Genomic DNA, 213,358 nt, shown 5'->3' on the forward strand with positions numbered 1-213,358 from the left:
GACAGAGCATCGTCGCCCTCGGGCTTGAATGAAGCGGGTGGCTCGGGAATGCCTTCTGCAAGCGCCTGCACCCGCCCCACCCGTACCGCTGGGTCCCCCACCGACTCCTCCGCCGGCAGCCCCCGTCGCTCCCGCCGCCAACGTCGGCCCCGGCGCAGCCGCGAGCACCGCCGGCCCCGGTGCGAGCACCGTCGGCGCCCCTGCGCCCGTTCCGGTTTCGGCCGTACGCGCCCAACGCGAAGCCATCGCCGCCGCCACCAGGCGGCCCGCCGGCAACGATCCCACCCAGTTTGCCCAACGCGTCGCCGCAGCACTCAATGTCGACAACACTGACATGGGCTTCTTCTGGGTCACCGGCCTCGCGAAGGACGGCTCCATCGTCGTCGCCAACAACTACGGTCTCGGGTATATCCCCGATAGTGTCAAGCTGCCCGACCGCGTCAAGATGGCCACCGCCGACGAAGCCATCCCTGCGCACATCCGCGGCTCCTGGGCGACGTATCCCATTCTCGCGCTTCATGGTTGGGCTCAACACCACAACACCGAGCTGCGCGCCGTCATCGCCACCGAGGACCAGTTCAAGGGCTTCGACCCCGGCGCCCCCAGAATCATCCTGCGTCCCGACGACATCCCCGACAGCGGCCGCATGGCAGGCCGCCACCGTCTTCAGGTGATATCCCCCGACGCGGCAAGCAAATTGGCCGCTATCACACCGACCGGGCTTGCCGAGGTCCTGCCACCTGCGCCCACCGACGCCACACCCCCCGAGGATCGCCGCGCTCTGCTGTGGTTCGAAGTCTTCCGTCCACTGCTCAGCAATGCACCCGACCGCGGTCGCGTCCAACTGCTGTGCTTCGTCGACTACGCCGACCACGCCCAGGAACTTGCGCTACATCGTGCACACACTGCGACGCAAGCCGCCGACCAACGCGCCGCGATCGCCGACTGGATCTACTGGCAGCACCTGAGCGTCCTCGTGCAGGACGCCATCTCCACCGGCGCCACCGTCTGACCCACGTTTGGTAACCGCCCGAATGGGCACGCCTCCCTCAGACCATCGAGGAGGCGCCCATGCGAGCAGTCACGTGGCAGGGTCGTCGGAAGGTATCCGTCGACAATGTGCCCGATCCGGCGATCAAGGAACCCACCGACGCGATCATCCGGGTCACCAGCACCAACATCTGCGGTTCAGACCTCCACCTCTACGAGGTGCTCGGCGCGTTCATGAACCCCGGCGACATCCTCGGCCACGAAGCAATGGGCGTCGTCGAAGAGGTCGGGCGCGAGGTCGACGGCCTGCAACCGGGCGACCGCGTCGTCATCCCGTTCAACATCTCCTGTGGCCACTGCTTCATGTGCGATCACGGTCTTCAGAGCCAATGCGAGACCACCCAGAACCGCGACCAGGGCACCGGCGCCGCGCTGTTCGGCTACTCCAAGCTGTACGGCGAGGTAGCGGGCGGCCAGGCCGAATACTTGCGCGTCCCCCAAGCCCAGTACACCCACATCAAGGTCCCCGACGACGGACCCGACGACCGTTACGTCTACCTCTCCGACGTCCTGCCCACCGCATGGCAGGCCGTCGAATACGCGGCGGTGCCCGACGGCGGCACCCTGGTCGTCCTCGGCCTGGGACCGATCGGCTCGATGGCGTGTCGGATCGCGGCACATCGCAAAGGCTGCAAAGTCATCGGTGTCGATCTCGTCGACGAGCGCCTCTCCCGCGCACGCGCCTACTGCGACGAGCTCATCGACCTCCGTACCGATGACGCCGACGAGGTGGTCAAGAGCCACACCGACGGTCGCGGCGCCGACTCGGTCATCGACGCCGTCGGCATGGAGGCACACGGCTCACCCGTCGCGGAAACACTGCAGACCGCCAGCGGCTTCCTCCCCTCCCCGGTCGGCCGCGTCGTGATGAAGAACGCAGGCGTCGACCGGCTCGCCGCCCTGAACTCCGCGATCACGCTCGTCCGTCGCGGCGGCACCATCTCCCTGTCCGGCGTCTATGGCGGTGCCGCCGACCCGATCAACATGATGACGTTGTTCGACAAGCAGATTCAGCTGCGAATGGGTCAGGCCAACGTCAAGAAATGGGTGCCCGACATCCTGCCGTTGCTGACCCCCGAAGATCCGCTGGGCGTCGAACAATTCGCCACCCACCGACTGCCGCTCGACGACGCACCGGGCGCGTACGAGACCTTCCAGAAGAAGGAAGACGGCATGGTCAAGGTCATCCTCAAGCCCTGATGCCGATGGATCAGTCGGAAGCTCCGCTGCTCGACGCGCTCGCCGATTACCGACGGCAGAACCGCTACGGCTTCACCCCGCCGGGTCACCGGCAGGGTCGCGGCACGGACCAGCGCGTGCTCGACGTGATCGGTCCACAGGCCTTCGCCGACGACCTCCTCGCCAACGGCGGTCTCGACGATCGCCGCAGCAGCAACGGATACCTCACGCGCGCCGAGGATCTAATGGCCGAAGCCGTAGGCGCCAAGGTCGCCTGGTTCTCCACCTGCGGCAGCTCATTGTCGGTGAAGGCGGCGATGATGGCCGTCGCGGGCGGGGGCTCCGGTGGGATTGCCGGCCCGGCCGGCGGGGGCCTGCTCGTCCCACGCGACAGCCACAAGTCCATCGTCGCCGGACTCATCTTCTCCGGCGTTCAACCGCGCTGGGTCGCCCCGCGGTGGGACGCCGAGCGGCACTTCAGCCATCCGCCGTCCCCCGACGACTTCCGTCGTGCCTGGGACCAACACCCCGACGCCGCAGGCGCGCTCGTCGTCTGCCCGAGCCCCTACGGCACCTGTACCGACCTGCGCGCGATCGCCGACGTCTGCCACGAACGCAACAAGCCGCTGATCGTCGACGAGGCCTGGGGCGCGCACCTTCCGTTCCACGAAGATCTGCCGACGTGGGCGATGGATGCCGGCGCCGATGTCTGCGTCGTCAGCGTGCACAAGATGGGGGCTGGATTCGAGCAGGGCTCCGTCTTCCACCTGCAGGGCGACCTCATCGACCAGGACCGGCTCTCGGCGTGCGCCGATCTGTTGATGACCACCAGCCCGAACGTGCTGATGTATGCCGCCATGGACGGCTGGCGCCGACAGATGGTCGAACACGGTCACGAGTTGCTCGGCGACGCGCTCGAACTCGCACGCTGGCTCCGCCATGAAATCGATCTGATCCCCGACGTCGCCGTGATGGAAGACGATCTGCTGGGGGCCGAGGCGTCTCATGACCTCGACCGGATGCAGATTCTGATCGACCTCTCGGGCACCGGCACCACGGGTTACCAGACACACGACTGGCTGCGCGCCCACAAGCACATCGACGTCGGGATGAGCGATCACCGGCGCATCCTGGTCACCTTGTCCTTCGCCGACGACAAGGCCACCGCCGAACGACTGCTCGACGCGCTGACCGCGTGGCGCCGGGCAGCCGAGGATTTCGACCCGCCGACTCCCATGCGCCTTCCATCCCCGGAGGAGATCCAGCTCGAATCTGTGCAGCTGCCCCGCGACGCCTTCTTCGGGCGGGTCGAAGACGTGCCCGTCGACAACGCGACCGGACGGATCTGCGCCGAGCAGATCACTCCCTACCCGCCCGGGATCCCCGCCGTCGTCCCCGGTGAGCGGCTCAACGACGCGGTCCTCAACTATCTACGGACCGGTCTGCAGGCAGGGATGAACATTCCCGATGCAGCCGATACAACGCTCGAGACAATTCGTGTTGTCGCTACCTGATACCCCTGGTTTCGGTATCACAAGTTCTGGCAACATTACCGACCAGTAAGGAGTTTCCTCCGAGATTCGGCAGGTGGGGCATATGACGAGTACGTGGAGACCTTCAGACATTTCGGTGCTGGCCCAGAGTGAGGGCGGCGGTGCCGCACTCAACGAGATCATCGGTCTGACGGCCGTCGCCGCGGTCGTCGCGGTGTTGATGCTGTGGGTCGGTTGGATGCACCGAACCCACAAGATCGACTGGCTGGCCCGCCTGGGCGACTGGTCCGGGCGGCGCTTCAAGCGACCGTCATGGGTCGCCATGCCGATCGCGATCTTCGTCGCGTCGATCATCTGCGCGCTGTTCGGGTTCATTTGGGACGTCAGCCTGCACATCGGCAACGGGCGCGACGACGGCGCGTTGGCCAACCCCGCGCACTACTTCATCCTCATCGGCCTGTTCGGCATTTTCGTCGCCGGCTGCACCGCGGTCGTGCTCCCGCGCGGCGAGGAGGAAAAGCCCGGCCCCGCTGCGGTGCGCATCACCGACCACTGGTACGCCCCGGTCGGCGGCCTGGTGATGGCCGGCTGCGGGCTCTACGCTCTGATGGGTTTCCCCCTCGACGACGTCTGGCACCGGATCTTCGGACAGGACGTCACACTGTGGGGGCCGACCCACCTGATGATGATCGGCGGCGCGGGCTTCTCCACGCTCGCGGCTGCCTACCTCGAACTCGAAGGCAAGCGGGTGCGGGGGCCGGATTCACCGCCCGACGGCATCGGTCTGAAGTTCATCCAGTACCTGGCGTTCGCCGGTGTCCTCATCGGCATGTCCGTCTACCAGATTGAATTCGACTTCGGCGTCCCGCAGTTCCGGCAGGTCTTCCAGCCGATGCTGATCGCCGCCGCCGCGGCACTCGCGCTGGTCGCCGCGCGTATCTACCTCGGTCGCGGCGCCGCGCTCATCTCCGCGGTGATCGCCATCGGCCTGCGCGGAATCGTCGCGTTCCTGGTCGCCCCGGTGCTCGACGCGCCGGTCAACTGGTTCCCGCTCTACCTCGGTGCGGCCGTCGTGGTCGAACTGGTTGCCCTGACGCCGCTGTACAAGCGTCCGGTGCTATTCGGAGCGGTTGCCGGCCTCGCCGTTGGCACCGTCGGCCTGTGGCTGGAGTCGCTGTGGATCAACAGCGTCTATCACTTGCCGTGGCACACCAGCATCTGGCCCGAGGCGCTGGCGATGGCGGTGCCCGTCGCGATCCTGACCGGCGCCTGCGGAGCGATGATCGGGATGGTGCTCACGGAACAGCGGCTCCCGCGCCGGGCCTTGAGCATCGGCCTCGTTGCGTTGACCGTGATCGCCATCGGTGGTGCGGCCGCCAATGGCCTGCGGTACGAGGTCCCCGAAAATGCCAACGCGACAATCGTTTTGACCGATGTGCCCAGCGACGACGGGGCACGGTACGCCACCGCCGACGTGCAGATCACACCCGCCAACCTGCTGAGCGAGGATCCGAACTGGGTGTCGGTGCTCGCGTGGCAGGGAAGGCTGGAGAACCAGCGCGGAATGTTCGTCGACAACCTCGAGCTGGTCGGGCCCGGCCACTACCGCTCCACCAAGCCGATGCCGGTCTCCGGCGAGTGGAAGACACTTCTGCGCGTCCACGACGGCCGCATGCTGACGGCGGTGCCGGTATACCTAGCGGGCGACCCCGGTATCGGTGCGCAGGAAGTCCCCGCCGAGGCGTCGATGACCCGCCCGTTCGTCTCCGAAGTCACGATCCTGCAGCGCGAACGCAGCCCGGACATTCCGGCGTCGCTGTGGCTGATCGGTTGCCTCGTGGTGCTCGTGTGCTCGCTGGCCATGGTCACGGGCGTGACTTGGGGCGGCGGCCGCATCAATCGGAGCGAGCCCACCGGCAGTGAAGCCAAGCTCGAGCCGAGCGCGCAATCATGACGGCCGGCACAGCCGACGCCGACGTCCTGATCCTCGCAGACCACTCGGTGTGGATCGCGGTGCCCGCCTTCGCCCCGGCGATCGTCGTCGCCGGGGTGGTGGTCTACATCGCGATGAAGAACCGACGCAAACGAGAAGCCCGAACCGACGGGGAGAGCAACACGTGAAACCGATCCACACTGCGATCTGCGTCATGGCCGCGGTGACGCTGCTCGTCGCAGGCTGCGGCGGCTCACGCAACGACACCGAAAGCAACGGTCCCGCCGAGTCGACGGCGGGCGCGGCCAACATGCCGGATCAGCAGCGGCCGACCGATCGCGTCAGCATCGACATCTCCATCGAGGGCGGCAAGGTCGACCCGACCAACGCCCGGGTGCAAGCCAAGGTCGGCGAGCCGATCGTGCTGCGGGTCAACAGCGACGCCGCCGATGAACTTCACGTCCACTCGGTGCCCGAGCACACCTTCAAGGTGGATCCCAAGCCCGGCCAGCAGTTCCAGTTCACGGTCGACGTGCCCGGCAACGTGGAGATCGAGCTGCACGAGTTGAATCGCGTCGTCGCCACGGTGCAAGTCCAGTAGCGATGCGGGAACCGACGGTTTCCGTACTGGCACACGGCCTCGGTGGCTCGACCGACCTGCCGATCCCCTACACCTATGCACTGGTCGGCGCCGCGTGGGCGTTGACGTTCACCTTCGCGGTGGTGGCGCTGGCGTGGAAGAAGCCCAAGTTCGATCCGGCCAATTCGGTTCGCCCGCTTCCCCGTTGGGTGACGACGTTCGTCGACGCGTCCGCCACCCGATGGGCCGTCGCTCTCGCCGGGTTGGTGTTCGCGGTGTGGGTCGGTGTCGCCGCGGTCCTCGGCCCGCAGAACAACCAGAACCCGTTACCCGGCGTCTTTTACGTCCTGCTCTGGGTAGGCCTGGTGGCGGTGTCGCTGATCATCGGACCGGTGTGGCGCGCGATATCGCCTGTGCGGACGGTGCTTCGGCTGTTGCGCGGGCGGTCGCTCGGGCTGGCCTACCCCCCGTGGCTGGGCTACTGGCCCGCCGTGTTCGGGCTGTTCGCGTTCGTCTGGCTGGAACTCGCCAGCCCCGACCCCGGTTCGCTCAACGCCATTCGCATCTGGTTGCTCGTCTATCTTGTGGTCACCCTGGCCGGGGCCCTGGTGTGCGGTGAGCGGTGGTGCACGCGGGCCGACCCCTTCGAGATGTACAGCGTGGTGGCCTCCCGGCTGTCCCCGTTTCGCCGCGATCCTGCGACCGGCCGGGTCGCCATCGGCAACCCGTTCGACCATCTACCGTCGTTGCCGGTGCGTCCTGGCGTCGTCGCGGTCATGGCCGTCCTGCTGGGATCGACTGCGTTCGACAGCTTCTCGGCGATGCCGGTATGGCGGAACTTCGTCGACGACCACTCCTCCTCGACGCTCACCGCGACTCTGATCAAGACCGTCGGCTTGCTGACGTTCGCGGCGGTGGTCGCGGCGACGTTCTCGCTCGCCTCGATCGCCACTGGCGGCGTGGACCGCGACCAGCGCCGCCGGTTGCCCGGCGAGATGGCACACTCGCTGATCCCGATCGTCATCGGCTACGTGTTCGCCCATTACCTGACGTATCTGGTCGAGCGCGGACAGCAGACGATCATCCTGCTCGCCGATCCACTGGCTCGCGGCTGGAACCTGTTCTGGCTGCACGACGCCGAGGTCAGCTACTTCCTCTCGCAGCATCCGGCGGTGCTGGCCACGCTCAAGGTCGGCTTCGTCGTGGCCGGACACGTCGCAGCCGTCCTCGCGGCGCATGACCGCGCCCTGCGCCTGCTTCCGTCGGGCCATCAGCTGACCGGGCAGCTGGCGATGATGCTGGTGATGGTCGGCTACACATTCACCGGGCTGTACCTGCTGTTCGGCGGGTAGCGTCGAAGAGCATGAAGGCGCTGATCATCGTCGACGTACAGAACGACTTCTGCGAGGGCGGATCGCTGGCCGTCACCGGCGGCACCGACGTCGCCCGCAACATCAGCGCGCTCCTCGCGAGCCAGACCGACTATGCACACGTGGTGGCCACCAAGGACTTTCACATCGACCCCGGCGACCACTTCTCCGAGAACCCCGACTTCGAGAGCTCCTGGCCGAAGCACTGCGTGGTCGGCACCACGGGCGCCGACTTTCACCCGCAGTTCTCCCCCGACGCGGTCGAGGCGGTCTTCACCAAGGGCGAGTACGCGGCGGCCTACAGCGGTTTCGAGGGGACCGACGAGAACGGCATGTCGTTGGCGGACTGGCTGCGTCAGCGCGGCGTCGACGAGGTCGACGTGGTCGGCATCGCGACCGACTACTGCGTGCGCGCGACGGCGGCCGACGCCGCCGCCAACGGCTTCACGACCCGCGTCCTGTTGGACCTGACCGCGGGGGTCGCCGCAGATTCCACGGCCATGGCCGTCGAAGACCTGCGCGCGGCCGGCGTCGCGATCGCTTAGCCGCGCGACGATCAAGCGGCGAGGCACGAGCCGCGTTAAGAAGCGCGGCCATCGCTTAGCCGCGCGACGATCAAGCGGCGAGGCACGAGCCGCGTTGAGAAGCGCGGCCATCGAGCTAGTCTCCCGCCGTCGGGTCCACCGGCTTGCCCGTCCACATCGGCGCTCTGCGCTGCATGAACGCGCGCACGCCTTCCTTGGCGTCCTCGTGCCCCATCAATCGCAGGTGGATCTCGGTCTCGCGATCGCCGACCGCGGACCGGTCCAGGTCGAACGAATCCCACAGCAGGCGCTTGCTGGCGGCCACCGACATCGGCGCGGCGTTCACCGCGATGTCGCGGGCGAGTTCGCACGCGGCCGGCAGCACCTCGTCGGCGGGCAGCACACGGCTACCGAGTCCGAGTTCCACCGCCCGCGCGCCATCGAATGTGACTCCGCTGAGCAGGATTTCGGCCGCGTTGGCGATGCCGACCAGCCGCGGCAGGACCCAATGCGAGTACGCGTCGCCGACGACCCCGCGCCGCACCTGCACGACGCCGTAACGGCCCTCGGCGGCGAAGAACCGGATGTCGCACTGCAGCGCCATCGTCAGGCCCAGCCCGATCGCGTGCCCGTTGACCGCCGCGATGACCGGCTTGGGCAGCGCCCACGCGGGCACATCGATGCCCGCCGCGCTGAACCCGACCCCCGGCGCGGCGAAGGTGTCCTCACCGGGCGCCAGGTCGGCGCCGGCGCAGAACGCCGGCGGAGTGCCGGTAAGCACGATCACCCGGATGCGGTCGTCGTGGCCGAGGATGCGGTACGCATCGGCGAGTTCGGTGCGCATACCGTCGCCGACGGCGTTGCGCTGCCGCGGCCGATTCAGGGTGATGGTCGCCACGCCGTCGTCGACGTCGGTCAGCAGCGTCCGGTAACCGGGCAGGTCGGGGCGGACGGCCACGCGTTTCTCCTGGTTCGTGTGATTTTGATGCGGAGTTGGTTGTGATGCTGCCGCATCGGGCACACCCGTATCGTTCCGTTGTGAGTTGTGTCGTCGTCTGGAGTGAGAATTGACTCAAGCCCCCGCCCCCCAAGCCGCGTCCCATGAGGTGTGGCCGGGTAAGGCCTACCCGCTCGGCGCGACCTATGACGGGACGGGCACCAACTTCGCGGTGTTCAGTGAGGCGGCCGAAAAGGTCGAGCTGTGTCTGTTCGACGCCGACGGCACCGAGACCCGGATAACGCTCCCCGAGAACGACGCGTTCGTCTGGCACGGCTTCATCCCGAACATCGAGCCCGGTCAGCGGTACGGCTACCGGGTGCACGGCACCTACGACCCGCCGACGGGTCAGCGCTGCAACCCGAACAAGCTGCTGCTCGACCCGTACTCGAAGGCCATCGATGGCAACTTCGACTGGAACCAGTCGCTGTTCAGCTACAACTTCGGTGACCCCGACAGCCGCAACGACGACGACTCCGCGGCGAGCATGCCGAAGTCGGTGGTCATCAACCCGTACTTCGACTGGGGCAACGATCGGCCGCCGGACTACGAGTATGCCGATTCGGTCATCTACGAGGCGCACGTCAAAGGCCTCACGCAGACGCATCCCGACATCCCCGAGAACATTCGCGGCACGTATTCGGCCGTGGCGCACCCGGTGATCATCGAGCATCTGCAGTCGCTCGGCGTGACAGCGATCGAGCTGCTGCCGGTGCACCACTTCGCCAACGACTCGACGCTGATCGACAAAGGCCTGTCGAACTACTGGGGCTACAACACGATCGGCTTCCTCGCGCCGGACTCCAAGTACAGCTCCAGCCCGAACCCCGGTGGTCAGGTGCAGGAGTTCAAGGCGATGGTCCGCGCGCTGCACGAGGCCGGCATCGAGGTGATCCTCGACGTGGTCTATAACCACACCGCCGAGGGCAACCATTTGGGTCCGACGCTGTCCATGCGCGGCATCGACAATGGCGCGTACTACCGGCTGGTCGAGGACGACAAGCGGTACTACATGGACTACACCGGCACCGGTAACAGCCTCAACGTCGGCCATCCGCATTCGCTTCAGCTGATCATGGACTCGCTGCGGTACTGGGTCACCGAGATGCACGTCGACGGGTTTCGCTTCGACCTGGCCTCGACGTTGGCCCGCGAGTTCTACGATGTCGATCGGCTGTCGACGTTTTTTGAACTCGTGCAACAGGATCCGACCGTCAGCCAGGTCAAGTTGATCGCCGAGCCGTGGGACGTCGGGCCCGGCGGCTATCAGGTCGGCAACTTCCCGCCGCAGTGGACGGAGTGGAACGGCAAGTACCGCGACACGGTCCGCGACTACTGGCGTGGCGAGCCGGCGACGCTCGACGAACTCGCTTACCGCTTAACGGGTTCGGCCGACCTCTACGAGCAGACCGGCCGGCGACCCGTCGCGTCCATCAACTTCGTCATCGCCCACGACGGGTTCACGCTTCGCGATCTGGTGTCCTACAACGAGAAGCACAACGAGGCCAACGGCGAGGACAACAATGACGGCGAAAGCCACAACCGGTCCTGGAACTGCGGCGTCGAGGGGCCGACAGACGACCCCGAGGTGAACGCGCTGCGCGCACGCCAACAGCGTAATTTCCTTACCACACTGCTGCTTTCGCAGGGTGTGCCGATGATTGCCCACGGCGACGAGCTCGGACGCACCCAGCAAGGCAACAACAACGTCTACTGCCAGGACAACGAACTGTCGTGGATCGACTGGGACAACCCGGACACCGATCTGATGGAATTCACCCGCAAGGTGTCGGCGCTGCGCGCGGCGCACCCGGTGTTCCGTCGGCGCCGATTCTTCTCCGGACGTCCGGTGCGCCAGCGCGGCGGTGACGGACTTCCCGACATCGCCTGGTTCGCGCCCGACGGCTCCGAGATGAGCGACGAGGACTGGGAAGCGGGTTACGCCAAGTCAATCGCGGTGTACCTCAACGGCAACGGCATCCCCGACCGCGATGTGCGCGGCCAGCGCATCGTCGACGACTCGTTCGTGTTGTGCTTCAACGCCCACTACGAGGCGATCGATTTCGTGTTGCCGGAGAAGAAGTTCGGCGACTCCTGGGTCGCGGTGATCGACTCGGCCGCGGACGGCGATGATGAGCCGACGACGGTCGATGCCGGGCAGAAGGTGTCCGTCGCTGCGCGCTCGGTCATCGTGTTGCAGGCGGCCCCGGAGGAGTAGCCGCCGTAGCGCGAACGTGAGGTTGTGCGCGAGAATCGGCTGATCTTCGCGCACAAGCTAAGTTCGGGGGTTGCTACTCGACGACCGGAAAGAACGAGTCGCCGTCCTCGGGAGTGCCGTCGACCTGGCCCTCGCTGCGGCCATGCTGTTCGGGGTCGAGACGATCCACCTGATCGTCGGCGCGCACCTCGGTGTCGCCGCTGGGCTCGCTCATCGGCTCGTTCAGTTCGGGTTGTTCGGGTTCTTCGGCGGCGAGCTTCTCGTCGAGGCTCTCGTCGACCTCGCCGTCGGCGTTGATCTTGTCGGCTTCACGCCACTGCTCTGGCGGGTCGACGGTCTCGTCGCCATCGTCATTACGCACGTCGTCGGAGTCGAACGCCTCGGTCGGGCGCAGCGTGTCGCCGACGCCGCCGCCGTCGTTGGGTGAATAACCTGGGTCCGGATTTGCGCTCACAGTTATCCGGTTGCCCACCTGCCGGGTCGCTAAACGCCGCGCTGCACCCCGCGGCGCGATTCGCGCCGCCCGACGAATGCCGCCCATCCTTTCCGCGCAACGCCACCCGGTGCGAAACTGCCTGTGCGACACCGCTCTTGGGGGTGAAGGTGCCTGACGAGAGCAGGCCTGTGTGCTATGGTTTGCCTCACAGCAACCGTGGCCGTCGCGACTGACAGCCAGAGCGTCACACGCCCGGCGGGGCGAGTAGGAGCCGATGAGCGGCGGCGCCTACCGGCGGCCACGGTTGCCGTCTGCCCATTGCGTTGCCGCCGACCGAACGGTGAACCCGCACGTCAGAAATTTGCGTGAGTGTCAGTACAGGGCGGGAAGTCGCCGTATGCTGCCCTCCATGACGGCGCCTCCCAGCACCGGCCGCCGTGTGACCGCCCAAGACTGGATCCAGGCCGGTTTCGACGTGCTCGCCGACGGCGGCCCCGGCGCGCTGCGGATCGGTCGCCTGTGTGACCGTCTCGACGTCACCAAGGGCAGCTTCTATTGGCACTTCACCGACATGCCCGCCTACCGCGACGCGCTGGCGCGGGCTTGGGGCAATCTGCACGACGAGCGCCGGCGGCGTTTCGAGGACATGCGCGACGCGGACCCCCGCGCTCGGCTGGCGGTGATGATCCAGACGCTGATGTGCCCGGACCACTGGGCGCTGGAGCGGGCCATGCGGGTGTGGTCGTTGACCGACGCGACGGTGCTCGCCAGCGTCCAGCAGAGCGACGCTCGCGTCCTGGGCGCGGTGCGGGAGGCGTTCGTCGACTACGGATTCGAGCCGGGTGAGGCCGATCTGCGTTCGGCCCTTTTGTTCGCCACCGGCTTGGGTCTGTTGCACGAGGTCGGTTCGGCGCCTCGAGAACCCGCGTCGATGAGCGAGCGGGTGCTCGACCTCATGCTTCGCGGATAGGCCGCGATGGTTTGAGCCCGGTCTTGGCGTCCAGGTACTGCAGCAGGTGGTGGGCGGCGAGTTCGATGTCCTTGTGCCGCCATTCGGCTGCCCGGTACACGCAGGCGATGAGCCCCGAGCGGTGCAGCCGCCGAAAGTCGCCGTAGACAAACGCGTACCGCGCCTTCGTCTCGTCGCGGGCGCCGTCGGTCAGACCGAGGTGCCAGCCCGCGTAGTCGTCCCACGAGTGCGTCTCGAGATAGGCGTTCTGCGCCTCGGCTCGCGGCTGCACCTCACCCCAGTCACTGTCGAGCACGTATTGGCGCGCATCGATGAGCTCGCGGGCCCTGGCCATCGCGGCGTCGTTGAGCGAGTACTTGGCCACGGTCCGGTTCAGCCGACGAGGCGCGCTATCGACTTCAAGGGAATCGGCAGCCAGCTCGGCCGGAACCGTGCCTCGTACGCCGCTTCGTACACCGCCTTGTCCAATTCGTAGGCCGCGAGCAGCTGCCGGGAGTCGCGCGGGTCGGTGCCGGACACCTCGGCGTAGCCCTCGCAGAACGAAGCGGCGTTGCGGTCCACCCACTCGCGGGCGCGCGCGCCGAGCTGGCGGTCGTGGTCCTCGTCGAAGGATTGTTCCATCAGCCGTTGGTACGCGGCGTATTCGAAGGACCGCAATATCCCGGCCACGTCGCGAAGCGTGGAATCCGGCCGGCGACGCTCCTGGAGCGGTTGGCCGGGCTCGCCCTCGAAGTCGATCAGCAGCCAGCCCTCGGGGGTGCGCAGCACCTGACCGAGATGCAGATCGCCGTGGATGCGCTGGACCGTCACGGTGTCTTCCGACAGCTTGCGGTAGCGCTCCTCGATCAGGGGGGCGTACTGCTCCAGGTCGGGCACCGAATTGGTCGCCGACACCAGTCGCTCGAGCGCGGTGTCGGTGGGGAACAAGGTGGTCTCGGTGCCGAGTTCTTCGGCCAGCGTCGCGTGCACGGACGCGACCGCCTCACCGAGCCGGTACGACTCGCCCGCGAAGTCACCGCCGACCTCGTCGGCGTACAGGTCGCCCTCGGCGAACAGATCGCGGGTGCTCGCGGTCGCCATGTCCCAGCCCTCGGCCGACGTCGCGGCGAACTCGGTGACCATGCCCAGCGCGCACGGCTCGCCATCCTCGCTGCCGCCCCAGTTCGTCTCGAACGACCCGAGGAGCCGCGCGACATGCGGGTTGTCGGCACGGGCCAGCACGCGGTTCAACTCGATGTCGGGGTTCGTGCCCGGCGTGATCCGGCGGAACAGCTTGAGGATCGCCTTCTCCTCGAACACCACGCTGGTGTTGCTCTGCTCGGCTCCTGATACCCGCGGCGCGGCATCGAGCGGCAACTGGACGTCGGGTTCCTTGACGAAGCGCACCGCGTCGGCCCCGGCGCCGACCGTCGCCGACGAGTCGATCAGCGACAGCAGATACTGGGCGGCGACCGGATCGTAGAGCGCGTCGTAGGCGGTGCGGTCACCGTCGGCGCCGATCGTTGCGACCTCCGCATACTCCTCTATCGGACCGGTGTTCCACCGGACCAACACCTGATAGCGCTCACTCGAGCCGTCGGTGTAGGACACGTCGAGCAACACAAGGTCCAGATCATCGCGCAGACCGGTGCAGGCCGCCTGCTGTACCGAGGCCAGCTCACGGCTGCGGCCGGCGTACCACCGCTGCTGAGGTAGCCACTCGTCGAACGGAAGGTTCATGACTGCTCTCCAGGCTCCGGGCTGGGCGGCTTCAGCGAGAACCAGTAGAAGCCATGGCCGGGCAGGGTCAGTAGATAGGGCAGCTGGCCGATACGGGGGAATTCCACGTATCCGGTCATCTCGATCGGCGTGTATCCGTTGTAGGCCTGCAGGTTCATCTCGATCGGCTGAGGGAAACGCGACAGGTTGTTGACACAAAGCACGGTGTCCTTCCCGCCATCCCGCCCACCGTCCTTCGTCCCGTTCTCCCTCTCGACCTCGCGAACGTAGGTCAGCACCGACGGGTTGGAGCCGCCGAGCTCGTGGAAGCTGCCGATGGCGAACGCCTCGTGGCGGCTGCGGACCGTGAGCATCGTGCGGGTCCAGTTCAGCAGCGAGGTCGAGATGTCGCGCTGCGCCTCGACGTTGACCGCTTGGTAGCCGTAGATCGCATCCTGGTTCGGCGGCAGATACACGCGTCCGGGCGTCGCGGTCGAGAAACCGGCGTTGCGGTCGGGCGTCCACTGCATCGGGGTTCGCACGGCGTCGCGGTCGCCGAGCCAGATGATGTCGCCCATCCCGATTTCGTCGCCGTAGTACAGCACCGGCGAACCGGGCAGCGACAACAGCAGCGCGGTGAACAACTCCATTTGGTTGCGGTCGTTGTCCAAAAGCGGCGCCAGCCGTCGGCGGATTCCGACGTTCGCCTTCATCCGCGGATCCTTGGCGTACTCGGAGTACATGTAGTCACGCTCTTCGTCGGTGACCATCTCCAGCGTGAGCTCGTCGTGGTTTCGCAGGAAGATGCCCCACTGCGCCATCTCTGGGATGTCGGGCGTCTGCGCCAGGATCTCCGAGATCGGGAACCGCGACTCGCGACGGACCGCCATGAAGATGCGGGGCATCAGCGGAAAGTGGAACGCCATGTGGCATTCATCGCCACCGGTGTCCGGGTCGCCGAAGTACTCGACCACGTCGGCGGGCCACTGGTTGGCCTCGGCCAGCAGCACCCGTCCCGGGTATTCGTCGTCGATCACCTTGCGGCAGTGCTTGAGGAAGGCGTGCGTCTCGGGCAGGTTCTCGCAGTTGGTGCCCTCGCGCTCGAACAGGTACGGCACCGCATCCAACCGGAAGCCGTCGATGCCGAGGTCGAGCCAGAACCGCAGGACGTCGAGCATCGCCTCCTGAACGGCGGGGTTGTCGTAGTTCAGGTCGGGCTGGTGGCTGAAGAAGCGGTGCCAGTAGAACTGTCGTCGCACCGGGTCGAAGGTCCAGTTCGACTCCTCGGTGTCGACGAAGATGATCCGGGCGTCGGAGTACTTGTCGCTGGTGTCGCTCCACACGTAGAAGTCGCCGTACGGCCCGTCGGGATCGCGGCGCGACTCCTGAAACCACGCGTGTTGATCGGACGTGTGGTTCATGACGAGGTCGGTGATGACGCGGATACCGCGACGGTGCGCGGCGTCCAGGAGTTCGACGAAATCGTCGACTGTGCCGAACTCGGGCAGCACCTTGTAGAAGTCGCGGATGTCGTAGCCGCCGTCGCGAAGCGGCGAATCGTAGAACGGCGGCAGCCAAAGGCAGTCCACGCCAAGCCACTTCACGTAGTCCAATTGCTCGGTCAGGCCGCGCAGATCGCCGATGCCGTCGGAGTTGGAGTCGTAGAACGCGCGCACCAACACTTCGTAGAAGACGGCGCGTTTGAACCACGTTCGGTCCTCGGGCAACACCCGGGCGTGGCCGAAGTCTCCGGCGTTGGGGTGCTCGACGACGCCGTCCTCGACGTGACTGCCCTCCGCCGGATCGTGGTCGGCGGATACGTCGGATGCTGAGACACCGCTGTGCTGTTCCATACGGTTTTCAACCTACCCACGTGACGGAGAAACGAATCGGCGGAAATCTCTGGGTATCGTTCGGGCGTGGCCACTCGTGATCACGGCGACCCGGGCGACTCGCCGTCGATTCCTCCGCCGCTGACGGAGGTCGTCAACTCCGTCCGCCCGTCGGCGGCCGAGGAAGCGCGGACCATCGCTGCGTCCACTAATACCGCAACTTTGGCGACGCTGACGGCCGACGGCGACCCGTGGGCCTCGTTCGTGACGTACGGCCTGCTCGGCGGTGACCCGGTGCTGTGCGTGTCGAATCTCGCCGAACACGGCCGCAACCTGTTGACCGACCCGCGGGCGAGCCTCGCCATCGTCGCGCCGACGTCGGAGTCGGATCCGCTGGCCAGCGGGCGGGTCACGCTGGCCGGGGTGGTGGGGCGTCCCTCCGGCGACGAACTCGCCGCAGCGCGCGAGGCACACCTGTCGGCCGTCGCGGCCGCGAAGTACTACATCGACTACAGCGACTTCACGCTGTGGGTGCTGCGGGTGCGACGGGTGCGCTGGGTCGGCGGCTACGGGCGGATGGATTCGACGACGGGTGAAGCGTATTCGGCGGCCAGCCCCGATCCCGTACAACCGCTGGCGGCCGGGGCGATCGCGCACCTGAACGCCGACCACTCCGACGCGCTCGTCGCGATGGCCAAGGTGCTGGGTGGCTACCCGGACACCACCACGGCGACCTGCACCGGCGCCGACCGGTACGGCCTCGACCTGCGGCTGACCACCGAGCGCGGGCTGGCCTACACCCGGATCGGGTATCGCGAGCCGCTCGACTCCATCGACGAATTGCGTTCGGCCGCCGTCGAGCTGACGCGCCTGGCACGTCGCGGCTGAAATACGATCACCCCATGACTGCTGCGGCTCCCTCCGGGCGACCGGCCACCTGGCAAGCGGCGTTCGACCTGATCGCCACCCGCGGACACGAGCGCCGCGACCAGCCGTTCCGCCTGGCCAGCGGCCAGCTCAGCCACGACTACATCGACGGCAAGTACGCCATCGACACCGGTGAGAGGTTGACGGTCGTCAGCCGCGCGGTCGCGGAGCTGGCGGAGAGCCGGGGCATCGAGTTCGACGCCGTCGGCGGACTCACGATGGGCGCCGATCCGCTGGCGCACGGCGTCGCGATGGTGACCGGCAAGGCCTGGTTCTCCGTCCGCAAGGAGCAGAAGAAGCGCGGCCGCGAGCAGTGGATCGAGGGCACGCGCATCGAACCGGGCATGCGGGTGCTGCTGGTCGATGACGTGATCAGCACCGGCGGCTCGACCGAGATCGCGTTCGACCGGGTGACAGAGGCGGGCGCCGTCGTCACCGGCGTGATTCCGATGGTGGACCGCGGCGACATCGCGGCCAAGCGTTTCGCCGCTCGCAACGTGCCGTTCGCCGCGCTAGTCACCTATCGCGACCTCGGCATCGAACCGGTCAAGGACGTCTAGTTGTGATGCCGCGCAGTCAAGTCGGCACGATGAGCACTCCGTCGGAGTCCACGGCGACGGTTACGCGGTCGCCCGGTGCAAAGTCGCGCGCCGCCGAGCTGGCCATCTGAGCGCTGATCACCGTGCCGTCGGCCATCGCGGTGTACACGCGAGAGATCGCGCCGAGGAAGGCCACCGAGCTGACGGTCGACGTGCCGGCAGGATCGACCGTCACCGTCACCGACTCCGGGCGCACCATCGCCATACCGCTGCCGGACGCGACCGATCCCGCCAGCGTCGGCACCGATGCGCCGAGCAGTTCGGCCCGCCCGTACGAAACCGTCGCGGGCACTTTGTTGTTCAGCCCGACGAACTCGGCGACGAAGGGTGTCGCCGGGTTGGCGTAGAGCTCGGCGGGCGCAGCGACCTGTTCGAGTCTGCCCTGGCTCATCACGCCGACGCGGTCGGCGACGGCGAGCGCCTCCTCCTGGTCGTGGGTGACGAACAACGTCGTCGTGCCGACGTCCAACTGCACGCGGCGGATCTCGTCGCGGAGCTGCGACCGGACCTTGGCGTCCAAGGCCGACAGCGGTTCGTCGAGCAGCAGCACCCGAGGCTGAATCGCCAGTGCGCGGGCAAGCGCAACGCGTTGCTGCTGGCCGCCGGACAGCTCGCTGGCGAACTTGTCCTTGTGTTCGGACAACCCGACCAGATCCAGCATGTCGGCGGCCCGGGACAGCCGGTCCCGTTTGCCAGTCCCCCGCATCTTCAGCCCGAACGCGACGTTGTCGAGCACCGTGAGGTGAGGAAACAGGCTGTAGGCCTGAAACACCATGCCCATATCGCGTTTGTTCGCGGGCACGCCGCTGACGTCCCGGCCGCCGACGGACACGGTTCCGGACGTGGCCTTGTCGAGCCCGGCGAGGATGCGCAGCGCCGTGGTCTTACCGCAGCCCGACGGGCCCAGCAGCGCAACGAGTTCGCCGGGTTCGATCCGCAAAGTCAGCCCGTCGAGTGCCTTCACCGTTCCGTAGACCCGCGTCAGATCGTTGAGTTCGACGGCTACTCCGGCGGTCATGCGGTCACTTCCTGAACTCGGCGGCGTCCCCGGGTGAGCAGCGAAAGTGCCATCAGCAGAACGAAACCCAGCAGCAGCACAGCCAACGACGCAGCCACCGAGGTGGGTCCGTCGGCCTTGCCGATCGTCACGATCTGCACCTGTAGCGTCTGGTAGCCGCTCAGCGAGGCGATCGTGTACTCCCCGAGCACGACGGCGATCGAGATGAACGAGGCCGACAGGATGCCGGGCCAGATGTTGGGCACCACGGCCCGAAGGATGGTCGTCGTCCATCCGGCGCCCAGCGATCGTGCGGCCTCGGTGAGCGTCTGCAGGTCGATCGACGACAGCGCCGCGTCCAGCGCGCGGTAGGCGAACGGGAACACCAACACGATGTAGACGAACGTCAACGTCAGCGCCGATTCACCGAGGAAGTACGTCACCCAGAGGTACACGTTGCGCAGTCCGACGACGATGACCAGCGCCGGAATGGTCAACGGCAGCAGGCACAAGAACTCGACGACGCCTTTGGCCCACGACGCCCGCAGGCGCACCCAGATCATCGTGGGCAACAAAATGGCCAGCATCGCGAGCACAGTGAACATCGCGAGCAACAGCGAGACCACGATGGCCTGATACAGCACGTCGTCGGCCACCAGGTTCGTCCACGCCCGCAGCGTCCGCCCACCCGCGACCAGGTTGCGCGTCGAGAAATCCGCCATCGCGTAGAGCGGGAAAAGGAAGAACACGCCGAACAGCAACCACAGCGCAGCCCGAATCACTCTGGTGCTGAACGTCATCGGAGCCACCTCGCGGTGCGCCGCACCAACCTGTTGTAAGCCACCATGACCACCGCGACCACCACGATCATCTCCAGCGCCAGTGCATACGCGAACCCGGTCTGCCCCAGCACCACCTCGCTGGTGAGCGCCGCCCTGATCAACAGCGGCACGATCGGGCTGCCCTGGCTGACCAACGCGGCGGCTGTCGCATACGCAGCGAATGCGTTGGCGAACAACAACAACGCCGATCCCAGGAAAGCAGGCGTCAACAACGGCACGACGACCTCACCGAAATACTGCAGCCGGGAGGCGCCCAAACTCAACGCCGCCTCACGCCACTGCTCGCGCAGGCCCTCGAGCGCCGGCACGAACACGATCACCATCAGCGGGATCTGGAAGTACGTGTAGACGAGGATCAGGCCGGGCAACCCGTACAGCCATCCGGATGCGGCCAGGTTCCAGTCGAAGAGCTGCTGGACCCATACCGTCAGCACGCCGTTCAGCCCGATCGTCGCCAGGAACGCGAAAGCCAGTGCCACACCGCCGAACTGCGCGAGCACACTGCACAGCGCCAGCACGGCGCGCCGCACCATCGAAGTCGGCGCGCTGGACACGATCAGCCAGGACAACACCGCCCCCAACGTCGCGCCGATCAGCGCGGTGCTGGCCGACAGCACGACGCTCTTACCCAACGCCGACAGTGCCGCGCCGGAGAACAATGCGTGGATGCGATCCAGCGAGAACACACCGTCGGCGAAGAACGCGTTGACGATCACCGTCACGGTCGGAATCAGCAGGAACACCACCACCACTGCCAGGAACGGCAGCAGCGGCACGGTGTCTTGTGCGGTGTCCCGCAGCCTCTTCAGACTCGCTCCTCCCGTGTGCGGTCAGCCGATCGCGGCGGCCCAGTGCTCGGACAGGTACTTGGTGGCCGCCTCGGTCTGCTGCGGTGACGGCACCGTCACCGGGCCGTCGATGACGGGCAACGACGCCGCCGCGGTCTTGTCCAGTGTGCCGTCGACGGCCATGTTGTCGGCGCGGACGGGGCGAACGCCACCGAGCGCGAACAGGTTCTGCCCCTCGTCGCTGTAGAGGAATTCCTGCCACAACCGCGCGGCGGCGGGATGCGGCGCGTCCTTGTTGATCGCCTGATAGTAGAAACCGGCGACGGCGTAGTTCGGCGGCACCAGAACCTGCCACGATGGCAGCTTCTTGGTCTCGGCCGCGTTGGTGTAGTTCCAGTCGATGACGACCGGGGTCTGACCGGAGCCAATGGTGGCCGGCGTCGGGTCGACGGGAAGGAAGTTGCCCGCGTCGGCCAACTTTCGGAAGAACTCGACGCCCGGCGCGATGTCGTCGGCCGAACCGCCTTGGGAGAGCGCGACCATCAGCACGCCCGAGAACGCGGCCCCCGCCTGGGTCGGGTCGCCGTTCAGTGCGACCTTGCCCCGGTACTCCGGCTTGAGCAGGTCCTCGATGCGCGTCACCGCCGGCACTTTGGCGGAGTCGTAGCCGATCGACATGTAACCGCCGTAGTCGTTGACCCAGGTTCCGTCCGCATCCTTGAACGCGGCTGGGATGTCATCGAAATTGACCACCTTGTAAGGCGCGAACATCGCGGTGTTGGCCAGCGCGACCGACTGGCCGAGATCGAATACGTCGGGCGCGGTGCTCCTGCCCTTCTGCTGATTGGCCGCGTTGATCTCGTCCTGGCTCGACGCGTCGGGCTGTACCGAGTTGACCTTGATGCCGTATTTGTCGGAGAACGCCTTGATGATCGCGCCGTAGTTCGCCCAATCCGGCGGCAGCGCAATCACATTGAGCGTGCCTTCCTTCTTGGCCACCTCCACCAACCCGTCGATGCCGCCGAAATCCTCGGCCGAAGTGGCTTCGGACGCCTTGACACCCGACCGCGTCTGCTCGCCGTCACCGTTCTTTTCGGGTGGTGCGCACGCAACCGAACCGGCCAGCAGCAGAACGGATGCGGCGAACGCGGCCGCCAGCGAGGTGATCTTCATTGCGAACCTTCCGATGGTCGGGAGACAGCAGCGGTCACCGCAGTGCAATGACTCCATGCGAGGCGCTCGAAACCCTATCGCGGTGAATGCGATGCCGTGCAACTTCCATCGGAGTTTGCCGGGCCCCCCGTCTGGTGCGGCGTTAGCATTCTCGTGTGGCGCAACGCGAAGCCTCGGGGGACTTCGACTATCTGATCGACGACACGGTCGATGTCGCGGATGCCGCCGATTCGGGGGCGCAGACGCAGGCCGACTCCTTCGACCCCGAGAAAGCGCCGGGCCGAGATATGAGGTTCGACGCGTTCGACGAGGACACCTGGTATTTCGAGCCGGCTCCGCCGCCCTGGTACCAGACCAGACTCAATCTCTGCATCCTGATCGCCGCCGCGATCGCGGCCGTCGCACTCGTCGTCTCCGTCGTGCTGCTCGTGGTCCGACAGCCCGAACCGGCCGTCGACCGCAACGACAAGCCGGTGCGCCCCTCCGTCCAAACGACGGCCCCGGCGCGCACACCGTCACCGCGCAACGAGCCACCGTCACCGCGCAACGAGCCACCGCCTCCACCGCCGCCGCGCGAGGAGGCGCCGCCGCCTCCGGCTGCCCCGCCGCCGGCAACCTATCGACCGCGCACGCCGGCGCCGAGAACCGGCCGCGAACCGGAGATCGGCGTGACACGCACGCCCGTCACGCGGTCGCCGATGAGCGTCGCGCCTCAGCGGCCGGGTCAGCGGTGATGATGCCCAACGTCTTGGCGGTTGTCGTGACGGACCACAAAGCCGTAGGGGGCGAAGAACGGGTACTGCAGCCGGGCGGCATCCGCTGAGGCCTGTCCCGGTTGGGTGGTGATCTCCACGTTCCCCGGGGTCTGGCAGGCCACGGCGCCGCCGGTGTACGAACAGCCCGTCGGCGCGGCATCGGCCAGCGGCGCGAATCCGATCGCCGCTGCAGCGGCCGCGATCGCCAGGGGTGCGATCAACCGTGTTTTCATGGTCGTCCTCTTTCGCTCGTGCGGGGCGGGCCCCCCTAGGACGACGTCTCGCGAATACTGAACAATGAATTCAACTCGGGCGCCCTGCGGTCGATTCCCCGCTCGTACCTGTGAATGATGCGCACCACCGCGGCGAGACGATGACCGTCCCGGCCGAGCCGGAATAGGCTACGAGAATGGCCGCATTCGAGCCCGAGGCCATCTTCTCCGCGGCGCCCGTCGCGATGCTCGCCACCGTGGGATCCGACGGTGCGCCGCACGTCGTGCCGGTCGTGTTCGCGGTGCACGCCGGCGTGGCCTACACCGCCGTCGACGCCAAGCGGAAATCGACGCGCAGGCTGCGGCGATTGACCAACATCGAGGGCAACCCGCAGGTGAGCATGCTCGTCGACCATTACGAGGACGACTGGGCGCGATTGTGGTGGGTGCGCGCCGACGGCCGAGCCCAAATTCATTACAGCGGCGAAGAATTGGCGACCGGCTACATGTTGCTACGCGGTAAGTACCCGCAGTACCAGCGGATCGCCCTCGACGGTCCGGTGGTCGCCGTGACCATTACGAACTGGTCCTCGTGGCAGGCCTGAGCCCGAATTCGGCGAATCCCTTGTGTTCGCTGTCGGTTAGGGGAATTGTGGTCTAACACACACTTTGGCGGCTTCGGCAGCCGTCGTGGAAGGGAACGTCATGGCTGACAAGACGACAAATTCCCAGGGCGCCGGAGCCGCCCCGACCGCGGACAGTCCGGCCGCCATCCGCAATGTGGTGCTGGTGGGCCCATCGGGTGGCGGCAAAACCACACTCGTCGAGGCACTTCTGGTGGCCTCCGGCGTCCTCACCAGACCGGGCTCCGTACAGGACGGCACCACGGTCTGCGACAGCGACGACGCCGAGATCTCCCAACAGCGTTCGGTGGGCCTGGCGCTCGCGTCGCTGCGCAACGACGGCGTCAAGGTCAACCTCATCGACACTCCCGGGTACGCCGACTTCGTCGGGGAACTACGGGCGGGTCTGCGGGCCGCGGACTGCGCGCTGTTCGTGATCGCCGCCAACGAGGGCGTCGACGAACCCACCAAGGCGCTGTGGCACGAGTGCGACCAGGTCGGCATGCCGCGCGCGGTGGTCATCACCAAGCTCGACCACGCCCGCGCGAACTACGCGAACGCGTTGGCCGCCGCGCAGCAGGCATTCGGGGACAAGGTACTTCCGCTGTATCTGCCCGCCGGACGCGCGAAGCCGGGCGGGAATCAAGCCGGGTCGCCGTGTACCGGCCTGGTCGGGTTGCTCTCGCAGACGCATTACGAATACGCCGACGGCAAGCGCACCGGCACCCACGAACCCGACGGCTCGTACGCCGACGCGATCTCCGAACATCGCGGGGCCCTGATCGAGGGCATCATCGAGGAGTCCGAGGACGAGACGCTAATGGAGCGTTACCTCGGCGGTGAGGAGATCGACCAGTCGGTGCTCATCGACGATCTGGAGAAGGCCGTCGCCAGGGCGACGTTCTTCCCCGCGCTCCCGGTGTGCAGCGGCACGGGCGTCGGCACGCTCGAATTGCTCGAGATCATCACCGCGGGCTTTCCGCCGCCACCCGAACATCGGCTGCCAGAGGTCTTCACGCCGCAGGGCAAACCGCGTCCCGAGCTGCCCTGCGACCCGCACGGTCCACTGCTTGCCGAGGTCGTCAAGACGACGTCCGACCCGTATGTCGGTCGGGTCAGCCTGGTCCGGGTTTTCTCGGGAACCATCACACCCGACTCGACGGTCCATGTGTCCGGCCACTTTTCGTCGTTCTTCGCCGGAAGTGGCGCGCTGACGGGTTCGCTGGCCGCGCATGAGGACCACGATGAGGACGAGCGCATCGGCTCGCTGTCGTTCCCGCTCGGCAAACAGCAGCGCCCCGCACCGTCGGTGATCGCCGGCGACATCTGCGCGATCGGACGGCTCAGCCGCGCCGAGACCGGAGACACGCTTTCCGACAAGTCCGATCCGCTGGTGCTGCGGCCGTGGAGCATGCCGGAACCGCTGCTGCCCATCGCGGTACAGCCCAGGGCGAAGACCGACGAGGACAAGCTGTCGGGCGGGCTGCAACGGTTGGCCGCCGAAGACCCGACGTTGCGCATCGAGCAGAACCCCGAGACGCACCAGATCGTGCTGTGGACGATGGGTGAGGCGCACGCCAGCGTCGTGCTCGACACGCTCGCGCGGCGCTACGGCGTCGCCGTCGACACCGTCGAGCTGCGGGTGCCGTTGCGAGAAACGTTCGGCAGCAAGGCAAAAGGTCACGGCAGGCATGTCAAGCAGTCCGGCGGACACGGCCAGTACGCGGTCTGCGACATCGAGGTTGAACCGCTGCCCGAGGGCTCGGGCTTCGAGTTCGTCGACAAAGTGGTCGGCGGCGCGGTGCCCCGACAGTTCATTCCCAGTGTCGAGAAGGGCGTACGCGCGCAGATGGAGAAGGGCGTCGGGCCCGGTTATCCGGTCGTCGACATCCGGGTCACGCTGTTCGACGGCAAGGCCCACAGCGTCGACTCCTCCGACTTCGCCTTCCAGATGGCGGGCTCGCTGGCGTTGCGGGAGGCCGCCGCGGCGACGAAGGTGAACCTCCTCGAACCGGTGGACGAGGTGTCGGTGCTGATTCCCGACGACTTCGTCGGGGCGATCATGGGTGATCTGGCCGGGCGGCGGGGCCGCGTGCTGGGCACCGACAAGATCGGCGAGGACCGCACCCTGGTCAAGGCCGAGATCCCCCAGGTCGAACTGACCCGCTACGCCATCGATCTGCGGTCGCTGGCGCATGGCGCGGGCACGTTCACCCGAACCTTCGCCCGCTACGAACCGATGCCCGAACACGCTGCGGCGAAAGTCACATCCTCGGTCTGACCCGCCGAATCAGCGGAATCTGCAGGCGCTGCCAGAGGATTCTCAGGCGCCGTCCCTAGCGTCGCCGCAATGAAAGACCGAACGCATCTGCTGGCTCACGTGGTCGTGACCGGCATACTGGCGGTCACGATGCTGATCGCCACCTGGTTGTGTTTGTTCAACGGCTCCATCTGAACTCGTCACCGCGGTGCATCCCCGCGCCAGCTGAAACTGTTGACGTATTTCCCCATGTCCAGGGCGATTTGGAGGTTCGCACCGGACGGTTTACCGAATCCGAAGTCGGGACCGAACTGGTGGTAGGGCCCCACCGCCGCCGCGACCAACGCCAGGTCGTCCTTCACAGCGACCATAACCAGCACCCGCATCCGCATGTAGCTGCTGTTGGCGCCCTGCGGCCAGCAGTCGGCGACCTCGCCGTACCCCGACTGGTAGCCGACCATCGCGTTGGGAATCTCGTACGCGGTCCGGGTGTCTGGAAAAGTCTTCTTCACCAACGACTTTGCGATCTCACGCGCAGGCCTGCCGACAGCCGGTTCGCTGAACAACTGCAGCGTCCCACCGTCGCCTGCGAGGAGTTCGGCGGTCACGCCGTTGGGCTTGGTGCTCACCCGGTAGGACGACTCCGGTGCGGGATAGGACACCGAGAACGCCCCGTCCGGCGCGGTGAACCGCGGGTTGATCGACACCGGGGTGCCGGTCGGCGGCCGACCGCAGTCGGGCGGGCAGACGTAGCGCACCGGTGGCTTGGCGAGCAACGCCGAAACCCCGACCAGGGCTGCGGCGAGCACGGCGATCGCGGCGAACCACGTCAGCACCAGTCGCCTGCGCGAGGTTCGCCGCGGCGTGGGCGCCGCGTATGTTCCGGCCGGAACCGCGTATCCGGGAAAGAAATTCGTTGTCGGTGCGCTCATTCGGGGTCACTGCGCACCGGTCGCGACGCGCGCCGTGCCCTGCGCGACGATCGCGACGAGGCCCGCGTCGCCACCCCGCACGCCGGACAGAACGCCATGTCCGGTACGACGTGCCCACAGTGCGGGCACAGCAGCGGTTCCTCCGCGCGGATCTCGTCGTGCGCCTCGTGCAGCAGCGCCAGGTGCAGACCGACGCGCAACAGCAGCAGCGCCGCCACCGCCAGCGCGAGATATAACACCAGCATCAGCAGTTGCGGGAAGTGCGCGACATCGATCAAGCCCAACGCCAGGTACACCACCAGCACCGCGACCGCGAAGCCAACCAGCACCGCGCGCACCAGGACCGGGCGTTGGTCACGCTTGCTCGGTGGACGCGTGAACCACAGTGCCGCACCGATCAATCCGCCCGTGGCCGCAGCGGTCAACGGCACCGCCAGGCCGCGGATACCCGCCTCGACCCACAGGCTTTCCATCGGCCGCTTGCTGACCACTCCGGTGCCGAACTGCGGGGCCAGCCGCGTCAACGTCGCCGCGGCCGTGAAGCTCAGTGCACCCAGCGTCCCGATCATGAAGCCGTCCAGGGCTTCTCGCGAGGACGGTCGAATCGCACGGACCAGCACGGCGGGCAGCAGCATCAGGATGACCCCGCCGAGCGGAACCACGATGCCCATGCGCAGCATTCGCGCGCCCACGATCGCCGAACCCAGCCCGACGTTGTAGGACCGGGCGAACGTCACACCCGTCAACAACACCCACCCCACGGCGAGCCCGACCGCCAGGGCGACGGTGAGAACCAGTGTGCCAACCGGGAAGTCGCGAAACGCATCGGACTCGCGCAGGTACATCACGAACAGCAGCGGCAACCCCAGCGCGGCGACGGTCACCAGTGCGGCGGGTAGCCGCAGAAGCGTGAACGCGACCAGCGCCGCGACCAGAACGAGCAGACCGATCCGGAACGCCGAGCGTGAGCGCTGCGGCAGGTGCGGGAACAGCGAACTCGCGACCGACAGCTGTAGCAGATGTTCGTCGGGCGCGGCGCTGAAATCGCGCGGCCGCAACCAGTCCGGGCCCTCTCGCGGCCGCGGTGTCAGATGACAGCCGCATAGCCCGCAGTACTCCCCCGCGGGCACGTCGACCTTGCAGATCCGGCATTCGGCGGTCGGGACGCTGTCGTCGCCCGAGCTCATGCGGCCGCCTCCTGCAGGATGAGGATATTGCGGACGAGGTTGTCGACATCGGGTGTGCCGAGTCCCGTCACGAGGTCGTAGCCGGGCGTGGCGTCGGCGACGACGTTGCCGCCGAGCGTCACATCGCGGAAGGCGGGCAGCGGGGCGCCTTGCGCGATCCGGTACAGCAGCGGGTTCAGGTCGCCGAGCGGGCGTCCACCGTTGGCGAGCAGATACTGGTTCATCACCGCGGCCAGGCCCGCCCAGATCGGTGCGGCCTGCGAGGTGCCGCCGCCGACCAACGGCGTCTGCGCAAAGACGATGCGCACACCGGTGAACGGGTCGGCAACCGCCGCCACGTCAGGGGTCAGCCGCCGGCCGGCGTCGCGGTCGGGCAGCGCACCGCGCTGCCAGTCCGGACGGTCGAACACCGCCGAAACGCCGCCGCCGGTGCCGACCGTCAGCGGAACGTCGAACCACGCCTGCTCGGACAGCCACCGGCCCTCGCCGTCCGTAGACAGGGTGGTGCCGCCGACGCCGGTCATCTCCGGGAGTGAGGCGATCGAATCCAGTCCGATGTCGTTCTCACCCGGCGGCGAGGACCAGTCGTCGCCGCCCCTGCATTCGAGGCCCGCGAGGTCGCCGCTGGCGTTGAACGCCGACGTGCCGTGCGACTGCGCGGTGGCGAGTGCCGATCGCACGGGGGCGAGGTCGGCCGCGGTGATGAGCCGGTCGCATCCCCAGCCGATCGAGAAGCTCCACACCGCGCCGGGAAAGCGCCGGTCGGTGTCCTCGAGCAGCCGGCCGATCCGCTCGAAGGCACCGTCGGCGGTGATCGTCGGCATGGCGCTGACCACGACCTTGCGCGCATCGGGGGCGACGGCGTGCGCCACCTCGAGGTCCATCGTCGTTTCTCCGCGCGGCTCGTCGAGTTCACCGACCACCTCGGGGGTGAAGCGGGGCAGGTCGTAGGTATCTGCGAAGGTGTCGAGATCGGCCTGTGCGAAGCCGTCGAACGCGAAGAACACGATCGTGGTGCCCTTGCCGGTGTAGCCGTCGGCGGCCAGCGGCGCGGCGTTGTAGGTGGTGAGCAAGGCCTGCGGGGTCAGCCCTTTGTCCGGTACGTCGAGGGGCAGCGGCGGAGTGTGCGACGTGTGGTGCGGGATGTAGCCGAGGATCCGGCCGACCTGAGAAACCTCGTCGCGCAGCACATCCGGGACGACCGGCTGCTGCGGAGACGCGTAGAAGACCTGGCCGCGGCGCCCGCGATAGTCGCGCACCTCGACGCCGAACGCCGCGGCGACGGATGCCGCGGCCCCTTCCACCACGGCCCATCGGTGTCCCGGTCGCCAGCGGACGGAGAGGCCGCGGTCGCCCGCCCAGGCGAACACGGCGCTCGGACGACTATCGTCGCGCAGCGCCATCGTCAGCTGGACCCCGTCGTCCCGGGAAGGCCCGAGGTCGGCCGAACTCGCCAACAGGTAGGAGTACGGACCGGCGATGACCTCGCCGCCGTGTCGCGCGGATGCGGGGCGCAGATCGGAGACGAGAACGAATACGCCCGCCACGATCAGCACCAGCACGCCGAGATGCCGCGCTCCCACGGACGCCAGCGTATTTCCCAGCCCGGGCCGGTGAGGTCGTTAGTGGTCGCCCGGGACCGCCGTCGGCGCGGGCGGGGCGATCACCGACGGCGAGAACGGATTGGGTCCGGGAGAGATTCGCGGCGCCTTGTCGGTCGGCTCGACGGGCGGGGGCGGCGGCGCCGGCTCGGTGGTCGTGGTGGTCGTAGTGGTCGTCGTGGTGGTCTCCTCCGGCGCCTTCTCCTCGCTGGAGCAGGAGGCGCTGAACATGACCATCGCGATCGTGGCGGCACCACCCGCGACGGCGGCGACGCGACGACCGAACCGAGCTGAGCTCATGACGTGAGTCCTAACTGTCCCGACCTGTGCCGGGATATTTCAAGATCACCCCCGACGTCGGAACTCTATCCGAAGTTCGGGACCGTCGCTCAGTTCGATTCTGCAGCCAGAAGCCTTCGGCGGCGCTAGGAGCCGGACTTCAGCGCGCCCAGCGCCTCGGCCAGCGTCGGGTAGAGCGAGAACACCTGGTCGAGCCCGGTCAGCTGGATCGGCCTGCTGGTCGCGGGCCCGTCGGCAACGACGGCGAAGCGGGCGGACTTGCTCACGGTCTCGTGCGTCGCGACCAGCGCCTGCAGTCCCGCGGACGCGAGGAAGTCCACCGCCAGCAGATCGACGACCAGCGCAGAGGGCTCCTGAGTCAGCGCCTGGGTGATCGCTGCCTGAAACGCCGGCACAGTGGCGAGGTCGACGTCACCGCCGACCGTCAACACAGCGATTCCGTCGTCGTGGGAGATCGACGTGGTTATCGGGTCATTACGTGACAACGGTGGGTCCTCCGGTCGGCGCCGCCACCACGACGGCAATGGGGCGAGCTTAACCCCTCGCCTCCTGCGGTAGATCAGTGCTTCGGCGGATCATGGTGCTCCGGGCAGGCTAATGTCGAGGAAGACTTGTGCGCTCGGCGATTGCACTGTGAGCGCGACGCTGGGAGGGCCGACTGCCTCGAACATGACCGACCCCGTGGACTTCTACCAACGCTACGAACGAGAACGAGCGCGCGCCGACGATCTCGCCGATCGCGACGTTTTCCGCAGCGCGTTGGTCAATTCGCTGCAAGAAGGCTTCTTCGTCACCGACGCCACCGGCAGTGTGGTCGAGATCAACGACGCTTTCGAAGAGATCACCGGATACGGGCAAGGCGGCCTGCCGTATCCGATGCCCCACCCTTGGGCTGTCGACGCAGTGGCCGCGGACGAGCGCAGGGCCGCACTGATCCGCGACGGCAGCCTGATCGCCGAGACCAGGATCCGGCACCGCGACGGCCGGTTGCGGTGGGTCGCGATCAGCGTCAACGCGGTGCCGGATCACCAATCGCGGCGCGGTCTCTACGTGGGCACCATCCGGGACGTCACGGCGCCGCGCGCCGCCGCGGAACGCGACCGGGCGATGGCGCGGTTGGCGACGGCCGTGAGCGTCGCCAAGAACGTCGACGAGGTGTTGGCCATAACGCTCGCGCAATGCCGCATACCGCTGGACGCACAGCGGCTGATCGCGGTCACGTGGCCGAAGGCCGACGGCGAGGAGCCCACGGTGCGGGTCGCCGGCGAACCCGGGGTCAGCTCGTGGAGGGACCTCGACGAGGACTGGCGCCGCACGTTCGAGGACGCCCGCACGTGGATCCCGCTGACCGTGACTCCGGTCGGCGCGGCGCCCAGCGCGGGCACTACGCGAGGGTTCGTCGCGGTCCTCTCCGGTGCGCGCGACGTGGTGCTCTGCCTCGAGCACCGCATTCCGCGAGTCGTCAGCGCCGAGGACCGACGGCTGGTTTCGGCGCTCGTCGGCCACCTCAGTTCGGCCATGCAGCATGTCCGGCAGTTCGAGAGCGCCAGGGAGACGTCGCTGACGCTGCAGCGGTCGCTGCTGGCGCCGATGGACCTGCCGCCCGGGTTCGCCGTCCGCTACGAGCCGGCCGTGCATCCGTTGGAGATCGGCGGCGACTTCTACGACGTGCTTCCCGTCGGCGACGGCCGGATCGCGATCGTGGTCGGGGACTGCGTCGGCCGTGGGCTGTCGGCCGCCGCCGTGATGGGGCAATTGCGTGCGTCGACGCGCGCCCTGCTGCTGACCGGGGCGCAACCGTCGGCGGTGCTCGAGCATCTCGACTCGGTCGCGGAGTTCATTCCGGACGCGTACTGCACCACCGTGTTCGTCGCGATCGTCGACACCGTGGCCGCGACCGTGGAGTACAGCAGCGCCGGGCACGTGCCGCCGGTGCTGGTGTCCGACGCCGCCCCGCCACAACTGCTCGACAAGGCTTGTTCGGTCCCGCTCGCGGTCCGGCACCCTGCGCCCCGCCCGCAGACGGCGCACCCGTTGTTCCCGGGTTCCACGCTGATGCTCTACACCGACGGCTTGGTCGAACGCCGCGACCGGCCGATCGACAATCAGATTGCCCGGATGTCCGCCGTGCTGGCCGACACCGCGAACCTGCCGATCGAGGACGTCGCCGACGCGGTGCTCGGCAGGCTCGCCCCCGACAGCGGATACGACGACGACGTGGCGATCGTGATCTACCGGACCCCGAGGGCGTCCCTCGTCATCGACGACACCGCCACCGCGCCGAAGCTGACCGAGATCCGCCACAGGCTCGCGGCCTGGCTCGCAGCCAACGGCGCCTCCGAATCGACGGTGTCGGATCTCATCCTCGTCGTCAACGAGGCCTGCTCGAACTGCGTCGAGCACGCCTACCGCGGGTGTGAACCCGGGCGCATGCGCGTCGAGGCGGAGATCCACGACGCCGCACTTCACGTGCGCGTCAGCGACTTCGGGTCGTGGAAGGCGCCGCCTTCCGATCCCGGGACCCGTGGCCGCGGCCTGCTGTTGATGCGCGCCGTCAGCGATCAGGTGGATCTCGACGGCACCTCGGCCGGCACTACCGTAGATATGACGTTTCAGTTACCGGAGATTCGCGTTTGAACCAGCTCTGCCTGCCTCGACAGCGTCATCGTGGTATTACAAATATTGATAAAGAACGTCTGTCAGGAAGAGGCAGCGATGCGGACTGTGTGGCATGCACGGGGGCGGTGGGGCCCCTAAGACTTCGGGAGGTTCTGTGAACGGATTCGCTCACATTGCCGCCCACTGCTGCACGTTATTGACGGTGGGGGCCGGAAAGTCGTGATCCGCAACCAGTTCCGGTTCGAGCCCGGGAGCAACGGAGTGTCTCCGGTCGTCACCGCCGTCGGTGAGATCGATTTGGCGAACGTCGACGAGTTCAGCGCGGCGTTGGCGCGCGCGGCGGCGGACAACTCTTCGATCACCGTCGACCTCACCGGAGTGACGTACTGCGACAGCGCCGCCCTTCGTGAGCTGTTCTCCGTCGCGGCGAACGCCAAGCTCGACCTCGTGGTACCCGCGGACGGCCCCATCACCACGCTGCTCGGCATCTCCGGCCTCGACAAGGTCGCGACGGTCACCGTCGTCGACTGAGCGGATTGTCGTGCCAGCACCCAGCTTTCAGCCTCGCCAACACCCGGAGCTGATCACGCTGTTGCACAGGATTCTCGAACGGTGGCAGGCCGATACCCCGAATGTTCTGGGTGTGGCGGCCACCGTGCACGACAAGCGGTTCAACGAGGATCCGTCCACGCTCGCCGCTCTCGGCATCGAACACGAGATGGTCGCCGCACAACTGTCCGGCATGGGCGGCCCGGTCGCCGACGCACTGACCCACCAGGTGCCGGTGTTGAGCCTCGACCTGTGGACCGACGAACGCTGGCCCGACCTCACCTTCGACGCTGCGTCGGAGTTCGCGAGCGGGATCGCCACCGACTTGAAGGCCGTCCACGGGGCGGCGGCGGTGCCGGGGTTCTGGCGCGACGACGCCGCGATCGTGTTGTCCTGCACGCTGTCCGAGCCCGCATCCGCCGTCACGGTGACCACGCTGATCGCCTACGAACAACTCGTCTCGGCCGCTTTGGTCACGACCGCGGCGCAGAACGAGGCCGCGTTCGAGGATCTGCTGGCCGCACTGCAGTCGCGCGGCGCCATCGAACAGGCCAAGGGCGCGTTGATGGGGTTGGTCGGGTGCGACGCCGAACAGGCGTGGAGCATGTTGCGCCGGGCGAGCCAGGAGTTCAACGTCAAGCTTCGCGAGTTGGCGGTGGCGCTGCTGGAGCACATCAGCGGTTCTCCGGCCCAGCAGCCGGGGATCGCCGAACCGATCGCCCCACATCAGGCGGCACGCGACGCCGCGAGACTGCTGTGGACGGCTATGGCTCGGGATCGGCGGGGATCCGAGAACGCGTAGCGGGTTCCGGCGCGGGTTCAGGCCCCGCGCTTGAGCGCCGCCGCGGCCTCGGCCTCGAGTCGCTCTTCGAGCGCACCCTCGTCGCGGCCCAGTGCGACCGTGGCGGCCGCCATCGCGACGACGGCGGCCGTGATCGCGACGGCCTTCACGCCGCCGACGGTCAGGTGCTCGCCGAGGACCACCGCGCCCAAGATGACCGCAACCACGGGTTCGAGCACCAGCATGGTCGGCACCGATGTCTGCAGGGATCCGGCGTGGAATGCGGACTGCTGCAGGAACACCGCTAGGACGCCGAGGATGAGGAGCAGGTAGAGCGCCGGGGTGGTCAGCACCGTGCCGACGCCGCCGTTCGCGAGCAGGAATACAACGATCTTCGTCAGCAGCGCGACGACGCCGAACAGCAAGCCCACCGCGACGGCGAGCAGTACGGCGCGTTTCCATCCGCCACCGCGGACGGCCAGGACCACGCAGGCCGTCACCGCGATCGTGCAGACGACGGCGACGAGCGCCGACAGCGGAACCGACGCCTCGTAGTCGCCCGGTTGGGTCTTGGCCAGCACCACGAACACCGCGAGCGCGGCGGTGAGCAGCAGCGCCCACATCCACTCGGCGCGGGTGACCCGGCGGTTGGCGAGGCGGGCGCTCAACGGAAGGGCGAACAGGAGAGCGGAGACGAGGATGGGCTGAACCAGCAGCAACGATCCCTTGACCAGCGCGAGGGCCTGGAAGCCGTAGCCCGCGAGTGCTGCGGCGGTACCGGCCCACCACAGCGGCCTGCGCAGCAGCGTCATCACCATCACGGTGCTGACGCCGTGCTCCTCGGGGACGTCCATGGTCGCGCGCTGACGAACCACGATGCCGATCGCCAAGAAGCCCGCGGCGAGCAGGGCCAAGACGACGACCAGCCCTTGATCTAGCACGACTGGCCTACCAAAGCGTTTCGCTCCTCTCCGGCCATGGCGCGCACATCGGACAAGCACAACATATGGAACGTGAGCCTGCGCGACGGGCTCGGCGGTGGCCGTTGCGAGGTTTGGTGCCCGGCCTATTGGGGCATCAAACCGATCATGAATCTGCGACGTGTGATTGTGCTGGTCGGTGCGGTGGTCCTTCTCGTCGGGGTCATCGCTCTGCTGGTTCCGGTGTCTATCGCCGGACCGGACGGGCAGAAGATCTCGTGCGGCAATGCCATTGCCGCCGACGACTCCGCGGCCAGCCAGGCCAATGCCAACGATCCGAATCAGTTGAAGAACCTGCCGATCATCGACGAGCTGACCGAGGATCCGCCGGACTACGTCGCGCAGTGCCATTCGGCGGTGGGCGACCGCCGCACGTGGGCGATTCCCGTCGCGATCGTGGGTCTCGTCGTGCTCGTCGGCGGCTTCCTGGTCGGCGGGCGTACCGCGCGGGCCGGCTGACGCTGCTTTGCTCGCCGGCCGACGCGGAGACGGGCTCCGGGGCACCGGCCGGCGTGCGTTAGCTGGCCTCGCGCCCTCCGGCGACCACCCGCAGCGTCGGCGCCTCGTGCTCGGGAGCAATCCGGTCGTTGACCGTCGCGACGACGGTGTCGACGCGGTTGACCGCTCGGTCGCACAGACCGCGGACCTTGTCGCTGGCGGTGTCGACCTCATCGGCGGCGCTCAGTAGATAGGCCCGAACGTTGACGCGCAGTCGCTCGCCGGCGGAGCGCACGCGTCGGCGCAGACGATCGTCGATCTCGACCGTGATGTAGGGCATCACACGAAGCTTCATGGACCCACCCTAGCTGCGGGCGCCGAGTCCCAGAGGGGTCCGCGCTACTGCTTCTTGGCGCTGGATGCCGCGTTGTTCGACGGCGCGCCGTTGGATGCCTCGTTGTTCGACGACGCGGCCTGCTTGGCTTCCTCGACCGCCGCGCGGCCCTCCGGACTGGCGGCGGAATTACCGGGGCTCTTCGCCGTCGCGACCTTGGCGTTGCAATTCAGGTCGAGCAGCATCGCGTTCGTGACCGGCGTGAATGAGTCACCCTTGACCCACGGCGCCGTCTGGGAGTGAGTCACGATGCACTCGTCCTGCGGCAGCGTGTCTCCCGATCTGGTTGACACGACGGCTGTTTTACCCGCGTCGCTGATTTGGCCCGCGGCATCGCCGTAGGTCTCCCCTGAGTAGTCATCGGCACGAGCCCCGCCTGCGCCAAGCACCACGATGCCCAATACGGCGGCCAGGACCGCGACCGTGTGGAGGCGGAACCTCGTCATGCACAGGCAATGTAGGACACCGAACTGCCACGGTCCTGGGAGAACGGTTTGAGTCTGCTCGCAAATTCTGCGATCACTGCATCACCGGCGCCACCCGGTGGTCGCTGGTCTGTGTGAGTGGTCGACCCGCGGACTCTCGTAGGGTGACGACCGTCGCGAGCGAGACGACGGCGGCGACGATCAGGTACCACGCGGGCGCCAGATTGTTGCCGGTTTCGGCGGTCAGCCAGGTGACGACGTACGGGGTGGTGCCGCCGAACCCGGCGACGCAGATGTTGTAGCCGATCGAGAAGCCGCTGTAGCGCACCGTGGTCGCGAACAGTTCGACGCCCGCGGAGACGGCGGTGGAGACGTAGATCGATTCGATGACCGCCAAGCCGCAGTGGGCGGCGATCGCACCGACCAGCGAGCCGGAATTCAGCAGGAGGAACATCGGATAACCGAACACCGCGAACGCCACGGACCCGGCGATCAGCATCGGACGCCGGCCGATGCGGTCCGACAGCGCCGCCAGCGGAAGGATCAGTATCAACGCGACCAGGCTGGCCAACGTGATCGACAGGAACGCATCGGTCTTGGAGAACTCGAGCGTCTTGATGAAATAGGTCGGCAGGAACGTGAACACGACGTAGTAGCCGACATTGAAGACGATGAACAGCCCGATCACTTGCAGGATCGGCCGCCACGACGTCGTGAACGCCTCGCGCAGCGGCGAGTCGGCGACTCGGTCGGTCTTGCTGAGTTCGGCGAAGTGCGGTGTGTCGTCGAGGCGCAGCCGGATGTAGAGGCCGAGGAGTCCCAGCGGTCCGGCGATCAGGAACGGAATGCGCCAGCCGTAGCTCTCCATCGCCGCGGTGGGCAACAGCGCCTGCAGCAGTGTCACGGTGATCGAGCCCAGCAGGAAGCCCAGGACACCGGACCACACCATGAACGTGATGGTCAGCCCACGACGCCGTTCGGACGCGAACTCGGCGAGATAGACGGCGCCACCGCCGTATTCGCCGCCGGCCGAGAACCCCTGCAGACACCGCAACAGCAGGAGCAGCAGTGGCGCCGCGACTCCGATCGACGCGTAGGTCGGCAGCACACCGATCAGCACCGTCGCACCCGACATCAACAGGATCACCAACGCCAAGACCCGTTGCCTGCCGAGCTTGTCGCCCAGCGGACCGAAGACGAATCCGCCGAGCGGTCGCATGAAGAAGGCGGCCGCGAATATCGCGAACGTGTTCAACAGCGCCGCCGTCTCGTTGCCGGCGGGGAAGAAGTTGGCTGCGATGAACGTCGCCAGGAAGCCGTAGATCGCGAAGTCGAACCACTCGACGGCATTACCGATCGACGCGCCGGTGATCGCCTTCCGCACATCGCTTGGCATCCGACCTCCCGAAAGTAAGCGCTGCGCTGAGCATTTCGCTTACCAGTCGGTAAGCGCCCTACGACGATAACGGGCGCGTCGGCGAAGCCACCACGGGTCGCGGCTCTTCGGCCGGCGTCATGGGCCCTCATCCTCACTGCGCGGCGGATCGACGTTGCCGCGCAGCAGTTCTTCAGGGTGGTGCAGGCGGTTGACCTCGGGCGGATGGTTGTCGTTGCTCCAGGCGAGGCGGCCGGCTTCGGTGACGGCGGTGCGCCAGCGGCCCTCGCTCACCGCTTTGTGGTCGGACCCGCAGCAGAAGAACAGCTTGTCGGCGTCGGTGGCTCCACCGTCGGCCCACCCCGGGCTGTGATGCACCTCGGAGTGGTAACCGGGTTCGGTGCAGCCGGGCCGGGTGCATCCGCCGTCGCGGGCGTAGCAGACGATGCGCTGATCGGCGGTGGCGATCCGTTTCTGTCGGCCCAAGTAGATCGGTCGTTCGGTGTGGTCGTCGAAGACCGCCAAGTAGTGGATCGCATCGGAGGCCATTCGAATCACGTCGCGCATCGGCAGCACGGTGTTTCCGCCGGTGCGGGCCGGGCCGGGCATCGAGATGTACGGGTCGACGACCGCATGCGCCGCCTGGTTCAGCTCTCCCAGCGACGTGCGGACGACGACGGTGACCGGAACCCCGCGATGGTTCCCCAGTTCGCCCGATGCGATTCCGGCTTTGAGCCCCAGCTTGACGCCGTCGTGGCACCGTTGCGCCATCGACCGGTCGTCGGGTGCGCCTTCGATACTGCCGTCGGGCAGGTGTCGTCCCGGCCGGACTGCGGCGCTTGCCGTTTCGACGTAGCACCGCGCTTCGGGATCGATCCAACCCGTGAGCCGGGACATGCCGTCGCGTCCCTGCGGGCCGAGCACCAAACCACGCCGGCGGGCCCGGTCGGATTCGTCGTAATGCCCGTCGGGATTGAAGATCTCATCGATACGACGCCCGACGACGCGCACTGCATCGGCATCGCTCTTGACCGCCTCGCGCACCAGGCTCGCTTCGACTTCCGTGCGGTCGGCCGCCGAGGTGTTGGACGGCAGCCGATCCATGCAGTCGGTGATCACTTTGAGGTGGTCCTCGCCGACGGCGCCCGCCTCGACGGCCTCGGCGACCGCGGGCAGTTCCGGCGGGATCGGCGTACCGGTCAACGCCGCGCTCGGACGGATCCGCGCCGCGACCTTGAATCGTCGCCGGATCTCCTTCGGCGCGATCCGCAGGCGGGCCCAGAGTTTGTCGATCACATCCGGATCCGCGCGGGACTCGTCGGGCGGATGTACGAGCTCGGCGAAGACCCGGTACATCAGGCCCCGGTTCGCCCGTTGCTGATTCTCCAACCGTTCCGCCATCGTCACCCGGAACGCACTGCCCACATCGACGAGGGACAACTCTCGCAGCTCGATTTGGGCGGCATCAATCTGGTCCAGCAGTACGTGAGCCCGCTCCCGTGCCACCGCCCCGTTGATGAATCCCGCCATGCCTCAACGCTATCCATGGGCCCGACACGACAGACCTCAACGCACGGCCACGGCCGAATCTGTGGATGAACCCGAAGTTGGGGATAACTCAGCCGACGCCGCTGATAATGTCGGTGCGTCGTGGTAGGCGGCTGCCCCCACCGTGTCAGCGAGACCGGCCCGAACGCGACCCGCCCGCCCAGTACGGTCGCGTCACCAACACCACCGCCGCCAGCACCGCGAGCGGCGCCGCCAACGGCACCCACGGCAACTCCGGGGCAAGAGCCACCGCCGCCAACGCGACTGCCGTGAACAGCAACGCCCCAACGACAGTCGGCACCGTGACGTCGCTCGTGTACCGCAGCACCAGGTACGCCGCGCCCGCCAGACCGCACAACGCCGCGTATGCCGGGCTCGCCGACGCCATCACGATCACGACCGCCGTCGCCAGCACCGCCACCGTGGCGGCAACCCGAAACACGTTGCCCAACAACACCATGATCACCGCGAAGCCGCAGACGCCCAGCGCCGCATCGTCGGCCGGCAGCGCCGCGGCCGCCACCATGACGAACCCGAACGCCGTCGATACCGCCCGGTTCACCGTCGCCTCCGCACGGGCCTGCGGTGATCGGGGACCAGCTGCATCGCCTGGTCGAGCGTGTCCTCCTCACGCCACGCCACGATGTCGACGCCGACCGTGCCCATGTCGCGATACATGAACGACCGCTGCAACGACCACATCCGCGCCACCAACGCCTCGCACCCCTCCTCGAACGGCGCCCCCTGCAGGACGTCGACCGCGACCACGGTGTGGCCCCGCTTGCGCAGGTCGATCAACGCCAGCGCGAACTCGGTGTCGAGCATGGTCGAGAACGCGACGACGATCGCCCCCGGCGGGACAGCGGCCCGCGGTGCCAGAGTCCCCGACGTGGTGTCATAACCCCCACTGACGCCGAGCATCGCATCGAGCACCCGATAGAACTGCCTGCGCCCGATGTCGGCGCTCAACCATCGCGGATTGCGGTCCCCGAGCGCGACGATGCCCGCCCGGTCACCGCTGCGCAGCGCACTCTGCACCACCTGCACCGCGCCGCGCGCCGTGCGCTCGGTAGCCTCGGTCGCCGGACCCGCCGGCTGCGCGTAGTTGTCGATCAGCACGACCACGTCGACGGCCCGGTCGGTCAACCGCTCGGTCACGTGCAGGCTGCCACGACGCGCGCTCACCGCCCAATTCACCGCTCGCAGATGGTCTCCCGGCACATACCTGCGCACGTCGGCGTACTCCACACCCGGGCCCGTGTGCCGGGTCAAGTGCGTCCCCAGACGATCGAGCAGCTCGGTGCGCGGGATCGCGGTCGACTGCGGCGGGGCCATCGGGAACACGTACACGTCGGCGGCATCGACCACCCCGACGCCCTCGATCAGACCGCCCCGCGCCGTCACCGTCAGGTGTGCTTGCAGCGGATAGCGACCCCAGCGCCGCGCGCTCGCCACCACGGTCTGCCCGCCCTCACTCTCCCGCTCCGCAACGTCCAGCGTCATCCCCGCGACAGAACCGCTCAACAGACGAACCGTTTCACCCTCGGCTTCCGCCCACATCCGGATCCGTGCGGACTCATCCTCGAAGCAGCGGTGGATGCCGGGATCGGCGTACACCCGCACCGTCGGGACTGCCCGCTGCCATCCGACAGAACACAGCACCCCAATCAACGGCGCGGCGAAGGCGATCAGCTGCCAGCGCGCCCCCAGCACCGCGACAGCCAAGGCGATGACGGCACAGGTCAACAGCGAACGGGACAGAGGCGATGCGCGCCAGCGTGACTCGGCGTCGGTGCAGCGGGTTTCGATCACGGGTTGGTCCGTGGCACCGGCAGTCGGCGCAGCAGCTCGTCGACGACGTCGCTGCCGCGTACCCGTCGCACCCACATCTCCGGGCGCAATGTGATCCGATGCGCGATGGCCGGAATCGCAAGTGTTTTCACGTCTTCGGGCACGACGTAGTCGCGGCCCCGCAACAGCGCGCGGGCGCGGGCGAGCTGCACGAGGTCCAGTTCGGCTCGCGGGCTGGCGCCCACCGCGATCTGCGGGTGTTGGCGCGTCGCGGCGGCCAGCGACACCACGTACCGCAGGACATCGTCGTGCACGGTCACCTGTTCCACCGATTCGCGCATCGCGACCAGATCGTGGGCATCGACCACCTGCGCGACCGTCGGCTCGGCCGAACCGCGCTCGATACGGCGCCGCAACATCGACGCCTCCTCCTGCTCGGAGAGATACCGCAGCTCAAGCCGGATCGTGAACCGGTCAAGCTGGGCCTCCGGCAGCGGATAGGTGCCCTCGTACTCGATCGGGTTGTCGGTCGCCAGCACGATGAACGGAGCGGGCAGCGCATGCGTCGCGCCGTCGATGCTCACTTGGCTCTCCGCCATCGCCTCGAGCAGTGCCGCTTGGGTTTTCGGCGGTGTGCGATTGATCTCGTCGGCGAGAAGCAGATTAGTGAAGATCGGGCCGCGGCGGAATTCGAAGTTCCCCGACTGCATGTCGTAGACCGTCGACCCGAGCAGGTCGGCAGGCAGCAGGTCCGGCGTGAACTGCACACGGGTGAACTGCAGCCCGAGCGCCGCGGCGAAAGAGCGCGCGATCAACGTCTTTCCGAGACCGGGCAGATCCTCGATCAGCACATGCCCGCCGGCCAGCACCGTCGTCAGGATCAACGCGAGCGCCCCACGCTTGCCGACCACCACCCGCCCGATCTCGTCGAGCACCGCCTCGCAGTTCGCGGTGGTCGCCGCCGCAGGCAGTCCTGTCGTCATACCCGCTCCAACCGTTGCAGGATCTCGTCGAGCGTCGCCCGGCCGGGCCCCGGCGACTCCGACCCGCGCGCGGCGACGTTCTCGGGGTTGACCCACCCCCAGAGTTCCCGGCCGAACAGCATCTCGCCGGTCGCGTGATATGCGGCGCGATTACGGGTCCGTCGTTGTCCGGTCGCCAGTTCGAACTGCCGGGCGAGCATCGGCCGCAGGTGACGGTCCCAGTCGGTGCGGGTCGCCTCGGCGCGGCTGATCAGGGTCTCGGTGCGCGAGCGCCAGCGGCGCAGCGACTCGGCGGCGTCGTCGGAAAGTGTTTGCTCATCGTCGGTTTCGGCTTCGTGACCGAGCTGCCATCGCAGGCCGAGCAACGCCAGTGCGAGCGCGACGCCGGAGACGACGAGGATCAGATCCCGGTCGCGGCTGGCGACGGCGAGCAGTTCCGCTCCTGCCACGAACAGAAACGCCGCCGTCACAAGCCTTTTCATGTCGCCGCCTCGGCTATGCGCTGCGGTAGCTCGGTCAACACGCGGTTGAGCACCTGCACCGCGGCGTCGCGGTGCTTCTCGCTCATCACATGCGGCGAGAACCGCGCCTCCTCGAACAGCTCGACCAGTTCGGTGGCGCTGTCGGCCCGCAACGCCCCGCTGGCGACCGCACGCGCGAGCACCTCCGTCGGGGTGTCGCAGGCCTGCGGCACCGCCCCGGGCACCCGCGTCAGTTCGCGTTCCATCGCGGCGTAGCAGGCGATGATCGCCTCTCGCGGTTCGCGGCTCAAATCGCCGATCTCGGCGAGCCCCACCTCCGCCGCGCGCGCGAGCGAGGTGGTGGTCGTCGGCACCACCGCCGGCGAGTCCGCCGCCTCGAAGGCAACAGCTGGACCCGGACGGGGTCCCTGTCGCCGTGACGCGACCGCCGTCCCCACGACGATCAGCGCCATCATTAGAAGCATCGGCGGGATCAGGTAGTTCACCACGTTGCTTTCGGAGGCGTCGTCCTCGACGGGCGGACGGGGCTCCACCGGGCCACCGCCAGCATCGTCGGGGACCGTCGGCGGCGCCTGTTCGGTCGGCACCGGCAGAGAAACCCGGGACAGCAGCGCGACCAGGAGCACCAACGCGATCAGCGCAGCCAGTGCGACGAGCGCGAACCGCCATGACGGCCGCTCCCCCAATCGATCACTTCGCGGCAGGCTGCCCATGGGAGCGGGGCGCGGCCGCTTGTCCCGCATCCGCACGATGATCGCGAAGCCGATGATTCCCACCGCGGCGCACAACAGCGTGACGACCGCGGCCAGCGCCAGGGGATTGCTCGAACGTGGCTCCACCTCGTCGGCGGCGCGCTCCACGCCGGGGACGTAGCCGCGCAGCGCCCAGGCGGCAAGCACCATGAGCGTGATCACCGCGATCACGCGTCGCGTCGACGTGCCGGTAGCGCCCATGGCCCTGTGGCCATCCTGACACGGCTCGGCCGCCGGCCCGATACGTTCGACGACTATGACCATCACACTGCATGAGTCCCGCGTCGCCGAGGCGCTCGACCGGATGTACGCCGAGGCTCGCTATCAGATGGAGGCGCTCCGGCGCGCCGACTTCGCCCGACTGAACGACGCGACCCCGCAGGAGCGCGCCGATGCCCTCAGCGACTTCTATCTCCCGGTGACGCCGGAGGCGGGCCGGCTGCTCTACGCGCTGGTGCGGGCGAGCAAGCCCACCACCGTCGTCGAGTTCGGCATGTCGCTCGGCATCTCCGCCATCCACCTCGCCTCCGCGGTGCGCGACAACGGCAGAGGCGCCGTCGTCACCACCGAGCTGAGTGCGGCCAAGGTCGCCGCCGCGACGAAGACGTTCGTCGACATCGGACTCGACGATGTGATCACCGTACTCGCCGGCGACGCGCTGCACACTCTGCAGACACTCTCCGGCGCAGTTGATTTCGTCCTTCTTGACGGTTGGAAGGAGTTGTATCTGCCGGTGCTCGAGCTCCTGGAGCCGCGCATGAGCCCCGGTGCGCTGGTCGTCGCCGACAACACGTCGATGGATGAACTCGCGCCCTACCTCGACTATGTCCGCGACCCGGCGAACGGCTATGTCAGCGTTCCGTTCCCGACGCGGGAGAGCGACAGCATGGAGATCAGCTGTCGCGCAGTCACTTAACGCGCCGCAACCGCGCCTTGGCCTCTTTCACCGCGGCCGTGGCATCGCGGCTGGCCTGCTTGCCCTTGTCGTAAGCGTCCTCGGCGGCGGCCAGGCCGCGCTCGGCTTCCTGCAACCGGCGCTGGGCGTCCTGATGCCGCAACCGCGCGGCGGCCAGGTCGGATTGCAGTTCGGACAGCGCGTCGTCGGCCTCGGCCCTGGTGCGCTCGGCGACGGCCAGTTCGGCGCGGGCCTTCTGGAGTTCGCGGCGCGCCGCCGCGTCCTTCGTGTCACCCCCTTCGTCGACCGGCTCCTCGGCAGCGGGCTTCGGCTCCGGCTTGCTCCTGGCGGTGGGGCTGAAAACGATTGCGGTGTCGCCGAACTCACCGAATCCAGACCACTCCTCTGCCTTGGTCAAGCGACCGAGCCGGTCGGCGACGTCGGGATCGGCGACGGCGGCTTGCAGGGTGCCGGTCACATCGTCGCGCAGCGCTCCGGTCGGGTTCTCGAGCTCCGCCTCCTCGAACGCCGTACGCGTCAGATCGTTGACCAGCCGGCGCTGTTCGGTGGAGAGCTCGCGGATCCGGTCACCGTCCATCGCGGCGTGCGCGTCGCGCAACCGTTCGCCGAGGTTCTTCAGCCGTTTCTTCACGTCCTCGTCGCCGAGCGCGAGCCGGTTCACCACCCACGCGGCGGTGGTCGGTTTGCGTGCGGCCGAGACCTGCTTGGCCGCCTCGGCATCGCCGCGCTTCTTAAGGGCTCCGGCCAGCTTGGTGCGCAGCGCGGTGAAGTCCTCGAGCTTGGCGGCATACAGTTCGTCGAGCGCATCGTCGGCCATCGGCTCATCCTCCCAAAACGCAGCGGACCATCCGTCGCGATGAGCCGCGAACATGCCCCCGCTCGGCGATGATCATCGGGTGCACACAGCGTCCGGCACCACCTCGCTGCGTCCGGCCGTGGTGATCGCCGCGCTGGGCATCGTGTTTGGCGATATCGGAACCAGCCCGATCTACACCATCCAGACTGTGTTCAACCCGCACGATCCGCATCCCGTCCCCGTCGCGCACAGTCACGTCTACGGCGTCGTCTCGCTGATCTTCTGGTCGGTGATGATCATCGTCACGCTCACCTACGTCACGTTGGTGATGCGTGCCGACAACCGCGGCGAGGGCGGGATCATGGCGCTGATCACGCTGCTGCGCCGGTGGACCGGCCGGCACGGTCGACGGGTGACGGCCACGCTGGCCGCATTAGGGCTGTTCGGCGCCGCACTGTTCTTCGGCGACAGCATGATCACACCCGCGATCTCGGTGCTGTCGGCCGTCGAGGGCCTCAAGGTCATCGACCCGGGCCTCGGCGACTTCGTCGTCCCGATCACCGCGGTCATCATCGCCGCGCTGTTCTCGGTGCAGCGCCGCGGCACCGCGACGATCGGGCGCTTCTTCGGTCCGGTGATGATTCTGTGGTTCACCACCATCGGCGTATGCGGTGTGCGGGGCATTGCCGGGCATCCGCAGATCCTCAAGGCGTTGTCGCCCACTTACGCCCTGACGTTCATCACCGACCACTTCCACATCGGGTTCTTCGCGCTGGCCGCGATCGTGCTCGCGGTGACAGGAGCCGAGGCGCTGTACGCCGATATGGGTCATTTCGGCAGGCGTGCAATCACTTTCGGGTGGCTCGGCCTGGTACTGCCCGCATGCACGCTGAGTTACTTCGGCCAGGGCGCGCTGGTGCTCGGCGACGAGTCCACGGTCGCTGCGCCGTTCTTCCTGCTGGCACCGGAGTGGGGCCGGATCCCGTTGGTGCTGTTGGCCACCGCGGCGACCGTGATCGCCTCGCAGGCGGTGATCACCGGCGCGTTCTCGGTGACCGCACAGGCCGCCCGGCTCGGATATCTGCCGCGGCTGCGCATCGACCACACGTCGGCCTCGACCATCGGGCAGATCTACGTGCCGTGGATCAACGGCGCCCTGCTGCTGGGAGTGTTGATTCTCGTCTTCGCCTTTCGGAGTTCGGCCTCGCTGGCCTACGCGTTCGGAATGGCGGTGACGGGCACCATCACGATCACCACGACGCTGTTCTTCTACTACGCGCACACCCGGTGGCGGTGGCCGTTGTGGGCGGTGCTGCCCGGCGCGGGAGCGCTGCTGGTGGTCGACCTGATGTTCTTCGGCGCCAACCTGACCAAGCTGGTGCACGGGGCGTGGTTGCCGTTGACCATCGCAGTCGCGGCGTTCACGGTGATGACCACCTGGCAGCGCGGCCGCAGGCTCGTCACCGCCGCGCGTGAACGCGCCGAGGGGCCGTTGCGCGGCTTCGTCGACGGCCTGGCGCGGCGTGATCCGCCGCTGATCCGCATACCGGGCACGGCCGTGTTCCTGAACCGGAGCCGGCACACCGCGCCGCTGGCGATGCGAGCCAACGTCGACCACAACCACGTCCTCGCCGAGCACGTGCTGATCGTCTCCGTCGAGACCGAGACGGTGCCGCGCGTACCCGACGACGAGCGGATGGCGCACGACGACCTCGGCTACACCCAGGACGGGATCGTCCACGTGGTCGCCCGGTTCGGTTACATGGAACGACCGAACGTGCCGCGCGCTCTGGCCCTGCTGGATCCGGCAGACACCGAGGGCCCGATCGATCTCGAGGGCGCGTCCTACTTCCTGTCCAAGCTCGAGCTGTGTCCCGGCGACGCCCCGACCATGGCGCCATGGCGCAAACGGCTGTTCATCGCGACGTCGCACATCACCGCCGACGCAGCGGCACACTTCGGCCTACCCCTGGACCGCACCGTGATCGTCGGCTCGCGCATCCAGCTCTGACAAGGTCAGGCCAAGCCGAGCGACGCCAGGAGGTCGGCCGTGCGCCACCAGACGAGCACCGCGAAGAGCACGAGCGCTGCGGCGCTGGCCCCGGCCTGCACCAGGTCGCGCGAGCCGCGCGGCGCGTACACGTAGGCCGTGGCGATCGCCGCGCCGGTGACCAGTCCCCCGATATGGCCCTGCCAGCTGATGTTCTGCGAGCTCACCAGCGGAATGATGAACGTAAACGCCAGGTTGATCACGATGATCGCGACCACCCACCGCACGTCCATGCGCAACCGCTTGCCGACGACGAAGATCGCGCCGAACAAGCCGAACACCGCACCGGAGGCTCCCGCGGTCTGCGCGACCGGCGACGACAGCAGATAGACCAGTACGGATCCGCCCAGCGCGCTAAGCACGTACAGGCCGGAGAACCGCAGCCGGCCCAGCGCCGCCTCCAGCGGCGGCCCGACCACATAGAGCGCCCACATGTTGAACAGGATGTGCGCCGGCCCGTAGTGCAGGAACGCCGACGTCAGCAGGCGGTAGAACTCGCCGTCGGCGACGGCGTAGGACTGCAGCACGAGCTCGCGCTGCAGCCCGGGCACCGCCATCTGCAGCGCGAACATCACCACGTTCGCGGCGATCAGCACGTAGGTGACCATCGGCTTGTCCGACGGCATCCCACCGAACTGGGTACGCACCGGGCGGACCTGTTGAGCGCCGGCATTCACGCATTCCACGCACTGGTGTCCGACCGCCGCGTCGCGCATGCACTCCGCGCAGATGTAGCGGTTGCAGCGTGCGCAGCGAACGTAGGTGACCCGGTCGGGGTGCCGGTAGCACGTCGGCGTCACCGGTGGAGTCGAACCGGGAAGGGGTCCGGTCACAGCGTTCCGAACAATTCGATCCAGTTGCCGTCCGGATCGGCGACGAACATCCAGCCCATCCCCGGCACCGGCGCGAACTCGGTCAGCGGTTCGACGACGTCGTATTCCGACGCGGCGAACGCTTCGGCGACGCCGCGCAGGTTCTTCACGCCGACGGTGAAGTAGCGGATGCCCGCCTGCGCCCTGCCACCTCCGGCCGCCGCGGGTGTCGGCGGCGGCGTCTCGTAGGTGACGAGTTTGACCACGCTGCCGCCCAGCGAGTACCGCCGCTGCGAACCGCCGGAGAACTCGATCTCGCCCTGAGGTTCGAGTTCGAGAAATCCTTCGTAAAAGGCGACCATCTCGTCGCGATTCGTGGTGACGAGCCCGACTTCGACGCCGGGGCTCAGCAGGTCTAACTTCACAGCAACCACCTTAGATTCATGGTCGGAGCTCGTTGCGGCGGATAACAATTCGGTCACCATGCACATCACGATCAATTAAAGATCGCCAGCTGATTCTGAGAGATCTCGAAGTTTCTGGTTGCCCGCTTATCGAATTCGACCGAAATTGCGGTGCAGATCACGCCTCTGTCGTGTAACGCCTGCGTGAGGTTCGTTTCCTCGTTTCGCGGGAGCGTTTGCACGTGTTTGCCATGGGTACCTTGGTTTTCGGGGACGGGGGAATCAGCGACAAACGCAATGAAGGAAACAAAGAATATGAAATTCCGTGGTATCGCCGCGAGCCGGCAGATCGCCGGCGCCTGTGCGGCCAGCCTGCTCGGCGGCCTGGCCGCAGCTACCATCGCCGCGCCGTCGGCGATGGCCGCACCGGACTGCAGCGCAAGCGCGGTGTCCGGCACCGTCAGCTCCGTGACGGGTGCGGCCCGTACGTACCTGGACAGCCATCCGGGTGCCAATCAGGCCGTGACCACCGCGTTCGGTCAGCCGCGCAACGAGGCCTCGGCCACCCTGCGCGGGTACTTCAACGCAAACCCGCAGGAGTACTACGACCTGCGCGGCATCCTGTCGCCGATCGGCGACGTGCAGCGCACCTGCAATGTCAAGGCGCTCTCGCCGGAGCTGGCATCGGCCTACGACGAGTTCATGGCCGGCTAATCCGGTCGACCCGATGACCAGGCCCGTCGCCGCAGCTCCGCGCTGCGGCGACGGGTTTTTTCCATGCCAGGCCCGCCTTCCGTTTAGACTGGCTCGCATGACTTTGCCGCGACTCGCCGCCGCTGCCGCGACGGCACTCCTCGCCCTCGGCGGGCTGGGTGTCGCGCACGCCCAACCGGACGAACCGCACCACACCGATACGACGGCGCCGGGTCCGCCCGCCGCGCCGGGGCCGCCGCCCGCCGCACCCCTGACCGCGATCGACAAGGACGGCACCTACCAGGTCGGCACCGAGATCCTGCCGGGGACCTACGCGTCGGCGGGTCCCATCGACGGCAGCGCCTGCTACTGGAAGCGCGTCAACAACGATCAGGTTCCCGACAACGCGCTCACCAAGAAGCCGCAGGTGGTTCGCATCGAGGCCACCGACACCGCGTTCACCACCAGGGATTGCCAGCCGTGGCAGCAGACCAACGCCGCGCCGCCGCCTGAGAGCTCGCCCACCGATCTGCTCGGCCAACTCGGCTCGTTCATCGGCAAGGGAATCCTCAGCGGCGGCCCCCGCTAGCCTGGCGGAGTGGTCGACCTCCACCCCGACATCGCCGCACTGCGCCCACTGCTGGGCGTCTGGTCCGGACGTGGCTCCGGCGAGTATCCGACGATCGAACCATTCGGTTACAGCGAGCAGATCGCGTTCGACCACGTGGGCAAGCCATTTCTGACGTACCGGCAGAAGACCACCGCCGACGACGGCCGCCCGCTGCACGGTGAGACGGGTTACCTGCGGGTGCCGTCGCCGGGGCGCGCCGAATGGGTGCTCGCCCATCCGAACGGGATCACCGAGATCGAGGAGGGCACCCTTGTGGTCGACGGCGCGGTCATCGAGCTCGAACTAACCGCGACCTCGATCGGCCTCACTGCTACCGCGAAAAACGTTGCCGCGTTGGGTCGTTCGGTCCGGGTCGACGGCGACGAGTTGGTCTACTCGTTGCGGATGGCGGCGATGGGCCAACCGCTGCAACACCATCTTGGTGCGACCCTGCACAGGACGGCCGAATGACGGCGTCGGACGGCAGGATCGAGGTACCCGCCGACCTCGACGCCGTGACCGCGGTCGGCGATGAGGACCACTCCGAGGTCGACCCTGTGGCGATCGAGCGCATCTGGCAGGCCGCGCGCCACTGGTACCGCGCCGGTATGCACCCGGCGATCCAGGTCTGCCTGCGCCGCAATGGCAAGGTCGTGCTCAACCGGGCGATCGGGCACGGTTGGGGTAACGGTCCCTCGGATCCGCCGGACGCGGAGAAAGTTCCGGTCACCACCGAGACCCCGTTCTGCGCGTACTCGGCTGCCAAGGCGATCACGTCGACGGTGGTGCACATGCTCGTCGAGCGGGGCTGCTTCTCGCTGGACGACCGCGTATGCGAGTACCTGCCGAGCTACACCAGCCACGGTAAGCACCGCACCACGATCCGGCACGTGATGACCCACAGCGCGGGCATCCCGATCCACACCGGCCCACGGCCGGACCTGCGCCGTATGGATGACAGCGAGTACACCCGCGAAAAGCTCGGTGAGCTCAAACCGCTCTACCGGCCGGGGCTCGTGCACATCTACCACGGGCTGACGTGGGGGCCGCTGATCCGCGAGATCGTCGGCGCCGCGGCCGGACGCAACATCCGCGACATCCTGGCCTCCGAGATCCTCGAACCGCTGGGTTTCCGGTGGACGAATTACGGCGTTGCCGCGCAGGATGTTCCGTTGGTTGCGCCCAGCCATGCGACCGGCAAGGAGCTGCCGCAGCCGGCCGCGACGGTGTTCCGGCTGGCGGTCGGCGGGTCGCTGTACAAGATCATCCCGTTCTCCAACAGTCCTCAGTACCTCACCAGCGTGCTGCCGTCGTCGAACACCGTCTCGACCGCGTTCGAACTGTCGCGGTTCGCCGAATTGCTCAGGCGCGGTGGTGAACTCGACGGTATACGGATCATGACACCGGAGACGCTGAGAGCCGCCACCGCGGAGTGCCGGCGACTGCGACCCGACGTCGCGGTCGGCCTGGCGCCGCTTCGCTGGGGCACCGGTTTCATGCTCGGCTCGAAACGGTTCGGCCCGTTCGGCCGCAGCGCCCCGGCCGCGTTCGGGCACACGGGTCTGACCAACATCGCGGTGTGGGCCGATCCGCAGCGCCGGCTCGCCGCGGGCGTGATCAGCAGCGGCAAGCCGGGCCCGCACCGCGAGTCCAACCGCTACCCGGCGTTGTTGGACGCGATCGCCGCGGAGCTGCCGCGAGACTGAGCTTGTGCGCGACAAGGCTGCGGAATCTCGCGCATATCTTCAGTTTCGCGGAGTCGACTCCGGGCGCACACCGCGGTAGAAGCCGCGCCAGACGATCCACGGCATCAGCACGCGATCGATGGACCACCCCGGGAACCGGAACGCCTGACCCTTCGGGGTGAACACCTCGAGCCCGTCGGCCTGCGGTCCGAGCACCGAACCCCAGCGCCGGGTCGCCGGCCGGAAGGCCCGCAGCGGCTTGCCGGCGAAGTGGGCGCGGATGTTGTGGGCGAGCAGACCGTCGGCGCGGTTGCGGGCCGAACTCCGCAGCGGGTCGGTCGCCGCGACGTCGCCGATGGCGAACACACCTGGTGCCCCTGGCACACGAAGCTCGGCGGTGACCCGCACGAAACCGTTCTCGTCGAGCAACTCGGCGGGAAGCCACCCGGTATTGGGTGTGACGCGGCCGATGGCCCACAGCACGGCGTCGGCGGTCGCCGCCGGTTGTCCGGTGCTCCACTGCACCGGCGCGTCGGTGATCGCATCGCATGCGAAGCCGTCCGGCAGCACCGCGCGGTGACCGGCGTGCAGTCCGACGCCCAGGTCGGTCAGTTGCGTGCCGATCCGCTGCCACACCCCCGGGTGATGGCCTGCGAGGGCGCGGTCCCCCGGAAAGTACAGGTCGACGCGTTTTTCGGGCCATGTCTTCGCCAGGTTGGCGGCGCTGCTGACGGCCGCCGCGCCCCCGCCGACGACGATCACCGAACGGGCGGACGCCAGCCGCTGGTGTGCGGCATCGAGGTCGTGCGTGATCTCCTCGGCGGTCTGCAGATGCGGACGACGCCAGAAGCCGTTCGTGACGCCGGTCGAGATCACCAGCGCGTCATAGGGCTCGACGACATCACCGTCGGCGGTGCGAATCATCACCTTGCGGGCCGTCGGGTCCAAGCCGGTCAGGACGCCGTGCACGGTGCGAACGCGGTCGAGTCCGTTGAAGCGGTGGAACGGAATCCAGTTGTAGCGGGCCCAATCCTGCGGCCTGCTGATGCGCATGCCGAGTTCCTGGCCGCTCAATAGCCCCGGTTTGGCGGAGATTCCGACGACGTCGGCGTGCCGCGCGAGCTTGACCGCGGTCAGCACACCGCTGTCACCGAGCCCCGCGATGACCACCCGCGGGCGACTCCTGCCGTGTCGCATGCGGCCACCCTAGCCACCGGGCAGGCTGCCGACCTCCAAACCCGCCAGCTCGGACTCGCCGTCGAACACCACCCGGCCGAAATCCTTGATCACGCACCGCAACCGGCCGCCGAGGTGCTCGAAGTCGGTGTCGACGTTGCGCCGCTCGGCGGGGAGCGGAACCGGGAGCATGTGCGGATCGAGATGTGTTCCGTCACCGTACAGTTCGACCTCGTACCGAAGTGAGGTCGCGCGCATGCTCCACGTCCCGTCGCCGACGTCGGAGCGCACCCAGGCGGTCGGCGGGGTCATGCGGAGCACCTTGTTCTGAAGCCGGACCACGATGCCGCCGACATCCTGTTTGAGCGGCCCAAGCGCCAGCAGTCCACCGGAGAACGCGACCGAGACGTCGGCGCCACCGAAATCGTGCGCCTGACCCCACCACCACCGCTGTGGGAACCCCGCGCCCCAGTTGCGTTCGGTGTAGAGCTTGGCGCCGTCGAACTCCCACCGGTCATCATCGAATTCCACGGTGCCGGCGGCGGATCCGCCGAGCCGGTACGGATGCCAGTACTGGTTGAGGAATGGTACGACCGATGCGAGCCCGCCACCGGCCAGCGCCTTGGGCCACCGGACCGGATCGTCGAACTTCATGTCGACGCGCACGCCGGGAAGGTCCACGAGCAACCGGTCGTATGTCGCATGGAACCGGCCGTCGTCGGCGTCGAGCCGGAACGGGTCCGCGCCCGCGCTCGCGCCGTCCAGCGCCGCGCTGTACACACGGTCGCCCGGATGCAGCGCGACCGCCGTCGTCGCCCAGTCGCCGTCGGGATGCTTGTTGACGCTGAACAACGCCACCACTACGCGACCCGTCGCCGCATCGGTCAGCCGCCAGAACCAACCCTCCATCTCGGTGCCGTGCGAGGTCAGGGGATCGCTGAACGGCAGATCGGCCCCGGTGCGGCGATACAGGCTGGCGAACGGGCCCGCGATGAGCCTCGTCGCGTCCCTGGTGGTGTCGAGAGCGGTCATGACCGCTGCTTTGACGGTTCGGCCGGTCGGCAAACCCTCACCGGGGCGGATCGAGCCGCACCCGATACATGGACGGCCAGAACTTGCCGGTCAGCAGGTATTCGTCGCCGCCGAGGTGGGCGATGCCGTTGAGCACCTTCTCCGGGTCCTCCTCCTGCCCGGGCCACAGGCCCGCGGCGTCGACCACGGTGTTGACCCGGCCCGTCGCCGGATCGATGCGCACGATCTCGTCCGAGTGCCAGACGTTGGCCCACACCTGACCGTCGACGCATTCGAGCTCGTTCAGATCGCGCAACGGTTGGTCGTCGCGGGTGACGTTGACCGAACCGGTCTCGGCGAATGTCGACGGGTCGTGGAACCTCAGCCGATCGGTGCCGTCGCTGCGGACCAGCCGGTCACCGTCGAGGCACAGGCCCCAGCCCTCCCCGTCGACCGGCGCCTCCCGCACGGGCGTCAGGGTGGTCTTGTCCCACTGCACCGCCACCCCGTCGCGCCAAGTCAGCTCCCAGATGCGGTCACCGAGGACGGTGATGCCCTCGCCGTAGTAGTCGTTCGGCGCGGGCGTCGCCCGCCGCACCGCACCGGTAGCCGGGTCGATCTCGCGCACCTGCGACCTGCCCTTGATGCCCGTACCCTCGTACAGGCTGGGGCCGCTCAGCTCCAGCCCCTGCGTCCACGCGTTGACGTCGTGCGGAAGCTCCGCCAGCACAACGGGTTTGATCACGGGAGCAGGGCCCGACGACCCGGGAGTGTCGCTCTGGGCGGCCGGCGACGGGCCACCGCAGGACACGGTCGCCACCGTCAGCGCGACGACGGCCACGCGGCGGACAACACAGGCATACATAGGGCATATGCCTACCCGATGGACGGGCGTCGCGTGCGGATGGGGCGAAACTGCGTGCTAGGCGGTCAGGCCGACGCGCAGGGTGGCCGGGCCGGCCGAGGGCTTTGTGCGGATTTCGTCATGTGCGTGTCAGCCGGACAGCGCGGCGTCGATCGCGCGGTAGATACGCTGCTCGCTGACCGGTCGCGGAGTGCCCAACTGCTGCGCCCACAGGCTGACCCGCAGTTCCTCGATCTGGCGGCCGATGTCGCGGATGTCGTCGCCGCGGGCACGCGCGGGACTCAACGCCCGCAGCAGTTCGTCGTAGGCGTCTTCGACGGCGTGCACCCTGTCCATCCGCTCGCGGTCGGCGGCTGGCGCGTGCGGCAGCCGTTCCAGCCGCCTGCCGATCGCCAGCAGATAGCGGCTCAGATCGCTCAGATGCGTCGCCCCCGTCGCAGCGACGAAGCCGCGCGGCAGCAACCGGTCGAGCTGTGCGCGGATGTCGGCGACGGCGTCGGCCTGCGCAGCCAACGGCGCCGACGGCAGCGCCACCTCGACGTCGTTGGCCGCCGAGAGCACCTTCTCGACACGAGCGACTATCCCCGCGGTGGTGGACACCAGGTCGACGGCGACGCGATCACGCAACGCCGTGAACTCGTCGCGGGTCCACGCCGGCGCGGGTGCTAGCATGTCGGTCGCGGCGTCGGCGCAGTCCTCGAGCAGCGCATGTAGCGAGCCGTCCGGGTTCGCTCCTAGCACCAGCTTCGTGCGCGGCGACAGTTGACGCTCAACGGTTTTCACCGGTGATGCCACAGCGAGGCGCAACAACCTGCGGGTGCCTGCCCCCATCGACGCCAGTTGTTCGGCCGCCGTGGGGAACACGTGCAGGTCGACGGTGTCGCCCGCATCGACCAGCGCCGGGTAGCCGCGCACGGTGTGGCCACCGACGGTGTTCTCCACGGCCCGCGGCAGCGCATCGAGGTCGTCGGGCCACGCGCGCAACCCGGTGCGGTCGAGGCCACCGGCCACCGCGTCGGCGACCGCGCGCCGGACCGGGGCGGCCAGTTCGTGCTGCAGCGCGTCGAGATCCTTGCCACGTGCGAGTTCCGTGCCGTCGGCGCCTTCGACTGCGAAGGTGACGCGTAGGTGCGACGGCAGCTTGCCGAGGTCGAACGCGTCGATCGGCACCAACACGCCCGTGCGGCGGTGCAGTTCGCGCTGCACGGCCTCGAGCAGCGGTTCCGCGCCAGGCGTGATCGCCGCGAGCACGGCACGCGCGGTGTCCGGCGCGGGAACGAAGTTACGCCGCAACGCTTTCGGCAGCGACCGAATCAGTGCGGTGATCAGTTCTTCGCGCAGAGCCGGGACCTGCCAGGCGAATTCGTCGCCGCCGAGCCGGGCCAGCACCTCGACCGGCACGTGCACCGTCACACCGTCGTCCTCGGCGCCCGGTTCGAAGCGGTAGCTCAACGGCAGCGCCAGGTCGCCGGCGCGCCACGCGTCCGGTTGTCCCGCGGCCGCGTCCTCGGTTCGCAGTAGATCGTCGCGGGTGAACGTCAGCAGGTCGGGTGTGATGTGACGCTGTTTCTTCCACCACGCGTCGAAGTGCCGCGCGGACACCACATCCGCGGGAACTCGGGCGTCGTAGAACGCGAAGATCTCGTCGTCACCGACGAGCAGGTCGCGGCGACGCGCCTTCTCCTCCAGTTCCTCGAGTTCCTCATGCAAGCGCGCGTTGTCGAGGAAGAAGTGGTGACGGGTCTGCCAGTCACCCTCGACCAGCGCATGCCGGATGAAGAGCTCGCGCGCGAGGTCGGGTTCGATCTGCGAGTAACCGACGCGGCGGCGAGGAACCAGTGGCAACCCGTAGAGGGTCACCCGCTCGTAGGCCATCACCGCACCGCGTCGGGCATCCCAGTGCGGTTCACTGTAGGTCCGCTGCACGAGGTCGCCCGCGATGCGCTCGACTGTTTCGGGCTGGATGCGAGCCCCGATCCGGCCGAACAGCCTGCTGGTCTCGACGAGGTCGGCGACGACGATCCAGCGCGGCGGCCGCTTGGTCAGCACCGAACCCGGCGCCAGCACGAACTTGGCGTTGCGCACACCCTGGTATTCGCGGCCGTCGCCGTCGCGCAACCCGATATGCGACAGCAGGCCCGCCAGAAGCGCGGCGTGCACGCTGCCAGGGTCGGCGGGCTCGGGATCGCGGGACTCGGTGACCCCCAGATCCCTTGCAATGCTGCGCAGTTGCCCGACCAGGTCCTGCCATTCGCGGATCCGCAGGTAGTGCAGGAACTCGTCGCGGCACATCCGTCGAAACGCACTGCCGGACAGTTCCTTACGCTGCTCACTCAGATAGCGCCAGAGGTTGAGGTAGGACACGAAATCCGAATGCTCGTCGGCGAACCGGGCGTGCTTCTGCCGTGCGGCCTCCTCGCGGTCGGCCGGCCGCTCCCGCGGATCGGGAATCGACAGCGCGGCGGCCAGCACCAGGATCTCGCGCACACAACCCTCGGCATCGGCCTGCAGGATCATGCGGCCCAGCCGGGGATCGACGGGAAGCTGCGCGAGCCTGCGGCCGACATCGGTGATCACGCCTTCGGTATCGAATGCGCCGAGTTCCTGCAGCAGCTGCACACCATCGCGGATGCTGCGTTGGTCCGGCGGGTCGAGAAACGGAAAGCTCTCGATATCACCGAGATTCAGCGCCGCCATCTGCAGGATGACCGCCGCCAGGTTGGTCCGCAGGATCTCGGGGTCGGTGTAGCGCGGCCGCGCCGCGAAGTCCTCCTCGGAGTACAGGCGGATGCACACCCCCGGCGCCGTGCGACCCGAACGGCCCGCCCGCTGTGCGGCCGACGCCTGGGAGATCGGCTCGATCGGCAACCGCTGCACCTTGGTCCGGCGGCTGTAGCGGGAGATGCGTGCGGTTCCCGGGTCAACGACGTACCGGATGCCGGGCACCGTCAGCGACGTCTCGGCGACGTTGGTGGCCAGGACGATGCGGCGTGCGGTGTGGCCGGGTTGGAACACCCGCTGTTGCTCGGCCGTCGGCAGCCGCGCGTACAGCGGAAGCACGTCGGTGTTGTTGTCGACAAGGCCACCCAATACTTCACGGAGGTCACGGATCTCCCGCTCGCCCGACAGGAACACCAGCACGTCGCCCGGCGGCTCGCTCTCCAGCTCGTGAATGGCGTCGACGATCGCCTCGGTCTGGTCGCGCATCTGCGTGCGCACCACCTCGTGGTCGGGATCGTCGGGATCGTCGCCCTCGTCGACCGGGACCGCGACCTCCAGAGGGCGATAACGTATTTCGACCGGATACGTGCGGCCGGACACCTCGACGATCGGTGCGTTGTCGAAGTGCGCCGCGAAGCGCTCGGGTTCGATCGTGGCGGAGGTGACGATGACCTTGAGGTCGGGGCGTCTCGGCAGCAGTTCACGGAGGTAGCCGAGAAGGAAATCGATGTTGAGGCTGCGTTCGTGGGCCTCGTCGAGGATCAGGGTGTCGTAGCGCAACAGCCGGCGGTCGCGCTGGATCTCCGCGAGCAGGATGCCGTCGGTCATCAACTTCACCAGCGTGCGGTCGCCGGCCTGGTCGGTGAAGCGCACCGTGTACCCGATCGCGTCGCCGAGCGGGCTGCCCACCTCGTCGGCGATGCGCTGGGCGACGGTGCGGGCGGCGAGGCGCCGCGGCTGGGTGTGCCCGATGGTGCCCCGCACGCCGCGACCGAGGTCGAGGCAGATCTTCGGCAGCTGCGTCGTCTTCCCGGAACCGGTCTCGCCCGCGACGATCACCACCTGGTGCTCGTTGATCGTCTTGGCGATCTCGTCGCGGCGCTCACTGACCGGCAGGTCGGGGTAGGTGATGGTGGGCACCGCGGCCGCGCGGGTCGCCACGAGTCCCTCGGCCGCGGCGATCTGTTCGGCGAGTTTGGCGATCTTCTCCGGATCGGCGCCACGCAGCTGGCGAAGCCGCCTGCCGAACCGGGCGGCGTCGCGGATCGTCAACCCGTCGAGGCGCTTGCGTAGTTGCGCGACAGAGGGCTCGGACACTGTGGCCAGGATAGGCGTGCGCTCCACAGGTCGGCGGCCGACGGGGTCCTACGTGGACCGCACCGCGCCACCGGAGGTCGCGTAAGCCTCACGGGCGGAGTCGATCTCGTCGCAGAGGCGCTCGGCGTCGGTGTACAACCCGCCGAAGATGGCCCACTGGGTCGGCCGGTCGAGCTCCCGGTTCTGCACGTGCTCGGTCAACTCGTTGAACGCCGCCCGGCAGCGACGGGCCTGTTCGGTCAGCGGCCGGCCGCTGAAGTCCTCGACAGTGTGCATCTCCCCCGCGGCGGCCACGGCGTCGCGTACGGCCGCCAGCAACGTGCCGTAGCGGCGGAGGAATTCGTCGTGTTGCGCACCCGACTCGTCGCGCGCGACGGCGCGGGCGACCCCCGTGGCCACCCAGCGCAGCTCTTCACCGATCCGCTCGAGCGCGTTGACCGTCACCCTGTGTCCCGCCACCCCGGTGTCCGTGTGGACCAGTAGGCGGCGCAGGTTGAGCTTCGTCGTGCGCACGGCGTGGGCGAGGGTGTGACGCGCCTGCGCGGCCTTGTTCGGCAGGGTGTCGGCGCGCCACCGCCAGTCGCGGGCCTCGTCGTCGCTCACCTCGCCGCCCGAGAGCCCGTCGGCCATATCCGAGAGCAGGTCGATCATCGACCCGCTGACCGATTCGACGGCGTAGCGCACGCTGCGGTACCGCAACGGCGGCGCGACGACCAAGGCCACCACGAGTGCCACCGAGGCGCCCAACAGCACCATCCCCGCGATCGAGGGCAGCGGGCTACCGGCCGACGCGCCACCGGACGGCAGCGCGAACGCTCCGTAGGCGAAGATCGCCGCGACCGCGACGTTGATTCCCTGGCTGCCCAGCCGGTGCCACCGCCCGATCACGAGCGCGACGACGAGGATCGCCGGGAACAGCCATACCGCCACACCCCACATCCAAACGACCGCGCCCGCCAGGGCGATGCCGGCGAGCATGGCCGCCGTGTAGCGGACGGCCTTCGCGACCGAGTCCGCGATCGTGATCTCGACCAACATCAGTGCGGAGAACGCCGCGAAGGTGGCGTGGGAGGAACCGAACACCTCGGTGGCCAAAAGCCACGCAACCGTGGACGCGATGACGCCCTTCAACAACGCGAGCGCGGTTTCGCGATCGAGCCTCACCTGGGTCAAGGCGCGACGCAGACGCGGTATGAGACTGCCGACCACGTCGTGAGGCCTTCCCGCGCACCGCGGGGGTAAACCGTCAGGCCTTGTCGGGGGCCCAGTAGTCGAGCATCTCGGCGAACGTCTCGAACGCCGGAACCGAAACGCCGTAGGTCGCCTCCAGGTGGATGCTGAGCGGGAAGCCGAGGTCGCCGACGCCGTCGATGACGCGCTTGTACAGGTCGACCATCAGCTTGCGCTTCTCCGCCGGTTCGGTGGCGGCGAGCTTGCTGACGAACTCCTGCTCCGCCGCGACGGCCGCGTTGCCCGGATCCTGGATCAGCCAGTTGATCAGGCCGACCTTGCTCTCCATCTTCGGCACGAACCCGAATGACAGCAGGATCTCCGGGCGGTGGTCGGTCTCGGCGGCGAAGTCGCGCAGGAAGCCGACGATTGCGTCCGAGTACAGCAGCTGGGTCATGCCGTAGGTGGCGCCCTGATCGCACTTGAACCGGAACCGGCCCTGTTCGCCGTCGCGGGTCGGGATGAGGATCGCCCCGCGGTTGGGCACCAGATCGGAGTAGATCGACAGCGCATCGGTGGGTGCGACGCCGGTGCCTTCGCCGTCGTTCATCGTGCGCGGAACCCCGACGAACGCGATGCCGTCGAATCCTGCGCTGGACAGGTCGGTGAGCCGACGGCGCAGCGTCGGTTCGTCCATGAACGCGGTGACCTGCGTGCACAGGCCGTTCATCCCGGACAGTTCGGGGGTGATGACCGCCCAGAAGTCGAGCACGTCCATCTTCGGCTTCATCTCGATGGGACGGTCATCGTCCTCTTCGATCATGCCGGGAATCATCACGTGCCGGATGCGGCCGTCGAGACCCGTCTCGGCGGAGCATCGCAGCACCTTCTGCGCATCCTCCAACGCCTGCTCGTGTCCGCGTTCGACGTTCGGCGGCACGAGTTCGAGCGCGATGGTGTTCAGCGTCACCGGGCTGCTCCTCATCCGACGGTTGGTTCCCGCGCGCGGCAGGTCCTCGCTGACCCGATTTTTTCCAATCCCGCGCTCCCTCGGGAAGCCTCACCATACAGACAGTGCGTTCCGGCGCCGCCTCTCGAGGGCTCGCAGCCGATTCCCAGCTCTCGATCACCTACCTGCCGACTGCGGTTGGTACCAACGGAGCCATGACACCCGGACGACAATGCCTGGACACCGCCGAAGGTGTTCTCATCGCTCTTCGACACTGCACGGTCGACGAGGCGTTTCGCGAGATGATCCGCGCGGCCCAACAACATCAGGTGCCGCTGTTCACGCTCGCCGATGCGCTCGTCACGGCTGCGGGCGGCAAGGCGGAATGCCCGAATGCGGCGGCACGGACCGCGGTGCTCGCCGAATGGGGTGCGCTGCTGCAGACGCCCGCTCGGTTGTGAATCCAGCGACGCGATAGCGGCCCCGAACCGTCGCCGGTTTCACAAACGAAGAGGAGCCGCGGCTGCTCGTACTGTGGATGGAGTGAGCCTCGCACCCACCGCCGTCACCTTCGCCGACCGTTATGCCAGCGACCTGCCCGAGTTGGCGGTGCGCTGGCAGGCCGAGGCGGCGCCCGATCCGCGGCTGCTTGTCCTCAACGAACCGTTGGCCGCCGAACTCGGCATCGACGCGACCTGGCTGCGCGGACCGGACGGGCTGCGGCTGCTGGTCGGCACGCAGGTGCCCGGCGGGGCCACTCCAGTCGCGCAGGCGTACGCCGGACACCAGTTCGGCGGATACGTGCCGCGGCTGGGCGACGGGCGCGCGCTGCTACTGGGCGAGCTCACCACGACCTCCGGCGAGCTGCGCGACCTGCACCTGAAGGGGTCCGGCGCGACGCCGTTCGCCCGCGGCGGCGACGGGTTGGCGGCCGTCGGACCGATGCTGCGCGAATACATCGTCAGCGAAGCGATGCACGCGCTGGGAATCCCGACCACCCGGTCGCTGGCCGTGGTCGCCACCGGACGCCCGGTGCAGCGCGAGACGCCGCTACCGGGGGCCGTGCTGGCGCGGGTGGCCAGCAGCCATCTGCGGGTCGGCACGTTCCAGTACGCCGCGAACACCGGCGATATCGATCTGCTGCGGCGCTTGGCCGACCACGCGATCGACCGGCACCACCCGCAGGCCGCCGAGGCGGGCAACCCGTATGTCGCGCTGCTGGAGTCGGTGATCGCGGTGCAGGCGGCGCTCATCGCGAAGTGGATGCTGGTCGGTTTCGTGCACGGCGTGATGAACACCGACAACATGACGATCTCCGGCGAGACCATCGACTACGGGCCGTGCGCGTTCATGGAAGCCTACGACCCCGACACCGTGTTCAGCTCGATCGACTCGTGGGGCCGCTACGCCTACGGCAACCAGCCGGCCATCGCGGTGTGGAACCTGGCCCGGCTGGCAGAGGCCCTGCTCCCGTTGTTCGCCGACGACCAGCAGCAGGCGATCGCGATCGCCGAGGGCAGCCTCGCCGGCTTCGCGCCCAAGTTCCAGGACGCCCTGTCCGCGGGCATGTGCGCAAAACTTGGCCTGGCGGAGAAGCCGGACGAGATCGCGGTGCCGCTGATGAACGATCTGATCGCCCAGCTGCACCAGAGCCACGTCGACTTCACCTCGTTCTTCCGCCAGCTCGGACACGCCGCCCGCGGCGACGACGAGCCCGCGCGCGGACTGTTCCTCGACTTGCCCGCCTTCGACGAGTGGCTGGCGCGCTGGCACGCATTGCGGCCCGACGCGACACTGATGGACCGCGCCAACCCGGTCTACATTCCACGCAACCATCTGGTCGAGGAGGCGCTGACCGCCGCGACCGGCGGTGACCTCGAGCCGCTGTACCGGCTGCTCGACGCCGTGACCGCGCCGTACGACGAGCGTCCCAGGCTGGCGCGCTACGCCGAGCCCGCGCCGGAGGATTTCGGGAAGTACCGAACCTTCTGTGGGACCTGACCGGGCGGCCCTAGACTGCGTTCATGACTTTGCGACGGCATTTGACCGCGGGGCTTTTCGCGGCCGCGCTGGCGGCAGCACCCGTCTCGCCCGTCGTCGCCGCGGCACAGCCCGGCAACTGTTGTTGCCCGCCGGGCCAGACCGGCGTCATCTACGGGTGCTCGTCGTTCTGCGTCGACGGCAAGGCTCTGGATACCAGCACGGGGCTGTGCGTTCCGGTTCCGCCGCCTTACCCGCATCCGCCGGTCACGCAGTGATCTGAGGCGCCCCCGCCGGGTGACGACGAAGGTTAGGCCGACGCGGTGGGGGCAATTCAAGATCTATGCCCGACGAACCGCTGCGCCGCGACCTGCTGCAAGAGCTCCTCCACGCGTACGGCCCGTGCGGCCAGGAGAACTCCGTGCGGGAGGTGTGCCGCCGCGAGCTGGAGCCGCACGCCGACGATATGTGGGTCGACGAGGCGGGGAACCTCGTCGGCCTGATCCACGGCCGTGACCGGCAGGCGCAGGCGATCCGCGTGATGGCGCACATGGACGAGCTGTCGATGCTCGTCAAGCGCATCAACGACGACGGAACCCTGCGCATGACGCCGCTGGGCACGATGTATCCGGGGAACTTCGGCCTCGGCCCCGTTGCACTGCTCGGCGACCAGCGCACCGTCTGCGGCGTGCTGACGCTCGGCTCCGAGCACACCACCAAGGAGAGCGCGCGCATCTGGGAGACCAAACCCGATCAGGGAGATCAGGCGCTGGACTGGCTGCACGTGTACGTCTTCACCGGCCACAGTCGGGAGGAGCTCGCCGAAGCCGGGATCAAACCGGGCACACGGGCGTGCGTGCACCGCAGCAAGCGCACCTTGATCGACGTCGGCTCCGACTACCTCGGGTGCTACTTCATGGATGACCGCGCCGCGGTCACAGCGCTGCTGGACGCGGCCGGCCGGCTCACTTCGGACGAGGGACGCCCCGCACGCGACACCTATCTCGTGTTCACCACCAGCGAGGAGGTCGGCGGTGTCGGCGGCACATTCGCCAGCCGCGCTCTGCCCGGTGACCTGACCCTGGCACTGGAGGTGGGTCCGACGGAGGAGGAGTACGGCACTACGTGCAGCGGCGGCCCGATCGTCGCGTACAGCGACGCCGAGACCATCTACGACAAGACCGTCGCCGACGCGCTGATCTGCGCCGCCACCGACCTCGGGCTGTCGCCTCAGCCCGCGGTGCTCGGCGCGTTCGAATCCGATGCCTCACACGCGAAAGCCAGCGGGCTCACGGCTCGTGCCGGCCTGCTGTGCCTGCCCACGCTCAGCACGCACGGCTACGAAGTCATTGCGCGACACGCGATTCCGGACATGGCCGCGACGCTCGCCGAATTCCTGCGGCGCGGTGTGTGATTCGCGGTCAGCCGTCGAGTTCGCCGGCGATTCCCCGCTCGATCGCCGCGCGGGCGCGCTCGGGTAACACGAGCAGCCCGTCGAGTTCGCGCCGGGCGAGGTCATAGCCGCGTTCGCGTTCCTGCGGGGTGGCCGCGGTGTCAGTCGCGATGCGCAACATGCTCTGGGCGCGAGCGATGCGCTGCTGATCCTGTGCCGAGAAGTCGCTGCGCCGACGACGGACCGCCTCGCTCTCGGCGGCCTCGAACGCGGTGACGTAGTCGGTGACGGCGTCGACGTACTCGCGCGCCGCGCCGGCATCGTCGACGAGATCCTCCGCCTTGGCCGGGCGCAACAGGTCCGCGCGCAGTTTGGTCCGGTGAAATCGCTCGGTCAACGGGTCGCGCATGTCGGTCATCAGCGGGTAGTCGAGCAGCTTCGCGACGTCGAGTTCGTATTCGAGCCAGCGGGTGTCGACCCGGTCGTGCGCCTTCACCGCCCGCGCGATCGCCTGCCACTGCACGCCGGGACCCGCGACGCGCCGCGGCGGATCGGTGGCGATCTCTTCGCGACGGCCGTCCTGGCGTGCGCGGGCCGCCGCCACGGCCCGCCATCCGCCGTAGAGCACGCCGACGAGCGGAACAAGCACGATCAGCAGCTCGAGCAGGCGGATGATCAAGCCCATGCAGCCAGGATGCCACCGGGGCGGAATCGAGCGGTTCAGCCCTGCTCGGCACCTGGACCGTAGGCCCGCGCGATGTCGGGCGAGTCGAGCCAGCCCGAGTAGGTCGGCCGCTGCGGCCAACCCTCCGGCGAGTCCTGCCACTCCTCCTGGCGGCCCCACGGAAGCACGTCGATGAGCGCGAACGTGTGGCTGAGTTGTTCGGTGCCGCGGCCGTTGGTGTGCCAGGTCCGGTAAACCGTGTCACCGTCACGCAGGAACACGTTCACCCCGAATCCTTCACCGGGCGCGGCGTCGACATCGGCGCCGAACGAGCTCTCCGAGGACGAGTACCAGTCCATCCGGTTGCCGACCTTGGCGCGGTACGCCAGCGCCTCCTCGATCGGGCCGTTGGTGACGATGACGAAGCGGGCGTCGTAGTTGTCGAGGAACTCGAGGCGGGTGAACTGTGAGGTGAAGCCGGTGCAGCCGCCGCACTGCCATTCCGCGCCGTCGGACCACATGTGGTTGTAGACGATCAGCTGCGAGCGGCCTTCGAAGATGTCGGCCAGGCGAACCGGGCCCTTCTTGCCGATCAATGTGTAATCGGGCATCCGGACCATGGGCAGCCGCCTGCGCTGGGCGGCGATGGCGTCCAGTTCTCGCGTCGCCGCCTTCTCGCGGCGGCGCAGGTCATCGAGCGCGGCGCGCCACGTCGCATGGTCGACGACGGGGGGTAAGGCGGCTGGTTGAGTCGTGACGGACATCGGGCGTTCCTCCTGCGGTGGTGGGGCAGTCGCAGGTTATGACCGACTCAGCGGCCGAAAGTCATCGCTATTTGCTCTTCTTGCCGCCGCTGGAGTTCTTGCCGCCCTTCTTCGAGGCATCGGGCGTATTGGCGATCGCCGCTGCTCGGGACTTGCTCATGCCCTTCTTGCGCAGACCCTCGTATTGCTTGTCGTTCTTGACGCTGGAACCGTGATCCTTCGCCATGGTGGCCCTCCTTGATGGTGGTCCGCACCGAATACCCGCGAGCGTGCGTGTCTGCACACGACACACCGCGAAATCTCGACAGTTTGTGCACGCTCACGCCCCGGCGAGCGTGCACATATCACCGCAGGACGTGCGGATACTGCTCGGCCGGGTGGACACCGAACATGTCCCGGTACGACGGTGGCTGCCGGTCGCCGTCGTCCTTGATGCCGTACTTGACCGCCAACTCCGCACCGATCAGCGTCTGGCCGCTGACCTACATCAGGGCGGGATCCCGATACAGCGCCCAGATGACGTGGCCCGTCAGCTCCGGGGTTTCGGCGGTGTCGACAATGTGCCCGAACTTCTCGGGGTTGCCCGCGATGATCCCGCGGACCCGCTCAGTCAACAGCGAACCCATCCAGATCGACACCGCGGCGATGCCGAATTCCCGAAAGTCGAAGGCCATGTCGGCGGCCATCTTGTCGGTGCCGGCCTTCGGGACTCCATAGGCCGGCCCGAATGCGTAATGCACGGCGCCCGACGATGACGTGAACGCGACCAGGCCGCTGCGCTGGGGAAGCATCAGCGGCGCGGCATAGACGGTTGCGACATAGCTGCTGCGCAGCCCGACGTCGAGTGTGTCGATGACGTTGAGCGGCTCTTCCCAGAACTTCGTGCGGCCCATCATCTCGTCGCGGACCAGCGCGGCGTTGTTGACCAATACGTCGATACGGCCCTGTTCGCGCGCGACCCGATCGAAGAAGGCCTTGACCTGGTCGTCGTCGCCGTGGTCCACGCGGACGGCGATGCCTTTGCCTCCCGCATCCGTGACCGCTTGTGCCGTCTCATCGATCGTGCCCGACAATCCCGAACCCTCTGTGTCGGCACCGTTCTCGGTGCGCCCCGTGACGTACACCGTGCAGCCGTGGCTGCCGAGCGCACGCGCGATGCCCGCGCCCGCACCGCGACTGGCCCCTGTCACCACCGCGACGGTCTCGGTCACCTGATCACTCTCCTCGAACGTCCGACTTCCTACGACGCTGTACTGTACGCTCGTATAGCGTGCTTGGTCGAGTCGACCTGTGAAGAGCGCGGCAGTCGGATGCGTTCTGACGAACCGCATGTCGGCGTCACCCGCAGCCGAAGCCACCGCAGGTGCGAGAATATTCGTCAGCCAATCTGAGAGGTGACGATGGCAGCATCGCCCCGCCGCGTCGGCGCCGAGACGTCGAAGACACGCGACATCCTGCTGGACTCCGTCGAGAAGATGATGCTCGAGGAGGGGTACGCCAGCGTGAGTTATCGCGCGCTGGCGGCCAAGGCGGGAGTCACCGCGAGCCTGGTGCAGTACTACTTCCCCTCGCTCGACGACATCTTTCTCGCGGCGATCCGACGCTACTCCGAGCGCAACCTCGCGGTGTTGAGCGAGGCGCTCGAGACCCGGTCCGAGGATCCCCTGCACGCGCTGTGGGAGTACAGCTGGGACGAGGCGACCGGCGCCCTCATCACCGAATTCATGGCGCTGGGCAACCATCGCAAGTCGATCGCATCCGAGATCGCCGAGGTCACCAACCGGGTCCGCAAGATCCAGGTCGACGCACTGGCGCAGCGGTACGGCGCTCGCACCCGTCTCGACGGTGATCTGTCGCTGGGCGCCGCCGTGCTGTTGATCACCGGGATCCCGAAGTTCCTCAACCTCGAGGAGGGGGTCGGCGTCGACGCGTCACACACCGAGGTCGTCAAGGCGGTCGAAAAGTACCTCGACGCAATCGAACCCCGGCCCGCGCAACGTAGGCCCAAGAAAAGGTCGACCACCCGTCGCTGAGCTTGCTACACGACTGTATGACTTGTACGTTCGTACAGCAAGTGGTGCGACAGCAAGGGGACAAGCGTGAACCGCGTGGCAGTGGTCACCGGCGGCGGCTCGGGGCTGGGCCGCTCGATTGCCGAACATCTTGCCCGCGACGGACATTCCGTCGCCATCGTGGACGTCGACCTCGACTCCGCATCCCAGGTGGCCGACGAGATGCAGGCGTCGGGTGCACGCGCCGTGGGAATCCAGGCCGACGTGTCCGATCGGGCCGCCGTACAACAGGCGTTTGATGCGGCACGTACGTCGTTGGGGCCGACCGGGATTCTGGTAACCAGCGCGGCGCTGGCCGGTTTCACCAAGTTCGACGAAATCACCCTCGACGAATGGAACCGCTACCTGGCGGTCAACCTCACGGGCACCTTCCTGTGTATGCAGGCCGCCTTGGCCGACATGGTCGCTTCGCAGTGGGGGCGGATCGTCACGATCTCGTCGGCTGCCGGTCAGACCGGTGCCGTCCGTCAGGGCCATTATTCGGCGACCAAGGGCGGGGTCATCGCGATGACCAAGACCGTCGCAGCGGAGTACGCCTCGCGGGGCATCACCGCAAACACCATTCCGCCATTCGTGATCGACACCCCGATGCTGCGCGAACACCAGCGGGCCAAGAAGCTGCCCCCGGCCGAGGTGCTGGTGCGGGCCATCCCCGCCGGCCGCCTCGGCACCGGGGACGACGTGGCGGCGACGTGTGCGTTCTTGTGTTCGGAGGCAGCGGGTTACGTGACCGGGCAGGTGATCGGCGTCAACGGGGGCGCGGTGCTGTGACGCGTTAACCGGCGGGCGGCACGGGTCGCACCTTGTTGTGCACCAACTCGATCAGCTGACCCTCGAGATCGCGGGCCATGCAGGCGAATCCGCCGCCGGGGTCGGCGACGATCGTGCCGCCCGCGGAGGTGAGCGCCGCCTGTGCCGCGGCAATGTCGTCGACGGCGATCGACAGGTGCGTCAGGCCTGCACCGACCATGCCGCGTTCAGGCTCATCGGGTGCCGGGTGCCCCGAGAACGTCAGCAGCTGCAGGACGAAGCCGTCCTCCTGCTGTAGGTAGGCGGCTTCGAACCCGATCGGCGACGTGAGCGGAAGCAGCCCAGCAGCCATTTCGTCGGGGATCGTCAGGCGTTTCACCTCGGCGAAGCCGAGCGCCTCGTAGAACCGCTTGGACGCGTCGAGGTCGCGTACGCGCAGACCGACATGGCTGACTCCCATGTCACACCCCCGCCGGGCCGGGGCCGCCGTGCATGTACAGCGTCTGGCCCGAACAGAAGCTGGACGCGTCGGAGGCGAAGAACAACACGCCGTGACCGATCTCGTCGGGTTCGCCGACGCGGCCGGCTCCGTTGGTCTGCCCGATCATGTCGATGTCGAAGCCCTGTCGCTGCGCGTCGGATTCGAGCCCCGGCGTACGGATTGCCCCGCAGGCGATGGCGTTGACCCGCACGCCCTTACGGGTCCAGGCGGCCGCCATCGATCCGGTCAGATTGTTCAGCCCGGCCTTGGCCGCGGCGTAGGCCACCGCCTGGGGCATGGCCAACAGGCTGGCGCCCGACGAGATGTTGACGATCGAACCCCTGCCCTGCTTGATCATCGGCTCGACCGCGGCACGAGACAAGTACCACGCACTGGACAGGTTGAGGTCGAGGACGTGCTGCCATTCGTCGTCGCTCCACTTCATGATCGACTTCGTCTCACCGCCGCCGGCGTTGTTGACCAGAACGTCGAGCCGCCCGAACTCGGTCAGCGTCGTGGCGACCAGCTCGCGGCACGCATCGGCCTGGGTCACGTCGGTCGGCACCGCGAGCGCGCGGCGGCCGAGCGCCTCGATCTCGGTGACGGCGGATTTCAGCGGTTCCGTTCGCCTACCGGCGAGCACGATGTCGGCGCCGCGCTCGGCCAGCGTCAGCGCCGAACCGCGGCCGATTCCGGTCCCTCCGCCGGTGATGACGGCGACCCGTCCCTCCATCGAGAATCTGTCGTTCACGGTCATGTCCTTTCTTGGTGGGTCTGTGGCTTTGCGCGTCAACGCAGTTCGTCGATGACGGTGAGGTAGCGATCGAGGTAGGCCAACGTGGTCGAGGGATCGTCGCCGTCACGACGGCCGCCGCCCAGCACCACCCTGTTGATTCCGAGATCCCGGTAGCGAAGCAGCCTTTCGGGTTTCGGATCTCCCCACGCCATGACGGTGATATCGAGCGCGGCGGGGTCGCGTCCGACGTCCTCCGCCGTAGAGCGATAGTCGGCAAGCGCCGCAGGCAGATCACGGAATGCGGCGTCGCCTGGCAGCCACCCGTCGGCCCAGCCGAGGCACTCACGCGTCGCCTTGGGCCCGGTGGTAGCCGCCAGCAGCGGCGGATGCGGTTGCTGGTGTGGTTTGGGGTAGCTCCAGACCGGCGCGAAATCGTAGAATTCGCCGTGGTGTTCGGCTTCATCGTCGGTCCACAGCGTCTCGAGTGCGGCCATCATGTCCGCCAGTGCGCGGTAGCGGTCCCGCCATGCGATCGAACTGCCCACCTCGAGTTCGGCGCGCATTCCAACCCCGACACCGAGCACCAGACGCCCCTGGCTTATCTGGTCAAGCGTCGCGACTTCCTTTGCGAAGGTGAAGATTTCGCGTTCGAGCGGTAGCACTACCGAGGTGCCGACCCGCAGCGTCTCGGTCGCCTGCGCGGCCGCCAGCAGTGACAGGAACGGATCCCACATCTGCTTCTGCGATGCGAGCAAACCGCCGGGCACCCGCTCTTTGGCGGCGACGGGTATCTGTGGGTGCTCACCGACCCAGAGCGATTCGAATCCCCTGGCTTCGAGTTCGGCGCCGAGGACGTCGGGTTGGAGGTCGCGTGGCGTGTTCAGCGAGACGAACCCGAGATCCACCGCCACGCTCCTTTACGTCGCCACCGGTTGTGCCATACGATCGTACAATGCCATACGTTCGTACAACAACGTCTTCCGAGGATTTCTACTACGATCCGTACGACGTGGCGATCGACGTCGACCCGTATCCCGTCTACCGCCGCCTGCGGGACGAATCCCCGGTTTACTACAACGAGAAGTTCGGATTCTGGGGCCTGAGCCGGTTCGCCGACGTCGAGACCGCGCTGCGCGATGTGGAGAACCTCAGTTCGGCCAAGGGCGACATCCTCGAGGTGGTCAAGGCCGAACCAGTCATGCCGCTGGGGGTTTTCATCAACGAGGACCCGCCGCTGCACGCGGTGCACCGCTTGTTGGTGTCGCGCGCGTTCACACCGCGGAAGATGGCGGCCATCGAGGACCAGGTGCGCGCTTTCTGCGCGGCGTGCCTGGATCCGTTGCGCAACGGAGATCGCTTCGACTTCACCACCGATCTCGGCTCGGAGATGCCGATGCGCGTCATCGGAATGCTGGTCGGCATGCCGGACTCGCTGCAGCGGTCGGTCCGCAGTGTCGCCGGTCGCAGGCTGCGCAACAAGCCGGGTGAGCCGTTGCCGGTCAGCAAGAACAACTACTTCAACGGCAACATGTTTCGCGAGTACGTCGCCTGGCGCGAGCAGAACCCGTCGGACGATCTGGTGACCGAACTGCTCAACGTCGAATTCACCGACGTCGATGGCACCGTGCGGCGGCTGAGCACCGAGGAACTCCTGGTCTTCCTCGGCGTTATCGCCAACGCCGGGACCGAGACCGTGGGGCGGTTGTTCGGCTGGCTTGGCAAGCTGCTGGGCGAACACCCGGACCAGCGGCGTGAGTTGAGCCGCGATCCGAGCCTGATCGCCGGCGCCGTCGAGGAGGTGCTGCGGTTCGAGCCACCGGTACACCACATCGCTCGATATGTCGCCAACGACGTGGTGTACCACGGCCAGACGATCCCGGCGGGCAGCGCTCTGCTGCTGATGAGCGGATCGGCGAACCGCGACGACCGCAAGTTCGACGACCCGGACACCTTCGACATCCACCGCGCCGCCAACAACCACCTGTCGTTCGGGCGGGGCACGCATTTCTGCCTCGGCGCTTCGCTGGCCCGCGTCGAGGGCCGGGTGGCCCTCGAAGAGATCCTCAAGCGCTGGCCGGACTGGACGGTCGACGCGGACAACGCCGTGCGGGCGCCCACGGCGACGGTGCGCGGCTGGGACTCAATGCCCGCGGTTCTCGGCTGAGGCGTCGGCCCCACCGATTGTGCATTCAGTGACACGACACGCCGGGAAGGCGTCGCTGGATGCACAAACGGGCCCCGCGATCAGCGTCGGGAGCGGCCCGCCGGCACATTGAGCCGGTTGTCCGGAGTGTCCAGTTCTGTGAATTGCATTGGCCACGGGTCTCTTCCGTGCTGGACGACCCAGCACGCCCCAGTCGCGTCCAGCGGCGCAGTCGCCGCGGTGACGACAGCATCGGCGCTGGCTTCCGGATCCATCACCGGCACGCCGATTCCCTCCACCAGCGCGCGACGGTCGCCGAGCGCACCGGTCTCGGTGATACCCGGGCAGATCGTGTGCACCGCGATGCGCTCGGCGGCCAGGCTGGGAGCGACAGAGCGCATCAAGCCGACGACGGCGTGCTTGCCGAGCGAGTAGACCGGGTCGGGATGCCACGGCATGAGCCCAGCGAGCGACGCCGTCGCCAGGATTGCGCGGTCACCGTCAGGAAGGGAGCGCATCGTGCGCACGGCCGTCGCGGTGCTGTACACCACGCCGTCGAGGTTCACGCTCAACGATTTCCGGTAGTCGGCGAGGTCGAGTGAGCCGATGTCGCCCGACCACCGCACGGTGATCCCGGCATTCAGCAATGCGAGATCGAGCCCGCCGAGGTCCTCGACGCACCGGGTGAACGTCGCCGCCACCTGATCGGGGTCCGCGACGTCGCACGCCACCGCCAGCCCCCCGACCTCGTCCGCCACCGCCGTGGCGGCGTCTGCGTCGATGTCGACGACGCACACGCGCATGCCTTCAGCCGAAAGTCGTTGCGCAGCAGCGCGACCAATACCCGAGCCTCCGCCGGTTACCAGCGCGAACCGTCCGGCCAGCTGCATCAGGGCCTCACCACCGGTCGACGGGTTCGCTGTCCATCTGCAGCGGCCGCGCATAGGACAGGTCGGTCCGGTCCCACTTGCCCTTGATGAAGCCCTTCACCGCGCCGGACGCCAGCACCGACGAGTCGCCCTGCATCATCCACTCGATCGTGCAGCGCCGCAGCGCGATCTTCCACTCGCCGTCACGGCGTTCGAGACGGTCGAGGTAGCGCCCGCCCATCAGCGCGACCACCTTGCCGCCCTTGGCCCGCATCGACCCCATCACGTAGCTCTCGGCGTGGGCCACGTCGCCGTCGATCTCGCACGTGTGGGTGGTGATGTTGTGCAAGTGGTCCTCGAACACCGCGCTGTGAGCGTTGTTGGCGTACTCGGCGTACTCGGCGCCGACCTTCACCACGGGGCCGTGTTCGTCGACGCCGTCGGAGAAGTAGACACTCGACATCAGTTCGGCGTCGTGACGGTCGTGGCCGCGGGCCTGATTCATCACACAGTCCAGGATCGCGATCCGGTCCTCGACGTACTGCAGCCGGCTGCGCAGCTGGTCGAGATCGTCGGCGGTGGTCATGGCGGGCCCCTTCCGTGGCGTATCATACGGGCGTACAGCACGTTATACGATCGTATAGCATTCCCTCAACGCGCCGGTCCTTCCCGCTAAGGTCGACGGGCAGGAGCAGGACCGCCGAACGGAGGAGCATGCCGCAGCCCACCAACGATGTCTGGGAGACGCTGGCGACCGCGCGGGCCATCCGCCGGTTCACCGACGAACCCGTCGACGAGGCGACGCTGAAGCGCTGCCTGGAGGCCGCGACCTGGGCTCCCAACGGCGCCAACGCCCAACTGTGGCGGTTCGTCATTCTGGACTCGCCCGAACAGCGGGCCGTGGTGGCGAAGGCGGCGGAGGCCGCGCTGCGGTCCATCGAGTCGATCTACGGCATGAGCCGGCCCGCCGACGACGACACCAGCCGCGCCGCCCGCAACAACCGCGCCACCTACGAACTGCACGACCGCGCCGGCGGGCTCACCTCGGTCCTGTTCACCGCGTACCGCAACGAGTTCGCCTCGGAGTTCCTGCAGGGCGGCTCGATCTTCCCGGCGATGCAGAACTTCTACCTGGCCGCCCGCGCACAGGGGCTCGGAGCGTGCTTCACGAGCTGGGCCTCCTACGACGGGGAGAAGCTGATCCGCGAGGCCGTCGGCGTGCCCGACGATTGGGCGCTGGCCGGCCACGTCGTTGTGGGATGGCCGCGCGGTCGGCACGGCCCAGTGCGCCGGCGCCCGATCTCCGACGTCGTCTTCCGCAACCACTGGGACGCCGACCGCAGCGACATCATCTACGGTGCGGGCGCCCGCAAGCGCTGAGCCTCGGACTCGTCAAACTGCGACCGACAGCCGGGCGGCGGGATGCAACCACGCAGCGACGTTGCGGACGTAGTCCTTGAACGCATCGAGTCGCGACGGGTCTTCCTTGATCTGCGAGCCGGGCCGTTCGGTCACGAATGACGGTGCACCGCAGGAGATGTCCCAGTTCTAGTCGGCGAAGTGATGGAACGTCGACTCGGCGACCGCACGGCCCATCGGCCTTCCGTCCGGCGCACGTTCACCGTCGACCAGAACCGCGAGGTTGAACACCCGGCCCGTCGACGCGCTCCGACCCCGGGCCAGCACGGTGGCGTTCGGCACGCCGTCGGCCGAAACCAAGCCCTCGTGCGGATGCGCGGGGAACCATTCGATCCGTCCGCTGGCGGTCTGGTCGGTGCGCATCAGTTCGTGAGCGGGTTCGGATGTCAACACCGGCTGGTAGTCCCCGTTGGCTCCGGAATGATAGTTCGGCCACGAGATGTCGGGCGTGTCCCGGTCGTCGCACATGATCTCCGGATCGACTGTCGCGTCGTGAAATTCGTTGACCAGGCCGAGCGAGCCGAGCCGGTTGAGACAGCAGCCGAGATCCTGGTGATCACGGGCGGTGAGCACGCCCCCGCCGTCGTAGCGGAACCGCATGATCGCCTCGGCGTCGGCGGGGGTCAACCCGTTGCCGACGTCGACGGCCATCAACCACAGCTGGTCGTAGCCAAGCTGGTCGAGGTGGCTCAGCACGGGGTCGTCGCCGTCGACACGGTTGCGGGCGACGACTTCGTGCCCGGCGGCGCGGAGTTCGTCAGCCAGCAGCGAGAACCGGGAGATGTCCCAGTCGTCGAGATGGGCGCAGATCGTCGTCTGCAAAAGAATCCTGGACACCGAGAACTCACCCCTGCACGCGCAGGTGTTTGCGCGCTTCGAGTTCGGTCTCATCGACGAGCACGAGCATCGGCTGGTCCGGTACGCACAACATGGTCACGGTGAAGCGGCAGCGCGTGTCGTCGCGGTTGTTGCCGTCCGAGTAGTGGATGACGTCACCGCCGGGCTCCCAGAACGCCTCGCCCGCCCGGATCACCCGGGGCGGCTGGCCTTCGAGCTCGAAGAGCATCTCGCCTTCGAGCATGAAACCGAAGGCGGGGCCGCCGGGATGGCGGTGAGGCGGCGCGCCGGGGCTTCCCGGCGGGTAGTCGATGACGACGGTCATCGCGTGCGCACCGGCGGGGATGGTGGGCGGCTGCACCTCCTGTACAACCGTCAGTGCGTCCTCCCACGAGGTGTCCTGCATGTTGGTCATTGTCGTTCTCCTTTCGGGAGTTTCGGGCTTCAGACGGCGGCGCCGCCGCCATCGGCGTGCAGCACCGAACCGGTGACGAAGCTCGCGCGCGGCGAAGCGAGAAACAGCACCGCCTCGGCGATCTCTCGCGGCCGTGCCGTTCGCCCGAGCGGAAGCGAACGGCCGAGCTCCTCGTTGACCTCGCCCCATTCGGCCTCCACGCCTTCGGTTTTCGTCGGTCCGGGCGCGACGCTGTTGACGCGCACACCGCCCGGACCGAATTCGGCGGCCCACGTCCGAGTCAGCGATTCGACGGCGGCCTTGGACGCGCTGTAGACGCCCGCACCCGGCACACCCTTCGAGGCGACCATCGTCGTCACATTGACGATCGCGCCATGGCCGCGCTGCAACATTCCGGGCACCAGACCGGCCGCCAGGAAGTACAGGCCGCGGACGTTCGTGTCGAAGGTCTTCCCGAACGCGTCGACCTGCTGGTCGACGGTCAGCGCCGACGGGAAGTTCGCGGCGTTGTTCACCAGGATGTCGATGTCGCCGGCCTGCTCGATCAGCGACGCCACCGAGTCCATGTCCGACAGGTCGGCCTGGACGAAGCGCACGTTGCCGTCGATGCCCGATGCGGCGCGCTTGCCCCGTTCGGCGTCCCTACCGGTGATGATCACCGCGGCACCCTCGCGCGCGAACAGCCGTGCGCAGGCGAGCCCGATCCCGGCGGTGCCGCCGGTGATCAACGCGTTCTTGTATGCCAATTCCATTTCGTTCCTCAAGCGATGCAGGGTTCGGGGGTTGTGGTGCCGCCGTGCGCGAGGTGGGCGAGCGCGATGCGCATGCGCTGCCTGGCCCGCGAAACCCTCGACATCACGGTGCCCATCGGGATGGCGAGGATCTCGGCTGTCTCGGCGTAGGTGTAGCCCTCGACATCGGCGTAGAACAGCACCTCGCGGAAGCCCTCGGGCATTGCGGCCATTGCGGACTTGACGTCACCGTCGGGTAGCGCGTCGAGCACCTCCGCCTCGGCCGAACGGGCGCCCCCTCCGCGGGCCGCGGCGCCGCCCAGGTCACCGTCGGTCAGGCAGTCGGCCGAAACCTCGGTCACGCGGCGCTGTTTGGCGCGGTGGATGCTGACCCATCGGTGGTAGAGGATGCGGAACAGCCACGCCTTGAGGTTGCTGCCCTCCTGGAAGGACGAGAACCCGGCATAGGCGTGCAGCAGGGTGTCCTGAAGCAGGTCCTCGGCGTCGGCGTGGCTGCGGGCCAGCCGGCGTGCGCCGCGCGCCAGCACCTCGAAGAGCGGCTCGGCATCGCGGGCGAACCGCGCGGCGAGTTCCGCGTCCTGGGTGGTCCTGGTGGGGAGGGACGTGATGGTCATGATCCGATCTCCTCGAGTCGCTGGTGTCACACCCCACGCTCGTCGCTAGCGGAGTAAAGCGGACCCTTGAAAACCCGTAGTCCGTGGTTCGTGGTCGGCAGCGGATCACCACGGTCAGTCGCCGACGAAGCCGACGGTCTCTTCGAGCGGGGCTCGCCCCGTCCGGATGTAGACCTCGTCAGGGTCCTGGTAGCCGATCGACATTCCGCAGAACAACATGAGGTCGTCGGGCGCCCGCACGACGTCTCCAACGGTCTCGCGCACCTGTGACCAGGACATCTGCGGGCAGCTGTGCAATCCCTCCGCGCGCAGGAGCAGCATCACGGTCTGCAGATACATGCCCAGATCCGCCCACTGCGGCCGACCGAGGTCCCGGTCGACGTAGCAGAACAGCGCTGCAGGAGCACCGAAGCAGTCCCAGTTCGCGATCGCGGCGCGCTGCCGGGCTTCCCAGTCCTCGCGCTCGATTCCGAGCGCGCTGTACCGCTCTCTACCGAAGGCCGAGCGGCGCTCGCTGTATGGCGATTTCAGATCGGCCGGGTACAGCTGGTACTCGCGTTCGTCCCAGGGGTCGCCTGCGGCCACGCGCTCCGTCGCGAGCTTCTTGAGCCGCTCGAGGGGTTCGCCGGTCACGACGTAGATGCGCCACGGCTGCAGGTTGGATCCCGATGGCGACCACCGGGCCGCGTCGAGCACACGCTCGAGCACCTCCATGGGGACCGGCTCGCCGGTGAATCGGCGCACGGCTCGTCTGCTTTTGACCGCGTCGTAGACGTTCATGGTGACCTGCTTTTCGGTTCGATGCCTTGACGGCTACCTCAAGCCTGCCGACAGTCGCGGCTAATCGAACCCTGGAAAGCGCGTGGTCCGAATCGATTAGGGATTCTGTGTGGTCTGCTAGCTCGCCCACGACATGTTGCGGAGCTGTCGGCGCGAGGTGATGCCGAGCTTGACGAACACCTTGCGCAGATGCCATTCGACGGTGTGCGTGCTGATGAACAGCTGCGCGCCGATCTCCTGATTCGTCAGACCGTCGGCGGCCAGCCGGGCGATCTGCGCTTCCTGCGCCGTCAGGTCGCCGCCGCCCGAACTCGCCGTCTGCTTGCGCACCTTCTCCCCCGTGGCGACGAGTTCGCGGCGTGCGCGTTCGGCGAATGCCTGCGCGCCGATTCGCGTGAAAGTCTCATGGGCGTCGGTGAGTTCACGGCGGGCGTCGATCCGTCGGTTCGCCCGGCGCAGCCATTCGCCGTACAGCAGCCGGGCCCTGGCGTGATGCACCACGATTCCGGCGCGGTCCAAGCGCTCGATGGCCTCGACGAAGAAGCCGTCGGCGGTGTCGTCGTCGGCGAGCAGGGCCTGTGCGTTGGCCAGCGCCCCGAGACCCCAGTCGGTACCGCTGGCACCTGCCCGCTGCTCGAGCCGTTCAAGGGCGCGTCGGGCCGCATCGTCGTCGCCGGTCCGCGTCGCGGCCTCGACGAGTTCGAACAGGCACCAGCCATGGATTCCGAAGTCGTCGTAATCACATGCGTCGCGGGCGGCGGCCAGCGCCTCCTCGTAGCGACCGAGACCGTTGTACAGCAGCGCGGTTGCGTAGCCGGTAAGCCCGAGCAGACGGCCTTCGCCCCTGGCGATCCCGCCGGACGCCGCGCTCTCGAGCAGCGGGCCCGCCTGCGAGACGTCACCCCGCCACGCCGCGAGCAACACCCAGTGGTATCGCACCGGCGAATTGTGGTCGGTGGCCGCGGTAATCGAGGCGGCTTCTTCGAGAAGCTCTGCCGCCGACGCGAATTCGCCTGCGAGCGTGTGTACCCCGGCTCGGTAGATGAGTGCTCGGGGCAGCCCGGCGAGCGCGCCGGAGGTGCGGGCGTAACGCACCGCCGCAGTCGACAGTTCGAGCAGGAGCCGGTGGTCCCACAGTTCGTGGGCGCACGACTCCTGCAGTATCGGGAACCCGGGCACCTTCAGCCAGCGGCCGACCGCGCCGTCGTCGGAATTCGCCTGCTCGCACATCGCTTCCAAACCCGCACGTAGCGTGGCCCCGCCCCGGCCGACCCCGCCGGTGATCCGCTCCGCCACCCCCTTGAGCAGATGGTCGATCGCCCGGGGAAGCTCCGAGACCTCCTGCAGCGCGGTCCGCGCGTCCTCCGCGGCGCGCACGAGCGCATCCGGTTCGCCGAGGCGGCCCGCGTACATCAGCGCAGCGATCGCCTCGAGGTAGCCCTCCCGCGACGAATATCCGTCGACGCTGTGGAGGCGGCGCGCGGCGTCGAGAAGCGGGGGCGCGGTGTCCGCCAGTCGCGGCGCGCCGGTTTCGCCGGCCCGGCTGCGCACGAAGTCCATCTGCGCCCGCAGCCGCGCGATCAGCGCCTGCTGCAACTCGGACAGCGGGCCGAGTTCGGCGATCGCGAGCAGCTCATGCGCGGCTTCCGGCGCGGCGGCGTCCCGTTTGGCGTACGCCGCCGTCAGCGCCCTCGCCCCGCGCAGCGACGGGTCGGCCGTCAACGCGGTCGCGCGCTCCAAAAACGTTGCTGCCGCCGCCATTCCGCCTCTGCTCTGGGCACGCGCCGCGGAATCCTCCAGCTCGGTGGCGATCGCCTCGTCCGGTCCCGCCGCGGCGTTGGCCGCATGCCAGGCGCGACGGTCGGGGTCGGTCGCCGGATCGGTCGTGTCGGCGAGCGCGCGATGGACCGCCCGGCGATCCGCCAAGTCGGCGGCGCGGTAGGCCGCGGAGCGAATCAGCGGGTGGTGGAAGCGCATCCGCGGGCCGAACTCGATCAGGCCGTCGGCTTCGGCGGGCGCCAGGTCGTCGACGGGGATGCCCAATTGCGCTGCGGCGCGCAGGAACAGCGCGGCGTCGCCGATGGGTTCGGCGGAGGCGATCAGCAGCAGCTGCCGGGTCGCGCGAGGCAGCGCCTGGATGCGCCGGATGAAGCCCTGTTCGACCGCGGCCGTCGACGAGCGCTTACCGGATATCCAAAAGCCGCCGGACAGCTCGGTCGCCGATACGCTGCGCGGCACCTCGAGGATCGCGAGCGGAACGCCGCGGGTCTCGGCGATGATGCGGTCGCGCACCCGTGGGTCGATCCCACCGAACATGACCGACTCCAACAGTTCTCGCGCATCGGTGTCCGACAGTCCCTCGACCGGTAGTTCGGGCAGACCGGACAGCAGCTCGGGCTGGTCGCGCACCGCGAACACGAGCCCGACCGGCTCGGCGAGCAGTCGTCGCGCGATGAAGCCGAGCGTCTGCACCGAAACCTGGTCCAGCCACTGTGCGTCGTCGACGATGCACAGGACCGGTTGTTCGTCGGCCGCGGCGGCCAGCACGCTGAGCACCGCGAGGCCGACCAGGAAGCGATCGGGTGTCTCCCCGACTCCGCGCCCGAATGCGACGTTGAGCGCCTCGCGTTGCGGTTCGGGGATCGCGTCGAGATGCGTCATCAGCGGAGCACACAGTTGCTGCAGTCCGGCGAAAGCGAGCTCCATATCCGATTCGACCCCGGCGACATGCACGATCTGGAATCCGGACGCGGCTTCGCAGACGTAGTCGAGCAGGGCCGTCTTCCCGACACCCGCCTCCCCACGCAGTACCAGCACCTGACAGCTGCCGGATCGGACGGTCGAGACCAGGTTCGTCAGCGTCTTGCATTCCTGGGTACGGCCACGCAGGACTTGCGTTGCACCCTGGCCAGACATAGACACCACCGCGTTCTGGGTGGACCCGCGACGGTCGCCGGTTACCCGATCTGATCTTGGATCGTACGAGGCGTGCGCCGACGGGTCCACACCGCGATTTGTGCACGTTCAGGAGCGTTCAGCGCTCCCCTGCGTGCACAAATCGCCCTGGGCAGCGGGTCAGGCGGTCGCGGCGGTCGCCAGGATCCAGTCCTCGAACCGCGTGCCGAACAGCGTTGCGCCCGCGCCGGGCACCAGCGTGCGCTCCTCGAGGTCGATGCCCCAGTACTTCGCCGCGGGATCGGCGACGACCTGGCGGGTGTCGCCGCGGGCGGTCAGCGCGGTCCGGATCAGGTCGGGCAGCAGAACCTCCACGGGTCCCCCGATCTCGACGATGCGGTTCGCCGGCTCGTTCGCCGCGGCGATGGCGAGGCCCTCGGCGACGTCGGCGGCGGCCATGGGCTGGAAGTACACCGGTGGCATCCGCACCGTGTCGCCGTCGGTGGCCGAGTCGGCGAGCGTCGGGAGAAACTCGAAGAACTGCGTCGCGTGCACAATCGTGAACGGGATCGGCCCGTCGCTGATCAGTTGTTCCTGGTCGAGCTTGGCCTGGAAGTAGCCGCTCTGCGGGGCCATCTGGTCGGTGCCCACCACCGACAGCGCGACATGGTGGCCGACACCGGCGTCCTTCTCCGCGTCGAGCAGATTGGTCGTGGCGGTGCGGAAGAACTCCTGCGCGGAATCGTCGAGTTGCGGCGAGTTCGACACGTCGACCACTACAGCCGCGCCCTCCAGCGCAGCCCGCAGGCCCTCGCCGGTGAAGGTGTTCACGCCCGTCGACGGCGCCGCCGCGATTGTGTCGTGGCCCTGTCGATCCAGGATCTGCACCAGTTTCGAGCCGATGAGTCCGGTTCCGCCGATGACGACGATCTTCATGATGAGCCTTCCGTTTGTCCGACAGCTTCCTGTCCGTCCAAACGGCTGGCGGCTCACGAACTCATCCCGCCAGCGGTGAAGAAGCTCAAAACGCGTAACGCACCCGGCAGCTCGGCAGCTTCGCGGCGATCAGATCAGTCAGCTCGTTGACCCAGCGACCCTTCCACGGGCTCTTGTAGCGCACGTTCCACTGCCCGCTCTGGCTGCGCTTGACCTGTTGCAGGTCGGGACGCCACAGCAGGTCCTCGCCTTTGGGATGCCAGCCGAGATTCACGTCGTGCAGACCCTCGTTGTGGGTGAGGAAGATGATCTCGGCGGCCAGCTGTTGCTTGGTGCGATCGGACGTGCCGTCGGCGATCTGCGCGAGCAGCTCCGTCCAGTCGGCGAGCCAATTCTCATGCACGACAACCGGGCTGAAGTTCAGGTGCACCTCGTAGCCGGCTTCGACGAAGTCGTCGATCGCGGCGATCCGGTCGACGATCTTCGACGTACGCACGTCGAGCACCCGCGACGTCTCCGCCGGCATCAGGCTGAACCGCACGCGGGTGCCGCCGCGCGGGTCGTAGTCGAGCAGGTCGCGGTTGACCAGCTTGGTCGCGAAGCTCGCCTTGGCGTTGGGGATTCGCGCGAACAGGTCGACCAGGTCGCGGACATTGTCGGAGACCATGGCGTCGACCGAGCAGTCGCTGTTCTCGCCGATGTCGTAGACCCAGTCGACGAGATCGCATTGGTTCGGTTGTGGTTTCACGCCTTGCCGGGCGGCGTGGCGTTCTAGGTATCCGGTGATCTTCTCGATGTTGGCGAACACCGTGATCGGGTTGGCGTAACCCTTACGACGCGGAACGTAGCAGTACGAGCACGCCATCGCGCATCCGTTCGCGGTCGACGGTGCGATCCAGTCGCTGGAGCGCTCGTTGCGTCGTGCGCTCAGGCTCTTCTTCTCGCCGAGCACCAGCACTTCCCGCTTGTTGCGGACCCAGTCCTCGACGTTGCCCTCGTTTCCGTACAGGCCCGGTATCGCCTGATGCGACAGCACCTGGATGCGCTCGGCATCCGGGAAGCGCTCGAACACCTGGCGTGCGCGCGGAAACCGTTCGATGTCGGGCTCATGGTAAATCCGCTTGACGTCGAGAAGGCGGTCCGCGAGGGCCGCGGGTGTGCGCCGGGTCACGGCGTCGTGATCGGCCATCGTCATGTCCCGTTCAACGTGCGACGGTCCGACTCCGATGCAGTTGATCTTGTTGACGGCCAATGAGGTTCGTCACGCTCGCGCAGATACTGCGCGATATCGCGTGCGATGGGCGTGGCCTGCTGCCGAAAAGACCGCAGCGGGCCGATCAGGGGCTCGTCGTAACCGGCGAACCACAGACCCGGCGCAGCGGCAGGCAACCCGTTGACCTTCGGAAAACCCTCGTCGTCCAGCACGTCGTGGTGTCCCACTAGTGGCTCGAGTCCTCGCCGGTAGCCGGTCGCGGCGATCACCGCATCCGGCGTCACCGAATTGCCGTCGGCCAGCACCACCTTGTCACCGGCGAACGACTCGACGGCGGCGACGATCTCGATGCGCCCGGCCTTGACGTGGGGCACCAACTCGTCACCGATCGTCGGGATCTGCTCGTCGGTCAGCAGCGCCGAATAGATGCCCCGCTGCGGCGCCGGCAGGCCCTCGCGGCGGAGGTCGCCGAACCACAGCTTGCGCATCAGTGCCGCCGCCTGATCCAGCACGGGCACCGGCAGGCGTTCGAACGCGGCGCTGAACGTGTCGACCGGAATCCCTGCGGCCGACCGCGGCACGAGATGCGGCGGTGTACGCACCGCCATCCGCACCCGCCGTGCGGCACCGTCGCTGAGCTGCAATGCGATGTCGGCCGCCGAGTTCCCCGCGCCCGCCACCAGCACGTCGCGGCCGGTGAACGGTTCGGCGTTGCGATAGTGCTCGGAATGCAGCACCTCGCCGGTGAATGTCTCGATTCCGGGCCACTCCGGCAGCGTCGGCGTGTGGTAGTTGCCGGTGGCGATGACGACGGCCGCCGCGCTGAGCGACCCGTCGTCGGCGACCAGCCGCCATGCGCCGCGTTCACGGTCGACCCGATTTACGTTGACGCCGAACGCCACGCGAATCTTCTGCCGACGCACGTAGTCGTCGAAATAGTCGACCATGTGGTCGCGGGTGGGCCAACGACCGTACTGCAGCGGAATCCGCTGCCCGGGCAGATGCGACCACCACCCGCAGGTGTTGAGCCGGAAGCCGTCGTAGCGGTTGCGCCACGACGACGCCGGGGCGTCGGCGCGGTCGATTACGAGCGCCGCGACATCGCATTCGTGACGGAGTTGCCGCGCGATCCCGAGGCCACTGGGACCCGCGCCGACGATGACGACGGGTTCGTCGTGCGCCATCTACGGCAGGTGTCTGGTGGTCAGCAGTCCCTCGGTGAGGTCGCGCTGGAACTGTTCGAGCAGCGACCGGCGCCGCAGCGGCGGGCTGTCGGCGTGTGCTTGCTGGGCCACGCCCCCGATGACGTCGGCGAGCGCCTCAACCGAGTTCCACCGGGGGCGCCAGTCGAGTTCGGCCTCGGCGCGCCCGCAGTCGAGCAGCGGAACGCTGAACGCCATGTCGAGCCAGCCGCGGTCGATCGGTTGCAGCCGCGCGCGCCAGCTGAGGTCGACAAGCGCGCCGAGCACCCCCGACGGCACGTGAACCGGTTTGGCCTTCAGCACCTCGGCGACCTGATCGCGGCCCATCGGCGGCTCGGCTGCCAGGTTGAACGGTCCGCTCGCGCCGCGCTCGACCGCTCTGGCCAGCGCGTCGGCGGCATCGTCGGCGTGGATCAGCGGGATACACAGGCGCCGGTCGAGCGGTAGCAGCGGCAACAGCGGTACCGCGAGCATCGGCACGTATCCGGGCAACGCGTAGCGCATCAGACCGCTCGCCGCGGCACGCTGCACGATGAAGCCGGGACGCATCCGCGCGATCGGGACGCCCGCATCCCCGTGTTCGAGTTCGTAATCGTCAAGCAGCGCCTCGGCGCTCGACTTGTCGCGGCTGTACGGCGAGGTGCGGATTCCGCCCGTGGGCCACGACTCGTCGACGTATTGGCCATACCGGCCGGGCGCGTAGGCGCCGACCGACGACTGGTGCACCAGGCGCCCGACCCGCGCGTCGTGCGCGGCCTCCAGAACGGCCGTCGTGCCGCCCACGCCGATGCGGTTGAGGTACTCGGTGTTTCGCGTCGGTTGGAAACCCCACGCGAGGTGGACGACGGCGTCCGCACCGTCGAAGATGCCCCGGAGTTGGGTGGCCGCGTCGGGATCGGCGAGGTCGAGCCCGTGCCAGCGGACGCTTTTGTAGACGCCGGTGGGCTCCGGCGGCCGTCGCACGACGCCGACGATCTCGTGTGCGGTGTCGCTTTCGGTCAGCCGCCGCAGCAGTGCGGTGCCGACGTTGCCCGAAGCTCCAGTGATGACGATGCGCATGGAACAAGACTTCCCGCATCGCGACCGATCAACACGGGTCAGACGGCAGCGGCGGTCTCACCCTCGAGTTGGCGGGCCCGGACGCCGTTGAGGAACCGGCCCACCTCGACCGCGAGTCGGCGCGCATGCGACGAATCGACGAGATCGAATGCGTGGCCGGCACGCCGAACCTCGCTGTACTCCACCGTATTTCGCGACACGGCGCGCAGCTCCTCAGCGAACACGCGAGCCTCGCCAACCGGGATGATGGTGTCCTGCTCGCCGTGGATGAGGAAGAACGGGGGCGCATCCGCGTGGATGCGGGCCAACGGCGAAGCCGCCTCGAAAATCTCCGGATGCCGAGACTGCTTGCGCCCGACCACGACTCGCTCCAAGAAGCTCTGGAAATTCTTGCGGGTGGGGGTGGACCGATCCTGCCAGTCGTAGCGTCCGTAGATTCCGACGACCGCGTCGACGGTGGTGTCGGCGTCCTCGGTGAGTTCACCGCGGAACGCAGGGTCGCCCGGCGTGAGGCCTGCGAGGGATGCCAGGTGACCGCCCGCGGAGCAGCCCGCGACCGCGACGAAGTTCCGGTCACCGCCGTACTTGTCGACGTTGGCGCGCGCCCAGGCGATCGCCGCGTTCACGTCGGCGATGTGGCGGGGCCAGCGGTTCACCGGGGAGACCCGGTAGTCCATCGTCAGGCACACCCAGCCCTGCTTGACCAGGTGGTGCAGCATCGTGTGGCCCTGCATCACCCGTGACCCCTGCACCCAGGCGCCGCCGGGGACGAAGAGCAGTACGGGCGCGTCGGGCGGCAGGTCGGGGCGGCGCCACACGTCGAGCAGCTGCGAGGGGTGGTCGCCGTAGCGCACCGAGCTGCGGTACAGGCAACGCTGACGCTGGGCGCGGAAGCGGAGATACGGGGGCACCCGGCTGCCGCGAGAAGACGCGACGTCCGCGTCGGGCATATCGGCGGGCGCGGCCTCGGCCGGGTCGGCGCCGAGGCGGCGGCTGACCATCCCCCGCAGCGCTGCGGGCGCGTAGTGATGGCCGTACATCGCCATCGCGGTCAGGCCGGCGAACGGTTCCAGGTGCTTGCCGACGACCGGGAGCGACGAATAAAACCGCGTCGACGCCATGACCAGGTCGAACGGGTGCAGTGACGGATGAAGAGCCATGATCAGCCGGCCAACGCCAGGTCGGGGTCGCCGGCTCCGCTGCAGGTCACGCAGACGGCCTCTTCGAGACTGAAGTGCCCGCACATGGGGCAGATGAACTCGAGCATGCGTTACGCCTTTCGAGACTTGTGTCATGCCGACTTTCTGCAGCCCGCCTCAGATACCCCCCCGTCTGCGCCCCAAAACCCGCCGATACCGATCTGTGCCGTCAGTACTGTGGCGTTCGTGAAATACCTAGACGTCGAGGGAGTGGGCCGGGTCAGCCGTATTGGGCTCGGGACCTGGCAGTTCGGTTCTCGGGAGTGGGGCTACGGCGAGAGCTACGCCTCCGGACCCGCCCGGGAAATTGTGCAGCGATCCCTGGCGCTCGGCGTCACGTTGTTCGACACCGCCGAGATCTACGGGTTCGGCAAGAGCGAGCGGATCCTCGGCCAGGCCCTGGGCGATCAGCGCTCGGAAGTGGCGGTGGCCAGCAAGGTCTTCCCGGTCGCCCCGTTCCCCGCGGTGGTCAAGCAGCGCGCACACGCCAGCGCGCAGCGGCTGGGGCTGCAGAAGATACCGCTGTATCAGGTGCACCAGCCGAACCCCGTGGTGCCCGATTCGGTGATCATGCCGGGAATGCGTGACCTGCTCGACGAGGGAGTGATCGGCGCGGCCGGCGTCTCGAACTACTCGCTGTCGCGGTGGCAGCGAGCCGACACGGCGCTCGGACGACCCGTGATCAGCAACCAGGTGCACTTCTCGCTGGCCCATCCGCAGGCGCTCGAACGCCTGGTGCCGTTCGCCGAACGGGAGAACCGCGTCGTGATCGCCTACAGCCCGCTGGCGCAGGGATTGCTCGGCGGAAAGTACGGACCCGACAACCGCCCCGGCGGCATACGTGCGACGAATCCGCTGTTCGGCACCGAGAACTTGCGCCGTGCCGAGCCGCTGTTGCAGACGCTACGCGACGTGGCGGCCGACGTCGGCGCCAAGCCCGCGCAGGTGGCGCTCGCATGGCTGATCCACTTACCCAACGTTGTCGCGATACCGGGCGCGTCGAGCGTGGAACAACTCGAGTTCAACGTGGCCGCCGCCGAAATCGAGTTGAGCGCCGAGGCCCAGGAGGCGCTCACCGCCGCCGCACGCGCGTTCCGGCCGGTGGGCACCGCGCGCTTCCTGGCGGACACGGTTCGCGAAAGGCTCGGCGTCGGTTAGTCATTCGCGTCCTCGAGTGTGAGCATCGTGATGTCGGGTGGTGCGCCGATGCGCACAGGCGGGCCCCAGAACCCAGCGCCGCGGGTCACGTACAGCTGGGTGTCGCCGACGCGCGAAAGCCCCGCGAGCGACGGCTGAGCGGCGCGGACGAGGTAGTGGAACGGCCACATCTGTCCGCCGTGCGTGTGGCCGGACAGTTGCAGGTCGACCCCTCGCGCGGCGGCCTCCTCGACCTGCACCGGCTGATGGGCGAGCAGAATTGTCGGCGCACCGGATGAGAGCCCGGACAGTGCGCGGTCGAAATCCGGCCCGTCCGAATGCCTTTCCCCGACGAGGTCGTTGACCCCCGCGAGGTTGAGCACTGCGGAGCCGCGACGGATCGCCGTGTTCTCGTTGCGCAGCGGTTGGACGCCCCAACGCGCCAGCTCGCGCAGCCACCCGTCGGTGTCGTCGACGAAGTACTCGTGGTTGCCCGTGACGAAGAACGCGCCGTCGGGCGCCGCGAGGTCTCGCAACGGCGCTGCGGCCGAACCGAGTTCGGCGACGGTGCCGTCGACCAGATCACCGACGATCGCGACGAGGTCGGGTTCCGCCTCGTTGACCATTCCGACGATCCGCTCGGTGTGGGCCTGCCCCAGTAGCGGCCCGAGGTGGATGTCCGACACCACCGCGATCCGGAAACCGCGAAACGCCTGATCGAGGGCACGCAGCCGCACCGGGACGCGCAGCAGATCGGGCGGACCCAGTGCGGTGGCCGTCCCGACTCCGACGAGGCCGACCGACGCGGCCCCCGCGGCCACAGCGCTCGCGCGGGCCAGGAACAAGCGGCGGGTGAGCGCGTTCGGGTCCTCGGCCTCCGGAGCCGACGGCGCCCGGCGGACCCACCGCCGCAGCAACAGTCGAACCGGTTCGAGGACCAGTAGCGTCAGCAGCAGATAGGCGGCCACACCGAACCACAGGTAACCCGGCCAGGCGTACCAGCCGGCGTCGGCCGCACCGAACACCCGCGGCAGTACCAGCGCCGCGATCAGGAGCGCAGCCAACCCGAGGAGCACGGCACTGAGCACCCGCCGAGCGCGACCCGGCCGGGTGACGTCCTTGACCAGCCGCTTCCACAGGTAGACGTGCATCAGCGCGAGCACCGCGCCGAGGATGACGATGAACATGCGCACCCTTCAGTTGATTTCGGTGCGCTACCGATCGATTCGCGACCGGTAGCGCACCGAAATCGCAGGAGTCCCCTACAGCGAGACCGTGCCGTAGTCGCCGACGTGCTCGACCAGCGTGCGGAGCTGATCGTCGGTGGTGCCGAACGTGTTGTCGATCGCCGTCAGCCGTGCCGCGTAGTGTCCGACCGGATACTCGGCGGTCATCCCGATACCGCCATGTAGCTGGATCGCCTCCTGCGCGATGTGCCGGCCCGACCGCCCGATCTGGAACTTGGCACGCGCGGCGATCACTGGGTCGAACCGGTTGTCGGCGATCGACATCGCCGCGTAGAAGTTCATGCTGCGCGCGAGTTCGAGCGAGACGTACATGTCCGCGGCCCGCTGGGTCAACGTCTGGAAGTTGCTCAGTGGTACGCCGAATTGCTTTCGGCTGGTGAGGTATTCGGTGGTCAGGCGCAACGCCTCCTCCATCGCCCCGACCGCCTCCGCGCACAGCGCCGACTGGAACCGGATCACGGTGCGGGCGATGTGTTCGGTCGCATCGCCGCCGTCGCCGAGCGGTTCGGCGGGCGTGGAGTCGAAGTCCAGTTGCGCACCGCGGCGTCCGTCGAAGGTTCGGTAGGGCTGACGTGTCACGGTCGCACCGTCGAGGACGAACAGCCCCACGCCGCCGTCGGGCAGCGCCGCGGTGACGATGACGGTGTCGGCGGTGTCACCGGCCAGCACCGGGTTCTTGCGACCGGTGATCGTCCAGCCGTCACCGCTCTTCTCGGCGCGCGTGGCGGGAGCGGCCGACGGCAGCCGCGTTCCGGGTTCGGCGTGGGCGAAGGCCAGCAGCGTCTCGCCGGTGGCCACGGCATCGAGGACCTGCTTCTGCTCATCGCTGCCGAGCTCGGCGATCAGGCCGCCCGGGATGATCGCGGCCTGGGCGACCGGTTCGGGCGCTAGCCGCCGGCCGATCTCGGTCAGCACCACCATGACCTCTATCTGGCCGGCCTCGTCGGGATCGAACCCGAGGCCCAAGATGCCGACTTCGGCCAGTTGGCCCCACACCTCACGGCTCCAGCCGGGCTCTCCTTCGGTGCGCACACCCTCGCGGCGTGACAACACATCGCGGGTGACGTCGCGCAGTAATTGCTGTTCTTCGGTCAGGTCGAAGTCCACGGCCGGCTCACAATCCCAAGATGGTCGAGGCGATGATGGTGCGCTGAACCTCGTTGGTACCGCCGTAGATCGACGTCTTCCGATAGTTCAGGTAACGCGGTGCGGCGTCCTGCGCCCAGCTGGGCACGTCGAGGTCGCCGGCGTCGAACGGCAGCGCCTCCGGCCCTGCCACCTCGACGAACAATTCGGTGGCGGCCTGCTGCAACTGGCTGCCGCGCAACTTGAGGATCGACGACGCGGGGTTCGGCTTGCCGTCGGCTTCGGATCCGCTGACGCGCATCTGCGTGAGTTCCAAAGCGAGCAGCCCGGTTTCGATCTCGGCCACCCGGGCGGCGAACAGCGGATCCTCCAGCAGCGGCGTGCCGTTGACCTCCAGCTTGGCGGCATGTTCCTTGACCTGCGCCATCCACAGCTTCGTCAACCCGATGCGGGCGATGCCGGTGCGCTCGTTGCCGAGCAGGAACTTGGCGTACGTCCAGCCCTGGTTCTCCTCGCCGACAAGCTGATCGGCCGGAATCCGAACGTCTTCGAAGAACACCTCGTTGACCTCGTAGCTGCCATCGATCAGCTCGATCGGTCGCAGCGTGATGCCCGGCGTCGACATCTCGGCCAGCAGGAAGGAGATACCAGCCTGCCGCTTCGGCGCGGTCGGGTCGGTGCGCGCCAGCAGGAAGATCCAGTCGGCGTACTGGCCGAGCGTCGTCCATGTCTTCTGCCCGTTGACGACGTAGGTGTCGCCGTCGCGCACAGCGGTGGTCCGCAGCGACGCGAGGTCCGAACCGGCCTCCGGCTCGGAGAAGCCTTGACACCACCAGATGTCGATGTTGGCCGTCGGCGGCAGGAAACGCTCCTTCATCGCCTGCGAACCGAACTGCGCGATCACCGGGCCTACCATCTTGGTGTTGAACGCCAGCGGTTCGGGGACACCTGCCAACTGCATCTCGTCGAGCCAGATCTGGCGCTGCAGCGGCGACCACTCCTTGCCGCCCCACTCGACCGGCCAGTTCGGCACGGCCAACCCGTTGGCGTTGAGGATGCGCTGGCTGGTGACCATATCCTCGGGGGACTTCGTATGGCCGGTCTTGCCACGCTCGCGGATGTCTTCGGGAATCTCGGAGGTGTAGAAGCGCCGCAACTCCTCGCGGAATGCGGCGTCCTCGTCACTCAACGCCAATTTCACGGTCTACCCCGTTCTCGTTGCTCCACATTTGCGCACGGTTTACCCAGCGCGAGCAGGCGCAAAAGTGTCCTTTCGGAGACGATTGTGGGCAGCTTTACGTCTTCTCGCGCAGGGAACTGACCCTACTTCCAGGCGAAGACGGGTTGTTCCAGTTCGTCGACCGGATCGTGTCTGCCCTCCAGGCCGAGCCAGCGCAGCTGCAGCAGCACCGCACCCGTCGGCGCGTGGATCAGGTCGTTGCCCAGCGGAACCTGTACGACGGGTCGCGGGCTCTCCGGGATCTCGATGAACCGCGGCGAGTCGGGCCGCTGCAGTTGATGCAGGCCCACCCGATACACCGCGACGACCTCGTCGGGCGCCGGGCGCGGCTCCAGGCGTCCGCCGCCCCAGATGACGACGGGCGTGATGACGTATCCCGAGCGGGTCGGATAGTCGTCGAGCAGACCCAGCACCGTCGAGTCGGGCAGTTGCACGCCGACCTCCTCGTCGAGCTCGCGCAGGGCGGCGTCGACCACGGTCTCACCCGGGTCGAGCCGACCGCCGGGCAGCGCCCACTGCGCGGCGTGCGACGTCAGCCGCGACGCCCTGCGGCACAGAAGAAAGGCAGCGCCACCGGAGACGTCGACCATGCGCCCGTCGAGTCCGGCGTCCGGCATGCCCCGCCCGTCGTTCCAGCCCTCGACGTCGACCGGGTCCACCCGGTCCTCGCCGACCTCGGAGTCGACGAGCACCACGGCGACCGCCGCATGCCGCTTGGTCGGGTCGGTGACGGCGCGACGTTCATGTCGCGACAGGTTCGCTTCGATCCGCTCGCGAAGCGACTCGTCGTAGGAGATCGTCACCGCTCGACCATAGTTTCGCGGTGTTTCGTCGCCATCGTCCGGGGCAACTCCCTGTGGACCACAGCCCAAAGAGAGGATCGACATGGCACTCGACGATGACGACATCACCACCTCGGGCGCAGGCGGAGAGGGACCCGCTGACGGCGGCTCCAACCCCCAAGGACACGACGGCGGCGCCGACGGCACGGCCGGCGGCGAAGGACCCGCTGACGGCGGCAGCAACCCCGAGGGTCACGACGGGGGCGCCGACGGGACGGCCTGACGCCCGTCCGATGACGACATCCCCATGCTGACGGCACCGATGTTTCGGCGCTGCGTGGCGGTCGACGCCCGACGGTTCGCCGACGAGTACTGGGGTCGCCGACCGCTGCTCACCCGGGCGGATGCGTTGCCCCGCGACTTCAGCGATTTGCTCTCGCCCGACACGGTCGACGAACTGATCGCCGAGCGCGGGGTACGCGCACCGTTCATCCGGCTGGCCAAGGAAGGCGGCGTCCTGCCCAAGGACTGCTACCTCGGGCCCGCAGGTTTCGGCGCGGAGATCCCGGATCAGATCGACTCCGCCAAGCTGCTGACCCAATTCGCCTCGGGCGCAACGATTGTGCTGCAGGGTCTGCATCGGTTGTGGCCCCCGGTCATCGACTTCGTCCGCGGAGCGGTCGACGAGCTCGGACATCCGGTACAGGCAAACGCCTACATCACCCCGCCGATCAACCGCGGCTTTGATCCGCACTACGACGTGCACGACGTGTTCGTCCTTCAGGTGTCCGGCCAGAAGCGCTGGATCGTGCACGAGCCGGTTCACGAACATCCGCTGCAATCTCAGCCGTGGACGGAGCACCGCGCCGAGATCGAGAAGCGAGTGGCCGACGACGCCGCCGTTATCGACACGGTGCTGGACGAGGGTGATGTGTTGTATCTGCCGCGCGGGTGGGTGCATTCGGCGCAGGCACTGCAGACGACGTCGATACACCTCACCATCGGGGTCTCGCCTGTGACGGCGGTCGACGTGGCGCGCGCCGTCGTCGACCAGCTGACAAACGATCCGTTCTTCCGCGCGTCGCTGCCCATGGGCGCCGCCGATGCGGATGAGACGATGGCGACGGTGACGAAGGTGATGGCGGAGATGGTCGGGGCGCTGCGCGACGACGCGGCGATCCTCAGCGCAGGTGCCGCCGCGAATCTGTCTAACCGTCACGCAGACCGGACCCGGCCGGTGGCGGTGCGCCCGCTGGCATCGTTGGCCGCTGCCGACCGGGCCGGGGAAGTCGCCGTCCAGTGGCGGCACGGGCTGAGTGCGACCGTCGACCGCTCCGGGGAGCGCGTCGTCCTGCGCCTGCCGGACCGGACCATCAGCTTCCCGCAGATGTGCGGCGACGCCATCCGCGCCGTGCATCTGGGCGGCGTCGTCGATGCGGCGAGCATGCCCGGTCTCGACACCGCCGATGCCATGGTCCTGATCCGGCGGCTGCTGCGGGAGGGCATCGTCGTGCCCGCGAGAGTTGCCGCGACCGTTCCCGAGCACCGAAACCTTCCGCCAGACGCCGGATGACGGCGGCCAAGAGAATCCCGTGCAGCGATCAATCGCTGGCCCGTGACGACCCGATGTTCGGCACCGCGTCGGCGGGTTCGCGGTGGCTGCTACTCGAACTCAGCGGCGCTTGGGGGCCCTCGGTGTTTCTGCAGTCCCCCGGCTGCATCGATCCCGAACTCGGCCGCTCGATCGTGCGCCGGGTCGAGAAGGCGGGTATGCGCATCGCGGCGATACGCAAACACGGTCGCCGGCCCGAGATTCCGCGGTGGCGCTGGTACATCGCGCACTGCGATGTCGGCGCCGAGGCGCTTCACCACGGGGAGGTCGACGACCCTCGTGACTTTCTCGAGCTCGCGCTCGACGGCGGCGACGGAAGCCCGACGACCGATCCGGTGATCGCGATCTGCTCCCACGGCAAACACGACCAGTGTTGCGCGGTGCGGGGTCGCAGCGCGTGCCGGGCGATCGCGGCGGAGTACCCCGAAATCACCTGGGAGTGCTCGCATCTCGGCGGCGACCGCTTCGCGGCAACCATGCTGATTCTGCCCGAGGGACTGTGCTACGGCAGGGTCGACTCCGCCGACGCCGCGGGTCTGGTGCGCCGCTACCTCGACGGTCGGCTGGACAACCGGTTCCTACGCGGACGCACGTCGCTTCCCCACGCCGTTCAGGCCGCCCAATACTTCGTGCGCGAACGCACCGGCGACGACCGCATCGACGCGCTGCACCCGCTGCGGGTCGAGCGCGGTGAACACCTGATCACGGTCCTGCTCGACGGCGACGACGGACCCATCGAGGTGGTCCTGCACGAGGAGTTGTCCGAACCCCTTCTCTCGCAATGCCATGCGCAGGTTCCCGGCCAGGTTCGCGTGTTCACGCTGGGGTCCTTGACCCTGGCCGGTGGCTGAGCGTCAGCCTCCTCCACGCACCGCAGGCAGCACCAGCGTGTCGATGACCTCGCGGACGAACGCCGCGTCGACGCGTTGTCCGTTCACCACCCGCATCAGGCTCATCGCGGTGGCCACGTCGGCCACCATCGTCCAGTCGCGATCCGCGATCTCACCGCGGTCGACGGCACGGCCCAGAATCGTCGCCATCTTCCGGCGTCCCCGCAGCAGCATCAAATCGTCGAGCGCCAAAGCCAATTCGCGATCGTGGACTGCCTCGATCGCGACCCGCAGGATCAGGTCGTAGGTGACCATCGCGTCCTCGTTGCGCTCAGCGCGCTCCACCAGTGCCTCCATGTCACCCTGCAGGCTGCCGGTGTCCGGGGGTTCGTCGGTGAGCAGGTCGGGCCGCCAGTAGACCAGCGCGTCGGTGATCAACGCGGCCTTCGACGACCATCGGCGGTAGATCGCCGCCTTCCCTACCCCGGCCCGCGCCGCGATGTCGTTCATGTTGGTGGCTTCGTAGCCGTGCTCCCGCAACGCGGCCAGCGCCGCGTCGAGGATCGCGGGGTCCCTCGACCGATCCAACCGCCCCTCAGTGCGCTGGCGTAGCTTCGGCTCCGACGCGGACATCACCGACCAACCTAGACGTCACGGCGTCGACGGTTGCGGGATCGGTGCGGTGTCCGCCGTAACCGACCCTCTGCACCCTGTCCTGTTGACGATCTTGAACGTGTTCAGCGGCCACCAGAACCACCGCCCCAGCGCGGCGGCGATGGACGGCAGCATGAACGACCGCACGATCAGCGTGTCGACCAACAGACCGATACCGATCGTGGTGCCCAACTGGCCAACCACGCGCAGGTCGCTCACGATCATCGACAGCATCGTGAAGGCGAACACCAGGCCCGCCGCGGTCACCACCCGGCCGGTGGCGCCCATCGCGCGGATGATGCCGGTGTTGAGCCCCGCGGGGATCTCCTCCTTGAGCCGCGACACCAACAGCAGGTTGTAGTCCGAGCCGACCGCCAGCAGGATCACGATCGACAGCGGGATCACGATCCACTGCACGCCCAGCCCGAGGATGTCCTGCCACAGCAGCACCGACAGCCCGCACGCGGTGCCCAACGACGCGGCCACGGTGCCGACGATGACCAGCGCGGCCACCACACTTCTGGTGATCAGCAACATGATCGCGAAGATCAGGATCATCGACGCGATCACCGCGATCAACAGGTCGACCGTGACGCCGTTCTGCATGTCGTTGTACAACGAGGCGGTACCGGCCAGCGACACCTTGGCGTTCTCCAGCGGCGTGCCCTTCACCGCGTCCGCGACGGTGTCCCTGATGCCGCCGACGTGCTCGATGCCGTCCACCGACGCCGGGTCGCCTTGGTGGGTGATGATGAACCGCACGGCCTTACCGTCCGGGGACACGAACATCTTCAGGCCGCGTTCGAAGTCGGGGTTCGTGAACACCTCCGGCGGCAAGTAGAACGAGTCGTCATTCTTGGCCTGGTCGAAGTACAGGCCCATCTCCGTCGCGCCCTGCGCGAGTTCCTGTGAGTGCGCCTGGATTCCGGCCATCGTGCTGTGTGTCGACAACATGAAGTTGCGCATCGTCTTCATCGACTCGATGGTCGGCGGCAAGGTCGCCAGCATCTGCGGCATCAGCACATCGAGCTGGTCGAGATCGCCGGTGACCGAGGAGATCTTGTCGGCGAGCTTGTCGATCCCGTCCAGCGAGTCGAACAGCGACCGCAACGACCAACAGATCGGGATGTCGAAACAGTGCGGTTCCCAGTAGAAGTAGTTGCGGATCGGGCGGAAGAAGTCATCGAAGTTCGCGATGCTGTCGCGCAATTCGTTGGTCGTGTCCACCATGTCGTGTGTCTTGCCGACCATGTCGTGCGTGGTCGCGACGACCTTCTGCATGATGGCGTACATCCGCTCCATGTTGGCGATGGTCCTGCTCAGCTCATCGGCCTGTTCGAGCATCTGAGCGGTGTTGTCGTTCATCACTTTCGCCGTTTGCAGGGTGCCCGAGTTCTGCATCGCGATCTGGAACGGAATCGAGCTGTGCTCGATCGGCGCGCCGAGCGGGCGCGTGATGGTCTGCACCCGTTCGACACCGCGCGTGTGGAAGACGCTCTTGGCGACCCGGTCGATGATCAGCATGTCGGCCGGATTGCGCAGATCGTGATCGGCTTCGAGCATCAACAGCTCGGGATTCATCCTCGCCTTGGAGAAGTGCCGCTGCGCGGCGGCCATCGACACGTTCGCCGGCATGTCGGCGGGAGTGAACTTGTCGTCGTTGTACTGCGGGATGTAGGTCAGGAGGCTTACGAAGCCGATGATCGCGACCAGGGAGGTCGCCACGATGATCGGCTTGGGCCAACGGACCACTGCCGTACCGACTTTGCGCCACCCGCGCGTGGACAGCTCCCGTTTCGGATCGAGCAACCCGAAGCGGGAGGCGACGACCAGCACGGCGGGCGCGAGGGTCAGCGCGGCCGCGACGATCGCAAGCATCGCCAGCGCGCACGGCAACCCCATCGTGTGGAAGTACGGCAGTGTGGTGAACGACAGGCACATACAGGCGCCGGCGATCGTCAGTCCCGAGCCCAGAATGACGTGGGAGACACCGTGATACGCGGTGTAGAACGCCTCCTCGCGATGCTGGCCGGTCGCACGCGCTTCGTGGTAGCGGCCCAGGAGGAAGATCACGTAGTCGGTGCCCGCCGCGATCGACAGCATCGTGACCATGCTGACCGCGTACGGGGTGAGGCCGATGATGTTCAGGTTGCCTGCGGTCGCGGTGATGCCCTGGGCGGCGAACAGTTCGACACCGACGATCAGCAGCGCGATGATCGTAGTGACGATCGACCGGTAGACGATCAGCAGCATCACCAGGATCACCGCGATCGACACCAGCGCCATCACCGCCATGCTCTTGTGCCCGGCGACGCTGGTGTCGGCGTTGAGCACGGTATTGCCCGCGACGTAGGCCTTCACGCCCGGTGGTGGCGACACCGAGCTGACGATGTCGCGCACCGCGGCCACGGATTCGTGGCTCGGCGTGGTGCCCTGGGCGCCGACGAGGAAGACCTGAACGTAGGCGGACTTGCCGTCGGGACTCTGGGAACCCGCCGCGGTCAGCGGATCGCTCCAGAAGTCTTGGGCGAACTGCACGTGCTCGTGGTCGGCCTTCAGTTTGGCGACGATCTGGTTGTAGAACTCGTGCGCGTCGTCGCCGAGCTTGTCCTGGCCTTCGAGGACGACCATCGCTGTGGAGTCGGAGTCGAACTCCTTGAACACCGCGCCGATGTTCATCATCGAGGAGTAGGCCTGCGAGTTCGCCGGCGCCAGCGACACCGCGTGCTCGTCAGCCACCGCATCCAGCGACGGAGACAGCATGCCCAGCCCCACCGCGATCGCGATCCAGATCAGGATGATGGGGATCGACAGCGTCCGGACGAGGCGGGCGATGACCGACCTTCTGGTCGCGGAATGTCCTGCGCTCATACGGATTTCACCAGACAGTAGACGAAGGGTTGGTACTCGTCGGTGCTGCGGTCGTCTCGCACTTGACCGTCGACGACCACCCGGCAGCGCAAACCTTCGACGCCGCTGTCGCCCTGGGCGACGATGTTGGCCGACATCGACGGCAACGTGGTGACGATCGTGAAGGACCACGGCAGCGCGGCGGCGTCGATGCGATGGGGTTGTCCGTTCTCGTCGAGGTAGTCGACGTCGACGGTTCCGCCGCCCGTGCCTGTCACCTCATAGGTGATGTGCTTGGGATTGAACGGATCGGTGATACCGGAGTTCGGGTCCGCGACCGCGGCCGTATCCGGTGATCCGAGCGTGTCGCGGATACGGACGATCGCGTAGGCGCCGACCGCGACCACCACCACCAGCAGTAGCGGCATCCAGAACTTCTTGAAGACCCGGAACACCTGACCCTCCTGACCCGACCGTTCCGGCACGCTGAACGGAACTCGAGTTCCGCCTGCGTGCTGGCGAGAACTGTACCGCACCGCCGGCGATCGATCTCTGGACGATCCCGACCTTCTCGGCGCGATGCCGATTTTCGGCGTTCGGTATTAGTTGGGTACGCGGGCCCGGTCCGCTGGAGTCGCCGCCGACCGCGGAAGAAACCAGTTGATAGGCGGTCGAAATGAAGTTGCTTCACTTGTTCCGTGCAGTTGCTCCAATTGCGTTGGCATTGGCGGGTTCTCCCGTCGTTGCGACACCCGCATCCGCCGCGCAGTGTGCCGATGTCCAGGTGGTGTTCGCCCGCGGCACGTTCGAGGCGCCCGGCGTCGGTGCCACCGGTCAGGGATTCGTGGACGCATTGTTCGCCAAGGAACCGGACTGGTCGATCGACGTGTACGCGGTGAATTACCCTGCTTCACTTGATCTACCGGCGCCCCGCCGATCACCGTCGAGTCCCGTTACGCCGGAAAGACATTGGACCTTGCGGTGGCCCTGCCGAAATAGAGTTCCTGGGTCGCGAGGCACACCAGCTGTCCGGCCCGGTTGTACATCGTCGATGTGGTCAGCCCGCGCCCCGCGATGCCGCTCGGCGAAAACTGGTCGGACAACACCCAATCCGACAGGTTGACCGAGCGGTGGAACCACAGCGCGTGGTCGATCAGCGCGTTGAAGGTGCCGATCGGGGTGGCGCCACGCATGGCGAGCGCGGTTTCGACCATGGTGGTGCCGGACAGATAGGCCAGCAAGCAACTGTGGAGAACCTCGTCATTGCCGACAGGCTCGCTCGGCCGCCACCACATGCGCAGCCGCGGTGACGGTTCGCCGGCCTCGAGCGCCAACCGCGGAGGCGCGTCGACGTAACGCAGGTCGAACGGTTGCGGTCGGACCCAGAAGCCATCGTGCTCACCGGCGAACTCGGCCAGTTGTTCCTGCACCGACGGCAGCGAGTCCGGTTCGGGCACATCGGGAATCGGCTGCTGATAGTCGAGCGACTCGACCGCAGCGCTCAGCGACACCAGCGCCTCGAGCAGGATCTGGTCGTCCTGGCGGGCCGTGACCTGGCGGGTCGACAGCGTTCCGCCGTCGCGGGCCACGTCGACGTGGAGGTCGACCGGATAGCGGGCGTCGCCCGCGCGGACGTAGTAGACGTGCGCGCTGTGCGGCAGGCGGTCCGGGGCCGTCCTGCTCGCCGCCATCAGGGCCTGGCCGGCGATGTGGCCACCGACGATGTGGTGCGCGGGGTTGTCGAGTTGCGTCGCAACGAAGTGCCGGTCGCCCCGTCGGTCCACGTCGAGCGTGGTGATGATGTCGGCGAGGGTCGGGGCGCGGTAAGTCACCTCGGCATCATGCCAGTGCGATTTGTGTGCGCTTCGTTGCGCTCAGCGCGACAAACTGCACACAAATCACCGCTCGGTGAGGATCACGTCGTCGTCGGCGACGGTAAAGCGATTTCCGCACAGAAATATGTATGTGCTATGCATACTTAGTGCCGCCGTCACGATACGACCAACTCGACGAACTGCTGACCCGCATCGCGGTCGCGCGGCAGCGGCCGGGTTGGCGTGACCGTCTTCTCGACGGCACGGGCCCCGTGACCAGCGCTTCGACGTTACGAGTCCTGCGCGCCATCGAGCAGTGCCAGCAGCACTCCGGCGGGGCCTCCATCCGCGATGTCGCCGACTTCCTGGCCGTCGACCACTCCACCGCGAGCCGGGCGGTGGCCGCCGTCGTCACCGCGGGCCTGGTGACCAAGACCTTCGCAGCCGACGATCAGCGGCGGTGCATGCTGGTGCTCACCGAGGCCGGGCGGCAGGCGTCGCAGACGGTGACCGACCGGCGCCGCGAACTGGTCGCCGAGATGATCGCCGACTGGCCCGACACCAAGGTCGACACCCTCGTCGACCTGCTCGATCGGCTGACCGAACGATTCGAATGGGCGGCCGCCCGATGACCGCCGAAGCCACCGCCCCACCCCAGGCCCGCGGCGCGCTCGGGTTGATCTTCGACCCTGTCTTCGGCGCGTTGTTCTGGGGCAAGATCTTCTCGGTCGTGGCGGTTTGGACGCACGGCATCGTCGCGGCGATCGTGATGTTCGACGCGACGCACTCGGCACTGATGGTCGGGTTGGTCGGCGTCGTACAGTTCGCGCCGCAGCTCATCCTCAGCCCGACGAGCGGCAAATGGGCCGACACCGGCAACCCGGCCCGCCAGATCCTGCTCGGTCGCGCGCTGTGTGTGGCGGGCTCCGGATTCACCGCGGTGTGGCTGCTCGCCGAACCCGCCCAACACGACATCTCGTCGGCCGTCCCCGTGCTCCTCGGCACGCTGCTCGTCGGATTCGGTTTCGTGGTCGGCGGACCCGCAATGCAGTCGATCGTGCCGAACCTCATCCGCGACGGTGAGCTGTCGACGGCCATGGCGCTCAACAGCTTTCCGATGACAATCGGGCGCATCATCGGGCCGGCGGCGGGCGCGTACATCGCCGCGCACGTGGGCGCCGGGGTCGCGTTCGGGGTGAGCGCGGGACTACATCTGATCTTCGCGTTCTTCCTGCTCGCCGTGCGCTTCCCCGCACCACCGACAAGGCATGCCGACACGGATTACCGCGTGCGCGTGGCGATCAAGTACGTGTGGCGGGATCGGCCCCTGTTCCTGGCCCTGCTGGCGGTGACGACCGTCGGCTTGGCGTCGGATTCCTCGATCACCCTGACGCCCTCGCTGGCCCACGAACTCGGCGGCGGTGCCAGCCTCGTCGGGACCCTTTCCGCCGTCTTCGGCGTCGGCGCGGCCGTCGGCATGGCGACGCTCGCCCTGCTGCGCGGGCGCATCGCGTCGCAGAACGTGTCGGCGATCGGACTGGCAGGGCTGGGGCTCGGGTGCGCGGCGCTCGCCGCCGCGCCGGCCCCCGCGGTGGCCATCGTCGGATTCGTCCTCGCCGGCCTCGGCTTCGGCTGGGCGATGACCGGGCTCAGCACCGTCGTGCAGGAACGGGCCCCCGAACCGCTGCGCGGCCGCATCATGGCGCTCTGGCTGGTCGGCTTCCTCGGGTCACGCCCCATCGCCGCGGCGCTGCTCGGGGGCACCGCCGATGTATTCAACGTGCAGGCGGCCTTCGCGGTGGCGATGGTGTTCTGCGCGACGGCCGCGCTGTGGTGCCGGCCGGCCAAGCTCGCAGGTCCGTTACCGGCGCACGTCTGACCGGCCGGCAGTCAGGCGCTTTCGGCGGCCTTACGCGCGCGCTCGGTCATCGAGGCGACCACTCCCCCGTCGTTGAGGATGTCGGTACCGGTGAGATAGCCCGCCTTCGGACTCGCGCAGAACGCGAACAGCTCGGCCATCTCCTGCGGTGTGCCCCACCGCGGCACGGCGGCGTCGGCGACCATCGCCCCGGCGCCTGCCTGCTCCTCGAGCCTGCCCATCTCTGTGTCGACGGATCCCGGCGAGACCGAGACGATGCGCAGACCCTTGGCGTTGAACCGTTCGGCCTGCGACGAGCTGTACCACCGGACGAAGCTCTTGCTGACCGCGTAGGCGATGCCCGAACGCGCCTCCGGCCCCGCGATGTCGCAGGCGGCCAACATCAGCGTCATGAATGCGGCCTGGTCTGTGAACGCCTGCGGGAACTGGCTTTTCGGGAGCAACTCGTCGGGCAGCAGGTGGGCGGCCATCGATGCGACGTTCACGATCGCCGCGCCCTCGGCCGCCGCCTCGAAGAACGCCTCGTTGACGTTGAGCGTGCCGATCGCGTTGGTACGCATGACGTATTCGGCGTCACCCATGCTGGGGCTCACGCCTGCGGTGTGGATGACCGACGCGATCGTTCCGAGGCCGTCCGCGGTTTCGAAGAGCCGGTCGACCGCCGCGCGCTCGGTCACATCGCCGTGCACGACGGTGGGTGTGATGCCCTCGCCGGCCAGCGCGGCGGCCGCGGTGTCGAGCCGGTCCTTCCGGACATCGCACAGGACGAGGGCGTGGTCACGTCCGACGATGCGGGCCGTCGCCTCACCCATGCCGCCCGCACCGCCCGTGATGATCGACACTCGACTCATACGGGGACGGTATACCGAAAGCGCGACGGGATGGCCGACGGGTACGGGTCTTCTAGACGCCGACCGCGCGTTCCAGGTCCTTGAGCGACGTCTCGAGATGGCCGAGCAGGCGTTGCAGCGACGGCACGCTGCGGCGGTCGCCGACCAATCCGAAGTCGAGGCTGTCGGCGTTGTTGGCCAGCGTGATGTTGAGCGCCTGACCGTCGAGCGGAATAGAGAACGGGTAGTTGCCGTCGAGCCGGGCGCCGCTCCAGTACATCGGCTGCCGCGCGCCCGGCACGTTCGAGATCACGATGTTGAACGGCGGGGGCGCCGTGGCGACGAAACCCGGCAGCAATCCGAGCGCCAGCCCGCCGACCAGCAACGCCGAGACCGCCAGCTGCTGCACGCGCGGCAATTCCGCGTACACCTCCTTGTTGTCGCGCATCGATTTCGCGATCGCCTCCAACCGCTGCATCGGGTCCTCGAGGTCGGTGGCGAGGTTGCACAGGATGGCGCCGACCATGTTCCCTCCGTTGTCGGCGTCCTTCTCGGTACGCAGGTTCACCGGGACCATCGCGACCAGAGGCGTATCCGGCAGCGCGTTCTCCTCCGCCAGGTACTCCCGCAACGCCCCCGCGCACATCGCTAGGACGACGTCGTTGACGGTCACGCCCGCAGCTCTTTTCACCTTCTGGATGCGCTCGAGCGCCCACGACTGCGCGGCGACCCGCCGGGCCCCGCCGATGCGCACATTGAGCATCGTCTTCGGTGCGCGGAACGGGAGAGTGAGTTCCTGTTCGAGCAGCGCGGCACGGGCCAGCGACAGCGTGGTCGGCGCGACACCGGCGACGGAACCCGCGGCCTCGGTCACCGTGCGCAGTAGTGACGGACGGTCTTTCGAGCCCGACCTGCGGCGCGGCGGCAGGCTCCACGGCGCCTGAATCGTGGTGTCGCAGGGATCGGTGGAAAGCGTCCGCTGTACCAGCTTCATCGCCGACACCCCGTCGATCAGAGAATGGTGGAACTTGGTGTAGACCGCGAATCGTCCATCGTCGAGGCCTTCGATCAGGTGCGCCTCCCACAAGGGACGGTGTCGGTCGAGCAGCGTGCCGTGCAGCCTCGACACCAGCTCCAGGAGTTCGCGCACGCGGCCCGGCGCGGGTAGGGCCGAGCGACGCAGGTGATATTCGAGGTCGACCTCTTTGTCCGACGACCACACCAGGTTGGTGACCCCACCGAAGAATGCCGGGTGCTTCCGGAACGTCGGCTGCACATCCGTCTGCGCGACGAGGGCGTCGTAGACCCCGCGCAGGAAGTCGGGTCCGGCGCCCTCCGGAGGCTTGTAGAGCGTCAGACCGCCGACATGCATTGGGTGCTCGCGGGATTCGCCGAGCAAAAAGATCAGGTCGGTCGGTGATATCGGTTGCATGCAGCCTCCGGCTCCGGTGCTCGAGAATGCTCAGGACTTGTCTGAACATCCCCCTCGGCGCCGTTCGACAAACGTGTGCGGTGCCCGCCCGCCGTCACGGCGACAACTCCAGCTTCCCACTCGCGGCGCTGCCGCGCGAGGCATCAGACGGCGGATGAGGACGGCGGCGCGGAGTGTCCCTGGCGCTCGCGGGTCGTCATCAACCGGACGATCTCCTTGCGGTCCGCCTCCGACGGCAGGCCCATCCCCGGCTCGTAGCCGTACACCTCGTGCAACGGCGTGGAGGCGGTACGGGTGTCGAGGATGTCGACGTCCTCGGTGCTGATCAGCCCGGGGTGTTCGACGCCGCAGGCCTCGGCCACCTTGACCAGGTCGCGGCGCAGCGTCTTGATGTAATTCGCGACGCGCTCGGCCTTGACCTCGGGTACCAGCCCTCGTGCCAGCCATGCGTTCTGGGTGGCGACTCCGGTGGGACACGTGTCGGTGTGGCACTTCTGCGCCTGGATGCACCCGATCGCGAGCATCGCCTCGCGCGCGACGTAGACCATGTCGCAGCCCAGTGCGAAGGCGACGACGGCGTTGTCCGGCAGGCCGAGCTTGCCGCCGCCGATGAACACGACGTCCTCGTGCAGACCCCGATCGGCGAAGATCCGATAGGTGCGGGCGAAGCCGAGCTGGAACGGCAGCGACACGGTATCGGTGAAGATCAACGGCGCCGCGCCGGTGCCACCCTCGCCCCCGTCGATCGAGATGAAGTCCACGCCCCGGTCGGTGTCGCGCATGAGATCCGCCAGCTCGCACCAGAAATCGAGGTCGCCGACCGCCGATTTGATCCCCACCGGCAGCCCCGTCTCGGCCGCGAGCAGTTCCACCCAGTCCAGAAGGCTGTCGGTGTCGGAGAACTCGGCGTGCCGCGACGGGCTCACGCAGTCGCGGCCCTCCGGGATTCCGCGGGCGGCCGCGATCTCGGCGGAGACCTTGGGTGCGGGCAGTAACCCACCGAGGGTCGGCTTGGCGCCCTGGCTGAGCTTGATCTCCAAAGCGCGCACCGGCGCACCGGCCACCACGTCCTTGAGCTTGGCCAGATCGAAGCGGCCCTCGGCGTCGCGGCACCCGAAGTAGGCGGTCCCGATCTGGAAGATCAGCTCGCCGCCGTGGCGGTGGTAGCGCGAGATGCCGCCCTCACCGGTGTTCTGCAGACAGTCGGCCAGCACCGCTCCCCGGTTGAGTGCCTCGACGGCGTTGGCCGACAACGATCCGAAGCTCATCGCGGAGATGTTGACCACCGAGTTCGGCCGGAACGCGCCGCGCCGCCCACGCGCCGCACCGATCACCTTGGCGCACGGCACCTCTGTCTCGCGGCTGGTGGCGGCTGAGGTCGGGGGTACGGCCCTGGCGAAGGTGCGGTGTTTGATCACCGGATATCCGGCGGTGTACTCCAGATCGTTGTCCGTGCCGAAGCCGAAGTAGTTGTTCTCCTTCTTCGCCGACGCGTACACCCACCGTCGCTGGTCCCTGGTGAACGGCCGTTCCTCGTCGTTGGAGGCGACGATGTACTGCCGTAGTTCCGGTCCGATGGCTTCGAGGAGATATCTCGCATGCCCGACGACGGGGAAGTTTCGCAGGAGTGCGTGCCTGCGCTGGAACAGATCACGCGCGGCCACGGCACCCAACGTCGAGGCGGCCGCGGCGGCGAGACCACGAACGGTCCGGCCCATGGCGGCAGGGTTTCCGCGCAGCCTCGGCCCGAAACCCGACGGTCACCGGGCGTGGCGCAGGATCACCAATTCTCCGGTCAGCGTTCCGTCCTCGAGAAGCCGGCCGATATCACTGCTCTGCTCTTCGGCCAGTTGCCAGGCCCGCTTGCTGCCGTGCCGTTCGGCCAGCGCGGTTTCCACCTTGTCGGCGCGTTCGTTCCACGCCGCGGGTATCGCGGGCAGATCGGCGGTGCTCAGCCGGTCCTCGGCGACCAGGGTCGCCCGCTGGATCAACGCGTCCAACCGGTCCGGCGTAGGGAAGTGGTTGTCGGGGAGGCGATCGTCGGGGATCGCGCGGTGCGCCACGAATGCGAGCAGCCCGATGCACCCGCCGGGCCGCACCGTGCGGCGCAACTCGCCCAGCAGCGTGAGTTGATCCGGTGTGGTGCACAGGACTCCCAGCGACCAGGCCGCATCGAAACTCGCGTCGGCGATCGGGAGCGCCGAGCCGAGCCCACAGATCACCGGGTGGTCGAACAGCCTGCGCGCCGCATGGCACGCTCCGGTCTCGGGCTCGACGAGCACGGGCCTCACCGAGCGCGCTTGCGCCGCGTACGCCGCTGGTCCGCCCACCCCCGCGCCGCAGTCCAGCAGCGAGTCGCCCTCCGAGAGCCCCATGTGCTCGATGAGCCAGTCCAGCGCGGCGGGGCTTCCGCTGCCGCGGCAGGCCGCGGGTATGTAGTAGTCCGGTCCCAAGTCCCGCGCCACCCCCGCCGTCCATTCAGCGACGGTGTCGAACTCGGCCTCCATCGCTTCACTCACGCAGCCACCTCCTGAACGCGGCGTCCCACCTCGGCCTTGATCTCGGCCCCAACGCGTGCACCGGACGCCGACGCCAGCCCCGAGATGTTCACGCCTTCGACCCCGTCGATCGACAACAATGCCCGAGCCTCGGCCACTGCGGCCTCGATTCCGGCAGCCACGGGATCGGGTGCACCCAGGACGTATTCGGTCACCGAGGGATCGAGGTCGAGGCCCGGCAGCCCCTGCAGCACAGCGGCGGACACGTTGTCAGTGAACACCGCGACCGCCGCGATCACCGGGATGGACAAGCCGGCGGCCCGGGCCGCCTGCAGGAAGTCCGCGATCATCGCCGGATACGGGACGTGGTTGAGTACCGCCAAACTGGCACCGGCGTGCTGCTTTTGCACCAACCGGTCAGGCCGTGCGGGAACGGGTGGCGCCGTCGGCGTCTCCGGTACCGCCGCGACCATGCCGATCGACGCGGCGAGGTCCACCAGGCGGGGGCCGTCGAGATCGAAGGTCTGCGTCACATCGGGCCGCACGTCGTAACCCCGTCCGTCGCCGGTCACGCACAGTGCGGTCTCGACACCGACGCTGCGCAACCCCCGGAGTTCCTGTTCGAGCACCACGCGGTTGCGGTCCCGGCACGACAGCGTGATCCACGGCGTCACACCGGCGTCGAGCAGCAGGCGGCCCATCAACGTGGGCGGGAAGTCCGGTTTGTTCTGATGTTCGCCCACCAGCACGGCGTCACACGATCGCGCGAGCAGTCCCGCCGTCTCCACGACGTCGTGCGCGTCAAACGGTGCGCAGCTGAAGTCGGTGAGCACCAGCGGGGGTTGGACCGGCCGCGGTTCGCGCCGCGGTCCGGACCACGGCACCACCTCGCCGAACACGCAGGGGCCGGGCCGCATCTCGCACTGTCCATCCGGTCGCACGCCACCACACGGTCCGAACTCCATCCGCTTGGGGCAGCTCGACTCTGGCGGCGACGTCACGTATCTCCCCTCAACGCTGAGTCTCCCCTCAACGCTGAGCTCAGATACCCACCTCGTCGGTGCGGCAACCGCGCCCAGCGTCGCACGGGTGCGCCCGACCCACCGGGTACGTTCGTTGTGGTGGATGACGCGCAAGACTGGACAGCCGATTCGAAAGCCGACGACATCGCCTTGACGGGGGTCTCGGAGACCGCGTTGCTGACGCTGAACGGCCGGGCGCACCAGGCTCGTCACCCGAACGCCATCATCGATGATCCGATGGCGATCCGCCTCGTCGACGCGATCGACTTCGACTTCGACAAGTTCGGCCGCAAAGGCCAGGAGATGGCGCTGCGCTCGTTGGCGTTCGACCGGGCGGCCGGCCACTATCTGTCGGACCATCCTCGTGCCACGGTCGTCGCGCTCGCCGAGGGTCTGCAGACCAGCTTCTGGCGACTGAACACCCTGATACCGCACGCCGACTTTCGCTGGCTCACAGTCGATTTCCAGCCGATCATCGACCTGCGCGAGCGGCTGCTGCCGCCGTCTCCGCGGATCACCACCCTCGCCCAGTCGGCGCTCGACTACTCGTGGATGGAGAAGGTCGACGACAGCTCGGGCGTCTTCATCACCGCAGAGGGCCTGCTGATGTACCTGCAACCCGATGAGGCGATGGGCCTCATCGCCGCCTGCGCCGAACGCTTCCCCGGCGGTCAGATGGTCTTCGACCTGCCGCCCGTTGTCGTGAAGAAGATCGCCCCGAAGGGTCTGCGCTCGTCGCGGCGTTACCGCGTTCCACCGATGCCGTTCAGCCTGTCGGCGGCGCAGTTGGCCGCCCTTCCCGAGTCCATCCCCGGGATCCGCGCCGTGCACGACCTGCCGATGCCGCCGGGACGTGGTTGGTTCTTCGAGAAGGCCTATCCCGCCTTCTGGCAGTTCAAGCCGACGAAGAATCTCCGTGGCGCGTACACGCTGCTCGAGTTCGGCTGACGTCAAGGCCGCTTGACGAATATCACTCCGGCGCCTGAAAACGGCGTTTGAACTGGCACTTTATCGCCCGTGTGCCGTAATTGGATTGTTACCCAGGTTTGTCACATTCGTCACTCGGGTAACTTTGATAACAGACCGGCAACACATCGGCCGGCCGCCACACCGAAGAAAGAGACGAATGGGAAATCGCGATGAACACCGTCCTGTACTTCAGCACCAACGGCCCCGTTTATGAAACCCGCGCTTACACCACCGCGGATATCGACCAACTCGTAGAGGATCAGGGCCTGCAGTCCCTGACCAGCGCCGACCGGCAGTTCGACTTCTGGTTCAGCCCGACCACGCAACGCTGCCAGCGACGCATCAACCGAAAAGCCACCGAGGTGCTGCTGGCGACCAGCACTTTCACTCCCAAGACCGTCCCCCTGCTGCGCGGAGGTGTCGTCGTGGCCACCCATGACGAGGACGGGGAGCTCGACGGGCTCAGCTGGCAGCAACTCGACCTCCTGGTCCGCCGCAGGCACGCCCTGACGCGCCGCGACGAACGCGTGCTCAGCAGGCGGTTACAACGCGAAGAGCGTAAACAGCAGCGCAACGCCCCCGCTCCGGCGATCGCCTCCCTCGGCTGCGCGCGTCCCCGTTTTGCCGTGCACTGAGGCCTCTGCCGAAGAGCCGCCCACCGCGGCGGCGGCACGTACGGTCAGACGGTGAACTTCGAGGAGTACCGTGCTCACGACGCAACCGGGTTGGCCAAGCTCGTTGCCGAGAAAGAGGTAACGGCCACCGAGTTGCTGGACGTGGCCAGAAACCGCGCGGCCGCGGTGAATCCGCGCATCAACGCGATCGTGCGTGACGTCCCGGCCTCACCGCAGAATGCGGCCGCGGGCCCGTTCTCGGGCGTGCCGTTCCTGATCAAGGACCTCGCCCAGGATTACGCCGGGCTACCGACGTCGGCGGGTTCGCGCGCGCTGATGTCGAAACCGGTGGCCGAACACTCGGAGGTCGTGCGGCGGTGGCAGGACGCCGGCCTGGTCATCTTCGGTAAGACGAACACCCCGGAATTCGGGGCGAAGGGCATCACCGAACCGGAGGCGTGGGGTCCGGCGCGCAATCCGTGGGACCTGAACCGCACGCCCGGCGGCTCGTCGGGCGGTTCGGCCGCGGCGGTTGCGGCCGGGATCGTGCCGTGCGCAGGCGCCAGCGACGGCGGCGGTTCGATTCGCATCCCCGCGGCGTGCTGCGGGCTGGTCGGGCTCAAACCGGGCCGCGGCCTGACGCCGTCGGGACCCGCGACGGGTGAGTCCATGCACGGGGCGGCGGTGCAGGGCGTCGTCTCCAGGACTGTCCGGGACACGGCGGCGATGCTCGACGTCATTCGCGGCGGCGAACCGTGTGGACCGTACGTCCCCGGCATCCCCGCATCACCGTTCGCGTCCTGCGTCGGAGCCGATCCCGGCCGCCTGCGCATCGGCGTGCGGGTTCCGTCGGCGATCAACCCCTCTCCGCACCCCGAGGCCGCCGCGGCCGTCGAGGCGACCGTGCAGACCCTCACCGAACTCGGCCACCACGTCGACGAACTTCCGAGCGTCCCTTTCGACGACGGGGCCCTCGCGCGGGACTTCCTGCTGACGTGGTTCGTCCACACCGCATGGGAACTCCAGGAGGTCAAGCGGGTCACGGGCGTCGGTGACGAGTCGTTCGAACGCGACACGCTCGTCCTGGCCGCGCTCGGGCGGACGACGAGCGGCGTCGATTACCTGGACGCCGTGCACCGGCGTCACGAGTACACGCGCAGGTTGACCACCTTCTTCGAGTCGTACGACCTGTTGCTGACCCCCACTCTCGCGACCCCGCCGCCTGCCATCGGCGCGTTCGACCTGCCGGCCGTGCTGCAGCGAGCCGCCGATGTGCTGGTCAAGACGCGCACGGTGAAGCTGCTGCGGTACACAAACATCGTCGACGACATGGTGGGCAAGAACCTCGGCTGGATTCCCTACACTCAGCTCGCGAATCTGACTGGGCGGCCTGCGATTTCGCTGCCGCTGCATTGGACGGCGGAGGGGCTGCCGCTGGGGGTTCAGTTCGTCGCGCCGCTTGCGGGCGAGTCCACGCTGATCCAGTTGGCCGCCCAACTCGAGCAGGCCCTGCCCTGGGCCGATCGCGTCGCCCCGATCTAACCGCCCGACATCCGCTGCCGCAGCCTCGCCGCCTGCGTGGTGAGATGGTTGCGCTCGGCGATGTTCTGCGCCTTCGCGGCAGCCTCGACGTAAAGATCAGCAGCCGTGGCGATTTCGCCCGCGCTCTCGTGTAGATACGCGGCTGCTGCGGTATAGCGCGGAAGTGCCGGATCGAGCTCGGCCAGTGCGGCGAGCCCCGCTCGCGGCCCGTCGGCCTCGCCGACGGCGACCGCGCGGTTGAGTCGCACCACCGGGCTGCCGGTGAGGCGGACCAACTCGTCATACCACTCGACGATCTGCACCCAGTCGGTCTCGTCGGCGGTTTGCGCGTCGGCGTGCAGCGCGGCGATCGCGGCCTGTGCCTGGTACTCCCCCAATCGATCCCGGGCCAGTGCGGCCTGCAGCACGGACACGCCCTCCGTGATCAGGTCACGGTGCCAGAGCCGACGGTCCTGCTCGGCGAGCGGCACGAGGCTACCGTCGGCGCGGGTGCGGGCCGGCCGCCGCGCATGGTGCAGCAGGAAGAGCGCGAGCAGTCCCGCCACCTCGGGATCATCGGTGGCAGAAGCGAGTTGGCGAGCGAGACGAATGGCCTCGGCGGCCAAGTCGACCTCGCCGGTGTAGCCCTCGTTGAACACCAGGTACAGCACCCGCAGGACGGTGTGCAGGTCGCCGGGCCGGTCGAGGCGGTCACCGCTCACGGTGCGTTTGGCCCTGCTGATCCGTTGCACCATCGTCGCTTCCGGTACGAGGTAGGCCTGGGCGATCTGACGCGTCGTGAGCCCGCCGACCGCCCGCAACGTCAGCGCGACCGCCGACGCGGGGCTGAGGTCGGGGTGTGCACACAGGAAGTACAGCCGCAGTGTGTCGTCGACGGGCACGGCCAGTCCGGGTGCCGGTTCGTCGACGGCCTGCTGCTCGCGCCGGTGCCGGGCCACATCCGAGCGGGTGAGGTCGATGAACCGGCGCCAGGCGGTGGTGATCAGCCAGCCCTTGGGGTCATCGGGTGGCCGGGCCGGCCAGGTCTCGATGGCGCGCAGCAGCGCCTCCTGGACGGCGTCCTCCGCGGTCGCAAAGTCCGCACCGCGGTGGACGAGGGTCGCCAGAACCGCGGGGATCAGGTCCCGTAGCGCCGCCTCGTCCACCGCGCCGGGCCTCACTCGGTGACCGTCGGCGGCGTCGTGAGGAACGGCCGGAGCTCGAGCCATTCGTGGATCGGCCGTCCGCCTGCGCCCGGGGCCGCCGACAGTTCCCCGGCCAATTCGACCGCGCGCTCGTAGGAATCGACGTCGATGACCATCCACCCCGCCACCAGATCCTTGGTTTCGGCGAAGGGACCGTCGACCACGGGCGGTTTCCCATCGCCATCGGAACGCACCCATGCGCCCTCCGGCGCCAGGGCCGCGTGCGTGACGAACTCGCCGGTGCTCTCCAAGCGCGCCGCGAAATCGTTCATGTACTTGATGTGCGCCTCGATCTCCTCGGGCGTCCACCTGTCCATCGGCACGTCGTTGACGCTGGCCGGAGCGCCTCGGTAGTGCTTGAGCAGCAGATACTTGGCCATGGTTCTTCCTTTTGTCGTTCGGGTCGCGACCCTAGTTGGTCGCTCGCCCCTGGGACGGAGCCATCGCGCGATTCTCGACATCGATCCGCTCGGCCGGCCCGTCACCTGGCTAGGGTGCAGCAATGAGCCTCGTGACCTACGAGTTGGACGACCACATCGCGACCATCACCCTCAACCGCCCCGAAGCGCGCAATGCGATCAACGGTGAGGTGCGCCGCGGACTGAACGCGGCGTGGGACCGGTTCCGCGACGACGAGGACGCCTGGGTCGGGATCCTGACCGCCAACGGCGACGTCTTCTGCGCCGGCGGTGACCTCAAGGATGGCGAAGGTTCGGTCGGCACCTTCGGCGGTACCTTCTGGGAGAAGCCGACGATCAACTCGTTCGAGAGCGGTATGGAGCTGTTCAAGCCGACCATCGCCGCGGTCAACGGCCCCTGCATCGGTTACGGCCTCACTGGCGTCCTGTTCTGCGACTTCGTGATTGCTTCCACCACAGCCACTTTCGCGTTCCCCGAGGTCTCCATCGGCGTCCCGACGATCGTCGGCGCGATCCGGCTGCCCGAGCGGGTCCGGTGGGCCGACGCCATGGAGCTACTGCTGACCGGCAAGCCGATCGACGCCGAACGCGCGAAGGAGATGGGGCTGGTGTGGCGGCTGGTCGAGCCCGCCGATCTACAGGCCGAGGCGCGGTCATGGGCGGCGACGCTCACCGAAGCGGCGCCGTTGGCGCAGCGCGCAACGAAGGAGGTGGCCTGGCGCACCGCCAACATGGGTTGGATCGAATCCGTCCGCTTCGGGGAGACAATGCGCAAGGTGGCCGCCGCGACCGACGATGTGCGGGAAGGGCTCACGGCCTGGCGGGAGAAGCGCCCGCCACGATGGCGCGGTCGCTGAGGCCTACTTCGGACTCACGACTCCTCGGCTTCCTCCCGCTCGTCCTTCAGCCGTTCCTTGCTGCGCAGCAGGCGAAGCAGCGTCACCAGCAGCAGACCGCCGACCACGTTGCCGACGATCGTGTATCCGAACCACTTCAACCAGTCGACGTAGCCGAACGGGGCGCCGCCGATGAGTGCTCCGAAGATCAACAGCGAGTCCAGAATCGAGTGGAACATCTGTAGCCCGGCGAGCAGGAATCCGCCGGCGACGGCCGCGGCGATCTTGCCGAACGTCGAATCCGTGCCGTGCTGCATGCGCGTCATCAACGTGATGACCATGCCGCCCAACAACGACAGCGTGACCGTCTCCGCCGACAACGGTGCGGTGGCGAAGTGGCTGGCCGACTCGACCGTCTGCTCATGCAGTTTCGGGTAGGCCGTCACGATCAGCCACATGATCGCCCATCCGCCGATGAGATTGGCGATCAATGTCCCGCTCCACAACTTCAGCAGCTGTCCGACGCTCGCGCGTTTGGCGACGACGGTCGTGACCGGCACCAGGAAACCTTCGGTGAACAGCTCGCTGCGACCCAGCAGCATCGCGAGGAACCCGATCGAGAAGGCGACGCCGGCGAGCAGCTGGTTGTGCGTGGCGGCCAGCACCGACAGGTAGGCGAGCACGCCGACGGCGACCTCGGTACCGCCGAAGAAGCCGGTGACCAGGACTTCGCGCCAGGTCCGGTGCAGGCGCTGCGTACCTTCGTCGACCATCCTCTGGAAGGCGCCCTCCAGCTCGTCCTCGATGGGACTGTCCGTATCGCCAAGTTGGCGCTTACGGGTCTCGCTCATGTGGATCCTCCGATTCCGTGACGGTCAGGGGTACCCGGCTTGTTCAGCGCCGAAGCAGAGCGCGCCGGTGGCCGGTTTTGCGCCGAAGGTCATTCATTGCGGTTTTCGCACAGCCCTACGCGCAAAACGGCTCGCATTCCCACCTTGTGGATCGGCTACAACGGGCGTCCTCGATGTTGTCGAGCATCGGCAAACCCTTAGCAGGCGATCGGGTTCACCATTGAAGAAACACAGGCAATCGTGGGCAGCGAGAGGAGATCACGGTGCAACGGCAGGGTGGCCACGATCAGCGCAGGACAGCCGTCCAGCGGGCTGACGAGCAGGAATGGGCCACCTTCACCCTGCGCCTCCCCCGCCTGCCCGTGTTGGTGCGCCTGAAGGGACGCGACCCCCTCGTCCGCTCGGTGGACCGCGTCGAGGCCCTGATCCTGACCTTGACCCTCGCAGTGTCGCTGATCGCCGTGCCGATCGCAGGCGCCGTTGGCACCGCGCTGTTCGACTCCAAGCGGGCGAGGGCCGGTGCGGCGGTGGAAGCGGTGACGGCCGGTTCGCTCGTCTTGCTCGCGGTCCTCGCGGCCGCTGCGGCCGTCCTGCTCGTCACCCGCGCCGCCTGCAACCGCATCCGCTCCGTCAGGTGGCAGCGAGGGCTCGACAGCCTGGTCGACGGCTGCGAAGGCCAGAGCCGAACGCAGTAGCGACGGCCCCGGTTGCAGGTAGCCCCCATATCGGTCCCCCGCCACCGCTCAACAGGGATGGCCGTCAGCATGGCTGACAGTCGCGCCCGTTCCGGGGAACGTACTCGTCGTACCCGTCAGCACCGCCAAGGAGACGATGAGATGTCCACTCCCACCGCCGAAACCACCACGTCCGCGCTCGAGAGGTTCACCGCGGCCGTCGCCGGTCACGCCGACATCGTCACCGACGGTGCAACGCTGGCCGACCGTGGCCACGACTTCTGGGGAGTGGGCGGTGACGCCGAACTGCTTCTGCGCCCGCACAGCCGCGACGAGGTGTCGGCGATCATGCGGCGGGCCACCGAATTCGGCATTCCGGTCGTTCCCCGCGGCGGAGCGTCGAACTGCTCCGGCGGCATGATGCCCGCCACCGGGCGTGTGCTGCTCGACCTGTCGGCGCTGAACCACATCATTCACGTCGATACCGAAAACCGTTGGGCTCGCGTCGAACCCGGCGTCATCAATTCCGACCTGCAGGAGCGTCTCGCGCCACACGGACTGTGCTTCTCACCCGACCCGGTGTCCGCGCATCTGGCCACCGTCGGCGGCAACCTCATCGAGAACGCCGGTGGGCCACACGCATTGAAGTACGGCGTGACCTACAACCACATCCTGGCCGCCGACGTCGTGCTGCCCGACGGGTCGACATGCACTCTGCGCGCCGACGACGACGGTCCGGACCTGCTCGGCGTGCTCATCGGGTCCGAAGGAACTCTCGGCATCGTCACCGAGGTCACGGTCGCGCTGCGCCCGATCGCCGCCGTCACCCACAGCTTGATGGGTGCGTTCGCCACCGCGCGCGAAGCCGCCGACACCATCGCCGCGATCATCGCCACCGGCCTCGTGCCCGCCGCGGTCGAATGGCTCGACCGTGACGGAATTGCCGGGCTTCAGCAGTTTTACGACACCGGGTATCCGCTCGACGCCGACTCGATCGTCCTGATCGACGTCGACGGCAGTGCCGCCGAGGTCCGGCGCGACCAGCAGATCGTCGAGAAGGTGCTCAAGGAGCGGGCCACCGAGGTCCGCGTCGCAGAAGACGAACAGGACCGCGCCAAACTGTGGTACGGCCGCCTGCACGCGCCCGACTCCGTCGTGCAGAGCGGTAAGGGATTCTTCATCGGCGACGTGACCGTGCCCCGCGACCGCATCCCGGAGATGCAGGCCGCCATCCAGGCGACCGCGGTACGGCACTCCGACGGGTTGCTGTTCATCGCGGTGTGCGGCCACGCAGGCGACGGTGACCTGCACCCGACGACCTTCTACGACAAGGACAATCCGTTAGCCGCCTCGGCGCTCGAGGCCGCGAACAACGAGATCATCGACGCCGCACTGAAACTGGGCGGCACCATCACCGGCGAACACGGTGTCGGCACCGAGAAGATCCCGTTCATGACCAAGCGTTTCACCGCAGTGGAGATCGCCGCCCAACGCTCCATCAAGGCGGCGTTCGACCCGGCCGGACTGCTCAACCCCGGCGTGATGCTGCCCGAGCAGTCGTCCGACGAACCCGACACCGGCACCTTCGGCGATGCCGTCCGCAGCGCCATCAACGGGACCCTGCAACCTGATCCGGCCGCGCCGTTGACCACCGGCGGCGACACCGGCATCGACGTCAACCTCGGCAACCTCAGCCTGACCGTCGGCGCCGACGCCACGCTCGATCAGCTCAACCGATTCCTCGACGAGCACGGCGCCACCTGCGGCGCGGTGCCCGCTTCGGGCGGCGACCGCACCATCGGCGAACTCGTCGCCACCGCGGCCGGCGCGGAGCGGATCGCGGTCCGACACGCCCTGCTTGGCGCCGACGTCGCGGTCGTCGACGGCCAGATGCCCGGCCGCTTCGGCGCCGAGACCATGAAGGACGTCGCGGGCTACGACGCCAAGCGGCTCTACATCGGCGGCCGCGGCGCGTTCGGTGCCATCTCCCGGCTGATCTTCAAGATCGGGGTGAAGGCGTAACGGACACACCCCGACATGTCCCAAACGGAAACCGGCCGGTGTCCCGATTCGTGATTTACACCCAGCCGCTTGGGGCCAACCATGGTCTCAGCTAGCTGGAGAGGCGGTTGGGATGACGATTAGTGTGGCCGAGCGCGCGGAGCTGCGCACGGCGGTCCGCGAGTTGCTGGGTGACAAGTGCACCGAAGACGACGTGCGCCGGGTCATGACCTCGGACGACGGCTTCGACCGCGATCTGTGGCGTCAACTCGCCGAACAGGGTGTGCTCGGCATGCTCGTCGAGGATCGACTCGGCGGTCTCGGATTCGGGGCCCTCGAGCTCGAGGCCGTCGCCGAGCAGACCGGCGCGGCGCTCCTCCCGGCGCCGTTCATCTCCAGCGCGGTTCTGACCGTGGCGCTCGTGCAGGCCGCAGGTTCCGACGACGACAAGCAGCGGTTGCTGCCGGGACTCGCCGACGGCACCGCGATCGGCACCGTCGCGATCACGGGACGGTCCGGTTCGTGGACGGCGGAGGGGGTCGACGTCGAGGCCACCGCCGACGGCGCCCTCACCGGCGACGCGCACTACGTCACCTGGGGTCAGGTGGCCGACGTCGTGCTCGTGATCGCACGCACCGCCGACGGTGTCAGCGTCTTCGAAGTCGCACCCGACGCGGCGGGTTTCACCCGCACGGCGGTAACGGTCTTCGATCCGACAGTGCGCCTGTCGACGTTCACGTTCGCGGGCACACCCGCGCGGCGGCTCGGCACCGCAGGCTGGGACGCCGTACAGGAAGCCCTCGACTACGCCGTCATCGCATCGGCCGGCGAGCAGGTGGGCGGCTCCCGCCGAGTCTTCGACATGACCGTCGATTACCTCAAGACCCGCGTCCAGTTCGGCCGTCAGATCGGCAGCTTCCAAGCGCTCAAGCACATGGCCGCCGACCTGCTGATCGAGGTCGAGAACGCGACGTCGGCCGCCCAGCACGCCGCCGCCGAGAAGTCCGCTCAGACCGAGACTTACTCCGGGGCGGTCGCTTTGGCGGGCTTCGCCTGCGCCGAGGCCTACGAGACCATCACGATGAACGCCATCCAGATGCACGGCGGCATCGGGTTCACCTGGGAGCATCCCGCCCACCTGTTCCTGCGCAGGGCGCGGACCGGGCTACAGCTGTTCGGCGGTCCGCGCCTGCATCGCGAGCGCTACCTCGTCTCGAAAGGTGCCTGATATGACTTCTCAGCTTCCCACCGCCGACGAGCTGCGCGCCGAGGTCCGTGAGTGGTTGCGCGACAACTGGACTCCGCTGCCCAAGTCCGATGACCCGTGGGCGTCCTCGCCGGAACGCATCGCATGGTTGGAGAAGGTGCTCGACGCGGGATACGCGGTGCCGACCTATCCCACCGAGTGGTTCGGTCGTGGCTACCCGAGCGACCTGGCGGCCGTCATCGGTCAGGAGTTCTCGGCGATCAAGGCGCCGGGATCGCGGCAGGACAAGTACAACATCCCGGCCAACACCGCGCTCAAGCTCGGCACCGAGAAGCTCAAGGGGGACTTGCTGCGCGATTTCCTGGTCGAGCGGTCCCGCACCTGCCTGCTCTACAGCGAGCCGGGCGCCGGCTCCGACCTGGCCAGCGTGCGCACCACCGCGGTCCGGGACGGCGACCAGTGGGTGGTCACCGGGCAGAAGGTGTGGACGTCGGGCGCGCTGACCGCCGACTACGCACTGCTGCTGGCCCGCACCGACTGGGATGTGCCCAAGCACAAAGGCTTGAGCCTGTTCATCATGCCGATGAAGCAGCCCGGCATCGAGGTGCGCCCGCTGGTGCAGATCACCGGCGAGTCCCACTTCAACGAGGTCTTCATCAACGACGCGACCGTGTCCGACGACTACCTGTTGGGCGGCGAGGGCAACGGGTGGCGGGCGCTGCAGACCGCGCTGGCGTACGAACGCTCGATCATGGGCGACAGCGCCCGCGGTTCACGAAGCCGCAAGGCCGACAGCCTGATCGAGCTTGCCCGCGAACACGGCGTGCTCGACGACCCCGCCGTGCGCTACCCGCTGGCCAAGGTGCTGGCCATGCGCGAACTCAACAAGCTCAACAACGCGCGCGCGAAAGCCAGTACATCGCAAGGCACGTCGAGCTCGATCATGTCGCTGGGCAAGCTCGCGATGTCGAAGATTCTGCACACCGAGGCCGCGATGAAGACGCAGATCATCGGCGCGCAGGCGCTGTTGGCCGGGCCGGAGAACCCGGTGGCCGACGACATCAACTTCCTGACACTCAACGCCTTCTTCACGTCGATCGGCGGCGGCACCGACCAGATTCAGCGCAACATCATCGGCGAGCGGGTACTCGGATTGCCCAAGGAGCCCGAGGCCGACCGCGACATCCCCTTCCGCCAGGCCCGCCGGAGCTGACGCGGTGACATCCGGCGCCGCATACGATCCCCCGCTGTCCGGGACGAGGATTCTCGATCTGAGCTCGGGCCCGATGACGGCCGTCGGCCGCCTGCTCGCCGATCTCGGCGCGACCGTCACGGTAGTGCGCATACGCGCCGTAACCGACGACGAGGTGGTGGGTCCGCACGTCGGCGGGGTATCCGTGCAGACCGCGATCAACCGGCACGGTACGGCGACGGTCGAGCTCGATCTCTCGAGCGCGGTCGGCCGCGACGGATTCGCCGAAATGCTCCGTAGCGCCGACATTCTGATCGAGAACACCCGGCCCGGGTCGCTCGCCGAGGCGACGTTGGCAGTGCGTGAGATCCGCAGACGGCAGCCGTCGCTGGTGATCCTGTCGCTCAGCGACTTCGGCCGCGACAACGACTACCGCACCTGGCAGGGCAGCGGCCCGGTGTTTTACGCGCTGAGCAGTGAGCTGTCCCGGTCTGGCATCCCGGGCCGCGAGCCGTTGGTCCCGCCGGCCGAGTTGCCCTATCAGGTGGCTGCCGCGCAGGCCGCGGTGATGACGGTAGCGGTCTATCTGGACCGCTTGCGCACCGGCGAAGGAGCCCTGATCGACTTCTCGGTTCTCGACGGTGCGATGCAGACGCTCGACCCGCCGTTCGGTTCGGCGGGCAGTGCGTCGGCGGGCGTCGCGGTGAGCGTGCAGCAGCGCGACTGGGACGCCGAACGCCAGCGCTATCCGATCATCCCCTGCAAGGACGGCCACGTTCGCATCTGCATCCTGGCCAAACGGCAGTGGCGCGGAATGTTCACGTGGATGGGCAGCCCGGAGGAGTTCGCTGACCCCTCGTACGACAAGCTCGGGAAACGTTTCCGCTCACCGCATCTGCTCGACGCCATCGCCCGCTTCTGTGCCGACAAGACGCGTGCGGAGCTGGAATCGCAGGGGCAGGCGCACGGCGTGCCGACGGCGGCCGTTCTTACCCTGTCGGAGGCGTTGACCGCCGAACACTTCGGTGCGCGTGGCTTTTTCCGCGACGTCGAGTTGACTCCCGGCGTGGTGGCCCCGATCCCTGCGGGGGTCAGCGAGATCGACGGACATCGGGCGAGCGCACTCGACATCTCGTCCGAACGCACCGAACGCCTCACCGCAGCCCCGTTGTTGGCGAGCCGCCAGCGCCAAGGCGAAGGCCGCCCGCTGGAGGGCATCCGGGTGCTGGACCTCGGCGTCATCGTCGTCGGCGCGGACACCGGCCGGCTGTTCGGTGATCTAGGCGCCGACGTCGTCAAGATCGAGCATTCCGCCCACCCCGACGGACTGCGCGTCGGCAAGCTCACGACGATGACCCAGCCGTTCGCGGCTGGGCACCGCAACAAGCGCTCGATCGGGCTCGATCTGCGCACCGAGGAAGGCAGGGAACTCGCCCACCGCCTGGCGCGGGCGTCCGATGTCGTGCTGACGAACTTCAAACCCGGTGTCGCCGAGGCGTTGGGCATGGACCACACGACGCTGCGGCGGATCAACCCCGGCATCGTGGTGGTGGACAGTTCGGCGTTCGGCCCGACCGGTCCGTGGGCCAACCGCCTGGGATACGGGCCGCTGGTTCGGGCCGCGGTCGGGTTCACGAACCAGTGGGTGTATCCGGGCGAACCGGACACCTTCTGCGACACGGTCACCGTGTACCCGGACCACGTCGCAGCGAGGATCGGTGCCTTGTCCGCGATCGCGCTGCTCCTGCGGCGCGAGCGCACCGGTGAAGGCGGGTCGGCAAGCATCGCCCAAGCCGAGGTGATGTTGAGCCACGTGGCCGCCGAGATCGCCGCCGATGCCCTCGAACGCGCCGGGCACACCCGCGCCGGCGCCGAACGCCGAGGGCCGTGGGGACTGTTCCCCGCCGCCGGTGTCGACAACTGGATCGCGATCACCGTGCGCGACGATGCCGACCTGCAGGCGCTGCGGTGGGTCGTCGGCCTACCCGGCGACGGCGACGTGGACCCCGACGCGGTGCGCGCCTGGACCGCCCGGCTTTCGCGGACCGAGGCGATGGAAAAGCTGCAGGCCGCGGGCGTGCCCGCGGGCGCCGTCATGCACGCCGACGAACTGCCGTCGTGGGGCTACTACGAACAGCGGCGGTCGTTCCGCGAGGAGCTCCACCCGCACGCAGACGTCCCGTTCACTATGGAGAACGTCCAAATCAATTGCGATCACGTGGCCGATCCGCCGTTGCGGCAGGCCCCGCTCATCGGGGAGCAGACCGCCGAGATCGCCGCGGAGCTCCTCGGTCTGAACCCGACCGAGATCGAGGGGCTGCACAGCCGCGGAGTGCTCGAGACGACGAGCGTCGACGCCGCGGTCTGACCGGGAGGCACCGGTGATCTCGTAGCATTCGGGTTGCACGGGCACCCGTTCGAGACCGGCAGGAATGGACATCGACTTCACCAGGCTCAGGTATTTCGTCGCCGTCGCCGACGAACTGCACTTCAAGCGGGCCGCGGACAAGTTGATGATCACTCCGCCCCCGCTGAGCAAGCAGATCAAACTCCTCGAGAAAGAGCTCGGCGGACCGCTGTTCGAGCGCGGATACCACGAGGTGCGGCTGAGCCCGCTCGGCGAGCGGCTGATCGGCCCGGCTCGCGAGATCCTGCGACAGGTCGAGGAGTTCAAGGCCACCGCGACGCAGGGGGCTCAGGGTTCTGCGCCGCTCCGGCTGAGCGCCACCGCCTATGCGCCGTCGGACCTTCTCGCCCAACTGGAGGCGGTGCTCGCCGACCTACCCGGTCCGACGGAGTTCAGCGTTCCGGGGTCGGGCACCGAGGTCGCCGCCAAGCTGATCGCCGGACAGGCCGAACTCGGCCTGATCCACCTGCCCGCCTGCGACAAACGCCTGCGCCACAAGGTGGTGGCCAGCTACCAGGGCGCGGTCGCGGTGCGGTTCGACGATCCGCTGGCCGCCAAGGAGCTGGTGGCGATCGACGAGTTGCGCGACCGCGAAGTCGTGATCGACTTCGCCCGGCCCAACCCGGTGGTGCTGGCCGGTCTGACAAGGCGCCTCAACAGCCGCGGTGTGCATCGCATCGTCCGCACGACGACGAACCAGCGGGGAGGCGAACTCGAGATGGCCACCCAGGTCTTCAATCGGCACCTCGTCGCGCTGGTGAGTTATGCGCCCGACTCGTTCATCGGCAAGATGTTTTCCCCTCCGGAGTTCAAGTTGATTCCGATCGACGAAACCAATTGGGCCCCAGGGCGGATCGCACTGGCGTGGGTTCCCGAACGGCTGCGGACCCGGCTCGCCGAGATCGAGCTGGCCGTCGAGCAGATCGCCGACCGGCTGGGGCCGGTGCATCGGGGTGCCTGAGGCTTCTCTCGCCGACGTCGCAACAGGACTCGGCACCGATCTCGACGCGCTGTTTGCGGCGTTCGCCGCATGGGCCGAGGCGAACGGCACGGTACTGTATCCGGCGCAGGAAGAAGCGCTGATCGAGTTGGTCAGCGGTGCCAACGTCATCCTGGCGACCCCGACCGGTTCAGGGAAGTCGTTGGTCGCCACGGGCGCGCTGTTCGCGGCGCTGGCTCGATCCTCGGCGGGGCGTAGCCGCAGCTTCTACACCGCACCGATCAAGGCGCTGGTCAGCGAGAAATTCTTCTCACTGTGCGAGGTGTTCGGCGCGGTCAACGTCGGCATGCTGACCGGCGACGCCGCGGTCAACGCCGACGCCCCGATCATCACATGCACCGCCGAGGTGCTGGCCAATATCGCGCTGCGCGAAGGGGCCGACGCGGACATCGCGTTGGTGGTGATGGACGAGTTCCATTTCTACGGCGACCCGGACCGCGGATGGGCCTGGCAGGTTCCGCTGCTGGAACTGCCGAAGGCCCAGTTCCTGCTGATGTCGGCGACGCTGGGTGACGTCTCGTTCCTGCGTGACGACCTCTCCCGGCGCACCGGCCGGCCGACTGCGCTGGTGGCCAACGCCGAACGTCCCGTGCCGCTGTTCTTTTCGTATGCGACCACTCCGATGCACGAGACGATCGGTGACCTACTCGAGACCGGGCAGGCCCCGATCTACGTCGTGCACTTCACCCAGGCCTCGGCGCTGGAGCGCGCGCAGGCGCTGATGAGTGTCAACGTCAGCACCAAAGACGAGAAGGCCGAAATCCGGGAAATGTTAGGCGCATTCCAGTTCTCCACGGCCTTCGGCACGACGCTGTCGCGGCTGGTACGACACGGTATCGGAGTGCACCACGCCGGGATGCTGCCGAAGTACCGGCGGCTGGTCGAACAGTTGGCGCAGGCCGGCCTGCTCAAGGTCATCTGCGGGACCGACACGCTGGGCGTCGGCATCAACGTGCCGATCCGCACGGTGGTGTTCTCGGCGCTGTCGAAGTACGACGGTATCCGCACCCGGTTGCTCAACGCCCGCGAGTTCCACCAGATCGCCGGCCGGGCCGGACGGGCCGGCTACGACACCGCGGGTACCGTAGTCGTGCAGGCGCCCGACCACGAGGTGGAGAACCTCAAACAGTTCGCCAAGGTCGCCGACGATCCCAAAAAACGCCGAAAGCTGGTGCGACGCAAGGCTCCCGAGGGCATGGTGCCGTGGAGCGAGTCGACGATGAATCGGTTGATAGAGGCCACGCCCGAACCGCTGACCAGCAACATGCGGGTGTCGACGGCCATGATCCTCGACGTCGTCGACCGTCCCGATGACCCGTTCGAGGCGATGCGGCGGCTGCTGACCGACAACCACGAGCCACGCAAACGTCAACTGCACCACATCCGCGAGGCCGTCGGTATCGCGCGGTCGCTGCTGCAGGCCGGTGTGGTGGAGCGCCTCGACGAACCCGGACCCGACGGCCGCAGGTACCGGCTGACCGTCGACCTCCCCCCGAACTTCGCGTTGTATCAACCGTTGTCGACCTTCGCGCTGGCCGCCGTCGATGTGCTCGATCCGGCGTCGGAAACGTTCGCGCTGGACGTGGTTTCGGTGATCGAGGCGACGCTGGAGGACCCGCGCCAGATCCTGGCGGCGCAGCTGAACAAGGCGCGAGGCGAAGCCGTCGCGGCGATGAAGGCAGAAGGCATCGAGTACGACGAGCGCATCGTGCTGCTCGACGACGTCACCTATTCCAAGCCGCTCGAGGAGTTGCTCGAGCACACCTTCGAGGTTTACTTGCAGAGCAACCCGTGGGCGGCCGACGCCCGGCTGTCTCCGAAGTCGGTGGTACGCGAAATGTGGGAACGCGCCATGACGTTCCGTGAATACGTCAGCGAGTACGGACTGACCCGCGCCGAGGGCGCGGTACTGCGCTACCTGTCCGACGCGTACAAGGCGCTGCGGTCCGGGGTGCCCGCCGCGGCCAGGACCGAGGAGCTCACCGATATCGTCGAGTGGCTCGGCGAGCTTGTCCGCCAGGTGGATTCGAGCCTGCTCGACGAATGGGAGCAGCTGACCGACCCCGACCAGCCGAACGACGCCCCCGCCGCGGTGCCGGCCACGCCGCGCCCGCTGAGTGGCAACCAGCGTGCGTTCACGGCGATGGTGCGCAACGCCTTGTTCCGGCGCGTGCAGTTGTTCGCTCGGCAACGCTGGAACGAACTCGGCGCGCTGGACAGCGGTTCGGGATGGACCGCGAAGCGCTGGGAGCAGGTCGGGGGAGACTACTTCGACGAGCACGCCGACGTCGGCACCGGCGGCGACGCTCGCGGTCCGGCGCTGCTGATCATCGAGCGTGAGCCTGAGGTGTGGCGGGTGCGGCAGATTTTCGACGATCCAGCGGGCGACCACGACTGGGGCTTCACCGTCGAGGTCGACCTTGCGGACTCCGACGAGGCCGGCGCGGTCGTACTGCGGGTCATCGACGCCGGCCGCTTCGACTGAGCGACCCGGATCGGTCACTACCGAAGCCCACGGATGTTCGGTGCAGGAAGTCGACAGCGGACGTCGATCCGGAGAAGTCCATGGCCATACCGACGAGTTCTCCCTCATCGCGAAGGGCGCCGAACCGTTCCGCCGCGCGGAGGCGCGCCTCGTCGATGTCGCTGACGAAGACCTCGGGTGCACCCCCGCCGGGTGGCCGGTTCGTCGCGGGGCGTGAGCGTCGTCAGACTGCGGCGAACCGCTCCGACGGCGCGGCCGAACGGCTCGCGGTCATCGCTTCCCCGAGGCACCACACCGCGACGCCGATCAGGACCAGGTCTTTGAGCAGGAACTGGCCCGGCAGCCCGGACAGCACCGGGATCGGGCCCGCATGCGTCGAGACCACACCGGGGGTCGTGAACAGGAAGCTCAAGGTTCCGACGAACAGCACGACGGCCATCGCGCTGCCCGCCGTAGAGGCGCGGGCCGAAACCGGGCGCAGCGCAATGAGTATCGCGGCGATGATCTCGGCCGTGCCGAGCGCATAGGCCACCGTCGTCACGCTGAAGATGTCGTACACCCAGCTCATCAGCGGGCTGTGCTCGATGAGCGTGCGGCTCTCCATCTTCACGTATTTGCCGACGCCGATCCAGGCGAGCACCACGACGAGGCCGTAGCGGCAGATCGCCCGGCCCAATACGGTGATCCGCGTTGCGGTCAATGCTCCTCCTGCTGCGCTCGGCCGTGATCCTCGGCGATGGCGGCCAGCAATCCGTCGAAGTCGTCGGCACACGGACCGCAGGCCCGCAGGTGTGCCATCACACCCGGAAAGCGCTGCGCCCTTTCGTCTGCCGGTACCTCGGCGTAGATGTGCAGAACCTCCATCGCCTCCTCGCAACCGACGTCGCGGGGATCGGTGGCGAGGAACCGGTGCAGGCGGGTCCAGTCGGTCACGATGTGTCCAATGCGGCGCGGTCGGTCAGATACTCATTGGCGACCAGGAACTCGCGGATCTTACGTCGCGCCTCGAAAACGGCTTTGTAGACTGCGTTTCGGTTCACGCCGCGCGTGATGCACAAGGCATCGAGCGGTATGCCCTTGACGACGATGTCGATGAACATCTGTCGTTGACGGTCGGTGAGGGTAGTCTCGACGGCGCGCCTGATTGCGGCGGTGAGCTCGGCGGTCTCGGCATATTGGCTCGGATCGACACCGAACCGCTCGGGCAGCCGGTTCCAGTCTTCGGTCTGCAGGGCCACCGGCGGGTCGCGCCAATAGTGGCGGCCGAGCTTGTTGGCGACCTCGAGGATCACGAACTTGTAGGCCCACGTCGTGAAGCGGCTCTCACCGCGAAACGTCGCGAGCTTGTCGAGCACGGCGACGGTGGCATCCGACGCGGCCTGCTGTGCGATGTCGTCGAGTTCAATGCCGCTGATCCGCGTTTGCCGTCGCCGCACCTCGCTGTGCGCGGCCCGCAGCAACTGCCCGTGCAGTCGGGCGATCGCGGTCTCGCGCCGAGGGTTCGCGGAGTGGAGCAGGCGCAGCCATTCATCGGACTCGGCGTCCACCCGCACTCCTTTCCTGAAACGACGTGGGTCCTCTCGTTTCATTGGCGTCGCCGTCCGCCGCCGTCTTACCTCGATCCGAGTTTTTCCCACATGCACCCGCATGTGCCTACCGCCGGACACCAATCTGCACTACCCCGCGCTCACCGTCTCGGCTGACGGGCTTGGCTGATGGTGCGATTACCGCCGGCCGCTCGGGGGTATCGCAACGAGCATGACATCTCCAAACGAGAATGTAACGCCGGAGCCTGCCGAGAGTGCCGAGGACGTGCTGTCTCCCGCGACCCCCGGCGCGGAAGGGTTGCCGCTGCCCGATGACGCCGTCGAGAAGCCGTCGGAGCAGTAGCCTGCCGGAATCATCTCCGGTGGCGTGGCGTTGAACGGCTTCGTGGCCGTTCAGAAGTTGTTTGCACCATTGACCATCGGCTCATTGACCGTTCCGAACCGGTTCGCGATGGCGCCAATGACCCGTCAGGCCTCTCCGGACGGTGTCCCGGGGGCCGATGTGGCCGAGTACTACCGCCGCCGCGCCGCCGGTGGCGTCGGGCTGATCATCACCGAAGGGATCCGGCTTCCGGACGCCGCCGCCGGATACCCGTACTCCATCCCGACACTCGCCGGACAGGACGCGGTGGCGGGCTGGGCGCGCGTCGTCGACGGTGTGCACGCCGAGGGCGGGACGATCGCCGCGCAGCTGTGGCACCAGGGCGCGCAGCGCGACGACGCCGATGGTGTCGCGCCGGTCAGCCCGTCGGGTGTCGACGGCCACGGTCGGCCCAGGGGGCGTGCGCTGGAGGCCGACGAATTGTCTCGAGTCGCCGATTTGTACGTGCAGAGCGCTGAGGCCGCCCGAGACGCCGGTTTCGATGCTGTCGAGCTGCACGGCGCCCACGGTTACCTACTGGACGAGTTCTTCTGGACGCGAACGAATCTGCGCACAGACGAGTATGGCGGATCTCTCGCCGAACGCACGCGTTTCCCGTCGGAGGTCGTCGCCGCGGTGCGGGCCGCCCTGGGGCCGGGATATCCGATCATCTTCCGCTTCTCGCAGTGGAAGGGCACCGACTACGCGGCGTCGATCGCCGCCGATCCCACCGACCTTCTCCAGCTGCTGACCCCGTTAGCCGACGCCGGGGTCGACGTCTTCCACCCGTCGACGCGCAGGCACTACGTGGCCGGATTTCCGGATCACAACCGCGAACTGAGCCTCGCGGGCTGGACGAAGAAGGTGTCGGGCCGTCCGGTGATCGCGGTGGGCTCGGTCGGCCTGGAAACGCAGTTCCGCAGCGAGCGGCGGGGCGAGGTGATTGCGCCGGCGCCCGTCGATCGCCTGGTCGAGCAGTTCGAGTCGGGCGAGTTCGACATCGTCGCGATCGGTCGCGCCCTTCTCGCCGATCCGGCGTGGGTCAACCGGCTACGCGATGGCCGACTCGACGAGTTCGCCGGATACGACCCCGAGGTCGCGCTGGCGGAGCTCGCCTGACCGGTCCCTGCGCGAAACGCCACGTCGGCGTCGTGGTGCTCGGCCTGATCGCCGACAGGTATCCGCCCGGCGTCACTGGGACAACGCGTCGATCACCGCTTTGAGCTTGCTTCCGACTTCTTCGGCGATCGGCTTGAGTCCCGGCTCCTCTGTGACGTCGACCAGCAACTGCGGATTCATCGCTTCGATGAGCGTTGTCTGCGGGTCCTCTGGGTCGCTGCGGACCACGACGTTGCACGGCAGCAGTAGACCGATCTGACGTTGCACGTCTATCGCCCGGTGCGCCAACGGCGGATTGCACGCGCCGAGGATCAGGTAGTTCTCCATGTCCTCGTCGAGCTTGTTCTTCAGCGTCGCTTTCACGTCGATCTCGGTCAGTACACCGAAGCCTTGCTCAGCCAGCGCGTCACGTGTGCGGGTGACCGCATCGTCGAACGATGTCTTCAGGCTCGTGGCCAGTGCGATGCTCATGATGGCTCCCGTGGTCGTCGGAATGGTCAGGCCAGTGCGAGGAAGAGTTTCTCGAGTTCCGCCTCGGTCATGGGCTTCTCATTACCCTCTTGGTCGCCGGTCATGCATTCCCGTAGACCCGTCGCGACGATCTTGAAGCCGGCACGATCGAGCGCCCTAGAGACAGCCGCGAGCTGAGTCACGACGTCCTTGCATTCGCGGCCCTGCTCGATCATCGCGATCACGCCGGCGAGTTGTCCTTGCGCGCGCCGCAGCCGGTTGAGCACGGCGCCGATGGCCTCTTGATCACCAACCATGGTGGTTCCTTTCGTCTGTGGTCCACATTACCCGTGGGGGTATGGACTGCCCCCTTCAACGCGGCGGCCGAAGGCGAAATTCCCTGGTCGCGGCGGCTGCCGGAGCGCTGAAAAAGACCGATCCGGCTCCGGAATAAATACCGCGGGGGGTACGGTAGATAATACCGAGGGGGGTATACGCTTCCTCGTACGTTCTCGAAGAGAGGTCTCATCATGTGTTACGCAGTCCGATGTCCGTCCTGCGGCAAGACGACGTGGGACGGCTGCGGCCAGCACGTCGACGAGGTGATGCGGTCGGTACCGACCGCACAGCAGTGCCGCTGTGAGCGGACCGCGGGGCCCGCGCCTCGCCCCGCGCGCGGGTTCTGGCGCCGGTAACGGGTACAGGCCTTTCATGGCGTTGGCGGCAGGTGTAGGTCTCGGTGCGCTGATCGGCGTACTTCTGGGCCTTCTCGGTGGCGGGGGCTCGATACTCGCCGTTCCGGCCCTCGTCTACGGCATGGGCATCGGCGTCGAACAGGCCATTCCGATCTCGCTGATCGTCGTCGCCACCGCGTCGGCGGTCGGTGTGCTGCCGAAGATTCGCGCCCGACAGGTCCGGTGGCGCATGGCCGGAATCTTCTCGGCGGCCGGTATCCCCGCGACGGTCCTCGGCAGTGCCATCAGCAGACACCTGCCGGAGTCGGCGCTGCTGATCGGGTTCGCCGTCGTGATGGTCATCGCCGGGGTTCGCATGCTGATCGATCAGGGCCATACCGGCACCGCTTGCGAGGTGCGCGCCGGTCAGGTCAATTGGCGCCGCTGCGCGCCACGATCGATCGGGGCCGGCCTTGTCGTGGGCTTGCTGACCGGGCTGTTCGGCGTCGGTGGCGGATTCCTCATCATTCCGGCGCTCGTGGTCGTACTCGGGGTCGAAATGTCCACTGCGATCGGCACTTCGCTGCTGATCATCGTCGCCAACTCCGTGGCCGGCATCTTCTCGCATCTTCACGGCATCAGTGTCGACTGGTCGCTCACCGCGGCATTCGTCGCAGCGGCGATGGTCGCCTCGCTCGCCGCCGGATACTTCGGCACCAAGGTCGACACCGACCGTCTGCAGCGCTGGTTTGCCTACCTCGTATTCGCCGTCGCCGCTTACGTTCTCGTCGACACCATCTTTCTACGATGACAACAGAAGGAGAACCAATGGACGTCTCGATCATCGAAACCGCCGGACTCGGTGACCGCAGTTATCTGATCAGCCACGGTGACGTCGCCGTTGCGATCGATCCGCAGCGCGACATCGACCGGGTGCTCACGCTTGCCGATGATCTCAAGGTGCGCATCACCCACGTGGCCGAAACGCACCTGCACAACGACTATCTGACCGGTGGACTCGAACTGTCGCGCACCGTCGGCGCCGAGTACGTGGTGCCCGCGGGCGATGATGTCAACTACCCCCGTCGCGCAGTCAGCGACGGTGAGGTGATCGACGCCGGACCCATCCGTCTGGAGGCGATGCACACTCCGGGCCACACCCATCATCACATCAGTTATGTGCTGCGGGACGACACCGGCAAGGTCCAGGGCGTCTTCACCGGTGGTTCAATGTTGTTCGGCACCACCGGTCGTACGGACCTGATCGGCGCGGAGGACACCAAGGAACTCACCCATGCGCAATATCACTCGGTGCGCAAGATCGCCGATCATCTGCCCCCCGACACACCGGTCTACCCGACTCATGGTTTCGGCAGCTTCTGTTCGGCCACACCGGCTTCCGGTGATGAATCAACGGTCGGCGAGCAACGACGGTCCAACCCGGCGCTCACACAGGACGAACAGAGCTTCGTCGACGAACTGCTCGCCGGACTTTCGGCCTACCCCGCGTACTACGCGCACATGGGCGTCATCAACAGTGAGGGTCCGGCCCCAGTCGATCTGACGCCGCCCGAGCCGATCGATCCGGACGAACTGCGCCGCCGACTCGAGGCCGGCGAATGGGTGGTCGATCTGCGCAATCGGAGGGCCTTCGCGGCCGGACATTTGCAGGGAGCGTTCGGTTTTGAGTTGTCCGGCTCCTTCGTCAGCTATTTCGGCTGGCTCTATGAGTGGGGTGCGCCGGTGACGTTGATCGGTGAGTCGCCGGATCAGATCGCCGACGCAAAACGGGAATTGGTGCGTATCGGCGTCGACCGACTGACGGGTGCGGCCACCGGTGACATCGACGATCTGAGCGATGGAATGCCGCTCGGTTCCTACCCGGTCGCGGATTTCGCGGAACTGGCCGACCAGCGCCGCGCGGACGCCGTGGCGGTGCTCGATGTGCGACAGAGCCACGAGTACGAGTCCGAGCACATTCCGGGAGCGCGCAACATACCGTTGCATGAGCTACCCGAGCGGCTCGGCGAAGTCCCCACCACGACGGTCTGGGTGCATTGCGCGTCCGGATATCGGTCCTCGATCGCGGCGTCGATACTCCATCGCGCGGGCCACGCCGTCGTGCTGATCGACGACCACTTCGACAGGGCGAAAGAGCTCGGCCTCACCGCGGCGGACGATAACTAGGGTTCGGAAAGCGCGGCAAATGGGCATATCCCGCATGTCTCTCGAAGGAGGAGCTCATATGGTCAGCCGTACCGTCGACGGCCGTTCGCCATCCGCGTGGCTGTTGCCCCTTGTCGTGGGCCTGGCCACGGCGGCCACACTCGTCGTCAATTATCTGGCCAACGCCCTACCGATCAACGGCCAGACCACCGGTGACGTCACCCGCCGCTACGAGGTGTACTTCGTGCCTGCCGGTTACGTCTTCTCTATCTGGAGCGTGATCTACCTCGGGTTGATCGCATACAGCGTGTACCTCGGCGTCGCACTGACCCGGGGCCGTGCCGACAGCGGCGCCGCGCGCGCCATCGCCCCCTGGTACGTGCTGACCGCGGTGGCCAACTGTTGTTGGCTGTTCGCGTGGCATCACAACCGGTTTCCGCTGAGCATGCTGCTGATGGTGGTGCTGCTGATCGCCCTGATCATCATTTACCGCCTGCAAGCCTGCAGCCCGCCCACCTCGACGCTGGAGCGCTGGACGGTGCACATCCCGTTCCGCGTGTACCTGGGCTGGATCTCGGTCGCGACGATCGCCAACGCGACGATCACCCTCGACGACGCGGGGTGGTCCGGCTTCGGGCTCTCCGAGCCGACATGGGGCGTGATCATGATCGCGGTGGCGGCCGCCCTTGGCGTGGTGATGAACCTGCTTCACCGCGACGTCGCCTACGGGCTGGTGATCGTCTGGGCGCTGGTCGGTATCGCGGTGCGCCTGCACGACACCACGTCGATCCTGATCGCCTCGTTGACCGGTGCGGCCGTGGTGGCCGTGGTGGCCGCCGCCGTCGCAGCGAGTGTGCGCCTGCGTACGCGCGCGCCGAAAGAGTCCGCGAAAAACCGTACGCTCGCGAACTAGTCGGCTAAGACTGAGCCATGCCGGATCTCAGCGCACGATCACCTCACGCGCCCACCGCGTTCCGGTACCCGGGGCTCACCGGCCGCCGCGCTCGCCTGCGAAATGTGGTGAAGCGACTCGTGCGTGTGGACCTGCTTCCCTCCGAGGCCACCGCGCGGGCGTTCATCACGGGCCTGAACGCGGGTGACCCCGTCGCCGAACGCTTCGTCGCCGAGACCTATCACGGTGAGCTGGGCGCCAGGAAGGCCCGCGATCTCGTCGAGACGGCGCAGCGGGTGGGCATCGACAACGTCGCCGAGGCGCCCGCATCGATGCGGGCGCTGTTCGAGGAGTTCGAGCAGCTGCCCGACTGGGTCGATCCGCAGCTCGTGGAGGAAGGCGCGGCGGTCTGGCGCCGTTGGGCCTACGCGTTGGGGGCGCTCGGAAACGCCGGCACCAACGACACCTACACCGAGGGCTGGCTGGCGGTACCGCTGTCGCTTTCCGGCGGCTATGCCGGGCAGCGCGCGCTGCATCGGTACCTGGAGACGTCACGCTGGTGGATCGAGGTCTGCAGACCCGGAGCGATCCTGACGCCAGGATCGCTGGGCCGCAACATCTCTCTGCATGTGCGGATCATGCATGTCAGCGTCCGCGACCGTGTCAAACAGCATCCGGAGTGGGACGCCGAACGCTGGGGGCTGCCGATCAGCCAGTCGGCCATGCTGCTGACTCTGTTGGGCGGCAGCGTCGCACCCGCTTTCGGTCTGTTCCTTCTCGGGCACCTCACCTCACCGCGCGAGATGCTGGCCGTTCTGCACTTCAACCGTTACTGCGGGCACCTTGTCGGGGTTCGGTGCGACGGGTACTTCCCCGAAACCGTTGCCGACGCGTGGCGGATTCTGTTCATGTCCGACGCGGCCCGCAGCTACGACAGCGGAGACAGCGGCACCGAGCTCGTCCAGTCCTTCGTCCCGGCCTTCGCGCCCGCGCCGGCGTACCGGGGCCTGGAGCGGCTCCGCGCCGAGTACCACTACCGCCTGCAGGCCGGGTATCTCGGCTTGTACATGCTGCCCTGGAACCGCCGCCGCTACCGGCTGCCATCGGCCCTGCCGGGAATCGCGTTGCTGCTCAGCCGGTTTCCGGTGGTCCTCGCATTGGAGATCGGTCGCCGGTTGTCGTCGACGCTGGACCGCCGCTGGCAGCAGTACAACCTCAAGCGGTGGGAGGGCTGGCTACAGTGGCAATCCGCCGGTAAGGCGGCGGCTTTCGAGGCCGCCGTGCCCTTGCGTCGCTGATCACGCCCTCGACTGCACGAGCGACGGGCTTCCGACCCCGATGGTGATCTTCGGAGCTGCCGCGGGGTCGAGCCAGGTCAGCAGTGTGCGCATCTCGTCGCGGCCGATGCCCACGCACCCCCAGGTCGGGTTGCCGTCGGTTACATGGAGGAAGATGCCAGAGACCTTCCCCGGGATCCGTTGCGGGTTGACGGTGATGTTGACGGCGTAATCGTAGACGGGACCGGAGTCGTACAGGTTCTCGGCGATGGAGGACGGCTTGCGTGGCGAACGGACGCGGGTGTTGTAGGTCGGTGAGTCGGCATCCTCGTCCCACCAGTCCTGGTTCGTGGCCTGAAAGTACGGCATCTTGGTGCCTGGGTTTGGTTGCCGGCCGAAGGCCTGGTCGAAGGTGAACGTGCCGACCGGTGTTCGGTGCACACCGTCGGCGGGGGCGCCGACACCCAGCGCGCCCACTTTGGCGGGTGTCGGTCCCAGAACGGGTTTCCACTGCCCTCCGGTCTGCTCGAAGGCGGTGAGCGTTCCCGAGGTGGCACTGGCGGCGGGCACCCCGACGACGATCCACTGCGTCGTCTGCACGGCAGCAGCGGCAGGTTGGGCTTGGGTCGTTGCCGGTGCCGCGAGCGGTAGCGACAGGAGCGCAACGCCGAGGCACGCCAGCGTCTTTCGCAGTTTCACGTGGTACCTCGGGATGGGGATAAGTCACTCGAATGTCGAATCGAGCCATCGTATCCGCGATATCCGGCCCAACCCTGCGGTCGAAACCCGTTCGCGGCCAAAGCGAGACCGTGTCGCTACTTGGTGCAGCCGGTTGCTTTGATCCCGTGTCCAATACTTGTCGGACCCTTTTGTGATGATGTGGTTATGGTTTCGCTCGCTTCTCCGGATGCTCGGGTTGTGGTGGGCCCTAAGCAGCGTTTGGGTCAGCTCTATGAGCAGTTGGCCGAGTTGTCGGGGCAGCGTAATGCGATCGATGGGCGCATCGTGGAGATCATCGCCGAGATCGACCGCGACGGGCTGTGGTCGACCGCCGAGGGTGTGCGATCGGTCAAAGCGCTGGTGGCCTGGAAACTGGGGATGTCTGATGGCACCGCCACCAAGGTGGCCGCGGTGGCGCATCGTTTCGAGGAGTTTCCCCGCTGCACCTCCGAGATGCGCGAAGGCCGGTTGTCGTTGGATCAGGTCGGGGTGATCGCCCAATACGCCGGCGCGGGCTCTGATGGGCACTACGCCGACATGGCGGCGGTGGCGACGGTCAACCAACTACGGTTCGCGATCAAACTCGAACCGCGCCCCGAACCCGAACGCCCCGAACCGCGCCGCGGTATCAGCAAAACCGTCGGTGACGAGTTCACCACCTACCGCATCACCCTGCCCACGATCGAGGCCGCCAAGCTCGACGCCGCCCTGCAGTCGCACCGCGACGCGCTGATCGGCGAACACTTCGCCGATCACGGCCCCGATGCGGTCGGCGACGATTACGAGCGCCCCGCCGAGGGTGACTGGCAGTGCCGCGTTCCGTTCCCGACGGTGACCGATGCGTTCATGCGCCTGGTCGAGACCGCGTGGGATGCCGAGGTGGCCCGACGCCCGCATGATCAGCACAGCACCGTCATCGTGCACCTCGATGTCGACACCCCCGCGGCGTGGCCGCACCTGGGCCCGGTGCTGTCCGAGGCCGATCGGCAATTGTTGTTGTGCGACACCGGCTGTGAGGTGTGGCTGCAGCGCCACGGCCAGGTGATCGGGTCGGGGCGCTCGACGCGGGTGATCAGCCGCCGACTGCGCCGCGCGCTGGAGTACCGCGACCGCACCTGCCGCGTCCCTGGATGCGCGGCGACCCGTGGGCTGCACGCTCATCACATCCGGCACTGGGAGGACGGCGGGCCCACCGAACTGGACAACCTGGTGCTGGTCTGCCCCTATCACCACCGGTTGCACCACAGCGGCGAGATCACCATCACCGGCCCCGCCGAGCACCTAATGGTCACCGGCCGCGACGGCAAACCGCTGAACCCTGGATCGCTGGCACGACCACCCACACAACCCCCACCCGCGGTCCCACCCTGCCCCGGACCCCTCGGCGAACGCGCCGAATGGTGGTGGTACAACCCCTTCGAACCCCAACCACCACCGGTAGACAACTAGGTCCAGGCTTCAAGCACGCTGGCGTGCAGCATATTTCGGTGCCTGAATCCTCAGGTGCTCAAACCGACCAGCTTCTGGATGAAGCGGATCTCGTCGTCATTGTGCGCGTGCCCGTCGGGATGGATCAGGTCGGAAAACCATGTGTCCGGGAGCGTCGTATAGGGCTCGTTCCAGGAGTCCCACGGCAGGTACGTCTGGGTCCGCCCGGCGACGAATCCCCAGTTGTACGCCCCGACATGGCGCCGCTTGGCAATCGGGAGGATGCCATCGACGGTGCTGCCGAGGTTGCGCGCGAGGTATTCGGTGCACAGAATCGGCCTGCCCAGCGGAGTGAGTTCGTCGATGCGGTCCTCGAACTCGGACGGAGTGCCGTAGCTGTGGAAGCTGATGATGTCCGAGAGTTCGAGCTGTAGGGAGCAGATCTCACTGCGGCTGCCCGGATCTCGCCAGTGGCCCTGCCACACACCGCTTGTCAGCGGCTGAATCGGGTTGACCGCGCGCACCCACTGGAACACGTGGGGCAGAAACGCAGCGACTAGTTTCTGCTTGTCGGGGTGTTCGACCTTGCGGTAATCCTTCGCCGGATTGTCCGGCTCGTTCCACACGTCCCAACCCAGAACCCGAGGATCGTTGCGGAACAACCCGACCACACCTGTGACGTAGCTCTGCAGCACCCGGGTGTACGCCGGATCCTGCAGGCGGTGCGCGCCGGGACTCTGCACCCATCCCGAGTTGTGCACGCCCTTGATCGGTGGGCGCTGAGGACCGGCCTTGGGCAACGGATTCCAGCACGAGTCGAACAGAACGAAGAGCGGCTTGATGTTGTGGCTCGCCGCGATGGCGACGAACTGCGAGAGCCGCTGGCTGAAGCCGGCCCGGTCCGTGGCCCACAACTGGTCGTGCAGGAACACCCGCATGGTGTTCATCCCGATGCGCTTGGCCACGCTCAGCTCACCGGCGATGCGGCGCGGGTCGAAGGTGCCCGCCTGGAACATCTCGAGCTGGTTGACGGCGTTCGAGGTGACGTAATTGGCGCCCAGCAACCAACCCTGCTCTGCGTACCAGGCGTTGGCGCGGTCAGCCGACCATCGCCCCGTCTCGGCGGCCGCGACGGGTGGCAGTTTGGTCAGTGCCGCGGCGGCTGCCAGATACAGTGGGAGTTTGAGAGCGGTTCGCCGGCGCACCCTGTGAACATAGTGTTCGTGAGCAAGACGTCAGCTCTCATGTCTCATCCTGCAACACAACGGGTTTCGAATCGTTACCGAACGGGCCGACCGACGTGGTCACCGAGGACTAGCGTTGCGGGCCAACTCGATGACGTACTGGTTGACGAAGGTGCCGGCGGGTGGATCACCTTTGTCGCAGGTGCCGTCGGACTCGCCGGGGCGTTTGATCCACAGATAGGCGTCGGCGTGCGCACCCGCGGTCTGCGTGCTCGGCGGGACACCGAGTGCCCGGCCGCTGGGGTTGCACCAGTGCAGGGGCGAGTCGGGGGCCGCTCCGTTGCCGTTGCGCGACGTGTCGATCACGTAGTGCTTGCCGTTCGTGAGCCCCGAGATCGCCTCGCCGTACCCGATCTCCTCCTCGGTGCTGAAGAAGTTCGCCACATTGAGGCTGAAGCCCCGGGCGTGCTCGACACCGGCCTGGTTCAACCGGGACGCCATCTCCTCGGCGCTGTGCCAGCGCAAGTGACCCGCATCGACGTACACGGCCGCCGCCGGATTGCGCGTCAGCGTGTCAACCGCGTAGCGGATCAAGTCGAAGCGCTCCTGACGCTGGTCCCCCGAGAGGCAATCGGCCATGGCGAGGGCATCGGGTTCGACGATGATCGCCGCTCTCGAACCGCCCACGCCGGCGGCGATGTCGTCTATCCACGCCCGGTAGGCCCCACCGCTGGCCATGCCGCCCGCGGCGAAGCTGCCGCAGTCGCGGTGCGGGATCCCGTAGATGGACAGCACCGGGATGGCGCCCGCCGCCTGCGCGTCACCGACGTACTTCGCGACCGTCGCGGCAGAGGGGCCGGGAGTGATCCAATACGCCTGCGGCGTGTTGGCGACCGTGGTCAACTCCGGAATCGGCGGATCGGCTTTTTGCGCGGCGCGCATCGCCACCGAGTCGGGATTGACGTAGAACGGCGCACCGGCCAATGGGTTCGCTTCGCTGGCCAACCGCACGAGCGGCGCCGGGCCGGCGTGCAGGCCCAGAACAACCGCCGCGACGGTTAAGAGGGGAGCGATCCACCGCGCAACCGCGGCGGCAGCTGAAGACATCACCCGAGGGAAATTAGTGCTTGGCCGTGTCCAGCGCCAACCAGGGTCATGCGGGGAGTCCGTCGGCGACCCGGGGCACCCGCTCCGCATCCGCGCCGTCGAGCACCATCGCCGCGACCCGGTCCCGATGCTCCTCGGCGCTGCCGAGCAGGATCGCGTCAGTCGCTGCGCGTTTGTAGTAGAGGTGAGCCTGGTGCTCCCACGTGAACCCGATCCCGCCGTGCACCTGGATGGTGTCGTTGGCGACGTGGGTCAATGCGGACGAGCAGACCGACTGCGCAATGCTCGTCGCCAACGCGGGGTCGTCGGATCCGTCCGTCAGGGCCCAGATCGCGTGGTAGGCCGTCGACCTCGCGTGTTCGACGTCGACGAGCAAATTGGCGAGCCGGTGCTTGACCGCCTGGAACGATCCGATCGGCCGGCCGAACTGCAGCCGCGACTTCGCGTACTCCACCGACAGGTCGAGCAGATGCTGTGCGGCGCCGACCTGCTCGACGGCCAACAATGCCGCACCCACCTGCAACGCGTGGTTGACGACGCGGACCGCCTCGGCGGGCCCGGCGATCAGGCGTGCGGGCGCGTCGGCGAACGTCACGTTGGCCTGGGACCGGGTGAGGTCGAGCGTGGCCAGCGGGGTGCGCTGCACGCCCTCGGCGGTGGTGTCGACGGCGTACAGCGCGACGCCGTCGGAGCCGCGCGCGGCGACCAGCAACACATCGGCGATGCCGCCGTCGACTACTTGAGCCACGCTGCCCGACAAGGTATCCCGGCTCACGGTCACCGCAACGGCATCCGGATCGAGCACACCGGCCCGGTCCGTCACCGCGACGGCCGCGGTGCGCCGACCCTCGACCAGGTCGCCGAGCAGTTCGTCACGAAGGGGCCCGGGCGATGCGGCCACCAATGCCGGGATCGCGAGATACACCGTGCCGAACAGCGGTCCGCACGCCAACCGCGCCCCGAGCTCCTCGATAGCGACTGCCTGATCGACAAGCGTGCCGCCGACGCCGCCGTCGGTCTCGGGCACCGAGAGGCCCAGCACGCCGAGCTCAGCACCCAGCCGGGCCCATACCTTCGGATCGAACGGCGGCTCGGACTCCATGAGCCTGCGAACCGTCTCCTCCGAGAAGTGCTCGGCGCTGAACTTGCTCACGGCGTCGCGCAATTGGCTCTGCTCGTCGGTGAACCTGAACTCTGCCTGCCCAGCTCGGCGCTCAGTCTGGTTCGCAAGCTTCTCAGCCACGGGGGATCTCCTTCCACGGCATGCCCGCATCGGCACGCAGGTCGCCAGGCAGCCCGAGGATGCGTTCGCCGAGAATGTTCCGCATCACCTCAGACGTTCCGCCTTCGATGGTGTTGGCCCTGCTCCGCAGGTATCGCTGCTGGATGGGCCCTTGCCAATCCCGTTCGCCGGTCCCTGCACCCTGCTGGTAGCCGTGGTACAGAATCCCTTCGGGCCCAAGGAAATCCATGCACCACTGGTAGATGTCCTGGTTCAGTTCCGCGCCGACCAGCTTGCCGACCGACCCCTCCGGACCGGGTCCGCCCACCGTGGCGGCGGCGCGCGACCGTTCCGAGGTGAGGCGTTGCGCCTCCGAGCGCAGCCACAACTGCGTCAGCCGGTCCCGCAATACCGGTGTGTGCCGGTCGGGCCGCGACGCCCACAACCCGGTCGCGTCGGCGATGGTGCCCGCACCACGCCGGCTCCCGCTTCCGCCGAGCGCGGTGCGCTCGTTCATCAACGTGGTCATGGCGACGGCCCAGCCGTTGTCGACCTCGCCCAGGCGGTGCTTGTCGGGGATCCGCGCGTCGTTGAAGTAGACCTCGTTGAACTCGGCTTGCCCGGTCATCTGTCGCAGCGGCCGGGTTTGAACGCCGGTGCCGTGCATGTCGATCACGAAGTAGGTCAAACCCTTGTGCTTGGGCACATCCGGGTTGGTGCGCGCCAGCAGCAGCCCCCAGCGCGCCCGGTGGGCGAGGCTGGTCCACACCTTCTGGCCGTTGACCACCCAGTCGTCACCGTCGCGAACCGCCGATGTCGCCAGCCCCGCGAGGTCAGAGCCCGCTCCCGGCTCGGAAAACAGCTGACACCACAGGTCCTCGGTGGTGGCCAGGGGCCGCAGCCACTGCCGCTTCACCTCCTCGGTTTGGGCATGCTCGCGAATCGTCGGTGCGGCCATGCCGTAGCCCATCGGATTCAAACCGAGAGGCATCGGCCCACCCGCGCCCTGCAGGATGCGGTCGGCGACCGACTGGAGCCCGCGGGACACCCCGAGCCCGCCGAGACCCTCGGGAAAGTGCACCCACGACAGACCGGCGTCGTAGCAAGCACCGAGGAACTCGGGGACGGGAACGTTCTTCGGGTCGTGGTCGGCGACGACCCCGCGCGCCAACTCGGCTAATCGATCGGCGTCACCGGCATTGCTCATGCAGTCACGATAGAAACTCGACCGGAGTCGAGGGACAGCGGGACCCGGGAAGGCTCAGCCGCGGTACCGGGCAACCTTCGCCGCGTAGTCGTCGAGAAGTCGCAGCGACTCGTCGCGCGGTTTGGTGGGCAGCAGCAGGTTCGCCTGCCGGTAGCCGAGTTCGTCGAGGGCGCGCCAGTAGTCCGGGTCGATCGGAGTCCCGAACGTCGTCAACGGGACATCGCGGCTTGCGCCGTCCCGCATCTGGCCGATCCGTCTGGCCAGCCTCTCGACCGGCAGCGGATTGGACATCCACCCGGCACCGTGGCGAATCACCCGCTTGACCGTGGCGTCGGAGTCACCGCCGACCACGATCGGCGGATGCGGTTTCTGCACGGGCTTCGGGCGCAGATACGACGAATCGAAATCGACGAAGCGGCCGTGATACTCGGCCGGTTCGTCGGTCCACAGCGCTTTGATCGCCTCGATGCGCTCGTCGAGCAGCGCACCGCGCGTCTTCGGGTCGGTGCCGTGATGGCGTAACTCCTCGATGTTCCAGCCCGCGCCCACCCCGAACACGAAACGGCCATTCGAAATGAGGTCGATGCTGGCCGCCTCCTTGGCGGTGATGATCGGGTCACGCTGGATGAGAAGCGCGATACCGGTGATCAACTCGATCTTGGAGGTCACCGCCGCCGCCGCGGCGAGTGTGACGAACGGGTCCAGGGTCCGGTAGTAGATGGAGGGCAGCTCACCGCCCATGGGGTACGGCGACTGCCTGCTCGCCGGGATGTGAGTGTGCTCGGCGACCGCAAGCGCGTGAAAACCCCGCTCCTCGATCGCGCGGGCGAGGGTCACGGTGTCGATGGTGTCGTCGTTGACGAAGGTGGAGATCCCGAATTCCATGCGCGTCCTCACTGCCGTCGATGCGCCTGCCAACGTTGGTATGCGCGCGGCTATTCCTCAGGCCAGCGGTTCGCCCCACTTGGTCAGCACGTGCCATTCACCATCGAACATGTCGAGGCCCTGCCCGTTGGCGTCCCTGTCCGTCACGTCCCCCGCATACCGGTAGAGCGGGTGGCCCCGGTAGGTCACCTGGGCACGGCCGTCGCGACGCGGAACGGTCTTGGCCGCCGCCACGTCGATACCCGGTCCCCCGGCCGGGTCGGAATCGGCGAGCAGCGGAATCCATGTGTCTGCGCATTCGCCGTAGCAGGTGGGCCCGTTCGCCGCGTCCGTCGAGAAGACATACAGCGTGCGTCCGGTGCTGTCGACGATGATCTCGCCGAGGTCGCCGCGGTCATCGATCGCCAGCGACACGTCTCCGATGGGCGGGATCCGCTCATTGGACGGCGGTGGGTTGGGCGCAGGAGTGACCGCGTCGGTTCGCAACGCGGTCGCCGAAGCCCGTGTGCCCGAGGTTTCGGAGCTGTTCTGCGCTTGATTCTCCAGCGCAGAACAGCCGGTCACCGCCACGAGGCCCGTTGTCAGCAGCGACATGCATGCGACGTTGCGACACGCTGCGGCCGCAGTTCGTGGCGTGGGCATGATCGATTCATTTCCGTCGATGCCCGCGTTCAAACGTGTCGCGAAACCGATGATGCCTTTTGCCGCGGCTCGACGTCGGGGCCGAGTCAAGAAGCCGGCGCTGCCTTCCGTGCGGCGATCTTGACGTGAACCTCGGCCATGTCGAGTGCTTTCACCCGGGTGATCAGGTCCTCGAGCGCTGCGGGATGCATCGCGCCGGCCTGCCGGTAGACGAGGACGCCGTCCCGGAACGCCATCACCGTCGGGATCGACGTGATCTCCAGCGCGGTGGCCAGGTCGAGCTCGCGTTGTGTGTCGACCTTGGCGTGCACGACATCGCGATGCGAATCCGAGGAGTGCTCGAATATCGGGGCGAAGGCACGGCACGGGCCGCACCACGATGCCCAGAAATCGACGAGCACGACCGGATTGTCCACGACGGTGGACTCGAAGTCGTCGTAGGTCAGGCTCTTCGTGGCCATGACGCTCTCCTTTCCGTATTTACTTGCGGGGCAGAAGAACCGCTACGCCAAGCCCTTCAGCATCAGATTCCAGTACATGAACGGCAACCCGTACTTCTTGAGGTACCAATAGCTGCGATGGGGCTTGGTCGGGTCGAGCAGGGGGAACGACGGGGTCACGTTCAGGTCGTAGTCGAACTCCGCCAGGAGCATCGCGTGCGAGGATGTCACGATCGGACACGACCCGTAGCCGTTGTACGAGGCGGTCAGCGGTCGGCCCGACAAATAGGACTCGATGTTGTCGACCACCACCGGGGCCTGTTTGCGGATCGCGGCACCGGTTTTCGAATTGGGTGAAGAACCGGCGTCACCGAGGCTGAACACGTTGGGATAGCGCACGTGTTGCATGGTGTGCTTGTCGATCTCGACGTATCCGTTCGCGTCGCCGGTCGACAGTGGACTCGACTTGATCCAGTCGGGCGCGGACTGGCGGGGCACCGCGTGCAGAACGTCATATGGCAGCACCGTGTCGGGTCCGCTATCTCCGACATGGGTCACGCCCGCCTTGTGCGCCGCCGCGTCGATGGACGTCACCTCCGCGTTGGTGTGCACGGTGATTCCGTAGTCGGCGGCGATCGCGTCCAGGTTGTCGGCGATCGCCGGGATGCCGAACAGTCGCGGCGTGGGCACCACCAGGTGTACGTCGATGTCCTTCAGCACGCCCTGCTTTCGCCAGTAGTCGCTGGCCAGGTAGGCGATCTTTTGGGGCGCTCCGGCACACTTGATCGGGCCGGACGGCATGGCGAACACCGCACTGCCCGAACGGAGGTTGCGAATGAATTCCCATGTGCGTGGCGCCAAGTCGAACCGGTAGTTCGACGACACTCCGTCTCTGCCGAGCGCGTGCTCCAGACCATCGGTGCGGTTCCAGTCCAACTGGATGCCGGGGCAGACCACGAGCACCTCGTACTCGTAGTCCGCTCCGTCGACACACGTGACGGTGTTGTTCTCCGGATCGACCCCAGCCGCTGCGTTCTTGATCCACTTCGCGCCCTTGGGCATCACCGACGCTTCGGGCCGTGCCGTCGTCGACGCCTTGGCCTGGCCGCCGCCTACCAGAGTCCATAGCGGTTGGTAGTAGTGCGTGTCGGACGGTTCGATGACGGCGACGTCCGAATAGCCGTTGCGCAGCAGCCGCGCGGCGACCGAGATGCCGGCGGTACCCCCACCGACGATGACGACTTGGTGTTTCGCGGTAGTCATGATCTCTCCCGCCGCTCAGGCGTTCTGGTGGGTTTCTTCCCAGGCGCCATAACCGCCCAGGATGTCACTGACATCGGTGAACCCGTTGTGCCGCAACAGGCTTGCGGCCACTGAAGACCGGTAGCCTCCGGCACAGTAGACGACGGTCGGCTTGGCCGGATCGAGCTCGCTCAGCCGGGCAGGCAGCTGGCCCACCGGGATCTCGATCGCGTTCGGGATCGTCCCCGCCGCAACCTCACCTGGGTTGCGCACGTCGACGATTTGTAGATCGGACAATTCCGAAACGCGTTGGTCGAAGGCCTTCGCCGTCAATCGGGACGCGATCTGGACGTCGTCCTGATGCTCGAGCATCGCCTCGAACGGCCGGTCCAGGTAGCCGATGACGCGGTCGAACCCGATGCGGGCGAGTCGGTTCTTGCCCTCCAACTCGTGCCCCGGCTCGGTGAACAGCACGATATCGACATCCGAGGGCACAACCGATCCGGCGAACTCGGCATAGCGGCCCTCGAGCCCGATGTTGACCGCATGGCGGAGGTGGCCCTGGGCGAACTCCTCGGGGCTGCGTCCGTCGACCAGCACGGCGCCGGCCTCGATCGCGCCCATCACCTGCTCATAGGTCATCGCCATCGGCCTCTTGGTCTCGTCCAGCAGTTCACGGTCCTTCCGATTGAGGATCGCGTCATAGACGAAGTAGCTCGGCGCCGGTGGCTGGCCCTCGGTGACCAACTCCATGAAGGTCGCCTTGTCCGCGGCGCGCAGCGCGTAGTTCGTCTCCTTCTGCTCGCCCATGGTCGACCACAGGTCGGTCGAGAGGTTCTTGCCACAGGCCGAACCCGCGCCGTGCGCCGGATACACCCGGGTCGCGTCGGGCAGGGTCATCAGCTTGGTGTGCAGCGAGTCGTAGAGCTTGTCGGCCAACTCCTCACGGGTGAACCCGATCGAGGCCAATAGGTCCGGGCGGCCGACGTCACCGATGAACAGGGCGTCACCGGTCAGCACACCGTAGGGCACGTCATCGCCGGAATGTTCGTAGACGACGATGCTCATCGACTCGGGGGTGTGGCCGGGGGTGTGCAGGAACTGCAAGGTCACGTCGCCCAGCGAATACCGCTCGCCGTCGGCGACGCCCATCGACTCGAACTCGGTCTCGGCGACCGACGAGTAGACGATCTTTGCGCCCGTGGCCTTCGCCAGCTCCAGGTGGCCGGACAGGAAGTCGGCGTGGAAGTGGGTCTCGATGACGAGTTCGATGGTGAAGCCGAACTCCCTGGCATCGAACAGGTACTCCGAAACGTCGCGCTGTGGGTCGACAACGACTGCGCGCCCAGTGGTTTCGTCGGCAATCAAATACGACGCATGGGACAGGCAGTCCAGGTAGTACTGGATGAATTTCATGGCGGCAGCCCTTTCGTTCGTTCGGCGAGCCTTGTGGCATCCACGGTGCAGATACCCCTATGGGTATGTCAAGGGACCTTTGCCCCCAAAATATTCCGTCTCTTCATTTACCCCTGGGGGTATGTGTAACATGGTGCCAACATACCCCCCGTGGTATCGGGTTCGCTACCCGAGCCCAATCTGAAAGGACAGCCATATGACCGCGCCCGCCGTCATCGACTCACAGAAACTCGTCGACCTGCTCAACTCCCCGACACCGCCTCGGGTCCTCGACGTCCGAACCCCGGGCGAGTTCGACACCGCACATATCGCCGGTGCCTATAACGTGCCGCTGGATTTGTTGCGCGAACACCGCGACGAGATCGTCCAGCACCTCGACGAAGACGTCGTGCTGGTCTGCCGCTCAGGTCAGCGTGCCGCCCAGGCGGAGGAGACGCTGCGCACGGCAGGGCTGGCCAATATGCACATCCTCGCCGGCGGCATCACCGCATGGGAGGCCAAGGGATTCTCGGTCAACCGCGGGACCACACGTTGGGACCTCGAACGACAGGTCCGCCTGGCCGCAGGCGGCATCGTGCTCGCCAGCATCCTGGGCAGCATTGCCGTTCCCAAGCTCAAGTGGGTGGCCGGCGCCATCGGTGGCGGCCTCACGTTCGCGGCACTGTCCAACACGTGCGCCATGGGCATGATGTTGTCGAAGCTGCCCTACAACCGCGGGGCCACCTGCGACGCCCAGACGGTCGTGGCCCAACTCGTCGGCTCGGCTACCGCAGACAAGACGGTGGGCTAGCAGATCATGGTTGCGCTCGCCATCGGCCTTGCCGTCTTCGTGGGTGTTGCATTGGGGTCGCTCGGGGGCGGCGGTTCCATCCTGACCGTTCCGCTGTTGGCCTACATCGCCGGCATGGATGCCAAACAGGCGATCGCAACTTCGCTTCTGGTCGTCGGCGTTACCAGTGCGATCGGCGCCGTCTCGCACGCTCGGGCCGGGCGAGTGCAGTGGCGCACTGGTCTGATCTTCGGCGGAGCCGGGATGGCCGGCGCCTACGGAGGCGGACTGCTGGCCCGCTTCATCCCGGGCACCGTTCTTCTCATCGGTTTCGCCGCCATGATGGTCGCCACCGCCGTCGCGATGCTGCGCGGCCGCAAGAACGTCGAGAACACCGGCGGCGACCACCACCTGCCGATTCCGAAGATCATCGCGGAGGGCCTGGTCGTGGGGTTGGTGACCGGCCTTGTCGGTGCCGGGGGCGGCTTCCTCGTGGTGCCCGCGCTCGCCTTGCTCGGCGGCTTGCCGATGCCTGTGGCAGTCGGCACCTCGCTCGTCGTGATCGCGATGAAGTCGTTCGCGGGCCTCGGCGGCTATCTGTCCAGCGTTGCCATCGACTGGACGGTCGCGTCGGCGGTGACCGCCGCGGCCGTGGTGGGCGCCCTCATCGGCGCTCGGCTGACCGCGATGGTCAACCCCGATGCGCTGCGGCAGGCCTTCGGCTGGTTCGTACTCGTGATGTCCTCGGTCATCCTGGCTCAGGAGATCCACCTGAGCGTCGGGATCGCGGCCGCGGCGCTCACGTCGATCGCGGGTGGCCTGACGCTCGCGTGCACGCGTTACGCCCATTGCCCTCTGCGTCGCCTCACCGGCGCGGCCGCCTCCCGCAGGGCCCTCGCATGAACGCCGCCGATGCTGCCCCGGACTGCACTGCGTCGCCCGAAAATCGTTGCGCCGCAGCCGCTGACGAGGATGCGGTCGCCGTTGTGCTCAACCGGCTGCGCCGGGCCCAGGGACAGCTCGCCGGAGTGATCTCGATGATCGAACAAGGCCGGGACTGCCGGGACGTCGTGATCCAGTTGGCTGCGGTGACACGGGCGCTCGAAAAAGCCGGGTTGAAGATCCTCGTCACCGGCTTACGGGAGTGCCTGGCCGGCCAGACCTCGGATGGCCACCGACCGATGACGGAAGCCGAGTTGGAGAGGCTGTTTCTGGTCTTGGCCTGACCCCGCATTTTTCGGGCTTACCGGGAGTCACACCGTGTACAGGAGTAGCACGACCACCACGGCTGCCGCGAAACCGGTTGTGGCGGCGCCGATGAACAACACTTCCAACTGCGGAGTGAACGTGACCATCCGGCCGTTCACCATCTGGCTGTTCCTGATCCGCCGTGACCGCCGGTAGCCCAGGGCGAGGACCAGAAGTGCGAGCAGCATCGCGGTGATTGCCAGCATGGCCCGCGCCGGACCCAGAGACCCGTGTCGCGGCAACAGCACCAGCGCTCCGACAACAAGGAAGCCGAACGAGCTTCTCTCCCAGGACAGCACTGTGCGCTCGGCCGGAAGCCCCGGTCCTTTCGTCAGACGGCCGCGCATCTCACTGCGCCGATGGCGGCCAGACGACCAGCACAACGAGGACCACCATGGTGACGACGAAGAGCGCGCCGCCGAGTAGCAGCGGAACATGGGTCGGCGGTAGGTCCTCGCCCCGGCGCATCGCGGATTGAACCTGTTGCCAGCGCCGCACGGCCAACGCTGCCAGCAGACCACCGCTGGCGGTCAAGGCCACGCTGAGGCCGTGTCGCACCCCCGGGATCCCGAAGGACGGCACGAACTGGACGACGGCGATGCCACCGGCGATCAACGCCAGCGCCGTCCGGATCCACGCCAGGAAGGTCCGCTCGTTGGCCAACGTGAAGCGGTAATCCGGTTCCTCGCGCTCGGTACTCATCGAATCGCTTTCCCCTCGACGATGCGCCCCACGCGACCGGCGGTCCTCCCGCGCCATTGCTGCGGGGCGTCGGCGATCTTCGATCGCGCGGTCAGGTGGGCGGTGACCGCGGTCCGCAATCCTGACAGTTCCTCGTCCACATCGAGATGGGTGCCCACACGATGGGCCTCACCTCGGCGGTTGATCCCAGCGTTCGTCGGTAGAGGTGAAAGGCGGGCGCCGCATGCGGACATCGTAGGACTGTGCGCTGAAATGCGGGCACACGCTTTCGAGACTCTTCATGCCCTTCGGTTGAGAGCCCTGGATGAAACTGACAGGACACCGCGAGTAGGGCCCAGGCGCCATGGTCGGGGGCGGTACGGGCTGACCACCGGTTAGTGTGCTGTGGTCGGCCTTACGGACAAACCGGCAGAAAAGTTGAGTAGATCTATGACCGCAGCACCAGAGACGCCGGCGATCGAAGCGCGGGTCGGCCACTGGTACCAGATGGACGACAGCTACCTGGTCGGCCGCGAGAAGGTCCGCGAATACGCCCGTGCGGTGCAGGACTACCAACCTACGCATTGGGACGTCGCCGCCGCGGCTGAGCTGGGATATTCGGGTCTGGTCGCGCCGCTGACGTTCACGTCGGCCCCGGCTATGTCGTGCAACCGTCACATGTTCGAGCAGATCGTGGTCGGTTACGACACCTACCTGCAGACCGAGGAGGTCTTCGAGCAGCACCGCCCGATCGTGGCCGGCGACGAACTGGTCATCGACGTCGAGTTGACCTCGGTGCGCAGGATCGCCGGCCGGGATCTGATCACCGTGACCAACACCTTCACCGACACCGCCGGCGAGCGGGTGCACACACTGCACACCACCGTCGTGGGTCTGACCAGCGAAGACCTCGATCCGACGATCAAGACCGCCGTACACGCCAAGATGATGCACGACGTGGACATCCTTGCCGTCAGCGAGGCCGACAGCAGTTACGAGAGGTCCGTGCGGCCCGAGGGCGAGTTCCGGATCGCCGACGGTGGGCTGACCCGCGCACCTGGGACGCCGTCGTTCGACGAGCTGAAGGTCGGTGACGAGCTGCCGGTGCGCCACACGCGATTGTCCCGCGGCGACCTGGTCAACTACGCAGGCGTCGCCGGTGACGCAAATCCGATCCACTGGGACGAGGACATCGCCAAGCTGGCCGGGCTCCCGGACGTGATCGCCCACGGCATGCTCACCATGGGGCTCGGCGCCGGGTTCGTCTCCGCCTGGTCGGGCGACCCGGGCGCGGTGACGCGGTACGCGGTGCGGCTCTCCGCACCCGCGATCGTCTCCGCCGAGGAGGGCGCCGACATCGAGTTCAGCGGCAGGATCAAGTCGCTGGACCCCGAGACCCGCTCGGGCGTCATCGTGGTGGCGGCGAAATCGGCCGGCAAGAAGATCTTCGGCCTGGCGACGATGCACATCCGCTTCCGCTGACGCGCACCCGGCAGTGACTACCCGCCGCCGGGCGGAACGCGCAGACCCGAGCGTGCGACAAAACATCGGTGCCGTCGATGCTGGGTCCGATCAATTCCGTTCTGGCGGACCGTGAATCGCAGTCGCTGTTCGGGTTGGCCCACCTTGGTGCGGTGATCCATCCGGATCGTCGCGTCAGCAGAGCTGGAGGTTGGCGCGGCTGACGATGTCCATCGCCGCGCCGGTCGAGATGCCGAGGTCCGCGCTGACCATCTTGACGGCGTCCGGTGCCAGCACGCCGGAGCTGATGGCCGCGCAGGCCCGTTGCCCCTCGGTGAGCAACTCCTCCGCAGTCAGGAACGCGTACCGGGGTTGCAGCTCGCGCAGGTATTCGTCCTCCGACGCTGCGGCGGGTGCCGCCAGGACAACTCCGAGAGTCGCCAGCGCGGCCGCAACACGGACGATGAGGAGCATCTCGAACCTCCATCGGATCGGCTGGTTCCGTTCGTCAGGCAGGTCAATGGTATGCCTGCGACGATGCGCCCCGGGGAGCATTCAGCAAACATGGGTTCAAGCGCACGGCCGCGTGGTGCGGCGGTTGACCAGGTCGGAGCCGACCGGCGGGTCATGAGGCGTCCGACTGCCCCGGGCCGTTACCCCAGGGGGTATCCTTCCGGCATGTTCAGGTTGGCTAGACGCTCAGTGGCCAGGCATTCCCCGGCACGAATGCTCGTCGCGGCGTCGACGGTGACCGGCGTGATCTCGCTGGGCGCGTGTACGACGGAAGACACCCACCCGACGACCGCATCGCAACCGGAGACGGCGAGTGCCGCGCGGCTGGTGGACCCAGAGGAGTTCGCCGCAGCGATCGCCGAGCCCGATCGCGTGACAGTGAACGTTCACGTGCCCTTCGAGGGAGATATCCCCGGTACAGACCTGTCAATCCCGTTCGATCAGATCGCCGCACAAGCCGAGCGCCTCCCCGCCGATCGCAGCACTGCCCTGGCCATCTACTGCCGCTCCGGGCCGATGAGTACGGTTGCGGCCCAGACACTTCGCGATCTCGGCTACACCGATGTCGTCGAACTCCGCGGGGGCATGCGCGCGTGGCAATCCGGCGGTCGTCAGGTGAACGGCATCTGACCGATCGTGCTGGGGGGCGGCGCCTCAGGGCCTGGTGGTTGAAGTGGCGACCGCCTGTGGCTGAAGTCGGCCGGCGCGGTCCAGTCGGTAGAGCGCGAAAGCCGCCATCACCCCGATGGCGCTCAATACGAGCCACGTCAGCTCTGGCGCTCCGGCGTCGGCGGTCTTCTGCATGAGCGTTCCCGTGGCGAGATTGCCGACGAGAATTCCGATTCCGACGATGGTGTTGTAGAACCCGTAGTGCGTTCCGACCAACCGGCCGCCGGCCAGGGATACCACCGTGTCCATTTCGAATGGGAACACCGCGGCCGATCCGATTGCCAGCACTGCGGCACCGACGAGAAGTGCCATCACCGCTGCGATCTCGCCGGCACGGCTGCCGTCGGGCAGCACGGCCATCGGAATGAACGACGACGCGAGAACCAGCATGCCGATCACCAGGGAGTGCCCCGCCCCCCACCGCTTGGCGAACCACCGTGTGATCTTGAGCTGGCCTGCGACCGCGACCAGTCCGGAGATGACGAAAACACCCGCGACCACGAGCGCTTCGGCATTCGGCAGCAGATCCTTGGCCTGTAGGGGTAGCGCCAGATAGACCTGGAAGGAGAGCACATACGAGCCGACCATCGCCACCGCGAAGAGCAGGAAGGACCGGTTGGCCACGACCGTTCGCCAGTCCTCCAATATCGAGGAGGCTTCCCGGGGCTGGGTGGCGTTGTGCTGCGGGAGCGCAAAGAGCTGCGCGATTGTCAGAGCCGCAAAGATCGCGGCCGCCGCGGCCGCTGCAATGCGAAAATCGAGGACCATCAACGCCAGGCCGACCACCGGACCGGCAAGGATGCCCCCCTGGTAAAAGACGTTGAACAGGGCGAAGGCTTCGACACGACGGGGACCGGCATCGGCGGCGAGGTACGCGCGCACTGCCGGATTGAACAGTGCTCCGGCGAATCCTGTTGCCGCCGAGGCGATTAGGACGGTGGGCAACGAGTCGGCGATGATCAGGAGGCCGAAGCCGACGGTGCGCAGCAGACAACCGGCGACGATGAGCGGCTTGTATCCGATGCGGTCGGCCAACGTTCCGCCGACGATGAACATGCCCTGCTGAGAGAAGTTGCGCACGCCCAGGACCAGACCGACGGCCCAGGCGGCCAGCCCGAGCGGCCCCGCAAGGTATCCGGCCAGGTAGGGCATCAGCATGTAGAAGCCCAGGTTGATGCCGAACTGGTTGATCATCAGCAGCCGGCTCGGCCACCCGAAATTGCGGAATTCGGCGACAAGGCTCCTCATCGCATCGCCTCTACCGGATCCACGATCGTGGCGCACCGTGTCCACGAGGACACCACACGTTGTCTTGGGTCATCGATGACCGCCGGTTCGGCGGGAGGTGTTTCGCCGAGGAGACCGTGCTCGCGGCAGAAATCGTCGTTGTAGATGGTGTCGAAGTAGCGTTGTGGGCCGTCGGGGAAGATCGCCGCGATCGTCATATCCGCCGGATGGCTGCGGGCCGCCCAGCCGGCGACCAGAGCCACCGCGCCGACACTCCAACCGCCACTGGCGTAGTGGGTGGCCGCCATCGTGCGACATGCCCACACGGCTTCGGCAGGGGCAACCCAGTGGACCTCGTTGAAGGCCCCGTAGTCGACGTTTCCCGGATAGATGCTCGACCCCAGGCCGCGCATCAGTCGTGTCGAGGCTGGTTGGCCGAAGATGGTGGAGCCCACCGTGTCGACCCCGATCAATTGCATGTCGGGGTTGAACTCCCGCAACACCCGCGCCACGCCGGCCGAGTGACCGCCGGTACCGACCGAGCACACCAGCACGTCGACGGTGCCGAGTTGAGCGTGCAATTCCAGAGCCAGCCCACGGTACGCGTCGACGTTGTCGGGGTTGTTGTACTGATCCGGATACCACGCACCTTCCTCGGCGGCCAGCACCTGCAGCACCCGGTCACGGCGCGCCTGCTGCCAACCGCCGTCGGGATGCGGCTCGGTCACCAGGTCGACATCGGCGCCGTACGCCCGCAGCATTCGCTGGATGATCGGCTCCATGCCGGGATCGGTCACCAGGGTGACCGGATGCCGATAGACCGTGCCGGCCAGCGCGAGGCCCAAACCCAATGTACCGCTGGTCGATTCGACTATTCGGCGGCCTGGCCGGAGCGCACCGCTGGCCCGCGCACGCTCCACCATGTACATGGCCGGACGGTCCTTCATGCCACCGGGACTGAAGCCCTCGAGCTTGGCCCAGAAGCCTCGATGAGCCGGCGCAAAGGGTTCTGCAATGCGCAACACCGGGGTGTGGCCGACCATGGTGCCCGGGCGGTCATAGCGGCCCAGGCATCTTTGACCAGGAGTATGTGGTTTCAGAGTATGAAGGGACAGAACGTGATTCATCTACGTGCATCGCTTCTGTGTCGAGCCGCGCAAATCGGTACGCGGCAGCTGAAAGGGGGCGACGGTCACCGACCGTGCCGCAACCAGGCGGCGTGGTCTGACGCCACCGGATCAGCGTCGCGCGATGCAGAGACGGGTGAGCAGCACCCGGCCGGACAGAACGGAAGGTCGCGACTTGGGCGGACCGCGGATGGCAGCCAGTGCCGGTTGATGCCAGCACACCGCGACAACCGCGAGCGCGGCAATCAGCCCCAACAGGACGAGTGAGGTGGACGCTCGCGGAAGAACCGCCTCGGCGAGCGCATCCGGGGGCAACGTGGGCGACGCATCACCGATGTGCTGATGATCGATGACGGCCGGGTGATCGCCGACGAGAGCCGACGAAAGTCCATGCGGCCCATGCGCCGTGGTGACCTCGTCGACCGGCAGCGTCCACTGGGCGGCGACGGTGACGAGCCACAACGCCATGCCCAGCGCGATCGCCGCGCCGGTCCGCGACGCCCGGACGGCCATCTGGTATCTCACAATGTTCCCGAGGGTAGCAGCGCAACGGCGATCGGCTTCCTCACCCAAAGACCTGACGCCATCTCGTTATCGGGACGCGACACCAGTGCATCCGCATACCTGCGAAGGCCTGGTCAAAGCGTGTGCAGCGCCCGCGACGTCCTCCGTGAACCACGCCGTGCGATCCGGTCCATCGCTGTTGAGCGATCGGGCTTCTTTATCAAATCTTCAGGGAACGACTACAGCACTCCTATGGCCGTTCGAGAAGACTTGGCGACAAATCGGTGCGTGATGGACGTGGAGGATGTGTGGTGAAGGTGAACAGGCCCAGCGCGATCGGAGCGGCGGTGCTGGCCGCGGTGTCTGTAGTCGCGGCGTGCGGCAACTCTGCGACCAACCAAGAGACGGCATCCGCCGCTCCCACTCAAACCGTGAGTACAGCGCCGGCAGCAGACCACAATCATGCCGACGTGATGTTTGCCCACCACATGATCCCGCATCACCAGCAAGCGGTAGAGATGAGCGACATGATCCTGCAAAAGCAGGGCATCGACCCGCGGGTAGCCGACATGGCGAGGCAGATCAAGGATGCGCAGGGCCCGGAGATCGAGCAGATGCAGGGTTGGCTCGACCAGTGGGGTATGCCCGGAATGCCCGGGCCGGGCGGAATGCCCGGGCCGAAAGGCACCGGTGGCAACATGCCCCCTGGGCATGGCGGAATGCATGGTTCGGGCACCGAAACCGTCTCTCCGCCGGCATCGCCGGGGCCGAGCGGGTCAATGATGCCGAGCATGGGAAACATGCCGGGCATGGAAGGGATGATGTCGCCGGCCGATATGCAGGCCCTGCAGAACGCTCAGGGCGTCGAGGCCAGCAAGCTCTTTCTCACCCAGATGATTCGGCACCACCAGGGCGCAATCACCATGGCGCAGAACGAGGTCGACAACGGTCAGTTCCCCGACGGCGTCGCGCTGGCCAAATCGATGGTGAGCAGCCAGCAGAAGGAGATCGACACGATGAACGAGATACTCAAGTCGCTGTAGTGGCCCGCACGGTCGCGGATACGTTGTCACCACCCGACGGCGTAGTGCGTCGAGTCAGGAGCTGACCGTCGGCGAGGCTTGATGCTTGTCGAAGGCATGGGCTCCGATCACTGGATGTAGGGGCACCGTCACGATGAAGGTGGTCCCTTCTCCGGGTCCGCGGCTGGTCGCGCTGATGTGGCCGCCATGGGCCTCGGTCAGCGCCTTGGCGATTGCCAACCCGATCCCCGCACCACCCCGGTCACGGTCTCGGGCGGTGTCTGCCCGGTAGAAGCGCTCAAAGAGGTGTGGCAGATGTTCGGCGGCGACGCCCTCGCCGTCGTCGGAAACGGTGAAGACCACATCGGTGCCGACAGTCCCGACAGCGAGGGTGACGTGGCCGCCGGCCGGAGTGTGCCGGAGAGCGTTGTCGAGCAGATTCCCGATCACCTGGGTCAGGCGCTGGCGGTCACCCCATAGTCGGGGCGCGTCATCGAGTCGAACCCTCAGCGCCACACCAGCTTCGGTGTAGCGATCGGCGAACGCGGCACGCACCGTGCCGATCAGCTGACCGGGGTCGACCCACTCGGGTGCGATGGTGGTGTGGGCCTCCTCGGCTTGCGCGAGGGCGGCGGCGTCCGCCGAGAACCGCACCAGTCGGCCGGTCTGCTCACGCAGCATTGCGACGGTCTGTGCGTCGAGGGTTCTCACACCGTCCTCGACGGCCTCCAGGTAGGCCTCGAGCACCGCCACCGGGGTACGGATCTCGTGGGCCAGGTCGCCGAACAACCGGCGGCGGGTCGATTCGACCGACTGAAGCCGTTGCGCCATCTGGTTGAACGCGGTTGCCAGCCCATCGAATTCATCGCCCAGTCGTGGTGGTGTCACCCGGATGTCGTAGCGGCCCTCGGCAACGGTCGCCGCCGCCGCAGATATCTCGGCGACCGAGCGCTGCACGCGCCGGCTCAGATATACGGTGACCACGAGCGCGGTCAAGGCCGCCACCGCGATAGCGGTCCCGACCGAAATAGCCGTGGCGTGGCGGTAGGCCTGTTCGGCGTGGAACTGCTCACTGGAGTTGTGTGGCACACCCGCCTGATGGAGGTGGTCACGGAACAGCGGCGGGCCGACCAGTGAGGCCACCACCCAGGTCGTGACGCCGACGGCGAGCAACACCAGTCCCTGCGCCAACAGCAACCGGCGGAGCATCCCGGTACCCGTCGACGCCCTCACTGCCCGGTCCCCATCCGGTACCCCACTCCGCGAACAGTGAACACGAAGCTGGGCTCGGCAGGGTCGTCACCCAGTTTGCGCCGAAGATGTCCGACGTGGACATCGACGAGGTGGCGGTTGCCGACCCATGTCTCCCCCCAAACTGCTTCGATGAGCTGCCGGCGGCTCCACACCACACCAGGGCGTGACGACAGCACGGCGAGAATGTCGAACTCAGTGCGCGTCAACGCAATCAACTGGCCACCGAGATACACCTGTCTGCCCGCGACATCGATCGACAGAGGGCCAAACACCCGCGGTGCCGGCACCTCGGCGCTCATCGACCCCGTTGCCGGGTCAGGTGCGCCGACGGTGCGAGGCCGACGCAGCATGGCGCGGATCCGCGCGACCAACTCCCGTGGACTGAACGGCTTGGTCATGTAGTCGTCGGCGCCGACCGAGAGGCCGACGATCGTATCGACCTCGGTGTCGCGGGCGGTCAGCATCACGACGTAAGCGTCGGAGAACGTCCGCAGCTGCCGACAGACCTCGACCCCGTCGATCCCCGGCAGGCCGAGATCCAACACCACCACATCCGGGTCGACCTCACGTGCCACGTCGAGCGCTTCGCCTCCCGTGTGGCGCACCGTGACGTCGAAATGCTCCCGCTCGAGATAGCTCGCCACCACTTCCGCCAGCGGCGCCTCATCATCGACGACCAGCGCGCGGTAGCCGGAATCCGCAGTGCAGGCGGACGATTGCGCGGCGGTATCCATCACCCCATCGTGCCGCTCAACCGCCCGCTTCTGGGCTGTTGACGAAATCTTCACACAACCATCATCAAACCGTTCTGGCGCTACCGGACCGCGGCCGGAGATGGTGGTCGCCGGCCGGCATCGCCCTCAGGCGAGGACCACGCGGTCCCACACCCGATGTTCGCCCAGCCCGTCGATCAGCGACTGGGCGAGGGTCGCGGAATCCGAGCCGGAGAACACTCCCGGCCCTTCGGTCGGAACCGCAGCGGCGGCGGCGAGCTCGGTGCCCTGCGGCAGCACGGCGATCGCCTTGTGGTGCCGGAATGCCTCGTCGACAATGGTTTTCGCCTTGACGTCGGCCGGTGACCCGGCGATGAGGATCGCATCGAACTCGACCGAGCGAGCGGTCGCATAGGTGCGAGAGACGGGCACGGCGCCGCCGTCGTGCTCCAGCGTGCCGCCATGGGCGGCGACGACGAAGGGCACGTTCTTGGCGTTCGCGATCGCGGTGACAGCGGCCGCCACACCGGCCAGATCCGTGTCGGGGCCGGTGAGTACGCCGATCTGTCGACCCTCGACGGGCCACTCCTCTCCGACCTGGGCCACTGCGGGGCTCAGCACGTCGGGATCCGCGGGAGGCACGGTCGGCGCGGGCGCCTCGAGACCCAACCCCGCCGCGACGGTCGCGCACAGCTCGGCGTCGATGTTCGCCAACGCCGCGAGCTGGCGCTCCTTGACTGCTTGTTCGTAGCACTTGCCCAGCTCGAACGTATAGGCCTCCGCGATGTGCTCTTGTTCGGCTCGGCTGAGGCTGCGGTAGAACAGCGTGACCTGGCTGAAATGGTCGTCATAGGTGGCCGGGGCGGCCCGCCGCTTCGTCGACTCGGGGACCACAGTCGGCACCTCGATGAATGCGCCGGTGTCCGCGCCGGCAAGGAACGGGCAGCCGCCGTCGAGGGAGTTCGGCTTGTACGGCGCGACGCCGGGATGCACGCCCTGCTGGTGGAACCCGTCGCGGAACATGTCGTTGACCGGCGCGTGCGGCCGATTGATCGGGATCTGGCCGAAATTCGGACCGGCGAGCCGGGTGATCTGCGTGTCGAGGTAGGAGAAGAGCCGCGCCTGCAGAAGCGGGTCGTCGGTGATGTCGATGCCCGGCACCAGGTGCCCCGGGTGAAACGCCACCTGCTCGGTCTCGGCGAAGAAGTTGGTGACGTTGCGGTTGAGCTGAAGCGTCCCGATGATCTGCACCGGAGCCAGTTCCTCCGGGACGATCTTCGTCGGGTCGAGCAGGTCGATGCCCTCGAACATCTGCTCGGGGGTGTCCGGCAGCACCTGCACACCGAGATCCCACTCGGGGTAGACGCCCTTCTCGATCGCGTCAGCGAGGTCGCGCCGATGGAAATCGGGATCGACCCCCGCGGTGATCTGGGCCTCCTCCCAGACCTGCGAATGCACGCCGAGTCGCGGCTTCCAGTGGAACTTCACCAGCGAAGTCGACCCGTCCGGTCCGGTCAGCCGAAACGTGTGGACGCCGAAGCCTTCCATCATCCGGTAGGACCGCGGAATCCCGCGGTCGGACATGTTCCACATGGTGTGCGCCTGGGCTTCGGTGTGCAGCGATACGAAGTCCCAGAAGGTGTCGTGAGCGCTCTGCGCCTGCGGGATCTCCCGGTCCGGATGCGGCTTGGCGGCGTGCACGACGTCGGGGAACTTGATGCCGTCCTGGATGAAGAACACCGGGATGTTGTTGCCGACGAGATCGAAGGTGCCCTGGTGTGTATAGAACTTGGTGGCGAACCCGCGGGTGTCACGCACCGTATCGGCCGATCCGCGAGAACCGAGCACCGTCGAGAAGCGAACGAAGACGTCGGTCTCTTCGCCGGACCGCAGGAATTCCGCTTTGCAGATCTTCTCGGCCGCCCCGTTGGCGCGGAACACGCCGTGCGCGGCGGCGCCGCGTGCGTGCACCACCCGCTCCGGAATGCGTTCGTGGTCGAAGTGCGTGATCTTCTCGCGGAGGTGGTGGTCCTGCAACAGCGTCGGCCCGCGCTCACCGGCTTTGAGGGAGTGGTCCGTGTCGTACAACCGCGCTCCCTGGGCGGTGGTGAGGTATGCCTCCTGCTGGCCACGGGCGGTCAACGGGCCGTCGACGGGAGCGCCCGTTGCCGTGCGCAGCTCGGGCGCAACCTGATCGGCCTTCGGCGGCAGCGGCTCGCGCGGGGCGGTCGGCTCGTCGAACGACGGCGCCTCAGGACCGGGCGCGCCGGGTATGTAGGACGGATTGTGCTGTTCGGCCCTACCATCGCGCTTCAACTCTTCGTTGCCGATCAGCGCCCCCGCCGCCTCCTTGGCCTTGCCCTTGGCCTCCTCGACGATTCCCTTGACTGCTTCCTTCGGTGCGCGGTCGTCGGCCATCAAGCTCTCCTCAATCCTGGCGGTTCGGGGTCCGAGCACGCTCGTCGCGTGACCCCCGCGGGAGGTTTCCCTTAGGACGCCACTCGAAACCTGACCCCACCATCCGCGCGTGGACGAGGTGTCCGATCAACCGTCCTCGGACCGCAGCAGGGTCCGCACCTCGGTGCGCGTTCCATACGGGCGCAGCATCCGGCTCGCCGGCCGCGGACGCACGTTCAGCGGCCACCAGAACCAGCGGCCGAGCAGGGCCGCGATGGACGGAGTCATGAAGGAGCGCACGATCAACGTGTCGAACAACAGCCCCATGCCGATCGTCGTGCCTATTTGGCCGAGCACGACGAGGTCGCTGAAGATGAACGACGACATCGTCGCGGCGAAGACGAGCCCCGCCGCGGTGACCACGCTGCCGGTCCCGGCCATCGCCCGGATGATGCCGGTGTTGAGCCCCGCGCCGATCTCCTCCTTGAACCGCGAGATCAACAGCAGGTTGTAGTCCGCCCCCACGGCCAGCAGCAGGATGACGGCCAGCGCCAACACGATCCAATAGAGCTGGATCCCGAAGATGTACTGCCACACCAGAACCGACAAGCCGAACGATGCACCCAGCGACAGCGCGACGGTCCCGACGATCACGACCGCGGCCACCAGGCTGCGGGTGATGAACATCATGATCAACAGGATGAGCGCCATCGCCGCCAGCGCGACGATCAGCAGGTCGTACTTGGCCCCGTCCTGGATGTCCTTGTAGGTCGATGCGGTCCCGGCGACGTAGATCTTCGCGTCCGACAACGGGGTGGCCTTGATCGCATCGAACGCGGAGTCCTTGATCGCGTTGATGTGCGAAATCCCCTCCGGCGTAGCGGGTTTACCCTCATGGGTGATGATCATCCGCGCGGCCTTGCCGTCCGGCGAGAGGAACAGCTTCAAGCCGCGTTTGAAGTCGGGGTTGTCGAACGCCTCCGGCGGCAGATAGAACGTGTCGTCGTTCTTGGCCAGATCGAACGCCTGGCCCATCGCCGTCGAATTCTTCAGCGCCTCGTCGCTTTGGGCGTTGATACCCGTGGTGGTGGCGTAGTTCGACAGGGTGAGGTCGCGGTTGCGCTCCTGAATGGCGATCTGCGGAGGCAGCAGCGCGACCAGTTGCGGTTGCAGAGCGTCGAGCTTGTCCAAGCTCGCCGTGATGGTGCCGAATTGGTCTGCGAGCAGGGCGATCCCGTCCAGCGAATCGAACACCGATCTCAGTGCCGAGCACATCGGAATGTCGAAACAGTGTGGCTCCCAGTAGAAATAGTTGCGTATCGGCCGGAACTGGTCGTCGAAGTTGGCCAGCTTGTCACGCAGGTCTTCCACGATCGTCACCGTGTCGTGAAACGCCTGCGTCTGCTCATGCGTCGCGGCCGCGCTGGCCTGCTGCAACGCCACCTGCTGTTTGAGGATGTCGATGGTGTTGCTGATCTCGTTGGCCTGCTTGAGCAGATCGGCCCCTCGCGCCTGCTGGTAGCTCAGGTTCATGATCTGGCTGGCGCTCTGGGCGCTGATCTGAAAAGGGATGGAGCTGTGGCTGATCGGCGTTCCCAGCGGCCTGGTGATCGACTGCACGAGGTTGACACCCTTGGTGTGCAGGACGGCCTTGGCGACGCGCTCGAGGATGAGCATGTCGGCGGGATTACGCATGTCGTGATCGGTCTCGATCATCAACAGTTCCGGGTTGAGACGCGCCTCGGAGAAGTGCCGCTCGGCGGCCGTGTAACCCTCGACCGCGGGCGCCGACGCGGGCAGGTACGGACGCGCGTCGTAGCTGGTCTTGTAGCCCGGCAGCGCGAGAAGGCCGACGAGGGCGAGCAGCGTCGCGACCGCGAGGATCGGGCCGGGCCACCGCACGATCGCGGTGCCGATGCGGCGCCAACCACGGACGCGGGTCGCATGTTTGGGCTCCATGAGCCCGAACCGGGTGGCGATCAGAAGGACTGCCGGCCCCAGCGTGATCGCGGCCGCCAGCGTCACGAGGACTCCGATGGCGGCGGGGATGCCGAGCGTCTGGAAGTACGGCAGCCGGGTGAAGGCGAGGCAGGCCACCGCACCGGCGATCGTCAGCCCCGATCCGAGGATGACGTGGATGGTCCCGCGATACATGTCGTAGTACGCGGAGACTCGGTCCATGCCCTTGTTGCGCGCCTCGTGATAGCGGCCCGCCACGAAGATCGCGTAGTCGGTGCCAGCCGCGATCGCGAGCAACGTCAACAGGTTTGTCGCATACGTCGTCAGGCCGATGAGCCCGGAATCCGCGAGTACCGCCACGACACCTCGGGCTGCGGCGAGTTCGACGAACACCGTGACGAGCATGATCAGCGTCGTCAGGATGGACCGGTAGACGATGAGCAGCATCACCGCGATGACGAGGAAGGTGATGGCGGTGACCTTGTGGGTGCCTTCGCTGCCGACTTCGAAGTTGTCGGTGATGAGCGGTGCCGCGCCGGTCACGTAGACCCGCAGGCCGGGCGGCGGCGGTGTGTTGTCGACGATATCGCGCACCGCGTCGACGGACTCGTTGGCCAGCGCCTCGCCCTGGTTACCGGAGAGGTACAGCTGCACCAGGGCGGCCTTGCCGTCCTTGCTCTGCGAACCGCCCGCCGTCAGCGGATCCCCCCAGAAGTCCTGGATGTGCTCGACGTGCTTGGTGTCGGCCGCCAGCCGACGCACCAACCCGTCGTAGTACTCGTGTGCCTCTGCACCCAAGGGCGAATCGCTCTCGAGCACGATCATCGCGGCGCTGTCGGAATCGAATTCGTCGAAGACCTGTCCGATGTGGCGCATCGCCATGATCGACGGTGAATCGGCGGCGTTCAGCGACACCGACCGCTCCGCGCCCACCACTTCGAGCTGTGGTCCCACGACGTTGGTGATCGCGGCCACCGCGACCCAGATCAACAGGATGGGAAGGGCCAGGCGGCGAATGAGACGCGCGGGCCGCGAACCCATCGGCGCAGCGTCGGATCGATGCACCCCCTCGTCGGTGTTCTGCGCGGTCACGCCGTCTTGTCCAGGCATGAGATGTATCCATTCACGTTGTCGGAGGACCTTTCGTCCTTGACCACCCCGTTGACGGTGATGCGGCATCCGATGACCGAACCGTCGCCTTGCGCACGCAGGTCGACGAAGAGGGTGGGTTCATCGGTGACCAACTCGTGCGACCACGGCAGGGGTGCATCGTCGACGCGCTGGGGTTGAGCGTCGATGTCGAGGAAGTTGATCGTGGCGACGGAGCCGGGAGTGCCGAAGATCTCCAGCAGAACGCGTTTGGGGTTGAAGCCCGTGTTCTCCAGGGCCTCGGCGCCGGTCTTGGACACGACGTTGTTGGACCCGAATATGCCGTGCAGGCGGTAGATGCTGAAGGCGACGAGCGCCACGACGACAACCGCGACCACGATCGTCCACCGCCGGCGCACGAGTCTTCCCACCGAGAAGCCGCTCACCGGCGCCCCTTTCGACGGCTACCACGATCTGGCCTCGGGAATGGCGACTCGACGAACAACGGAGGCCAACTCGGAACGGTACGGTACCGTACTGCCTGTCGCAACCGTTATCCTCGACGGGCCCGTAGTGGCGCCCGCGTAATTTGGAAGCGGGGCGGTGAGGAGTGAGCGTGAAGTCCGGATCCAGCAACGCCGAGTCGGCTACACCGTCGGGCTCGCGCTGGACCCCGCGCGAGGCCGAGCTGCTTGCCATCACGCTCCAGCTGTTACAACAGCACGGCTACGACCGGCTGTCGGTGGAAGCCGTTGCCACGCAGGCGAAAGCGAGCAAAGCGACGGTGTACCGCCGCTGGCCGTCGAAATCGGATTTGGTGCTGGCCGCATTCATCGAGGGCACGCGCATGACCAACGTCCCCCCGAACACCGGATCATTGCGCGGGGACCTGCTGGCGCTGGGTGAAGCGGTGTGCCGGCAGGCGTGCGAACACGGCAGCACGATGCGGGCCGTCCTCAACGAGATGTCGCACAATCCGCGGCTGAGTGAGGCCATGCAGAACGAGTTCGTCCATCAGCGCAAGATGGTGATCAACAAGGTCCTCGACGATGCGATCGGGCGCGGCGAGATCGACGGGTCGAAGCTCAACGACGAGATCTACGACCTGCTCCCCGGATACCTGGTGTTCCGTTCGCTGGTCTCCGGGCGGCCCCCGACCGACGAGACCGTCCGCGTCCTGGTCGACGAGGTGTTGCTGCCCAGCCTGAAGTGATGCGGTTCCGCAGAAGTCGCCGTAGCCGGGGCCGTCTCGTTTAGCCTCCCTGTGAACGCGCCGCTCGACCGTGGGACCGGAGGACTGTCGTGAGCACGTACCTGCCGGACTCCACTGTGGAGAACAGGACACTGACGAAAGTCACCCGGCGACTGATCCCGTTCCTGGTGTTGCTCTACATCGTCAACTATCTCGACCGCGTCAACATCGCGTTCGCCGGGCCGAACGGGATGAACGACGAGCTCGGCATGAGCGCGAAGATGTTCGGCTTCGCCTCGGGCATCTTCTTTCTGGGCTATCTGCTGCTCGAGGTGCCCAGCAACATCGCCCTGCACAGGTTCGGCGGCCGCCGCTGGCTCGCGCGGATCATGGTCAGCTGGGGAATCATCAGCGCCGCAATCGCTTTCGTACCCAACGCCGAGACGCTCATCGTCCTACGCTTCCTGCTCGGCGTGGCCGAGGCGGGCTTCTTCCCCGGCATCATCCTCTATCTCACGTTCTGGTTCCCCGAGAAGCAGCGGTCGCGGGCGGTCTCACTGTTCATGGTCGCCGTACCCGTCTCGACAGCGGTCGGATCGACGATCTCATCGCTGATCATCGATTGGGGCCACGGAGTGTTCGGACTCGCCGGCTGGCGATTCATGTTCCTGGTCGAGGGGCTGCCCGCTGTCATACTCGGCGTGATCTGCTGGTTCTACCTCAACGACAGGCCCGGTGCCGCGGACTGGCTACGCTCCGATGAGAAGCGCTGGCTGGAAGGGACTTTGGACCACGAGCGCGTGGCCGCCGAGAGCGCCGGCCACTGGCCGCTGAAGAAGGCGCTGACTCATCCGCGGATCCTGGCCCTGGCTTTCATCTACTTCGGGATCACCTACGGGCTCTACGCGGTCGGCTTCTTCTTGCCCACCATCGTCGCCGGGTTTCAGGAGGAGTACGGCGTCCATCTCGACGTGATCCAGCGCGGGCTGGTCACGTCGATCCCGTACGTGGTGGCCGCGATCGTCATGGTGCCCTGGGCGTGGCACTCCGACCGCACGGGCGAGCGCGTATGGCATGTCGCGATTCCCGCGATCGTCGGCGGTATCGCCATTCCCGCGGCCCTGTACATGACCGACGTCTACCTCGCGATGTTGGCCGTCACGCTGTGCACCTGCGCGGTCATGTGCGCGCTACCCGTGTTCTGGTCTCTACCATCGGCTTTTCTCACCGGGGCCGCGGCGGCCGGTGGTATCGCGCTGATCAACTCGCTCGGCAATCTGAGCGGGTTCGGCGGTCCGTACATCACCGGCTGGCTGACCGACCTGACCGGCAACAGCAGGGTGGCGTTGTGGGTGGTGGGCACGCTGTCGTTGGCGGCCGCCGCCCTGGTCGTCGCGCTGGGCAGCAGGCGCGCGGCCCGGGAGTAGCGCCGCTTCAGCAGTCGCCGTCGGCGGGAAGACCGGCGAGCACTCCGTCGATAATCTCGGCGGCCGTACGGGCGGCCTGTTCGCTGTCACCCGCGGCGATATGTTCCAGCAGCACACCGTGATCGACGACTTCGACCGCGGCGTCCTGCCCGCTGGCGACACTGGCTGTGATGGCCTCCATCAGCCCCCGGTACAGCTCGGTGAGCGTGGCGTTGTGCGAGCTGCGCACGACGGCCAGGTGGAATTCGGCGTCGGCGCGGGCGAATTCGTCGGTGTCTCCCCCGGCCAGGCATGCGTCGCGGTGATCCAGTAGCGCGCGCAGCTCGGCCAGGTCGTCTTCGGTGCGGTGCGCCGCGGCCGCCCTGGCGCCCTCGACCTCGAGCGCGCGCCGCACCGCGAGCACCTCGCGCCACTCGGCACCGCAGAGCCGACGCAGCGCACCCGACACCTCGCTGGTAGCCCGGACATAGGTGCCGTCGCCCTGCCGCACCTCGAGGATGCCTGCGTGCGCCAGAGCCCGCACCGCCTCGCGCACGGTGTTGCGGCCGACGCCGAGCGATCCGACCAGGTCCGTCTCGTTGGGTATTCGCTGCCCGACCGGCCACTCGCCGCGGGTGACCGAGGCCCGCAACTGTTCGATGACCTGCTCGACGAGGCCGGTCCGCCGCGCGGTGACCAACGGCACAGAGACATCCTTTCAACCAATCATGGGATGTATGGCAGATTAGCAGGATGCGCGTCGATCAGCGGGACGAAGACACAGAGCTGTCGACGATGCGTCCGGCGACGAGCGTCGCCGCCTCGGATCCGGCCCCGATTCCGCTGGTCGCCGGCGGTGCGCTATTGGCGGTGGCCGTCGTCCTGACCGCCCTCAACCTGCGGCCCGCCGTCACCAGCGTCGCGCCGCTGCTCGGTGAGATGCGGGCCGAACTCGGGGTCTCGGCGACATGGGCCGGACTTCTCACCACGCTGCCCGCTCTGTGCTTCGCGGTCGCGGGACTCACCGCGCCCCGCCTGGCCGCCCGCATCGGACTCGGACGCACCGTCTCCGCAGCCCTGGCGGCGATCACCGTCGGGCTGGTCGCCCGCACCCTCGACGGTCCGCACACCGTGATCGCGGCGACCCTGGTCGCCTGCGCGGGCATCGCGTTGGCCAACGTGTTGATCCCCGTCGTGATCAAGGGGTCGTTCCCCGCTCGCGTCGGCCTGATGACCGGGATCTACACCGCCGCGCTGCAAGGCGGCGGTGCGCTCGGGTCGGCGGTGACGCCCGGACTGGAGGATCCGCTCGGCGGGTGGCGCGCCGCGCTGGCCGCGTGGGCCGCGGTCTCCCTCGTCGCACTGGCCGCCTGGTTGCCGACATCGCGGCGGCATGGCGGCACGTGGGCTGCGCACACCACCCCCGTCGGCGGGCGACGCTCACTGCTGCGAAACCGGTTGGCGTGGACGGTCACGCTGTTCTTCGGCTGCCAGTCGTTGATGGCCTACATCGTGATGGGTTGGCTGCCACAGGTGTTCATCGACAACGGGGTCGACAAGACGCAGGCCGGCCTGCTCGTCGGGCTCACATCGCTGGTCGGCGTGCCCATCGCGTTGGTGATCGCACCGTTGGCCGCGCGCAGCCGCGGGCAGAGTGCATGGATCGTCGGCCTGGGCGCCGTGGGCCTGATGGGCACGCTCGGGCTGATGCTCGCCCCCGCCGCGCAACCCCTGTTGTGGAGCGTGCTGATCGGCATCGGCATGGGCGTGTTCGCGTTGGCGCTCGCGGTCATCGCGCTGCGCGCGCGCAACGCCGCAGACACCGCCCAATTATCCGGAATGGCACAGGGATTCGGCTATCTTATCGCGGGCATCGGCCCATTCCTGTTCGGCCTTCTGCACGACGTCACGCACGGCTGGACGGTGCCCTGGGTGATGTTCGGCGGGGTGTACGTGGTGCAGATCGTGCTCGGTGCGCTGGCCGGCCGCCCGCGTTACGTCTGATCGCTCAACGCGTCAGCGCCGCGTCGAAGAACGCAAGCTCCAGCTGCATCGCCCGCCGGTAGGCCGTTCGCGCCGCGGGGATGTCGCGGGCCTGCCGATCGAGCAGCCGTTCCAGTAGCGACGCCACCTCGTCGAAACCGGGATCGGCGTAGGTCTGCACCCATTGCGCGTACGGGCCGGCGGTGTCGCTGTCGAGCGTGACCCCGATGTGCGCGTACAGCCGCATGCACGGTGTCATCGCCGCGCACACCACCCCGACCTCGGCGGTGGCGGCGGTGGCCAACAGGAACTCGGTGTAGGCCAGCGTCGCGGCGGCGGGTTCGACGCCGGTCGTGTCGATACCCCACGACGCGGCGTAGGACGCGTGTAAGCCGAGTTCCTCGCGCACTCCGGCGAGAAGGTCCGCGAAGGCCAGCAGGGTGTCCGTATCCGAACTCCGTGCGAGTGCCAGACCATATGCGCGAGCGAAGGATTCGAGGAAGAACGCGTCCTGTGCGATGTAGCCGGCGAACAGGTCACGGTCCAGCGAGCCGTCTCCGATCCCCAGCACGAACGGGTTGGCCATCACCTCGGCCACCACGTCGGCGTTCTCCGCCCACAGCTGCGCTGCCAGGGACATGCCACCTCCACGCGATCGGCAAGACGCCACGGACTCTAGTCGCGGTGGGTGGTGTGATGGGGCTCAGGCGGTGAGCCGCATCTCCTCGCCGGGGTGCGAGCTGATCGTCACGACGACCGTGCCGCTGCCGGTGGCGAACGTGGCGTTGGCGTAACCGATGAAGCCGTAGTGTCCATCGATGCGCGACACCGCGGTGATGTCGTCACTTCCCGATGCACCGGTGTCGAGGTTCTTCCACGCGGCGGTCACGGTCAGCGCGCAGGAGCCGTCGTATATTCCGGCGTCGTAGTTGATGGCCACGCGCACACCGTCGTCGGAGCGGCCATCGATCTGCACCGGCACCACCTGCGCATCGGCGCGTACGCTGCCGCCGCACGTCGGGGACGCGACGACGGGCACAGGGTCCAGCTGTGCGGCGGCGTCGGCATGTGCCGTCGCCGCAGCTGACCATGGCGCGACGAGCGCGAGCGCGAGTGCGCCGAGGGCACGGAAGGAGGCCATGTCTCGCTTATCGACGGTGACCAGGCCGGCGTTAGCCGTAGCGCGCGTCAGGTCCGGTCGGACCAGCGGAACACCGCAAGGCACCCGACGAGTCCCGCGACGCTCCACGCCGCCAGCACTACGAAGATGCGCCAGTGCTCCCAGCTGCCCGCCGGTTCCAGCGCGACCATCTCCGCAGGCAGAAGCACCGAGCGGAACCCCTGGGCCATCCACTTCACCGGGAACAGCGAGCCGATCACCAGCATCCAGGCCGGCAGGATCATCAGCGGTACGTACGTCCCCGAGACGAACTGAAGTGCCACTGACGGGCCATTGGTGAGGACCGCGGCCGACACCGCGTTGCTCGCCAGGTTGCTGATGAAGATGCCCAGCAGCGAGCAGCTGACGACGCCGAGTATCGATACCCACGCGAGGGTGAACCACCCGAACGCGTCGGTCGGCAGGCGCAGGCCGAAGACGAACACGCCCACGATCAACAGCAGGACGGCCTCGGCGAAGCTGACAACGGCGACCAACGCGATCTTGCCGATGAAGTACGAGGACGCGGTCGCCGGTGTGCCCCGCAGCCGACGCAGCGCTCCGGTGTCCCGATCGGCGGCGATGCTGATGCCGAGGTTGACGAACGACGTCGACAGGATGCCGTAGGCGAGCATGCTCGCCGCGATCACCGCACCGGTGCTGGTCTGATTGTCGGGCAGCTTCGCCGAGAAGATGGAACCGAGCAGCAGGCAGATCACGGCGGGCATGGAGAACGTCAGGACCATCTGTTCGGGCCTGCGGTAGAACATCTTCAGTTCGGGGACGATCCGTGACCACCCGATACGCACCGCCGACGGAACGGTGCGCTCCGCGGCGGCGCGGTGGCGCGGCGGGGAAGCGGCTGTGATGTGTTGGGTGTCCGTCATGGGTGGCCGATCAAATGCAGGTAGGCGTCTTCGAGCGTGGGCCGGCTGATGGTCAGCTGGGCCAATTCCGCACCGTCACGGCTGTGGCGCCGCACCAGTTCGGTCGGGAAGTCCGTTGTCTCGACGCGGAATTCGTCGCCGTCGAACCACCGCACGGTGGCCGCGGAGCTGACGTGTTCGGTCAGCCGGCCCGGCGAGTCGACCGCCACGACCCGGCCGTCGGCGATCACGGCGACGCGGTCGGCCAGTGCTGCGGCCTCTTCGAGGTAGTGGGTGGTCAGTAGGACGGTGGTGCCGTCGGCGGCCAGCAGCTTGATGAGTTGCCAGAACTGCCGCCGCGCTTCGGGGTCGAAACCCGTTGTGGGCTCGTCGAGGAACAGCAGTTCGGGTCGGCCGATGATGCCGAGCGCGACGTCGAGGCGACGGCGTTGCCCACCGGAGAGCGTCCGCACCCGCGAGCCCGCGACGCCGCCGAGGCCGACGAGTTCCAACACCTCGTGTGCGCCGCGGGCGATGCTGTAGCAGCTGGTGAACATCTGCACCGTCTCGCGCACCGTGAGCATCCCGGCGTCACTGACCTCCTGCAGCACGATGCCGATCCGGGCCCGCCAGCCCCGCCCCGCGGCGCCGGGGTCCTCACCCAGCACGCGCACGGTACCGGAGTCGCGGGTTCGGTTGCCTTCCAGGATCTCTATGGTCGTGGACTTGCCGGCGCCGTTGGGGCCGAGGATGGCGAAGATCTCGCCGTGGTCGACGTCGAGGTCGAGGTCGCGAACCGCCGGGGTCTGTCCGTAGGCCTTCGAAAGTCCCCGCACGTACACCGCCGTCGAACTGGCCATCGTCAACCCTCGAGTTCGGCCAGTAGGTCTCGCAGATCGGCGTCCGACATTCCGTCGATCAGCCGGTCCACGTCGTCGGCGGCGGCGGCCGGTTCCTGCGGGGACGGTGTCGCCTGCGTTGCCCCGTGGATCGTGTGCAGTTCGTCGAGCACGCGTGCGGCCAGCGAGTCGACGCTGACACCCTTGAGGATCTCCAGCACCGGCAGATCGATCGAGAACATGGTGTTGATCCTGACCCTGAAGTCCATCGCCATCATCGAGTCCAGGCCGATGTCATCGAGCAGGTCGTCGTTGCCGAAATCGGTAACGGCACAGTCGAAGACGGCGGCGACCAGCCGTTCGACCTGGTCGACGATCACATTGAGACGCTCGGGCTCCGGCGTGTGCGCGAGCACGTCCAGGATCGACCCGTCCGCACTGCCTTCGGCGTTCGTTGCGGTCGCCGCGTCGAGTTCGGCGAACATCTTGGGCAGGTGGCCGCCCAGGAGTTGGCGGGCACGGTTCCAGTCGGCGCTGATGGCGACGACGTTGGGGACGGCCTGGTTGATCAGTCGGTCGAGGATCAGCGATCCGGTGGCGGGTGTGATCAACTCGATTCCCCGCATGGCGTAGACGTTTTCGAGGTTCAGGTCTTCGACCATGCCCACCGACCACGGGCCCCAGCCGATGGTGAGCGCCGGCAGTCCCTGCGCCTGCCGGTGATGCGCGAAGACGTCGAGAAACGCGTTGGCGGCGGCGTAGTTGCCCTGCCCGGGTGAGGCGATCACCGAGCCTGCGGACCCGAACATCACGAAGAAGTCGAGTTCCTGCTCGGCGAATGCGGTGTGCAGCACCCGGGTGCCGGTGACCTTGGGGCCAATCACCTTCAGGAAGTCGTCTTCACCGACGTTGACCAGAAGTTGGTCGTGGACGGATCCGGCCGCGTGGATGATGCCGCGCACCGGCCTGTCGCCGCCGCGGTTGTGCTCGGCCAACCAGACCGACACCTGGTCGATGTCGGTGATGTCGACGCTGGCGACACTCACCTGCGCTCCGAGGCGTTCGACCGAACGGACCGCCTCGACACCGGTGAACTGCGGATCGTCGGGGGTCATACCCGACCATCGGTCGCGGGGCGGCAGCCCACTCCTGCTGAGCAGCGTGATGTGTCGCGCACCGTGTTCGGCCAGGTAGGTGGCCACGGTGCGCCCGAGGGCCCCGGTTCCGCCGGTCACGACGTAGGTTGCGGTAGGAGAAAGCTTGGTGGGGAACGGTTTCGTAAGGTTAGCGCTCGGGCGCAGCCGCGGAACCAGCGTGACGCCGCCGCGGATCGCGACCTGGTCCTCGGATGCCGGATCGAGGATGTGCCTGCAGACACGCCCTGCGGTGTCGTCGATGTCGTGGGCGTTCCCGAAATCGACATCGATGTCGATGAGTCCGCCCCAGCGTTCGACGAACTCCTGGTGTCCGATCACCCGGCCCATGCCCCACACCGTGGACTGGTCGACGGCCAGCGGTTCGGTGCCCAGCGCCGGTTGCGCGTTCGCCGTGAGGAGATACAGGCGCGGGCTGACGGCGTCGTGCGCGGCGAGCGCCTTGGCGATACGCAGGACGGCGAGGGTGCCGAGGTGGTCGTTCGTTTTCGCGACCGACGCCTGCGGGTCCTGGTCGAGATCCATTGCCCAGCAGTCGATGACACCGGCCAGTTCACCGTCTTCGGCGAGATGCCGGTCGAACAGTTCGGTCATCTGTTCGGCGGACCGCTCGTCGATCGCATACCCGTCGTCGATCGCGGTCAGGGCGTCGACGGGGCGGTGTGCGACGGTGCATACGCGGTGGCCGCCGTGCCGCAACCGGTCGGCGAGCGCGGTGCCGAACCCACTGTCGTCGACGAACACGAGGAAGGAGGAGGGGTCGACCTGCCGGCCTCCGGCGAGTTCGGGCGCCGGGACCCAGTGGAGTTCGTAGAGCCCCTTGTCGATTCGCTCCGGCGACATCCGCGTCGAGGCGCTCAGTGAGCGCACCGTGAAACCCTCGAAGACCGCGAGCGGTTCGCCTCGGTGGTCGCAGATCGTGATGTCGCTTTCGATCTCCTCCGCGGTCGCCGACCTGACGGCCAGTCGCACCGTCATGTTCCCTTTGGGGCTGTCGTAGACGGCGCTGCGCCGGATGCGGGTGGGCAGGAACGGGCTGTCGCCGCTGTCGCCACCGGAACGTCGTGCGCCGAACAGGGTTTGAAAGGCGCCGTCGATGAGCGCGGGGTGGAAGCGGTAGTCGTCGAGGTCGTCGACGATGGGCGACGGGATGTCCATCTCCGCGACCACCCAGTCCTCGCCCGCCGTGAGCCCGGTGACGGCACGGAACGCTTCGCCGTAGTCGAACCCGATCGCCTCGGTGAGGGCGTAGAACTCGTCACCGGTGACCGCGTTGGCCGACAACACTTCTGGCGGCACCGTTCGCCCGCGCGGGGACTTCGGCAGCGTGGTGAGCTCGGCCGTCGCGGTGATCGTCCACTTCAGCTCGCCGTCGGCCGTCGCGGTGAACGCGGCGAACTCGAGGGTCCCGGTGTCCTGGTTGAGCGTGGTGCGCAGGATGGGATCGCAGGTGTCGTCGAGGATGAGGGCACGGTGCAGTACGAGATCGTCGACACCGGATTCGGCGCCGTAGGTTTTCCTGCCCGCCGCCAGGGCCATCTCGATGTACAGCGCGCCGGGTACGACGACGCTGCCCTGAACCCGGTGGTCGGCGAGGAACGGCACCAGCGCGGTGCTCAACTCGATCTCCCAGGTCGGATGCACGGCGCTGACCGGTTGGCCGAGCAGCGGGTGCACCGGGTGATAGTGCAGGGACTCGGTCGCCTCTTGGGTCTCGTTCCAGTACCGCCGCGACTGCCACGGGTAGCTCGGCAGCTTGAGTAGCCGGGCTCCCCCGCGGGGGTACATCGCGGCCCAGTCGATGTCGTGACCGTGATCGTGCAGCACACCGAGGCCGGCCATGAACGTGCGCACGTCGTCGTCATGGCGACGCTGCATGGGCTGCACGAGCGTCTTCTGCGCGCCGGCGATCTCCAGGATCGATGCCGCCAGTACGGGATGGGGGCCGAGCTCGACGAAGTGGCTGTAGCCATCGTCAATCATGCGGCGTGCGGCAGGCTCGAATAGCACCGTGACGCGGGTGTTTTGCCACCAGTAGGCGGCACCCGAGCGGTATTCGTCCAGCCGGTCGCCGGTGACCGTCGAGTAGAGCGGAAGCTCCGCCGGTTTCGACGACAGCCCGTCGAGGGCGTCGTGGAGATCGCTTCTGATCGCGTCCATGTAATGCGTGTGATAGGGCACCTTGCCGGTCAGGTACCGGTGGAACACCCCGGCGTCGTCCAACCGGTGGGCGATGGCATCGAGCACCTCGCCGTCACCGGCGATGGTGACCGCGGAGGGGCTGTTGATCGCGGCCACCGAGACCCGCCGGCCGAACTCCTCGCGAGTCGCGTCGTCCAGCGCTGCCATCAGCGATTCGGCGTCCAGGCCGACGGCGAGCATGCGGCCCCGACCGCTGGTGCGCTGTTGGAGCCTGCTGCGGTGGTAGATGACCTCGATCGCCTGCTCGAAGCTCAGCAGGCCGCCGAGGTGGTGGGCGGCAACTTCGCCCGCGCTGTGGCCGACCACCGCGTCGGGTCGGATGCCGAACGCTTCGAGTTGTGCGGCGAGCGCGATCTGGATGGCGAAGTTCGCCGGCTGGGCGAACTCGGTTTCGCCCATCCGCGAATCGCTTTCGTCGCGCCGGAGTTCCTCGATCAGCGACCAGTCGGCGTGGCGGGCCAGCTCGCGATCGCTGCGCACGATGCTGTCGGTGAAGGCGGGCAATACGCCGAGGAGCCCGCGGCACATCTTCCACCATTGCGGACCCATTCCGGAGCAGACGAAGGCCAGCTTGGGCGTCGCGGAGGATGTGCGGGCGGACGAGATCTGGCCGCCGTCGGCGAGGGCACGCAGTTGGTCGCGGGCGTCGGAGACACCGTCGGTGACCAGCGTGTGGCGATGGCTCAGATGTGAGCGTCGCTGCGACAGCGTGTATCTGAGGTCGGCCATGGTGACGGCCGGGTCGGCGTCCAGGTGGTCGGCCAACCGGCCCGCGGCTGCCACCAGGGCCTCCTCGCTGCGCGCCGAGATCGGCAGGAGGGTGAGCGGCGGCTCATCGGCCGAGGCCGGTGGCCGTGCAGCGGTCGGTGGTTCGGCGAGCACCGCGTGGGCGTTGGTGCCGCCGAATCCGAACGAGTTCACCCCGGCGATCCGCGGTCCGTCCCCGGGGAACGGCCGGCCGGTGCGTGGGACGTCGAGCTTGAGTTCGGCGAAAGGAATGTGGCCGCTGGGGTTTTCGAGATGGAGATGCGCGGGGATGTACCCGTGCTTGAGGACGAGTGAGGTTTTGATCAGCCCCGCGACCCCGGCGCCCGCTTCGAGGTGGCCGATGTTGGTCTTGACGGACCCGATCGGCAGTGGGTCGGTCCGATCGGACGTCAGCGCCGCGGCCAGGGCGCGGGTCTCCACCGGATCGCCGACGGGTGTCCCGGTCCCGTGGGCTTCGACGTAGCCGACGTCTCGGGCTCTTACGCCTGCCCGGCGTAGTGCTGACGTGATCGCCGCGGACTGTGCCTCGGCGCGGGGCACGGTGATGCCGTCCGTGCGGCCGTCCTGGGACACCGCGGTCCCGAGGATCTGCGCGTAGATGTCGTCGCCGTCGCGCAGCGCCTGGTCGAGCGGCTTGATGACGACGACGGCGCCGCCCTCGGCGCGTGCGTAACCGTCGGCGGACTCGTCGAACGCCTTGCAGCGGCCGTCGGGGCTGAGGAATCCGCTCTTGGACTCGGCGATCGCGGTGTTGGGCCCGATCATGATGTTGACGCCGCCGGCAAGGGCGAGCGAGCTCTCACCGTTCCAGATGCTCTGCGCCGCGAGGTGTACCGCGACCAGTGAACTCGAGCACGCCGTGTCGATCGTCATGCTGGGTCCGCGGAAGTCGAAGGCGAACGAGATCCGGTTCGCCAGCATCGTCATCATCATCCCGGCGGCCGAATGCGTCTTGAACTCGTAGCGGCTGCCGCGGCCCTGGTTCTGCAGCAGTTGGTAGTCGAGGGTGAAGCCGCCGATGAACACGCCGACGTCGGTTCCGGCCAGGTGGGTCGGCGCGAGGCCCCCGTCTTCCAGCGCCTCCCACGTGGTCTGCAGCATCAGGCGCTGCTGCGGGTCGATGGAATGCGCCTCGCGCGGCGAGATCCCGAAGAACTGCGGATCGAACTGGTCGATGGTGTCGAGGAAACCGCCCCGGCGGGTGACCATCTTCCCGACCTTCTTCGGGTTGGGGTCGTGGAATCGGTCTGCGTTCCAGCGTGATTCGGGAACGTCGCGGGTGGCGTCCACGCCGTCGGTCAGTAGGCGCCAGAAGTCCTCGGCGGATTCCACCCCGCCCGGTAACCGGCAGCCGATTCCGACCACCGCGAGCGGTGCAGGCCGGTGGTGGTTTTCGGTCGTCGTCATACCTGCAACTCACGGATAGCGGTGGAAATCCAGCCGGAACTGACCGGATTGTTGTGCTGCTCTTGGCGATACGCGAAGCGGAGTTCCCTCAGCAGGGAATCGCGTTGCCACTCCTGGACCTGCGCGACGGCGTCGTCGTCGTCGAACAGCGCGGATTTGTCGGCGAGAACGGTCTCGACGAGCTGACCCGCCAGTTGCCGCAACAATCGGCCGTTCGCGTCGAAGCGGTCGGCGAAGTCGGGCGCCGGTTCCATCATCGCCTCGTGCAGCGTCACCATGAAGTTCAGCGGCGAGTACAGGTCGACGAACCGCACGGACGATTCGCGTCCTTCCACCGCGGCCCACTCGCGGAAGAACCGTTGGACGCGGTTGCTCAGCGCGATCAGCCCTTCGAGGTGCGGCACGACAGCGGGATCGTCGGCGACGCTGACGAATCGGCCGTTGCGGTATAGCAGGCCAATGAACCCCCAGTAGAATGCGACGTCCCAGATGATCTTGGTCGACATCACGGTCGGCGTTCCCATTAGCGGGTACTGCCGCTCATACACCGCAAGCCACATGTCGGCCAATGACCGGAACAGCGAATCGCTGATGGCCGCCCTGGCGATCACGTCCTCGCCGTCGAGGTCGCGCACAACCATGTCGGTGATGAGACCGTTGCCGATCGCGACCAGGTCCAGTCCCGAGGAATACAACGGGTCGAGGAACACTCCGGCGTCGCCGGTGAGGCACCAGCGGGCCGCGCCGTCGAAGACCTTCGTGGCGGCGTGGCTGTAGTGCTTCATGACTCGGAAGTCCATGATCTGGTCGTTGTATCGCGCGATCTCGTCGGCGCACTGCGGCTCGTGTTCGCGGATCCACGCTTTGGCCTTGTCCAGCGTGTTGAACTCGTCGAACGCGTGATGGTCCGGGTCGGCGACGATACCGACGCTGGTGGCGCCGGAGGCGAGCCGGATGAGCCACACCCAATAGCCCTCGCCCATCAGGTGATTCGTCGACAACGCCCGGTCGCCTTCGACGAGGCGCGACTGCCAGTCGACGTCGTCGCTCCACCGTCCGACATCGAGTTCGGCCTTGACGCGAAACCAGGCCGCGTTGCAATGGTGGCCGGTGGCGCGCTTGAGCTCCAGCTGGCGTGACAACGTCCGGTTCCGTCCGGACGCGTCGACGACCCAGCGTGCCGTCGTGCGCATCGTGTCGTCGCCGTCCTGGTAGCAGATGGTGTGGCCGTCGTCGGCGAATTCCACGGCGCGCACGCGCCCGCGGACGACCGCGATGCCCTCTGCCGCACACCGGCGGGCGAGTTCGTTCTCGAGCCTGCCGCGGTCGATCTGGTAGGTCACCTGGGGTACGAACGAGGAGCTGCCGAGTTCGACGCGGCTTGCGATGTCGGTGTTGCCGTTGTGCGAGAAGAACATCCGCAACCCCATCTTGCGGATCTGCTCGGTGTTCAGGTGGTCGGCCAGGCCGAGGCGTTCGCGGAGATAGTGCGCGGACACCTCCACCGTCGACTCCCCCACCGTGTGGGTGATCTCGGGAACGGGTCGCGACGTCGGTTCGATGAGCACGATCCCGGTCCCCGGGCGTGCGGAGCGTAGCTCCAGCGCGAGTGTCAACGCGGCGGCGCCGCCACCGATGACGGCGACATCGTGGTCGGTGTTGGTGGTTGCGGTGTCTGACAACCGGTTTCGGATCTTGCGGGCGAGCGCGGCCCTGGCCTCGGGGCCGAGTTGTGACAGTTTCTCTCGCACTGGAGATCACCTTCCCTCGACGGCTACGCCCGCCAGGTCCGCCTGCTGCGGCGTGGCGTCGGCCGGAGTCCGGTGGCGCCCGTAGACGTAGTTGAAGATCGGCGTCGCCATCAGGGTGGTGATGATGGCGACCAACACCAGGATCGTGAAGAGGGTCGGGGTGATGATGCCCGCCTCGAGGCCGATGTTGAGCAGGATGAGTTCGATCAACCCGCGTGCGTTCATCAACGACCCGAGCGCGACGGACTCCCTCAGCGGGACCTTCCGCAACCGCGCGGCCAGTGTGCAGGCCAGCCCCTTACCCGCGATCGCCACAACGAGGATGCCCAACGTCACCGCCCACAGCGTCGGCGTGTTCACGAGACCGATTTCGGTGTTGAGCCCGGAGTAGACGAAGAACAACGGCAGAAGGAACGTGGTGGTGAGCGGTTCGAGGGAGCCTGTGATCTTCTCGGCGAACAAGCCGGACGGCATGGCGACACCGAGGACGAACGCACCGAAGATCGCGTAGATCCCGATGACATCGGTGAACCAGGCGCAGCCCATGAGAAGGATCAGCACGACGCTCAACATCGTCGGGGTGACGGTGTTGCGGCGTTCGGTCATGGTGCCGAACACACCGAGCGCCCTGCGCCCCGCGGTGAGGAGCAGCACGGTGTAGGCCGCGCCACCGACGATGGCGATCAACGCGATCGTCGGGTCGCCCTGGTGGATGGCGAGCACGACGGCGAGGATGCACCAGGAGATCGCGTCGTCGGTCGCGCCGCAGGCGAGCGCGAGGGTGCCCAGACCCGTTCCGGTCAGCCGAGTTTCGAAGATGATTCGGGCGAGCATCGGGAACGCCGTGATCGCGATCGAGGCGCCGAGGAACAACATCGCCATGAGCGGTGTGACGCCTTCACCGAAGAAGTCGTCTCCGGTCATCAATGGGATCGCGACGAGCGCCCCGAGGACGAGCGGGGCGAAGATGCCCGCGGCCGAGACGGTCGCCGCAGTGCCTGCGCGGTGCTTGATCAGGTCGACGTCGAAGTTGAGCCCGACGAGGAACATGTAGAGGACGAGGCCGATCTGCGCGGCGGTGTACAACACGACGTTCGCTTCACCCGAGGGAAACAGTTCCGCCTGAAGGCCCGGGGCGATTCGCCCCAGCAGCGACGGGCCGAGGATGACGCCGGCGATCATCTCGCCGACGACCTGCGGTTGGCCCAGGCGTTGGGCGATCAGGCCGACGACCCGGCATGCGACGAGGATGACGGCGAGGGCGAGAAAGAAGTCGATGGCGACGGCTGCGGGCATATCAGGTCCTAAGGTTCGCTCGGGAAACCGCAGCTGTGCTGAGTTGAACGGAGCGCAGCGCTGCGCGGGCGGGCTCCACCAGTCCGTCTATGACTCACCTCGTCGCTTCCGACCTGTTAGACGTGTGCACGTCTCGCCGGAGACGATGCATCTTCGATGCGGTGGGGTATTGACAGAATAAGCGGTCGCTAACCGTCAAATTCTTTCCGAATGATGACGCGGGCCGATCGGTCCAGGCGTGCGGTGTCAGGGATCCGGCTCGGTACCAATCGCGTCGCCCGCGGCCCGCTGATCGATCTGCTCGTTGACGTAGCGGGCGAGCACCGTCAGCATCGCCACCGTCGGGACGGCGAGGAAGGCGCCGACGATCCCGTACAACGCGCCGCCCGCGGTCACCGCGAGCAGCACCACCGCTGCGTGCAACTTCATCACGCGGCTCTGCAGCAACGGCTGCAGCACGTTCCCTTCGATCTGCTGCACGGCGATGATGACGGCGAGGACCAGCAGTGCGTTGACGAAACCGTTGGCCACCAATGCGATCAGCACCGCGAGCGCTCCGGCGACGAAGGCGCCGATGAACGGAACGAATGCACCGATGAAGGTCAGTACGGCCAAGGCGGGCGCAAGCGGGACGCCGAGGACCACTAGGCCGGCGCCGATGAAGACCGCGTCGATCAGAGCCACTGCCGTTTGCGCGCGGATAAAGCCGCCGAGGTTGTCCCACATCCTGCTCAGCACGATTTCCATGTGCCGACCGGCGCGCCGCCCGATCAGTCCGACGAGCCAGGGCAGAAATTTGCGTCCGTCTTTGAGGACGAAGAACGAGAGCACGACGGTCAGTACCAGCGTCACGAGGACGCTTCCGACCGTACTGACCCCGCTGATGACACCCGTCGCGACCGCCGAGGACCGTTCCCGCACCGCGTTGACCAGTGAGTCGGCGAAGCGCTCCAGCTGCTCCTGTCGCATGTTGAGCGGGGGCCCGGCGATCCAGTCCTGCAGTCGGTTGATGCCTTCCGTCGCCTGGTCGATCAGCGCAGGCATCTGGCTCAGCAGCGGGGGGATGATCAGCGCGATGAGACCGGACGCGACCGCCAGGAACAGCAGCAGCGTCATCAGCGCCGCGGCGGCGGGCGGTATGCCTGCGCGGTCCATCAGGATGCGTGCCGGTGGCCAGAGCACCGTGCACAGCACGACGGCGAGCAGGACGGGCAGGAGGATCACCCACAGCTGGGCTGCGAGCCAACCGAGTACCACCACGCCCGCAGCGATCGCCACGATGACTAACGACCACTTCGCCAGCCATAACGCGCCGCTGCCGATGAGGGCACCGCGATCCCGCCTGGGTGCTGCGCCGGGGCTGTGTTCGGTCACGAGCATTCTCTTCTCAGCGTCCACCCTGTCGAGAGGACCGAGGTCGTCTACCCAGGCCCGTCGTATCGAAACCGCGGCCGGTCCACTAGCGGTCTCGCCGATCTTGGTGGGTGGAGGAATTCTCGCGGGAAGTGATCGAATTCCTCTTCGCCGGCGCCCGTACTGGGATGCTGGGCCATGTGTGGCCCCGGATGGCCGGTCGCATCGTCGACAGCGGTCGGCTTGTGTGCAGCCCGGAAAGGGGATCCGCCAAAGGCACGGCGCTGCAACGTGATCGGGATGTGGACGGTGATCGTCGACGACCAGCACCCGAGTAATCGTCCGTCAAGTCCTCGTGGCGGTCGACATCACGGAGTAGCCGAGGACCGCGTACTCCGCGAAACGGTGGACTCGGCCGGCTCGAAAACGCGCCGCAGGAAGGCGATCTGATCGTTGACGACGCGCTCATGCCACCGAGCGCCGGGATACACGTCGAAGTGGTCGCAGGGGTAGTGATGGACCGTCGCCCGCATCCGCGTCGCCGCCGCGGTCGCCGGTGCGGGAGGGGCGGTGCGGTCGTCATCGGCGATCTGCACAAGGGCCGGGCACGTCACGCGTTTGGCGCTCGAGATCGGCCGGTGGCCACCCATGACCAAGACCAGCCGGGCGGCGAACTCGTTGCGCCAGCTGGGCCCGGCGATACGGAACATCCCGTCGACCGCTCCTTCGGCGTTCAAGCCGGCCACCTCACCCGGCGCGCCGACGATCGGGATGAGCACGGGCGGCTGGCGGAGCAGCTTGGCGGCGAGATCGCGCGCGCCATAGGTCATCATTCGCAGGACGTACCGGGGACCGAGCGTTCGCAGCGATTGGGCCACGACCGGTAGGCCGTCCGTTGCCGGCGTCAGCGAGATGACCCCGGCGAGGTGGGGGTCACCGGCGGCGACGCGGATGACATGCCCGCCGGACAGCGACACACCCCACGCGACGATCCGCGCCGGGTCCACGCTTTCGAGCCGCCGGGCGTGGTCGATCACGGCGTGGTAGTCATCGACCTGCCGGGACAGTGCGATCAATTGCCTTGGTTCTCCGGAGGATTCGGCGAAGTGACGGTAGTCGAACGTCACGACTTCGGTACCGGCGTCAGCCAGCGCCTCGGCGAACCCGAACAGTCCGCTGTCCTGGGTCGCACCCAGCCCGTGCGCCATGACGACGCAGGGGCGCCCTGCCAGGCCGGTCAACGCGGCCGTCGTCGCGGGAAAGTGATGCGCCGCGACGAAACCGCCGTCGACCGGTATCCGAATGCGGGTGGACGTCATTGTGTCGTTCCTCCGAATAACGCCGTATGCCAGATGTGAATGACAGCCGCGAGCAGCGGACCGGCAGCCTCCGGTCCGTCCTCGGAACGAATGTGGCGGTCGAGCACCCGTTCGTTCATGGTGATCAGCGCGTGGGCCAGCGCCCGGGCGTCGGGGATGTCGATGGTCGGCTGGGTGGCGATGAAGTCACAGACGAACTCCTCGTACCGCGCCAGCCACTGGTCCCAGATCGCCCTCGCCTCGGGGTCGGAGTCACGGGCGTCGAGCATCGCCCGGAACAGCGTGCGGTGGGTGTGCCACGATTCGAACGTCCGAGTCATGGCGTCGGCCACCGACTTTCGCGGATCGCCACCGCCTGCCAGAAAGCCCCCGATCGCGAAGACGTCGTCCTGAAATATCCCGGTGAGCAGTTCGGTGACGACTTCGTGTTTTCCGGCGAAGTAGAAGTAGAACGCCGGCCGTTTCAGACCCGCCGCCTTCGCGACCTCCGCAACGCTGATGTCGGCGAGCGAATGGCTCTGCAGCTGTTCCTCGAATGCCTCGAGGAGCCGGAGCCTGCTCTCGTCGCCGCGCGGCTGTGGCCGGCGCGCGTTGCGCCGCGACGTCTGCGTCGACTCAGGCGGCACCGGCCGCCTCGCGTGCCCGGCCCGCCAGTTGCACCGGTCCGAGTTTCTCGACACGCTTGCGCCCCGCAGGCAGCTCGCGTTTGCGCATGTCACGTTCGTAATCCCAGTAGTCCACCTGCTGGGTGTGTCGCGGTTTGTCGGCGAAGTGCCCGACGTATTTGCGTTCGTCCGCGGCGATGACGCGCCACATCTCGGATTCGGACGGGGGTCGGTAGGTGCCTGCGAGATACGCGGCGACCAAACGGGCCTGGCACTCCACGAACGGGAACAGCGTCGGCACCGCCTGAGCAAATCCCATGAAGAGCAGATCGTCGATGCCCGGTTGGAGGATCCGCTTGTACAGCGGCAGCCGGTTGTCGGGGGCCTCGATGAAGCTGCGGTCGAAGAACGGGAACGTGATGTTGTATCCCGTCGCGTAGATGATGACGTCGGCCTCCACGGATGTGCCGTCGACGAACACCACCGAACGCCCGTCCAGGCGTTCGATATTCGGCTTGGCGGTCGCGTCGCCGGACCCCAACCGCATCAGCAGTTCGGCGGATTGGGTGGGGTGCGCCTCGAGGAAGCGATGATTGGGTTTGGGTAAGCCGTAGTTCTCGGGATCGCCGAACATCAGCTTGGCGAACGGCTGCATCGCGCGCCGCTGCCACGACAGCGGGATCACCGGCAGCGAGCGCGCGACCTTGTCGGCGGTCTTGCCGAAGATGTACTTCGGAACAACCCATGCACCGGAGCGCGTCGAGAGATAAACCGTGTTGCGCCAGGACTTCTGAGAGAGCTCGGAGACAAGATCGGCCGCCGAGTTGCCGATGCCGACCACGACGATGCGCTTGCCGCGCAGATCCAGCGGTTCGGTGGGGTCGATGTAGGAGTGGGCGTGGATGCTCTCGCCCGTGAACTCGCCCGGGAATTCGGGTGTGCGCGGATCCCAGTGATGACCGTTCGCCACGACCAGGACGTCGTAGCGCCGCGTCTGTCCGTCCGCGGTGTCGAGTTCCCAACCACCGTGGGGCAGGCGCCGCGCGTGCTTGACCTCGTTCTGGAATTGAATGCGGTCCAGCAGGCCGAAGGTTTCGGCGTAGTCGTCCAGGTACTCCTTGACCTGCGAGTGATGCGGGAAGTCGGGGAGGTCGTCGCGCATCGGGAAGTCGCGAAACGACAGGCACTCGCGCGAGGTATCGATGTGCAACGACCGATAGGCGCTGGAGTGGCCGTTCGGATTGCGGAACGCCCAGTTGCCGCCGATCCGGTCGGACGACTCGAAGCAGTCGTACTCGATCCCGGCGTCCGCGAGGTTCTTGCCGGTGGTCAAGCCGCTGATGCCCGCACCGATGATTGCCGCAGTGGGTGATGAAGCCATGTTGCCCGCCGTTTCTGTTAACTCCGTCACCGCGCACGCTACCAAATTTCTGACAGCTGTCAAAGAATTTGTTCCTACGCGTGACAAGTGCACGTAGGCCCCCGATCGGCACGTCGTGCCGCGCCGAACTCAGTAACGTGCCCACCCGGGGACGACGAGAGGACGAATCCGTGGACGAACACGCTCCACTCGAGGGCAAGGTTGCGATTGTGACCGGCACCAGTCGAGGCGTGGGGGTCGGCATCGCCCATGAACTGTTGCGCGCAGGAGCCATCGTCGTCGGATGTTCACGCCGCCCACTCGATGCGATGCCCGGCGTCCAGGACAACGCCGATTGGCTCGTCCGTTCCTCGCAACGGGTATGCGACCAGGGCGACTACCGCGCCATCGACGACTTCGTCTCCGGTGTGGCGGCCGACTACGGGCGCATCGACATACTGGTGAACAACGCCGGCGGCACCGTCCCCACCCCGCACGTCGAGGATGTTCCCGAACTCGTTTCGCGCATCCAGGGCGCGCCCGCGGGTGCCGACGACTTCGAGCGCACCGTGCTGTTTCACTCGTTCGCCATTCAGATGAACTTGATCAGCCCAATGTGGTTCGCCATCAGGGTTTTTCGGCAGATGTGCAGACAGGACGGCGTCGGCTCTATCGTCAACATCTCCTCGGGCGCCGGCCATCCCGCCGGGTCGCCCACGCTGGTCTCCTACGGTGCGGCCAAATCTGGGCTCAACCACCTGACCCGGTCGCTGGCCCAGGAATGGGGGCCGAAAGCGCGGGTGAACTGCCTGGCGCTCGGGCCCACGACGACCGACAACTTCAAGGCGTTCGTGTTGCCCAAGGACGATCCGACCGGCGAGAGGTACTTCCGTGACATCCCTTTGCGCAGGGCGGGAGAGCCGGACGAAGTCGGACGCGCGGTGGTGTTCCTGTGCAGCGGCCAAGCCGACTACATCAATGGCACCACCATCGAGATCGACGGCGGGATGCTGCCCGGTGTGCTCTACGAGGCCGGTCTCAAAACGATCACGGATCTGCTGTGAAGGGAGACTGCCCCGGCGTGGCTACGTTGTTCACATCTGTCACTCTGTTAACTTGCCCGCGTGCGCGAGACGCCGTGGGTTCCGAGCGAGCGCCGCTCGCACCCGGTTTCCCGACGTGAGGCGCTGCGTTATGCCGCCGCGATGTCGGCGCTGGCCGGTCTCGGTGCCGCGGCCGCGAGCGTCGGAACACCCCTCGCGTCGGCCGCCGCTCCCACACTGATCGACTTCGCCACGCGGCAGATCCCGGCTCAAGACATCCGCGCCGCCGGCCACTCCGGGGTGATCAACTACGTATCGACCTCGCGTCCCGGTTCGAATTTCGGCGCCAAACCGATCACCCTGCCGTACGCGCGGTCACTGAACGCCGCCGGTCTGGTCATCGTCAGCAACTATCAATACGGAAAGCCCGGGGGGACAGCGCCTTCGGACTTCACTCGCGGATATGCCGGCGGCATCGCCGATGCGCGCACCGCATGGCAGTTGCATACCGCGGCCGGCGGCGGCAAAAGCGCGCCGATCTTCTTCAGCATCGACGACGACATCGACCGCAACGCGTGGACCAACCTGGCGCTGCCGTGGTTTCGGGGAATCAACTCCGTGATCGGCGTGCAGCGCACCGGGATCTACGGCGGGATCAATGCCTGTCAGTGGGCGGCGGCCGACGGCGTCATCGGGCGTTCGGGCACACCCGGCCGCGTATGGGCGTGGCAGACCAGGTCCTGGTCGAAGGGCCAGGTGTACCCGGCTGCGGTGCTCTATCAACGGGTCATCGACACCGCCTCGAACCCAGGCCCCGTGGTGGGCGGGATCCGCGTCGATGTCAACGACGTGCTGGCCCAGGACTGCGGCCAGTGGAATCTGCACCCGTGAGCGCTGGTTCCGCGGTGGCCCTTCCTAATTCGGCAAATACTCTCAGCCGGTGAAGGTTTCGCCCGATAACGACTGATCGTGATGGGTGTAGGTCAGCGGAATCTGCCGGCCCGCAGCGATCTTGCTCAGCATGGCGATCCGTTCCCGCGCGGCTGCGCCGGTCCTCTTCCGTTGTTCGCGAGTAGGATTCGACCACGGCAGACGATCGGTGATCATCGCGAGGCGCACGTTGACTTTGGTGATGTTCTCGAAGATCCGTACTCGTCGCTCGAAGTCGTATCCGAGCGGTTCGAAGAGTGAACCGGCGATCATGGCTTCGATCTGCCGGTATCCGAACACGACGCCGGCCGGCGCAAGCGCAATTGTGGCGGTGATCTGGTTGGCGTAGCGCTCCACCAGCTTCCTGGCCCAGCCGGGAAGCGTCTCCGTGAGAGTGGCGATGTGGGCCGGCCCCGCGATCGCATCAACGAGCTGGGCACGCCACGGCGACGGGTTGCCACCCCTGGCCAGGACGTAGTTCAACGACTTGATCAATTCGACACCGTTCGGCGAGCGCAGCACTTCCGGAGCGCCCCACAGCTGTCCTGAGAACGAGGAGTACTCGGCGAGATCCTCGAGCTGCTGCGCGGTCAGCTGCCGTCCGAACGCGTGGTCGACGAGCCGGCCGAGCAGCATCCCGCTGCCGAAGCCCAGCAGCGAGGTCACCGGAATGGGTTCGCCGAACTTGAGATAGACGTCGTCACCCCACTTGCGGCGTAGCCCGCGGCTGGCCTGTGCGTGCATCAACCGCACCCGCACCACGTCCTGGAACGCCTCGGAGTTGCGATCGAAGATGTCGGGCAGCGTGAATTGCGCGAACACCCGCGCGGTTTCGATGAAGCGGCGCGGACCGTCGTCCGCGAACCGACCGGTGGCACCGGTGGCCGCCGAGATGTCGCCGGTCATCGCGGTCTCGTAGAACGCCCACCCCTGGATGATCGTGGTGGCCGACTTGGTGGCCGACATCGCGAGCATCCGACCCCGTTCGGCGGAGACCAGATCGAACTGGGCGGGCAGACCGTCCAGGTGCTCGAAGAGGTCGACGAGTTCTTGCGGGGGATCCCCGATCGAGTCGATGCCCTGCGTCAGGGCCTGCTCGAACAGCGCGCGTCCTTGTTCGTGGCCGATGCGCTCGAATGCGTCGACCACGGCGCCCATGTACTCATCGCCCTGCCAGAAGTAGTCGTCGCGCCAGCGCGTGAGGTCGTTGGGTTCGACCTCCTTGTCGATGTCGATCCAGTCGCCGAACATGAACTCGCGCATGTGCCGCCACTGGGGGGCGAAGTGGTCACGTCCGGGCGGGATCGGCCGCAACGGCTTGTCCGGATGGTCGCGGCGATTGAAACCGACGTCGTCCAGCTGGATCTTGGGACGCTCCCCGGTCACCGTCATGCAGCCAACTCACTCTCCGTCATACAGGACACTGATTTCGACGTTAGCTCAGTCGGCGCGGGAAGTGAACCGCCATTCTGGTTTCGCCGGCCGGTCAGCGACGGGGTGTGGTGGTGACGTGCACGTGGTCGTAGTGGCCGTAACCCGAACCCGCCGGACCGTCCGGCGTGTAGTAGGTACCGCGCCAGATCACGTCCTGCAATCCGAAGCGGCTCGCATTGCTCAGCATGAACGCCTTGATCTCGTCTCCGAGTGCGATGCCTTCGGGGCTCTCGGGGTTGGGGATCATCACGTCGATCGCCAGGCCGCTCGGATGCCACGGCTTCGAGTCGGGCCTGACCCCGTCGATGTCGGAGATCTGGGGGAACCGGGCGCTGATGGCGCGCGCGGCGAGGACGGTGTTCGGTTGCAACCCCGCCTCGGAGGCGACGCCGGGGGGCAACGCATCGGGCACGGCGAGGGCGACCGCCGGCGGAGGCGCGACGTCGCCGGGCGGCGGGCCGGGCATCGCGAGGATCGGCGGGACGGGCGCTGCCGGCGCCGGCGGTGGCGTCGCGGCGGCATTGTCGACCACCGCCCGCTGACCCGGCGTCAGCACGGCGTACTGCGCCTCGGCGGCGGCGATCTGTTTCTGCAGTTCCCGGAACTTCGCCTGGAGGTCCGAGCGCACGGCCGCAGACTGCTCGGCAGCGCTCCGGGCGTCGGCGGCCGATTTCTCCGATGCCCGGGCGGCGCTTTCCGCGCTCTTACGCGCCGATTGGAAGGCCTTCATCTGCGCCGTGGTCTCGGTGGTGATCGCACGCTGGATGGACAGCTGGTCGATCAGCTGTTGGGGCGAGCCCGCGCTGAGCAACGCCGCCCACTGGCCGGTGCGTCCGCTGACGTACGTCATCGCGGCCACCTTGTCGGCCGCGGCTTGCCGGTCGGCCAGCTGGGCGTTCGCGGCATCGAGAGCCGCCACGTCTTTGCGATGGCGGTCTTCGGCCTGGGCTTGGGCGGCCGCTTTGTCTGCGGCATCCTGTTGAGCCTGGGTGACGGCTTCGCGGGTCTGCACCGCCTGGCGCGACAGCTCATCGAGCCTGGCCAGAGCGTCAGACGCCGGGTCCGCGGTGACGACGCCGGCCAGGGACACGGCCAACGTCAGGACCGCGGCTGCGACGCCAGCCCCCGCTCGGGGAGAGAAACGGCGCGCCCGACCCATTCGGATTGTCACGATCCTTCGCTGTAGGGACCCGTCGCGGCCCGGCTACGTATGTCTCGGACAGGGTATGAACTGGCGGCGGCGATGTCTATTCGTCCGTCGAAGGAGCTGTTGATCAGACCTTGTTGAGTAGGCCGGCGTCGACAGGCACGACGGTGCCGGTGACGTATCGGGCGTCGTCGGAGGCGAGCCACGCGACGGCGTTGGCGATGTCACGCGCTTCGACGTAGTCGACCGGGATGGCGTTTTCGAGCGATCGCGCGATGGCGGGCTCGTACTTCTTGAGCATGCTGAGATCACCGTTGTTGGCCATCGGCGTCGCCACTGTCGTCGGCGCCACGGTGTTCACCCGAATATAGTGCGGGGCAAGGTAGTTGGCGTATGCGCGCATGAGTCCGACGACTCCGTGCTTGGCGGCGGTGTAGGCGATCATGCCTCCGGATACGACGGGGGTGCCGATCAGCCCGCCGGTTGAACTGGTCAGGATGATCGAGCCGCCGCGGTCCTGCTTGAGCAGCGTGGGGACGGCGACGCGCAGCGTGTTCCACACGCCCTTGAGGTTGACGTTCATGACGTCTTCCCATTGCTCGTCGTCGGTGGTGGCGCCGCCCGGGCCGATCCCGGCGTTGGCGGCGACGATGTCGACGCCGCCGAGTTCGGCGGTCCCGTCGTCGAACGCCTTCTGCAGGGCCGCCACGTCGCTGACGTCCGCCTCGCGCGCCACGATGCGCCTGCCGAGCGATTCCACCTGCCGCACAGTCTCGTTCAGGTCCTCAGGCGTCGACATCTTGTAGGCCACCGTGCTGTACTGCGCGCATACGTCGATCGCGATGACATCGGCGCCCTCCTCCGCGAGCCGGACCGCGTGCGCGCGGCCCTGGCCTCGCGCGGCCCCGGTGATGAAGGCGACCTTGCCCTCGAGCTTGCCCATGACTACTCCTGTTCAGATGGGTGACGTCGAGGCGTCATCGGCCTCGGCCGCGGGGTTCACGGCGCTAAGTTTGAGCGACTGCCCAAATTAATGCAAGAGCCTGCGTCTTCGCTTCACGCAGGAAGCGGTCAGAAGAGCTTGTAGGCCTCATAGGACACCGAGAAGCCGTGACCGGAGTCGCCGTCGCGGCACGTCACGCGCGGTTCGGCGCTCTCGAGGGTGCCCGCCCGGCTACCCCTTGTCGCCAACATGAGCGGCCTCCTTCGAGGATCGGCGCATTTGAGCTTGTATATGCCGGAGTTAGTCATCTGTGCTCGCGCCGGTTCCACCACCGAAGGCCGCGATGGAAGAACTTGCCGCGCCGGTCCCGCGGCCGCGCGACTACGCCTGATCCAAACTCGGCCGGTAATCAGCGGCCTCGGCCTCGGCAGCAAGCAATGCAGCCAGCTCGCCCTCCTGCTGGGCAACAAACACGCCGATTACCTGCCGGCATACCTCCGGCACGCTCACCCCACGCATTCTCGCAATACGGTTCAGTCCGACCAGCATTGACGTAGACACGTGAAACTGCACAGTGAACTGGCCGCACGAACCATCCTCAGGCGGCGACCCCGGTCCCACCACCACGGGTTCGTCCACCCCGTATTCGCTAACCTCAGCAGCCCGAGCGCGCTCGATAGCTCCTCTACTAGAGCCGCCAACGCCGTCGGCCGGGTCCCGGAACTCCTCGTGACTGAACAAACCCATTCCGCCCACGCTAGACCTGCCAGAACTCCCAGGCCGCCAATGAGCGCTGCCGGTCGCGAGCAGAGGGGCGGGCAGCGGTGAGCCCAATCGAGATCACGTCGAATCACCCGCAGGCCAGGCAGTTTTCATCTGACATCAAACTTCAGAAGCCACACGACTTCGCTACTGCTTGGCCATGTTCGCGAAGCGGCTCAAATGCAGTTGGTGCGCAACGGTAATCGTCTTCGTCGGGCCGTTACGGTGCTTGCCGAGGATCAGGTCCGCCTCGCCACCGCGCGGGTCGTCACGCTCGAACGCGTCCGGCCTGTGCAGCAGGATGACCATATCCGCATCCTGTTCCAGGCTGCCCGACTCGCGAAGGTCCGACACCATCGGCTTCTTGTCCGTGCGTTGCTCCGGGCCGCGGTTCAGCTGGCTGATCGCCACCACCGGAACATCGAGTTCCTTGGCCATCAGCTTGAGGCTTCGCGAGAAGTCCGAGACCTCTTGCTGCCGAGACTCGTACTTCTTGCCCGACGTCATCAGCTGCATGTAGTCAACGACGATCAACCGCAAGCCGGCCTTCTGACTCAGCCGACGCGCCTTGGCGCGGATCTCCATCATCGTCAGGTTCGGCGAATCGTCGATAAACAAAGGCGCTTCGCTGATCTCGCTCATCCGGCGCGCCAACCGCGTCCAGTCGTCGTCGCTCATGCGACCCGACCGCATATCCGCCAATTTGATCTTCGCCTCGGCCGACAGCAGTCGCATCACGATCTCGGACTTGCTCATCTCCAGCGAGAAGATGACGCTCGGCATCTGATGCTTGATCGAGCAGCACCGCATGAAATCCAGTCCAAGCGTCGATTTGCCGACGCCAGGCCTCGCCGCGATGATGATCATCTGGCCCGGGTGCAAACCGTTGGTCACCTCGTCGAGTTCGACGAAACCCGTTGGCACACCGCGCGCGATGCCGCCCTGCGACGCGATCGCGTCGATCTCGTCCATCGTCGGCTGCAGCAGTTCTTCCAGCGGAACGAAGTCCTCGGCCGTGCGCCGCTCGGTGACGTCATAGATCTCCGACTGCGCTCGGTCGACGATCTCGTTGACGTCCGCCCCCTCGGCGCCCGCGTAGCCGTACTGCACGACGCGGGTGCCCGCCTCGACCAGCCGGCGCAGCAGCGCCTTCTCCGCGACGATGCCCGCGTAGAAACCGGCGTTCGCGGCCGTCGGCACCGTCGAGATCAGCGTGTGCAGATACGGCGCGCCGCCGATACGGCGCAGCAGCCCGCGCCGATCCAGCTCGGCGGCCACCGTCACCGCGTCGGCCGGCTCCCCGCGGCCGTAGAGGTCGAGGATCGCGTCGTAGACGTTCTGGTGGGCTGGACGATAGAAGTCGCCGGGGCGCAGCTTCTCGAGCACGTCAGCGATCGCGTCCTTGCTCAGCAGCATCCCGCCGAGCACGGCCTGCTCCGCGGCCTGGTCCTGGGGAGGTTGGCGTCCGAAGTCCTCACTCGGCGGCGGCGTATCCATCCCCGAATGGCCTAGGTCGTCTACGACGGCCACGAAGCGCCTCACCCCCTCTATTCACTATCGAACGTACATTCGATACCCGGTTGTCCGCGACTTTAAGCCAAGCCGCTGACAAACCGCTTTCGGCGCCTGACCCGTCCCGCCGACGGCTTACGCTAGACGTTGCTGGCGGGGGCGCAACCCGGTCCTGTTCATAGACCTGTGGATGGGGTGTGGATAGGTCTGGACAGCCATGTTGAGTCGTTGGGGAGAACCTGTTAATCAACCACTTCGGTCACTGTATCTGCGCAGATAGCCGCACCATAAACCGTCTGGGATGTTGTGGATGACAAATGCCTCGGCGTGTCGTGCCGGGTTGCCATCTCGGGCGTGTTGTATTGCGCCCAGGGGCCATCCAGGTTAACGGCCGGTTATCTTCGCTGTGCGGATAACGCAGCACATTGTTCGCCAGGGCGCACAGCTACGGCCGGGTGAAGATCATTGTCGACTTCACCCGGCCGTACTGACGCTGTAGTTACTTTGCGGCGACGACTTCCAGCGAAACCGTCGCGGCGATCTCCGGATGGAGCCGCACCGCGACCGGATGCGTGCCGGTCGTCTTGATGTGTGCCTTCGGCAACTGGACGGTGCGCTTGTCCAGGTTCGGGCCGCCGGCGCTCTTGATGGCTGCAACCACGTCGGCCGTTGTCACCGAGCCGAACAGCTTGCCGCTGTCGGCCGCGGCCTTCACGGCCACCTGCACCGAATCGAGGTTCTCGATCGCGGTCTTGAGCTCGACGGCATGTTCGCGGCCCTGGATGGCCTTCTGCTCGCGGGCGCGGCGAATCTCCTCGGCCTGGCGCTCCGCGCCGCGGGACGCGACGACGGCCAGGCGCCGCGGCACCAGGTAGTTACGGGCGTAGCCGTCCTTTACCTCGACGATGTCGCCCTGCTCGCCGAGATGTTCGACGTCGGCGGTGAGAATCAGTTTCATCTTCCTGTCCTCCCTATCGCGTCGACGACGTGAACGGCAGCAGCGCAACCTCACGCGCGTTCTTCACGGCGATCGCGATATCACGCTGGTGCTGAACGCAGTTGCCGGTGACGCGGCGGGCACGGATCTTGCCGCGCTCGCTGATGTACGTGCGCAGCAGCGCCGTGTCCTTGTAATCGATGGCCTGCCCCTTCTTGGAGCAGAACACGCACTTGCGGGTCTTGACCGGCTTCTCGGGAGCCGGCCGACGCTTGGTGGCCTTGGCCATGTGTCTTTCTCTTTCTTACTACTTCGTTGATCGGTTGTGGATCAGAAGGGTGGCTCGTCGTCGGCTCCGGAGAACGAGCCCGACGCCGGGGCACTGCCCCACGGGTCGTCCTTGGGCTGCTCGGCGGGGCGCGAACCTCCGCCGCCGCCACCGCCGAAGCCGCCACCGCCGCCGCCGCTGCGGCTCGCCTTGTTCACCTTGGCGGTCGCGTATCGCAGCGACGGGCCGATCTCATCGACCTCGAGCTCGACCACGGTGCGCTTCTCGCCCTCGCGGGTTTCGAACGAACGCTGTTTGAGCCTGCCCTGCACGATCACCCGCGAACCGCGAGTGAGGCTTTCGGCCACGTTCTCGGCGGCCTCACGCCAGATGTTGCAGCGCAGGAACAACGCCTCGCCGTCTTTCCACTCGCCGGTCTGGCGGTCGTAGATACGAGGTGTGGACGCCACGGTGAAGTTGGCGACGGCCGCACCCGACGGCGTGAACCGCAGTTCGGGATCGGCGGTCAGGTTTCCGACGACGGTGATGATGGTGTCACCAGCCACGATGTCCTCCTGGTTCGGTCTTCGGCTCTTCGCGCAAGCGCTCATCGCTGGCGGTGTTCAAGTCAGCGAGCGGTCGCAGGCGAGCCTACGGAAGCGCTCCGACGCGTACAGCCTGTTCTTCGGGACTAGTGCTTGTCCGTCCGCATGACCTTGGTCCGCAGCACGGACTCGTTCAGGTTGAGCTGACGGTCCAGCTCGGTCACGGTGGCGGGCTCTGCCTTCACATCGATGACGGCGTAGATGCCCTCGGCGTGCTTGGCGATCTCGTATGCCAACCGGCGCCGGCCCCAGATGTCGACCTTGTCGACACTGCCGCCGTCCTTGCGGATGACGTTGAGGAATGTTTCCAGCGACGGCGACACGGTGCGCTCGTCAAGGGTGGGGTCGAGAATGATCATGATTTCGTATGGACGCATGAAGACCTCATCACCTCCTACGGTCTGATCGGCCACGGACTATCCGTGACAGGAGGGTCGCCTGCGTCGGCAACCGGCCCAGGTTACAGGAAAGCCCGCTGATCTGCGAAATCGTGCTGTTCGCCCGTCCTACACTTCCCCCATGTTCTCCGAGACGCGCTACGCGTTGAACGGGGACTTGCGCGTCGCCTATCGAGCCTCGGCGCCGGGCGATCGCGACATAGTGTTCGTACCGAACTGGTTCACCTGCTGTGAGGTCATTCCCGAGCTCCCGTCCATGCAAGGCTGGATCGAGGCGATGACTTCACTCGGACGGCTCATCTTCTTCGACCAGCTGGGAACCGGAGCGTCCGACCCCGTCGCGTCTGGTGCACGTGCACTGCCGACGTTGGAGCAATGGGCTGACAGCATCACCGCAGTATTGGACGACCTCGGCAGTTCGGAGGCGGTGCTCGTTGCGGCCGACGGCGCGTTCGCGCCAGCGGCGCTGTTCGCCGCAACACACCCCTTCCGGACAACCGCCCTCGTCTTACTCGAGAGCTATGCGATCCCACTTTCCGAACGCGTTGGGCTAAATCCCGGGGAAGTCCTCGCTGCCATGACGGCGATGTGGGGAACCGGCGAGTTCCACCATGTACTCAATCCGGACATGCCGTGGAACGACGAGATCCGCAAGACCTGGGCGCGAGAGGAACGCCTGGCCGCGAGTCCTTGGACAGTGGCCCTGATGCTCCCTCTTGTGGCCGAAATGGATGTGCGGCCGGTACTTTCGACCGTTCGGGTACCAACTATCGTCCTGCAGCACAGCGATGACCCGATGATCACGCCCGACATGGGAAAGGGCGTGGCAGACCATATATCGGGCGCAGTGTACGTCGAGCTGCCTGGCCGCAACATGTATCACTTCGTCGAGCCGTGGCGGAATTCGTTCCGGGAGATCGCCGGGTTCCTCACCGGGCACCAACCCGACGTCCCCGACGACCGCGTGCTGGCCACGTGCTGTTCACCGACATCGTCGACTCGACGCGGCGCGCCGCCGAGATCGGCGACCGCGACTGGCGCGCGCTACTAGACGCTCACGACGCCGTCGTCCGTGCCCAACTGGCCCGCTTCCGCGGCCGTGAGGTCAATACCTCCGGCGACGGATTCCTTGCAACGTTCGACGGCCCCCAGCGAGCGATCCGCTGCGCCATGGCAATTCGCGAATCCGTCAAGGCGCTTGGCCTCGAAGTGCGCGTCGGCCTGCACACCGGCGAATGCGAGATCCGCGGCGACGATATCGGCGGCATCGCCGTGCACATCGGCGCCCGGGTCAGCGCGCTCGCCGGTGCCAACGAGGTACTCGTGTCGAGCACGTTGCGCGACCTGGTCATCGGATCCGGCCTGACGTTCGAGGATCGCGGCGCCAGCGAACTGAGGGGCGTGCCCGGGGAATGGCGGCTGTTCGCGGTCACGTCCTGACGCCCCGTTTTGTGGATCTGGCGACGCCAAAGGGCCGTTGAGCGTCGCCGGATTCACACTCGAGCGAGCGGCGTGTCGGATTCGCGCTCTGTGCGCAGTCTCGACGCGTCCGGTCGCAGCCAGTCCGGCAGCCACCGCGGCGGTGCGTCCGGCGCCCGGTCGAACACGCCGCCCGCCGGGTCGTCGACCGCGCCGCGGGCGCGCACCAGGTCCAGCTCGGGGCGGTAGATCTGGCGAATCACCAACGCGCACAGCGCGACGACGGCGATGTCGCGCAGCAGCACGGTGATGGTGAACGGTTGCTCCGGCAACCCCTTGTTCGCATCACCGTAGAGGTACAGCATCCGCGGCACCCACACCAGCGCGTCGATCGTCATCCACGCCAACAGGATTCGTCGGTGCGGCAACGCGAGCACCGCCAGCGGCACCAGCCACAGCGAGAACTGCGGGCTCCACACCTTGTTCGTCAGCAGGAACGCCGCCACCACCAGGAATGCCAACTGCGCGACCCGCGGCCGACGGCGAGCGGTCAGCGCGATGTAACCGATTGCGATGCAACAGGACACGAACAGGATCGCCGAGACGGTGTTGGTCACCGTCGGTGGCTGCCAGTACCCCAGGTCGGGATCGAAACCCCGCCACCCGGTGAACGACTTGACGACGTTGTAGATCGAATCCATGTCGTCGCCGCGACGGGTGTTGAGCCGGAAGAACTCCGACCAACCCCGCGGGAACAGCAGCATGATCGGCAGGTTCACCACCAGCCACGCCACGACCGCGGCGATCGCCGTCTTGCCAATCTCCCGCAACTTGCCGGTGCGCAACGCCAGCACCGCCAGCGGCGCCAGCAGCAGCAACGGATACAGCTTGGCCGACACGCCGAGCCCGATCAGCACTCCGGCCAACACCGGTCTGCGTCGCGCCCAGGCCAGCAGCGCACCCGTCGCGAAAGCCGTTGCCAGCGCGTCGAAATTCGTGAAGATCTGAAAGATCACCAGAGGCGACGCCGCCACCAACGCCGCGTCCCAGACCCGCCGCGGCCCCGCCAGCAGCGACGTCGCCCACACCGTCGCCAACCACGCCAGCGCCAATCCCAGTGCCGCGATGTTGAAGAACATCACCACCTCGGCGATCACCGGAACGGAGACGAGTTTCGTCAACGCGGTGTACGTCTTGGCCAACGACATCGCCACGTACTGGTAGATGCCGGTCAGCACCGGATACTCCATGTAGCGCACCGCGATGTTGCCGTCGTACTGGATATGCGGTTGGCCGGTGGCGTCCTTCTCCACCCAGCTCGACTTGTACGGGAACTTGCCGAGGTTGAGCAGTTCGGCGGTGTACAGCGGGACGGTGTCGGAATAGCAGAGCTGAAAGTACGCGCGCTGATTGCTCCAATCGGCCACCCGCTGATCGGCGGTTCCGGTGCCCGTGGTCTGGAGGCACGCGGCCTTCGTCGAGTAGCCGAGCGCGAGGAACACCAGCGCGATGATCAGCATGACCCGCAGCGGCGTCAGGAACCGCTGCCTACCGATCAGCGCGTGCCTGCCGACGGGACCGCCGATGACGTCGGACAACGCGGCGCCGATGGTGTCCGTGCGGCTCGGCAGGTCGCGCTGGTCGAAACTCCGGCGGTCTTCAGCCAGCGGAGCCGGCGATGCCGTCGATGGCTCGCTTGTCTCTTCGCCCCCCACGTCGGTCACGGAGGCGGTAGCGGCGCACCGGGCGCCGGGGGTGCTCCGACAGGTGCGGGCGGTGCTCCGACCGGCGCCGGTCCTGGCGCGGGTCCCGGCGCGATGCCACCAGGCGGCGGCGGTGCGACGGGAACGGTGGTCGGCGGGCCCCACGGGATCGTGATGCCCGGCGCCACCTCGACGGTCGGCTGAATGACGGTCTCCGACGGCTGGGTGGGCGGCGGGGCCTCCGTCGACGACGGTGGCGGCGGCGCCTGCGGCACACCCGCGTACCCGCCGATCTCCTCGGGCTTGGGGAACGACTCGTTGTCGGTGTCGTCCAGCGCGCCGTCCATGGTCGCCTTCCAGATGTCGGACGGCAGACCCGAACCGTAAACCGGCGAACCCCACTTGTTTTCGAGCGGTTTGGTGCCCTCGGTGGTGCCGACCCACACCGCGGTCGACAGCGACGGCGTGTAACCGACCATCCAGGCGTCGCGGTTGGCGTCGGTGTCGCCGAGCTGGTTGGTGCCCGTCTTCGCCGCCGACGGCCGGCCGCCGGCCAGCGCATGGCCGTTGGAGTACGCGGCGATCGGCTGCATCGCCGAGGTCACGTTGTCGGCGACCTTCTTCTCGATCCGCTGCTCACCCGAGTTGTCCTGCTGCGACGCGTCGAACAGCACCTCGCCCTCGGAGTTGACGACCTTCTGCACGAAGTGCGGCTTGTGGTAGACACCCGAGGCCGCCAGCGTGGCATACGCCGACGCCATGTCGATCACCCGAGTCTGGTACTGGCCCAGAACGACACCGTTGTTCGGCGGCCCACCCTGGCCGTCCTCGGACAGCGTGTGGTCGACGCCGGGGAAGCTCTCGGCGATACCGGCCTGGTGTGCGGCCTCGGCGACGTCCTGCGGGCCGTTCTTCAGCTTGAGCATCAGGCGGTAGTAGCTGGTGTTCAGCGAACGCTTGAGCGCCTCGGCGATGTTGCACGTGCCGCAGCCGGCACCCTCGACGTTGGTGATCTTGATGCCGTCGACCTCCAGCGGCGAACTGTCGACCTGGGTGCCCAGGCCCATCCCCTGCTGCAGGGCGGCGACCAACGCGAACACTTTGAACGACGACCCTGTCGGCAGACCGGCCTGGGCGAAGTCGAATCCGTTGGCGTCGCTGCCGCCGTAGTAGGCCTTCACCCCGCCGGTGCGCGGGTCGATCGACACGATCGCGGTGCGCATGTCGGGGTCTTGGCCCTCGAGGTATTCCTGCGCGGCCTCCTCGGCGGCCTTCTGCGCCTTCGGGTCGATGGTCGTGGTGATCTGCAGGCCCTCGGTGTTCAGCGTCTGCTCGGTGATGTCGAACAGCTCGAGCAGTTCCTTCTGCACCTGCCGTTCGATGAGCCCGTTCGGTCCGGTCGTCTGGTTCTGCGAGCGCGCCAGGTCGGGCGGGACGGTCGCCGGGAACACCTGCGCCGCCCGCTCCTGCGGGGACAGCGCGCCGATCTCGACCATGCCGTCGAGCACCCAGTTCCACCGCGCGGTTGCGCCTTCGAGGTTGACCGCCGGGTCCAGCCCGGACGGCCGCTGGATCAGGGCGGCCAGCAAGGCACCCTCGGCAACGGTGAGGTCTTCGACCGGCTTGTTGAAGTAGGCCTTCGACGCCGCGGCGACGCCGTAGGACCCGCGACCGAAATAGATGATGTTCAGATACGACTGCATCACTTGGTCTTTGGACCATTCGCCGGACATCTTCGTCGAGATGACCAGCTCCTTGGCTTTTCGGATCAGGCCGCCGACGCCTGAGCGCTCCGAGCCGACGAGCGCGTTCTTGACGTACTGCTGGGTGATCGTCGAACCGCCCTGGAGGTCGCCGCCGAACAGATTGTTCTTGATGGCGCGGGCGAAACCGGTGAACGAGAAGCCCGGGTTCGAGTAAAAGTCGCGATCTTCTGCGGCCATCACCGCGTTGCGCACCTGCACCGGGATCTGGTCGATGTTGACGTCGACGCGGTTGCCCTCGGGCGGAACGATTTTCGCCAGCTCGCTGCCGTCGCTTGCCAGGATCGTCGACACCTGGTTGGTGCGGATGTCTCCGGGTTTGGGGACGTCGACGATCATGTACGCCATCGCGAACGTGATGATCGGCAGCACGATGAAGACCGCGGCCGCGATGAGGCCGCCGCGTCGTACCCACTTCCAGTTGATCTGGTCGGGCAGCCCGCGCCGCGGTCCCGACGGACCGCTCGGCGATCCGCCGCCGCCGGGTCGCCGGGGCGGCGGCGGGGGGGGCGACGGCGGTTTGCGTGCCGGCGTGCCGTCCAACGCCGCCTTGACCACGTCGACGGGGTCGCGCAGATGTGGCGGTCGCGCCTCGCGCACCGGCGGCAGGATCGAGGTGTGCCGATCGTCGGGCGGAAGCGGGCGGGTCCGCGAATCGGGCTGCGGGCGGCGCTGCGGCGCGTCGGGAGCCGGGCGGTGCGCGTCCCCGCCCTCGGCGTGCTTGGGTTTCGGCGCGCTCACGCCATCAGCCCCGTGTCCGGATCGGACATCGTTGACTGACCGGTCGTGGCGCCCTTCGCTATTCACTGGCCGTGCGCGCACGAGAGCGCGCGGTCCGAGTGCCAGGTGATCCCTTGGGGGGTGGGACCGCGCCGAGCACGTATGACTTGACCAGATGATTCCAGCTGCAGGTGCGGCATACCTCCACCACGTGTACTGAGAACTCGTCGTATCGGGACGCCAGCAGAACCAACTCCTCGGCCGTTCGCGCGGAACCCGATACCGGGCCAAGATGGTCACCGAATACCCACGACACCAAGGTGAGCTGTTCCTTGCGGCAGATCGGACACGTCACCGAACTGGGTTTGCCATGGAATTTGGCGGCGCGCAGCAGGTACGGATTGGCGTCGCAGACCTCCGAGACACCGGTGCGTCCCGAATAGACCTCGGCCAGCAGGGACCGCCGCCGAAGTGCGTAGTCCACCACCTGTCGCTGCAATCGCACGAAGACCAGAGTACGTCGGCGATGCGACTACCGGAGCGCGACGGCACGGTCACGCCCCTCTCTAAGGTGTTTGATCTGGACCGACGGCAGTGGCGATCGGCCCTACGCAAACCTCAGGAGACTCCGATGCTGGACGGGCGCGACTTCGCCCTCGACGGAGGGCCCGCCGGTGAAGGCTCGAGCCGATTCACCCGCGAGCTTCCCGAACAATGGTGCTTCGATGGCCGGGCCTTCGGCGGGTACACCTCTGCGCTCGCGCTCGCGGCGATGTTCGCGCACAGCGGCCGGCCGGCGGCGGCGTCGCTGTCGGTGACATTCGTCGACGCCGGTGCACCCGGGCCGCTCGAGCTCGAGGTCCGCAGCATCCGCGGCGGCCGCACCGCCGCGGCCGTCGAGGCAACCATCCGCCAGCGCGAACGCACGATCCTCAGTGCGAGCAGCTGGTTCGCGGACGGCTGGTTGGGACCGCCGTCGGTCGATGCACCCGTCCCGTTCGAGCGTTACACGAACCCACTGCCGACGCCCGACGAGGCGCCCGCGCTGGACTGGATCGGCGAGGAGTACCCGTCGCTGCGGTTCGCCCACCGCCGTGGCGTGGACTATCCGGCCGGCCTCACCCGTTTCGCCGACCGCCGCCCGGAGGTCGCGTTGTGGGTGAGCGCCGACGACGGCGACACCGCCGCGGAGCCACTGCCCCACCCGCAGATCGCCGACGTCCTGCACGCCGACGCCCACCTCTTCGACGCACCGGGCAAGGTCAGCGGATTCGTCGACGCATGGCTGCTGAGCCTCGACCTCAGCCTGGTCTGGCAGCCCGGCGCGCACCTGGTGCCGTCCACTTCGTGGCGGCTGCTCGAGGCCCGCGGCTCGGTCGCCAGCGGAGGCGTATCGGCGTACGGCTCGCTGCGCGGCCGTGATGGATCGCTGCTGGCCGTGATGACTTCGCAGGGTCTCATCCGCTGAGTGCTCGCTGATCATTACTTCTACGATCATCGACGTGGCGACACGGCAAACATCGGGGACGCGGGCGAAGGACAGCGACCGCAACGACACCTGCCAGATCCTCGACAGCGCGCTGAACGAAGGCCAGCTGTCGATGACCGAGCACGGTGAACGGGTCAAGGCGGCGACCACCGCCACCACGCTCGGGGAGTTGCAGGCGCTGGTGGCCGACCTCCAGACCAACAACGCCCCGGTCCAGTTGCCCACGCTGAAGAAGCCGCGATCGCTGCCGATGGCGGGCAACGGCTGGGGGCTGCGCCTCGCGGTGGCCGGAGTCCTGGTGGTGTTCGGCATCGCGATCGGCTGGGGCCTGTACGGCAACACCCCGTCGCCGCTGAACTTCACCTCCGATCCGGGCGCCAAATCCGACGGCATCACGCCCGTGGTGCTCACGCCGCCCAAGCAGTTGCACTCACTCGGCGGGCTGACAGGCCTCATCGAGCAGATGAAGCAGCGGTTCGGCGACACCAACGGCTACCGCCTCACCGTTTATCCGGACTACGCGTCGCTGACCCGGCCCGATCCCACCGAGGAGCGCCGCGAGCTGAACTACACCTACCGCGGCGGCTGGGACGATCCCTCGTCGAGCTCCAAGACCAGCGACGCCGTCGAGGTCGACCTGAGCAAGTTCGACGCCAAGGCCGTTGTGGGCGTGCTTCGCGGGGCGCCCGAGACGTTGGGCATCAAACCCGACGATGTCACCAGCACCTACCTGACCATCGATCCGAGCACCGACCCGACGACGCCCGGGGCCGTGGCGGTCGACATCTACGTCTCCAGCGACTACGGCAGCGGCTACATCGAGCTGGCGGGCGACGGCCGGGTCAAGCAGATCCACTACCCCGGCTGACGCCCGGGCGTTCGCCCGACGGTCACCCGAAGTTCGCGCCGAATATATCGGCGCGATACTATGGTGCGAGGTGTCGGACCGCCGTAACGGACGATCTGCGATTTTTGGAGGGGGTGCCCACGGTGCTGGAACTGGCCATCCTGGGACTCCTGCTGGAATCGCCGATGCACGGCTACGAACTTCGCAAGCGATTGACGGGGTTGCTCGGCGCCTTCCGCGCATTTTCGTACGGATCGCTGTATCCGGCCTTACGGCGCATGCAGAACGACGGACTGATCGTCGAGGACGCGGCGCCCGACGGCACCCCGAAGATGCGTCGGGCCAGGCGCGTCTACCAGCTCACCGAGAAGGGCAAGCAGCGCTTCTCCGAGCTGGTGGCCGACACGGGCCCACAGAACTTCTCCGACGACGGATTCGGTGTCCATCTCGCCTTCTTCAACCGCACCCCGGCCGAGGCCCGGATGCGGATCTTGGAGGGGCGTCGTCGTCAGGTGGAGGAACGCCGCGAGGGTCTGCGTGAAGCCGTCGCGCGGGCTAGCAGCTCGATCGACCGCTACACCCGGCAGCTCCATCAGCTCGGGTTGGAGTCGAGCGAGCGCGAAGTGAAATGGCTCAACGAGTTGATAGCGGCGGAGCGTCTGAGCCAAGGGCGCTCAGACAACACAGTGCAGCCCTAGGCAGAACCGAACCAAGTACGACAGGGATTACGAAGGGAAGAGTCGTCATGTCATCCAACGGAGAGGTGCGGGTCGCGATTGTCGGCGTGGGCAACTGCGCATCGTCGCTCGTACAGGGCGTGCAGTACTACCACGATGCCGACGAGACGGCGACCGTGCCCGGCCTGATGCATGTGCGCCTCGGCCCGTACCACGTGCGCGACGTCAAGTTCGTCGCCGCCTTCGACGTCGACGCCAAGAAGGTCGGCTTCGACCTGTCCGAGGCGATCTTCGCGTCGGAGAACAACACCATCAAGATCGCCGATGTGCCGCCGCTGAACGTCACCGTGCAGCGCGGCCCGACGCTCGACGGGATCGGCAAGTACTACGCCGACACCATCGAGGTCTCCGACTCCGATCCGGTCGACGTCGTCAAGGCCCTCAAGGAGGCCGAGGTCGACGTCCTGGTGTCCTACCTCCCGGTGGGCTCGGAGGAGGCCGACAAGTTCTACGCCCAGTGCGCGATCGACGCCGGGGTGGCGTTCGTCAACGCGCTGCCGGTGTTCATCGCATCCGATCCGGAGTGGGCGAAGAAGTTCACCGACGCCGGGGTTCCGATCGTCGGCGACGACATCAAGAGCCAGATCGGCGCGACGATCACGCACCGCGTGATGGCCAAGCTGTTCGAGGACCGCGGCGTGCAACTCGATCGCACCATGCAGCTCAACGTCGGCGGCAACATGGACTTCCTCAACATGCTCGAGCGTGAGCGGCTGGAGTCGAAGAAGATCTCCAAGACCCAGGCCGTGACGAGCAACCTGCAGCGCGAGTTCAAGACCAAGGACGTCCACATCGGCCCGTCCGATCACGTCGGCTGGCTCGACGACCGCAAGTGGGCCTACGTCCGGCTCGAGGGCCGTGCGTTCGGCGACGTGCCGTTGAACCTGGAGTACAAGCTCGAGGTGTGGGATTCGCCGAACTCGGCCGGCGTCATCATCGACGCCGTGCGCGCGGCGAAGATCGCCAAGGACCGCGGCATCGGCGGCCCGGTCGAGGCGGCCTCGGCGTATCTGATGAAGAGCCCGCCCAAGCAGCTTCCGGACGACATCGCCCGGGCGCAGCTCGAGACCTTCATCGAGGGCTAACTCTCTTACCGCGAATTGTGGAGTCCCGCCGCTGGGGCTCCACAATTCGCGTTTTGTAGGGTTTTTCCCGTGAGCGAGATATCCGCGGACGACGAACTGGCAGCGCTCGACGAGTTCATCTTCCTCGAGGAGAACGCGCGGCAGGCCGGTGTCGAGACGGTGCCGCGCGCCCAACGCATCGACTCCGGATCCATCAGCGCGCTCAAGTTCGGCGAGGCGTCGCCGCGGGTGGTGTTCCTGCACGGCGGCGGTCAGAACGCACACACCTGGGACACCGTGATCGTCGGCCTCGGTGAGCCGGCGCTCGCCGTCGATCTGCCCGGACACGGCCGTTCGGCCTGGCGGGAGGACGGCGACTACGGGCCGAAGAGCAACGCCGTCGCGATCGAACCCGTCGTGCGTTCACTGGCTCCGCAGGCCGATCTCGTCGTCGGAATGTCGTTGGGCGGGCTGACCGCGTTGCGCCTGGCCGTGGAGTCGCCGGATCTGGTGCGACGGCTGGTGCTCGTCGACGTGACGCCGTCGGCGCCCGAGCGGCACACCGAGATGACCGACGCCCAGAAGGGCACGGTCGCCCTGGTGCAGGGTGACCGCATCTTCCCCTCGTTCGACGCGATGCTGCAGAAGACGGTCGCCGCGGCGCCGCACCGCGATCGGGAGTCGTTGCGGCGCGGGGTGTTCCACAATGCCCGCCGGCTCGAGGACGGCACGTGGACCTGGCGCTATGACGAGATGCGCAAGGGTGAGGGGTTCGAGGGGCTGTGGGACGACGTCCCCCGTTTGGAGGTGACGACGACGTTGGTGCGCGGCGCCAACTCGTTCTTCGTCAACGACGACGACGCGGCCGAGTTCGCCCGTCGCGCACCGGGATTCAAGGATGTGCAGGTCGTCGAGGACTCCGGACACTCGGTGCAGAGCGATCAGCCGCGCAAGTTGATCGAGATCCTGCGGTCGGTGCTCGCCGAGTAGGCGAATCCGCCCGACGTTTTGGCGAACGGGAATATCCCGGCGTGATCTGGGTTACAGATACGTCGTGAGCTACCCAATCCGCATCGGCGTGCAGCTGCAGCCGCAACATTCCCCGAAGTACAGCCATATCCGCGACGCGGTCCGGCGGTGTGAGGACCTCGGCGTCGACGTCGCCTTCAACTGGGACCACTTCTTTCCCCTCTACGGCGACCCCGACGGCGCCCACTACGAATGCTGGACCATGCTCGGCGCCTGGGCCGAGCAGACGTCGCGCATTGAGATCGGCGCGCTGGTGACCTGCAACTCGTACCGCAATCCGGAACTGCTGGCCGACATGGCGCGCACCGTCGACCACATCAGCGACGGCCGCCTGATCCTGGGCATCGGTTCGGGTTGGAAGCAGAAGGATTACGACGAGTACGGTTACGAGTTCGGCACCGCCGGTAGCCGGCTCGATGACCTGGCCGCGGCCATGCCCCGCATCACGTCGCGGTTTGCCAAGCTCAACCCGCAACCCACCCGCGACATCCCCGTCCTGATCGGCGGCGGCGGTGAGAAGAAGACCCTGCGCCTGGTCGCGGAGTACGGCGACATCTGGCACAGCTTTTCCGACAGCAGCGAATATCCGCGCAAGGCCGAGGTTTTGGCCGGACACTGCGCCGACGTGGGTCGCGACCCGCAGGCCATCGAACGCTCGGCCGGCGTGTCGGGCAAGACGGCCGAGGAACTGATCGGCGAGGCCGAGGCGCTGGCCTCACTCGGGGTCACCATGCTGACCGTCGGTGTCAACGGACCCGACTACGACCTGTCCGAGGCCGAGGCGTTGGTGCGGTGGCGCGACCGCCGCCGAAATGAAGGCGGCTGAAGCGGCGTAACCCCTCCCGGTGGGGCGTGGTTAGTGAGAGACTGTCGCCGCCATGCCCAAGAAGTATGGGGTCAAGGAAAAAGACCTTGTGGTCGCGCACGTCGTGAACCTGGTCCTGACCGGCAAACTGCGGTCGGGCGATCGGATCGACCGTAACGAGATCGCGCAGGAACTCGGGTTGTCGCGCGTGCCGATTCAAGAGGCCGTCGTGCAGATGGAACACGACGGCATCTTGTCCACCCGGTACCACCGCGGCGCCTTCGTCGAACGCTTCGACGAAGCGTTCGTGCGCGAACACCACGAACTGCACGGCTTCCTGACCGGCATGGCGTCCGCGCGCGCCGCCGCCGATCCGGAGCACCGCGCCGTGGGCCGACTGGGCGCGTTGACCGACACCTTGCGCAGCACCCGTGACTCACGCGCCTTCTATGACGCGGCCTGGCAGTACCGCACCGTGATCACCGACGAGTACGCGGGCCCGCGGTTGACGGCGCTGATCCGGTCGGTGCAGGCGTTCACACCTCGGGCGTTCTGGGTTCAGTACCTCAGCGACCACGACGAGATGCTGCCGTACTACGAGGACGAGACCGCCGCGATCGGCCGCGGTGACGAGGAGGCCGCACGCACCGCGTGTGTGGCCCGCAGCGAGACGATGGGCCGCATCATGGTCAACGAGCTGGTGCGCCGGGGAGTGCTGCGCGGCGCGGGCGCCTCATCGGTGGTGTTCTGATCGAGCCCAAGTCGGCGTGACCGCGCCGTTGCCGGTTACGTTGCACAGATGACCCCGTTCGTGCGGCTCTGCAGAACTTCCGCCGTCGCGCTCGCGGCGGTGCTGATGACCGGCGTCGGCCTGGCCGGGCCCGCGCAGGCCAACGTCGACCAGTGCGCACCACCCGGTGTCGAGAGCGCCAGCGCGCTGCCGACCAACCTTGCCGCGGCGGCGACCGGCCCCGAACAAGACCGCTACACCACCCCCGGCGTCGAACCTCTGTCTGCGATCAACGTCGACGCACTGGGGTTGATCCAGCCCGGCACCCTGACCGTCGGCACCCTGTCGGATGCGCCGCCGAGCATCTGCATCAACTCCGCCGGGCAGTTCACCGGATTCGACAACGAGGTGCTACGCGCCGTCGCCGAGAAACTGGGCCTGCGGATCAACTTCGTCGGCACCGAATTCTCCGGCCTGCTGGCCCAGGTCGCGGCGCGACGCTTCGACGTGGGGTCTTCGTCGATCACCACCACCGAGCCTCGTCGCCGCACGGTCGGTTTCACCAACGGCTATGACTTCGGCTACTTTTCGCTCGTCGTGCCCACCGGATCTCCGATCACCGGCTTCGACAAGCTGGGCCCGGGACAGCGCATCGGCGTGGTGCAGGGCACCGTGCAGGAGTCCTACGTCATCGACACCTTGGGTCTGCAGCCGGTCAAGTACCCCGATTACAACACCGTCTACGCGAGCCTGAAAACGCGACAGATCGACGCGTGGGTGGCACCGTCGCAACAGGCGTCGGGCACCGTGCAGCCCGGCGATCCGGCCGAGATCATCGAAAACACGTTCAGCTTGGACAATTTCGTCGCATGGGCGGTGGCCAAGCAGAACCGGCCGCTGATCGACGCGTTGAACTCCGGGCTGGACGCGGTGATCGCCGACGGCACCTGGGCGCGGCTGTACTCGGAGTGGGTACCCCGCGCGCTGCCGCCGGGATGGAAGCCGGGCTCGAAGGCCGCTCCCCCGCCGCAGCTGCCGGACTTCAACGCGATCGCCGCCGAGAACCAACAGGCACCGTCCGGACCCCCAGCACCGAAATCGGCGCTGTCGCAACTGAAGGATGCGTTCCTCAACTGGGACCTGTACCGCCAGGCCATTCCGGATCTGCTCAAGACCGGCCTGCCGAACACCCTGATCCTGACCGTCAGCGCCGCCGTCATCGGACTGGTGCTGGGAATGCTGCTGGCGGTCGCGGGGATCTCCCGGCACCGCTGGCTGCGCTGGCCCGCGCGTGTGTACACCGACATCTTCCGCGGCCTCCCCGAGGTGGTCATCATCCTGTTGATCGGCCTTGGGGTGGGCCCGGTCGTGGGTGGGCTGACCGGAAACAACCCCTACCCGCTGGGCATTGCGGCGCTCGGGTTGATGGCCGCGGCGTACGTCGGTGAGATCTTCCGGTCCGGCATCCAGAGCGTCGAACCGGGTCAGCTCGAAGCCTCACGCGCACTGGGCTTCTCGTACACCTCGTCGATGCGGCTAGTGGTGGTGCCGCAGGGTGTGCGGCGGGTGCTGCCGGCGCTGATGAACCAGTTCATCTCGCTGCTGAAGGCCTCGTCGCTGGTGTACTTCCTGGGTCTGGTGGCCAACCAGCGTGAGCTGTTCCAGGTGGGCCGCGACCTCAACGCCCAGACCGGCAACCTGTCACCGCTGGTGGCCGCGGGCTTGTTCTACCTGCTGTTGACGGTGCCGCTGACGCATCTGGTCAACTACATCGACAACCGGTTGCGCCGCGGGCGAAAGCCCTCCGAGGAGGACCCGCTTCCCGTGGCCGCGTCCCAGGAGATGATCTGATGAGCGCGACGAGTTTCGATCCGGTGTCGCTGAGCGCCAACGATATTCATCTCGCGTTCGGCCCGAACCCCGTGTTGCAGGGAGTGGACATCGACGTGCCCGCGGGCACCACGACGGCGGTGATCGGGCCGTCGGGGTCGGGGAAGTCCACGCTGTTGCGCACGCTGAACCGGCTCTACGAACCCGATCGCGGCGACATCCTGCTCGACGGTCGTTCGGTGCTCGGCGACAATCCCGACCAATTGCGCCAGCGCATCGGGATGGTCTTCCAGAGTTTCAACCTGTTCCCGCACCGCAGCGTGCTGGACAACGTGACGCTCGCGCCACGCAAGCTCAAGCGGCTCAGCGCCGACGAGGCCCGCGAGCTGGGGCTGGCGCAACTGGACCGCGTCGGCCTGCGCAACAAGGCCGACGTGCGGCCGACGACGCTGTCCGGGGGTCAGCAGCAGCGGGTGGCGATCGCGCGAGCGTTGGCGATGGCACCGCAGGTGATGTTCTTCGATGAGGCGACGTCGGCGCTGGACCCCGAGTTGGTCAAGGGCATCCTCGCTCTGATCGCCGACCTCGGGGCCGACGGGATGACGATGGTCGTGGTCACCCACGAGATGGGCTTCGCCCGGTCGACGTCGGACGCGGTGGTGTTCATGGACTACGGCAAGGTGGTCGAGGCCGGTCCGCCGGAGAAGGTCTTCGAGGCGGCCGAGACCGAACGCCTGCAGCGCTTCCTGTCGCAGGTGCTCTGATCCGGCGGTTTTCAACTAACGCGTCCGTCACGCATCCTGGCACCGCATGACAGGTTAGACTGCCGAAATTATGGCGGAAGTCGTCGAACCGCAGGTCGCGGAGCTGTCAGGAGAGCTGCAGCGGGTTCTCTCGCGGGTTTTCTCCGTCCTGCGGCGCAGCGACACCAGCCGCAATGACGCCGGTGACCTCACGCTGGCCCAGCTGTCGATCCTGCTGACCCTGCTCGAGCGGGGCCCGATGCGGATGACGGATCTGGCCGCCCACGAACGCGTGCGCACGCCCACGACGACCGTCGCGATCCGTCGGCTGGAGAAGCTGGGCCTGGTCAAACGCTCCCGCGACCCCTCTGACCTGCGTGCGGTGCTCGTCGATATCACTCCGGAGGGGCGCGCCCAACATCAGGAGGCGCTCGAGGTGCGGCGCGCGCATCTGGCCAGCCTGTTGGCCAAGTTGAGCCCGGAAGATCTCGAGACGCTGACCAGGGCCATCGACCCGCTCGAGCGGTTGGCCGAGTAGCGGCTTCACCCCAGCCAGTCCAGAACCGCGGCAGCGGTCCACGACTGCTGCATGCTGCCCAGCGGCTCGCCGGTGAACGGTTCGTAGTACTCGGCGAAGGTGCCGTCGCTGACCTGGCGCAGACCTTCCTGGCGCAGCAGCCGGGCGCGTTCGGCCCAGCCGCGGCGCGCGAAGCACCAAGAGAACAGCCACGTCATCACCGGCCAGACCGGTCCGCGCCAGTACTCGCGCGGCCGGAAGTCCCGCGACACCGGTGACGTCGACGGGATGCTGGCGTACTTCAGGTCCGGGTGCGCGCAGAACCGCGGGCCCTCGAGGAGTTTTACCAGGGCGCGTTCCCTGTCGTGCGGCAGCCCGCCGCACAGCAGCGGGGCGAACTGCGCGACCGTCTCGGTGGCCACCCACTTGCCGGTCCTGAGATCGAAATCTCTTGCGGCGCCTGATCTCCCGTCGGTGGCGTCGATGACTCCCTCGCGGAACCGCTTACCCCATGCGTAGAGGTCGCGGACGTCGGCACGCGGTCGGCCGTAGTCTTCGCCGATCTCGGCCAGCACGTCGCAGGCCACCGCGAGGATCGCCGATACGAATACGTCCTCGACCGCGAAACTCATGACCTTGGGCAGCAATTCGTCGTCGTATCGCGCCGACTTCATTTCCTCGAGCAACCACAGGTAACGGTCGTACTCGAGGTCGGAGGGGCGTTGGGTGGCGTCAGTGACGATCGTGTTGTCCTCGCGCTGGTATTCGGGGACATTGCCCGGAACCACGTTGGCGTAGGCGCTGTCCCAACGCGGCGAGTTGTCCATGCCGGACTCCCAGCCGTGATACAGCGTGACCCGGCCGCGCTCCTTGGGGTCGCGGGCCTCGGCCAGCCAGCGGTGCCAGCGGACCAGGTCGGACCAGCGCCGGTCGAGGAACGCCTCGGCGACCGCGCGGGCGGACCGGCCGCGGGTGCGGGCGTGATCGAGGATGCGCTGCACGGCGATCGCGTGCACCGGCGGCTGGGTGATGCCGGAGGTGTGCCGGTTGCGCGGTGCGTGCGCGGCGAGCGCGGACGTCGCCCAGCGCGCCGGGCCGGGGAAGTAGCCGTCGACGCCGTTGGCGAACACGATGTGCGGGATCATCCCGTTGGTCCACTGCGCCGAGAGCAGCGTGTCGAGTTCGACGACAGAGCGCTCGACGCTCAGCGGGGCCAACCCGATCGCCACGAACGCCGCGTCCCAGCTCCACATGTGCGGGTACAGCAGCGGAGCGGCGGTGGTCATGGTGCCCAGGTCATTGCCCCGCAGCAGGTATGCGGCGCGGGCCGCGAGCTGGGTCGGGGCGAAGCTGTGGTCGATGGGCATCGAGTCCATGATGCGACGGTTCGCCGCGATACGCAGGTCGGTAGGGTTTCGACATGCCGACCGCGATGATCACGGGCGCCTCGCGAGGGCTCGGTACGGCGATTGCGCGTGCGCTCGCCGACAGTCACACGTTGTTCCTGGCGGGGCGACCGTCGGCCGCGCTCGACGAGGTGGCCGCGGAGTTCGGCGCGACGACGTGGCCGATCGACCTGTCCGATGTCTCGGGCATCGAGGCCGCGGTCGAGCCGATCGTCGAGCTGGATGTGCTGATACACAACGCGGGTATGGCGTTCCCGGGGCGGGTCGCCGAGTCGACCGTCGACGAATGGCGCACCACCATGGAGGTCAATGTCATTGGGGCGGTGGCGCTTACGCTCGCGCTGCTGCCTGCGTTGCGGGCTGCGCGCGGACACGTGCTGTTCGTCAACTCGGGGTCGGGTATCAACGCCTCGCCCGGGCTGGCGTCGTATTCGGCAAGCAAGTTCGCGCTGCGGTCGTTCGCCGACTCGCTGCGCAACGACGAAGCGTCGCTGCGGGTGACGTCGGTGCATCCGGGGCGGATCGCCACCGAGATGCAGGAGGGGCTGGTCGCCTACGAAGGCGGCGAGTACGACCCGTCGCGGTTCCTGAGCCCGGAAAGCGTGGCGAAGGTCATCGCCGACGCGGTGCACACACCGCAGGACGCTCACGTGCACGAGGTCGTCGTCCGCCCCCGCAAGTAGCGATTTCGGTGCACTACCGATCGCTCAGCGACTCGTAGCGCACCGAAGTGCCTCGCAGATCGTGGTGCTTACTCGCTCGGGATAGACGGTCAGGTCCAGCCAGGTGAAGCGCAGCACCTGCCAGCCGAGCAGCGCTATCGCATTCTGCCGCTTTCGGTCGATCTGGAAGGCGTCGGCGTCTGAGTGAAAGGCCCAGCCGTCGGTCTCCAGCGCGATCTTGGCGCCCGGGAAAGCCACGTCGACCTTATAGCCGCCGAGGGGAAAGTTCGCCTTCCATCCAGTAATCCCCGCCTCCCGCAATAGTTTGATGAGCAGCCGTTCGGCGGCGGAGCGCGCGTCATCGGCGGCTGCTTGCAACAGGATTCGCGCGGCAGGTGATCCGTAGCGACCCTTGTTCCGAAGTTGAGTACGCCACAGAGCGCGCAGGTCAACGTGTCGCTGCAGAGCACTGTCCATCAGCTTGGCCCCGTCCCGGCGCTGCGTCGCCGCTTCGAGCACCGTCAACGGCTTCGCAGTGGCGCGCAGGCGACGCACTTCGACGACATCTCTCGGGTCGAGGTTGCGCCGCCGTAGCCGAGTACCGCTGTGGCAGCGTCCGGTGGCGGTCCGCCCCACTGTGACGTCGACGATGTCCGGCGCGAAGTGCGTCAGCCCGTGCCACCACGCCGCGGTAAGGCCACTGGCGACCGCAATCTCGCCGTAGCCCCAGACTCCCGCGCGCACCCGCGCAGCATCGGTGAACTCGCGGTCGTCCACGAAGTACACACCTTTCGCGCACCGCCTCCATTGGCCGGCCCGCACCCGGCGCTGTACCGACTGATCGCTGAGACCCGCCTGTCTAGCCTGAGCGGACGTCACGACACCGTCCTGGACGCGCAAATACTCCGGAAGCACGCATGGTTGGACGCACGCGAGACTCGTACCGGTTCCCCGCCGAGCGATTTGGGTGCGCAATCGATCGCTCAGCGACGGGTAGCGCACCGAAATCACAAGTCACACGACGATGTTGACCAGGCGGCCCGCCACCACGATCACCTTCTTCGGTGTTGCGCCGTTGATGAACGCCTGCACCTTCTCGTCGGCCAACGCGGCCGCTTCGAGCGTGTCCGCGTCCGCGTCCGCTGCGACCGTCACCCGTCCGCGCACCTTCCCGTTCACCTGCACGGGGTATTCGACGGTGTCCTCGACGAGGTACTGCGGGTCGGCCACCGGGAACGGACCGTGCGCCAGCGTCTGGTCGTGGCCCAGTCGTCGCCACAGTTCCTCCGCCAGATGCGGGGCGAGCGGCGCGACCATCAACACCAGCGGCTCCAACGCCGCACGGGCCGTCACGCCCTGCTTGGTCAGATGATTCGTGTACTCGATGAGTTTGGCCGCCGCGGTGTTGTTGCGCAGGTTCGTGTAGTCGTCGGACACGCCGGCGATGGTGCGGTGCAACAACTTCAGCGTCTGGTCATCGATGGCTTCGTGTTCGACGACGCGGATGTCGCCGGTCTCCTCGTCGACCACCAGGCGCCACACCCGCTGCAGGAACCGGTGTGCGCCGACGACATCCTTGGTGGCCCACGGCCGCGACGCCTCCAGCGGGCCCATCGACATCTCGTACACCCGCAGGGTGTCGGCGCCGTAGTTGTCGCAGATCTCGTCGGGCGACACCGAGTTCTTCAGGCTCTTGCCGATCTTTCCGAACTCCTGGAACACCTCGATCTCACCGTCGGGACCCGGAGCCGACCCGTCGGCGACATTGGACGGGCGCCAGTAGAACTTGCCTTCCCGCTCAACGACTTCCGCCGCGGGGACGTACGCACCGCGCGAGTCGGTGTACGCGAACGCCTGGATGTAGCCCTGGTTCACCAGCCTGCGGTACGGCTCGCGGGAACTGACGTGCCCGAGGTCGTGGAGCACCTTGTGCCAGAACCGGCAGTACAGCAGGTGCAACACCGCGTGCTCGACACCGCCGACGTACAGGTCGACACCGCCGGGATCCTGCGCGCCGTGTTCGTCCGGACGCGGCCCCATCCAGTAGGCCTCGTTCTCCTTGGCGCACATCTCGTCCGGATTGTGCGGGTCGGTGTAGCGCAGCTCGTACCATGAGCTCGCGGCCCACTGCGGCATGACGTTGGTGTCGCGGGTGTAGGACTTGAGCCCGTCGCCGAGGTCCAGCTCCACGTTCACCCACGACGTGGCCTTGCCCAGCGGCGGTGACGGTTCGCTGTCGGCGTCGTCGGGGTCGAACAGCACCGGCGAGTAGTCGGGAACGTCGGGCAGCTCGACCGGCAGTGCCGACTCCGGCAGCGGATGCGCGCGGCCGTCGGCGTCGTAGACGATGGGGAACGGTTCGCCCCAATACCGTTGCCGCGCGAAAAGCCAGTCGCGCAGCTTGTATTCGACGCGCGGCTGGGCACGGCCCTCTTCCGCCAGGCGAGTCGTGATCGCCTCCTTGGCCGACGCGATGCTCAGCCCGTTGAGGTAGTCGGAGTTCACGATCTCGCCGTCGCCGGTGTATGCAGCTTCCGAGATATCGCCTCCGGAAACGACTTCCACAATGGGTAGGCCGAACTCGTTGGCGAACTCCCAGTCGCGCTGATCGTGTCCGGGCACGGCCATGATGGCCCCGGTGCCGTATCCCAGCAGCACATAGTCGGCGATGAACACCGGGACACGTTGTCCGTTCGCCGGATTCGTCGCGTACGCGCCGACGAACACGCCGGTCTTGGTTTTGCTCTCCTGACGCTCCAGGTCAGACTTTGCCGCGATCGCCGAACGGTAGGCGGCCACGGCCTCGGCCGGCGTCGCCGCGCCGTAGGTCCAGCGCTCGTCGACATCGGCGGGCCACACATCGGCAATCAGGCTGTCGACGAGTTCGTGCTCGGGCGCCAGCACCATGTATGTCGCGCCGAACAGCGTGTCCGGCCGGGTGGTGAACACCTCGATGTCGCCGGCGTCGGTATTGAACAGGACTGCCGCGCCGGTCGAGCGTCCGATCCAGTTGCGCTGCATGGTCTTGACCTTCTCCGGCCAGTCCAGCAGTTCGAGATCGTCGAGCAGGCGGTCGGAGTATTCGGTGATGCGCATCATCCACTGCCGCAACCGTTTCCGGAACACCGGGAAGTTGCCGCGTTCGCTGCGGCCATCGGAGGTCACCTCCTCGTTGGCCAGCACCGTCCCCAACCCCGGACACCAGTTCACCAGCGAGTCGGCCCGGTAGACCAACCGGTAGGAGTCGATGACGTCGGCCCGCTCGGACTTCGAGAGCTCCGACCAGGCCCGGCCGTCGTCGAGTGCGCGGGCCCCGGATTCGAGCTGCTCGATCAACTCCGCGATTGGCCTGGCCTTCTGCGCGTCCCGATCGAACCACGCGTTGTAGATCTGCAGGAAGATCCACTGCGTCCACTTGTAGTAGTCGACGTCGGTGGTGGCGAAGCTGCGTCGAGGGTCGTGCCCGAAGCCCAGCCGCCCCAGCTGACGCTTGAAGTTGACGATGTTGGCCTCGGTCCGGATACGCGGATGCGTCCCGGTCTGGATGGCGTACTGCTCCGCGGGCAGCCCGAACGCGTCAAACCCCAAGGCGTGCAACACGTTGCGACCGGTCATGCGGAAATACCTGGCGTAGACGTCGGTCGCGATGTAACCCAGCGGGTGCCCGACGTGCAAGCCCTCGCCCGAGGGATACGGGAACATGTCCTGGACGAACATCTTGTCGGCGGGCACCGGGGAACCGTCGGTCGGCGCCAGCGACCCCACGGGGTTCGGCACGTTGAAGGTCCCCGCGTCGGCCCACCGCTGCTGCCAGGTGCGCTCGATCTGCCCGGCCAGCTCCGCGGTGTAGCGGTGCTGCGGGGTGTCTGTGGTCGGCGCTTCTGTCACGTGAACAGGGTATAAGCACGCCTATCCGCGGTTCTTCGGCCACGGGTCGGTCTCGGTTCCATTGCGGGGAAGTCAGAACACGGTTGCAGGTCGATTCCGACGGTGGTGGCCGTGGTTCGCCGGTCGATACAGTCAGCGCCTGACCCTCCCCGTGTTGTTCGGAAGGACCGACGCAGATGATCGAGATCGCCCCTCGCTGGCGGATTCTGGCCGCAGGTGTGGCCGCCGCCACCGCCGGCGTCCTCGGCTTCGCGGGCACGACCGCATCGGCCGAACCTCTCGCTCCGCAACCGCCGCAACCCGCGCCCGCCACGGTCACGCAGACCGTCACCGTCGCTCCGAACGCACAGCGCCTCACCCAGCAGGGTGTGAGTTCGGCCACCGCTCCGGCCGGTATTGCGGCGCCGGCGCAGGCGGGGGTCGCAGCGCCCGCACCCGCCGGCACCGTGGCGGGGGCGCCCGCAGCCGCATCGCCTGGTCTGGTCGCCCAACCCGTCCCCGCGCCGCCGGTCGCGACGATCGTGCCCGCCACCTCGGGCACCCTCACCGAGTTCTTCGCCGACAAGGGCGTGCAGCTCGAGCCGCAGAACAGCCGCGACTTCAAGGCCCTCAACATCGTGCTGCCGATGCCGCGCGGCTGGGCGCACGTCCCCGACCCGAACGTGCCCGACGCGTTCGCCGTCATCGCGGACCGGGTCGGCGGTAACGGGCTGTACACCTCCAACGCCCAGGTCGTGGTGTACAAGCTCGTCGGGGACTTCGACCCCAAAGAGGCGATCAGCCACGGCTTCATCGACAGCCAGAAGCTGCCCGCCTGGCGCAGTACCGACGCATCGTTCGCCGACTTCGGTGGTATGCCGTCGGCGCTGATCGAGGGCACCTACCGCGAGAACAACATGACGCTGAACACCTCGCGGCGCCACGTCATCGCCACCGCAGGGCCGGACAAATACCTGGTGTCGCTGGCCGTCACCACCAGCATCGACCAGGTGGTCCCCGCCGCCGAGGCCACCGACGCGATAGTCAACGGTTTCCGGGTCACCGTGCCCGGGGCGCCCCGATCACGCACACCGCCAGTGCGACGACGGCGGTGCCGGGGTCGGCGACCAGCGCCACCGCACCGCCTGCCGCGAGCATCGCGGCCGCCGCCAGTTGGGTGGGCGCCACCGACCGCAACACGGTCCGCACGGGATCGCCCGAATGCGGGCGGCGCAGCAGCCAGGCGCCGATCGCGGCGGTGGCGCCGGCTGCGCACAGACAGAGAACCGCGGCGATGAGCATGGGGCTCAGGATAACGAGACCCGTGCCGCGGCCAGAGTTTGGGACGTCCCCCGGGCGCCAGGCTTCGCCCGGGGGACGGGCCTAACCCGGCAGGCCCGGCTGGGTTCCCAGCGCGGTCGCGCTCGGGAACTGCGGGGCGGCCGGAGCCGTCACTGCGGACGGCGGGTTGGACACCGGCGATGCCGCGCCGGGGGCGGCCGGGGGAGTGGCACCGGGGGGCCCAGTGCGGTCCCTCCCGC

The 213,358-nt window shown here is 67.4% G+C and carries 205 protein-coding genes and 5 pseudogenes; 84 read left to right on the forward strand and 126 right to left on the reverse strand.

Features of this window, described 5'->3' with window-relative positions; genetic code table 11:
• Positions 1–37: 37 nt before the first annotated feature.
• From A5650_RS14890 to pncA, 8 genes are all read left to right on the forward strand, one after another.
• The gene (locus tag A5650_RS14890) at positions 38–1,012 is read left to right on the forward strand and encodes an EspK C-terminal domain-containing protein (RefSeq protein ID WP_231992625.1); all 975 of its coding nucleotides are present in this window, start codon (positions 38–40) and stop codon (positions 1,010–1,012) included.
• A 59-nt stretch (positions 1,013–1,071) separates the two neighbouring features.
• On the forward strand, positions 1,072–2,250 hold the full coding sequence (locus tag A5650_RS14895) for a zinc-dependent alcohol dehydrogenase (RefSeq protein ID WP_067292758.1): 1,179 nt from the start codon (positions 1,072–1,074) through the stop codon (positions 2,248–2,250).
• 5 nt (positions 2,251–2,255) lie between these two features.
• Positions 2,256–3,743, forward strand: coding sequence for an aminotransferase class I/II-fold pyridoxal phosphate-dependent enzyme (locus tag A5650_RS14900; protein ID WP_067292762.1), 1,488 nt, complete (start codon positions 2,256–2,258; stop codon positions 3,741–3,743).
• A gap of 82 nt (positions 3,744–3,825) precedes the next feature.
• On the forward strand, positions 3,826–5,676 hold the full coding sequence (locus A5650_RS14905; RefSeq protein ID WP_067292767.1) for a hypothetical protein: 1,851 nt from the start codon (positions 3,826–3,828) through the stop codon (positions 5,674–5,676).
• Complete coding sequence (locus A5650_RS27135) at positions 5,673–5,843, forward strand: hypothetical protein (protein WP_197501888.1); 171 nt, start codon at positions 5,673–5,675, stop codon at positions 5,841–5,843. Before A5650_RS14905 ends, A5650_RS27135 begins: the two co-directional genes overlap by 4 nt.
• 26 nt (positions 5,844–5,869) lie before the next feature.
• On the forward strand, positions 5,870–6,256 hold the full coding sequence (locus A5650_RS14910) for a hypothetical protein (RefSeq protein WP_067293191.1): 387 nt from the start codon (positions 5,870–5,872) through the stop codon (positions 6,254–6,256).
• A 2-nt stretch (positions 6,257–6,258) separates the two neighbouring features.
• Entirely contained in the window at positions 6,259–7,587 is a 1,329-nt protein-coding gene (locus A5650_RS14915) for a hypothetical protein (RefSeq protein ID WP_067292770.1), read from the forward strand.
• Positions 7,588–7,598: 11 nt separating this feature from the next.
• Positions 7,599–8,150, forward strand: coding sequence for a pyrazinamidase PncA (gene pncA, locus A5650_RS14920; RefSeq protein ID WP_067292774.1), 552 nt, complete (start codon positions 7,599–7,601; stop codon positions 8,148–8,150).
• 115 nt (positions 8,151–8,265) lie between these two features.
• Here pncA and A5650_RS14925 read toward each other — a convergent pair whose 3' ends face one another.
• A complete protein-coding gene (locus A5650_RS14925) occupies positions 8,266–9,087 on the reverse strand; it encodes an enoyl-CoA hydratase/isomerase family protein (RefSeq protein ID WP_082950768.1) in 822 nt (273 codons plus the stop codon).
• A 109-nt stretch (positions 9,088–9,196) separates the two neighbouring features.
• Here A5650_RS14925 and glgX point away from each other — a divergent pair, with 109 nt between their 5' ends.
• Positions 9,197–11,344 carry a glycogen debranching protein GlgX gene (gene glgX / locus A5650_RS14930; RefSeq protein ID WP_067292777.1) on the forward strand — a complete coding sequence of 716 codons (2,148 nt, stop codon included), beginning with the start codon at positions 9,197–9,199 and terminating at the stop codon, positions 11,342–11,344.
• A gap of 73 nt (positions 11,345–11,417) precedes the next feature.
• On the opposite strand, the gene A5650_RS14935 is transcribed toward glgX, so the two are convergent.
• Positions 11,418–11,798: a hypothetical protein gene (locus tag A5650_RS14935; RefSeq protein WP_067292781.1), complete on the reverse strand. Its 381-nt coding sequence runs from the start codon at positions 11,796–11,798 to the stop codon at positions 11,418–11,420.
• A gap of 391 nt (positions 11,799–12,189) precedes the next feature.
• Here A5650_RS14935 and A5650_RS14940 point away from each other — a divergent pair, with 391 nt between their 5' ends.
• Positions 12,190–12,750, forward strand: coding sequence for a TetR/AcrR family transcriptional regulator (locus A5650_RS14940; RefSeq protein WP_067293197.1), 561 nt, complete (start codon positions 12,190–12,192; stop codon positions 12,748–12,750).
• On the opposite strand, the gene A5650_RS14945 is transcribed toward A5650_RS14940, so the two are convergent.
• Genes A5650_RS14945 through treS form a run of 3 tightly spaced genes read right to left on the reverse strand, consistent with a single transcriptional unit; the run spans position 12,734 to position 16,301 of the window.
• Positions 12,734–13,114 (reverse strand): hypothetical protein, encoded by a 381-nt coding sequence (locus A5650_RS14945; protein ID WP_067292784.1) that lies wholly within the window; start codon positions 13,112–13,114, stop codon positions 12,734–12,736. The two genes, A5650_RS14940 and A5650_RS14945, sit on opposite strands and share 17 nt — an antisense overlap.
• Before the next feature lie 8 nt (positions 13,115–13,122).
• Positions 13,123–14,469 carry a maltokinase N-terminal cap-like domain-containing protein gene (locus A5650_RS14950; protein ID WP_067292788.1) on the reverse strand — a complete coding sequence of 449 codons (1,347 nt, stop codon included), beginning with the start codon at positions 14,467–14,469 and terminating at the stop codon, positions 13,123–13,125.
• Positions 14,466–16,301, reverse strand: a complete 1,836-nt coding sequence (gene treS, locus A5650_RS14955) for a maltose alpha-D-glucosyltransferase (RefSeq protein ID WP_067292792.1) — start codon at positions 16,299–16,301, stop codon at positions 14,466–14,468. The genes A5650_RS14950 and treS overlap by 4 nt, the downstream gene beginning before the upstream one ends.
• A gap of 66 nt (positions 16,302–16,367) precedes the next feature.
• On the opposite strand from treS, the gene A5650_RS14960 reads away from it, so the two are divergent.
• Together A5650_RS14960 and pyrE are read left to right on the forward strand one after the other, a co-directional pair.
• Complete coding sequence (locus A5650_RS14960; RefSeq protein WP_067292795.1) at positions 16,368–17,168, forward strand: HugZ family pyridoxamine 5'-phosphate oxidase; 801 nt, start codon at positions 16,368–16,370, stop codon at positions 17,166–17,168.
• A 14-nt stretch (positions 17,169–17,182) separates the two neighbouring features.
• A complete protein-coding gene (gene pyrE / locus A5650_RS14965) occupies positions 17,183–17,767 on the forward strand; it encodes an orotate phosphoribosyltransferase (RefSeq protein WP_067292799.1) in 585 nt (194 codons plus the stop codon).
• A gap of 16 nt (positions 17,768–17,783) precedes the next feature.
• On the opposite strand, the gene A5650_RS14970 is transcribed toward pyrE, so the two are convergent.
• Genes A5650_RS14970 through A5650_RS14985 form a run of 4 tightly spaced genes read right to left on the reverse strand, consistent with a single transcriptional unit; the run spans position 17,784 to position 21,606 of the window.
• Complete coding sequence (locus A5650_RS14970; protein ID WP_067292803.1) at positions 17,784–18,824, reverse strand: ABC transporter ATP-binding protein; 1,041 nt, start codon at positions 18,822–18,824, stop codon at positions 17,784–17,786.
• On the reverse strand, positions 18,821–19,603 hold the full coding sequence (locus tag A5650_RS14975) for an ABC transporter permease (RefSeq protein ID WP_067292806.1): 783 nt from the start codon (positions 19,601–19,603) through the stop codon (positions 18,821–18,823). The genes A5650_RS14970 and A5650_RS14975 overlap by 4 nt, the downstream gene beginning before the upstream one ends.
• Positions 19,600–20,421, reverse strand: coding sequence for an ABC transporter permease (locus A5650_RS14980; RefSeq protein ID WP_231992626.1), 822 nt, complete (start codon positions 20,419–20,421; stop codon positions 19,600–19,602). The genes A5650_RS14975 and A5650_RS14980 overlap by 4 nt, the downstream gene beginning before the upstream one ends.
• A gap of 54 nt (positions 20,422–20,475) precedes the next feature.
• On the reverse strand, positions 20,476–21,606 hold the full coding sequence (locus A5650_RS14985; RefSeq protein WP_067292812.1) for an ABC transporter substrate-binding protein: 1,131 nt from the start codon (positions 21,604–21,606) through the stop codon (positions 20,476–20,478).
• A 155-nt stretch (positions 21,607–21,761) separates the two neighbouring features.
• Here A5650_RS14985 and A5650_RS14990 point away from each other — a divergent pair, with 155 nt between their 5' ends.
• Positions 21,762–22,340, forward strand: coding sequence for a hypothetical protein (locus A5650_RS14990; protein ID WP_067292815.1), 579 nt, complete (start codon positions 21,762–21,764; stop codon positions 22,338–22,340).
• On the opposite strand, the gene A5650_RS14995 is transcribed toward A5650_RS14990, so the two are convergent.
• Entirely contained in the window at positions 22,331–22,594 is a 264-nt protein-coding gene (locus tag A5650_RS14995) for a hypothetical protein (protein ID WP_067292818.1), read from the reverse strand. The genes A5650_RS14990 and A5650_RS14995 overlap by 10 nt on opposite strands.
• A 176-nt stretch (positions 22,595–22,770) precedes the next feature.
• Here A5650_RS14995 and A5650_RS15000 point away from each other — a divergent pair, with 176 nt between their 5' ends.
• Both A5650_RS15000 and A5650_RS15005 read left to right on the forward strand, forming a co-directional pair.
• On the forward strand, positions 22,771–23,178 hold the full coding sequence (locus A5650_RS15000) for a TIGR03668 family PPOX class F420-dependent oxidoreductase (RefSeq protein ID WP_067292822.1): 408 nt from the start codon (positions 22,771–22,773) through the stop codon (positions 23,176–23,178).
• 100 nt (positions 23,179–23,278) lie between these two features.
• Positions 23,279–25,477 carry an elongation factor G-like protein EF-G2 gene (locus A5650_RS15005; RefSeq protein WP_067292825.1) on the forward strand — a complete coding sequence of 733 codons (2,199 nt, stop codon included), beginning with the start codon at positions 23,279–23,281 and terminating at the stop codon, positions 25,475–25,477.
• Positions 25,478–25,656: 179 nt separating this feature from the next.
• Here the strand turns inward: A5650_RS15005 and A5650_RS15010 are convergent, their stop codons facing one another.
• The 5 genes from A5650_RS15010 to A5650_RS15030 all read right to left on the reverse strand — a co-directional run bounded on the left by A5650_RS15010 (position 25,657) and on the right by A5650_RS15030 (position 29,961).
• Positions 25,657–26,388 carry a hypothetical protein gene (locus tag A5650_RS15010; protein WP_067292829.1) on the reverse strand — a complete coding sequence of 244 codons (732 nt, stop codon included), beginning with the start codon at positions 26,386–26,388 and terminating at the stop codon, positions 25,657–25,659.
• Positions 26,385–27,575, reverse strand: coding sequence for a hypothetical protein (locus A5650_RS15015; RefSeq protein WP_067292832.1), 1,191 nt, complete (start codon positions 27,573–27,575; stop codon positions 26,385–26,387). Before A5650_RS15015 ends, A5650_RS15010 begins: the two co-directional genes overlap by 4 nt.
• Entirely contained in the window at positions 27,572–29,158 is a 1,587-nt protein-coding gene (locus tag A5650_RS15020) for a S53 family peptidase (RefSeq protein ID WP_067292837.1), read from the reverse strand. Before A5650_RS15020 ends, A5650_RS15015 begins: the two co-directional genes overlap by 4 nt.
• Before the next feature lie 39 nt (positions 29,159–29,197).
• Complete coding sequence (locus A5650_RS15025; RefSeq protein WP_067292840.1) at positions 29,198–29,476, reverse strand: hypothetical protein; 279 nt, start codon at positions 29,474–29,476, stop codon at positions 29,198–29,200.
• Positions 29,477–29,601: 125 nt separating this feature from the next.
• Positions 29,602–29,961 (reverse strand): STAS domain-containing protein, encoded by a 360-nt coding sequence (locus tag A5650_RS15030; RefSeq protein ID WP_082950770.1) that lies wholly within the window; start codon positions 29,959–29,961, stop codon positions 29,602–29,604.
• A gap of 184 nt (positions 29,962–30,145) precedes the next feature.
• Here A5650_RS15030 and A5650_RS15035 point away from each other — a divergent pair, with 184 nt between their 5' ends.
• The 3 genes from A5650_RS15035 (at position 30,146) to A5650_RS15045 (ending at position 33,446) form a co-directional block, all read left to right on the forward strand.
• Positions 30,146–32,113 carry a SpoIIE family protein phosphatase gene (locus A5650_RS15035; protein WP_067292846.1) on the forward strand — a complete coding sequence of 656 codons (1,968 nt, stop codon included), beginning with the start codon at positions 30,146–30,148 and terminating at the stop codon, positions 32,111–32,113.
• A gap of 201 nt (positions 32,114–32,314) precedes the next feature.
• A complete protein-coding gene (locus tag A5650_RS15040) occupies positions 32,315–32,626 on the forward strand; it encodes an STAS domain-containing protein (RefSeq protein WP_067292849.1) in 312 nt (103 codons plus the stop codon).
• A gap of 10 nt (positions 32,627–32,636) precedes the next feature.
• The gene (locus tag A5650_RS15045) at positions 32,637–33,446 is read left to right on the forward strand and encodes an ANTAR domain-containing protein (protein ID WP_067292853.1); all 810 of its coding nucleotides are present in this window, start codon (positions 32,637–32,639) and stop codon (positions 33,444–33,446) included.
• 17 nt (positions 33,447–33,463) lie between these two features.
• Here the strand turns inward: A5650_RS15045 and A5650_RS15050 are convergent, their stop codons facing one another.
• Complete coding sequence (locus A5650_RS15050) at positions 33,464–34,366, reverse strand: DMT family transporter (RefSeq protein WP_067292856.1); 903 nt, start codon at positions 34,364–34,366, stop codon at positions 33,464–33,466.
• A 36-nt stretch (positions 34,367–34,402) separates the two neighbouring features.
• Between A5650_RS15050 and A5650_RS15055 the strand changes: the two genes are divergently transcribed.
• The gene (locus A5650_RS15055; protein ID WP_353615186.1) at positions 34,403–34,864 is read left to right on the forward strand and encodes an aminopeptidase; all 462 of its coding nucleotides are present in this window, start codon (positions 34,403–34,405) and stop codon (positions 34,862–34,864) included.
• Positions 34,865–34,922: 58 nt separating this feature from the next.
• Here the strand turns inward: A5650_RS15055 and A5650_RS15060 are convergent, their stop codons facing one another.
• From A5650_RS15060 to A5650_RS15100, 9 genes are all read right to left on the reverse strand, one after another.
• Entirely contained in the window at positions 34,923–35,198 is a 276-nt protein-coding gene (locus A5650_RS15060) for a hypothetical protein (RefSeq protein ID WP_067292861.1), read from the reverse strand.
• Between the two features lie 44 nt (positions 35,199–35,242).
• Positions 35,243–35,683 carry a hypothetical protein gene (locus A5650_RS27140; RefSeq protein WP_067292865.1) on the reverse strand — a complete coding sequence of 147 codons (441 nt, stop codon included), beginning with the start codon at positions 35,681–35,683 and terminating at the stop codon, positions 35,243–35,245.
• A 73-nt stretch (positions 35,684–35,756) separates the two neighbouring features.
• Positions 35,757–37,058: an MFS transporter gene (locus tag A5650_RS15070; RefSeq protein WP_067292868.1), complete on the reverse strand. Its 1,302-nt coding sequence runs from the start codon at positions 37,056–37,058 to the stop codon at positions 35,757–35,759.
• Between the two features lie 117 nt (positions 37,059–37,175).
• A complete protein-coding gene (locus A5650_RS15075) occupies positions 37,176–38,567 on the reverse strand; it encodes an HNH endonuclease signature motif containing protein (RefSeq protein WP_067292871.1) in 1,392 nt (463 codons plus the stop codon).
• Positions 38,568–38,712: 145 nt separating this feature from the next.
• A complete protein-coding gene (locus A5650_RS15080) occupies positions 38,713–39,147 on the reverse strand; it encodes a hypothetical protein (RefSeq protein WP_082950772.1) in 435 nt (144 codons plus the stop codon).
• Positions 39,144–40,397 (reverse strand): DUF58 domain-containing protein, encoded by a 1,254-nt coding sequence (locus A5650_RS15085; protein ID WP_067292875.1) that lies wholly within the window; start codon positions 40,395–40,397, stop codon positions 39,144–39,146. The genes A5650_RS15080 and A5650_RS15085 overlap by 4 nt, the downstream gene beginning before the upstream one ends.
• Positions 40,394–41,359 (reverse strand): AAA family ATPase, encoded by a 966-nt coding sequence (locus A5650_RS15090; RefSeq protein ID WP_067292878.1) that lies wholly within the window; start codon positions 41,357–41,359, stop codon positions 40,394–40,396. Before A5650_RS15090 ends, A5650_RS15085 begins: the two co-directional genes overlap by 4 nt.
• Complete coding sequence (locus tag A5650_RS15095) at positions 41,356–41,841, reverse strand: hypothetical protein (protein WP_067292881.1); 486 nt, start codon at positions 41,839–41,841, stop codon at positions 41,356–41,358. The genes A5650_RS15090 and A5650_RS15095 overlap by 4 nt, the downstream gene beginning before the upstream one ends.
• Positions 41,838–42,794, reverse strand: coding sequence for a DUF4129 domain-containing protein (locus A5650_RS15100; RefSeq protein WP_067293203.1), 957 nt, complete (start codon positions 42,792–42,794; stop codon positions 41,838–41,840). Before A5650_RS15100 ends, A5650_RS15095 begins: the two co-directional genes overlap by 4 nt.
• A 55-nt stretch (positions 42,795–42,849) precedes the next feature.
• Here A5650_RS15100 and A5650_RS15105 point away from each other — a divergent pair, with 55 nt between their 5' ends.
• Positions 42,850–43,509: an O-methyltransferase gene (locus tag A5650_RS15105; RefSeq protein WP_067292885.1), complete on the forward strand. Its 660-nt coding sequence runs from the start codon at positions 42,850–42,852 to the stop codon at positions 43,507–43,509.
• On the opposite strand, the gene A5650_RS15110 is transcribed toward A5650_RS15105, so the two are convergent.
• Positions 43,502–44,326: an HlyD family secretion protein gene (locus A5650_RS15110; RefSeq protein WP_067293207.1), complete on the reverse strand. Its 825-nt coding sequence runs from the start codon at positions 44,324–44,326 to the stop codon at positions 43,502–43,504. The two genes, A5650_RS15105 and A5650_RS15110, sit on opposite strands and share 8 nt — an antisense overlap.
• A gap of 52 nt (positions 44,327–44,378) precedes the next feature.
• On the opposite strand from A5650_RS15110, the gene A5650_RS15115 reads away from it, so the two are divergent.
• The gene (locus tag A5650_RS15115; protein ID WP_067292888.1) at positions 44,379–46,316 is read left to right on the forward strand and encodes a potassium transporter Kup; all 1,938 of its coding nucleotides are present in this window, start codon (positions 44,379–44,381) and stop codon (positions 46,314–46,316) included.
• A gap of 5 nt (positions 46,317–46,321) precedes the next feature.
• On the opposite strand, the gene A5650_RS15120 is transcribed toward A5650_RS15115, so the two are convergent.
• From A5650_RS15120 to A5650_RS27365, 3 genes are read right to left on the reverse strand one after another with little or no spacing between them, the layout of a single operon-like run.
• On the reverse strand, positions 46,322–47,188 hold the full coding sequence (locus A5650_RS15120; protein ID WP_067292891.1) for a rhomboid family intramembrane serine protease: 867 nt from the start codon (positions 47,186–47,188) through the stop codon (positions 46,322–46,324).
• On the reverse strand, positions 47,185–47,652 hold the full coding sequence (locus tag A5650_RS15125; protein WP_067292894.1) for a VOC family protein: 468 nt from the start codon (positions 47,650–47,652) through the stop codon (positions 47,185–47,187). The genes A5650_RS15120 and A5650_RS15125 overlap by 4 nt, the downstream gene beginning before the upstream one ends.
• 11 nt (positions 47,653–47,663) lie before the next feature.
• Positions 47,664–48,029: a hypothetical protein gene (locus tag A5650_RS27365; protein ID WP_231992633.1), complete on the reverse strand. Its 366-nt coding sequence runs from the start codon at positions 48,027–48,029 to the stop codon at positions 47,664–47,666.
• Between A5650_RS27365 and A5650_RS15130 the strand changes: the two genes are divergently transcribed.
• From A5650_RS15130 to lipE, 4 genes are all read left to right on the forward strand, one after another.
• A complete protein-coding gene (locus tag A5650_RS15130) occupies positions 47,971–48,285 on the forward strand; it encodes a heme-binding protein (RefSeq protein WP_231992631.1) in 315 nt (104 codons plus the stop codon). The two genes, A5650_RS27365 and A5650_RS15130, sit on opposite strands and share 59 nt — an antisense overlap.
• A gap of 97 nt (positions 48,286–48,382) precedes the next feature.
• On the forward strand, positions 48,383–48,853 hold the full coding sequence (locus A5650_RS15135) for an Rv1352/Rv1906c domain-containing protein (protein WP_067292900.1): 471 nt from the start codon (positions 48,383–48,385) through the stop codon (positions 48,851–48,853).
• Between the two features lie 9 nt (positions 48,854–48,862).
• Complete coding sequence (locus A5650_RS15140) at positions 48,863–49,345, forward strand: peroxynitrite isomerase (protein ID WP_067292903.1); 483 nt, start codon at positions 48,863–48,865, stop codon at positions 49,343–49,345.
• Positions 49,342–50,580, forward strand: a complete 1,239-nt coding sequence (gene lipE, locus A5650_RS15145; protein ID WP_067292906.1) for a lipase LipE — start codon at positions 49,342–49,344, stop codon at positions 50,578–50,580. Before A5650_RS15140 ends, lipE begins: the two co-directional genes overlap by 4 nt.
• 39 nt (positions 50,581–50,619) lie before the next feature.
• On the opposite strand, the gene A5650_RS15150 is transcribed toward lipE, so the two are convergent.
• The 6 genes from A5650_RS15150 to A5650_RS15175 form a co-directional block, all read right to left on the reverse strand.
• A complete protein-coding gene (locus A5650_RS15150) occupies positions 50,620–51,756 on the reverse strand; it encodes an FAD-dependent oxidoreductase (RefSeq protein WP_067292909.1) in 1,137 nt (378 codons plus the stop codon).
• 9 nt (positions 51,757–51,765) lie between these two features.
• Entirely contained in the window at positions 51,766–52,767 is a 1,002-nt protein-coding gene (locus tag A5650_RS15155; protein ID WP_082950773.1) for a tocopherol cyclase family protein, read from the reverse strand.
• 37 nt (positions 52,768–52,804) lie between these two features.
• Positions 52,805–53,611, reverse strand: a complete 807-nt coding sequence (locus A5650_RS15160) for a glutaminyl-peptide cyclotransferase (protein WP_067292912.1) — start codon at positions 53,609–53,611, stop codon at positions 52,805–52,807.
• A 129-nt stretch (positions 53,612–53,740) separates the two neighbouring features.
• Positions 53,741–57,649, reverse strand: coding sequence for an ATP-dependent RNA helicase HrpA (gene hrpA / locus A5650_RS15165; RefSeq protein WP_067292915.1), 3,909 nt, complete (start codon positions 57,647–57,649; stop codon positions 53,741–53,743).
• A 48-nt stretch (positions 57,650–57,697) separates the two neighbouring features.
• Positions 57,698–58,813: an FUSC family protein gene (locus A5650_RS15170; protein ID WP_067292919.1), complete on the reverse strand. Its 1,116-nt coding sequence runs from the start codon at positions 58,811–58,813 to the stop codon at positions 57,698–57,700.
• An 82-nt stretch (positions 58,814–58,895) separates the two neighbouring features.
• Positions 58,896–59,789: a mycobacterial-type methylenetetrahydrofolate reductase gene (locus A5650_RS15175; RefSeq protein WP_067292923.1), complete on the reverse strand. Its 894-nt coding sequence runs from the start codon at positions 59,787–59,789 to the stop codon at positions 58,896–58,898.
• A gap of 194 nt (positions 59,790–59,983) precedes the next feature.
• On the opposite strand from A5650_RS15175, the gene A5650_RS15180 reads away from it, so the two are divergent.
• The 4 genes from A5650_RS15180 to A5650_RS15195 all read left to right on the forward strand — a co-directional run bounded on the left by A5650_RS15180 (position 59,984) and on the right by A5650_RS15195 (position 63,162).
• A complete protein-coding gene (locus tag A5650_RS15180; RefSeq protein ID WP_067083832.1) occupies positions 59,984–60,229 on the forward strand; it encodes an ANTAR domain-containing protein in 246 nt (81 codons plus the stop codon).
• A gap of 82 nt (positions 60,230–60,311) precedes the next feature.
• Complete coding sequence (locus tag A5650_RS15185) at positions 60,312–61,769, forward strand: protein adenylyltransferase SelO (protein ID WP_067292927.1); 1,458 nt, start codon at positions 60,312–60,314, stop codon at positions 61,767–61,769.
• A 23-nt stretch (positions 61,770–61,792) separates the two neighbouring features.
• A complete protein-coding gene (locus tag A5650_RS15190; protein WP_067292931.1) occupies positions 61,793–62,026 on the forward strand; it encodes a hypothetical protein in 234 nt (77 codons plus the stop codon).
• A 65-nt stretch (positions 62,027–62,091) separates the two neighbouring features.
• Positions 62,092–63,162: a M42 family metallopeptidase gene (locus A5650_RS15195; protein WP_067292935.1), complete on the forward strand. Its 1,071-nt coding sequence runs from the start codon at positions 62,092–62,094 to the stop codon at positions 63,160–63,162.
• Between the two features lie 7 nt (positions 63,163–63,169).
• Here A5650_RS15195 and A5650_RS15200 read toward each other — a convergent pair whose 3' ends face one another.
• The 4 genes and pseudogenes from A5650_RS15200 to A5650_RS15210 form a co-directional block, all read right to left on the reverse strand.
• On the reverse strand, positions 63,170–63,826 hold the full coding sequence (locus tag A5650_RS15200; RefSeq protein WP_067292938.1) for a hypothetical protein: 657 nt from the start codon (positions 63,824–63,826) through the stop codon (positions 63,170–63,172).
• Positions 63,827–63,861: 35 nt separating this feature from the next.
• Positions 63,862–64,569 carry a DUF899 domain-containing protein gene (locus A5650_RS15205; RefSeq protein WP_067292941.1) on the reverse strand — a complete coding sequence of 236 codons (708 nt, stop codon included), beginning with the start codon at positions 64,567–64,569 and terminating at the stop codon, positions 63,862–63,864.
• Between the two features lie 67 nt (positions 64,570–64,636).
• Positions 64,637–64,795 (reverse strand): DUF7218 family protein, encoded by a 159-nt coding sequence (locus A5650_RS27145; protein ID WP_197501889.1) that lies wholly within the window; start codon positions 64,793–64,795, stop codon positions 64,637–64,639.
• Positions 64,796–64,913: 118 nt separating this feature from the next.
• A pseudogene (locus A5650_RS15210) lies at positions 64,914–65,780 on the reverse strand (SDR family NAD(P)-dependent oxidoreductase).
• Positions 65,781–65,969: 189 nt separating this feature from the next.
• Between A5650_RS15210 and A5650_RS15215 the strand changes: the two are divergent.
• Together A5650_RS15215 and A5650_RS15220 are read left to right on the forward strand one after the other, a co-directional pair.
• Positions 65,970–66,602, forward strand: coding sequence for a TetR/AcrR family transcriptional regulator (locus A5650_RS15215; RefSeq protein ID WP_067293217.1), 633 nt, complete (start codon positions 65,970–65,972; stop codon positions 66,600–66,602).
• 66 nt (positions 66,603–66,668) lie between these two features.
• Entirely contained in the window at positions 66,669–67,412 is a 744-nt protein-coding gene (locus A5650_RS15220) for an SDR family NAD(P)-dependent oxidoreductase (RefSeq protein ID WP_067292943.1), read from the forward strand.
• 4 nt (positions 67,413–67,416) lie between these two features.
• On the opposite strand, the gene A5650_RS15225 is transcribed toward A5650_RS15220, so the two are convergent.
• From A5650_RS15225 to A5650_RS15235, 3 genes are read right to left on the reverse strand one after another with little or no spacing between them, the layout of a single operon-like run.
• Entirely contained in the window at positions 67,417–67,851 is a 435-nt protein-coding gene (locus A5650_RS15225; protein ID WP_067292946.1) for a VOC family protein, read from the reverse strand.
• A gap of 1 nt (position 67,852) precedes the next feature.
• Positions 67,853–68,623 carry an SDR family NAD(P)-dependent oxidoreductase gene (locus tag A5650_RS15230; protein WP_067293221.1) on the reverse strand — a complete coding sequence of 257 codons (771 nt, stop codon included), beginning with the start codon at positions 68,621–68,623 and terminating at the stop codon, positions 67,853–67,855.
• A 38-nt stretch (positions 68,624–68,661) separates the two neighbouring features.
• Positions 68,662–69,513, reverse strand: coding sequence for a TIGR03619 family F420-dependent LLM class oxidoreductase (locus A5650_RS15235; protein WP_067293224.1), 852 nt, complete (start codon positions 69,511–69,513; stop codon positions 68,662–68,664).
• 47 nt (positions 69,514–69,560) lie between these two features.
• Between A5650_RS15235 and A5650_RS15240 the strand changes: the two genes are divergently transcribed.
• Complete coding sequence (locus A5650_RS15240) at positions 69,561–70,772, forward strand: cytochrome P450 (RefSeq protein ID WP_067292949.1); 1,212 nt, start codon at positions 69,561–69,563, stop codon at positions 70,770–70,772.
• 80 nt (positions 70,773–70,852) lie between these two features.
• Here the strand turns inward: A5650_RS15240 and A5650_RS15245 are convergent, their stop codons facing one another.
• Positions 70,853–71,641, reverse strand: coding sequence for an SDR family oxidoreductase (locus tag A5650_RS15245; RefSeq protein WP_067292954.1), 789 nt, complete (start codon positions 71,639–71,641; stop codon positions 70,853–70,855).
• Positions 71,642–71,648: 7 nt separating this feature from the next.
• Positions 71,649–72,206, reverse strand: a complete 558-nt coding sequence (locus tag A5650_RS15250; protein ID WP_067292957.1) for a nuclear transport factor 2 family protein — start codon at positions 72,204–72,206, stop codon at positions 71,649–71,651.
• Positions 72,207–72,334: 128 nt separating this feature from the next.
• On the opposite strand from A5650_RS15250, the gene A5650_RS15255 reads away from it, so the two are divergent.
• A complete protein-coding gene (locus A5650_RS15255) occupies positions 72,335–73,000 on the forward strand; it encodes a nitroreductase family protein (protein ID WP_067292960.1) in 666 nt (221 codons plus the stop codon).
• A gap of 12 nt (positions 73,001–73,012) precedes the next feature.
• Here the strand turns inward: A5650_RS15255 and A5650_RS15260 are convergent.
• The 11 genes and pseudogenes from A5650_RS15260 to A5650_RS15310 all read right to left on the reverse strand — a co-directional run bounded on the left by A5650_RS15260 (position 73,013) and on the right by A5650_RS15310 (position 84,902).
• Positions 73,013–73,876 (reverse strand): annotated as a pseudogene (locus A5650_RS15260) (hypothetical protein).
• 7 nt (positions 73,877–73,883) lie between these two features.
• Positions 73,884–74,291, reverse strand: coding sequence for a cupin domain-containing protein (locus tag A5650_RS15265; protein WP_067292963.1), 408 nt, complete (start codon positions 74,289–74,291; stop codon positions 73,884–73,886).
• Between the two features lie 29 nt (positions 74,292–74,320).
• Positions 74,321–75,043: an SDR family NAD(P)-dependent oxidoreductase gene (locus tag A5650_RS15270; RefSeq protein WP_067292965.1), complete on the reverse strand. Its 723-nt coding sequence runs from the start codon at positions 75,041–75,043 to the stop codon at positions 74,321–74,323.
• An 8-nt stretch (positions 75,044–75,051) separates the two neighbouring features.
• Positions 75,052–75,657, reverse strand: a complete 606-nt coding sequence (locus tag A5650_RS15275; protein WP_067292968.1) for a sigma-70 family RNA polymerase sigma factor — start codon at positions 75,655–75,657, stop codon at positions 75,052–75,054.
• A 114-nt stretch (positions 75,658–75,771) separates the two neighbouring features.
• Positions 75,772–76,437, reverse strand: coding sequence for a nitroreductase (locus A5650_RS15280; protein WP_067292971.1), 666 nt, complete (start codon positions 76,435–76,437; stop codon positions 75,772–75,774).
• A gap of 117 nt (positions 76,438–76,554) precedes the next feature.
• Entirely contained in the window at positions 76,555–79,353 is a 2,799-nt protein-coding gene (locus A5650_RS15285; RefSeq protein WP_067292975.1) for a helix-turn-helix transcriptional regulator, read from the reverse strand.
• A gap of 159 nt (positions 79,354–79,512) precedes the next feature.
• A complete protein-coding gene (locus tag A5650_RS15290; protein ID WP_067292978.1) occupies positions 79,513–80,268 on the reverse strand; it encodes an SDR family oxidoreductase in 756 nt (251 codons plus the stop codon).
• An 85-nt stretch (positions 80,269–80,353) separates the two neighbouring features.
• Positions 80,354–81,463 carry a spore photoproduct lyase family protein gene (locus A5650_RS15295; RefSeq protein ID WP_067292981.1) on the reverse strand — a complete coding sequence of 370 codons (1,110 nt, stop codon included), beginning with the start codon at positions 81,461–81,463 and terminating at the stop codon, positions 80,354–80,356.
• A complete protein-coding gene (locus tag A5650_RS15300; protein WP_082950774.1) occupies positions 81,460–82,665 on the reverse strand; it encodes a flavin-containing monooxygenase in 1,206 nt (401 codons plus the stop codon). Before A5650_RS15300 ends, A5650_RS15295 begins: the two co-directional genes overlap by 4 nt.
• On the reverse strand, positions 82,666–83,742 hold the full coding sequence (locus tag A5650_RS15305; RefSeq protein WP_067292984.1) for an NAD-dependent epimerase/dehydratase family protein: 1,077 nt from the start codon (positions 83,740–83,742) through the stop codon (positions 82,666–82,668).
• 38 nt (positions 83,743–83,780) lie between these two features.
• A complete protein-coding gene (locus tag A5650_RS15310; protein WP_067292986.1) occupies positions 83,781–84,902 on the reverse strand; it encodes an alpha/beta hydrolase in 1,122 nt (373 codons plus the stop codon).
• Between the two features lie 225 nt (positions 84,903–85,127).
• Here A5650_RS15310 and A5650_RS15315 point away from each other — a divergent pair, with 225 nt between their 5' ends.
• A complete protein-coding gene (locus A5650_RS15315; protein ID WP_067293229.1) occupies positions 85,128–86,099 on the forward strand; it encodes an aldo/keto reductase in 972 nt (323 codons plus the stop codon).
• Here A5650_RS15315 and A5650_RS15320 read toward each other — a convergent pair.
• From A5650_RS15320 to A5650_RS15335, 4 genes are all read right to left on the reverse strand, one after another.
• Positions 86,096–87,265: a metallophosphoesterase gene (locus A5650_RS15320; RefSeq protein ID WP_067292989.1), complete on the reverse strand. Its 1,170-nt coding sequence runs from the start codon at positions 87,263–87,265 to the stop codon at positions 86,096–86,098. The genes A5650_RS15315 and A5650_RS15320 overlap by 4 nt on opposite strands.
• Positions 87,266–87,340: 75 nt before the next feature.
• Complete coding sequence (locus A5650_RS15325) at positions 87,341–88,432, reverse strand: acyl-CoA dehydrogenase family protein (protein WP_067292992.1); 1,092 nt, start codon at positions 88,430–88,432, stop codon at positions 87,341–87,343.
• A gap of 7 nt (positions 88,433–88,439) precedes the next feature.
• Positions 88,440–89,612 carry an acyl-CoA dehydrogenase family protein gene (locus tag A5650_RS15330; RefSeq protein WP_067292995.1) on the reverse strand — a complete coding sequence of 391 codons (1,173 nt, stop codon included), beginning with the start codon at positions 89,610–89,612 and terminating at the stop codon, positions 88,440–88,442.
• A gap of 122 nt (positions 89,613–89,734) precedes the next feature.
• On the reverse strand, positions 89,735–90,454 hold the full coding sequence (locus A5650_RS15335; protein ID WP_067292999.1) for an NUDIX hydrolase: 720 nt from the start codon (positions 90,452–90,454) through the stop codon (positions 89,735–89,737).
• A gap of 82 nt (positions 90,455–90,536) precedes the next feature.
• On the opposite strand from A5650_RS15335, the pseudogene A5650_RS15340 reads away from it, so the two are divergent.
• From A5650_RS15340 to A5650_RS15350, 3 genes and pseudogenes are all read left to right on the forward strand, one after another.
• Positions 90,537–90,713 (forward strand): annotated as a pseudogene (locus A5650_RS15340) (BatC protein); the annotation flags it as partial.
• Between the two features lie 42 nt (positions 90,714–90,755).
• Positions 90,756–92,006 (forward strand): cupin domain-containing protein, encoded by a 1,251-nt coding sequence (locus A5650_RS15345; protein ID WP_067293232.1) that lies wholly within the window; start codon positions 90,756–90,758, stop codon positions 92,004–92,006.
• Complete coding sequence (locus A5650_RS15350) at positions 92,003–92,896, forward strand: ferredoxin family protein (RefSeq protein WP_067293004.1); 894 nt, start codon at positions 92,003–92,005, stop codon at positions 92,894–92,896. Before A5650_RS15345 ends, A5650_RS15350 begins: the two co-directional genes overlap by 4 nt.
• A gap of 3 nt (positions 92,897–92,899) precedes the next feature.
• Here the strand turns inward: A5650_RS15350 and A5650_RS15355 are convergent, their stop codons facing one another.
• From A5650_RS15355 to A5650_RS15365, 3 genes are read right to left on the reverse strand one after another with little or no spacing between them, the layout of a single operon-like run.
• Positions 92,900–93,508, reverse strand: a complete 609-nt coding sequence (locus A5650_RS15355) for a TetR/AcrR family transcriptional regulator (protein ID WP_067293008.1) — start codon at positions 93,506–93,508, stop codon at positions 92,900–92,902.
• Positions 93,509–93,526: 18 nt separating this feature from the next.
• Complete coding sequence (locus A5650_RS15360; RefSeq protein WP_067293011.1) at positions 93,527–96,400, reverse strand: MMPL/RND family transporter; 2,874 nt, start codon at positions 96,398–96,400, stop codon at positions 93,527–93,529.
• Positions 96,397–96,834, reverse strand: coding sequence for an MmpS family transport accessory protein (locus A5650_RS15365; RefSeq protein WP_156744147.1), 438 nt, complete (start codon positions 96,832–96,834; stop codon positions 96,397–96,399). Before A5650_RS15365 ends, A5650_RS15360 begins: the two co-directional genes overlap by 4 nt.
• 221 nt (positions 96,835–97,055) lie before the next feature.
• On the opposite strand from A5650_RS15365, the pseudogene A5650_RS26435 reads away from it, so the two are divergent.
• Positions 97,056–97,298: pseudogene (locus A5650_RS26435) on the forward strand (cutinase family protein); the annotation flags it as partial.
• A 34-nt stretch (positions 97,299–97,332) separates the two neighbouring features.
• Here A5650_RS26435 and A5650_RS15370 read toward each other — a convergent pair.
• Entirely contained in the window at positions 97,333–98,211 is an 879-nt protein-coding gene (locus tag A5650_RS15370) for an acyl-CoA thioesterase (RefSeq protein ID WP_067293014.1), read from the reverse strand.
• 131 nt (positions 98,212–98,342) lie between these two features.
• On the opposite strand from A5650_RS15370, the gene A5650_RS15375 reads away from it, so the two are divergent.
• The gene (locus A5650_RS15375; protein ID WP_067293018.1) at positions 98,343–98,825 is read left to right on the forward strand and encodes a MarR family winged helix-turn-helix transcriptional regulator; all 483 of its coding nucleotides are present in this window, start codon (positions 98,343–98,345) and stop codon (positions 98,823–98,825) included.
• Positions 98,822–100,072 (forward strand): MFS transporter, encoded by a 1,251-nt coding sequence (locus A5650_RS15380; protein WP_067293238.1) that lies wholly within the window; start codon positions 98,822–98,824, stop codon positions 100,070–100,072. Before A5650_RS15375 ends, A5650_RS15380 begins: the two co-directional genes overlap by 4 nt.
• Positions 100,073–100,083: 11 nt before the next feature.
• Here A5650_RS15380 and A5650_RS15385 read toward each other — a convergent pair whose 3' ends face one another.
• From A5650_RS15385 to A5650_RS15405, 5 genes are all read right to left on the reverse strand, one after another.
• Positions 100,084–100,923 carry an SDR family oxidoreductase gene (locus tag A5650_RS15385; protein WP_067293021.1) on the reverse strand — a complete coding sequence of 280 codons (840 nt, stop codon included), beginning with the start codon at positions 100,921–100,923 and terminating at the stop codon, positions 100,084–100,086.
• Between the two features lie 52 nt (positions 100,924–100,975).
• A complete protein-coding gene (locus A5650_RS15390; protein WP_067293024.1) occupies positions 100,976–102,334 on the reverse strand; it encodes a WS/DGAT/MGAT family O-acyltransferase in 1,359 nt (452 codons plus the stop codon).
• 143 nt (positions 102,335–102,477) lie between these two features.
• Positions 102,478–104,052 (reverse strand): FMN-binding glutamate synthase family protein, encoded by a 1,575-nt coding sequence (locus A5650_RS15395; protein WP_067293027.1) that lies wholly within the window; start codon positions 104,050–104,052, stop codon positions 102,478–102,480.
• A gap of 42 nt (positions 104,053–104,094) precedes the next feature.
• Positions 104,095–104,853: a class I SAM-dependent methyltransferase gene (locus tag A5650_RS15400; RefSeq protein ID WP_231992629.1), complete on the reverse strand. Its 759-nt coding sequence runs from the start codon at positions 104,851–104,853 to the stop codon at positions 104,095–104,097.
• Entirely contained in the window at positions 104,850–105,833 is a 984-nt protein-coding gene (locus A5650_RS15405; protein ID WP_082950775.1) for a methylenetetrahydrofolate reductase C-terminal domain-containing protein, read from the reverse strand. Before A5650_RS15405 ends, A5650_RS15400 begins: the two co-directional genes overlap by 4 nt.
• Positions 105,834–105,953: 120 nt before the next feature.
• Between A5650_RS15405 and A5650_RS15410 the strand changes: the two genes are divergently transcribed.
• From A5650_RS15410 to A5650_RS15420, 3 genes are all read left to right on the forward strand, one after another.
• A complete protein-coding gene (locus tag A5650_RS15410; RefSeq protein WP_231992630.1) occupies positions 105,954–106,802 on the forward strand; it encodes a class I SAM-dependent methyltransferase in 849 nt (282 codons plus the stop codon).
• Between the two features lie 191 nt (positions 106,803–106,993).
• Complete coding sequence (locus A5650_RS15415) at positions 106,994–107,458, forward strand: hypothetical protein (RefSeq protein WP_067293036.1); 465 nt, start codon at positions 106,994–106,996, stop codon at positions 107,456–107,458.
• Positions 107,459–107,509: 51 nt separating this feature from the next.
• Positions 107,510–108,979, forward strand: coding sequence for an amidase (locus A5650_RS15420; RefSeq protein ID WP_067293039.1), 1,470 nt, complete (start codon positions 107,510–107,512; stop codon positions 108,977–108,979).
• Here the strand turns inward: A5650_RS15420 and A5650_RS15425 are convergent.
• Positions 108,976–110,124: an RNA polymerase sigma factor gene (locus A5650_RS15425; protein ID WP_067293042.1), complete on the reverse strand. Its 1,149-nt coding sequence runs from the start codon at positions 110,122–110,124 to the stop codon at positions 108,976–108,978. The two genes, A5650_RS15420 and A5650_RS15425, sit on opposite strands and share 4 nt — an antisense overlap.
• Before the next feature lie 11 nt (positions 110,125–110,135).
• Positions 110,136–110,543 carry a YciI family protein gene (locus A5650_RS15430; RefSeq protein WP_067293046.1) on the reverse strand — a complete coding sequence of 136 codons (408 nt, stop codon included), beginning with the start codon at positions 110,541–110,543 and terminating at the stop codon, positions 110,136–110,138.
• A gap of 122 nt (positions 110,544–110,665) precedes the next feature.
• Here A5650_RS15430 and A5650_RS15435 point away from each other — a divergent pair, with 122 nt between their 5' ends.
• Positions 110,666–111,439 carry an enoyl-CoA hydratase/isomerase family protein gene (locus tag A5650_RS15435; RefSeq protein WP_067293049.1) on the forward strand — a complete coding sequence of 258 codons (774 nt, stop codon included), beginning with the start codon at positions 110,666–110,668 and terminating at the stop codon, positions 111,437–111,439.
• 14 nt (positions 111,440–111,453) lie between these two features.
• Here A5650_RS15435 and A5650_RS15440 read toward each other — a convergent pair whose 3' ends face one another.
• Positions 111,454–112,269 carry a formate/nitrite transporter family protein gene (locus A5650_RS15440; RefSeq protein ID WP_067293052.1) on the reverse strand — a complete coding sequence of 272 codons (816 nt, stop codon included), beginning with the start codon at positions 112,267–112,269 and terminating at the stop codon, positions 111,454–111,456.
• 263 nt (positions 112,270–112,532) lie between these two features.
• Here A5650_RS15440 and A5650_RS15445 point away from each other — a divergent pair, with 263 nt between their 5' ends.
• The 8 genes from A5650_RS15445 to A5650_RS26840 all read left to right on the forward strand — a co-directional run bounded on the left by A5650_RS15445 (position 112,533) and on the right by A5650_RS26840 (position 123,452).
• The gene (locus A5650_RS15445) at positions 112,533–112,964 is read left to right on the forward strand and encodes a hypothetical protein (protein WP_067293055.1); all 432 of its coding nucleotides are present in this window, start codon (positions 112,533–112,535) and stop codon (positions 112,962–112,964) included.
• A 141-nt stretch (positions 112,965–113,105) separates the two neighbouring features.
• Entirely contained in the window at positions 113,106–114,965 is a 1,860-nt protein-coding gene (locus A5650_RS15450) for an FAD-binding oxidoreductase (protein WP_067293058.1), read from the forward strand.
• A 112-nt stretch (positions 114,966–115,077) separates the two neighbouring features.
• Positions 115,078–116,172 carry an acyl-CoA dehydrogenase family protein gene (locus A5650_RS15455; RefSeq protein ID WP_067293061.1) on the forward strand — a complete coding sequence of 365 codons (1,095 nt, stop codon included), beginning with the start codon at positions 115,078–115,080 and terminating at the stop codon, positions 116,170–116,172.
• 1 nt (position 116,173) lies between these two features.
• Entirely contained in the window at positions 116,174–117,364 is a 1,191-nt protein-coding gene (locus A5650_RS15460; protein ID WP_067293064.1) for an acyl-CoA dehydrogenase family protein, read from the forward strand.
• A 4-nt stretch (positions 117,365–117,368) separates the two neighbouring features.
• On the forward strand, positions 117,369–119,711 hold the full coding sequence (locus A5650_RS15465; RefSeq protein WP_067293067.1) for a CaiB/BaiF CoA-transferase family protein: 2,343 nt from the start codon (positions 117,369–117,371) through the stop codon (positions 119,709–119,711).
• A 64-nt stretch (positions 119,712–119,775) separates the two neighbouring features.
• Positions 119,776–120,711, forward strand: a complete 936-nt coding sequence (locus A5650_RS15470) for a LysR family transcriptional regulator (RefSeq protein WP_067293070.1) — start codon at positions 119,776–119,778, stop codon at positions 120,709–120,711.
• A complete protein-coding gene (locus tag A5650_RS15475; protein ID WP_067083977.1) occupies positions 120,704–123,235 on the forward strand; it encodes a DEAD/DEAH box helicase in 2,532 nt (843 codons plus the stop codon). The genes A5650_RS15470 and A5650_RS15475 overlap by 8 nt, the downstream gene beginning before the upstream one ends.
• A gap of 40 nt (positions 123,236–123,275) precedes the next feature.
• Positions 123,276–123,452: a hypothetical protein gene (locus A5650_RS26840; protein WP_156613694.1), complete on the forward strand. Its 177-nt coding sequence runs from the start codon at positions 123,276–123,278 to the stop codon at positions 123,450–123,452.
• Between the two features lie 6 nt (positions 123,453–123,458).
• On the opposite strand, the gene A5650_RS15480 is transcribed toward A5650_RS26840, so the two are convergent.
• From A5650_RS15480 to A5650_RS15490, 3 genes are read right to left on the reverse strand one after another with little or no spacing between them, the layout of a single operon-like run.
• A complete protein-coding gene (locus A5650_RS15480; RefSeq protein ID WP_067083979.1) occupies positions 123,459–123,935 on the reverse strand; it encodes a DUF417 family protein in 477 nt (158 codons plus the stop codon).
• Positions 123,932–124,168, reverse strand: a complete 237-nt coding sequence (locus A5650_RS15485) for a hypothetical protein (protein ID WP_067083980.1) — start codon at positions 124,166–124,168, stop codon at positions 123,932–123,934. The genes A5650_RS15480 and A5650_RS15485 overlap by 4 nt, the downstream gene beginning before the upstream one ends.
• Positions 124,165–124,884, reverse strand: a complete 720-nt coding sequence (locus A5650_RS15490) for a sigma-70 family RNA polymerase sigma factor (RefSeq protein ID WP_231983353.1) — start codon at positions 124,882–124,884, stop codon at positions 124,165–124,167. The genes A5650_RS15485 and A5650_RS15490 overlap by 4 nt, the downstream gene beginning before the upstream one ends.
• 109 nt (positions 124,885–124,993) lie before the next feature.
• Here A5650_RS15490 and A5650_RS27530 point away from each other — a divergent pair, with 109 nt between their 5' ends.
• Both A5650_RS27530 and A5650_RS15495 read left to right on the forward strand, forming a co-directional pair.
• A complete protein-coding gene (locus A5650_RS27530; RefSeq protein WP_286150377.1) occupies positions 124,994–125,125 on the forward strand; it encodes a hypothetical protein in 132 nt (43 codons plus the stop codon).
• A 42-nt stretch (positions 125,126–125,167) separates the two neighbouring features.
• Complete coding sequence (locus tag A5650_RS15495) at positions 125,168–126,262, forward strand: NADH:flavin oxidoreductase (protein WP_067084018.1); 1,095 nt, start codon at positions 125,168–125,170, stop codon at positions 126,260–126,262.
• 72 nt (positions 126,263–126,334) lie between these two features.
• Here the strand turns inward: A5650_RS15495 and A5650_RS15500 are convergent, their stop codons facing one another.
• Positions 126,335–126,733: a DUF302 domain-containing protein gene (locus tag A5650_RS15500; RefSeq protein WP_067083986.1), complete on the reverse strand. Its 399-nt coding sequence runs from the start codon at positions 126,731–126,733 to the stop codon at positions 126,335–126,337.
• A gap of 26 nt (positions 126,734–126,759) precedes the next feature.
• Positions 126,760–127,029 carry a metal-sensitive transcriptional regulator gene (locus A5650_RS15505; RefSeq protein WP_067083988.1) on the reverse strand — a complete coding sequence of 90 codons (270 nt, stop codon included), beginning with the start codon at positions 127,027–127,029 and terminating at the stop codon, positions 126,760–126,762.
• 213 nt (positions 127,030–127,242) lie between these two features.
• On the opposite strand from A5650_RS15505, the gene A5650_RS27685 reads away from it, so the two are divergent.
• The 5 genes from A5650_RS27685 to A5650_RS15525 are packed head-to-tail and all read left to right on the forward strand — an operon-like array spanning position 127,243 to position 131,742.
• Positions 127,243–127,407, forward strand: coding sequence for a DUF8730 family Cys-rich protein (locus A5650_RS27685; protein ID WP_502686694.1), 165 nt, complete (start codon positions 127,243–127,245; stop codon positions 127,405–127,407).
• Positions 127,408–127,423: 16 nt separating this feature from the next.
• Positions 127,424–128,197: a sulfite exporter TauE/SafE family protein gene (locus A5650_RS15510; protein WP_067083990.1), complete on the forward strand. Its 774-nt coding sequence runs from the start codon at positions 127,424–127,426 to the stop codon at positions 128,195–128,197.
• Positions 128,198–128,214: 17 nt separating this feature from the next.
• Positions 128,215–129,573: an MBL fold metallo-hydrolase gene (locus tag A5650_RS15515; protein ID WP_067083991.1), complete on the forward strand. Its 1,359-nt coding sequence runs from the start codon at positions 128,215–128,217 to the stop codon at positions 129,571–129,573.
• A gap of 58 nt (positions 129,574–129,631) precedes the next feature.
• Complete coding sequence (locus A5650_RS15520) at positions 129,632–130,465, forward strand: TspO-related membrane protein (RefSeq protein ID WP_067083993.1); 834 nt, start codon at positions 129,632–129,634, stop codon at positions 130,463–130,465.
• A gap of 17 nt (positions 130,466–130,482) precedes the next feature.
• Positions 130,483–131,742 (forward strand): oxygenase MpaB family protein, encoded by a 1,260-nt coding sequence (locus tag A5650_RS15525; protein WP_067293072.1) that lies wholly within the window; start codon positions 130,483–130,485, stop codon positions 131,740–131,742.
• On the opposite strand, the gene A5650_RS15530 is transcribed toward A5650_RS15525, so the two are convergent.
• A complete protein-coding gene (locus A5650_RS15530; RefSeq protein WP_067083995.1) occupies positions 131,743–132,420 on the reverse strand; it encodes a L,D-transpeptidase family protein in 678 nt (225 codons plus the stop codon).
• 186 nt (positions 132,421–132,606) lie between these two features.
• Between A5650_RS15530 and A5650_RS15535 the strand changes: the two genes are divergently transcribed.
• Entirely contained in the window at positions 132,607–133,890 is a 1,284-nt protein-coding gene (locus A5650_RS15535) for an HNH endonuclease signature motif containing protein (RefSeq protein ID WP_067293075.1), read from the forward strand.
• Between the two features lie 50 nt (positions 133,891–133,940).
• Here A5650_RS15535 and A5650_RS15540 read toward each other — a convergent pair whose 3' ends face one another.
• The 9 genes from A5650_RS15540 to A5650_RS15580 form a co-directional block, all read right to left on the reverse strand.
• Positions 133,941–135,074: a glycoside hydrolase 5 family protein gene (locus tag A5650_RS15540; RefSeq protein WP_067083495.1), complete on the reverse strand. Its 1,134-nt coding sequence runs from the start codon at positions 135,072–135,074 to the stop codon at positions 133,941–133,943.
• A 99-nt stretch (positions 135,075–135,173) separates the two neighbouring features.
• Entirely contained in the window at positions 135,174–136,160 is a 987-nt protein-coding gene (locus tag A5650_RS15545) for a glycoside hydrolase family 6 protein (protein WP_067083519.1), read from the reverse strand.
• Positions 136,161–136,206: 46 nt separating this feature from the next.
• Positions 136,207–137,403 (reverse strand): acyl-CoA dehydrogenase family protein, encoded by a 1,197-nt coding sequence (locus tag A5650_RS15550; RefSeq protein WP_067083493.1) that lies wholly within the window; start codon positions 137,401–137,403, stop codon positions 136,207–136,209.
• Positions 137,396–138,589: an acyl-CoA dehydrogenase family protein gene (locus A5650_RS15555; protein WP_067293077.1), complete on the reverse strand. Its 1,194-nt coding sequence runs from the start codon at positions 138,587–138,589 to the stop codon at positions 137,396–137,398. Before A5650_RS15555 ends, A5650_RS15550 begins: the two co-directional genes overlap by 8 nt.
• 54 nt (positions 138,590–138,643) lie before the next feature.
• Positions 138,644–139,474: an LLM class F420-dependent oxidoreductase gene (locus A5650_RS15560; RefSeq protein ID WP_067083490.1), complete on the reverse strand. Its 831-nt coding sequence runs from the start codon at positions 139,472–139,474 to the stop codon at positions 138,644–138,646.
• Positions 139,475–139,531: 57 nt separating this feature from the next.
• Positions 139,532–140,068 carry a COG4315 family predicted lipoprotein gene (locus A5650_RS15565; protein WP_067083517.1) on the reverse strand — a complete coding sequence of 179 codons (537 nt, stop codon included), beginning with the start codon at positions 140,066–140,068 and terminating at the stop codon, positions 139,532–139,534.
• Positions 140,069–140,202: 134 nt separating this feature from the next.
• Positions 140,203–140,577 (reverse strand): thioredoxin, encoded by a 375-nt coding sequence (gene trxA, locus A5650_RS15570; RefSeq protein WP_067083488.1) that lies wholly within the window; start codon positions 140,575–140,577, stop codon positions 140,203–140,205.
• 42 nt (positions 140,578–140,619) lie between these two features.
• Positions 140,620–141,819 (reverse strand): NAD(P)/FAD-dependent oxidoreductase, encoded by a 1,200-nt coding sequence (locus tag A5650_RS15575; RefSeq protein WP_067083487.1) that lies wholly within the window; start codon positions 141,817–141,819, stop codon positions 140,620–140,622.
• A gap of 15 nt (positions 141,820–141,834) precedes the next feature.
• Positions 141,835–143,214, reverse strand: coding sequence for an MBL fold metallo-hydrolase (locus tag A5650_RS15580; protein WP_067083485.1), 1,380 nt, complete (start codon positions 143,212–143,214; stop codon positions 141,835–141,837).
• Between the two features lie 196 nt (positions 143,215–143,410).
• Here A5650_RS15580 and A5650_RS15585 point away from each other — a divergent pair, with 196 nt between their 5' ends.
• The 3 genes from A5650_RS15585 to A5650_RS15595 are packed head-to-tail and all read left to right on the forward strand — an operon-like array spanning position 143,411 to position 145,209.
• On the forward strand, positions 143,411–144,004 hold the full coding sequence (locus A5650_RS15585; RefSeq protein WP_067083483.1) for a rhodanese-like domain-containing protein: 594 nt from the start codon (positions 143,411–143,413) through the stop codon (positions 144,002–144,004).
• A gap of 6 nt (positions 144,005–144,010) precedes the next feature.
• Positions 144,011–144,886, forward strand: a complete 876-nt coding sequence (locus A5650_RS15590) for a sulfite exporter TauE/SafE family protein (protein ID WP_067083482.1) — start codon at positions 144,011–144,013, stop codon at positions 144,884–144,886.
• A complete protein-coding gene (locus tag A5650_RS15595) occupies positions 144,883–145,209 on the forward strand; it encodes a metal-sensitive transcriptional regulator (protein ID WP_082950778.1) in 327 nt (108 codons plus the stop codon). The genes A5650_RS15590 and A5650_RS15595 overlap by 4 nt, the downstream gene beginning before the upstream one ends.
• A 27-nt stretch (positions 145,210–145,236) precedes the next feature.
• On the opposite strand, the gene A5650_RS15600 is transcribed toward A5650_RS15595, so the two are convergent.
• Genes A5650_RS15600 through A5650_RS26845 form a run of 3 tightly spaced genes read right to left on the reverse strand, consistent with a single transcriptional unit; the run spans position 145,237 to position 146,091 of the window.
• Positions 145,237–145,578 (reverse strand): DUF202 domain-containing protein, encoded by a 342-nt coding sequence (locus tag A5650_RS15600; RefSeq protein ID WP_067083480.1) that lies wholly within the window; start codon positions 145,576–145,578, stop codon positions 145,237–145,239.
• Position 145,579: 1 nt separating this feature from the next.
• Positions 145,580–145,933 (reverse strand): YidH family protein, encoded by a 354-nt coding sequence (locus A5650_RS15605; protein WP_067083478.1) that lies wholly within the window; start codon positions 145,931–145,933, stop codon positions 145,580–145,582.
• Complete coding sequence (locus A5650_RS26845) at positions 145,930–146,091, reverse strand: hypothetical protein (protein WP_156613655.1); 162 nt, start codon at positions 146,089–146,091, stop codon at positions 145,930–145,932. The genes A5650_RS15605 and A5650_RS26845 overlap by 4 nt, the downstream gene beginning before the upstream one ends.
• 271 nt (positions 146,092–146,362) lie before the next feature.
• Between A5650_RS26845 and A5650_RS15610 the strand changes: the two genes are divergently transcribed.
• Positions 146,363–147,394, forward strand: coding sequence for a fused (3R)-hydroxyacyl-ACP dehydratase subunits HadA/HadB (locus tag A5650_RS15610; protein ID WP_067083477.1), 1,032 nt, complete (start codon positions 146,363–146,365; stop codon positions 147,392–147,394).
• Between the two features lie 174 nt (positions 147,395–147,568).
• Here A5650_RS15610 and A5650_RS15615 read toward each other — a convergent pair whose 3' ends face one another.
• Positions 147,569–147,847, reverse strand: a complete 279-nt coding sequence (locus tag A5650_RS15615) for a DUF732 domain-containing protein (RefSeq protein WP_067083515.1) — start codon at positions 147,845–147,847, stop codon at positions 147,569–147,571.
• Positions 147,848–148,051: 204 nt separating this feature from the next.
• On the opposite strand from A5650_RS15615, the gene A5650_RS15620 reads away from it, so the two are divergent.
• Positions 148,052–148,516 carry a rhodanese-like domain-containing protein gene (locus A5650_RS15620; protein WP_067083475.1) on the forward strand — a complete coding sequence of 155 codons (465 nt, stop codon included), beginning with the start codon at positions 148,052–148,054 and terminating at the stop codon, positions 148,514–148,516.
• 24 nt (positions 148,517–148,540) lie between these two features.
• Here the strand turns inward: A5650_RS15620 and A5650_RS15625 are convergent, their stop codons facing one another.
• From A5650_RS15625 to lpqS, 3 genes are all read right to left on the reverse strand, one after another.
• Entirely contained in the window at positions 148,541–149,803 is a 1,263-nt protein-coding gene (locus A5650_RS15625) for an MDR family MFS transporter (protein ID WP_067293081.1), read from the reverse strand.
• Entirely contained in the window at positions 149,800–150,909 is a 1,110-nt protein-coding gene (locus A5650_RS15630) for a PLP-dependent cysteine synthase family protein (protein WP_067083472.1), read from the reverse strand. The genes A5650_RS15625 and A5650_RS15630 overlap by 4 nt, the downstream gene beginning before the upstream one ends.
• 111 nt (positions 150,910–151,020) lie before the next feature.
• The gene (gene lpqS, locus A5650_RS15635) at positions 151,021–151,434 is read right to left on the reverse strand and encodes a putative copper homeostasis (lipo)protein LpqS (RefSeq protein ID WP_231983337.1); all 414 of its coding nucleotides are present in this window, start codon (positions 151,432–151,434) and stop codon (positions 151,021–151,023) included.
• Between the two features lie 290 nt (positions 151,435–151,724).
• On the opposite strand from lpqS, the gene A5650_RS15640 reads away from it, so the two are divergent.
• Positions 151,725–152,456 carry a DUF305 domain-containing protein gene (locus A5650_RS15640; protein ID WP_067083514.1) on the forward strand — a complete coding sequence of 244 codons (732 nt, stop codon included), beginning with the start codon at positions 151,725–151,727 and terminating at the stop codon, positions 152,454–152,456.
• Between the two features lie 54 nt (positions 152,457–152,510).
• Here the strand turns inward: A5650_RS15640 and A5650_RS15645 are convergent, their stop codons facing one another.
• From A5650_RS15645 to A5650_RS15665, 5 genes are all read right to left on the reverse strand, one after another.
• Positions 152,511–153,644: a sensor histidine kinase gene (locus A5650_RS15645; RefSeq protein ID WP_082950779.1), complete on the reverse strand. Its 1,134-nt coding sequence runs from the start codon at positions 153,642–153,644 to the stop codon at positions 152,511–152,513.
• 20 nt (positions 153,645–153,664) lie between these two features.
• A complete protein-coding gene (locus A5650_RS15650; protein ID WP_067083467.1) occupies positions 153,665–154,423 on the reverse strand; it encodes a response regulator in 759 nt (252 codons plus the stop codon).
• 126 nt (positions 154,424–154,549) lie between these two features.
• Positions 154,550–156,820: a catalase gene (locus A5650_RS15655; RefSeq protein WP_067293085.1), complete on the reverse strand. Its 2,271-nt coding sequence runs from the start codon at positions 156,818–156,820 to the stop codon at positions 154,550–154,552.
• Positions 156,821–156,946: 126 nt separating this feature from the next.
• A complete protein-coding gene (locus tag A5650_RS15660; protein WP_067293247.1) occupies positions 156,947–159,799 on the reverse strand; it encodes an MMPL/RND family transporter in 2,853 nt (950 codons plus the stop codon).
• Between the two features lie 47 nt (positions 159,800–159,846).
• Entirely contained in the window at positions 159,847–160,293 is a 447-nt protein-coding gene (locus A5650_RS15665; RefSeq protein WP_067293088.1) for an MmpS family transport accessory protein, read from the reverse strand.
• 170 nt (positions 160,294–160,463) lie between these two features.
• Between A5650_RS15665 and A5650_RS15670 the strand changes: the two genes are divergently transcribed.
• Both A5650_RS15670 and A5650_RS15675 read left to right on the forward strand, forming a co-directional pair.
• On the forward strand, positions 160,464–161,060 hold the full coding sequence (locus tag A5650_RS15670) for a TetR/AcrR family transcriptional regulator (protein WP_156744148.1): 597 nt from the start codon (positions 160,464–160,466) through the stop codon (positions 161,058–161,060).
• Positions 161,061–161,149: 89 nt separating this feature from the next.
• Positions 161,150–162,466, forward strand: a complete 1,317-nt coding sequence (locus A5650_RS15675; RefSeq protein WP_067293097.1) for an MFS transporter — start codon at positions 161,150–161,152, stop codon at positions 162,464–162,466.
• Positions 162,467–162,473: 7 nt separating this feature from the next.
• Here A5650_RS15675 and A5650_RS15680 read toward each other — a convergent pair whose 3' ends face one another.
• Positions 162,474–163,151 carry a FadR/GntR family transcriptional regulator gene (locus A5650_RS15680; protein ID WP_067293100.1) on the reverse strand — a complete coding sequence of 226 codons (678 nt, stop codon included), beginning with the start codon at positions 163,149–163,151 and terminating at the stop codon, positions 162,474–162,476.
• A gap of 89 nt (positions 163,152–163,240) precedes the next feature.
• Here A5650_RS15680 and A5650_RS15685 point away from each other — a divergent pair, with 89 nt between their 5' ends.
• Positions 163,241–164,449 (forward strand): CynX/NimT family MFS transporter, encoded by a 1,209-nt coding sequence (locus tag A5650_RS15685; RefSeq protein WP_067293251.1) that lies wholly within the window; start codon positions 163,241–163,243, stop codon positions 164,447–164,449.
• Positions 164,450–164,453: 4 nt separating this feature from the next.
• Here the strand turns inward: A5650_RS15685 and A5650_RS15690 are convergent, their stop codons facing one another.
• From A5650_RS15690 to A5650_RS15740, 11 genes are all read right to left on the reverse strand, one after another.
• Positions 164,454–165,068, reverse strand: coding sequence for a TenA family protein (locus A5650_RS15690; protein ID WP_067293103.1), 615 nt, complete (start codon positions 165,066–165,068; stop codon positions 164,454–164,456).
• Between the two features lie 63 nt (positions 165,069–165,131).
• Positions 165,132–165,569, reverse strand: coding sequence for a hypothetical protein (locus tag A5650_RS15695; protein ID WP_067293106.1), 438 nt, complete (start codon positions 165,567–165,569; stop codon positions 165,132–165,134).
• 47 nt (positions 165,570–165,616) lie between these two features.
• A complete protein-coding gene (locus A5650_RS15700; protein WP_067293111.1) occupies positions 165,617–166,474 on the reverse strand; it encodes an ABC transporter permease in 858 nt (285 codons plus the stop codon).
• Positions 166,471–167,313 (reverse strand): ABC transporter ATP-binding protein, encoded by an 843-nt coding sequence (locus tag A5650_RS15705; protein WP_067293113.1) that lies wholly within the window; start codon positions 167,311–167,313, stop codon positions 166,471–166,473. Before A5650_RS15705 ends, A5650_RS15700 begins: the two co-directional genes overlap by 4 nt.
• A 2-nt stretch (positions 167,314–167,315) precedes the next feature.
• Positions 167,316–172,823 (reverse strand): type I polyketide synthase, encoded by a 5,508-nt coding sequence (locus A5650_RS15710; protein WP_067293116.1) that lies wholly within the window; start codon positions 172,821–172,823, stop codon positions 167,316–167,318.
• Complete coding sequence (locus A5650_RS15715; protein ID WP_067293119.1) at positions 172,820–174,574, reverse strand: NAD(P)/FAD-dependent oxidoreductase; 1,755 nt, start codon at positions 174,572–174,574, stop codon at positions 172,820–172,822. Before A5650_RS15715 ends, A5650_RS15710 begins: the two co-directional genes overlap by 4 nt.
• A gap of 6 nt (positions 174,575–174,580) precedes the next feature.
• Positions 174,581–175,870, reverse strand: a complete 1,290-nt coding sequence (locus A5650_RS15720; RefSeq protein WP_067293122.1) for a cation:proton antiporter domain-containing protein — start codon at positions 175,868–175,870, stop codon at positions 174,581–174,583.
• Positions 175,871–176,116: 246 nt separating this feature from the next.
• The gene (locus A5650_RS15725) at positions 176,117–177,250 is read right to left on the reverse strand and encodes an AI-2E family transporter (protein WP_067293125.1); all 1,134 of its coding nucleotides are present in this window, start codon (positions 177,248–177,250) and stop codon (positions 176,117–176,119) included.
• A 341-nt stretch (positions 177,251–177,591) separates the two neighbouring features.
• A complete protein-coding gene (locus A5650_RS15730) occupies positions 177,592–178,542 on the reverse strand; it encodes an alpha/beta hydrolase (protein WP_067293128.1) in 951 nt (316 codons plus the stop codon).
• Positions 178,539–179,168, reverse strand: a complete 630-nt coding sequence (locus A5650_RS15735) for a TetR/AcrR family transcriptional regulator (protein ID WP_067293132.1) — start codon at positions 179,166–179,168, stop codon at positions 178,539–178,541. The genes A5650_RS15730 and A5650_RS15735 overlap by 4 nt, the downstream gene beginning before the upstream one ends.
• Entirely contained in the window at positions 179,158–180,528 is a 1,371-nt protein-coding gene (locus A5650_RS15740) for a flavin-containing monooxygenase (protein ID WP_067293135.1), read from the reverse strand. Before A5650_RS15740 ends, A5650_RS15735 begins: the two co-directional genes overlap by 11 nt.
• 170 nt (positions 180,529–180,698) lie before the next feature.
• On the opposite strand from A5650_RS15740, the gene A5650_RS15745 reads away from it, so the two are divergent.
• Together A5650_RS15745 and A5650_RS15750 are read left to right on the forward strand one after the other, a co-directional pair.
• Entirely contained in the window at positions 180,699–181,571 is an 873-nt protein-coding gene (locus tag A5650_RS15745) for an SDR family NAD(P)-dependent oxidoreductase (protein WP_067293138.1), read from the forward strand.
• Between the two features lie 141 nt (positions 181,572–181,712).
• Positions 181,713–182,441 carry a DUF1906 domain-containing protein gene (locus A5650_RS15750; protein ID WP_067293255.1) on the forward strand — a complete coding sequence of 243 codons (729 nt, stop codon included), beginning with the start codon at positions 181,713–181,715 and terminating at the stop codon, positions 182,439–182,441.
• 42 nt (positions 182,442–182,483) lie between these two features.
• Here A5650_RS15750 and A5650_RS15755 read toward each other — a convergent pair whose 3' ends face one another.
• The 10 genes from A5650_RS15755 to rpsF all read right to left on the reverse strand — a co-directional run bounded on the left by A5650_RS15755 (position 182,484) and on the right by rpsF (position 190,465).
• The gene (locus A5650_RS15755; protein WP_067293140.1) at positions 182,484–183,872 is read right to left on the reverse strand and encodes an oxygenase MpaB family protein; all 1,389 of its coding nucleotides are present in this window, start codon (positions 183,870–183,872) and stop codon (positions 182,484–182,486) included.
• 94 nt (positions 183,873–183,966) lie between these two features.
• A complete protein-coding gene (locus A5650_RS15760; protein ID WP_067293143.1) occupies positions 183,967–185,073 on the reverse strand; it encodes a coiled-coil domain-containing protein in 1,107 nt (368 codons plus the stop codon).
• 115 nt (positions 185,074–185,188) lie between these two features.
• A complete protein-coding gene (locus tag A5650_RS15765; protein ID WP_067293145.1) occupies positions 185,189–186,004 on the reverse strand; it encodes a mycofactocin-coupled SDR family oxidoreductase in 816 nt (271 codons plus the stop codon).
• A gap of 128 nt (positions 186,005–186,132) precedes the next feature.
• The gene (locus A5650_RS27535; protein WP_286150378.1) at positions 186,133–186,255 is read right to left on the reverse strand and encodes a hypothetical protein; all 123 of its coding nucleotides are present in this window, start codon (positions 186,253–186,255) and stop codon (positions 186,133–186,135) included.
• Between the two features lie 130 nt (positions 186,256–186,385).
• Positions 186,386–186,751 carry a hypothetical protein gene (locus A5650_RS15770; RefSeq protein ID WP_067293258.1) on the reverse strand — a complete coding sequence of 122 codons (366 nt, stop codon included), beginning with the start codon at positions 186,749–186,751 and terminating at the stop codon, positions 186,386–186,388.
• 162 nt (positions 186,752–186,913) lie between these two features.
• Entirely contained in the window at positions 186,914–188,296 is a 1,383-nt protein-coding gene (gene dnaB / locus A5650_RS15775; protein ID WP_067293149.1) for a replicative DNA helicase, read from the reverse strand.
• Between the two features lie 481 nt (positions 188,297–188,777).
• On the reverse strand, positions 188,778–189,236 hold the full coding sequence (gene rplI / locus A5650_RS15780; RefSeq protein ID WP_067293151.1) for a 50S ribosomal protein L9: 459 nt from the start codon (positions 189,234–189,236) through the stop codon (positions 188,778–188,780).
• Positions 189,237–189,249: 13 nt separating this feature from the next.
• Positions 189,250–189,504, reverse strand: coding sequence for a 30S ribosomal protein S18 (gene rpsR / locus A5650_RS15785; protein WP_064346101.1), 255 nt, complete (start codon positions 189,502–189,504; stop codon positions 189,250–189,252).
• A gap of 41 nt (positions 189,505–189,545) precedes the next feature.
• Positions 189,546–190,049 (reverse strand): single-stranded DNA-binding protein, encoded by a 504-nt coding sequence (locus A5650_RS15790; protein ID WP_067083434.1) that lies wholly within the window; start codon positions 190,047–190,049, stop codon positions 189,546–189,548.
• A gap of 125 nt (positions 190,050–190,174) precedes the next feature.
• On the reverse strand, positions 190,175–190,465 hold the full coding sequence (rpsF, locus tag A5650_RS15795; protein ID WP_067293262.1) for a 30S ribosomal protein S6: 291 nt from the start codon (positions 190,463–190,465) through the stop codon (positions 190,175–190,177).
• A gap of 142 nt (positions 190,466–190,607) precedes the next feature.
• On the opposite strand from rpsF, the pseudogene A5650_RS15800 reads away from it, so the two are divergent.
• Positions 190,608–191,926: pseudogene (locus tag A5650_RS15800) on the forward strand (adenylate/guanylate cyclase domain-containing protein).
• A gap of 53 nt (positions 191,927–191,979) precedes the next feature.
• Here A5650_RS15800 and A5650_RS15805 read toward each other — a convergent pair.
• Genes A5650_RS15805 through A5650_RS15815 form a run of 3 tightly spaced genes read right to left on the reverse strand, consistent with a single transcriptional unit; the run spans position 191,980 to position 196,596 of the window.
• Entirely contained in the window at positions 191,980–193,620 is a 1,641-nt protein-coding gene (locus A5650_RS15805) for a glycosyltransferase family 87 protein (RefSeq protein ID WP_067293266.1), read from the reverse strand.
• Between the two features lie 5 nt (positions 193,621–193,625).
• Entirely contained in the window at positions 193,626–196,112 is a 2,487-nt protein-coding gene (locus tag A5650_RS15810) for a transglycosylase domain-containing protein (protein WP_156744149.1), read from the reverse strand.
• Positions 196,113–196,170: 58 nt separating this feature from the next.
• A complete protein-coding gene (locus tag A5650_RS15815) occupies positions 196,171–196,596 on the reverse strand; it encodes a DUF5318 domain-containing protein (protein ID WP_064421324.1) in 426 nt (141 codons plus the stop codon).
• Between the two features lie 126 nt (positions 196,597–196,722).
• Between A5650_RS15815 and A5650_RS15820 the strand changes: the two genes are divergently transcribed.
• From A5650_RS15820 to A5650_RS15865, 10 genes are all read left to right on the forward strand, one after another.
• Positions 196,723–197,559: a thioesterase family protein gene (locus A5650_RS15820; RefSeq protein WP_067293154.1), complete on the forward strand. Its 837-nt coding sequence runs from the start codon at positions 196,723–196,725 to the stop codon at positions 197,557–197,559.
• A gap of 34 nt (positions 197,560–197,593) precedes the next feature.
• Positions 197,594–198,448 carry a DUF1707 SHOCT-like domain-containing protein gene (locus A5650_RS15825; RefSeq protein ID WP_067293158.1) on the forward strand — a complete coding sequence of 285 codons (855 nt, stop codon included), beginning with the start codon at positions 197,594–197,596 and terminating at the stop codon, positions 198,446–198,448.
• Between the two features lie 122 nt (positions 198,449–198,570).
• A complete protein-coding gene (locus A5650_RS15830) occupies positions 198,571–199,125 on the forward strand; it encodes a PadR family transcriptional regulator (protein ID WP_064346166.1) in 555 nt (184 codons plus the stop codon).
• A gap of 47 nt (positions 199,126–199,172) precedes the next feature.
• Positions 199,173–200,249, forward strand: a complete 1,077-nt coding sequence (locus tag A5650_RS15835) for an inositol-3-phosphate synthase (protein ID WP_067293161.1) — start codon at positions 199,173–199,175, stop codon at positions 200,247–200,249.
• A 69-nt stretch (positions 200,250–200,318) separates the two neighbouring features.
• Positions 200,319–201,218 (forward strand): Rv0045c family esterase, encoded by a 900-nt coding sequence (locus tag A5650_RS15840; RefSeq protein ID WP_067293164.1) that lies wholly within the window; start codon positions 200,319–200,321, stop codon positions 201,216–201,218.
• Positions 201,219–201,282: 64 nt separating this feature from the next.
• Positions 201,283–202,083 (forward strand): LLM class F420-dependent oxidoreductase, encoded by an 801-nt coding sequence (locus tag A5650_RS15845; protein ID WP_067293168.1) that lies wholly within the window; start codon positions 201,283–201,285, stop codon positions 202,081–202,083.
• Between the two features lie 52 nt (positions 202,084–202,135).
• The gene (locus tag A5650_RS15850; protein ID WP_067293171.1) at positions 202,136–202,813 is read left to right on the forward strand and encodes a GntR family transcriptional regulator; all 678 of its coding nucleotides are present in this window, start codon (positions 202,136–202,138) and stop codon (positions 202,811–202,813) included.
• Between the two features lie 105 nt (positions 202,814–202,918).
• Positions 202,919–204,643 carry an ABC transporter substrate-binding protein/permease gene (locus A5650_RS15855; protein ID WP_502687077.1) on the forward strand — a complete coding sequence of 575 codons (1,725 nt, stop codon included), beginning with the start codon at positions 202,919–202,921 and terminating at the stop codon, positions 204,641–204,643.
• On the forward strand, positions 204,643–205,386 hold the full coding sequence (locus A5650_RS15860) for an amino acid ABC transporter ATP-binding protein (RefSeq protein ID WP_067293174.1): 744 nt from the start codon (positions 204,643–204,645) through the stop codon (positions 205,384–205,386). Before A5650_RS15855 ends, A5650_RS15860 begins: the two co-directional genes overlap by 1 nt.
• A gap of 70 nt (positions 205,387–205,456) precedes the next feature.
• Positions 205,457–205,903, forward strand: a complete 447-nt coding sequence (locus A5650_RS15865) for a MarR family winged helix-turn-helix transcriptional regulator (RefSeq protein ID WP_067293177.1) — start codon at positions 205,457–205,459, stop codon at positions 205,901–205,903.
• Positions 205,904–205,908: 5 nt separating this feature from the next.
• Here the strand turns inward: A5650_RS15865 and ggh are convergent, their stop codons facing one another.
• Positions 205,909–207,249, reverse strand: a complete 1,341-nt coding sequence (gene ggh, locus A5650_RS15870; RefSeq protein ID WP_067293277.1) for a glucosylglycerate hydrolase — start codon at positions 207,247–207,249, stop codon at positions 205,909–205,911.
• 53 nt (positions 207,250–207,302) lie between these two features.
• Between ggh and A5650_RS15875 the strand changes: the two genes are divergently transcribed.
• A complete protein-coding gene (locus A5650_RS15875; RefSeq protein WP_067293180.1) occupies positions 207,303–207,971 on the forward strand; it encodes an SDR family oxidoreductase in 669 nt (222 codons plus the stop codon).
• A gap of 24 nt (positions 207,972–207,995) precedes the next feature.
• Here the strand turns inward: A5650_RS15875 and A5650_RS15880 are convergent, their stop codons facing one another.
• Together A5650_RS15880 and leuS are read right to left on the reverse strand one after the other, a co-directional pair.
• Positions 207,996–208,865, reverse strand: a complete 870-nt coding sequence (locus A5650_RS15880; protein WP_067293182.1) for a type IV toxin-antitoxin system AbiEi family antitoxin domain-containing protein — start codon at positions 208,863–208,865, stop codon at positions 207,996–207,998.
• A 99-nt stretch (positions 208,866–208,964) separates the two neighbouring features.
• Positions 208,965–211,838: a leucine--tRNA ligase gene (leuS, locus tag A5650_RS15885; RefSeq protein WP_067293185.1), complete on the reverse strand. Its 2,874-nt coding sequence runs from the start codon at positions 211,836–211,838 to the stop codon at positions 208,965–208,967.
• A gap of 176 nt (positions 211,839–212,014) precedes the next feature.
• Here leuS and A5650_RS15890 point away from each other — a divergent pair, with 176 nt between their 5' ends.
• Positions 212,015–213,115: an LpqN/LpqT family lipoprotein gene (locus A5650_RS15890; protein WP_082950782.1), complete on the forward strand. Its 1,101-nt coding sequence runs from the start codon at positions 212,015–212,017 to the stop codon at positions 213,113–213,115.
• Positions 213,116–213,358 lie beyond the last annotated feature (243 nt).

The sequence above is a fragment of the Mycobacterium sp. 1164985.4 genome (assembly GCF_001668575.1).
In the GTDB taxonomy this organism is placed as follows: domain Bacteria; phylum Actinomycetota; class Actinomycetes; order Mycobacteriales; family Mycobacteriaceae; genus Mycobacterium.

Coding starts and splice junctions, on each gene's coding strand:
- A5650_RS15390 (WP_067293024.1), bottom strand. CDS start 102,334: ATGCAACCGATATCACCGACCGACCTGATCTTTTTGCTCGGCGAATCC.
- A5650_RS27685 (WP_502686694.1), top strand. CDS start 127,243: ATGTGTTACGCAGTCCGATGTCCGTCCTGCGGCAAGACGACGTGGGAC.
- A5650_RS15535 (WP_067293075.1), top strand. CDS start 132,607: ATGGTTTCGCTCGCTTCTCCGGATGCTCGGGTTGTGGTGGGCCCTAAG.
- A5650_RS15125 (WP_067292894.1), bottom strand. CDS start 47,652: ATGGTGACCGAATTGTTATCCGCCGCAACGAGCTCCGACCATGAATCT.
- A5650_RS15375 (WP_067293018.1), top strand. CDS start 98,343: ATGTGCTATGCATACTTAGTGCCGCCGTCACGATACGACCAACTCGAC.
- A5650_RS15865 (WP_067293177.1), top strand. CDS start 205,457: ATGGCGGAAGTCGTCGAACCGCAGGTCGCGGAGCTGTCAGGAGAGCTG.
- A5650_RS15395 (WP_067293027.1), bottom strand. CDS start 104,052: ATGGGCCGGACCGTTCGTGGTCTCGCCGCCGCGGCCGCCTCGACGTTG.
- A5650_RS15450 (WP_067293058.1), top strand. CDS start 113,106: ATGTCCACTCCCACCGCCGAAACCACCACGTCCGCGCTCGAGAGGTTC.
- A5650_RS15110 (WP_067293207.1), bottom strand. CDS start 44,326: ATGGCCGACGATGCGCTCGACGAACTGTATGCCGCCAAGCTCGAGGAC.
- A5650_RS15760 (WP_067293143.1), bottom strand. CDS start 185,073: ATGGGTCGGGCGCGCCGTTTCTCTCCCCGAGCGGGGGCTGGCGTCGCA.
- A5650_RS15525 (WP_067293072.1), top strand. CDS start 130,483: ATGCCGGATCTCAGCGCACGATCACCTCACGCGCCCACCGCGTTCCGG.
- A5650_RS15835 (WP_067293161.1), top strand. CDS start 199,173: ATGTCATCCAACGGAGAGGTGCGGGTCGCGATTGTCGGCGTGGGCAAC.
- A5650_RS15655 (WP_067293085.1), bottom strand. CDS start 156,820: ATGGCCGACGACCGCGCACCGAAGGAAGCAGTCAAGGGAATCGTCGAG.
- A5650_RS15565 (WP_067083517.1), bottom strand. CDS start 140,068: ATGTCGCTGCTGACAACGGGCCTCGTGGCGGTGACCGGCTGTTCTGCG.
- A5650_RS15380 (WP_067293238.1), top strand. CDS start 98,822: ATGACCGCCGAAGCCACCGCCCCACCCCAGGCCCGCGGCGCGCTCGGG.
- A5650_RS15630 (WP_067083472.1), bottom strand. CDS start 150,909: ATGAATCACGTTCTGTCCCTTCATACTCTGAAACCACATACTCCTGGT.
- A5650_RS15250 (WP_067292957.1), bottom strand. CDS start 72,206: ATGACCACCGCCGACGATCTCGACCAGCTGCGCAGCCGGCTGCAGTAC.
- A5650_RS15150 (WP_067292909.1), bottom strand. CDS start 51,756: ATGCGACACGGCAGGAGTCGCCCGCGGGTGGTCATCGCGGGGCTCGGT.
- A5650_RS15265 (WP_067292963.1), bottom strand. CDS start 74,291: ATGACCAACATGCAGGACACCTCGTGGGAGGACGCACTGACGGTTGTA.
- A5650_RS15820 (WP_067293154.1), top strand. CDS start 196,723: ATGCTGGACGGGCGCGACTTCGCCCTCGACGGAGGGCCCGCCGGTGAA.
- A5650_RS15750 (WP_067293255.1), top strand. CDS start 181,713: ATGTCGGCGCTGGCCGGTCTCGGTGCCGCGGCCGCGAGCGTCGGAACA.
- A5650_RS15270 (WP_067292965.1), bottom strand. CDS start 75,043: ATGGAATTGGCATACAAGAACGCGTTGATCACCGGCGGCACCGCCGGG.
- A5650_RS15890 (WP_082950782.1), top strand. CDS start 212,015: ATGATCGAGATCGCCCCTCGCTGGCGGATTCTGGCCGCAGGTGTGGCC.
- A5650_RS27530 (WP_286150377.1), top strand. CDS start 124,994: ATGACATCTCCAAACGAGAATGTAACGCCGGAGCCTGCCGAGAGTGCC.
- A5650_RS15660 (WP_067293247.1), bottom strand. CDS start 159,799: ATGGGTTCGCGGCCCGCGCGTCTCATTCGCCGCCTGGCCCTTCCCATC.
- A5650_RS15585 (WP_067083483.1), top strand. CDS start 143,411: ATGACCGCGCCCGCCGTCATCGACTCACAGAAACTCGTCGACCTGCTC.
- A5650_RS15285 (WP_067292975.1), bottom strand. CDS start 79,353: ATGTCTGGCCAGGGTGCAACGCAAGTCCTGCGTGGCCGTACCCAGGAA.
- A5650_RS15435 (WP_067293049.1), top strand. CDS start 110,666: ATGAGCCTCGTGACCTACGAGTTGGACGACCACATCGCGACCATCACC.
- A5650_RS15700 (WP_067293111.1), bottom strand. CDS start 166,474: ATGACGGACACCCAACACATCACAGCCGCTTCCCCGCCGCGCCACCGC.
- A5650_RS15155 (WP_082950773.1), bottom strand. CDS start 52,767: ATGACCGCTCTCGACACCACCAGGGACGCGACGAGGCTCATCGCGGGC.
- A5650_RS15720 (WP_067293122.1), bottom strand. CDS start 175,870: ATGCCCGCAGCCGTCGCCATCGACTTCTTTCTCGCCCTCGCCGTCATC.
- A5650_RS27535 (WP_286150378.1), bottom strand. CDS start 186,255: ATGTTGGCGACAAGGGGTAGCCGGGCGGGCACCCTCGAGAGCGCCGAA.
- A5650_RS14905 (WP_067292767.1), top strand. CDS start 3,826: ATGACGAGTACGTGGAGACCTTCAGACATTTCGGTGCTGGCCCAGAGT.
- A5650_RS27145 (WP_197501889.1), bottom strand. CDS start 64,795: ATGGCGAAGGATCACGGTTCCAGCGTCAAGAACGACAAGCAATACGAG.
- A5650_RS15605 (WP_067083478.1), bottom strand. CDS start 145,933: ATGAGTACCGAGCGCGAGGAACCGGATTACCGCTTCACGTTGGCCAAC.
- A5650_RS14895 (WP_067292758.1), top strand. CDS start 1,072: ATGCGAGCAGTCACGTGGCAGGGTCGTCGGAAGGTATCCGTCGACAAT.
- A5650_RS15055 (WP_353615186.1), top strand. CDS start 34,403: ATGGCGCGCACATCGGACAAGCACAACATATGGAACGTGAGCCTGCGC.
- A5650_RS15090 (WP_067292878.1), bottom strand. CDS start 41,359: ATGACGACAGGACTGCCTGCGGCGGCGACCACCGCGAACTGCGAGGCG.
- A5650_RS15100 (WP_067293203.1), bottom strand. CDS start 42,794: ATGGGCGCTACCGGCACGTCGACGCGACGCGTGATCGCGGTGATCACG.
- A5650_RS15280 (WP_067292971.1), bottom strand. CDS start 76,437: ATGAACGTCTACGACGCGGTCAAAAGCAGACGAGCCGTGCGCCGATTC.
- ggh (WP_067293277.1), bottom strand. CDS start 207,249: ATGCCCATCGACCACAGCTTCGCCCCGACCCAGCTCGCGGCCCGCGCC.
- A5650_RS15860 (WP_067293174.1), top strand. CDS start 204,643: ATGAGCGCGACGAGTTTCGATCCGGTGTCGCTGAGCGCCAACGATATT.
- A5650_RS15685 (WP_067293251.1), top strand. CDS start 163,241: ATGCGTCCGGCGACGAGCGTCGCCGCCTCGGATCCGGCCCCGATTCCG.
- A5650_RS15195 (WP_067292935.1), top strand. CDS start 62,092: ATGCCCGACGAACCGCTGCGCCGCGACCTGCTGCAAGAGCTCCTCCAC.
- A5650_RS14970 (WP_067292803.1), bottom strand. CDS start 18,824: ATGACCGCCGGAGTAGCCGTCGAACTCAACGATCTGACGCGGGTCTAC.
- A5650_RS14985 (WP_067292812.1), bottom strand. CDS start 21,606: ATGAAGATCACCTCGCTGGCGGCCGCGTTCGCCGCATCCGTTCTGCTG.
- A5650_RS15300 (WP_082950774.1), bottom strand. CDS start 82,665: ATGGCGCACGACGAACCCGTCGTCATCGTCGGCGCGGGTCCCAGTGGC.
- A5650_RS15650 (WP_067083467.1), bottom strand. CDS start 154,423: ATGGATACCGCCGCGCAATCGTCCGCCTGCACTGCGGATTCCGGCTAC.
- A5650_RS15620 (WP_067083475.1), top strand. CDS start 148,052: ATGTTCAGGTTGGCTAGACGCTCAGTGGCCAGGCATTCCCCGGCACGA.
- A5650_RS15430 (WP_067293046.1), bottom strand. CDS start 110,543: ATGGCCAAGTATCTGCTGCTCAAGCACTACCGAGGCGCTCCGGCCAGC.
- pyrE (WP_067292799.1), top strand. CDS start 17,183: ATGACTGCTGCGGCTCCCTCCGGGCGACCGGCCACCTGGCAAGCGGCG.
- A5650_RS14910 (WP_067293191.1), top strand. CDS start 5,870: ATGGCCGCGGTGACGCTGCTCGTCGCAGGCTGCGGCGGCTCACGCAAC.
- A5650_RS15415 (WP_067293036.1), top strand. CDS start 106,994: ATGAACACCGTCCTGTACTTCAGCACCAACGGCCCCGTTTATGAAACC.
- A5650_RS15520 (WP_067083993.1), top strand. CDS start 129,632: ATGGTCAGCCGTACCGTCGACGGCCGTTCGCCATCCGCGTGGCTGTTG.
- A5650_RS15305 (WP_067292984.1), bottom strand. CDS start 83,742: ATGCGCATCGTCATCACTGGAGCTTCGGGCAACGTCGGCACCGCACTG.
- A5650_RS15595 (WP_082950778.1), top strand. CDS start 144,883: ATGAACGCCGCCGATGCTGCCCCGGACTGCACTGCGTCGCCCGAAAAT.
- A5650_RS15770 (WP_067293258.1), bottom strand. CDS start 186,751: ATGGGTTTGTTCAGTCACGAGGAGTTCCGGGACCCGGCCGACGGCGTT.
- rpsR (WP_064346101.1), bottom strand. CDS start 189,504: ATGGCCAAGGCCACCAAGCGTCGGCCGGCTCCCGAGAAGCCGGTCAAG.
- A5650_RS15600 (WP_067083480.1), bottom strand. CDS start 145,578: ATGCGCGGCCGTCTGACGAAAGGACCGGGGCTTCCGGCCGAGCGCACA.
- A5650_RS15740 (WP_067293135.1), bottom strand. CDS start 180,528: ATGGCTTCATCACCCACTGCGGCAATCATCGGTGCGGGCATCAGCGGC.
- A5650_RS15440 (WP_067293052.1), bottom strand. CDS start 112,269: ATGAGCGAGACCCGTAAGCGCCAACTTGGCGATACGGACAGTCCCATC.
- treS (WP_067292792.1), bottom strand. CDS start 16,301: ATGGAACAGCACAGCGGTGTCTCAGCATCCGACGTATCCGCCGACCAC.
- rpsF (WP_067293262.1), bottom strand. CDS start 190,465: ATGCGTCCATACGAAATCATGATCATTCTCGACCCCACCCTTGACGAG.
- A5650_RS15555 (WP_067293077.1), bottom strand. CDS start 138,589: ATGAGCAATGCCGGTGACGCCGATCGATTAGCCGAGTTGGCGCGCGGG.
- A5650_RS15025 (WP_067292840.1), bottom strand. CDS start 29,476: ATGAGCTCAGCTCGGTTCGGTCGTCGCGTCGCCGCCGTCGCGGGTGGT.
- A5650_RS15255 (WP_067292960.1), top strand. CDS start 72,335: ATGCCGCAGCCCACCAACGATGTCTGGGAGACGCTGGCGACCGCGCGG.
- pncA (WP_067292774.1), top strand. CDS start 7,599: ATGAAGGCGCTGATCATCGTCGACGTACAGAACGACTTCTGCGAGGGC.
- A5650_RS15710 (WP_067293116.1), bottom strand. CDS start 172,823: ATGACGACGACCGAAAACCACCACCGGCCTGCACCGCTCGCGGTGGTC.
- A5650_RS15070 (WP_067292868.1), bottom strand. CDS start 37,058: ATGCCAAGCGATGTGCGGAAGGCGATCACCGGCGCGTCGATCGGTAAT.
- A5650_RS15855 (WP_502687077.1), top strand. CDS start 202,919: ATGACCGGCGTCGGCCTGGCCGGGCCCGCGCAGGCCAACGTCGACCAG.
- A5650_RS15560 (WP_067083490.1), bottom strand. CDS start 139,474: ATGGAATTCGGGATCTCCACCTTCGTCAACGACGACACCATCGACACC.
- A5650_RS15470 (WP_067293070.1), top strand. CDS start 119,776: ATGGACATCGACTTCACCAGGCTCAGGTATTTCGTCGCCGTCGCCGAC.
- A5650_RS15705 (WP_067293113.1), bottom strand. CDS start 167,313: ATGGCCAGTTCGACGGCGGTGTACGTGCGGGGACTTTCGAAGGCCTAC.
- A5650_RS14915 (WP_067292770.1), top strand. CDS start 6,259: ATGCGGGAACCGACGGTTTCCGTACTGGCACACGGCCTCGGTGGCTCG.
- A5650_RS15360 (WP_067293011.1), bottom strand. CDS start 96,400: ATGAGCGCAGGACATTCCGCGACCAGAAGGTCGGTCATCGCCCGCCTC.
- A5650_RS15215 (WP_067293217.1), top strand. CDS start 65,970: ATGGCAGCATCGCCCCGCCGCGTCGGCGCCGAGACGTCGAAGACACGC.
- A5650_RS15515 (WP_067083991.1), top strand. CDS start 128,215: ATGGACGTCTCGATCATCGAAACCGCCGGACTCGGTGACCGCAGTTAT.
- A5650_RS15180 (WP_067083832.1), top strand. CDS start 59,984: ATGACACCCGGACGACAATGCCTGGACACCGCCGAAGGTGTTCTCATC.
- A5650_RS15075 (WP_067292871.1), bottom strand. CDS start 38,567: ATGGCGGGATTCATCAACGGGGCGGTGGCACGGGAGCGGGCTCACGTA.
- A5650_RS15245 (WP_067292954.1), bottom strand. CDS start 71,641: ATGCAGCTGGCCGGACGGTTCGCGCTGGTAACCGGCGGAGGCTCGGGT.
- A5650_RS14940 (WP_067293197.1), top strand. CDS start 12,190: ATGACGGCGCCTCCCAGCACCGGCCGCCGTGTGACCGCCCAAGACTGG.
- A5650_RS15295 (WP_067292981.1), bottom strand. CDS start 81,463: ATGACGATGGCCGATCACGACGCCGTGACCCGGCGCACACCCGCGGCC.
- A5650_RS27140 (WP_067292865.1), bottom strand. CDS start 35,683: ATGACGAGGTTCCGCCTCCACACGGTCGCGGTCCTGGCCGCCGTATTG.
- A5650_RS15695 (WP_067293106.1), bottom strand. CDS start 165,569: ATGGCCTCCTTCCGTGCCCTCGGCGCACTCGCGCTCGCGCTCGTCGCG.
- A5650_RS15200 (WP_067292938.1), bottom strand. CDS start 63,826: ATGGGCTTGATCATCCGCCTGCTCGAGCTGCTGATCGTGCTTGTTCCG.
- A5650_RS15510 (WP_067083990.1), top strand. CDS start 127,424: ATGGCGTTGGCGGCAGGTGTAGGTCTCGGTGCGCTGATCGGCGTACTT.
- A5650_RS15580 (WP_067083485.1), bottom strand. CDS start 143,214: ATGAAATTCATCCAGTACTACCTGGACTGCCTGTCCCATGCGTCGTAT.
- A5650_RS15725 (WP_067293125.1), bottom strand. CDS start 177,250: ATGCTCGTGACCGAACACAGCCCCGGCGCAGCACCCAGGCGGGATCGC.
- A5650_RS15460 (WP_067293064.1), top strand. CDS start 116,174: ATGACTTCTCAGCTTCCCACCGCCGACGAGCTGCGCGCCGAGGTCCGT.
- A5650_RS15290 (WP_067292978.1), bottom strand. CDS start 80,268: ATGAAGATCGTCGTCATCGGCGGAACCGGACTCATCGGCTCGAAACTG.
- A5650_RS15455 (WP_067293061.1), top strand. CDS start 115,078: ATGACGATTAGTGTGGCCGAGCGCGCGGAGCTGCGCACGGCGGTCCGC.
- lipE (WP_067292906.1), top strand. CDS start 49,342: ATGACGGCGTCGGACGGCAGGATCGAGGTACCCGCCGACCTCGACGCC.
- A5650_RS15225 (WP_067292946.1), bottom strand. CDS start 67,851: ATGGGAGTCAGCCATGTCGGTCTGCGCGTACGCGACCTCGACGCGTCC.
- A5650_RS15205 (WP_067292941.1), bottom strand. CDS start 64,569: ATGTCCGTCACGACTCAACCAGCCGCCTTACCCCCCGTCGTCGACCAT.
- A5650_RS15095 (WP_067292881.1), bottom strand. CDS start 41,841: ATGAAAAGGCTTGTGACGGCGGCGTTTCTGTTCGTGGCAGGAGCGGAA.
- A5650_RS15615 (WP_067083515.1), bottom strand. CDS start 147,847: ATGCTCCTCATCGTCCGTGTTGCGGCCGCGCTGGCGACTCTCGGAGTT.
- A5650_RS15115 (WP_067292888.1), top strand. CDS start 44,379: ATGCCCCCGCTCGGCGATGATCATCGGGTGCACACAGCGTCCGGCACC.
- A5650_RS15350 (WP_067293004.1), top strand. CDS start 92,003: ATGACGGCGGCCAAGAGAATCCCGTGCAGCGATCAATCGCTGGCCCGT.
- A5650_RS14950 (WP_067292788.1), bottom strand. CDS start 14,469: ATGAACCTTCCGTTCGACGAGTGGCTACCTCAGCAGCGGTGGTACGCC.
- A5650_RS15385 (WP_067293021.1), bottom strand. CDS start 100,923: ATGAGTCGAGTGTCGATCATCACGGGCGGTGCGGGCGGCATGGGTGAG.
- A5650_RS15160 (WP_067292912.1), bottom strand. CDS start 53,611: ATGTATGCCTGTGTTGTCCGCCGCGTGGCCGTCGTCGCGCTGACGGTG.
- A5650_RS15320 (WP_067292989.1), bottom strand. CDS start 87,265: ATGTTCATCGTCATCCTCGGCGCGGTGCTCGCGCTGATGCACGTCTAC.
- A5650_RS15645 (WP_082950779.1), bottom strand. CDS start 153,644: ATGCTCCGCCGGTTGCTGTTGGCGCAGGGACTGGTGTTGCTCGCCGTC.
- A5650_RS15135 (WP_067292900.1), top strand. CDS start 48,383: ATGACTTTGCCGCGACTCGCCGCCGCTGCCGCGACGGCACTCCTCGCC.
- rplI (WP_067293151.1), bottom strand. CDS start 189,236: ATGAAACTGATTCTCACCGCCGACGTCGAACATCTCGGCGAGCAGGGC.
- A5650_RS15500 (WP_067083986.1), bottom strand. CDS start 126,733: ATGAGCATCGCACTGGCCACGAGCCTGAAGACATCGTTCGACGATGCG.
- A5650_RS15345 (WP_067293232.1), top strand. CDS start 90,756: ATGTTTCGGCGCTGCGTGGCGGTCGACGCCCGACGGTTCGCCGACGAG.
- A5650_RS14995 (WP_067292818.1), bottom strand. CDS start 22,594: ATGAAAACACGGTTGATCGCACCCCTGGCGATCGCGGCCGCTGCAGCG.
- A5650_RS15625 (WP_067293081.1), bottom strand. CDS start 149,803: ATGAGGAGCCTTGTCGCCGAATTCCGCAATTTCGGGTGGCCGAGCCGG.
- A5650_RS27135 (WP_197501888.1), top strand. CDS start 5,673: ATGACGGCCGGCACAGCCGACGCCGACGTCCTGATCCTCGCAGACCAC.
- A5650_RS15105 (WP_067292885.1), top strand. CDS start 42,850: ATGACCATCACACTGCATGAGTCCCGCGTCGCCGAGGCGCTCGACCGG.
- A5650_RS15765 (WP_067293145.1), bottom strand. CDS start 186,004: ATGGGCAAGCTCGAGGGCAAGGTCGCCTTCATCACCGGGGCCGCGCGA.
- A5650_RS15355 (WP_067293008.1), bottom strand. CDS start 93,508: ATGTCCGCGTCGGAGCCGAAGCTACGCCAGCGCACTGAGGGGCGGTTG.
- A5650_RS15850 (WP_067293171.1), top strand. CDS start 202,136: ATGCCCAAGAAGTATGGGGTCAAGGAAAAAGACCTTGTGGTCGCGCAC.
- A5650_RS15610 (WP_067083477.1), top strand. CDS start 146,363: ATGACCGCAGCACCAGAGACGCCGGCGATCGAAGCGCGGGTCGGCCAC.
- A5650_RS15575 (WP_067083487.1), bottom strand. CDS start 141,819: ATGACTACCGCGAAACACCAAGTCGTCATCGTCGGTGGGGGTACCGCC.
- A5650_RS14975 (WP_067292806.1), bottom strand. CDS start 19,603: ATGACGTTCAGCACCAGAGTGATTCGGGCTGCGCTGTGGTTGCTGTTC.
- A5650_RS15690 (WP_067293103.1), bottom strand. CDS start 165,068: ATGTCCCTGGCAGCGCAGCTGTGGGCGGAGAACGCCGACGTGGTGGCC.
- A5650_RS15275 (WP_067292968.1), bottom strand. CDS start 75,657: ATGACCATCACGTCCCTCCCCACCAGGACCACCCAGGACGCGGAACTC.
- A5650_RS15875 (WP_067293180.1), top strand. CDS start 207,303: ATGCCGACCGCGATGATCACGGGCGCCTCGCGAGGGCTCGGTACGGCG.
- A5650_RS15010 (WP_067292829.1), bottom strand. CDS start 26,388: ATGAGCGCACCGACAACGAATTTCTTTCCCGGATACGCGGTTCCGGCC.
- A5650_RS15000 (WP_067292822.1), top strand. CDS start 22,771: ATGGCCGCATTCGAGCCCGAGGCCATCTTCTCCGCGGCGCCCGTCGCG.
- A5650_RS15730 (WP_067293128.1), bottom strand. CDS start 178,542: ATGACGTCCACCCGCATTCGGATACCGGTCGACGGCGGTTTCGTCGCG.
- A5650_RS15545 (WP_067083519.1), bottom strand. CDS start 136,160: ATGTCTTCAGCTGCCGCCGCGGTTGCGCGGTGGATCGCTCCCCTCTTA.
- A5650_RS15310 (WP_067292986.1), bottom strand. CDS start 84,902: ATGGCTCTTCATCCGTCACTGCACCCGTTCGACCTGGTCATGGCGTCG.
- A5650_RS15035 (WP_067292846.1), top strand. CDS start 30,146: ATGACCGACCCCGTGGACTTCTACCAACGCTACGAACGAGAACGAGCG.
- A5650_RS15015 (WP_067292832.1), bottom strand. CDS start 27,575: ATGAGCTCGGGCGACGACAGCGTCCCGACCGCCGAATGCCGGATCTGC.
- A5650_RS15755 (WP_067293140.1), bottom strand. CDS start 183,872: ATGACGGTGACCGGGGAGCGTCCCAAGATCCAGCTGGACGACGTCGGT.
- A5650_RS15005 (WP_067292825.1), top strand. CDS start 23,279: ATGGCTGACAAGACGACAAATTCCCAGGGCGCCGGAGCCGCCCCGACC.
- A5650_RS14900 (WP_067292762.1), top strand. CDS start 2,256: ATGGATCAGTCGGAAGCTCCGCTGCTCGACGCGCTCGCCGATTACCGA.
- A5650_RS15190 (WP_067292931.1), top strand. CDS start 61,793: ATGACTTTGCGACGGCATTTGACCGCGGGGCTTTTCGCGGCCGCGCTG.
- A5650_RS15240 (WP_067292949.1), top strand. CDS start 69,561: ATGCCATACGTTCGTACAACAACGTCTTCCGAGGATTTCTACTACGAT.
- A5650_RS15505 (WP_067083988.1), bottom strand. CDS start 127,029: ATGGTTGGTGATCAAGAGGCCATCGGCGCCGTGCTCAACCGGCTGCGG.
- A5650_RS15060 (WP_067292861.1), bottom strand. CDS start 35,198: ATGAAGCTTCGTGTGATGCCCTACATCACGGTCGAGATCGACGATCGT.
- trxA (WP_067083488.1), bottom strand. CDS start 140,577: ATGGCCACGAAGAGCCTGACCTACGACGACTTCGAGTCCACCGTCGTG.
- A5650_RS15590 (WP_067083482.1), top strand. CDS start 144,011: ATGGTTGCGCTCGCCATCGGCCTTGCCGTCTTCGTGGGTGTTGCATTG.
- A5650_RS15490 (WP_231983353.1), bottom strand. CDS start 124,884: ATGCGGGTGCATGTGGGAAAAACTCGGATCGAGGTAAGACGGCGGCGG.